This is a genomic window from Rhodovulum adriaticum (genome assembly GCF_004345735.1).
Lineage (GTDB): Bacteria > Pseudomonadota > Alphaproteobacteria > Rhodobacterales > Rhodobacteraceae > Rhodovulum > Rhodovulum adriaticum.
This window is the reverse complement of sequence record NZ_SLXL01000005.1, coordinates 1-174,179: the sequence shown is the minus strand read 5'-3', so window position 1 is coordinate 174,179 and position 174,179 is coordinate 1. Positions and strand designations below refer to the sequence as shown.

General features: G+C 67.1%; 172 protein-coding genes, 2 tRNA genes, 2 pseudogenes and 2 riboswitches. Of the genes and pseudogenes, 78 read left to right on the top strand and 98 right to left on the bottom strand.

All coding sequences use genetic code 11. From position 1 onward, the window contains the following. Positions 1-57 precede the first annotated feature (57 nt). Positions 58-1,191 (top strand): hypothetical protein, encoded by a 1,134-nt coding sequence (locus EV656_RS09770; protein ID WP_132603009.1) that lies wholly within the window; start codon positions 58-60, stop codon positions 1,189-1,191. Between the two features lie 314 nt (positions 1,192-1,505). On the opposite strand, the pseudogene EV656_RS16560 reads toward EV656_RS09770, so the two are convergent. The 4 genes and pseudogenes from EV656_RS16560 to EV656_RS09755 form a co-directional block, all read right to left on the bottom strand. Further along, positions 1,506-1,589, bottom strand: a pseudogene (locus EV656_RS16560) (transposase); the annotation flags it as partial. A 303-nt stretch (positions 1,590-1,892) separates the two neighbouring features. Beyond that, positions 1,893-2,933 (bottom strand): hypothetical protein, encoded by a 1,041-nt coding sequence (locus EV656_RS09765; RefSeq protein ID WP_132603006.1) that lies wholly within the window; start codon positions 2,931-2,933, stop codon positions 1,893-1,895. 39 nt (positions 2,934-2,972) lie between these two features. Next, positions 2,973-3,062, bottom strand: a tRNA-Ser gene (locus EV656_RS09760). A 713-nt stretch (positions 3,063-3,775) separates the two neighbouring features. Continuing rightward, positions 3,776-4,315 carry an adenine phosphoribosyltransferase gene (locus EV656_RS09755; protein WP_132603003.1) on the bottom strand — a complete coding sequence of 180 codons (540 nt, stop codon included), beginning with the start codon at positions 4,313-4,315 and terminating at the stop codon, positions 3,776-3,778. 314 nt (positions 4,316-4,629) lie between these two features. Here EV656_RS09755 and EV656_RS16555 point away from each other — a divergent pair, with 314 nt between their 5' ends. Next, positions 4,630-4,797 carry a hypothetical protein gene (locus tag EV656_RS16555; protein ID WP_165918980.1) on the top strand — a complete coding sequence of 56 codons (168 nt, stop codon included), beginning with the start codon at positions 4,630-4,632 and terminating at the stop codon, positions 4,795-4,797. A gap of 76 nt (positions 4,798-4,873) precedes the next feature. Here the strand turns inward: EV656_RS16555 and EV656_RS09750 are convergent, their stop codons facing one another. Together EV656_RS09750 and EV656_RS09745 are read right to left on the bottom strand one after the other, a co-directional pair. Next, positions 4,874-5,746 carry an S-methyl-5'-thioadenosine phosphorylase gene (locus EV656_RS09750; protein WP_132603000.1) on the bottom strand — a complete coding sequence of 291 codons (873 nt, stop codon included), beginning with the start codon at positions 5,744-5,746 and terminating at the stop codon, positions 4,874-4,876. A gap of 126 nt (positions 5,747-5,872) precedes the next feature. Further along, positions 5,873-6,478 carry a flavin reductase family protein gene (locus EV656_RS09745; RefSeq protein WP_132602997.1) on the bottom strand — a complete coding sequence of 202 codons (606 nt, stop codon included), beginning with the start codon at positions 6,476-6,478 and terminating at the stop codon, positions 5,873-5,875. A gap of 76 nt (positions 6,479-6,554) precedes the next feature. Between EV656_RS09745 and EV656_RS09740 the strand changes: the two genes are divergently transcribed. Beyond that, positions 6,555-7,043: a GNAT family N-acetyltransferase gene (locus EV656_RS09740; RefSeq protein ID WP_132602994.1), complete on the top strand. Its 489-nt coding sequence runs from the start codon at positions 6,555-6,557 to the stop codon at positions 7,041-7,043. A 69-nt stretch (positions 7,044-7,112) separates the two neighbouring features. On the opposite strand, the gene ptsP is transcribed toward EV656_RS09740, so the two are convergent. The 4 genes from ptsP to EV656_RS09720 all read right to left on the bottom strand — a co-directional run bounded on the left by ptsP (position 7,113) and on the right by EV656_RS09720 (position 11,781). Then, on the bottom strand, positions 7,113-9,359 hold the full coding sequence (gene ptsP / locus EV656_RS09735; protein ID WP_132602991.1) for a phosphoenolpyruvate--protein phosphotransferase: 2,247 nt from the start codon (positions 9,357-9,359) through the stop codon (positions 7,113-7,115). A gap of 11 nt (positions 9,360-9,370) precedes the next feature. Continuing rightward, positions 9,371-10,609 (bottom strand): aspartate kinase, encoded by a 1,239-nt coding sequence (locus tag EV656_RS09730; protein WP_132602988.1) that lies wholly within the window; start codon positions 10,607-10,609, stop codon positions 9,371-9,373. Positions 10,610-10,673: 64 nt separating this feature from the next. Beyond that, the gene (locus EV656_RS09725; protein WP_132602985.1) at positions 10,674-11,336 is read right to left on the bottom strand and encodes an SDR family oxidoreductase; all 663 of its coding nucleotides are present in this window, start codon (positions 11,334-11,336) and stop codon (positions 10,674-10,676) included. Between the two features lie 7 nt (positions 11,337-11,343). Beyond that, positions 11,344-11,781: a DUF1178 family protein gene (locus tag EV656_RS09720; protein WP_132602982.1), complete on the bottom strand. Its 438-nt coding sequence runs from the start codon at positions 11,779-11,781 to the stop codon at positions 11,344-11,346. Between the two features lie 132 nt (positions 11,782-11,913). Between EV656_RS09720 and EV656_RS09715 the strand changes: the two genes are divergently transcribed. The 3 genes from EV656_RS09715 (at position 11,914) to EV656_RS09705 (ending at position 13,578) form a co-directional block, all read left to right on the top strand. Further along, positions 11,914-12,441 (top strand): glutathione peroxidase, encoded by a 528-nt coding sequence (locus EV656_RS09715; RefSeq protein WP_132602979.1) that lies wholly within the window; start codon positions 11,914-11,916, stop codon positions 12,439-12,441. A 65-nt stretch (positions 12,442-12,506) separates the two neighbouring features. Beyond that, positions 12,507-13,073 (top strand): RNA 2',3'-cyclic phosphodiesterase, encoded by a 567-nt coding sequence (gene thpR / locus EV656_RS09710; protein ID WP_132602976.1) that lies wholly within the window; start codon positions 12,507-12,509, stop codon positions 13,071-13,073. A gap of 22 nt (positions 13,074-13,095) precedes the next feature. Next, the gene (locus EV656_RS09705) at positions 13,096-13,578 is read left to right on the top strand and encodes a hypothetical protein (protein WP_132602973.1); all 483 of its coding nucleotides are present in this window, start codon (positions 13,096-13,098) and stop codon (positions 13,576-13,578) included. An 8-nt stretch (positions 13,579-13,586) separates the two neighbouring features. Here the strand turns inward: EV656_RS09705 and EV656_RS09700 are convergent, their stop codons facing one another. Both EV656_RS09700 and EV656_RS09695 read right to left on the bottom strand, forming a co-directional pair. Then, entirely contained in the window at positions 13,587-14,567 is a 981-nt protein-coding gene (locus EV656_RS09700) for a threonine dehydratase (protein WP_132602970.1), read from the bottom strand. After that, positions 14,560-15,873: a 3-deoxy-D-manno-octulosonic acid transferase gene (locus EV656_RS09695; RefSeq protein WP_132602967.1), complete on the bottom strand. Its 1,314-nt coding sequence runs from the start codon at positions 15,871-15,873 to the stop codon at positions 14,560-14,562. Before EV656_RS09695 ends, EV656_RS09700 begins: the two co-directional genes overlap by 8 nt. 171 nt (positions 15,874-16,044) lie before the next feature. On the opposite strand from EV656_RS09695, the gene EV656_RS09690 reads away from it, so the two are divergent. Beyond that, positions 16,045-17,088 carry a cytochrome-c peroxidase gene (locus tag EV656_RS09690; RefSeq protein ID WP_132602964.1) on the top strand — a complete coding sequence of 348 codons (1,044 nt, stop codon included), beginning with the start codon at positions 16,045-16,047 and terminating at the stop codon, positions 17,086-17,088. Between the two features lie 119 nt (positions 17,089-17,207). On the opposite strand, the gene EV656_RS09685 is transcribed toward EV656_RS09690, so the two are convergent. The 10 genes from EV656_RS09685 to EV656_RS09640 form a co-directional block, all read right to left on the bottom strand. Then, positions 17,208-17,579: a Na+/H+ antiporter subunit G gene (locus EV656_RS09685; protein WP_132602960.1), complete on the bottom strand. Its 372-nt coding sequence runs from the start codon at positions 17,577-17,579 to the stop codon at positions 17,208-17,210. A 10-nt stretch (positions 17,580-17,589) separates the two neighbouring features. Next, positions 17,590-17,859, bottom strand: a complete 270-nt coding sequence (locus tag EV656_RS09680; RefSeq protein WP_132602957.1) for a K+/H+ antiporter subunit F — start codon at positions 17,857-17,859, stop codon at positions 17,590-17,592. Continuing rightward, a complete protein-coding gene (locus EV656_RS09675; RefSeq protein WP_132602954.1) occupies positions 17,856-18,347 on the bottom strand; it encodes a Na+/H+ antiporter subunit E in 492 nt (163 codons plus the stop codon). The genes EV656_RS09680 and EV656_RS09675 overlap by 4 nt, the downstream gene beginning before the upstream one ends. Before the next feature lie 3 nt (positions 18,348-18,350). Continuing rightward, positions 18,351-19,868 carry a monovalent cation/H+ antiporter subunit D gene (locus tag EV656_RS09670; RefSeq protein ID WP_132602951.1) on the bottom strand — a complete coding sequence of 506 codons (1,518 nt, stop codon included), beginning with the start codon at positions 19,866-19,868 and terminating at the stop codon, positions 18,351-18,353. Beyond that, on the bottom strand, positions 19,865-20,218 hold the full coding sequence (locus tag EV656_RS09665) for a Na+/H+ antiporter subunit C (protein ID WP_132602948.1): 354 nt from the start codon (positions 20,216-20,218) through the stop codon (positions 19,865-19,867). The genes EV656_RS09670 and EV656_RS09665 overlap by 4 nt, the downstream gene beginning before the upstream one ends. Before the next feature lies 1 nt (position 20,219). Continuing rightward, on the bottom strand, positions 20,220-23,084 hold the full coding sequence (locus EV656_RS09660; protein ID WP_132602945.1) for a monovalent cation/H+ antiporter subunit A: 2,865 nt from the start codon (positions 23,082-23,084) through the stop codon (positions 20,220-20,222). Between the two features lie 168 nt (positions 23,085-23,252). Then, entirely contained in the window at positions 23,253-24,539 is a 1,287-nt protein-coding gene (locus EV656_RS09655; protein ID WP_132602942.1) for an NnrS family protein, read from the bottom strand. 93 nt (positions 24,540-24,632) lie between these two features. Next, on the bottom strand, positions 24,633-25,607 hold the full coding sequence (locus tag EV656_RS09650; RefSeq protein WP_132602939.1) for a DUF808 domain-containing protein: 975 nt from the start codon (positions 25,605-25,607) through the stop codon (positions 24,633-24,635). 75 nt (positions 25,608-25,682) lie between these two features. Then, positions 25,683-27,302: an FAD-dependent oxidoreductase gene (locus tag EV656_RS09645; RefSeq protein ID WP_132602936.1), complete on the bottom strand. Its 1,620-nt coding sequence runs from the start codon at positions 27,300-27,302 to the stop codon at positions 25,683-25,685. Between the two features lie 131 nt (positions 27,303-27,433). Continuing rightward, on the bottom strand, positions 27,434-27,640 hold the full coding sequence (locus EV656_RS09640) for a cold-shock protein (protein ID WP_132602933.1): 207 nt from the start codon (positions 27,638-27,640) through the stop codon (positions 27,434-27,436). Between the two features lie 222 nt (positions 27,641-27,862). Here EV656_RS09640 and EV656_RS09635 point away from each other — a divergent pair, with 222 nt between their 5' ends. After that, complete coding sequence (locus tag EV656_RS09635) at positions 27,863-28,342, top strand: YdcF family protein (protein ID WP_132602930.1); 480 nt, start codon at positions 27,863-27,865, stop codon at positions 28,340-28,342. On the opposite strand, the gene EV656_RS09630 is transcribed toward EV656_RS09635, so the two are convergent. The 5 genes from EV656_RS09630 to EV656_RS09610 form a co-directional block, all read right to left on the bottom strand. Then, positions 28,320-28,709 carry a hypothetical protein gene (locus EV656_RS09630; RefSeq protein WP_132602927.1) on the bottom strand — a complete coding sequence of 130 codons (390 nt, stop codon included), beginning with the start codon at positions 28,707-28,709 and terminating at the stop codon, positions 28,320-28,322. The two genes, EV656_RS09635 and EV656_RS09630, sit on opposite strands and share 23 nt — an antisense overlap. Positions 28,710-28,802: 93 nt before the next feature. Beyond that, positions 28,803-29,123, bottom strand: coding sequence for an antibiotic biosynthesis monooxygenase family protein (locus EV656_RS09625; protein ID WP_132602924.1), 321 nt, complete (start codon positions 29,121-29,123; stop codon positions 28,803-28,805). Positions 29,124-29,223: 100 nt separating this feature from the next. Continuing rightward, a complete protein-coding gene (locus EV656_RS09620) occupies positions 29,224-29,631 on the bottom strand; it encodes a universal stress protein (RefSeq protein WP_132602921.1) in 408 nt (135 codons plus the stop codon). Positions 29,632-29,720: 89 nt separating this feature from the next. Continuing rightward, positions 29,721-30,362: a ParA family partition ATPase gene (gene parA / locus EV656_RS09615; RefSeq protein ID WP_132602918.1), complete on the bottom strand. Its 642-nt coding sequence runs from the start codon at positions 30,360-30,362 to the stop codon at positions 29,721-29,723. Positions 30,363-30,437: 75 nt separating this feature from the next. Then, a complete protein-coding gene (locus tag EV656_RS09610; protein WP_132602915.1) occupies positions 30,438-31,037 on the bottom strand; it encodes a rhodanese-like domain-containing protein in 600 nt (199 codons plus the stop codon). A gap of 105 nt (positions 31,038-31,142) precedes the next feature. Here EV656_RS09610 and EV656_RS09605 point away from each other — a divergent pair, with 105 nt between their 5' ends. Next, on the top strand, positions 31,143-31,628 hold the full coding sequence (locus tag EV656_RS09605; protein ID WP_132602912.1) for a HugZ family pyridoxamine 5'-phosphate oxidase: 486 nt from the start codon (positions 31,143-31,145) through the stop codon (positions 31,626-31,628). Between the two features lie 46 nt (positions 31,629-31,674). On the opposite strand, the gene EV656_RS09600 is transcribed toward EV656_RS09605, so the two are convergent. Further along, positions 31,675-33,966 carry a glycosyl hydrolase family 28-related protein gene (locus EV656_RS09600; protein ID WP_132602909.1) on the bottom strand — a complete coding sequence of 764 codons (2,292 nt, stop codon included), beginning with the start codon at positions 33,964-33,966 and terminating at the stop codon, positions 31,675-31,677. Positions 33,967-34,384: 418 nt separating this feature from the next. Between EV656_RS09600 and nifA the strand changes: the two genes are divergently transcribed. Continuing rightward, complete coding sequence (nifA, locus tag EV656_RS09595) at positions 34,385-36,103, top strand: nif-specific transcriptional activator NifA (protein WP_132602906.1); 1,719 nt, start codon at positions 34,385-34,387, stop codon at positions 36,101-36,103. A gap of 2 nt (positions 36,104-36,105) precedes the next feature. Here nifA and EV656_RS09590 read toward each other — a convergent pair whose 3' ends face one another. Further along, the gene (locus tag EV656_RS09590; protein ID WP_132602903.1) at positions 36,106-36,312 is read right to left on the bottom strand and encodes a hypothetical protein; all 207 of its coding nucleotides are present in this window, start codon (positions 36,310-36,312) and stop codon (positions 36,106-36,108) included. Between the two features lie 288 nt (positions 36,313-36,600). Here EV656_RS09590 and nifB point away from each other — a divergent pair, with 288 nt between their 5' ends. From nifB to nifK, 9 genes are all read left to right on the top strand, one after another. Further along, complete coding sequence (nifB, locus tag EV656_RS09585) at positions 36,601-38,076, top strand: nitrogenase cofactor biosynthesis protein NifB (RefSeq protein ID WP_132602900.1); 1,476 nt, start codon at positions 36,601-36,603, stop codon at positions 38,074-38,076. 25 nt (positions 38,077-38,101) lie between these two features. Further along, positions 38,102-38,296, top strand: coding sequence for a 4Fe-4S binding protein (locus EV656_RS09580; RefSeq protein ID WP_132602897.1), 195 nt, complete (start codon positions 38,102-38,104; stop codon positions 38,294-38,296). 7 nt (positions 38,297-38,303) lie between these two features. Further along, a complete protein-coding gene (locus EV656_RS09575; protein ID WP_132602894.1) occupies positions 38,304-39,074 on the top strand; it encodes a 4Fe4S-binding leucine-rich repeat protein in 771 nt (256 codons plus the stop codon). Next, the gene (locus tag EV656_RS09570; RefSeq protein WP_132602891.1) at positions 39,064-39,342 is read left to right on the top strand and encodes a nitrogen fixation protein NifZ; all 279 of its coding nucleotides are present in this window, start codon (positions 39,064-39,066) and stop codon (positions 39,340-39,342) included. The genes EV656_RS09575 and EV656_RS09570 overlap by 11 nt, the downstream gene beginning before the upstream one ends. Next, entirely contained in the window at positions 39,339-39,548 is a 210-nt protein-coding gene (gene nifT, locus EV656_RS09565) for a putative nitrogen fixation protein NifT (protein ID WP_132602888.1), read from the top strand. The genes EV656_RS09570 and nifT overlap by 4 nt, the downstream gene beginning before the upstream one ends. Before the next feature lie 4 nt (positions 39,549-39,552). Next, positions 39,553-40,386, top strand: a complete 834-nt coding sequence (locus EV656_RS09560; RefSeq protein ID WP_132602885.1) for an SIR2 family NAD-dependent protein deacylase — start codon at positions 39,553-39,555, stop codon at positions 40,384-40,386. A 344-nt stretch (positions 40,387-40,730) separates the two neighbouring features. Next, positions 40,731-41,615, top strand: a complete 885-nt coding sequence (nifH, locus tag EV656_RS09555) for a nitrogenase iron protein (protein ID WP_132602882.1) — start codon at positions 40,731-40,733, stop codon at positions 41,613-41,615. 66 nt (positions 41,616-41,681) lie between these two features. Next, positions 41,682-43,145 (top strand): nitrogenase molybdenum-iron protein alpha chain, encoded by a 1,464-nt coding sequence (nifD, locus tag EV656_RS09550; RefSeq protein WP_132602879.1) that lies wholly within the window; start codon positions 41,682-41,684, stop codon positions 43,143-43,145. A gap of 92 nt (positions 43,146-43,237) precedes the next feature. Beyond that, on the top strand, positions 43,238-44,776 hold the full coding sequence (gene nifK, locus EV656_RS09545) for a nitrogenase molybdenum-iron protein subunit beta (RefSeq protein WP_132602876.1): 1,539 nt from the start codon (positions 43,238-43,240) through the stop codon (positions 44,774-44,776). A 107-nt stretch (positions 44,777-44,883) separates the two neighbouring features. Here nifK and cobD read toward each other — a convergent pair whose 3' ends face one another. From cobD to EV656_RS09530, 3 genes are read right to left on the bottom strand one after another with little or no spacing between them, the layout of a single operon-like run. After that, positions 44,884-45,858, bottom strand: a complete 975-nt coding sequence (gene cobD, locus EV656_RS09540; RefSeq protein ID WP_132602873.1) for a threonine-phosphate decarboxylase CobD — start codon at positions 45,856-45,858, stop codon at positions 44,884-44,886. Positions 45,859-45,867: 9 nt separating this feature from the next. Next, on the bottom strand, positions 45,868-46,809 hold the full coding sequence (gene cbiB / locus EV656_RS09535; RefSeq protein WP_132602870.1) for an adenosylcobinamide-phosphate synthase CbiB: 942 nt from the start codon (positions 46,807-46,809) through the stop codon (positions 45,868-45,870). Then, positions 46,806-47,645, bottom strand: coding sequence for a propanediol utilization protein (locus tag EV656_RS09530; RefSeq protein ID WP_132602867.1), 840 nt, complete (start codon positions 47,643-47,645; stop codon positions 46,806-46,808). The genes cbiB and EV656_RS09530 overlap by 4 nt, the downstream gene beginning before the upstream one ends. 89 nt (positions 47,646-47,734) lie before the next feature. On the opposite strand from EV656_RS09530, the gene cobU reads away from it, so the two are divergent. Together cobU and EV656_RS09520 are read left to right on the top strand one after the other, a co-directional pair. Continuing rightward, the gene (gene cobU / locus EV656_RS09525; RefSeq protein ID WP_200276834.1) at positions 47,735-48,241 is read left to right on the top strand and encodes a bifunctional adenosylcobinamide kinase/adenosylcobinamide-phosphate guanylyltransferase; all 507 of its coding nucleotides are present in this window, start codon (positions 47,735-47,737) and stop codon (positions 48,239-48,241) included. 33 nt (positions 48,242-48,274) lie between these two features. Beyond that, a riboswitch (cobalamin riboswitch) is annotated at positions 48,275-48,459 on the top strand. A 135-nt stretch (positions 48,460-48,594) separates the two neighbouring features. Beyond that, positions 48,595-48,942: a cysteine-rich small domain-containing protein gene (locus EV656_RS09520; protein WP_132602861.1), complete on the top strand. Its 348-nt coding sequence runs from the start codon at positions 48,595-48,597 to the stop codon at positions 48,940-48,942. Between the two features lie 17 nt (positions 48,943-48,959). Here EV656_RS09520 and EV656_RS09515 read toward each other — a convergent pair whose 3' ends face one another. From EV656_RS09515 to EV656_RS09505, 3 genes are all read right to left on the bottom strand, one after another. Next, positions 48,960-49,415 carry an RcnB family protein gene (locus tag EV656_RS09515; protein ID WP_165918979.1) on the bottom strand — a complete coding sequence of 152 codons (456 nt, stop codon included), beginning with the start codon at positions 49,413-49,415 and terminating at the stop codon, positions 48,960-48,962. 144 nt (positions 49,416-49,559) lie between these two features. Next, positions 49,560-51,014, bottom strand: coding sequence for a cobyric acid synthase (locus EV656_RS09510; RefSeq protein ID WP_132602856.1), 1,455 nt, complete (start codon positions 51,012-51,014; stop codon positions 49,560-49,562). Next, positions 51,011-52,546: a cobyric acid synthase gene (locus EV656_RS09505; RefSeq protein ID WP_165918981.1), complete on the bottom strand. Its 1,536-nt coding sequence runs from the start codon at positions 52,544-52,546 to the stop codon at positions 51,011-51,013. The genes EV656_RS09510 and EV656_RS09505 overlap by 4 nt, the downstream gene beginning before the upstream one ends. A gap of 150 nt (positions 52,547-52,696) precedes the next feature. Further along, positions 52,697-52,903, top strand: a riboswitch (cobalamin riboswitch). A 152-nt stretch (positions 52,904-53,055) separates the two neighbouring features. On the opposite strand from EV656_RS09505, the gene EV656_RS16550 reads away from it, so the two are divergent. Beyond that, a complete protein-coding gene (locus EV656_RS16550) occupies positions 53,056-53,229 on the top strand; it encodes a hypothetical protein (RefSeq protein ID WP_165918978.1) in 174 nt (57 codons plus the stop codon). Here the strand turns inward: EV656_RS16550 and cobF are convergent. Genes cobF through cbiE form a run of 6 tightly spaced genes read right to left on the bottom strand, consistent with a single transcriptional unit; the run spans position 53,198 to position 58,311 of the window. After that, positions 53,198-53,944 carry a precorrin-6A synthase (deacetylating) gene (gene cobF, locus EV656_RS09500; RefSeq protein ID WP_132602850.1) on the bottom strand — a complete coding sequence of 249 codons (747 nt, stop codon included), beginning with the start codon at positions 53,942-53,944 and terminating at the stop codon, positions 53,198-53,200. The two genes, EV656_RS16550 and cobF, sit on opposite strands and share 32 nt — an antisense overlap. Continuing rightward, positions 53,937-54,668 carry a uroporphyrinogen-III C-methyltransferase gene (gene cobA, locus EV656_RS09495; RefSeq protein WP_132602847.1) on the bottom strand — a complete coding sequence of 244 codons (732 nt, stop codon included), beginning with the start codon at positions 54,666-54,668 and terminating at the stop codon, positions 53,937-53,939. The genes cobF and cobA overlap by 8 nt, the downstream gene beginning before the upstream one ends. Next, the gene (locus EV656_RS09490; protein WP_132602844.1) at positions 54,665-55,981 is read right to left on the bottom strand and encodes a cobyrinic acid a,c-diamide synthase CobB; all 1,317 of its coding nucleotides are present in this window, start codon (positions 55,979-55,981) and stop codon (positions 54,665-54,667) included. The genes cobA and EV656_RS09490 overlap by 4 nt, the downstream gene beginning before the upstream one ends. Beyond that, complete coding sequence (gene cobM / locus EV656_RS09485) at positions 55,971-56,750, bottom strand: precorrin-4 C(11)-methyltransferase (RefSeq protein WP_132602841.1); 780 nt, start codon at positions 56,748-56,750, stop codon at positions 55,971-55,973. Before cobM ends, EV656_RS09490 begins: the two co-directional genes overlap by 11 nt. Further along, positions 56,747-57,115: a cobalamin biosynthesis protein gene (locus EV656_RS09480; protein ID WP_132602838.1), complete on the bottom strand. Its 369-nt coding sequence runs from the start codon at positions 57,113-57,115 to the stop codon at positions 56,747-56,749. The genes cobM and EV656_RS09480 overlap by 4 nt, the downstream gene beginning before the upstream one ends. Continuing rightward, positions 57,112-58,311 (bottom strand): precorrin-6y C5,15-methyltransferase (decarboxylating) subunit CbiE, encoded by a 1,200-nt coding sequence (gene cbiE / locus EV656_RS09475; protein ID WP_132602835.1) that lies wholly within the window; start codon positions 58,309-58,311, stop codon positions 57,112-57,114. The genes EV656_RS09480 and cbiE overlap by 4 nt, the downstream gene beginning before the upstream one ends. On the opposite strand from cbiE, the gene EV656_RS09470 reads away from it, so the two are divergent. Next, entirely contained in the window at positions 58,310-59,065 is a 756-nt protein-coding gene (locus EV656_RS09470) for a cobalt-precorrin-6A reductase (RefSeq protein WP_132602832.1), read from the top strand. The genes cbiE and EV656_RS09470 overlap by 2 nt on opposite strands. Here EV656_RS09470 and cobJ read toward each other — a convergent pair. From cobJ to EV656_RS09435, 7 genes are all read right to left on the bottom strand, one after another. Further along, a complete protein-coding gene (cobJ, locus tag EV656_RS09465; protein ID WP_132602829.1) occupies positions 59,038-59,790 on the bottom strand; it encodes a precorrin-3B C(17)-methyltransferase in 753 nt (250 codons plus the stop codon). The genes EV656_RS09470 and cobJ overlap by 28 nt on opposite strands. Further along, a complete protein-coding gene (cobI, locus tag EV656_RS09460) occupies positions 59,787-60,515 on the bottom strand; it encodes a precorrin-2 C(20)-methyltransferase (RefSeq protein ID WP_132602826.1) in 729 nt (242 codons plus the stop codon). Before cobI ends, cobJ begins: the two co-directional genes overlap by 4 nt. After that, positions 60,512-61,141 carry a precorrin-8X methylmutase gene (locus EV656_RS09455; RefSeq protein ID WP_132602823.1) on the bottom strand — a complete coding sequence of 210 codons (630 nt, stop codon included), beginning with the start codon at positions 61,139-61,141 and terminating at the stop codon, positions 60,512-60,514. Before EV656_RS09455 ends, cobI begins: the two co-directional genes overlap by 4 nt. Positions 61,142-61,247: 106 nt before the next feature. Continuing rightward, entirely contained in the window at positions 61,248-62,264 is a 1,017-nt protein-coding gene (locus EV656_RS16795; RefSeq protein ID WP_242469122.1) for a hypothetical protein, read from the bottom strand. Between the two features lie 105 nt (positions 62,265-62,369). Beyond that, positions 62,370-64,940, bottom strand: a complete 2,571-nt coding sequence (tcuA, locus tag EV656_RS09445) for an FAD-dependent tricarballylate dehydrogenase TcuA (RefSeq protein WP_279432465.1) — start codon at positions 64,938-64,940, stop codon at positions 62,370-62,372. Between the two features lie 21 nt (positions 64,941-64,961). Then, entirely contained in the window at positions 64,962-65,672 is a 711-nt protein-coding gene (gene ubiG / locus EV656_RS09440) for a bifunctional 2-polyprenyl-6-hydroxyphenol methylase/3-demethylubiquinol 3-O-methyltransferase UbiG (protein WP_132602817.1), read from the bottom strand. A 65-nt stretch (positions 65,673-65,737) separates the two neighbouring features. Continuing rightward, the gene (locus EV656_RS09435) at positions 65,738-66,220 is read right to left on the bottom strand and encodes an NUDIX hydrolase (protein WP_132602814.1); all 483 of its coding nucleotides are present in this window, start codon (positions 66,218-66,220) and stop codon (positions 65,738-65,740) included. Positions 66,221-66,469: 249 nt separating this feature from the next. Between EV656_RS09435 and aroQ the strand changes: the two genes are divergently transcribed. After that, a complete protein-coding gene (gene aroQ / locus EV656_RS09430) occupies positions 66,470-66,907 on the top strand; it encodes a type II 3-dehydroquinate dehydratase (protein ID WP_132602811.1) in 438 nt (145 codons plus the stop codon). Here the strand turns inward: aroQ and mtnA are convergent. From mtnA to EV656_RS09410, 4 genes are all read right to left on the bottom strand, one after another. Next, positions 66,904-67,995, bottom strand: a complete 1,092-nt coding sequence (gene mtnA, locus EV656_RS09425) for an S-methyl-5-thioribose-1-phosphate isomerase (protein ID WP_132602807.1) — start codon at positions 67,993-67,995, stop codon at positions 66,904-66,906. The two genes, aroQ and mtnA, sit on opposite strands and share 4 nt — an antisense overlap. A 73-nt stretch (positions 67,996-68,068) precedes the next feature. After that, complete coding sequence (locus EV656_RS09420; RefSeq protein WP_132602804.1) at positions 68,069-69,010, bottom strand: glucokinase; 942 nt, start codon at positions 69,008-69,010, stop codon at positions 68,069-68,071. Continuing rightward, the gene (locus EV656_RS09415; RefSeq protein ID WP_132602801.1) at positions 69,007-70,332 is read right to left on the bottom strand and encodes a GH1 family beta-glucosidase; all 1,326 of its coding nucleotides are present in this window, start codon (positions 70,330-70,332) and stop codon (positions 69,007-69,009) included. The genes EV656_RS09420 and EV656_RS09415 overlap by 4 nt, the downstream gene beginning before the upstream one ends. A 2-nt stretch (positions 70,333-70,334) precedes the next feature. Further along, positions 70,335-71,348, bottom strand: coding sequence for a LacI family DNA-binding transcriptional regulator (locus EV656_RS09410; protein WP_132602798.1), 1,014 nt, complete (start codon positions 71,346-71,348; stop codon positions 70,335-70,337). A gap of 237 nt (positions 71,349-71,585) precedes the next feature. Between EV656_RS09410 and EV656_RS09405 the strand changes: the two genes are divergently transcribed. From EV656_RS09405 to EV656_RS09385, 5 genes are read left to right on the top strand one after another with little or no spacing between them, the layout of a single operon-like run. Continuing rightward, positions 71,586-72,938 (top strand): ABC transporter substrate-binding protein, encoded by a 1,353-nt coding sequence (locus tag EV656_RS09405; RefSeq protein WP_132602795.1) that lies wholly within the window; start codon positions 71,586-71,588, stop codon positions 72,936-72,938. Positions 72,939-72,947: 9 nt separating this feature from the next. Beyond that, entirely contained in the window at positions 72,948-73,928 is a 981-nt protein-coding gene (locus EV656_RS09400; RefSeq protein WP_132602792.1) for a carbohydrate ABC transporter permease, read from the top strand. Continuing rightward, the gene (locus EV656_RS09395) at positions 73,928-75,070 is read left to right on the top strand and encodes a carbohydrate ABC transporter permease (RefSeq protein WP_132602789.1); all 1,143 of its coding nucleotides are present in this window, start codon (positions 73,928-73,930) and stop codon (positions 75,068-75,070) included. Before EV656_RS09400 ends, EV656_RS09395 begins: the two co-directional genes overlap by 1 nt. A gap of 8 nt (positions 75,071-75,078) precedes the next feature. Continuing rightward, positions 75,079-76,716 carry an alpha-amylase family glycosyl hydrolase gene (locus tag EV656_RS09390; RefSeq protein WP_132602786.1) on the top strand — a complete coding sequence of 546 codons (1,638 nt, stop codon included), beginning with the start codon at positions 75,079-75,081 and terminating at the stop codon, positions 76,714-76,716. After that, on the top strand, positions 76,716-77,810 hold the full coding sequence (locus EV656_RS09385; protein ID WP_132602783.1) for an ABC transporter ATP-binding protein: 1,095 nt from the start codon (positions 76,716-76,718) through the stop codon (positions 77,808-77,810). Before EV656_RS09390 ends, EV656_RS09385 begins: the two co-directional genes overlap by 1 nt. Here the strand turns inward: EV656_RS09385 and EV656_RS09380 are convergent. From EV656_RS09380 to EV656_RS09370, 3 genes are all read right to left on the bottom strand, one after another. After that, complete coding sequence (locus EV656_RS09380; protein ID WP_132602780.1) at positions 77,801-78,679, bottom strand: YiiX/YebB-like N1pC/P60 family cysteine hydrolase; 879 nt, start codon at positions 78,677-78,679, stop codon at positions 77,801-77,803. The genes EV656_RS09385 and EV656_RS09380 overlap by 10 nt on opposite strands. A gap of 100 nt (positions 78,680-78,779) precedes the next feature. Next, a tRNA-Ala gene (locus EV656_RS09375) sits at positions 78,780-78,855 on the bottom strand. Positions 78,856-78,943: 88 nt separating this feature from the next. After that, positions 78,944-79,276 (bottom strand): TIGR02300 family protein, encoded by a 333-nt coding sequence (locus EV656_RS09370; RefSeq protein WP_132602777.1) that lies wholly within the window; start codon positions 79,274-79,276, stop codon positions 78,944-78,946. Between the two features lie 108 nt (positions 79,277-79,384). Here EV656_RS09370 and EV656_RS09365 point away from each other — a divergent pair, with 108 nt between their 5' ends. Continuing rightward, positions 79,385-80,077 (top strand): M48 family metallopeptidase, encoded by a 693-nt coding sequence (locus EV656_RS09365; protein ID WP_132602774.1) that lies wholly within the window; start codon positions 79,385-79,387, stop codon positions 80,075-80,077. Between the two features lie 31 nt (positions 80,078-80,108). Continuing rightward, positions 80,109-80,759 carry a GntR family transcriptional regulator gene (locus EV656_RS09360; protein WP_132602771.1) on the top strand — a complete coding sequence of 217 codons (651 nt, stop codon included), beginning with the start codon at positions 80,109-80,111 and terminating at the stop codon, positions 80,757-80,759. Positions 80,760-80,969: 210 nt separating this feature from the next. Here the strand turns inward: EV656_RS09360 and lpdA are convergent, their stop codons facing one another. The 10 genes from lpdA to mdh form a co-directional block, all read right to left on the bottom strand. Then, complete coding sequence (gene lpdA, locus EV656_RS09355; RefSeq protein ID WP_132602768.1) at positions 80,970-82,358, bottom strand: dihydrolipoyl dehydrogenase; 1,389 nt, start codon at positions 82,356-82,358, stop codon at positions 80,970-80,972. A gap of 112 nt (positions 82,359-82,470) precedes the next feature. Then, positions 82,471-82,866 (bottom strand): MAPEG family protein, encoded by a 396-nt coding sequence (locus EV656_RS09350; RefSeq protein WP_132602765.1) that lies wholly within the window; start codon positions 82,864-82,866, stop codon positions 82,471-82,473. Next, on the bottom strand, positions 82,863-83,057 hold the full coding sequence (locus tag EV656_RS09345; RefSeq protein WP_132602762.1) for a hypothetical protein: 195 nt from the start codon (positions 83,055-83,057) through the stop codon (positions 82,863-82,865). The genes EV656_RS09350 and EV656_RS09345 overlap by 4 nt, the downstream gene beginning before the upstream one ends. Before the next feature lie 3 nt (positions 83,058-83,060). After that, positions 83,061-84,590 carry a 2-oxoglutarate dehydrogenase complex dihydrolipoyllysine-residue succinyltransferase gene (gene odhB / locus EV656_RS09340; RefSeq protein ID WP_132602759.1) on the bottom strand — a complete coding sequence of 510 codons (1,530 nt, stop codon included), beginning with the start codon at positions 84,588-84,590 and terminating at the stop codon, positions 83,061-83,063. 4 nt (positions 84,591-84,594) lie between these two features. Beyond that, positions 84,595-87,567 (bottom strand): 2-oxoglutarate dehydrogenase E1 component, encoded by a 2,973-nt coding sequence (locus EV656_RS09335; protein ID WP_132602756.1) that lies wholly within the window; start codon positions 87,565-87,567, stop codon positions 84,595-84,597. Continuing rightward, a complete protein-coding gene (locus tag EV656_RS09330; protein ID WP_132602753.1) occupies positions 87,564-88,091 on the bottom strand; it encodes a DUF805 domain-containing protein in 528 nt (175 codons plus the stop codon). The genes EV656_RS09335 and EV656_RS09330 overlap by 4 nt, the downstream gene beginning before the upstream one ends. 26 nt (positions 88,092-88,117) lie before the next feature. After that, on the bottom strand, positions 88,118-88,999 hold the full coding sequence (gene sucD, locus EV656_RS09325) for a succinate--CoA ligase subunit alpha (protein WP_132602750.1): 882 nt from the start codon (positions 88,997-88,999) through the stop codon (positions 88,118-88,120). Positions 89,000-89,042: 43 nt separating this feature from the next. Then, positions 89,043-89,432, bottom strand: coding sequence for a hypothetical protein (locus EV656_RS09320; RefSeq protein WP_132602747.1), 390 nt, complete (start codon positions 89,430-89,432; stop codon positions 89,043-89,045). 5 nt (positions 89,433-89,437) lie between these two features. Further along, positions 89,438-90,631 (bottom strand): ADP-forming succinate--CoA ligase subunit beta, encoded by a 1,194-nt coding sequence (gene sucC / locus EV656_RS09315; protein WP_132602744.1) that lies wholly within the window; start codon positions 90,629-90,631, stop codon positions 89,438-89,440. 157 nt (positions 90,632-90,788) lie between these two features. After that, positions 90,789-91,751 (bottom strand): malate dehydrogenase, encoded by a 963-nt coding sequence (mdh, locus tag EV656_RS09310; RefSeq protein WP_132602741.1) that lies wholly within the window; start codon positions 91,749-91,751, stop codon positions 90,789-90,791. A 163-nt stretch (positions 91,752-91,914) separates the two neighbouring features. Between mdh and EV656_RS09305 the strand changes: the two are divergent. Then, positions 91,915-92,668: pseudogene (locus EV656_RS09305) on the top strand (sulfite exporter TauE/SafE family protein). Between the two features lie 3 nt (positions 92,669-92,671). Here the strand turns inward: EV656_RS09305 and EV656_RS09300 are convergent. Then, a complete protein-coding gene (locus EV656_RS09300; RefSeq protein WP_132602738.1) occupies positions 92,672-92,959 on the bottom strand; it encodes a hypothetical protein in 288 nt (95 codons plus the stop codon). 168 nt (positions 92,960-93,127) lie between these two features. Here EV656_RS09300 and EV656_RS09295 point away from each other — a divergent pair, with 168 nt between their 5' ends. The 10 genes from EV656_RS09295 to EV656_RS09255 all read left to right on the top strand — a co-directional run bounded on the left by EV656_RS09295 (position 93,128) and on the right by EV656_RS09255 (position 100,579). Beyond that, a complete protein-coding gene (locus EV656_RS09295) occupies positions 93,128-93,988 on the top strand; it encodes an HpcH/HpaI aldolase/citrate lyase family protein (RefSeq protein ID WP_132602735.1) in 861 nt (286 codons plus the stop codon). Further along, positions 93,985-94,551: an NnrU family protein gene (locus EV656_RS09290; RefSeq protein WP_132602732.1), complete on the top strand. Its 567-nt coding sequence runs from the start codon at positions 93,985-93,987 to the stop codon at positions 94,549-94,551. The genes EV656_RS09295 and EV656_RS09290 overlap by 4 nt, the downstream gene beginning before the upstream one ends. Beyond that, entirely contained in the window at positions 94,551-94,751 is a 201-nt protein-coding gene (locus tag EV656_RS09285) for a DUF1737 domain-containing protein (RefSeq protein ID WP_132602729.1), read from the top strand. The genes EV656_RS09290 and EV656_RS09285 overlap by 1 nt, the downstream gene beginning before the upstream one ends. Before the next feature lie 2 nt (positions 94,752-94,753). Then, positions 94,754-95,788: a MaoC family dehydratase gene (locus EV656_RS09280; RefSeq protein WP_132602726.1), complete on the top strand. Its 1,035-nt coding sequence runs from the start codon at positions 94,754-94,756 to the stop codon at positions 95,786-95,788. Positions 95,789-95,959: 171 nt separating this feature from the next. Continuing rightward, the gene (gene sdhC, locus EV656_RS09275) at positions 95,960-96,343 is read left to right on the top strand and encodes a succinate dehydrogenase, cytochrome b556 subunit (RefSeq protein WP_132602723.1); all 384 of its coding nucleotides are present in this window, start codon (positions 95,960-95,962) and stop codon (positions 96,341-96,343) included. 13 nt (positions 96,344-96,356) lie between these two features. Then, positions 96,357-96,728 (top strand): succinate dehydrogenase, hydrophobic membrane anchor protein, encoded by a 372-nt coding sequence (gene sdhD, locus EV656_RS09270; RefSeq protein WP_132602720.1) that lies wholly within the window; start codon positions 96,357-96,359, stop codon positions 96,726-96,728. Between the two features lie 22 nt (positions 96,729-96,750). Further along, entirely contained in the window at positions 96,751-98,556 is a 1,806-nt protein-coding gene (gene sdhA / locus EV656_RS09265; protein ID WP_132602717.1) for a succinate dehydrogenase flavoprotein subunit, read from the top strand. 12 nt (positions 98,557-98,568) lie between these two features. Then, the gene (locus tag EV656_RS09260) at positions 98,569-99,348 is read left to right on the top strand and encodes a succinate dehydrogenase iron-sulfur subunit (protein ID WP_132602715.1); all 780 of its coding nucleotides are present in this window, start codon (positions 98,569-98,571) and stop codon (positions 99,346-99,348) included. A gap of 177 nt (positions 99,349-99,525) precedes the next feature. After that, a complete protein-coding gene (locus EV656_RS16545; protein WP_165918976.1) occupies positions 99,526-99,675 on the top strand; it encodes a hypothetical protein in 150 nt (49 codons plus the stop codon). A 61-nt stretch (positions 99,676-99,736) separates the two neighbouring features. Beyond that, positions 99,737-100,579: an urea carboxylase-associated family protein gene (locus EV656_RS09255; RefSeq protein WP_132602712.1), complete on the top strand. Its 843-nt coding sequence runs from the start codon at positions 99,737-99,739 to the stop codon at positions 100,577-100,579. Positions 100,580-100,644: 65 nt separating this feature from the next. On the opposite strand, the gene deoD is transcribed toward EV656_RS09255, so the two are convergent. Both deoD and EV656_RS09245 read right to left on the bottom strand, forming a co-directional pair. After that, complete coding sequence (gene deoD, locus EV656_RS09250) at positions 100,645-101,349, bottom strand: purine-nucleoside phosphorylase (protein WP_132602709.1); 705 nt, start codon at positions 101,347-101,349, stop codon at positions 100,645-100,647. Between the two features lie 154 nt (positions 101,350-101,503). Further along, positions 101,504-103,471 carry a protein meaA gene (locus tag EV656_RS09245; protein ID WP_132602706.1) on the bottom strand — a complete coding sequence of 656 codons (1,968 nt, stop codon included), beginning with the start codon at positions 103,469-103,471 and terminating at the stop codon, positions 101,504-101,506. A 232-nt stretch (positions 103,472-103,703) separates the two neighbouring features. Between EV656_RS09245 and ccrA the strand changes: the two genes are divergently transcribed. From ccrA to folD, 20 genes are all read left to right on the top strand, one after another. Then, the gene (gene ccrA / locus EV656_RS09240) at positions 103,704-104,996 is read left to right on the top strand and encodes a crotonyl-CoA carboxylase/reductase (RefSeq protein WP_132602703.1); all 1,293 of its coding nucleotides are present in this window, start codon (positions 103,704-103,706) and stop codon (positions 104,994-104,996) included. Positions 104,997-105,034: 38 nt separating this feature from the next. Then, on the top strand, positions 105,035-106,567 hold the full coding sequence (locus EV656_RS09235) for an ATP-dependent DNA helicase (protein ID WP_132602700.1): 1,533 nt from the start codon (positions 105,035-105,037) through the stop codon (positions 106,565-106,567). Further along, positions 106,564-107,298 carry an SDR family oxidoreductase gene (locus EV656_RS09230; RefSeq protein ID WP_132602696.1) on the top strand — a complete coding sequence of 245 codons (735 nt, stop codon included), beginning with the start codon at positions 106,564-106,566 and terminating at the stop codon, positions 107,296-107,298. Before EV656_RS09235 ends, EV656_RS09230 begins: the two co-directional genes overlap by 4 nt. Positions 107,299-107,347: 49 nt before the next feature. Then, positions 107,348-107,863, top strand: coding sequence for a TRAP transporter small permease subunit (locus tag EV656_RS09225; protein ID WP_132602693.1), 516 nt, complete (start codon positions 107,348-107,350; stop codon positions 107,861-107,863). After that, positions 107,860-109,401 (top strand): TRAP transporter large permease, encoded by a 1,542-nt coding sequence (locus EV656_RS09220; protein ID WP_132602690.1) that lies wholly within the window; start codon positions 107,860-107,862, stop codon positions 109,399-109,401. The genes EV656_RS09225 and EV656_RS09220 overlap by 4 nt, the downstream gene beginning before the upstream one ends. 23 nt (positions 109,402-109,424) lie before the next feature. Next, on the top strand, positions 109,425-110,489 hold the full coding sequence (locus tag EV656_RS09215; protein WP_132602687.1) for a TRAP transporter substrate-binding protein: 1,065 nt from the start codon (positions 109,425-109,427) through the stop codon (positions 110,487-110,489). Between the two features lies 1 nt (position 110,490). Further along, on the top strand, positions 110,491-111,279 hold the full coding sequence (locus EV656_RS09210) for an HpcH/HpaI aldolase family protein (RefSeq protein ID WP_425057175.1): 789 nt from the start codon (positions 110,491-110,493) through the stop codon (positions 111,277-111,279). Between the two features lie 54 nt (positions 111,280-111,333). Further along, on the top strand, positions 111,334-111,960 hold the full coding sequence (locus EV656_RS09205; protein WP_132602684.1) for a hypothetical protein: 627 nt from the start codon (positions 111,334-111,336) through the stop codon (positions 111,958-111,960). Further along, positions 111,957-112,370 (top strand): tol-pal system-associated acyl-CoA thioesterase, encoded by a 414-nt coding sequence (ybgC, locus tag EV656_RS09200; RefSeq protein ID WP_132602681.1) that lies wholly within the window; start codon positions 111,957-111,959, stop codon positions 112,368-112,370. Before EV656_RS09205 ends, ybgC begins: the two co-directional genes overlap by 4 nt. 89 nt (positions 112,371-112,459) lie before the next feature. Next, positions 112,460-113,155, top strand: a complete 696-nt coding sequence (gene tolQ / locus EV656_RS09195) for a protein TolQ (protein ID WP_132602678.1) — start codon at positions 112,460-112,462, stop codon at positions 113,153-113,155. Between the two features lie 2 nt (positions 113,156-113,157). Further along, on the top strand, positions 113,158-113,634 hold the full coding sequence (tolR, locus tag EV656_RS09190; protein ID WP_132602675.1) for a protein TolR: 477 nt from the start codon (positions 113,158-113,160) through the stop codon (positions 113,632-113,634). Positions 113,635-113,640: 6 nt separating this feature from the next. Beyond that, positions 113,641-114,756: a hypothetical protein gene (locus tag EV656_RS09185; RefSeq protein WP_132602672.1), complete on the top strand. Its 1,116-nt coding sequence runs from the start codon at positions 113,641-113,643 to the stop codon at positions 114,754-114,756. 11 nt (positions 114,757-114,767) lie between these two features. Further along, complete coding sequence (gene tolB / locus EV656_RS09180) at positions 114,768-116,081, top strand: Tol-Pal system beta propeller repeat protein TolB (protein ID WP_132603024.1); 1,314 nt, start codon at positions 114,768-114,770, stop codon at positions 116,079-116,081. 73 nt (positions 116,082-116,154) lie between these two features. Continuing rightward, complete coding sequence (gene pal, locus EV656_RS09175) at positions 116,155-116,652, top strand: peptidoglycan-associated lipoprotein Pal (RefSeq protein WP_132602669.1); 498 nt, start codon at positions 116,155-116,157, stop codon at positions 116,650-116,652. 10 nt (positions 116,653-116,662) lie between these two features. Continuing rightward, on the top strand, positions 116,663-117,487 hold the full coding sequence (gene ybgF, locus EV656_RS09170; RefSeq protein WP_132602666.1) for a tol-pal system protein YbgF: 825 nt from the start codon (positions 116,663-116,665) through the stop codon (positions 117,485-117,487). A gap of 5 nt (positions 117,488-117,492) precedes the next feature. Further along, positions 117,493-118,701 carry a tRNA lysidine(34) synthetase TilS gene (gene tilS, locus EV656_RS09165; protein WP_132602663.1) on the top strand — a complete coding sequence of 403 codons (1,209 nt, stop codon included), beginning with the start codon at positions 117,493-117,495 and terminating at the stop codon, positions 118,699-118,701. A gap of 78 nt (positions 118,702-118,779) precedes the next feature. Beyond that, complete coding sequence (gene ftsH / locus EV656_RS09160; RefSeq protein WP_132602660.1) at positions 118,780-120,693, top strand: ATP-dependent zinc metalloprotease FtsH; 1,914 nt, start codon at positions 118,780-118,782, stop codon at positions 120,691-120,693. 224 nt (positions 120,694-120,917) lie between these two features. Further along, complete coding sequence (locus EV656_RS09155) at positions 120,918-122,594, top strand: formate--tetrahydrofolate ligase (RefSeq protein WP_132602657.1); 1,677 nt, start codon at positions 120,918-120,920, stop codon at positions 122,592-122,594. 69 nt (positions 122,595-122,663) lie between these two features. Then, positions 122,664-122,972 (top strand): chorismate mutase, encoded by a 309-nt coding sequence (locus EV656_RS09150; protein WP_132602654.1) that lies wholly within the window; start codon positions 122,664-122,666, stop codon positions 122,970-122,972. Further along, a complete protein-coding gene (gene folD / locus EV656_RS09145) occupies positions 122,969-123,871 on the top strand; it encodes a bifunctional methylenetetrahydrofolate dehydrogenase/methenyltetrahydrofolate cyclohydrolase FolD (protein ID WP_132602651.1) in 903 nt (300 codons plus the stop codon). Before EV656_RS09150 ends, folD begins: the two co-directional genes overlap by 4 nt. Here the strand turns inward: folD and EV656_RS09140 are convergent. The 16 genes from EV656_RS09140 to EV656_RS09065 all read right to left on the bottom strand — a co-directional run bounded on the left by EV656_RS09140 (position 123,868) and on the right by EV656_RS09065 (position 139,535). Beyond that, the gene (locus tag EV656_RS09140; protein WP_132602650.1) at positions 123,868-124,302 is read right to left on the bottom strand and encodes a PaaI family thioesterase; all 435 of its coding nucleotides are present in this window, start codon (positions 124,300-124,302) and stop codon (positions 123,868-123,870) included. The genes folD and EV656_RS09140 overlap by 4 nt on opposite strands. A gap of 59 nt (positions 124,303-124,361) precedes the next feature. Continuing rightward, positions 124,362-125,030: a ligase-associated DNA damage response endonuclease PdeM gene (gene pdeM / locus EV656_RS09135; protein ID WP_132602647.1), complete on the bottom strand. Its 669-nt coding sequence runs from the start codon at positions 125,028-125,030 to the stop codon at positions 124,362-124,364. 40 nt (positions 125,031-125,070) lie between these two features. Continuing rightward, the gene (locus EV656_RS09130) at positions 125,071-127,476 is read right to left on the bottom strand and encodes a ligase-associated DNA damage response DEXH box helicase (RefSeq protein ID WP_132602644.1); all 2,406 of its coding nucleotides are present in this window, start codon (positions 127,474-127,476) and stop codon (positions 125,071-125,073) included. Between the two features lie 47 nt (positions 127,477-127,523). After that, entirely contained in the window at positions 127,524-128,834 is a 1,311-nt protein-coding gene (locus tag EV656_RS09125) for a P-loop NTPase family protein (RefSeq protein ID WP_132602641.1), read from the bottom strand. A gap of 100 nt (positions 128,835-128,934) precedes the next feature. After that, positions 128,935-129,429 carry a prepilin peptidase gene (locus tag EV656_RS09120; RefSeq protein ID WP_132602638.1) on the bottom strand — a complete coding sequence of 165 codons (495 nt, stop codon included), beginning with the start codon at positions 129,427-129,429 and terminating at the stop codon, positions 128,935-128,937. A 4-nt stretch (positions 129,430-129,433) separates the two neighbouring features. After that, on the bottom strand, positions 129,434-130,291 hold the full coding sequence (locus tag EV656_RS09115) for a tetratricopeptide repeat protein (protein ID WP_132602635.1): 858 nt from the start codon (positions 130,289-130,291) through the stop codon (positions 129,434-129,436). 32 nt (positions 130,292-130,323) lie between these two features. After that, complete coding sequence (locus EV656_RS09110) at positions 130,324-130,824, bottom strand: tetratricopeptide repeat protein (RefSeq protein WP_132603021.1); 501 nt, start codon at positions 130,822-130,824, stop codon at positions 130,324-130,326. 25 nt (positions 130,825-130,849) lie between these two features. Continuing rightward, positions 130,850-131,842, bottom strand: a complete 993-nt coding sequence (locus EV656_RS09105) for a type II secretion system F family protein (RefSeq protein ID WP_132602632.1) — start codon at positions 131,840-131,842, stop codon at positions 130,850-130,852. Between the two features lie 9 nt (positions 131,843-131,851). Then, on the bottom strand, positions 131,852-132,820 hold the full coding sequence (locus EV656_RS09100; RefSeq protein ID WP_132602629.1) for a type II secretion system F family protein: 969 nt from the start codon (positions 132,818-132,820) through the stop codon (positions 131,852-131,854). A gap of 3 nt (positions 132,821-132,823) precedes the next feature. Then, on the bottom strand, positions 132,824-134,269 hold the full coding sequence (locus EV656_RS09095; RefSeq protein ID WP_132602626.1) for a TadA family conjugal transfer-associated ATPase: 1,446 nt from the start codon (positions 134,267-134,269) through the stop codon (positions 132,824-132,826). Between the two features lie 22 nt (positions 134,270-134,291). After that, the gene (locus tag EV656_RS09090) at positions 134,292-135,566 is read right to left on the bottom strand and encodes a CpaE/TadZ family protein (protein ID WP_132602623.1); all 1,275 of its coding nucleotides are present in this window, start codon (positions 135,564-135,566) and stop codon (positions 134,292-134,294) included. 186 nt (positions 135,567-135,752) lie between these two features. Beyond that, positions 135,753-136,382 carry an OmpA family protein gene (locus tag EV656_RS09085; protein ID WP_132602620.1) on the bottom strand — a complete coding sequence of 210 codons (630 nt, stop codon included), beginning with the start codon at positions 136,380-136,382 and terminating at the stop codon, positions 135,753-135,755. 3 nt (positions 136,383-136,385) lie between these two features. Beyond that, positions 136,386-137,810: a type II and III secretion system protein family protein gene (locus tag EV656_RS09080; protein ID WP_132602617.1), complete on the bottom strand. Its 1,425-nt coding sequence runs from the start codon at positions 137,808-137,810 to the stop codon at positions 136,386-136,388. Positions 137,811-137,982: 172 nt separating this feature from the next. Further along, on the bottom strand, positions 137,983-138,822 hold the full coding sequence (gene cpaB / locus EV656_RS09075; RefSeq protein WP_132602614.1) for a Flp pilus assembly protein CpaB: 840 nt from the start codon (positions 138,820-138,822) through the stop codon (positions 137,983-137,985). A gap of 115 nt (positions 138,823-138,937) precedes the next feature. After that, positions 138,938-139,075 (bottom strand): hypothetical protein, encoded by a 138-nt coding sequence (locus EV656_RS09070; RefSeq protein WP_207287153.1) that lies wholly within the window; start codon positions 139,073-139,075, stop codon positions 138,938-138,940. A gap of 244 nt (positions 139,076-139,319) precedes the next feature. After that, complete coding sequence (locus tag EV656_RS09065; RefSeq protein WP_132602608.1) at positions 139,320-139,535, bottom strand: pilus assembly protein; 216 nt, start codon at positions 139,533-139,535, stop codon at positions 139,320-139,322. Between the two features lie 362 nt (positions 139,536-139,897). Between EV656_RS09065 and EV656_RS09060 the strand changes: the two genes are divergently transcribed. Further along, positions 139,898-141,328 (top strand): UbiA family prenyltransferase, encoded by a 1,431-nt coding sequence (locus EV656_RS09060; RefSeq protein WP_242469124.1) that lies wholly within the window; start codon positions 139,898-139,900, stop codon positions 141,326-141,328. A 25-nt stretch (positions 141,329-141,353) separates the two neighbouring features. Here EV656_RS09060 and EV656_RS09055 read toward each other — a convergent pair whose 3' ends face one another. From EV656_RS09055 to tldD, 9 genes are all read right to left on the bottom strand, one after another. Further along, complete coding sequence (locus EV656_RS09055; RefSeq protein ID WP_132602602.1) at positions 141,354-142,091, bottom strand: SDR family NAD(P)-dependent oxidoreductase; 738 nt, start codon at positions 142,089-142,091, stop codon at positions 141,354-141,356. Continuing rightward, the gene (locus tag EV656_RS09050; protein WP_132602599.1) at positions 142,088-143,401 is read right to left on the bottom strand and encodes an FAD-binding oxidoreductase; all 1,314 of its coding nucleotides are present in this window, start codon (positions 143,399-143,401) and stop codon (positions 142,088-142,090) included. Before EV656_RS09050 ends, EV656_RS09055 begins: the two co-directional genes overlap by 4 nt. Beyond that, positions 143,382-144,371, bottom strand: a complete 990-nt coding sequence (locus EV656_RS09045; protein WP_306666793.1) for a lysylphosphatidylglycerol synthase transmembrane domain-containing protein — start codon at positions 144,369-144,371, stop codon at positions 143,382-143,384. Before EV656_RS09045 ends, EV656_RS09050 begins: the two co-directional genes overlap by 20 nt. Positions 144,372-144,497: 126 nt before the next feature. After that, positions 144,498-145,127, bottom strand: a complete 630-nt coding sequence (locus tag EV656_RS09040; RefSeq protein WP_132602594.1) for a CoA transferase subunit B — start codon at positions 145,125-145,127, stop codon at positions 144,498-144,500. Positions 145,128-145,138: 11 nt separating this feature from the next. Then, positions 145,139-145,834: a CoA transferase subunit A gene (locus EV656_RS09035; protein ID WP_132602591.1), complete on the bottom strand. Its 696-nt coding sequence runs from the start codon at positions 145,832-145,834 to the stop codon at positions 145,139-145,141. 95 nt (positions 145,835-145,929) lie between these two features. Further along, on the bottom strand, positions 145,930-146,487 hold the full coding sequence (locus tag EV656_RS09030; RefSeq protein ID WP_132602588.1) for a L,D-transpeptidase: 558 nt from the start codon (positions 146,485-146,487) through the stop codon (positions 145,930-145,932). An 87-nt stretch (positions 146,488-146,574) separates the two neighbouring features. Then, positions 146,575-149,160 (bottom strand): type I DNA topoisomerase, encoded by a 2,586-nt coding sequence (gene topA, locus EV656_RS09025; protein WP_132602585.1) that lies wholly within the window; start codon positions 149,158-149,160, stop codon positions 146,575-146,577. Positions 149,161-149,324: 164 nt separating this feature from the next. Further along, positions 149,325-150,494 (bottom strand): DNA-processing protein DprA, encoded by a 1,170-nt coding sequence (gene dprA, locus EV656_RS09020; protein WP_243695694.1) that lies wholly within the window; start codon positions 150,492-150,494, stop codon positions 149,325-149,327. Between the two features lie 154 nt (positions 150,495-150,648). Continuing rightward, positions 150,649-152,070 carry a metalloprotease TldD gene (gene tldD, locus EV656_RS09015; protein WP_132602582.1) on the bottom strand — a complete coding sequence of 474 codons (1,422 nt, stop codon included), beginning with the start codon at positions 152,068-152,070 and terminating at the stop codon, positions 150,649-150,651. Between the two features lie 324 nt (positions 152,071-152,394). Here tldD and thrC point away from each other — a divergent pair, with 324 nt between their 5' ends. Genes thrC through EV656_RS09000 form a run of 3 tightly spaced genes read left to right on the top strand, consistent with a single transcriptional unit; the run spans position 152,395 to position 155,629 of the window. Next, positions 152,395-153,786, top strand: coding sequence for a threonine synthase (gene thrC, locus EV656_RS09010; RefSeq protein ID WP_132602579.1), 1,392 nt, complete (start codon positions 152,395-152,397; stop codon positions 153,784-153,786). Beyond that, a complete protein-coding gene (locus EV656_RS09005; RefSeq protein WP_132602576.1) occupies positions 153,783-155,045 on the top strand; it encodes a M16 family metallopeptidase in 1,263 nt (420 codons plus the stop codon). Before thrC ends, EV656_RS09005 begins: the two co-directional genes overlap by 4 nt. Further along, positions 155,045-155,629, top strand: a complete 585-nt coding sequence (locus EV656_RS09000; RefSeq protein WP_132602573.1) for a GNAT family N-acetyltransferase — start codon at positions 155,045-155,047, stop codon at positions 155,627-155,629. The genes EV656_RS09005 and EV656_RS09000 overlap by 1 nt, the downstream gene beginning before the upstream one ends. Here EV656_RS09000 and EV656_RS08995 read toward each other — a convergent pair. Continuing rightward, positions 155,626-155,970 carry an SH3 domain-containing protein gene (locus EV656_RS08995; RefSeq protein WP_165918975.1) on the bottom strand — a complete coding sequence of 115 codons (345 nt, stop codon included), beginning with the start codon at positions 155,968-155,970 and terminating at the stop codon, positions 155,626-155,628. The two genes, EV656_RS09000 and EV656_RS08995, sit on opposite strands and share 4 nt — an antisense overlap. Positions 155,971-156,105: 135 nt before the next feature. Between EV656_RS08995 and EV656_RS08990 the strand changes: the two genes are divergently transcribed. Together EV656_RS08990 and EV656_RS08985 are read left to right on the top strand one after the other, a co-directional pair. Further along, positions 156,106-156,936 (top strand): MBL fold metallo-hydrolase, encoded by an 831-nt coding sequence (locus tag EV656_RS08990; RefSeq protein WP_132602567.1) that lies wholly within the window; start codon positions 156,106-156,108, stop codon positions 156,934-156,936. Between the two features lie 50 nt (positions 156,937-156,986). Continuing rightward, positions 156,987-158,405, top strand: coding sequence for an FAD-binding oxidoreductase (locus EV656_RS08985; protein WP_132602564.1), 1,419 nt, complete (start codon positions 156,987-156,989; stop codon positions 158,403-158,405). A 101-nt stretch (positions 158,406-158,506) separates the two neighbouring features. Here EV656_RS08985 and EV656_RS08980 read toward each other — a convergent pair whose 3' ends face one another. Next, entirely contained in the window at positions 158,507-159,283 is a 777-nt protein-coding gene (locus EV656_RS08980) for a hydroxypyruvate isomerase family protein (RefSeq protein ID WP_132602561.1), read from the bottom strand. Positions 159,284-159,286: 3 nt separating this feature from the next. Further along, positions 159,287-159,853: a DUF1285 domain-containing protein gene (locus EV656_RS08975; protein WP_242469111.1), complete on the bottom strand. Its 567-nt coding sequence runs from the start codon at positions 159,851-159,853 to the stop codon at positions 159,287-159,289. A gap of 83 nt (positions 159,854-159,936) precedes the next feature. On the opposite strand from EV656_RS08975, the gene EV656_RS08970 reads away from it, so the two are divergent. From EV656_RS08970 to EV656_RS08955, 4 genes are read left to right on the top strand one after another with little or no spacing between them, the layout of a single operon-like run. Then, positions 159,937-160,944: an AAA family ATPase gene (locus tag EV656_RS08970; RefSeq protein ID WP_132602555.1), complete on the top strand. Its 1,008-nt coding sequence runs from the start codon at positions 159,937-159,939 to the stop codon at positions 160,942-160,944. Beyond that, entirely contained in the window at positions 160,941-161,813 is an 873-nt protein-coding gene (locus EV656_RS08965; protein WP_132602552.1) for a DUF58 domain-containing protein, read from the top strand. The genes EV656_RS08970 and EV656_RS08965 overlap by 4 nt, the downstream gene beginning before the upstream one ends. Continuing rightward, positions 161,813-164,572 carry a DUF4159 domain-containing protein gene (locus EV656_RS08960; protein WP_132603015.1) on the top strand — a complete coding sequence of 920 codons (2,760 nt, stop codon included), beginning with the start codon at positions 161,813-161,815 and terminating at the stop codon, positions 164,570-164,572. The genes EV656_RS08965 and EV656_RS08960 overlap by 1 nt, the downstream gene beginning before the upstream one ends. Beyond that, on the top strand, positions 164,569-166,620 hold the full coding sequence (locus EV656_RS08955; protein WP_132602549.1) for a glutamine amidotransferase: 2,052 nt from the start codon (positions 164,569-164,571) through the stop codon (positions 166,618-166,620). The genes EV656_RS08960 and EV656_RS08955 overlap by 4 nt, the downstream gene beginning before the upstream one ends. 9 nt (positions 166,621-166,629) lie before the next feature. On the opposite strand, the gene EV656_RS08950 is transcribed toward EV656_RS08955, so the two are convergent. Both EV656_RS08950 and EV656_RS08945 read right to left on the bottom strand, forming a co-directional pair. Further along, positions 166,630-167,028, bottom strand: coding sequence for a hypothetical protein (locus EV656_RS08950; protein ID WP_132602546.1), 399 nt, complete (start codon positions 167,026-167,028; stop codon positions 166,630-166,632). Positions 167,029-167,141: 113 nt separating this feature from the next. Beyond that, positions 167,142-167,840 carry a DUF599 domain-containing protein gene (locus EV656_RS08945; protein WP_132602543.1) on the bottom strand — a complete coding sequence of 233 codons (699 nt, stop codon included), beginning with the start codon at positions 167,838-167,840 and terminating at the stop codon, positions 167,142-167,144. A gap of 83 nt (positions 167,841-167,923) precedes the next feature. Here EV656_RS08945 and EV656_RS08940 point away from each other — a divergent pair, with 83 nt between their 5' ends. The 6 genes from EV656_RS08940 to EV656_RS08915 all read left to right on the top strand — a co-directional run. Then, positions 167,924-169,357, top strand: a complete 1,434-nt coding sequence (locus tag EV656_RS08940; protein ID WP_132602540.1) for an FAD-linked oxidase C-terminal domain-containing protein — start codon at positions 167,924-167,926, stop codon at positions 169,355-169,357. 65 nt (positions 169,358-169,422) lie between these two features. Then, the gene (locus tag EV656_RS08935) at positions 169,423-170,625 is read left to right on the top strand and encodes an FAD-binding protein (RefSeq protein ID WP_207287138.1); all 1,203 of its coding nucleotides are present in this window, start codon (positions 169,423-169,425) and stop codon (positions 170,623-170,625) included. 4 nt (positions 170,626-170,629) lie between these two features. Next, on the top strand, positions 170,630-171,922 hold the full coding sequence (gene glcF, locus EV656_RS08930; protein ID WP_132602537.1) for a glycolate oxidase subunit GlcF: 1,293 nt from the start codon (positions 170,630-170,632) through the stop codon (positions 171,920-171,922). 59 nt (positions 171,923-171,981) lie between these two features. Further along, positions 171,982-172,797, top strand: a complete 816-nt coding sequence (locus EV656_RS08925) for a trypsin-like serine peptidase (protein WP_165918974.1) — start codon at positions 171,982-171,984, stop codon at positions 172,795-172,797. Between the two features lie 132 nt (positions 172,798-172,929). Continuing rightward, a complete protein-coding gene (locus tag EV656_RS08920; protein WP_132602531.1) occupies positions 172,930-173,424 on the top strand; it encodes an Hsp20 family protein in 495 nt (164 codons plus the stop codon). A gap of 225 nt (positions 173,425-173,649) precedes the next feature. Next, the coding region (locus EV656_RS08915) for a GlgB N-terminal domain-containing protein (RefSeq protein WP_425057174.1) at positions 173,650-174,179 on the top strand (530 nt) is incomplete at its 3' end.

The window sequence follows — 174,179 nt, the reverse complement described above, 5'->3', positions numbered from 1 at the left end:
GAAGCAGAGGAGGCATTCTACGCACGCTTGAAAGCCAACGAAAAAGCAGCCTAATCATTGAACCAGAAACTCTCCGGTAAACCCGGGGCGGTTCACTATGGCGGGGTGCCCTATCGCGAGATCGGCGCCGACGCCGCGGAAATCGCCCATCCTGAAAAGGGCGGTAAATGGTTTGAGGATGGCGCTCAGGAAGATATCGTTGTCCATCGCTTCGGTCGGTTCGTCGATCCCTGGCTTGAGGACCAGACAATCATCGATGAAATCCGCGGAGAAGGCGGCGAATCTGATTTCCGCCTGCGCTATGCAGCGCGCACGGACTCACCGCCGCAAATGGCGGCGCTACGTCAGCGGGTCGAAAACATCTTCTTCTTCAACGAAGAGTGGCTCGGCGCCGTCACACAGCTTATACGTTATGCCGAACGCAAGGGCCGGCCTGTAAAAATCGATATCGTTGCGTATAGCCCCGAGGATATCCTGCGCGCGATCGCTGCTTCCGCGTTTGGTTTTCCTGGTTATGTCCCGACTTTCAGACTCGGCATTGAGCACGATGGCGTAGTCGAGCGCTTCATTGGAGTGCCCGAATGGGATGGATCGCCGCCGGATTTCAATAAGGTGATTTCCGAGCATTTCGCCGGCGACAGCTTTGGCTATTTCCTCGCCTGCCACTTCGGCGTGAATAGGTCGATGAACAGCGATATCATGATTGATTTGGGTATGCGATACGCGGTGTTTCGCGAGGGCGAGTCTGGCCCCGAACGATTCCGCGTCCAGGGGGCATCGATCATCTCGGTGAAAGGTGCTATTTTGTCGATGAATCAAATGATTTATGAGCATCAAGAAGAGGTCGGCCAGCTCGTTGAGATCTTCATGACCACCGATCAGGGCTTCGCCGAAACAATCGAGTCATTCGTCAACAGCGACCATAATATCGCCGAGCGGCAGCTTGCGAAAATGCTCGAGAGTGAAGCGCCTCCAGCAGAAGAAATGTTTTGGTGCGGCGACATCACCGATTGCGACCTTTGCGGTCAGCCCTTCGCACTGATGCGTTTCATGATCGACGCCATTTTACTGGGCGGCGTCGGTGCCAATGTCTGTGCGCTTTGCTTCCTAAAGGAGGGGACTGGCATTGGCGCCGGGCGCGGGCAAATCTACGAGACAGATGAAAAAGGCTGGCGACACATTGCGGGGTAATTGACCGCTGCGTTGGTGCCGCAAAGCTGACCTTAGCGGCGTTCGCAGCGAAAGCTTGCTTCCCGCCCCCCCTTCCGTGGGAGCTGAAGGCCGAAGCTGCGCCCTATACGCAGCGCGGCAATGAACTCGGAGCGAGCGCCAAGCCGCGCCCCCCAGCATTCACCTTTCTGCCGTCCGCCCTGTCCGCCCCCAGGCCCTGTTGGATATGGCGGCGGACGGCAGGCGGACAGGGCGGACAGCGATCACGCCTGATCCATGATGATGACGCGCCGCCGGTCCTTGCCTTCCCGGTCGTGGGTGATCCGGATGCCGGGGCACACATCCGCCGTTGTCACGCCGCTCTCCTGCTGCTTCAGGATCGCAATGATCTGCTCCTCCGTGAACCGCGATCTCTTCATTCCGTCCGTCTCCTTCGTTGGGACAGACTCTACCTCAAACCGGAGGTGGAAACGGGTCTCAGGTCACGATCTGTGCCTGTGTAATACCTGTAAGCGCGGTGGCGGCTCGTTGGGGTCAGCCTGGGCGGTTTGGCTCTCTTTGCTCTCAGTTTCACGGCAGACAAGTTGCGGGGGTATCAAGCCGACCATGGCAGTGTGCAAGCTGGACCGTAGGGAATTAGCCCTGAGGTCCGCCGCTGGGACGACGCCCCCTCTGTGACCGCCTCAACGCCTCTCTGCCGCCACCACGGAAGCGGGGGTGATTTAGGGCCGCAGAGACCCGAGGCACAGCAACAGCTCCTTGCCGCATGGCAAGGTCAACTGCTCAGCGGGCACGGGCGGGATGGTGATCCTGTCGAGCGCAGGAAGATGCGACCGAAGAGCGGGAGGTTGATATGGATAAGGTTCTGCACAGATCAGCGTCCTTCTACGTTTAAAGCGGCGCAAGAATTTGATTTCGTTTCTATTTGGCATTGATTGCCCTGCCCTCACCCCTACGCCACCGACGCAGGAGCTGACAAGGAGGCAGCCCTTGACGTTTAAAGTTGTGTCCTTTTGGGGTACACCCCTGCGGAACTCCCACGGGTTCTGGGCTTTCCGTCCGAGATGGCCGTTCTCGATCGCCCACACCCACAGGTGTTGGATGAGGGTGGCGTTCTTCGCCGCTGTCTGAGCGGAGAGACCCTCTGGGCTGGGTGATTTCGGACGGATGGGAGGTAGACGTCTCGGAAGCGGCGAGCCTCTTCGGTCGAGGTTCATTACCGTCGTGCGCTTCAACGGGGCATAGCCGTAGGGATTTCCGACGCGACGAGCCTCCACATACTGCGTGTGGGCGAGGTCAAGCGGAAACCCTGATCCGGTAGCCACGTGGGCGAAACGCTTGAGCTGGTCGCTTGGAACGCCGCGAGCCTCAGGTTGCTCCAGCTGGTCGCTCAAGACGAACTCCACACCGACGTTGAAGGGGTCGCCCTCTTCCTGCGCCTTCTTGCGGGCAGCCAAGATCGCTTCCCGCCACTCAACGACAGGTGCGAGGGAAAACGCCTCACCGTCCTGCAGTCTGCGGATGTCGCCCAGCAGGATGTCACGAAGCTTGCGGGCGGAAAGAAAATGGCGCGTACCAGGCCCTCTTGCGATCGTCTTAAGAAACGCTTTGCCATCCCAAGGGTTCGGAAGACCTACCAGATCGGGCGATGTAACCATCTTGAGCACCCAACTTTTGCTGGGGTCGCGAGGTTGCCTGAGGTGCGCATGTCTTCTTTCTCGGTATTCTTGTGGTTCACACTTGGACAACAAGCGTTTGGACATCAAGTGGAAAACCCAGAAATACAACTGGTTTAGCCTGGGTGGCGGAGACGAAGGGATTCGAACCCTCGAGACGGTTTCCCGCCTACTCCCTTAGCAGGGGAGCGCCTTCGACCACTCGGCCACGTCTCCGCCGACCCGTATAGCGGTCCAAGCACAGGATATTCAAGGCGAAATTCCCTGAAATCCGAAATCGGCTCCGAGGGGCCTGAACCCCTTGAAATGGCATGGAAAGGCACCGCCCGGACCTGTTTCTGGGGCAGGATTTGGTCAATTTTGTTTCCGCTTCGTTCCAGCCGTGTCGCGGAGTGCCGCCTCTCTGAGGACCTTGGCACGCCGTTGCAGCCCACGAGTCGGGGTACCTGTTCGAGCCCGTGTGACGGTCATAGCATTGTCGGAACTTTAGACCGCCCTCCCGCGCCAGGGCAAACAGCTTGCGGCGGGCCTTGTCGTAGAGCCGGGCGCCCATCGGGTACCCTTCAATTGAGGATGATGCCTTCTTAGTCACCTATGCGGCGGGTTCCTCCCCCCAGCGGTTGTGCTTTGGCGTCGCTCTGGGGTGCCCTGCCAGCTGGAGTAGAAAGAGGCCCGCAATCCGCAGCGGATCCGGTTTGCCCTGTCATTCGGGCTTGGCTGCGCTGTGCTGCGGTTGGTACGGATTACCTGCTTGCCGCGCACGCCGGTTGGTGGGGCCGTGGATCTTAGCACCAGCCCGCCAACGTGCAGCTGCCGGTGTCAGGCCTTGCGCGCGCCACTGGCGCGGCGCGGTGGTTTGGGTCGGGTGGGCGGGCGGGTTGCCCTGTGGGGGAGTACTGATCGGCGCGACGGCCCACAGGGCGGTCGGGTCAGAGGCCCGCGAAATCGCACAGGGCGTGCACGTCCATGCCCATCGCCTCCAGCCGGCGGCGGCCGCCCAGGTCGGGCAGATCGACGATGAAGGCGCAGCCGATCACCTCAGCGCCCAGCCGTTCGCACAGTTTGATCCCGGCCTCGCATGTGCCGCCGGTGGCCAGCAGGTCATCCACGATCAGCACTTTTTCGCCGGGCTGCAGGGCGTCGTCGTGGATTTCGACCACGGCCTCGCCGTATTCCAGCTTGTATTCCTCGGCGATGGTGGCGGCGGGCAGCTTGCCCTTCTTGCGCACGGGGACGAAGCCCTTGGACAGTTGGTGCGCGATCGCGCCGCCCAGGATGAAACCGCGTGCCTCCAGCCCCACGACCTTGTCGATCTGGGCCCCGGCATAGGGATGCAGCAGCTGGTCGATGGCCATCCGGAACCCGCGCGGATCGGCGAACAGCGTGGTCACGTCGCGGAACATGATCCCTTCGTGGGGGAAGTCGACAATGGTACGGATATAGTCCTTGACGGTCTTGCTTTGCGGCATCGCGCGGTCCTCTCGGCTCTGTTCACCGTTCGGGTTTCGCCCAAGCGGGACCGGCGATCAAGGGCGCGATTGCCGCAATAGCTCAGCGTTTGACGGCGCTGAAGTAACGGTACAGCCTGTTGGAAATCCACTTCAGATGCGGTTTGTTCCAATCCAGACGGTCGTGCATCATCATGCTTTGGGCGGTGTGCAGGTTCATATTCGTTCCCTTTCTTTTATTGTTGCCGCAAGAATTCCGCTCGATGCTGCCTTGCGGTGGTGATGCTAAAGTATATACATTGCATAGGCAAAATTCAAGGTCCGGGGGTACGGCCTTGCCCAAGAAGGCAACGAAAAAGAAAGACAGCCAGCTTGTGCTGCGGCTCGACAAGCAAGAGCGCGATGCCTTTGTCGAGCTGTGCAAGGATCTGGATACCAGTGCCGCGCGCGAAATCCGGGCCTTCATCCGGCGGTTCATGAAGGAAAACGGCGACAAGGGCTGAGCCTGCCGCCCGCCCATGAAAAAGGGCGCGCCGTGCTGACGCGCCCGTTTCGTGTCGATGGTCCGTTGTGGTGGCGTCAGGCGTTCAGCACCCGGCCCGCGACCGCATCCAGCTTGGCCATCAGCGCGGGGTCGCGCTTTTCGGGGGCGGTAATCAGGGCGTATTCCAGCGCCCGGTCGCAGCCATGTTCGCAGGGCTTGTAGTCGCCCAGCAGTTTCGGCAGGCGGCTGACCATGCCGCGGGCCTTTTCCGCGTTGCCCACCAGCGTCTTGACGATATCGGACACCTCGACCGCGTCATGGTCGGGGTGCCAGCAGTCGTAATCGGTGACCATGGCGATGGAGGCATAGCAAATCTCGGCCTCGCGGGCGAGTTTGGCCTCGGGCATGTTGGTCATGCCGATCACGTCGCAGCCCCAGTTTTCGCGGTACAGCTTGGACTCGGCCAGGGTGGAAAACTGCGGCCCTTCCATCGCCAGGTAGGTGCCGCCCTGATGGATGGTGATGCCCTCGTCGCGGGCGGCCTGCAGGCAGGCGGCAGACACGCGCGGGCAGGTGGGGTGCGCCATGCTGACATGGGCCACGCAGCCCTTGCCGAAAAAGCTTTTCTCGCGGGCGAAGGTGCGGTCGATGAACTGGTCCACCACCACGAAATCGCCCGGCGCCAGTTCCTCGCGGAAGGATCCGCAGGCGGACACCGACACGATTTCGGTCACGCCGATCCGCTTCAGCGCGTCGATATTGGCGCGGTAGGGAACCGTGGTGGGCGAATGCACGTGGCCGCGGCCGTGGCGCGGCAGAAAGGCCATCTTTACCCCGTCCAGCGTGCCGGTCAGGATTTCGTCCGAGGGGGTGCCCCAGGGGCTTTCCACCGCTTGCCAGCGGGCCTCTTCCAGCCCGTCGATGTCGTAGACGCCCGAGCCGCCGATCACCCCGATCATCCGTTCCATGTCACTCGCCCCTTATCGTTGAATGCCATTGCGCCCCCGTTCTAACGTCCCCGCGCGCCAAGGGAAGCCGCAGCATGGCCGCAGGGGCGGGTTGCCCGATTTTTCTGCGGAAATATGCGGCGCAGCTCACTCGCCCGGACGTCTCAGGTCGAACACCGCCTGGATGGCCGCGTAATCGCGATAGCCCATCCGCGCCAGCGGCACAAAGCGGGTCACGTCGAAACGTCCCTCGTGCAGGCAATCGTCGCGCATGTGCACGCCCATGACCTGGCCGAACACCGCGAAATTGGCCGCGCCCGGCAATTGCACGATCTGGGTCAGGCGGCATTCCAGGCTGGCGGGGGCGGCGGCCACGCGGGGGCAGTCGATGGTTTCGCAGGCGGCCTTTTCAATGCCGGCCTGTGCAAACTCGTCCACCTCGCGCCCAAAGGCAGCCGAGGTCGCGTTCATGACGTCCCGCATCGCGTATTCCACGATGTTGGCGCAAAAGACGCCGGTGTCGCGGATATTGGCCACGCTGTCCTTGGTGCCATCGCGGTCCGGTTTCGTGGCGGTGGAGGCGAACATGACCTGCGGCGGGTCATAGGCCACCGCGTTGAAGAAGGAATAGGGCGCCAGGTTGTCCGCCCCGTCCGCGCCGCGGGTGGAAATCCAGCCGATGGGCCGCGGTGTGACGATGGCGTTGAACGGGTTGTGGGGCAGGCCGTGGCCATCCTCGGGGCGGTAGAACATGTCGGTCCCTCGCTGGTATTTGCCCCCGACATAGCCCCGTGCTAGGGCCGTTTCAAAGGGCAAGCGGGGCAGGGGCGTGATCCGTCTGGCACAAGAAACGGCCGAGGATTGGTGGGAGGTCGAAGCGCTGTACGACCTGTGCTTTGCGCCGGGGCGCGAGGCGCTGTCGTCCTACCGGCTGCGCGAGGGCGTGCCGCCAGTGGCCCCCCTGTGCCTGATCGCCCGCGACGCAGGCGGAATCCTGGCAGCCGCGATCCGCTATTGGCCGGTGCAGGTGGGCGGGGCGCAGGCGCTGTTGCTGGGGCCGATCGCGGTGCACCCCACCCGCCAGGGCGAGGGGCTGGGCGCCGCCCTGATCCGCGAGTCGGTGGAACGTGCCCGTGCCCTGGGCTTTGCCCGTGTGATGTTGGTGGGCGATGCGCCCTATTACTCGCGCTTCGGCTTTGCCCGGCTGGACGGGGTTGAAATGCCCCCGCCGACCAACCCCGACCGCGTGCTGGGGATCGAACTGACGCCCGGCGCCTGGGACGGCGTCGCGGGCGAGGTGACGCGGGCCAACGCGTGAGGTGGAGAAAAATCTTACCGAAGATTTTTCTGTCCGAAGAATTTTCGTGAAAATTCTTCTGCCTGGCGGTTATTCCCCGCGTCGGCGCAGCCAGTCCATCACAGCGGGCCGTACCGATTGCGCGCCGCTGGCGCGGGCGGCGTCGATCACCGCGCGGGCCTCGGTCAGATCGCTTTTGCGCAGCATGTTCTTGACCGGCCCGATCGAGGCCGGGCGCATCGACAGGGCGCGCAGCCCGATTGCGGCAAAGCACAGCGCCTCGACCGGGCGGCCTGCATCCTCGCCGCAGAAACTTAGCGGTGTGCCGGTATCCTCGCAGCGCTTCACGATCTGTTCCAGCAAGGTCAGGAAACTGACGTTCAGCGTGTCATAGCGGCGGCGGACATGCTCGTTCTCGCGGTCGGCGGCGAAGAAGAACTGCTTCAGGTCGTTGCCGCCGATAGAGATGAAGTCGGCCTCTTCGTAGAACTGGCGCGGTGCAAAGGCCATGCTGGGCGTTTCCAGCATCGCGCCGATCTCGACCTTTTCGGGCAGGACGCGGCCCAGCCGTTCCTCGCGCTCAAGCTCGCCCAGGACATGTTCGCGCGCGGTTCGGAACTCGTCCAGCTGGGCGACGAAGGGGAACATCAATGTCAGGGGACGGCCGTTCGCCGCGCGGATCAGTGCCTGGATCTGCATCCGCATGACGCCGGGCCGGTCCAGCCCCACCCGGATCGCCCGCCATCCCAGGGCGGGGTTCGGTTCCTCGCGCCGCTTCATGTAGGGCAGCACCTTGTCGGACCCGATATCCAGCGTGCGGAACACGACGCGTTTGCCCTGTGCGGCGTCGATGACGCGCGCGTAAAGCTGCGCCAGCTCGCTGCGGCGGGGCACCTTGGTGCGCACAAGGAACTGCAATTCGGTGCGGAACAGGCCCACGCCCTCGGCGCCCGAGCTTTCCAGCGAGGGCAGGTCGGCCATCAGGCCTGCATTCATCGTCAGCGCAACCCGCGTGCCGCACAGGGTCAGCGCCGGTTCGTTGCGGATCGCGGCATAGCGTTTCACCGCCTTGGCCTGCATCGCCATCTTGTCGCGGAAGGCGCTGGCAACGGTTTCCTCGGGGCGCAGGTGCACGATGCCCTGTTCGCCATCGACCAGCACCGGGTCGCCATTCAACGCCTCGGTGGTGACACGCCCGGCATGTACGATCAGCGGGATCGCCAGGGCGCGGGCCACGATGGCGGCGTGGCTGCCGACGGCGCCCTCCTCCAGCACGATGCCGCGCAAGGAACGGCCGTAATCCAGCAACTCGCCCGGGCCGATATTGCGGGCGATCAGGATCGGGTCGGCGGGGCGTTCGGCGCCGGTGCGCTCGCCCTGGCCGGTCAGGATGCGCAACAGGCGGTTGGACAGGTCATCCAGGTCGTGCAGGCGTTCGCGCAGATAGGGATCGGGCACCGTCTGCATCCGGGCGCGGGCGGCGGATTGTTCCTTTTCCACGGCGGCCTCGGCCGACAGGCCGCGGGCAATGTCCTCTTCCATGCGGCGTTTCCAGCCGCGGGAATTGGCGAACATGCGGTAGGCTTCCAGCACCTGCAACTGTTCGTTGTCGCCATCTGGCGCGGCGTTCAGCATCTCGTCGACCGTGATGCGCAGCTTGTCCACCGCCTCGTTCAGGCGGGCCATTTCGGTGGCCGGGTCGTCGGCGATGGGCTGGGTCACCACAACGCGCGGTTCGTGCAGCCAGGCATGGCCCATGGCCACGCCTTCCTGTGCGACGGTCCCGCGCAGCATCGCCGGCCGTGAATGCAGGGCGGTCAGGGCCTCGCCCTCGCCGATAAAGGCGCCCAGTTCCGTCATCTCGGCCAGCACCATGGCCACGACTTCCAGGGCGTAGACCTCGTCGTCGGAATACTGCCGACCCTCTTTCGACTGCACGACCAGCACGCCCAGCCGCACGCCCAGCCGTTGCACCGGCACCCCCAGGAAAGAGGAGAACACCTCTTCCCCGGTTTCGGGCATGTAGCGAAAGCCGCGTTCCTGCGGCGCGTTGCCGGTGTTGATCGGGCGCGCGGTCTTGGCGACGCGGCCGACCAGGCCCTCGCCCACGCGCAGGCGGGTCTGGTGCACGGCCTCGGGCTTCAGCCCCTCGGTGGCGCACAGTTCCAGCGTGTCGGGATCGCGGAACAGGTAGATGGAACACACATCCGTTCCCATCTGTTCGGCGATGATATGGGTGATGCGGTCAAGCCGTTCCTGCCCCGCGCCGGGTTCGGCAAGGGTGTCGCGCAGGCGGCCAAGCAGCCTGCGGCTCGCGCTGTCAGTCTGTTCGGGCATGTGCCCCCGGGTCAGGCCGCGTTGTCCAGTTCGAACGCATCATGGAGGGCTTGCACAGCAAGTTCCATATATTTCCGGTCGATCAGCACCGAAATCTTTATCTCAGAGGTTGTAATGACCCGGATGTTGATCCCCTCAGCGGCGAGCACCTCGAACATCCTGGACGCCACGCCGGTATGGCTGCGCATCCCGATGCCCACGACCGACACCTTGGCCACGTCGGTATCGGCGACCATGTCGTGGAAGTTGATGTCGCCCGCCTCCTTGGCCTTGGCCAGGGCGTCCTGGGCGCGGGCCACCTGGTTGACCGGGCAGGAAAAGGTCATGTCGGTGCGGCCCTCTTCGCTGATGTTCTGCACGATCATGTCCACGTTGACGCCTGCCTGCGCCAAGGGGCCAAAGATCGCCGCGGCGATGCCCGGCCGGTCGGCGACCGAGATCAGCGTCATCTTCGCCTCGTCGCGTTGATAGGCGATGCCCGAAACCACATTCTGTTCCATGATGTCCTCCTCGTCGCAGACGAGCGTGCCGGAGTTTTCGTCCGTATCCTCGAAGCTGGACAGAACCCGCAGCTTCACCTTGTAGCGCATCGCCAGTTCGACCGACCGGGTTTGCAGCACCTTGGCGCCCAGGCTGGCCAGTTCCAGCATTTCCTCGAACGCGATGCGGTCGAGCTTGCGCGCCTTGTCCTCGATCCGCGGATCGGTGGTATAGACCCCGTCCACATCCGTATAGATGTCGCAGCGCACCGCGTCGAAGGCCGCGGCAAAGGCTACCGCCGTCGTGTCCGACCCACCCCGGCCCAGGGTGGTGATCCGGCCCTCGGGGCTGATGCCCTGGAACCCGGCCACGACGGCCACCTTCATGCCCTCGGCGAATTTCTGGTCGATATTGGCGCGCGGGATATCCTCGATCCGGGCGGCGGAATGCGCGCTGGTCGTCTGCACCGGCACCTGCCAGCCCTGCCAGCTGCGCGCGGGCACGTCCATTTCCTGCAACGTCAGCGCCATCAGCCCGGCAGTGATGTTCTCGCCAGAGCTGACCACGGCATCGTATTCGCGCGCGTCGAACAGGGGCGAGGTTTCCTCGACCCAGCCGACCAGTTCGTTCGTTTTGCCCGACATGGCCGACACAATGACGATCACGTCATGGCCGCGCTCTACCTCGCGCCTGACCTTTTGGGCGGCGTTCCTGATCCGCCCCAGATCGGCGACCGAGGTGCCGCCGAATTTCATCACAAGAACCGACATGGTTCGCCTATCTCGTCCCGCATGTTTCGGGTTGCTCTAGGCGAAACCCCGCGCGCGGGCAAGATCAATAGGGATGGGGCTGCCCGTCCCATGTTTCGAAACAGCCGGTGTTGCCCATATCCAGCGCATCGAAACGCGCGATCAGCCCCGCGGCGGCCTGTTCCACCCCCAGATCGGCCGCCGTGCCGCCCATGTCGGTCCGCACCCAGCCGGGGTGGTAGATGCCCACCGCGATGCCCTCGGGGGCCAGGTCGCTGGACAGGTTGCGGCCCAGGTTCAGCACCGCCGCCTTGGAGGCACGGTAGATATAGGATTTGCCCGGCGCGCGTTCGTCGCTGGCCATCATCGAGGACAGGATCGCGATCTTCGGGCTGGGCGCCCGGCGCAGGTTGGGCAGCAGCGCCTGGATCGTCAGGAACACGCCGGTCACGTTGGTTGCGAACATCTGCGCCCACATTTCCGGCGGATAGCCGTCATCCAGCGGCTGGCCCTTGTCCAGATACAGCGCGGCATTGCACACCAGCAGGTCCAGCGCCGTGCCTTTCAGCTGGTCGGCCAATGCGCGGATGCTGGCCGGGTCGGTCACGTCCAGCGTTTCCCAGCGGGCGCCATCCACCGCGGGCGGCTGACGGCGCGCGGTGCCGATGGGGCTGTCGCCGCGGGCGGCATAATCTTGCAGCACTTGCAGGCCGATGCCGCGGTTCGCGCCGGTAATCAGCGGGGTCATGGGAACCTCAATTCGTTTTGCGCCCGGGGGCAAAGGGCAGGGGGGCGACGGGAATGCCCTCTTCGATCAGTTTCTTCGCCTCGTCCAGCCGCGCCTCGCCATGGATCGCGCGTTCGGGGGTCAGGCCGGCGTGCATGTCGCGGGCCTCTTGCGCAAAGCGGGGGCCGACGTAATCGGAATGCGCCTCGATCTTGCGCTTCAACTCGGCCAGGGCCTGTTCGGCGGGGCTGGCCGGGGTGCTCAGCTTGGGCGCGTCGGGCTCTGCGGGGGCGGCGGGTGTGTCGGTGGCGACGCTGGGGGCCATCAGGGTTTTCTGAACCTGCGTGCCGCCGCAGACCGCGCAGGCAACCATGCCCGCGGCGTGCAGCTTGTCAAAGGCGTCGGCCGACTGGAACCAGCTCTCGAACCGGTGTCCGTCAGCACAGCTCAGCGTGTAGCGGATCATGCCGTCAGCGCCCCCTGGTCAAGGATGCTCAGTAGATAACGCCTGCGCGGGCCAATGCAACGGGTCGGCTTGACCCGCGGGTTGCGCGCGATAGCTATCTACCAACCGCCGACAACCGATGGAGGGGACAGAATGCGCCCGTTCAAGGCCCTTGCCGCATTGGCGCTGAGCGCCACGACCGCCACCGCCGCGCCAGCGCCCGAGGGCCTTCGCTTTGCGGCCATCGACGGGGGTGAAATCGCGCTGGACGATTTTCGCGGCCAGCCCGTCCTGGTGGTCAACACCGCCTCGCGCTGCGGGTTCACACCGCAATATGACGGGTTGCAGGCGCTGTACGCACGCTATGGCCCGCGCGGTTTGGTGGTGCTGGGCGTGCCCTCGGACGATTTCAACCAGGAACTGGCGGATGAGGCAGCGGTCAAGGGTTTCTGCGAGGTCAATTTCAACCTGACCTTCCCGATGACCGAGATCACCCACGTCAAGGGTGCACAGGCGCATCCCTTTTATCGCTGGCTGAAGGCCGAACACGGGTTCGAGCCGGGCTGGAACTTCAACAAGGTGTTGCTGGGCCCAGATGGCGAGGTCGTGGCGACCTACGGGTCGTTCACCCGCCCGAACGCGCGCAAGCTGACCGCGCGGATCGAGGCATCGCTGGACTGAGCCTGCCTTGCCCGCCGGTTGTGGCGCGGGCAGGGTGGCGGGAAATTCCGCCGCGAGGTTCCGCCATGATCCGCGCCTTCGTCGCAATCCCGCTGCCTGACGATATTCGCGCCGCGCTGGTGGCGTTGCAGGCGCGGTTGCAGGTGGGCCGCGTCCTGCCGCCCGAGAATCTGCACCTGACGTTGGTCTTTCTGGGCGAGGTGCCGGACCCCCTGCTGGAGGAGGTGCACCTGGCCCTGTCGGGGGTGCATGCGGCGCCCTTGACCCTGCGGCTGGCGGGGCTGGACATGTTCGGCGGCGCGCGGCCCCGGTCGATCCATGCGCGCGTGGTGCCGGACCCGGCACTGGATCACCTTCAGGCGCGGGTGGCGCAGGCAGCAAGGACCGCGGGGGTGCAGGTCGAGGCGCGCCGTTTCGTGCCCCATGTCACGCTGGCCTATGTCAACGCCGCGCGCACGGGGCGTGCCCGTCTGGCCCGCGCCGTGGCGGGCGGGGCCGCCTTTGCCGCCGGTCCATTTCAGGTGCACGGTTTCGCGCTTTACCGCTCTGATCTTGGGCGTGGCCCGGCGCGGCATGCCGAATTGGCGCAGTACCCGCTTTCCGCTTCGCCGAATCCTTCCGACCCCGCATAGTGTCGCCAAAACGGGAGGAAACATGATCTGGACGATTCGACCCGGGCAGGGGCTGGGGCCGCTGGACCTTGGCATGACGCCGGAGGCTGTCGCCGAGGTGCCAGGACTGGGCAGGGCGGGCCATGTCTATCGCGGTACGGGCGGCCGAACGATGGAGTATCGCGGCCTGCACCTGCCGATCTGCGAGTATCGCGAGGGTCAGCTTGTTCGCATCGTGACCGGGCGCCATGTCGCCGGTGTGCAATTCGCGGGCGTTGACCTGTTCGCCGTGGAAACCGCCGTCATGCTGCGCCTGTTGGAAAGCCGTCTGGGGCCGGTGACGCTGTGCACCGAGCAGTTGTTTTTCGGCACGGCGGGCCTGTGCCTCAGCGGCTTTTACGACATGCACGATCACCAGTTTTTCAAACCCGGCGTGGAATATCACGACGAACGCAGCCTGGCCCTGTTCGCCCCCGGCCAGTCGGGCGGCGAGGGCGAGGATCACGAACCGATAAGCTTTCTGTAGCCCCGGCCTCAGACCTGCGGCACGCCGCCCTGCATCACCGTCACGAACCAGTCGGTGTCGATATTGCCGCCGCACAGGATCACGCCGACGCGACGGCCCGCCATCATGTCCCGTTCCGCCATCAGCGCGGCCAGCGGTGCGGCGCCTGCGCCCTCTGCCACGTTGTGGGTGGCGCGGAAATACAGTCGGATCGCCTCTGCCACCTCTTCGTCGGATACGGTGATGATGCGTTCCGCGCCACCTGCATAGATCGCCATGGCCTCGGGCACCGGGACGCGCACGGCCATGCCATCGGCAAAGGTGCGGGCGGTTTCGGTTTCCACCATGTCGTTCGCGGCCATGGACCGCAGCACGCAATCGGCGTTTTCCGACACCACGCCGACGATCTTGGTCTTCAGCCCCAAGAGGTCGCGCACGGTAATCAGCCCGCAGATCCCAGACCCGCAGCCGATCGGCACATAGACCGTGTCCAGATCGGGCTGTGCGGTGAACAATTCCAGCGCATAGGTCGCCACGCCGCGCACCAGTTCGGGGTGAAAGGGCGGGACGGGGAACAGCCCCTCTTCCTCGGCCACGCGCATCGCCTCGGCCCGGGCGGTGTCGAAATCGGCGCCGTGCACGATCACCTGCCCGCCAAAGGCCCGCATCGCGGCGTTCTTTTCGACCGAATTGCCCTCGGGCACGTAGATTTTCGCCGTCATCCCCGCCGCCGTCGCGGCCATCGCCTGCCCCTGCCCGTGATTGCCGCGGGTGGCGGTGACGATGCCGGGGCAATCGGGATGGGTGCGCTTCAGCCAATCGATGAAGGTCAGCGCGCCGCGCACCTTGAAGGCGCCGGTGGGGGTGTGGTTCTCGTGCTTGACCCAGACCTCGCACCCCAATTCCTGTTCCAGCAGGGGCCAGGCGTATTGCGGCGTGGGCGGCATCTGCGCATGCACCAGCGCGGCGGCGGCCTCGATCTCGTCGCGGGTGAACAACGGCTCAGGCATCGGTGGTGTCCTTTTGCTGGGTGGGGTGGGGGCGGATCAGCCGTGCCAGCGCGTCCAGCAGCGGATCCAACCCGGTATCGCCGGTATGAAGCCTGTCGATGGCGGTGCGGGCGGCGGCGGCCATGGTGGCCTGGCCCTTGGCGTCCAGTGTGGCCAGCGCCGTGGCCAGTGCGTTGTCATCGGCAACCGTCCGTGCCCCGCCTGCGGCATCCAGCACGGCATAGGCCTCGGCGAAATTGGCGACATGGGGGCCGTGCAGGATGGCCGAGCCATGGGCGGTGGGTTCGAACGGGGTATGCCCGCCCCGATCCACCAGCGAACCACCGACAAAGGTGATCCCGGCCAGCCGGTACCACAGGCCCATCTCGCCCATCGTGTCGGCCAGGTAGACGGGTGTATCGGCATCGGGGCTGTCCCCCCGCGACCGGGTGGCGTGGGTCAGACCGGCGCGCGCGATTGTCTGCGCGATCTCGGGGGCGCGGCGGGGATGGCGCGGGGCCAGGATCAGGCGCAGGCCGGGCCGGGTCTGCCGGGCGGTGGCAAAGGCGGACAGGATCGCGGCCTCTTCGCCCGCGTGGGTCGATGCGGCCAGCACCGTGTCGCCGCGCGGGAAAAGCGGGGCCAGGCGGTCTAGGTCGGTCTGGTCGGGGCCATCCTGCATCGCGCTGCCGGATTTCAGGTTCACCACCGGGCCGATCCGGTCGGCGGGCAGGCCCAGGGCGTGGAACCGTGCGGCAGACCCGTCATCCTGCGCCGACAGGTAGGACACAGCGGCCAGCGCGGGACGGATCAGACCGGGCAGGCGCCTCCACCGCGCCGCGCTGCGTGCCGACATGCGCGCGCCCAGCACCAGTACCGGGCGGTCGCGCTGGGCCATCGCGGCCAGGCGGTTGGGCCACAGTTCGCTTTCGATCAGGATCAGCGCGGCGGGCTGCCAGCCGCGCAGGAACCGGCGCAGCGCCTGCCGGTAATCCAGCGGGGCCAGCCGCGCCGACACCTGGGCCATGCCCCAGCCACGCACCAGATCGCGCCCGGTTGCGGTGTTGCAGGTCACCACCACGCGGGCCGCCAGACCGCGTTCCAGGATCGCCTGCACCAGCCCCCGGGCCGAGGCAGCCTCGCCGTTAGAGGCTGCGTGCAGCCAGATCACCGGGCCGGGATGGGGCGGGCTGGGCGCGTGTCCGCCCAACCGTTCGCCCGCCTCGCCCCGCTTGCGCAGCAGGCGGATGGCGACGGCAGGGGCAGCAAGGCTCAGCAGCAGGCGGTACAGGGTCACGGGCGGCGGTCCGGTGGCGGCATCGTCCAAGGCTTACGCGTGGCCCCGCAGGCTGGCAAGCCGTGCCGCGGCGGGCAGATCTTAAACAGATTTCCACGACTCACATTTTTTTGACTGGAATTGATCTAAGTCAAAGATTGGTTTTGGAAGAATTCTAAGGTCGTGGGGCAACGCGTGAACCCGAAATGAACGGTGCCAACCATGAAACGTCTTCTTACAACCGCGCTCCTGACGACTGCCCTGGCCAGCCCGGCCGCCGCCGAGGATCTGCGTTCGCTTGCGCTCGATTACTTCGAGCCGCTGCCCTCGACCATTCCGCAAATCGCGGACAACCGCGTCACGCCTGAGAAGATCGAACTTGGCAAGGCCCTGTTCTTTGATCCGCGGCTGTCGGCCTCGGGCGTGTTCTCGTGCTACTCGTGCCACAACCTGACCACCGGCGGCGACGACAACATGGAAACCTCGGTCGGTCACGGCTGGCAAAAGGGGCCGCGCAACTCTCCCACCGTTCTGAACGCGGTTCTGAACATCGCCCAGTTCTGGGACGGCCGCGCCGAAGACCTGAAAGCCCAGGCCAAAGGCCCGGTTCAGGCCGGTGTCGAAATGGCGAACACCCCCGAGAACGTGGTCGATACCCTGAACTCGATGACCCAGTACCAGGAATGGTTCTCTGACGCCTTCCCCGAAGAGGCGGAGCCGGTCAGCTTTGACAACATGGCCCGCGCGATCGAGGCGTTCGAGGCCACGCTGATTACCCCCTCGCCGTTCGATGCATTCCTGAACGGCGACGACATGGCGCTGACGGATGAGCAGAAAGAGGGCCTGGAACTGTTCGTCGACAAGGGCTGCACCACCTGCCACAACGGCGTGAACCTGGGCGGCAACGGCTACTATCCGTTCGGCCTGGTCGAAAAGCCCGGCGCCAACATCCTGCCCGAGAGCGACAAGGGCCGCTTTGCGGTGACCGAAACCGCCTATGACGAGTACGTCTTCCGCGCCGCGCCGCTGCGCAACATCGCGGAAACCGCGCCCTACTTCCACTCGGGCAAGGTCTGGGATCTGAAGGTCGCCGTGCAGGTCATGGGCGTTGCCCAACTGGGCGAAGAGGTCAGCGACGAGGAAGCCGACAAGATCGTGGCCTTCCTGCACAGCCTGACCGGCGAGGTGCCCGAGATCACCCTGCCCGTGCTGCCGGCCGAGAGCGCGACGACCCCGCGCCCCGACATCATGATCCGCGAAAACTAAACGCGACCCTCTGTCTCCGCGCGTATGGAAGGGGCTGGCCGATGGCTGGCCCCTTTCCTGTTGCGCGTGGGCAAGGGGGACGGCACAGGCCCGCGCCCGGTTGCCGTTTGGGGCGTTGGCTAGTAGTCGGTCTGGTTGGGCGGATCGTCATAAAGCGACCAGCCATATTCCCGCCCGGTCGGCGGCAGATCCTCATCCCGCGTATGCGCCTGCATGAAGGTCTTGGCGATGAAATTCGCGGTGATCGGCGCGGTCAGGAACAGGAACAGGGTAATCAGCAACTCGTGGAACGAAAAGCTGCCCTTTATCACCAGGAAATACAGCATCGAGGCGATCAGCACGCCGCCCACGCCCAGGGTGGTTGCCTTGGTCGGCGCGTGCAGCCGTTGCAGCGTGTCGCGCAACTTTATCATCCCGAACGAGCCCACCAGCCCGAACACGCCCGAGACGACCAGGAAGAAGGCGATCAGGATTTCCACGATCAGGTCCATGGCGCGTTCCTCACTCGATGATGTCGCCGCGCAGCACGAAGCGGCAATAGGCGACGGTCGAAACAAAGCCGACCATGGCGACCAGCATGGAGGCCTCGTAATAGATCGCGGTGCCGTGGAGGATGCCGTAAAGGATCAGGATCGCGATCAGGTTGATGACCATGGTGTCCAGCGCAAGGATGCGGTCGGCGACATCCGGGCCGCGCACAATACGCCAAAGGTTGAACAGCAGCCCCAGCCCGTAACAGCCAAAGGCAAAGAACAGCGCCGCCTCGATCATTGGAAGATCTCCTTCAGTCGCGCCTCGTAGCGGGTCTTGATGTCGTCGCGGACCCCGTCGGGATCGTCCGTATGCAGGCAATGCACCAGGATCGACCGCCCGTCGCTGGCCAGCATGGTGGATACGGTGCCCGGCGTCATGGTGATCGTGCCGGCCAGTGCCGTGATCGCCTCGGGCGAGGTCAGATCAAGCGGCACGTTGATCCAACGGGAATGGATGTCGGCATTGCGTTTGAACAGGATGATCGCGGCCACCTGGATATTCGCCACGATGATGTCCCACAGCACGACCAGCCCGTATTCGGCCACCATCAGGGGGCGGCGCAGGCGCGGGCGGTTGGGCCAGTAGACCGAGGTCACGATCGGTACGATGATCCCCAGGATCACCCCCAGCAGCAGGTTGCCCGGCGTGACCTTGTTGACCAGGCCCAGCCAGACCGCGGTCAGCGTGAAGGTCATCAGTGGATGGGGAAACAGGCGGTTCAGCATGGCTCAGCCCTCCGGGTCCGTCAGCACGGCGGCGATATAGCCCTCGCGGTCGAAAAGCTGGGCCGAGGTCGCATCCAGGAACCCTGTCACCGGCCCGGCAAACGCGGCCAGCAGCGCCATCAGGCCAACCGCGGCCATGGCCGGGGCAATCTCCAGCGGGCCGGCGGGCGCGGCGGGGGCGCTGTCGTCTGGCGGGGCGATGGCGGTGGGTTTCCAGAACAGCACGCTGCCCGCGCGGGCCAGCCCGACGATGGTCAGCAGTGACCCCACCAGGATCACCGACCAGCCGATCACCAGATGTTCCGGCGCGCGCAGGGCGTCCAGCACCAGCAGCTTGCCCAGGAACCCGCTCAGCGGTGGCATGCCCGCCATGCCGATCGCCGCGGCAAAGAAGATCGCGGCATACAGTCCGGTCTGCGCGGTCGCGGGCTGCGGGGTCAGCGCGTCGTTGCCGCGCCGCGTCACCACCAGGTCGGCCAGCAGGAACAGCGCGGCCCCGGCAAATGTGGAATGCAGCAGGTAGTACAGCGCCGCCGTCGTCGCCTGCGGGGTAAAGACCGCGACCGCCAGCATCAGCGTGCCCATGGACCCCACGATGGAAAAGGCCAGCATCGGCATCAGCCGCCGCGCCCCCATCACGCCAACCGCCCCCACTGCCATGGTGATCGCGGCCGCCGGGAACAGCCATGTGCCGGGCAGCCCGGCCGTGGCGGCGATGTCGGGGCCAAAGACGATGGTGTGAATGCGGATAATCGCGTAGGCGCCGACCTTGGTCATCACGGCGAACAGGGCGGCCACCGGGGCGGGCGCATTGGCATAGGTGCCCGGCAGCCAGAACTGGATCGGGAACAGCGCCGCCTTGATCGCAAAGACGATCATCAGCAGCATCGCCGCCACGCGGACCAGGGCCGCATCCTCTACCGGGATTTCGCGCACCCGCACCGCCAGATCGGCGATGTTCAGCGTGCCCGTGGTGGCGTAAAGCGTGCCGAGCGCGAACAGGAACAGGGTGGATCCCGCCAGGTTCATCACCACGTATTGCAGCCCCGCCTGCAACCGCACGCGTCCGCCGCCATGGATCATCAGCCCGTAGGACGCGATCAGCAGCACCTCGAAGAACACGAACAGGTTGAAGGCGTCGCCGGTCAGAAACGCGCCGCAGATGCCCATCAGCTGGAACTGGAACAGCGCGTGGAAATGACGGCCGCGCCTGTCCCAGCCGCTGGCCGCCGCATGGGTCAGCACCAGCAGCCCCAGCACCGCGGTCAGCAGCACAAGGATCGCCGACAGCCGATCCAGCACCAGCACGATGCCAAATGGCGCGGGCCAGTCGCCCAGCCGGTAGACGTGGGTTTCCCCGCCCGCGGCCAGTACGGTCAGCCCCACGGCGATGGCGGCCAGCGCCGCGTTGCCCGCGAAGGACGCCGCGCGCGCCAGCGTGATGTCGTGGCGCATGACAAAGGCGATCACCGGTGCCAGCAGGGCGGGCAGGATGACGGGGGCGATAATCCAGTGGTTCATGCCTTGGCGTCCCCGTTTTCCGCCTCTTCGTCCATGTCGATCCGGTCATGCCCGGCCTCAAGGAACGCGCCGAGCGCGATCATCACCAGAACCGCCGTCATCCCGAAGGAAATCACGATCGCCGTCAGCACCAGCGCCTGCGGCAGCGGGTCGGTGTAGGGCACGTCGGCGTATTTCGACAGGATCGGCGGGGCGTTCACCGCCAGTCGGCCAGAGGCGAACAGGAACACGTTCACCGCATAGGACAGCAGCGCCAGCCCCAGGATCACCGGAAAGGCCCGCAGCCGCAGCACCAGGTAGACGCCGCCCGCTGTCATGATGCCCACCGCACTTGCGATCACCAGTTCCATGTCACGATCCCTCCGTCTGGGCGGCCTCGACCCGTTGCGAGGGGTCATAGTCCATCGGCTCGACATTCACGGTTTCCCCGGCGAAACGCGCGATCCGCGACAGGCTGTAAAGCATCAGCATCACCGCGCCCAGCACCGTCAGGAACACGCCCAGGTCGAACAGGAAGGCAGAGCCAAGGCCGAACTTCTCGATCAGGGGCAGGTCGATATAGCCATAGGCGCTGGTCAGGAACGGTTTGCCGAACAGCCACGCCCCCGCGCCCGTCAGCCCCGCGACCACCGCGCCCCAGCCGATCATGGTGTGATACTCGATCTTCTGGCGATCCTGCGCCCAGGCAAAACCCGAGGCCATGTATTGCATCAACAGCGCGATGGAGATGACCAGCCCCGCGATAAAGCCGCCGCCAGGCTGGTTGTGCCCGCGCAGAAAGATGTAGATGCCCACCATCACCGCGATCGGCATCATCGCGCGGGTGGCCACCACCATCAGCAGCGGGTGCCGGTCGCGCGACCGGTCGCGGCCATAATCGGCGTTGCGCAGCCGCCGGGCGGCCGGGCCGTTCAGCAGCGCCTCCATCAGGGCGAATATGGTCAGGCCCGCGATGCCCAGCACGATGATCTCGCCATAGGTGTCGTAGCCGCGGAAATCGACCAGGATCACGTTCACCACGTTCGTCCCGCCGCCGCCGGTATAGGAATTGGCCAGGTGGAAATCCGAAATCACGCTGACATCGCGCAGCAGGAAGGCATAGGCCAGCGCGGCCACGCCCACCCCTGCGCCCACGGCGATGGCGCCATCGCGCGCGCGTCGGGCGACACTGCTTTCGCAGGGGGTTTCCTTGGGCAGGAAATGCAACGCCAGCAGCAGCAGCATGATCGTCACCGTCTCGACCGAGATCTGGGTTAGCGCCAGGTCGGGGGCCGACAGGTAGACGAAGCCGACCGAGACCATCAGCCCGATGATCCCGATCATCACCAGCGCCTGAAAGCGCTGGCGATGCATCTTGACCACGGCAAAGGTCGCCACAGCCAGCAGCACCCAGCCGACCGCCACCACGATCGGCACCGGCAGCAGCGGGCGCGTGGGGGCGGGCAGGCCGCCGCCCGTCCAGGCAATATAGCCCATGGCCAGGGTCGCGGTCACGAAGATGGCCAGGTAACGGCTGATCGCCCCGTTATGCAGCGCCTTGGTGATGCGGTCCGACAGGGCGGTCAGCCCGTTCACCAGCCCGTCAAAGATGACCTTGGCCTCGGGGCGCGGCGCGGCGATCCACAGCCGATCCAGCGGGCGGTGCAGCGCCAGCAGCACCAGGCCGCCCGCCACCGCGATGATCGACATGAACAGCGCGGGCGTGAACCCGTGCCAGATCTTGAGCGAGTAATAGGGCAGGTCGCCGCCGATCACCGCGCCGCCTGCAACGGCCACCAGCGGCCCCGCGATCAGGGCCGGGAAGATGCCGATCAGAACCACCAGCGTCGCCAGCAGTGCGGGCGCGGCCCACATGCCAAAGGGCGGGTCGTGCGGTTTCGACGGATAATCGTCGCGCACCGGCCCCAAGAAGACATGCGCGATGAACCGGAAGGAATAGGCCACCGACAGCAGCGCGCCCACCGTGGCCAGCACCGGCACGGCATAGGGGCTGCCCGCCCAGACCGTATGCGCGGCCTCTTCCAGCATCATTTCCTTGGACAGGAAGCCGTTGAACAGCGGAATACCCGCCATCGACAGCGCCGTGACGATGCCCAGGGCGGCGGTGACCGGCATCAGCCGCGCCAACCCGCCCAGCCGCTTGATGTCGCGTGTGTGCGCCTCGTGATCGACGATACCGGCGGTCATGAACAGCGCGGCCTTGAATGTCAGGTGGTTCAGGACGTGGAACACCGCCACCACGGCCGCCAGCTTGGTTCCGAACCCCAGCAGCATGGTCAGCAGGCCCAGATGGCTGACCGTGGAATAGGCCAGCAGCGCCTTCAGGTCGTCCTTGAACAGCGCGATCGTGGCCCCCAGCACCATGGTAATCAGGCCGGTGGTGGCGACGATGTAGAACCACGCATCGGTTCCGGCCAGCACGGGCCACATCCGCGCCATCAGGAAGACGCCCGCCTTTACCATCGTGGCTGAGTGCAGATAGGCCGACACCGGCGTCGGTGCGGCCATCGCGTGTGGCAGCCAGAAGTGGAACGGGAACTGCGCCGATTTGGCAAAGGCCCCGATCAGGATCAGGACCAGCGCGGGAATGTACCAGTCCGAGGCGCGGATCGCCTCGCCCTGTTGCAGGATGTCGGTCAGGTTATAGCTGCCCGCGATGTCGCCCAGGATCAGCATCCCCCCGATCATCGCCAGCCCGCCCGCGCCGGTCACTGCCAGCGCCATGCGCGCGCCTTGCCGACCCTCTGGCAGATGCTTCCAATAGCCGATCAGCAGGAAAGAGGTCAGGCTGGTCAGTTCCCAGAAAATCAGCAAAAGCAGGATGTTGTCGGAAATCACGATGCCCAGCATCGCGCCCTGAAACAACAGCAGATAGGTATAGAATTCGCCCATCGGGTCGTCCCCCGACAGGTAATAGCGGGCGTATAGCGTGATCAGCAGGCCCATGCCCAAGATCATGCCCGCGAACATCAGCCCCAGCCCGTCCAGGAAAAAGCTGACCGATAGCCCCAGCTGCGGCAGCCATTCGATTTCGGCCTGGATCACCTCGCCCTGCATGACCTGCGGGGCCAGGATGCCCAGCATTACCAGCGCCAGGATCGTGGGCACCGCAGTAAAGCTGGCGCAGGCGGTGCGCCCGGCGCGGATCATCAGGCCGGGCACCAGTGCGCCGAGGAAGGGCAGGAGGGCTATGATCGGAAGAAGGCTCTGGCCCATGGTCGTCCCTGTTACCGCTCTTTTCGAATCGAATGCTTATCCGGATTTGGGCCTGTGGAAAACGCAGGCAGACCAGATATTGGTATTTCGCGCGTAAAAGTCCCCTGAAATGGCGCCTTTTCCGGCGTGTCGGGCAGGGCGCGGGATAAATTTTCCGTCAGCCGGGGCTCAGCTCCAGGGGGCCGCCCCGCCCATTGCGCGCCCGGGGCCGTGCCCATGCCCGGCGGGACCGGCGTTGAAAACGGGCCGGGGCACGGGGCCGCGCAGCGCCGGGCCATAGCCCAGCACAAAGGCCGCCCAGCCGATGCACCACAGCCCGGCGGCCAGGCTCAGCAGTCCCGTATAGGCGCCCAGCCAGACGGGCGCGGCCATCCGCGCCAGCACCGCCGCCCAGATCGCGCCATAGGCCAGCAGCAGGACAGGCCCCAGGTGCAGCACCGTGCCCGCGCGCCGGGCGGCCGCGCGGCTGGCAATAGACAGCGCCAGCCCTGCCATCGCCCCCATCATCATCACGTGGATCGTGTCCGCCGCGCGCCAGGGCAGGGGAACCAGGGTCGCCGCCCCCGTCAGCACCAGCCCCAGCGGCAGCCAGGCAAAGGCCAGGTGCAGCATCGCGGCGGGGGCATAGCCGCGCACCGCCCATGACCGCCACCCCACCATCCGGGCAAGCTGTGCCAGACCCGCGGCGATCAGCAGGGCGGCGCTGGCCTGCGCCCATCCCGCCAGCGTGGCGACCAGCGCGGCCAGCAGCAGGGCCAGGCCCAGCCGGTCGGCCCAGGGGCGCAGGCGGGGCGCGCGGGCATTGTCGGACTGGCGCAGGTGGTTGGCGGTAAAGGCCGGGGTCATGCCGCCCGCGATGACCGACACCTTGATGGTAAAGAACAGCACCAGCACCCGTGTTGCCGCCGCCGGATCGGGCCAGGCCAGTGCGCCCAGAGAGGACGCGACAAAGGCCGCATCGGCCAGCCCCAGGAACGCGATCGCCAGCGGCAGAAAGGCCCGGTCCCACCGTCCCCGCACCGCACGGGCAAAGATCGCCGTAAACCCGGTGTAAAAGGCAAGGCCCGGCCCCAGCACCAGCCATAGCGGCAGGCCCTCTGCGCCGATCAGCACCGCGCGTGCGGCCAGCCACAGCACCGCCAGCCCGGCCAGCGCCGCGCCGGTCGGGCGCTGCCCGCCGGTCCAGTTGGGCAGCGCCGTCAGGAAGAACGCCGCCATGCAGGCGCCGCCGAATCCGACGGTCATCTCATGCGCGTGCCACAGGGTGGGGGTGCCCAGGCTGGGGCAGGGCAGGCCAACGGCGTACCCCCACTGGAACCAGGCCAGCGCCAACACGGCCCAAAGCCCCGCCAGAACGAAGAAAATGCGATGTGGCGACAACAGGATGTCATGGGGCAGGGCGGTGGCGTGCTGCTGGCCGGTGCCGCTTGCCCGCTGTTGCCCCTGCTGGTGCATGTTCGCCCCGCCATTCCTGATTTCTTTTGTCGGAATAGGCGAGGCGCCCCGCGCGGGCAAGTGTGGTTGCTGCGACCGATGCGCGCCGGGGGGTCAGTCGCGCCGGATCAGCCCGACCAGCGGCATCACCGCCTTGTCCACCACCGGCACCAGCAACGCCCCCAGCCCCAGCCCGAACAGGCCAGAGCCAAGCGCCGTCAGCAGCCATTCGATGGCGCCGCCGACCGTGGGTATCGCATGGCCCGCCGCGGCGGCGATGTCGTGCAGCAGATGCGCGGGCGCGGCCAGGCCGAACACCTCAAGGCTGTGCAGCACGATGCCGCCGCCCACCCAAAGCATCGCCAGCGTGCCCACCGTGGCCAGCACCGTCAGAACGCCGGGCATGATGCGCACCAGCCCGCGCCCGGCCGCCGCGATGATCCGCGACCCCGACCGCGCCATCGCCACCCCGGCATCGTCGGCCTTCACGATCAGCGCGACGGCGCCATAGACCAGCAGCGTGATGAACAACCCCACCAGCGCCAGCGCGATCGCCTTGGTATGGATGGGCGAGGTCGCGGGTAGCGCGGACAGGGTGATCGCCATGATTTCCGCCGACAGGATCAGGTCCGTCTTGACCGCCGAGCGCACCTTGCGATCCTCGAACCGTTCCATCGCCTCGGGCGTCTGGGGGGCGACCGAGATATCGGTTTCGGTTTTGTGGTGGGCGGCGGGGGCGATCCAGTGGTGCACCTTTTCGGCGCCTTCGAAACACAGGAACAGCCCGCCCAGCATCAGGATCGGCTGCACCGCCCAGGGCGCCAGCACCGACAGCGCCAGCGCGCCGGGCAGCAGGATCACCAGCTTGTTGATAAGCGAGCCGCGCGCGATGCGGGCGACGATCGGCAATTCCCGTTGCGCCGCCAGCCCAGTGACATAGCTGGGCGTGACGGCGGTGTCGTCGATCACCACCCCGGCGGATTTCGTCCCTGCCTTGAACGCCTGCGCGCTGGCATCGTCCAGCGAGGCCGCCGCCGCCCTGGCGATCAGGGTGACATCGTCGAGAAGGGCAAGAAGTCCGGAACTCATGACGCGCTGTCCTGGTTTTCTGCTCGTGCCGCATCCTGCCCGAAAAGCCGCGCCGGTGCAGCCCCTTGCAGGGCCTTAGTTCTGCGACGAGGGGGGCCAGTCGACCCCGCGTTTTTCCATGTAGGGGCGGAAATACTCGCGGAAGGCGGGGAAGCCCTCGGCCAGCATCAGGAACGCCTCGCGGTCGACGACCAGCACGCGGGTATCCTCCAGCGCGTGCACGCTGGTCTGGCGCCGGCTGGCCCCCAGGATCAGCCGTTCGCCGAAATGCCCGCCGGGGCCGATGATGCGGCGGCTGACCTCGCCGGTTTCGGGATCCTCGCGCACCATTTCCACCGTCCCCGAAATGACCGAGTAGAACCCGTCAGATCGGTGTCCGGCCTCATAAACCTTGTCGCCAGAGCGGTAGTGGATATAGCGCAGTTGCGGCTGGGCGTGGGTGCGCAGTTGCACCAGGTTGCGCGCCCCCAGAATGTCCAGCAGCCAGTTGAACATCACCTGAATACGGGTCGCGATACCGGGCAGCAGCGCCAAGTAATAGGAGCGCCACAGCACCCAGGCAATGAAGCCGGTGAACTGGTAGCCGAAGATTTCCGCCACGCCACGCTTGGCCCCCAGAGAGGCCAACGCCCCGCGCGAGGTATAGGCAAACGGGCGCGGGGCCTTGCCCTTCAGCGTGGCGGCGATGCTGTTGGCGATCTGCTTGGCCTCGCGCACGGCGAATTGTGCGGTGGGCGGCGCGAAATCGGTGCGTTCGCTGGCGTCGTCCTTCAGCGGGATCAGCGCACAATCGCCAAGCGCCCAGACATCCGCGCGCCCCTCGGCGCGCAGGGTGCGGTCCACCTTCAGCCGCCCATGCGCATGGGGCAGATCCATGTCGCGCACGACCGGCAGCGGCGCGTTGCCGATCGTGGCGACGATGGTGCGGGTGTCGATCACCTCGCCCGTCGTGGTGACAAGCTGCGTGCCGGTGGCGCTGGCAACGCCGGTGTTCAGCTTCAGCGTGATGCCGTGTTTTTGCAGGTGCTCGGCGGCGTAATCGCCCAGCCGTTCGGGCATCTCGCCCAGGATGCGCCCGGCATATTCGACCAGGATCACCCGAACCTCTGAGGGATCGATATTGGGGTAATAGGGCAGCGAGCGGTCGATCAGTTCCTTCAGCTCGCCCACGGTTTCCACGCCGGAAAAGCCGCCGCCGACCACCGTGAAGGTCAGCGCGCCGCGCTTGGTTTCCGGCACCTGGCTGACCTGGGCGTGTTCCAGTTGTTCGATGACATGGCCCCGCAGGCGGCGGGCGTCCTCCAGCGTTTTCATGCGCAGGGCGTGTTCGTCCAGCCCCGGCATGCGCGACAGGTCCACGCCCTGGCCCAGGGCCACGACCAGGTGGTCATAGGGCACCTGGGTCGGGCGGCGCTGGATGCCCTGGAACACGGTGACGATTCGACGCTCGATATCGACGTTGTCGATCACCGCCTTGCGGACATGCACGCCCTTGAGCAGCACCCGCAGCGGCGAAACCGCGTGTGCGGGGGTGATCGACCCTGCGCCGACCTCGGGCAGGAGCGGCTGGAAAACGAAGTAGTTTTCCGCGTTGATCAGCTCGATATGGGCCTTGCGGCCCAGCTTGCGGCGCAGGGCGCGGGCGGCATACATGCCGCCGAAGCCGCCGCCAAGGATGACGATGCGTTTGCTCAAGGGTTTTCTCCGCTGCTGCGTCGCAGCATAGCGGATCGGCAGCACAGGACCAGTGCGCGCATCGCCGCCCCGCAGACAAGAACGAAAAAGGGCGCCCGTCGGGGCGCCCTCAAAACCGGGTGTGACCGGAATCAGGCCAGCGCGATGTTCGTCGCGGCCTCGCGGCCATCACGGCCGGATTCGATGTCGAAGGTCACCTTCTGGTTGTCGGCCAGGGTGCGCAGGCCGGCGCGTTCCAGTGCGGTGATGTGCACGAACACGTCCTTGCTGCTACCATCGGGCGCGATGAAGCCATAACCTTTGGTTTCGTTGAACCATTTCACGGTGCCAGTGGCCATCCGTCTGTCTCCTTACAATATGCCGCTCGCGTTGGTGCAGCGGCCCGGCGCAGTCAGTGGTCGATCGAGGAAACTGACAGCCGGTGAAGGTAGACAGTGGTCGAAAGTCGTAACGTCGCAAGAAATGCATGCGCCATAAACCGTCGCAATGCAAGAAAATTCGCAGAACGTCTGGGCGGTGGCGCGGTTGACCGATGCCCGGGCGCGGCCCAGTCTGGCGCCATGGCGCAGGCGATCCTGATCCTTGGGGCGGCGATGCGGCCCGACGGCACGCCCGGCCCGGCGCTGGTCCGGCGGGCCCGTCACGGGGCGGCGTTGTGGCAGGCCCGGCCCGGTGCGCTGATCGTGGCCAGCGGCGCGGGCGGCGAGGCCGCGGCCATCGCCGCGCTGTGCCGTGGCGCCGGCGTGCCGGCCGAACGGATCGTCGAGGAACCTGCCGCGCGCCGCACTGTCGAGAATATCCGCCACGCCCTGCCACTGTTGCAGGCCCGCGGCGTGGACGAGGTGATCCTGGTCACCGATGACTATCACATGCCCCGCGCGCGGCTGTTGGCCCGGCGGGTGGGGCTGCGGGCCACTGCCTCCGTGCCACCGCGCGATCCGGCGCGCAGCCGCCCGCACCGGCGGCTAAGGATGATCCTGCGCGAGGCCGCCGCCTATCTGGCGACGCTGCTGGGCCTTAGCGGTAGACATCGACCGTGACATAGCGGCCCTGGTTGCCCCAGCCCCAGACCTTGACCACCACGGTCGCCCCGCCATTGACGATGGCATTGGCCGCCGGCGCGGGCATGTTCCCCTGCATCAGCATGCGTTCCATCGCCGCGCGGTTGTTCATGTCGGCGAAGAAGCGGTCGCCCTGATCCATCGGGTCGCGCCGGCCGAAGCGGTGAAAGTTCGCCCGGTCCTGGCGCAGGATCTGATAGGGTTCCCACAGGCGTACGCCCTTGGAATTGTACAGGTCGTGCCCGCCGATATAGGCGACATACTGGTCCAGCAGGTCATCTGCGGCCGCGGGCACGGCGGCGAACACGGCCAGTGCCGCCGCGGCGGCGCGAATGAGTGTCTTCATGGGTGGGGCCCTCCCGTTGCAGGCACGTTCCACCACCATGATTGCACCCGGCGCCGCCGCGCACCTTGATATCCGTCAACAAGCGGTGGCGCCTCAGTCGAAGCTGCCGAAAACGTCGTACATCACGGGTTCAAAGCTTTTGCACAGGGCGGAAATCCGGCGGTTGCGCGCGCGCATCTCTTCGGACCGCAGCATTGCCTGGAAATCCTCGCGCCGCTGCCATTGCGAGTAGTTGGCGATGCGGGTCTGCGCGTCGTTCACATGCAGGCCCGCCCCGATAAAGCCGGGCTGCTTGGAGATGAAATTCGTATAGGCGTCGTCCAGCTCGTCCAGCAGGTCCTGGCAGGTGCCCGGGGTCACGTCGAAAGTGGTGATGACGGTCTGAAGCTCGGCATCGCGGGAAATGGTGGGCATGGGTCTGTCTCCGTGGGTTGCTGCCTGCGGGGGGCGCGGGAACTGAACTGTCGCGATGGCGGGCCGCGCCCCGGCCCCGCAATCGGGCAGTCGGGCCGGGCTAGCGCAGGATATGCACAGCGCAGGGCGCGTGGCGCACCACCCGCGAGGCGGTGGAGCCCAGGAAATAGTCCTGCAGGCCGGGCCGGTGGGAATGCAGCACAATGCAATCCACGTCCTTGCGCGCGGCGTAATCGACGATGGTATTGGCCGCGTGGCCGGACACCACCTTGATCTCTATGTCCGATTCAGCGGCCAGGTCGGCGGCAAGCTCTTCGTGGATCGTGGTCCGCGTGCGGGCGTCCTGATCCTCGGGCAGGTATTGCGCGACGTAAGGCGGTGCCGATTCGGCGACCGTCAGGGCGGTGATCGTGCCGCCCTCGGCCCGCAGGCGGCGCGCGATGGCCAGCACCTCGGGCAGGTGGGGGTCGTGATCGGCAGCGACGGGGACGAGGATATTCTTGTACATGGTTTGCCTCCCTCTGGGGCTCAGAATGGCACGCGGCCGCGGTCCCGGCAATGAGGCAGAGCATTCGCGGCGCCGGTTTCGGAATGCGCTCAGTCGCGCCTGACGGTGTTCAGCACCTCGGCGGCCAGCGCGTCGATCTCGGTGCTGGCGGGGCCATGGCGGGGCAGTTCGTGCACGCCGCGCCCCTGTCCCAAGGCCTCGGCATAGGCGACGCGGTTGGCCAGTTGGGCCGCGGCCAGATCGCTGCCCAGCCCGGCGGCGGTTTCGCCGATTTCGGTGGCCAGCCGGGTGCCTGCGCGCATCCGGTTCAAGACGACCAGCACCTGCCGGTCCTCGCGCCGGGCCAGGTCCAGCACGCCCTCGGTCGCCCACAGATCCACATGGCTGGCGGCGACGGGCACCAGCACCAGTGCGGCGGCCCGCAGCGCCGGGCGCAGGTCGCTGTCGGCCTTGGGCGGGGTGTCGATCAGCACGATGTCGTGGGCGCGGGCCAGTTTCTCGGTCTCATACCCCACGCCCCAGGCCGAGGCAGTGGAAAACTCCATCCCCGGGCCATCGGTGCGGGCCTCGTGGCGGGTCATGAACCAGCGGCCCAGGCTGCCCTGGGGGTCGGTGTCCAGCAGCGCGACGCTCAGCCCCTGCCGGGCAAAGGCCACGGCCAGGTTGGCGGCCAGCGTCGTCTTGCCCGACCCGCCCTTTTGCTGCGCGATGGTTATGATCGTCCCGGCCATGGATGCCCCTGTTTGTGCTGCATCGCAGCATATGCGCCGCCTGGGTGTTTGCCCAGCCCCCGCGATGCGCCGCGCTCAATCGCCTGTGGCGTCGGTCACGCTCAGCCCCAGCAGGCGCCACACCTGCATGCCGCCGCGGTAATAGTGGATGCGTTCGGCCGGATAGCCCGCCTCGATCATGCGGCGGATCGCGGTGGGCGACTGGCCGCACCACGGCCCGTTGCAGAACAGCGCCACCTCGCGTGCGTCCTCGCAGGCCCAACCGTCGAAATCCAGCGCGCAGCCCAGCTCGGCCAACCGATCGACCGTTTCGGTATAGGGCATGTTCACCGCGCCGGGGATCGATCCGCTTTCGAACCAGGATTGCGTGCGGCTGTCGATCACGATCACGTCGGGATTTTCCAGCATCTCCAGCAACTCGATCTCGCCGATGGTGTCCACGCCCTCGGCGGGGATCATCGGTTGGATGCAGAAGGGCGGGCAGGGGCGCGATGTGCGCGCCCATTCGCCGCTGAGTTCATGTTCGGTGTCCTGGATGCGCGAAATCTCGGCGCTGCCGCCGGGGGTCTGGACGGTCACGCTCATCCGGTCTGGGCGGATGCCGACGCCATCCTCGGCCCACAGGGGGGTGGCTGCCGCAAGGGCCAGCGCAACCGCTGCAATCGTTCGTTTCATGTCTGTCTCCCTTTTCCCGCGATCAGCAAAGCGCAGCCCGGCGCGGCGCGCAAGGCTGGGCAAAGCGGGCCGGGTGGCCCATCATGCCCAAAACAAGGAGGAGAGATGCCCGCCAACGACCCGTTCCTGCCCGCGGACGAGACCGCGCGCACCCTGGCCCGTGACCTGATCCGCGATGCACGCTTTGCCGCGCTGGGGGGGTTGGCGCAGGGCGCGCCCTTCGTTACCCGGATCGCGCTGGTTCGGGGGCCGGACGGCGTGCCGCTGACGCTGGTGTCCGACCTTGCCCCGCATACGGCGGCGCTGCGGGCGGACCCGCGCTGCTCGGTCCTGGTGGGGGAGCCGGGGGAAAAGGGCGATCCGCTGACCCATCCCCGCCTGACCCTGCAGGCGCGGGCCGCGTTCGTGGCGCGGGATGGGGCAGAGTACGCCGCGCTGCGCGACCATTACCTGGCACAACAGCCAAAGGCGCAGCTTTACATCGATTTCGCCGATTTTCACCTGGTGCGGCTGATGCCAGAGGCGGGCCACCTGAACGGCGGGTTCGGGCGGGCCTGGCGGCTGACGGCGGCGGATCTGGGCCAGCCATGAAAAGGGGCCGCGCCCGGCGCGGCCCCTCCACCGTATCGTTGCCCTGTCAGACGGGGTTGTCCATCCGCGCCGTGACCTGCACGCGGCCCTTGCACGCCTCGGGCCAGACCAGCGCGACGGACCGCCCGTCGCTGCCCTGCTGCGGCTTGGCATAGGGCATGCCCGAAACCGGGCTGCCCGTGTCGCCGCGGATCGCGTTTTCCGCCAGAACGGATGTCACGGTGCGCACCCGCCCGCCAAAGGGCAGGATGTCGCCGAATTCCAGCGTCCATGTCGTCTGCGCCGAGGCGATGTCGAATTCCAGCGTCACCGGGTTGGCGATCACTTGTGCGACCCCGTTGAAGGCATTGCCCTGAACGGTGATGTTGCGCGCCAGGGTCATGTCCAACTCCGCATGGGTGGTGTCGACGTGATCGACCCGGTCGATCTTGCCGTTGATCGCCCGGAACACGTTGCCCGACAGGTTCAGACCCTGGATGAAATGGCCCGGCCCGTGCGGTTTGAACACGAACCAGTGGAACCACGGCGCCACATCGTTCACGGTAAAGATGTTGCCCGTCACGGTCAGCCCGCCAAAGGTATATTCCGACGAGAAATCCGGCGCGGCGTCGTGTTCGTTCGTCCACTCGATGAAGCTGTTGTCGATATAGTTGCCGGTGATCGTCGTCTTGACGTTGGGCTGGGTCAGCACGATCCCGGCAACGCGGGTGCCGTCGGTTTCGGTATCGCCCTGAAACCAGTGGTTGTTGGCGATGACGTGGCCCGACCCGTGCATCACCAGGAAATGGGCAAAGCGCACCACGCGGTTGTCGCGGATCTTGGCGTCGTTGTCGTTGATGTTGACGGCGATGGTCGTCCGGTCCTGCGCGCGCATCGGCTGTTCGTTCGAAATGAACTGGCAGCGGTCGATCAGCATGCCATAGCACCCCTTGCCGTGCGAGGTGATCCCGCGATCCCTGGGCTTGGTGATGAAGCAGTCCCGCAAGTGAAAGATCTGCCCCGCGGGCGGCAGCAGGATCGCGCTGGCCTCGCCGTCGCACTGGAACTCGATATCGTCCAGAACGAACTTGTCCAGTGCCGAGAAGCCGCTGAAATCAAGGATGTATTTGAACCGCGTAAAGGTGTAGGTCTGTGTGCCCGCGGCATCGAACAGCGGCTGGCTGAGGGTCAGGGTCGCCGCGCCCGGGTTCACCTCGCGGACATAGACCTCGCGCCCCACGCCCAGCCCCTGCACCAGCGATCCGACCGGAATGCTGGCGATATTGGCGACATTGGTCAGCTTGGTCGGGGAGGCGGTCGAATAGGTCGCCTGCGACGTGACCTGCACGCTGTCCCAGGCAGAAGAGGGTTTGGCGTAGAACTGTCCGCGTCGGATCACCCGGCGGATCGCGTAGAAATCCTTGTTCGCGACGGCGGCCTGCATGTCGATCGGCTCGGTCAGTTCGATCCGGCGGCCGCCCATGTCCAGGCTTTCGTGGTCGGAGTAGTTGAACAGCACCGCAACCGCCCGGCGGAACGCCTCCAGCTCATCGCCGAAGGCGGTGATATAGGTCGGCAGGTCATAATTCTTGGTCAGGGTCAGCCGCTTGTCCGCGGGCATGCTGACCGTGCCCTGAAACCGCACGCGGTTCTCAAAGGTGACGTGATCGGCCAGCCAGAAGCGGCCCTCGGGCACCAGCACCTGGCGCCCGTTCGCGGCGGCGTCCGCGGCGGCAAAGGCGGCGCTGTCATCGGTCACGCCATCGCCCAGGGCGCCGTAATCGCGCACGTCCACCCAGTTCATCATGTCGCGCAGAAAGGCGGCGGTGACATCCTCCACCACCAGATCGTCGATGCGCACCACGCCGCCGTCCTGCCCGGTCAGGTCCAGCCCGACATGGGCATAGACCGGCGCCAGGCCCCATGGCATGTCCACGCCGCCGCGATGGCCGGTGCCGATGATGGCGCTGACGGTTTCCACCTTGCCATAGGTGGTCAGCGGGGTTGCCGGGCCGGTTTCGACCAGATCGGCGACGTGATCCCCGTTGCCGTCGCCCGCCCAGGCGGCGATCCGCACCTCGGGCAGGTTGCCCGACAGCGCTTTGACGCGCGCGGTAACGCGCAGATAGCAGCCGGGCAGGATTGGCGTCTGGCCCATGTGGCGCAGGCACTGCACCTCTTCGGTCTTGAGCAGTTCCAGGCAGTCGGCGAAATCCTGGTCGGCGGGCACCAGCGCCGCGTCGTCCGCGCCGTCATAGGTCAGGCTGCCGGGCGTGCCGTCCTCGCGCGACCACATGTCCAGCCCCTGGGCAAAGGGCGGTGGCATCAGCACCAGCCCATCGGTAATCGCCTTGTTCATCGAAACCCCTTTCCGGCTGCGTTCCGGCTGCGCATGACGAAAGGCCGCGCGCGCCCGGTCCGGGCGGTGCGGTCCTCGAATGTCAGCCGTTTTCCTGAGAAGGCCCGGCACCCTGCGGCGCGAGGCGGGCGTCGTGCTAGCAAACAAAGGCTAATGGGGGCTTAAGGCCGCAGCGCGCGGTGGGGCGAGATTCGGCGCTGCGCGCGGAAAGCTGCAAGAAAACTGCCGATTTTGTTGCGCTGCAGCATAAGCTTTGTGCATTTGCCTGTTCGGGGTGCGGTGCGCCGTCGCGATCCGGGGGGAAATCGGCCTTGGGCTGGACAAGCTGGGGCCATTCGAAAAGGATGGGGATGTAATCTCGTAACCCGAAAGATGATCCGTGCACGGGATCGGCCTTGTCCGGTATCGTGCGCCAGCCATGCCCATGCGCCCAGAATGTTTCCCGCTTGATACCGTTTGCGAAGCCGCCAAGATCCTGACCGGGGCCAGCGATCCGGTCGCGGCCATGCCGTCGGTGCTGAATGTCCTGTCCTCGTTCATGGGCCTGGAAACGGGGGCGCTGGCGCTGCTGGATGACAGCGGCGGCAAGGCGGGGCCGATCAATCCGTTCCTGATCGCCGCCACGACCAAGGGGTCCGCGACGCTGCCCGCTACCACCGGCGCGCTGCCGGTCGAGGTGACGCGCACGGTGTTTCGCACCGGGGTCACGCTGGTATCGCGCGATGTCACCGCCGATATCGGCCCCGCGGGCCTGCCCAAGGGGGCGTCGCACGACCGTTACGCCTTTATCGCGGTGCCGATCCGCGAACAGGTGCATTCGCCCTATGTCATCGGCGTTCTGGGTGCCTGGCGCGACCTGACCGATGGCGGTTGGGAACTGCTGGACGAGGCGCAGCGCGTCATGACGATGATCGCCTCGATCCTGGAACAGTCGATCAAGTTCCGCCGCCTGGTCGCCCGCGACCGCGAACGCCTGATGGAAGAGGCGCGCCTGGCCCTGCGCAAGGCCAACGAAAAGGATGTCGGCCCGGTGCCTGCGCCGCCCCAGCCGATCGAGGGCGTCATCGGCGACAGCCCCGCGATCAAGGCGGTGATCGCCCAGATCCGCAAGGTGGCGCCGACCAACACCCCCGTCCTGCTGCGCGGCGAAAGCGGCACCGGCAAGGAATTGTTCGCCCGCGCCGTGCACGCCCTGTCCGATCGCAAGGACAAACCCTTCGTCAAGGTCAACTGCGCCGCGCTTAGCCAAAGCTTGCTGGAATCGGAACTGTTCGGGCACGAAAAAGGTTCGTTCACAGGGGCCGTTTCGCAAAAGAAGGGCCGCTTCGAACTGGCCGACAAGGGCACCCTGTTTCTGGACGAGATCGGCGAGATCGGGCCGGAATTCCAGGCCAAGCTGCTGCGCATCCTGCAAGAGGGTGAGTATGAAAGGGTCGGTGGCACCCGCACGCTGAAGGTGGACGTGCGCCTGGTCACCGCCACCAACCGCGACCTAGAGGCCGCCGTCGCCCGTGGCGATTTCCGGGCCGACCTGTATTTCCGCATCTGCGTGGTGCCCATCGTGTTGCCGCCGCTGCGCGAGCGGCTGGAGGATGTGCCGGTGCTGGCGCAGACCTTCCTGACGCGGTTCAACGCCGAAAACGGCATGGACAAGCGGCTGACGCCCGAGGCGCTGAACCTGCTGACGCGCTGCCAGTTTCCCGGCAATGTGCGCGAGTTGGAAAACTGCATCAGCCGCGTCGCGGCCCTGTCCTCGGGGGCCGAGATCGACGCGCAGGAACTGGCCTGTAGCCAGGGCAATTGCCTGTCGGCGGATCTGTGGCGCATGCAGACGGGCGAACATTCGCCCATCGGTGGGCTGGCGGCCCGCATGCCCCTGCCGGTGATCGACAGCAGCCGCGATCCGCGCCCTGCGCCCAGCCCCTGTCCGCACCCCAGCCCTGTCTGTTCGGCGCCGGCACCGTCGGCCCCGCCAGCGGAACCGGCGGTGCCCCCGCAGGATGACCGGGCGCGCCTGCTGGACGCGATGGAGCGCGCCGGCTGGGTCCAAGCCAAGGCCGCGCGCCTGCTGGGCCTGACCCCGCGCCAGATCGGCTATGCCCTGAAAAAGCACGGGATCGAGGTCCGCAAATTCTAGGCTTATCCGCGCGCGTCCTGCGTCACGGCGGGGCAAAGCGTCCGGCCAGAGGACCACGGGGCATCGCACCAGGTAGCAGGGCATTCGGGAATCCGCTGGTCCTGAACTTGCTGGTGCGGGCAACGGTACATGCCCCGGCGCAGGGCGGGCCCGCCGGTATCCGGGCGGCGCACGGTCCGGGGCATGCGGATTTCGTGCATGTTGGGCATGGCGTCTCCTCCTTGGTTTTGTTACCTGATTTCATTTCGACCGGCGCCGTACCGGTCCGCGGGCACCATCGCATGGGGCTGCACACACAGGGCTGACACCGCCGGTCAGCCGGATGTCAGGGGTGGGAAGGCCGCCCGCGCATGATTTGTCGCCTTTGCGACGCACTGTCGGCCCCGCGACAGGACAAGGTGCGCCCTACACACGTGCAGCCCACGAAATGCAGCGCTACTTGGCTTGGCACGCTCTCTGCTTCTTCTTTCGGTGACGCGAACCGAAGGAGAGTGCCCATGTCCGCCCCCCTGATCCCGATTTCCGGCCTTGCCGTCTCCAACCGACAGGAGATGGGGAAAAACCTGGCCAAGGGGGGGTGTTCGTCCAGCAGCTGCGGCTCGTCCGCCGGACCCGCGGACATGGACCCGGAAACCTGGGCCAAGGTCAAGGATCACCCCTGCTATTCCGAAGAGGCGCACCACTACTTCGCCCGGATGCATGTCGCGGTCTCGCCCGCGTGCAACATCCAGTGCAACTACTGCAATCGCAAATACGACTGCGCCAACGAAAGCCGCCCGGGCGTGGTGTCCGAACGCCTGACGCCCGAACAGGCCGCGCGCAAGGTGCTGGCCGTGGCCGCCGAGGTGCCCCAGCTTTCCGTTCTGGGCATCGCCGGGCCGGGGGATGCCGCGTATGACTGGCGCAAGACCAAGGCGACCTTCGATCTGGTGTCGCAGCGCCTGCCCGACATCAAGCTGTGCCTGTCTTCCAACGGTTTGGCCCTGCCCGATCACATCGATGAAATCGTGGCGATGAACATCGACCACGTTACGATCACCATCAACGCCATCGACCCCGAGATCGGCGCGCAGATCGTTCCGTGGATCTTCTACGAACGCAAGCGCCGCACCGGGGTAGAGGCCGCAACCATCCTGCGCGACCGCCAGCTTCAGGCGCTGGAAATGCTGCATGAACGCGGCGTTCTGGTAAAGGTGAACTCGGTCCTGATCCCCGGCATCAACGACGACCACCTGATCGAGGTGAACAAGGCGGTCAAGGCGCGCGGCGCCTTCCTGCACAACATCATGCCGCTGATTTCCGACCCCGCCCACGGCACCCATTTCGGCCTGACCGGCCAGCGCGGCCCGACCGCGGCCGAGCTGAAGAAGGTGCAGGACGCCTGCGCCGGCGGTGCCAACCTGATGCGCCATTGCCGCCAGTGCCGCGCCGACGCCGTGGGCCTGCTGGGCGAGGATCGCGGCCAGGATTTCACCCTGGACAAGCTGCCCGAGGAAATCGAGGACGCCCCCGAGGCCCGCGAAGCCTACCGCGCTTGGGTGGCCGAGGAACGCAAGGACCGCCAGGCCGCCGCTGGGCTGGCCGAGCAGGCCGCCGCGGCTGCCGAGGCGCCCACCCTCTTTGCGGTCTGCACCCGTGGTTCGGGCCGGATCAACCTGCATTTCGGCAAGGCGACCGAGTTCCAGATCTACGAGGCCGATGCCGACGGTATCAGCTTCGTCGGGCATCGGCGCGCCGACAATTACTGCCTGGGCGGCTATGGCGATGCCGAGCGGATGGACGAGATCATCAAGGTTCTGGACGATGTGCCCTACGTCCTGTGCCAGATGATCGGCAACGGTCCGCGCAAGCGGCTGGCCGACGCGGGCATCGAGGCCATCGACAGCCTGGGCGAGGAATATATCGAAACCGCCATCGCCAGCATTCTGCAATCGCGCCGCGCGCATCGCGACCAGGCCGCCCAGGGCGCCTGAGCGCGCCGCCCGCAAGGAGACCGCCATGTCCTTCAGGATCGTCGAGTCGAACTGCACCGCCTGCGGCGCCTGCGAATTCGAATGCCCGAACGCCGCGATTTCCTACACCGGGGGCACCTTCGTCATCGATCCGGACAAGTGCACCGAATGCGCGGGCCAATACGAGAATCCGCAATGCGCCGAGGTCTGCCCGGTGCCCGAAACCTGCATCCCGGTCTGAGCGTGCGATGTCAGGTGGACCCGATCCGGTGGACTGGCAGGGGCAGGCGCTGGACTGCGCCACCTGCCGCTTTGCGCCCCTCTTGGCCGGGCGGCAATGCGGGCAGGGCTGGGCCTGCGCCTTTGACCGCTACGCCCCCCGGATCGCCCGGTTCTTCATGCTGAACCCGGATGCCGCCAACGCGTGCCTGGATGCGCCCTATCACGAAACCCGCGCGCAGGCCGCGCGCGTGGCCAACGTTTTCCGGCTGAAGCCGCTGCTGAACGATCCCGATCCGGGCGTGCGGGCCGTGGCGGCACTGCGCCTGCCTGCGGCCCAGGCCCGCGCGGCCCTGGGCGATCCCGACCGCGAGGTGCGGATTGCCCTGGCCTGGCGGATGCCGCTGACCGACCTGATGCCGCTGTTGCGGGACGAGGACGCCTATGTGCGCCAGATCGCGGCGCGTCGCGTCGATCCGGGCGTGCTGCCTATCCTGATGCACGATCCCGACCCCGAAATCCGGGTCATCGTCGCCCGGCGCATCGCGCCGCGCTGGCTGGACACGATGCGCGCCGACCCCGAACCGCTGGTCCGCCGCGCCGTGGCCGCCCGGATCGACACCGTGGCGCTGCCCGTGCTGGCCGATGACCCCGATCTGCGCGTGCGCCACGCCGTGGCCGAACGCGCCGACGCCGCCCTGGCCCGGCGCCTGCTGCGCGACCCCGAACCCCCGGTGCGCGATGCCGCGTCCGAGCGGCTGGCCGAACTTGACCCGAAAGGAAGCGCCGATGTCCACTGACGACCGCGAGATAGAGATTTACGGCCCGCCCGCCTTTGACCCCGGCGACAAGGTGCGCGCGCGCAAGCATATCCGCAACGACGGCACCGTGCCCGGCTGCGAGGTGGGCGAATTCGTCGTCCGCAAGGGCGAGGTCGGCTATATCCGCGACATCGGCACCTTCCTGAACCAGTTCTACATCTACGCGGTCGAATTCGTGGACAGCCGGTCCATCGTCGGCATGCGCAAGGACGAACTCGACAGCCTCGAAAAGGAGACAGCCAAATGAAGATCATGGTCCGCGAAACGCCCAAGGGTATGGAAGTCTACGTGCCCAAGAAAGATCTCGAAGAGATCATCGTCGAATCCGAGAAACCGGAAATCTGGGGCGGCTGGGCGAAACTCTCGAACGGCTGGACCTTTGATATGCCCGCCTTCGACGAGGCGCCGAAACTGCCGATCACGGTGGACGCCCGCCGTCTGTCGGTCGAGTAGGGCGATGCCGGGCCCCGACCGCCTGTCCGAGCTGCTGGCCGAGGTCGCCGAAGGGCGCCGCGTTCCCTATCTGGGGGCTGGCGTGGCCGCACTGGCAGGGGGGCAGATGCCCGCCTCTCCGCCCGAGCTGTGCGCCGCGATCGAGGCAAAGGTGCGCGCGCCGAAACGGGCCCGCGGCAACATGTGGTCGGTGGCGCAATTCGTCGAAAGCCGACGCTTCCGCAAGACGCTTGAGGCTATCGTGCAAGAGGCCTTTGCCGATCAGCCCGCCCCCGGCCCGCTGCACCGCTGGCTGGCCCGGGTCCGCCCGCCCCTGCTGGTCGATGCCTGGTATGACAGCAGCATCATAGAGGCGCTGCAAACCGAGAACCGGCCTGGCTGGGGCCTTGTCCAGGGCGTCAGCCGCAACGGCGAGTCGCACGAGATCTGGACGCGCGCCTACGATGCGGCGCTGACCCTGATCGGCGAACAGCCCGACCCGGATTGGGAGATGCTGGTCTACAAACCCCACGGGGTCATCCGTCCGGGCCATTCTTTCCTGATGTCGGACAGTGACTATGTCGAGGTTCTGACAGAGATAGACATTCAATCGCCGATCCCCGACGAGGTGCAGAACCGCCGCAGCGGCCGCCCCTTTTTGTTCCTGGGCTGCCGCTTCGACGATCAGATGCTGCGCCTGTTCGCCCGCCAGATCGCCAAACGGTCCGCCCCCGGCCACGCGGCGGTGATCGCGGGCGATCTGACCCGGATGGAGGCGCGGTTCATGGATGAATTGGGGATCGAGCGGCTGGACCTGCCGCTGGACGCCGTGGTCGAGGCGCTATCGACCCCCGTCTGACATGAGCGCGCTTGCGCGCGCGCACCTTTACTTGGCGGCCCCCATCCGGGGGCCGCTTTGTTTTTGGGTATTTCATCCAAGAAGAAGGGCAGGGTCTTCTTCTTGGGGAAAATACCCATGGCGTGACGGGTGCAAGACGTGTCCGGCGCGGGAAAAGAGCCTGTGTCGCAGTTTTGTCAGGTTCGACACATGTGCCTGCGGCAGCCGCTATTTCGACAACCATTTGTAATCGCTTTAAAAATTAGATTCACGGCCTTGGCACGCTTGCTGCTTGTGAAGGGGCGAGAGCGGCCGCGACGGCTTCTCGCGACACCGGATAGACAAAGCTGCAAAGGACCAATCCCATGAGCGACCTGAGACAGATCGCCTTTTACGGCAAGGGTGGCATCGGTAAATCCACCACCTCGCAGAACACGCTGGCCGCCCTGGTCGAGATGGACCAGAAAATCCTGATCGTCGGCTGCGACCCCAAGGCGGACTCCACCCGTCTGATCCTGAACACCAAGATGCAGGACACCGTGATCCAGATGGCCGCCGAGATGGGGTCGGTCGAGGATCTCGAACTCGAAGACGTGATGAAGGTCGGCTACAAGGGCATCAAGTGCACCGAGGCCGGTGGCCCCGAGCCGGGGGTCGGCTGTGCCGGCCGCGGCGTGATCACCGCGATCAACTTCCTGGAAGAAAACGGCGCCTATGACGATGTGGACTACGTGTCCTACGACGTGCTGGGCGACGTTGTGTGCGGCGGCTTCGCCATGCCGATCCGCGAGAACAAGGCCCAGGAAATCTACATCGTCATGTCGGGCGAGATGATGGCGCTGTATGCCGCCAACAACATTTCCAAGGGCATTCTGAAATACGCCAACTCCGGCGGTGTGCGCCTGGGCGGCCTGATCTGCAACGAGCGTCAGACCGACCGCGAAATCGACCTGTCCGAGGAACTGGCCAAGAAGCTGGGCACCCAGCTGATCCACTTCGTGCCGCGCGACAACGTGGTGCAGCACGCCGAGCTGCGTCGTCAGACCGTCATCCAGTACTCGCCGGACTGCAAGCAGGCCCAAGAATACCGCACGCTGGCCGAAAAGGTCCACGCGAACTCGGGCAAGGGCGTCGTTCCGACCCCGGTGACCATGGAAGAGCTGGAAGAGATGCTGCTCGATTTCGGCATCATGCAGTCCGAGGAAGATCGTCTCGCCGCCATCGCCGCGGAAGAGGCCAAGTCGGCCTAAGCGTCCCCCCGTTCCGGGCCGGTGGCGCTGGTCGCCGGCCCCTCCCTGTCCCAAGGAGCCTCTGAGATGGCAAAAGATCTTGAAGACGGCTACGAGACCCTCATCGAAGAGGTTCTTTCCGCCTATCCGAAAAAAGCGCAGAAGAAGCGCGCCAAGCACCTCGGCGTTGCCGGCCCGGCCGAAGCGGGTGACACCGAGATCCTGTCGAAATGCGACACGGTGAAATCCAACGTCAAATCCGTGCCCGGCGTTATGACGATCCGTGGCTGTGCCTATGCTGGGTCGAAAGGCGTGGTCTGGGGGCCGGTCAAGGACATGGTCCATATCAGCCACGGCCCCGTGGGCTGCGGCCATTATTCCTGGTCCCAGCGTCGCAACTATTACACCGGCACCACCGGCGTTGACAGCTTCGTCACCTTCCAGTTCACGACCGATTTCCAGGAAAAGGACATCGTCTTTGGCGGCGACAAGAAGCTGGAAAAGACGATCGACGAGATCAACGAACTGTTCCCGCTGTCCAAGGGCATCTCGGTTCAGTCGGAATGCCCGATCGGCCTGATCGGCGACGACATCGAGGCCGTGGCCCGCAAGAAGAAGAAAGACGTCAACAAGACCATCGTGCCCGTCCGCTGCGAGGGTTTCCGCGGCGTGTCGCAATCGCTGGGCCACCACATCGCCAACGACTGCATCCGTGACTGGGTGCTGGAGGGCGAAGGCTCTGAGTTCGAAGCCAGCGATTACGATGTGAACATCATCGGCGACTACAACATCGGCGGCGACGCCTGGTCGTCGCGCATCCTGCTGGAAGAGATCGGCCTGAACGTGGTCGGCTCCTGGTCGGGCGATGCGACGCTGGCCGAGATGGAGAACGCCCCCAAGGCCAAGCTGAACCTCATCCACTGCTACCGGTCGATGAACTACATCTGCCGTCACATGGAAGAGAAGCACGGCGTGCCGTGGATGGAATACAACTTCTTCGGGCCCAGCCAGATCGCCGCGTCCCTGCGCGCCATCGCGGCCAAGTTCGACAAGACCATCCAGGACAACGCCGAAAAGGTCATCGCCAAGTACCAGCCGCTGGTCGACGAGATCATGGCGAAATACAAGCCGCGCCTCGAAGGCAAGAAGGTCATGCTGTATGTCGGCGGCCTGCGCCCCCGTCACGTAGCGACCGCCTATGACGACCTGGGCATGGAAATCGTCGGCACGGGTTACGAATTCGCCCATGGCGACGACTACAAGCGCACCGGCGAACACATCAAGGAAGGCACGCTGATCTACGATGACGTGACCGGCTACGAGCTGGAGAAGTTCATCGAAACGATCCGCCCCGACCTGGTCGGTTCCGGCATCAAGGAAAAATACCCGACGCAGAAGATGGGTATTCCGTTCCGCCAGATGCACAGCTGGGACTACTCGGGCCCCTATCACGGCTATGACGGCTTCGCCATCTTTGCCCGTGACATGGACCTGGCGATCAACAACCCGGTCTGGGGCATGTTCGACGCCCCCTGGAAGAAATCGGCCTGATCGGCCCCGGCGGGGGCGTGATGCCCCCGCTTTCCCTCAACCCTTTCGGCCGCGTCTCGGAATGCGGACGGGTCTGAAGAAGGAAGTGAACCATGCCTCAATCGGCAGACAAGGTCCTGGACCACAACACACTGTTCCATGAGCCCGAATACAAGGACATGCTCAAGAACAAGCGGGAAACGTATGAAAACGCGCCCGCTGCGCCCCAGGTGACGGAAATCCTGGACTGGACGAAATCCTGGGACTACCGCGAAAAGAACCTCGCCCGCGAGGCGCTGGTCATCAACCCCGCCAAGGCCTGTCAGCCGCTGGGCGCGGTCTTTGCCGCCGCCGGGTTCGAAGGCACCATGAGCTTCGTGCACGGTTCGCAGGGCTGCGTGGCCTACTACCGCTCGCACTTGTCGCGCCACTTCAAGGAGCCGGCCTCGGCGGTGTCTTCCTCGATGACCGAGGACGCGGCGGTGTTCGGCGGCCTCGTGAACATGGTGGACGGCCTGGCCAACACCTATGCGCTGTATGAACCGAAAATGATCGCGGTTTCCACCACCTGCATGGCCGAGGTCATCGGTGACGACCTCAACTCCTTCATCATCCAGGCCAAGGACAAGGGCTCGGTCCCCGAGGACTTCGACGTGCCCTTCGCCCACACCCCCGCCTTCGTCGGCAGCCATGTGGATGGCTACGACAACATGATGAAGGGGATCCTGGGTCACTTCTGGAAGGATGCCGAGCGCAAGGCCAACGACAGCATCAACATTATCCCCGGCTTTGACGGCTACGCGGTGGGCAACAACCGCGAACTGACCCGGATGCTGGACGCGATGGGCGTTGACTACACGCTGCTGTCGGATGTGTCGGATGTCTACGACACCCCCTCGGACGGTGAATTCCGCATGTATGACGGCGGCACCAAGCTGGAGGACACCAAGGCCGCTTTGAACGCCAAGGCCACCCTGTCCATGCAGGAATACAACACCAAGAAGACGCTGGAGTTGTGTGAAAAGGCCGGTCAGGAAACCGCCATCTTCCACTACCCGATGGGCGTTGCCGGCACCGACGAGTTCCTGATGAAGGTCAGCGAACTGACCGGCAAGGCGATCCCCGACAGCCTGACGCTGGAGCGCGGCCGCCTGGTCGACGCGATGGCCGACAGCCAAGCCTACCTGCACGGCAAGACCTACGCGATCTATGGCGACCCGGACTTCGTCTATGCGATGGCCCGCTTCGTCATGGAAACCGGCGGCGAGCCGACCCACTGCCTGGCCACCAATGGCGGCAAGGAGTGGAAGGCCCAGATGGAAGAGCTGCTGGCTTCCTCGCCCTTCGGTGCGAACTGCCAGGTCTGGGCCGGCAAGGACCTGTGGCACCTGCGCTCGATCCTGGCGACGGAACCCACGGATCTGCTGATCGGCAGCAGCTACGGCAAGTATCTGGAACGTGACCTGGGCATTCCGCTGATCCGCCTGACCTTCCCGATCTTCGATCGCCACCATCACCACCGCTTCCCGACCTGGGGCTACCAGGGGGCGCTGAACGTTCTGGTCAAGCTGCTGGATACGGTCTTCGACAAGCTGGATACCGATACCGGCAAGCTGGGCGAGACGGATATCTCCTTCGACCTCACGCGCTAAGGGTTCGGCGGTCCCGTTTCTCCTGTCCTCTTCCAACGCCGGGATCGCCAATCCCCGGAGCGGCCGGTGCGCAAGCACCGGCCGTTTCATTGTCGACAGGCGCGGCGCTAGGCCCGCAGGGCCGCGGCCAGCCGTGCCCATTCTGCCGGGGTTCCGGGCAGGCCCAGGCGTAGCCATTTGGCCGAGTAGGGAAAGATGCGCGTCCAGATATGGTGCCGGGCCAGCCTGGCCCGCGCGGCCGGGGCATCGCCCGTGTCATACAGCCGGAACAGTGCCGTGCCGCCGACCAGCGGCCAGCCCGCGGCGGCGGCCAGCGCGTCGGCCCGGGCTGCGTCGTCCGCCAGCCGCGCGATGCTGTCCGCGCGCCATTCCGCATCGGCCAGCGCTTGGGTGCCCGCCTCGATCGCGGGGCCGCAGACGGGCCATGGCCCGGCCCGCGCGGCCATCCGGTCCAGCAGGGCGCGCGACCCCAGGGCAAAGCCCAGCCGCAACCCCGCCAGCCCATAGAATTTACCGAACGAGCGCAGCACCAGCACGTTATCGGGGCAGGGGCCGCCCAGAACCGACAGTTCGGGGTGCGGATCGGCAAAGCTTTCGTCCACGACCAGCAGCCCGACCCGATCGGCCAGCCCCCGCAGCGTATCGGGTGCCCATCGCTGGCCGTCGGGATTGTTCGGATTGACGACGATGCCCAGGGCTGCGCCCGCCAATGCCTGCGCCTCCTCGACCGCCTGCACGTCGCGCCCGGCGGTCCGCAGCACGCCGGCATGTTCGTTATAGGTCGGCGCGACGATCCGCACCGGCCCCGGCGGCGCGATGGCGGGCACCAGCTGGATGGCCGCCTGGGCGCCAGCCAGCGGCAGCACCGGCCAGTCCGTGGCATAGGCCGCCTGCGCCGCGCCGATCAGCCGGTCCCGCGCGGCCCGGCCCGGCAGATCGCGCAGCGCCGCGGCACTGGCAGGCGCGGCCGGGTAGGGCACCCGGTTGATGCCTGTGGACAGGTCGATCCAGTCCGCTGTCGTGCCGCCGAACAGCCCCATCGCCTGGGCCAGATCGCCGCCATGGTCGTTCCCTTGGTCCATGCGTGCCCCTCAGATCGTGCTGGCCAGCACGGCCAGCATCAGCGCCAGCGCCCCCAACCCGCGCAGGTACAGCCACAGCCCCGCCCGCATCGCCGCCGCGTCGGGATCGGGGGCGCCTGCGTTCAGCCAGGGTTCCTCGCTGATGCGATCCCCATAGACGCGCGGCCCCGACAGGCGCACGCCCAAGCCCCCCGCCATTGCCGATTCCGGCCATCCGGCATTGGGCGAGCGGTGCGCGCGCGCATCACGGCGCATCGTGGCCAGCGCCGCGCGCGGGCGGCGTGCCACCGCGCAGAACAGCACCCCGGTCAGCCGCGCGGGGATCAGGTTGGCCAGATCGTCCAGCCGCGCCGCGACCCGCCCGAACTGGCGATAGCGGTCGTTGCGGTGCCCGATCATGCTGTCCAGCGTGTTGATCGCCTTGTAGCCCGCGATGCCCGGCAGCCCGAACACCACGCCCCAGAATACCGGCGCCACCACCCCGTCCGAGGCATTCTCGGCCAGGCTTTCCAGGGCAGCGCGGGCGATCCCGGCCCGGTTCAGTTTCGCCGGGTCGCGGCCCACGATCATGGCCACCGCGCCCCGGGCACCTGCCATGTCGTTCGCCGCCAGGGCGCGGGCCACGGCGGCCACATGGTCATACAGGCTGCGCCCGGCGACCAGCGGTGCGGCCAGGATGCCGGTCAGAACCGTGCCGACCCAGCCCCCCGGCAGGATCGCCTGCACCAGCAGCGCGGGCAAAACCGCCGCGCCGACCACGACGACCACCGTTGCCGCCCCCAGGGTCACGCGCCTGCCCTCTGTCTCGCCGGGGCGGTTCCAGCGCTCCTCCAGCGCGGCGATCACTGCGCCGATCCAGACCACCGGGTGGCCGATCCGGGCTTGCAGCCGATCCGGCCAGCCCAATGCGCCCTCCAGCGCCATGGCGATCAGCATTGCGGCCGCGGTCATGTTTTCCCCCCGCTGCGAAAGGCGGTGATATGCGTCAGCCCAAGCGCGCGCAGCGTCCCCGCCGCCGCGTCCGGCACCGTGCCCGGCGCGAACAGCAGCGCCTGCGCGGTGCCGGTATGCGCCACCGCCACGCCCAGGGCGCCCATCTCGCGCCCCGCCGCTATCAGCGGCGCCGGATCGGGGGCGCCGCGCAGGGCGTGGTTGCGCCGCGCGCTTTCGCTGGCGATCCGGCCCAGATCGGCGCGGTCGGGTCCGGCGTGCAGCCCTGCCACCAGATCGGCGATATCGGCAAAGCGTGTGTCCAGCGCGTCGGTGCGCAGCCCCGGCCCGGCAAAGCCGCCGATGACCTCTATCGTGGGCAAGGCGGGCAGGGGGGCGATGATCCGGCCTTCGCGCGGGGCCCACAGCACCTGCCCCGGCGCGGGCAGCATCAGCGGGTCGCTTGCCCCCTCCAGCGCCAGGCAGAACGCGGCCTCTGTCGCGGGGGGCAGCGCGCCGCCCGCCAGGCAGCGCAGCACCGCCAGCCGCGCCGCGGTCGAGGCCCCGGCCCCCCCGCCCGGCGGCATCTGGGTATGCAGCCGCCAGCGCCCGCGCGCCGCCCCGGCCCCCAGCAGCGCGAACAGCCGGGCCAGATCGCCCCGCCCCAGCACCGGGTGGGCGCCCTGCCACAGGCCGAACCCCGGCCCCGGCCGCCAGGCCGCGTGCACCGCCAGCACCGGGCAGGGCAGCGTGACCAGCGCGACAGGCCCCGATGGCCCCAGGCGGCCCTGCACCAACTCGCCGAAATGGCCGGCGACGCGGGCGTGAATCGGGGCGGGCAGGGGGCGAGGGGGCATCAGCGGGTTCCCGGAAGGCTGCAAGCCGATTGAATGGCATCCCCCGCCGGGCTATGCAACGGGCTCTCGCAACCGAAGCGGAGCATCCCGTGCCCCCTGTCATCCTTGTTACCGGCGGTGCCCGCTCGGGCAAGAGCAGCCATGCCGAGGCGCGCACCCGCGCCTTGCCCGGTGCCCCTGTCTATATCGCCACCGCCCGGCCCAGCGACGACGAGATGCGCGCCCGCATCGCCCGCCACATTGCCGATCGCGGTGCCGGTTGGGACACGGTCGAAGAGCCGTTCGACCTGGTCGGCGCGCTGGATCGCACGGACGGGCGCGGCCCTCGGCTGGTCGATTGCCTGACGCTGTGGCTGTCCAACCTGATGTTTGACGGGCGCGACTGGGAACCCCAGGCCGCGGCGTTGACCGGCGCGCTGGCACGGCAGGCCAGCCCGGTCGTGCTGGTCTCCAACGAGGTTGGGATGGGCATCGTGCCCGACAACGCGCTGGCGCGCGATTTCCGCGATGCCCAGGGGTGGCTGAACCAGCGTGTCGCCCAGGTCGCGGATGAGGTTGAATTCGTTGTCTCGGGCCTGCCGCTGCGGGTGAAGTGATCCGCGCCGCTTGACAGGCCGGGCACCGCGCGCCACCTGTTGATCCGTTCTGGTGCGCCCGCAAGGGTGTGAAAAGGGAAGCCGGTGCAAATCCGGCGCTGCCCCCGCAACTGTCAGCGGCGAGCCGTCGCCCCGAACGCCACCGGCCCCGGCCGGGAAGGCGGGCGGACCGGCCCCGACCCGCAAGCCAGGAGACCTGCCAGAACAGCGAACCGACCCCGGGCGGCCTGATGCGCTCCGCCGCGCTGCCCCCGGGTCAGAACCGCGCCCCGCCTCGCGGGGTGCTGCGGTGCCCGACGGTCCGTGCGGGGAATGCACGGCAAGGGACCGAACGCCGGAAAGGAGTTGCCCCCATGCAACCCAAGGACACGACGACGAACGAGGGCTTCAAGGGGTTCACGAACAAGACCTGCCCCTTCCTGCCCTGCCACCAAGGGGTGCAGCGGGAATTCAACTGCCTGTTCTGCTACTGCCCCCTGATCGCCTATGAGTGCCCCGGCCCCTACGAGGTGTTCACCGACAAGAACGGGGTGAAACGCAAGGATTGCTCTTCCTGCACGCTGCCCCATGATGGCTATCACCAGTCCTGGAACTTTATCCAGCGCTGGCTGGAATATCCGGTGGTCTGGTCCGGCCATGAACAGACCGACCCGCCGGTGCGCCGCCCCCGCCCGCCGGGGCAAGAGGACGGCGAGGAATAACGCCGGGGTCTTTCCCGTCAGTCGAACAGCGCGCTCAGCACCCCTACGATGGCGACGATCCGCATCGTTTCCTTGTCCACAAGCACAAGGTTGTCGTTCACCACCCGGTATTCCCGCCCCTGCGGCGGTTCGGGCAAGCGGCTGCGTTCGGCCCGTTGGAAATGCTTGGCATGCTTGGCGCTGTCGCCCACGCGGGGGCTGTCAGGCTGGGCGGCCTTTCCCTTGGGCACGCGCGTTTCGGCCTGCGCGCGCGGGGCGGCTGTGCCGGGTGCCTTTGCCTTTGCGGAATGGTCTTGGGTCGCGGCGGGTTTCGTCTTCTGGCCGGGTTGGGCGGCGCTGCCCGGCTGTTGCTGTTGCTGACAGTTCGTGTCGCCGGGGCGGCATTTCAAAAGCGGCGCACCCTGCGCACCGGCACCGGTTGCCCCGGTCAGTCCCAGGGCAATGGCAACAGCGGCGATCATCGGTGTTTTCACGGGATGTCCTTCCATTTGCGATCGGTATGGGAGGGCCGCGCTCCCCCGACCCCCTTGCTCCTGCAGTCCACGGACCGGGCAGCATACCTATGAAACGCGGGCGCGGGCGGATTCCGTCGCGGGGGGGATCGGCAGGCTGTGCCGCTAGCGCGCGTGCGCGGCCAGCGCGTCCAGGTCCAGATCGGCCGCTATATCGTCGGCAAACGCGTCGAGCGCCGCGTCCAGCCGGGCGGCGTGGTTCTGCTCTCCCGCCACCGCGCCCATGGCCCGCAGCCAATGCGCGCGAAAGTCGTCCGCGCCGAACAGGCCGTGCAGGTAGCAGCCCATCACGCGGCCATCGGGTGACACCGCACCCTCGGCCCGACCGTCCAGGCGCAGCCAGGGGCGCGACAGGCCGGGACCGTCCGTACGCCCCATGTGCATTTCATAGCCCGCCACCCGCGCCCCGCTGATCGAGTCCGTGGCAACGATTTCCACCAGCCGCTTTCCCCCGCCGATGGTGGTATCGACCTCCAGCAGGCCCAGCCCCTGCGTTTCACCTGGCGGTCCCTCTACCCCATCAGGGTCGCGCACCACGCGGCCCAGCATTTGGAACCCCGCGCACAGCCCCGCGACACGCCCGCCACGCCGCAGATGGGCGCGAATGTCGATCTCCCAGCCCTCATCGTGCAGGGCCTGCAGCGCGGCGCGCGTGGCCTTGGAGCCCAACAGCAGCACCACATCGGCTTCTGCCGGGATCGGCTGACCGGGGCGAATCCAGCGCAGCTCCACCCCGGGTTCGGCGGCCAGCGGGTCCAGATCGTCGAAATTGGCCATACGGGGCAGTTCCGGCACCGCGATGACCAACCCGCCGCCCGCACCGCGCGCCCGCCCGTAGCCCAGCGAATCCTCTTCGGGCAGGGCGCGGGCGGCCTGCGACCAGCGCACAAGCCCCAGCACGGGCCAGCCGGTTTCGGTCCGGATGTCATCGGCTGCGGGGGCAAACACGGCGGGGTCGCCGCGGAACTTGTTCACCACCACACCGGCCACGCGGGCACGTTCGGTGGCGGTCCACAAACGGTGGTGCCCGATGGCGGCGGCGGTGACGCCCCCGCGCGATTCATCGGCGACCAGCAGGACGGGCAAATCCGCCGCCTCTGCCAGCCCCATGTTGGAAATATCCTGCGGCCGCAGGTAGCGTTCCGCCCCGCTGCCCGCGCCCTCGACCAGCACCAGGTCGTGCGTTTCCGAAAGCGTGTTCAGGCTGTCGCAGACCGCCTGCCGCAATTCTGGCTTTAGCCGTTGATAGGCGCTGGCCGAATAGCGGCCCAGCACACGCCCCTGCACCACCACCTGCGCGTCCACGTCTGTTTCGGGCTTCAGCAGCACCGGGTTCATGTGCACCGACAGCGGCACCCCCGCCGCGCGCGCCTGCAACGCCTGGGCGCGCCCGATCTCGCCCCCATCCGCCGTCACGGCGGCGTTGTTCGACATGTTCTGCGCCTTGAAGGGGGCGACCTTCAGCCCCCGCCGGGCATAGGCGCGCGCCAGCCCCGCGACCAGCAGGCTTTTACCCACATCCGACCCGGTGCCCAGCACCATCAACCGTCGCGCGGTCATGTCGCCAGCGCCAACAGCGCGTCCAGATCCAGATCGGTTTCCAATTGGTCGGCCAGCGCGTCCAACGCGGCCTCGACCTGCGCCTCGTAATCCAGGCCAGAGGCCCGCCCGCCCATCGCCTGCAACCAGTGGCGGCGATAGCTGTCTGCGCCAAAGATGCCGTGAACATAGCCGCCCATCACCCGCCCATCGGGGGAAACCGCGCCCTCATCAACCCCGTTCAGGCGCAGCCAGGGGCGCGACAGGCCGGGGCCATCGGTCCGGCCCATGTGCATCTCGTACCCGGTGACCCGCACGCCGCTGGCCGTATCCGTTGCGTCGATCTCGATCAGTTTCTTGTCACCGCCGATGGTGGTTTCGATATCCAGCAGGCCCAGCCCCGGCGTTTCGCCCGGCGCCCCCTCTATCCCGTCGGGGTCGCGCACCACGCGGCCCAGCATCTGGAAGCCTGCGCAAATCCCCACGACGCGCCCGCCGCGCCGCACATGGGCGGCGATGTCGATATCCCAGCCATTCTGGCGGAGCGAGTCCAGCGCGGGCCGTGTCGTCTTGGACCCCGGCAGCAGAACCACATCGGCCTCTGCCGGGATGGGCTGGCCGGGGCGGACCCAGCGCAGATCGACGCCGGGTTCGGCCGATAGCGGGTCCAGATCGTCGAAATTGGCCATCCGCGCGATCTGCGGCACCGCGATCACCAGTCCGGCCCCGCCGCCCGCCTGCGGCCGTTCCAGCGCCAGCGCATCCTCGGCGGGCAACTGGGTTGCCGCGTCGAACCAGCGGGCCACCCCCAGCAGCGGCCAGCCGGTGGTTTGCGTGATCGTTTCGCAGGCCGGTTCGTAAAGCGAGAAATAGCCGCGAAATTTGTTGATGATATAGCCCTTGATGCGGGCGCGCTCGTCCTCGGTATGCAGCAGCCAGCTGCCCACCATGGCGGCCATCGCCCCGCCCCGGTCGTTATCGGTCAGCAGCACCACGGGCAAATCGGCCTCGGCGGCCAGGCGCATGTTGGTGATGTCGCAATGGCGCAGCCAGGTTTCGGTGCCCGCGCCTGCGCCCTCGACCAGCACCAGGTCGGCCTGGGCGGCGACCCGGCGGTAACTGTCCAGCACCGCGGGCAGCAGCAGGGGTTTCAGCCCGTGGTAATGCCGCGCGGGCCAGTTGCCCAAAGCGCGCCCCCGCAGCACCACCTGCGAGCCGACCATCGCCTGCGGCTTTAACAGCACCGGGTTCATGTGGATCGACGGTGGCAGCCCCGCCGCCCGCGCCTGCAACGCCTGCGCGCGCCCGATCTCGCCCCCGGGCGCGGTGCCGTCGGGGCCGGGGGGCAGATCGCTGTCCACCGTCACGGCGGCGTTGTTGGACATGTTCTGCGCCTTGAACGGCGCCACGCGCAGGCCCCGCCGCGCATAGGCCCGGCACAGCCCCGCGACCAGCAGGCTTTTGCCGACATCGGAACTGGTACCCTGGATCATCAGCGCCCGGCCCGCGCGGCGCGGCGCCGGATCAAGGATCGGGACCGAGATGTCCGGCATCGGCGGCGGGGCGTCGTCGGGGGGCAGGTCGTAGGTCATCGCGCATCTCCTGAACCAATGGGAATGCGGCCCGCGCGCCAAGGTGTCAAGCCATGCGCGGCGCGCGGTCACGCCCCGGCCAACAAGGTTGACGGGGCTGGCCGTGCCCGGAAAGATGGCGATGCGATTGGTTCCTCTGCGCGCCCGGCGGGCAGAGGTGAAAAGGGAACGCGGTGCGCACCGACAGGTGCAACGCCGCGGCTGCCCCCGCAACTGTAAGCGGTAGCACGGCTGAGGTATGCCACTGGGACCACCCCGGGAAGGCCAGCCAGGCAACGACCCGCCAGCCAGGAGACCTGCCAATCGCCCGCGTGCAATCCGCGCGGTCTCCACCGGACGCCGGGGTGCGCGTCTGGCCCGGATCGGCCTGCGTGGCCTGTTCGTGCCTTCGATCCCCCTTCGTCCTTTCTGCGTGCGGCCCTTTTGCCGCCACCGATGAAAGGAACCGAAAGATGTTGTTTCACGGCAATATGATGACCGCCGCACTGGCGCTGACGCTGGTGCCGGGCCTGGGGCCGCGCCCCGATCTGGACCCGCGCGCAGAACCGCCCCGGCGCACGCCGCCGGCCAGTGGCGAAAACGATCCGGCCAAGGCTGCGGCGGACGGGGCCATCAGCCCCGGCGCAGCAGATAGATGTCCATGATCCAGCCATGGCGCGCGCGGGCCTCGTCCCGCAGCGCCTGTATCCGGGGGGCGGTGTCGGCCAGCGGGCCGGACAGGGTCAGCTCGTTCGGCATGCCCAGATAGGCGCCCCACCAGATCGACAGCCCGGCCGGGTCCAGCGTGGTAAAGGCACAACTGCCGTCCAGCATCACGGCAACCGTATCCGCATCCGCAGGCCAGCCGTTTTCCCGCAGCCGCCGCCCGGTGGTCACCAGAAAGGGGGCTCCGACCCGGTTCAGGGGCATGCGGTGGGCGGCACACAGGGCCTGCAATGCGGTGATGCCGGGCAGGACGGTGATCTGCGGCGCGGGCGACAGCCGCCCGGCGATGCGCAGGGAACTGTCATACAGCGACGGGTCGCCCCAGATCAGCAGCGCCACCTTGCGCGGTGCGGGGCCGGGGGTGGCGGCAATGGCCCGGGTCCAGGCCTGCGCGATGGCGTCGTGCCAATCCTCGACATTGGCAAGGTAATCGCCCTCGGACGCGCGGCGGGGCAGATCGAATTCCACGATACGGGCGGTGTCGTCCCCCAGAATGCCGGCGCAGATTTCGCGCCGCAGATCGGCCAGGTCGGCCTTGTCCGCGCCCTTGCGCGGGATCAGGATCACATCGGCGGACCGGATCGCCGCCACGCCCTGTAGCGTCAGGTGGTCGGGGTTGCCGGTGCCGATACCGATCAGCAGCAGTTCATCCATCGCCCGCCTCCCCTACCAGGGGGCCGTAAAGGATAAGCGCGGGCGCGGGCGATCCGGTATCCAGCGCGCCCGCCGCCAGCCCCGCCACGGTACTGCGGGTCAGGGTCTGGGCCTCTGTCGTCACGCCCTCGGCCAGCAGGGCGGGGGTGTCGCCGGGCAGGCCGCGCTCCATCAGCGCGCGGGCCAGGTCGGGAAAGGTGCGCCGCCCCATATAGACCACCGTGGTCGCATGCGGATCGGCCAGGGCCGCCAGGTCGATATCGCGGGGCAACTGGCCGGTTACGTCATGGCCGGTGACGAACTGCACCCGCCGCGCGGTCAGCCGCCGGGTCAGCGGCAGGCCCGCCACCGCCGCCGCCGCACAGGCCGAGGTGACGCCGGGCACGATTTCATAGCCGATGCCGGCGGCTTCCAGCGCGGTGATTTCCTCTTCCAGGCGGCCGAACAGCCCCGCATCGCCCGATTTCAGCCGCACCACGCGCTGTCCGGTGGCGGCGTAATCCACCAGCAACCGGCTGACATGGTCCTGCCGGGGCGAGGCCCGGCCCGCCCGCTTGCCCACCCCCACAAGGTCGGCCCCGGCCCGCGCATGGGTCAGGATCGGCCCCGAGGACAGATCGTCGAAAAGCACCGCGTCGGCGCGTTTCAGGCGATCCACGGCCTTGAGGGTCAAAAGCTCGGGATCGCCCGGCCCGGAACTGACGAAACTGACGAAACCTGTCATGCGGCAGCCTCTGCGATGAGGTGAAAGAAAGAGCCCGTGACCCGCCCCCGGACCGACCCGGTTTCGGGCACGGCGCGCCCGTTTGCATCGGTGACGTGGGCCAGCGGCGGATCGGGCTGTTCCAGTATGGTGGAATAATGGAATTCGTGCCCGTTCAACACCGCCCCTTGCGCGGCGCCGGGCATGTCTGCGGCCAGCGTGGCGCGGCGATAGCCCAGGTGCAACCGGCGGTGTTCATAGCTGGTCACAAGGCCCAGCAGACCCGCCATCGCGTGGCGCTGCCCGTCCCCATCGACCAGCGCCTGCCCCAGCACCATGTAGCCGCCGCATTCGCCATGCACCGGGCGCGTTTCGGCATGGCGGCGCAGACCGTCCAGAAAGGTGCCTGCCGCCGCCAGTCGGCCGGCATGCAGTTCCGGATAACCGCCGGGCAGCCAGACCAGATCGGCAGAGGGATCGGGCGCCTGATCGGCCAGGGGTGAAAACGGCAGAATTTCCGCCCCCGCGCGGCGCCAGCCCTCCAGAAGGTGCGGGTACGTAAAGGAAAACGCCGCGTCCCGGGCCAGTGCGATCCGCTGCGCGGGCGGGCGCGGCCAGTCCGCGGCGGTAGCTGTGGGGGCGGTGCGGGCCGCGGCGCGCAGGGCGTCCAGATCGACATGGTCGCGCATCAGCGCGGCCAGTTGCGCAATCGCGCCCTCGGCATCGGCATGTTCCTGCGCCTGCACCAGCCCCAGGTGGCGTTCGGGCAGGGTGATTTCCGGTCGGCGGGGCAGGGCGCCCAGAACGGCGATGCCCAATCGGTCCATTTCCGCGCGGATCATGTCGGCGTGGCGTGCCCCGCCCAGCCGGTTCAGGATCACGCCGGCCAGCGGCGGCGCGTCGGGATGGCGGGCAAAGCCCAGGGCCGTGGCCGCCGCCGATTGCGCCTGCCCGCCCACATCCAGCACCAGCACCACCGGCCAGCCAAAGGCGCGCGCCAGTTCCGCGCTGGACCCGCGTCCCGACACGCCCGGCGTCAGCGTGCCGTCATACAGACCCATCGCCCCCTCGGCGATCACGATGTCCGCGTCCCCCGCCTGCGCGGCGATGGCCTGCAACAGCCCCCCGCCCATCGCCCAAAGGTCCAGGTTGTAGGACGCCCGCCCCGCAGCGATCCGGTGAAAGGCCGGGTCGATGTAATCGGGGCCGTTCTTGAACGGTTGCACCCGCAACCCGGCCTCGCGCAGGGCGCGCAGCAGGCCCAGCATCAGGGTCGTCTTGCCGCTGCCCGAGGCGGGGGCGGCGATCACCAGGCCGGGCGGGCTAGTCCCCATCGTGCCCTCCGGTTGCCCGTTGCGGGCGGAAACGCCGGTCGTAATCGGGCGCGTACAGGCAGCTTTCGTCGAACCCCTCGCCCCCCAGGGCCGGGCCGACCAGAATCAGCGCCGTGCGTTCGATATCGTCGGGCATCGCATTCTGGATGGTGGCCAGCGTGCCGCGCAGGATCTGCTGTTCCGGCCAACTGGCGCGATAGACGATGGCGACCGGGCAATCGGCGCCGTAATGCGGTGTCAGGTCGGCGACCACGGTGCCTAGGTTGTGGATCGACAGGTGAATGGCCAGCGTCGCGCCGGTGGCGGCGAAATTGGCCAGGCTTTCGCCCTCTGGCATCGATGACGCCCGCCCCGGCGTGCGGGTCAGCACCACCGATTGCGCCAGTCCCGGCAGGGTCAGTTCCGTGCCCAATGCGGCCGCCGCCGCGGCAAAGGAGGGCACGCCGGGCGTGACGCTGACCGGGATGCCCTCGGCCCGCAGGCGGCGCAGTTGTTCGCCCATCGCCGACCAGACCGACAGATCGCCCGAATGCAGCCGCGCCACGTCGTGACCTGCGTCATGGGCGGCGCGGCACTCGGCGACGATGGCGTCCAGGTCCAGGGGCGCGGTGTTCACGATCCGCGCGCCGGGGGGGCAATGGTCCAAGATTGCCTCTGGCACCAGCGACCCGGCATACAGGCAGACCGGGCAGGTCGCGATCAGGTCGCGCCCGCGCAGGGTCAGCAGGTCGGGGGCGCCGGGGCCGGCGCCGATGAAATGAACGGTCATGGCGTGTCTCCGGTTGCGATGGCGCAACTGGCCATCCGGTCGGTGGAAATCTGGCGGGAACTCAGCAGTCGCGCGCCGGGCCCGGCAGCGGACAGCGCGGCGGCCTCTGCCACCGATCCGGTGCCGCGCGCGGCCAGTACGCGGGCGGCCTGCGTCGGGGTGTCGATCGCGCGTAGCCGGTCGGCGGGCACGGGTTGGATCGGCAGGCCCAGCCGCGCGGCAAGACCCGCCAGGCATTGCGCGGCGGCCTTGTCCGCGGGCGCGGCCAGCGCGGCCAGCCCCACGGCGCCCCCGGCCTGCGCCAGCGCATCGGTCAGGCTGTCCACCGTCGCGGCCTGTCGAAAGCCGAAGCCTGCTACCCTCATCGTGTCACGCTCCATTGCACGATGGGGTAGGCCGCGCGCCAGCCGCGCTTGCCCCCCAGCGGTTGCGCGTGGGACAACTCCAGCCGCAGCAAATCGCCGCCGTGATCGGCTTGCCATGTGGTCAGCAGTGCCTCGGATTCCAGCGTGACGGCGTTGGCCACGATCCGCACGCCGGGGGTCAGCCGCGCCCACAGATCGGTCAGCAACGCCTGCGACAGCCCCCCGCCGATGAACACCGTATCGGGCGGGGCAAGATCCGCTAGCGCGTCCGGCGCGCAGCCCTGCACCACGCGCAGGCGGTCGGCCCCCAGGGCATCCGCATTGGCGCGGATGCGGGCGGCGCGGTCGGGGTCGGCCTCTATGCTGGTGGCGGACAGCGACGGGTGGCAGGCCAGCCATTCGATCGCGATAGAACCCGACCCGCCGCCGATATCCCACAGCTGTTCACCCGGATGCGGGGCCAGGGCCGACAGGGTCAGCGCGCGCACCGGGCGCTTGGTGATCTGGCCGTCATGGGCGAACACCTCGTCAGGCCAGCCGCTGGCCGCCGGGATCGTGGCGCCGTTGCCGGCGCAATCCAGCCCGACGCAGACCGGGTGGGCGATATCGTCGAAATCCAGGGTGTCGGCGGTGGCGCGGCGCACATGTTCGCGCGGGCCGCCAAGCGCCTGCATCACCCACAGGGTGCTGGCGCCAAACCCCTGCCCGCACAGCCAGCGGGCCAGATCGTGCACCGCCGCGCCGTCGCGCACCAGCACCAGCGCACGCGCGCCGCGTGCCAGGTGCGGGCGCAGCCGGGCCAGGGGCGCGGCGTGCAGGCCCAGGCATAGCGTGACCTCCAACGGCCAGCCCAGCCGGGCGGCGGCCAGCGAAAAGGTGGACGGGCCGGGCAGGGCGCGCCACTCGCCCGGGTCGAATTCTCGCGCGATCACGCTGCCCGCGCCGAACCAGAACGGATCGCCCGAGGCCAGCACGACGACCCGCCGCCCGCGCATTCCATGCAGCAGCGGCAGGCCATCGGCAAAGGGTGCGGGCCATTCCACCCGCTCGGCCCCCAGATCGGGCAGCAGGGCCAGGTGCCGGGGCGGGCCCATCACGATTTCGGCGGCGTCCAGCGCGGCGCGGCTTGCGGGCGGCAGGCCGTCCGGGCCATCTTCGCCCAACCCAACGATGGTCAGCCAAGGAGCCTTAGCCATGCGACCCAACCTCTTGATCCTTGGCGGCACGACCGAGGCCAGCGCGCTGGCCCGCGTTGTGGCCGGGCGCGATATCCCGGCGGTGCTGTCCTATGCGGGCCGGGTGGACCGGCCCAAACCCCAGCCGATCCCCACGCGCAGTGGCGGGTTTGGTGGTGTCGCGGGCCTGCGTGCCTGGCTGCGCGATAATGCGGTAACGCATGTGGTCGATGCCACCCATCCCTTTGCCGCGCAGATGAGCCGGAACGCCGCTGACGCCTGCGCCGCCGAGGGTGTGCCGCTGATCGCCCTGACCCGCCCGGCATGGGACGAACAGCCCGACGACCGCTGGCAGCGTGTGGCCGACATCCCTGCCGCGGTAGACGCGCTGGCCGGTCCCGCGCGCCGGGTTATGCTGGCCGTGGGGCGGATGCATCTGGATGCCTTTGCCGCCCAGCCGCAGCATTTCTACCTGTTGCGACTGGTGGATGCGCCGGATGCGCCGCCGCCCTTGCCCGATCATGTCGCCGTGATCTCGCGCGGGCCATTCACCCAGGCGGGCGACCGCGCCCTGATGCAAGAGCACGCAATCGACCTGGTGGTGTCCAAGAACGCAGGCGGCACCGGCGCGCGGGCCAAGATCGACGCGGCGCGCGCCCTGAACCTGCCGGTGCTGATGATCGACCGGCCGGCCCTGCCCGTGCGGCCCGAATGCGCAACGCCGGACCAGGTTCTGGACTGGCTGGCTCATTCCGGGGTGAACCTCGGGGTATAGACGATGGGCGCCCCGTTTCGCGCGATGATCCGCGTCAGGGAAGAACCCACGATGACCACGGTGCGCATATCGGCCATCTCGGGGGTGGCCTCGGTCAGGGGGACGGTGCGGATCGCCTCTTCGGGGGTGGATACCGCACGGGCAAAGATCACCGGGCGGGCATCGCCACAGGCCGCGCGCAGAACGTCCAGTGCGCGGGCGAACCCCTCGGGCCGGGCCTTGGATCGCGGGTTGTAAAAGGCCATGGCGAAATCGGCCTCAACCGCCAGGCGCAGGCGTTTTTCGATCAGCGTCCAGGGTTTCAGGTTGTCGGACAGGTTGATCGCGCAGAAATCGTGCCCCAGGGGTGCGCCCGCGCGCGCGGCGGCGGCCAGCATCGCGGTGATGCCGGGCAGGACGCGGATGTCCAGGTCGCGCCATGCGTCTGGCCCGGCCTCTACCGCCTCGAACACGGCCGAGGCCATGGCGAACACCCCCGGATCGCCCGAGGATACGACGACCACGCGCCGCCCCGCTGCGGCCATTTCCAGCGCATGGCGCGCGCGGTCCAGTTCCACCCGGTTGTCAGAGGCATGCAGCACCAGCCCTGCGCGCGGGGCGACGCGGGCCACATAGGGGACATAGCCCACCACGTCGGTTGCCTGCGCCAGCGCGACCGTCACCTCTGGCGTGACCAGCGCGTCCGATCCGGGGCCCAGCCCGGCGATGACGACCCAGCCGCTCATGGCCGCCGCCCCCGCCCGTGCAGCAAAAGGATCGAGAAATAGGGCGCCGTTTCGCCCGCGTATTCGGTCAGCCGCGTTACGCGCTGGTTCGGCATGGCGGCGTATTCGACCAGCCAGGCCTCGGCCAAGCGCCCGGCGCGGTCCAGCGCGCGGCGCAGCTTGGGCAGGTGGCGGCCCATCTTCATCACGACCAGGGCATCCGCGCCCGTTATGCCCTCGACCAAGGTATCCTCGGGCAGGGTGCCGGGCAGCACGGTCAGGATGTCGTCGCCCCAGGTGATCGGCGCGCCGCTGGCCGTCCAGGCGGCCGACATGCCGGTGATGCCGGGCACGATCTCGACCGGGACGACGCCGTTGAGCCGGGTGTAAAGATGCATGAACGAGCCGTAGAAGAACGGATCGCCCTCGCACAACACCACCACATCCGCGCCGCCCTGGGCCAGCGCCTGCAGATGCGCGGTGCAGTCGGCGTAAAAGGCGGACATGATCTGGTTATAGCGCGGGTCGTCCAGCGGGATTTCAGTGGTGACGGGGTATTCCATCGGGAATTCGACGGCCCCCTCGGGGATCAGCCCCTGAACGATCTGGCGGGCCTGTCCGGCGCGCCCCGCCTTGCGGAAATAGGCGACATGGGTGGCCGCGCGCAGCAGGCGGTCGGCGCGCACGCTCATCAGATCGGCTGCGCCGGGGCCAAGCCCCAGGCCGTATACGGTGCCCGTGGTCATTCCTTGCGGCTCGCGATGGCGTTGATGGCGGCAACCGTGATCGCGCTACCGCCCAGCCGCCCCTCGATGATGCCGCAGGGCACGGGTTGTTCGGCCCACAGCGCGGCCTTGGATTCCGCCGCCCCGACAAAGCCGACCGGGCAGCCGATGATCGCGGCGGGGCGCGGGCAATCGGGGTCTTCCAGCATGTTCAGCAGGTGGAACAGGGCGGTGGGTGCGTTGCCAATGGCGACGACCGCCCCGGCCAGGTGCGGGCGCCATAGTTCCAGCGCGGCGGCGGATCGCGTGTTGCCCATTGCGGCGGCCTTTTCGGCGATCCCCTCGGCCCACAGGGTGCAGATCACCTGATTGTCGGCGGGCAGGCGGGCGCGGGTCACGCCCTCGGACACCATGCGCGCGTCGCACAGGATCGGCGCGCCGTCCTCCAGCGCGGTGCGCGCGGCCGTCACGAAACCAGGGGAGAAGTGGATATGCGGGGCAAGGTCCACCATGCCCGCGGCGTGGATCATGCGGACCGCGACCTGTTCCTCGTCCGCGTCGAACCGGGCCAGATCGGCCTCTGCCCGGATGATCGCGAAGGATTCCGCATAGATCGCCGCGCCGTCTTTTTCATAAGCATGGGGCATCGCCTGGCCTCGTTCCGGTGTGCTCCGCCTGGGGTGCGTCAGACCGGCCACATCCCATGTAGGGCGGCGCGAGGCAAGCCTCAAACGCCCCCGGGGGCCGCCGGGGTCAGCCGATCCGCCCGATCACCCGGTTCGCGATGGCCGCGATACGGTCGGGGCAGATGTCATACCGGCGGGGTGTGAATTGCAGGTGCGGGTCGCGTGCACCGGCGCTGCGGATGGCTGCGATCCCGGCGAAATCGGGTGTCGGGGCCAGCGTTGCAGCGGGTTTGTCGGCCTCCAGCAGGGCGGCCACCAGCACCGGCGCGGGGCTGTCCGCAACGGGGGCGCCGGGCCGTGTGCTCAGGATCGCCGCGGGGGCCAGCGCCGTCAGTTGCCGCGCCATCCATGCGCTGTCGGCCTGCGTGTCGGCCCTGAACAGTGCGGTGACCGCGCAGCCGCGATCGCGCAGGGCATGGGTCAGCGCTGCGATCGGGGCAATATCCGCCCCGGCCAGATCGGCCCGGTCAAAGCACAGCGCGACGCGTGGGCGGGTGGTATCCGGTTCCAACCCGGCCAGCGGGCAGCCAGGGCCATGTTCGGGCGTCCAGGTGCCGACCGGGGGCAACAGCTTGGGGCCTGCGACCGGTCCGGCATACAGCCCCGCCGCCAGTGCCAGTTGCGCCAGCGCCGCCTGTGCGGCGACCGCGCCGCCGCTGTCGCACAGCGCGGCCAGGCGGCTCAGGGTGGAAAGCGGCAGGCTGGAGCGCGGATCGGGCGCCCCGCCAGCGGGCAGGATGGCCAAGGCGATGCCGGTGTCGCGGGCCAGTGCCGCGATGCGGTTCAGCACGGGGTCCAGCCCGGCCTGATCCTGCGCCGGACGCACAAGGATACCCTGCGCCCCGGCCAGCGTGCGCGCGGCATACCGCTCGGCCCGGTGCTGATCGCGCAGGGCGTCCAGCCGTGTCAGCCGCAGGCCCGGCAGGCGTCCCGTGCATCCGCCGCCGCGATGCCACCCGGCGGCAAAGGCGACCAGGGTGGCCTCTTCGCCCGACAGCACGATCAGCGGGGCCGGATCCTGGGCCAGGTCGTCCAGCGCTGCCGGGTGGTCCAGCCCCTGGCTGCCGCGAAGGATATCGTGCATGGCGTCCCGGTCCCCCGGTTTGGTGATCGTCGGGCCGGTCCGGGGCGCCCGGGATGGGCGATTGGACCTCTTGCCGCATTGACCGGCGGCGTTCCGGCGGGCGGCTTAGCGGTCCGGGTGATGCCCCCGATCGGCGGCGGATGTCAAGCCGGGTGCGCGCCAGGCCGCCCGTTCGCCCGCGTGGCGCAGCAGCGCCGCGGCGCGGTAGGCACCGTGGGACAGCTTGCCAAAGGGCAGGCACAGCGCCAGCCCCAGAACGCTGCCCAAGTGCAGGGCCAGCAGCACCCCCATCGCGGCGGTATCGCGCGCGGCCAGCAGCACCAGACCAGAGGCCGCGACAACGGCCAGCTGGGCGCGCAGCACCCGGTCGGCCCGCTCCATCCCCGGTGTTGCCGGGGCGCGGTCGGCGTGCCTGCGCCGCCATTCCAGCCCCGCCAGCCCGGCCAGCATGGCGATACCGCCCACCCCGCCCAGCAGAACCGGCGCGCTGGCCAGCGGGTAGGGGGCCAAATGCCCGGCCCGGTGCAGCACCGCCCCTGCCATCGTGGCCAGAAAGGTCAGGCCGAACCCGTAGGCCAGCAGGTGATGCGCCCATCGCCGCGCCGTTCCGGTGGGGCCGGCCCGATCTTCGCACCCCGGCGTACCGCCGCCCAGGTTGCGCAGGCGCAGCACGTCGCCAAGTGCGCGGGCCATTGCGCCGGGGCTCAGTCGCATCGCGGGGCCGCTGCCCGCGCGCCAGAACCGCACCACACGCAGCGCCAACAGCGCCCCCGCCCCGCCAAAGGCCAGCGCCGCGCCCCCGGACATGACCCCGTGCGGGATCACGGCGTAGAATGCGCCCGGCCCGCTTTGCACCGCGAACAGCACCGGGGCAGGCACGGCCAGCAGGGCGGCCAGCGGCACGCCCAGCAGGCACAGGGTGAACACCGCCGCCATGATTGCGGCCTCGCGCCCGCGGGGGATCAGGGTGCTGCGGTATTCCCGGGTCCGCATCTCTGCCATCGCGGCGGGCACGTTCACGGCGAAATCGTGCGGCGGGGCGTATTGGCAATCGTAATAGCAGGACCGGCAATCGTGGCACAGATGCGCCAGGTGGCGCAGGTCGCCCGCGGTCAGGTCCGGGCGGGCCTGCGCCGCCGGGAACACGTCGCACAGCCCGGTGCAGAACCCGCAGGTGTTGCAGATGTTCAGGGCGCGCCGGGCCTCGGCCAGCGGGTCGGCGGAGGGGGGCGGTGGTGGTGCGACTGGTCGCGGGGCGGCGGCGGTTCGGCATTTGATGGGCGCGGCGGGGGCCTCGCGCGCTTGCCTCGCCGCGTTTTCCCCGGCGATCCGCCCGAACACGCCGGCGATGGTCAGCGCCGTGCCCGACAGATATCCCTGCCCCAGCACCGCGCCGCACATCGCTGTTCCGGCCGCGAACAGGCGGGGCGCCGGGGCGCCGTTGGTCAGTTGCACCCGCGCCCCGGCATCGACGGCCAGCCCGTGCCGGGTAAAGGCCAGCCCGGGCTGCATCGGGATCGCGGCCAGCGGGCCGGTCAGCGGGGCCAGGGGTGCCTTGTCCCACCGGCTGCGCGGCGGGTCCGGGGGCGGGCCGCCGGACAGGTGGGCGTTGACCTGCGCCAGCGTGGCGGCCAGCCCCGCTGCATCGATCCCGCTTTGCAGGGCCAGCGCGGCGGCGCCGTCCGCCCGGATCGGCGGATACAGCATCGGCGGCAGGTGGCGCAGTGTGTCGGCGCCCAGCACCAGCCAGGCGCGCGGGTCGGGGCGCGCGGCCAGCGCCCGCCCCCATGTGGAATAGCGCGCGGGCGTGGCTGTCTCGCCCTCGTCCATGAACCTGTGCCCGGTGGCGTCCACCACGATGCCCAGCTGCATCCCGTCCACGCGGCTGACGATTCCGGCATCGTCCAGCGGGGCGCGGGCGTCCACGGCGACCAGGTGTCCGTCGCCCGGCTGGCCCGCCGCCGCCGCGCCGTTTTCCAGCAGCCAGTGCAGCGGCGCGCCCCGCTGATGCGGGGTGCCCCGGTTGGCGATCCCGGCGCCGCGTGGCCCCAGCGTTTCGGACAGGCGGTCGCGGTCGCCCCCGTATCCGCCGCAGGCCAGCACCAGGGCGGCAGCCTGGATCGTTCGGTGCCCGTCGGGCGTGTCGGCGGCCACGCGCAGCGGGCCGGTCTGCGTCGGGCAGGGTAGCGCCGTGACGTGCCATTCGTGGCGGATTTCCACCCCCGCCCGCTGCGCGGCACGGGTCAGCGCGTTCACCAGCGCCTGTCCGCCCCCGCGGAAAAAGGCGGTGCGCCGCGAATAGGGCAGGTTACCATCGGCCCACGGCTCGAACGCGACGCCCAGTTCTGCCAGCCACGGCCCCAGGTCGCGCGCCCCTTCGGCCAGCACAGCGGCAAGCGCGGCGTCGGGCGTGCCCATCCGGGCCATGTCGGCTGTGAACTCTGCCACCGGGTAGGTGTCGCGCTGCCATGGGGTTTCGTCCAGATGGGCCAGCCGGATATTGCGGCAATGGCGGGCATTGCCGCCGCGCAGGTGGGCCGGTGCTGCATCCAGCAGGGTGGTCTGCGCCCCGTCGCGCGCCGCCTGGATCGCGGCGCACAGACCGGCAAATCCGCCACCGATCACCAGCACTTGCGTGCGGTCTGCGGGGCCGGTCTCTGTGGCTGGGGCGGGCATGGTCGGCGGCTCCGGCAACGCTCAGCCCGGTTTGCGCGCAACGCCCATATACAGCAGTGGCGTGCCAGGCAGCGGGCCAAAGGTGAAATCCAGCCGCCGGTTGATCCCGCGCGGCCCCAGACCGACCCGTTCGCCGCAAACCAGCCCGGCCCCGGTCAGGGCGCGGTCCAGCTCTTTCGGGCGGATGAACATCGCCGGGTCATGGGTGCCCCGCGGCAGCAGGCCCAGGATATCCTCGGCCACCGTGACCACGCCGAAGCGGGCCAGCAGGGTCCGGTTGATCGTGTCATACAGGAACGTGCCGCCGGGTTTCAGAACGCGCGCCACCTGCGCCAGAACGCGATCCAGGTCCGACACATGTTCCAGCACGTCCACGCAGACCACGATGTCGAAGGCCGCGTCGGGATAGGGCAGGTCCTCTCCGACCCCGGTGTCGTAGCGGATGTCGCGGCCGGTCTGGGCGGCATGGGCGCGGGCGGCGGCGATCGCGGGGGCCGAGGGGTCGATCCCCGTCACCTGGGCGCCGCGCGCGTCCATCGCCTCGGCCATGAAGCCGCCGGCGCATCCCAGATCCAGCGCCTGCGTGCCGGGCCAGGACACGAAGCGGTCGAACCAGTCCAGCCGGCCGGGCACCATGTTGCGCAGGGTCCGCACCCATCGCAGGTCGTCCGACCACCACTGCGCGGCGGCGTCGTCATAGATCGTCAGGTCGTTGCGGGTGTTGTCTGGCATGGGCGCACCTTCGCGGGATGGTCCGTTCCTTGCTAGGCGCCCTTGCGGGGCAGGTAAAGGGCGGCTCAGCGTGCGCGGGCGGATTTGATCAGGGCGCGCAATTCCGGGTGTTTGTCCTGATCCTTGTGCAGGCGGTTCAGCAACGCGGCAAGGTCGGGTTCGTCCACCCGCTTGGCCGCCTGGCGCAGGTTGAACCAGTGGCGCTTGCGTTCCTTGCGCTCTTTCCAGTTGCGTTTCAGCCGGTCGACCAGCATCGGGAACACCTCGACGGTGCAGGGCAGGCCATCGCCGTTGTCCAGAATCTTGTCGTAGGTGTATTCGCCGATGGGCGTGGTGGCGATATGGCCGACGGCGCCCGCCTCTTCCAGGGCCTCGATTTCAGCGGCGCGCCAGGGTTTCTTGCCGTCCATGTGCCAGCCCTTGGGCATGACCCAGCGTTTCGTGCGCCGAGAGGTGACCATCAGAACCTGCAACCGCCCGCCCGCGTCGCGGTGCAGGGGCAGCGCGGCGATCTGCCGGGCCCTGGCTGGAAGAAGGGGCTGGTCCATTTTCGGAATGCTTAAACCGGGAATGCAAAGGCCTGATGTCTGCACGTGGGGTGCAGCCTTGCGTTTTAAAGGTCGTATCGTGTCATATGCCCCGAATCGCCGCCTGTTGATACAGGAAAGCATCGCCTTGTCCGCAAATAGGGCGGCCTTGCGCCATGATGCCGCGTCAGCGGTGGGCAAGGCGCTGGCGGGCGCGGGGGTGCTGTGCTAGCCCTTGACCGCCACAGCGATAACCGCGGGGAGGGCGCGATGGCCAAGTGCATCTACATCCTGAACGGGCCGAACCTGAACCTGCTGGGTCAGCGCCAGCCCGAGATCTATGGCCACGAAACCTTGGCCGACGTGGAGCGCGCCTGTGCCGAACTGGCCCGCGCGGCGGGGGTTGAGGTGCAACTGTTCCAGTCGAACCACGAGGGCGAGATTATCGATACGATCCATCGCGCGCGCGCAGGCGCCGCCGGGATCGTCATCAACCCCGCGGCCTATACCCATACATCCGTGGCGATCCTGGACGCGCTGAACGCCTATGACGGCCCGGTGATCGAGGTGCACATTTCCAACGTCCACCAGCGCGAGGCGTTCCGCCACCATTCATACGTTTCCCTGCGCGCCGACGGCGTGATCGCCGGGTGCGGCGTGCAGGGCTATGAACTGGCAGTGGCGCGGTTGTTGCGCCTGATCGCCTAGGACGCGCGGTCCGGGAACATCGCGGCCAGCCCCTCGGCGCTGGCAGGGGCCACCCCGCGTTCGGTAATCAGCCCGGTCACCAGCCGTGCCGGTGTCACGTCAAAGGCGGGATTGCGCGCCGGGCTGCCCTCGGGGCAGATCAGCACCTGACCCACTACGCCGCTGGGCATCTTGCCCTGCACATGGGTGACCTCGGATTGGGCGCGTTCCTCGATCGGGATTTCGGCGACGCCGTCCCGCACCGTCCAGTCGATGGTGGGCGAGGGCAGCGCCACGTAGAAGGGCACGTTGTTATCCTTGGCTGCCAGCGCCTTCAGATAGGTGCCGATCTTGTTGCAGACATCGCCCTGGGCGGTGGTGCGGTCGGTGCCGACGATGCACAGGTCGATTTCCCCGTGCTGCATCAGGTGGCCGCCGGCATTGTCCACGATCAGGTCGTGGCTGACCCCGTGATGCAGCATTTCCCAAGCGGTCAGTTGCGCGCCCTGATTGCGGGGGCGGGTTTCATCGACAAAGACATGCACGTCGATCCCGGCCTCTATCGCGTGATAGATGGGCGAGGTCGCGGTGCCCCAGTCCACGGTCGCCAGCCAGCCCGCGTTGCAATGGGTCAGCACGTTGACGCGCCCGCCGCCCTTTTTTGCGGCGATCTCGCGGATCAGTTCCTGCCCGTGTAGGCCGATCTGGCGGTTGGTTTCAACGTCCTCGTCGCAGATCTCGGCGGCGCGCTTGAACGCGGCGGTGGCCCGGTCGGCGGCGGGCAGCGGTTTCAGGACGCGCGTCATTTCATCCAGCGCCCAACGCAGGTTGATCGCGGTGGGCCGGGTTTCGTGCAGCACGTCCCAGGTTTCCGCCAGCGACGCATCCGAGGGGTCATGCGCCATTTGCACCGCCACCCCATAGGCCGCCGTCGCCCCGATCAGCGGTGCGCCGCGTACCCACATGTCGCGGATTGCAGCGGCGAATTCCTTGCGGTTGGTCAGCGGCACGATGCGCAATTCATGCGGCAGCCAGCGCTGGTCGATGATCTTCACCGTTCCGTCCGCCTCGCGCCAGATGGAGCGGTAATGGGTGCCGTCGATCTTCATGGCGTGGGTATCCCTCTTCTTGGTCGGGGCATTTTGCCCAAGTGCGGACAGGGGCGAAAGGCGGTCGGTCGTCTCAGTCGGGATGGTTCAGACAGGCCGCGCATCCGGTCAAGGCGGCATAATCGTCGGTCAGGGTGTGGATGGCAAATTCTTCCATCAACCCGGCGAACCGCCCCTTGTCGCGAAAGCTGTCAGCCAGTCCCAGCCGGGGCAGGTGCGGGGTCACCGCGCGGGCCACGCCGCCGATCAGGTAGATCCCGCCAAAGGGCAGGTGGTGCAGCGCCAGATCGCCCGCCACGCGGCCCAGCAGCCGGGTATACAGTTCCAGCGCGGCCTCGGCCCCGGCATCGTCGGGGGCGGCGGCGACGATCTGCGAGGCGGTCATGCGTCGGGGCGTGCCCGCGCGCATCGTGACCCAGGCGAACAATGCCTCCACCCCCCGGCCGGACAGCACATCCTCGACCGAGGCAAAGCCGTCCGCCCCGGCGGCATGCTGTGCAAGCGCCAGCTCCTCGGCCCGCATGGCGGGCAGGGTGACATGGCCCGCCTCGGCGGCTGTCGCGATCAGCGCGGACCCGCAGCGGTGAACGGCGCTGACATTCACCCCGGTGCCCAGCCCGATCACCAGCCGCGCCGCCCCGGGCGCCTGCGGCCCGGGCAGCACCGGGGCCAGCGCGCCGCCGGGCAGGTGGTCCAGGGCGTGGCCCTGGGCCTGCAAATCGTTCAACAGCGCGACCCGCCCCGCGCCCGTGACCCCGGCGATATCGGTTTCGGTGACGGTCCAGTCCAGGTTCGTCATCCGGCCCACGCCGTCGCGCACCGGCCCGGCCAGCGCGACGCAGGCCCCCGTCAACGCCGGATGCCCGGCCTGCGCCATGAAGGCCGCCAGCACCCCGTTCAGCCCGTCATGGTCGGCATTGCGATACCGGCGCACGCTGTCGGCCAGCACCTTTGCCCCCTCGGCCAGCGCGACGCGGGTATTGGTGCCGCCGATATCCGCCACAAGCGCGGTCATGTGCCGTCCCCTGTCAGCATTTGGGCCAGCGCGTGCCAGGATGCCTTGGGCGTGCGGCGCTGGGTGTCGACATCCACATGGACCAGACCGAAGCGTTTGCCATAGCCAAAGGCCCACTCGAAATTATCCATCAGCGACCAGACCACATAGCCCCGTAGCGGCACGCCCCGGTCGATGGCTGCACGCGCGGCGCGCAGATGTGCGGCGATATAGGCGATGCGGTCGTCATCCTGAACCTTGCCGTTCTGCACCGTGTCCGGTGCGGCCATGCCGTTTTCGGTGACATAAAGCGGCAGGTCGCCGGTTTGCGCCGCGATCCGGTCCAGCAGGCCGGTCAGCGCGTCGGGCGCGATTTCCCATCCCATGTCGGTTGTTGCGCCCTGGGGCGGGGCGATGCGCCAGCCGGGCCAGGGGCCGGGGGCGGCGTCGATGCGTTTGATCGTGTAGTAATTCACCCCCAGCCAATCCAGCGGGGCCGCAATCGCGGGCATGTCGGCCGCCCAGCCCGGGGGCATGTGGGGGCCAAGCCCCGCCAGAACCGTGTCGGGATATTCCCCGCGCGTCATCGCCCCCAGGAAAAAGCGGTTCATCACCGCGTCGAACAGGTCGGTGGCGGCGTGGGTGGCGGGGCTGTCCGTGGCGGGCTGGGCGGGTTCGAAATTCAGCACCACGCCGCAGTTGTCCATGCCCTCGGCCCGCAGCGCGGCCAGGGCCCGCCCGTGGGCCAGCTCCACATGGTGCATTGCCCGCGCGGTGGCGCGGATGTCGCGCAGGCCGGGCGCGTGGTGCCCCTCGAAATGGCTGAGCCAGGACACGCACCAGGGTTCGTTGATCGTGGCCCAGGACCAGACCCGATCCCCCAGCCGCCGCGCGATCTGCGCGGCGAAATCGGCGAAACGCTCTGCGGTGTCCCGGTTCGCCCAGCCGCCCCGGTCGGCCAGCGCGGCGGGCAGTTCCCAGTGATAGAGGGTCAGCGCCGGTCGCAGCCCGCGCGCCAGCATCGCATCGACCAGCCGGTCGTAGAAATCCAGCCCCTGCGGGTTCAAGGTGCCCCCATCCGGCATCACCCGCGCCCACGAGGTGGAAAAGCGGTAGATGTCGAACCCCGCCCCCGCCACAAGGTCCAGATCGTTCGCGAAGCGGTGGTAATGATCGCAGGCCCGCGCGCCGTCGGCCGCGCCCGCCACATTGCCCGGCGTGGCGGCGAAACTGTCCCAATGTGTGGGGCCTGCACCGCCCGTGCCGTACCCCTCGATCTGGTAGGCAGAGGTGGCGGTGCCGAACAGGAACCCCTTTGGGAAATCGGTGCGGCGGGGCAGCATGGCTAGACCCCGGGGGCGGGGACCACCGGATCGGTGACGACCTGCATTGCGGCCCGTTCGCCCTGTGCCGGGGTGTCGGGGGCGGCGATCCGTTCCAGCAGCATTTCGGCGGCGCGGCGCGCGGTTTCACGGATCGGCGCGCGCGTCCCGGCAAAGCGCGGCGGCGCCTCTGTCCCGCCCATCATGTCGAACACGTCGTCATGGGTGGCCAGCGCAACCTGGCCGCTGCGCTCTGCCACGGCGCGCGCCGCGCCCAGGGCCTGGGGCAAGGTCGCCGTCAGCAGGGCGGTGGGGGGCGTGGCACTGTCCAGCAATGCGGCGGCGGCATCGTGGCCGGCCATCTCGCTCAGCGCGCAATGGCGGATCAGGTCGGGGGCCATGTCCAGCCCGCGCCGCTTGACGACCGAGCGGTAGCCCTGCGCGCGCTGTGCCGACAGCGCCAACCCCGTGGGGCCGTTTATCAGGCCGATCCGACTGTGCCCGCCGCGCAGCAGCAGCCGCGTGGCCTGGCGCGCGGCCTCGACCCCGTTCAGGCCGACCCAGGGATAGGCCGCGTCGACGGTCAGCGGTTGGCCATGCACGACGAAGGGCAGGCGCGTTTCCTCCAGCGCGGCGATATGCGGGTCCAGCACGGCGGGCATGTGCACCAGGGCGCCGTCCACCGCCCCGCGCGCGGCCATGTCGCCATAGGCGGTGGCGGCGGCGGCATCGGTCACAGGGGCCAGCGTGGTTTCGTACCCGGCCGCGGCAAAGGCCTCTGTCGCGCCGGCCACGGCCTCGGCCAGGATGGGATTGGCCAGCATGCCCAGCCAGTCCGCCGGGATCACCTGCGCCACGGCCATCGCCCGCCCGGTGGCCAGCCCGCGCGCCCGCGCGTTCGGGCGGTAGCCATGGTCCTGCGCCGCCTGTTCCACGCGCTTGCGGGTGGCCTCGGCGACCTCGGGATAGCCGTTCAGCGCCCGGCTGACCGTAGTCTGCGACAGACCCAGGAGCCGCGACAATTCCTTGAGGTTCATGTTTCCCTGCCCCCGCGCGTCCCGCGCATTGCCTCGGGGCCAAAGGTTAACGCCGCCGCGGGCGCAGGGTCAAAGGAAAGTGGCAGAGCGCGAGAGCGCGCGGACGCCTCTGCCGCCCTCGGTTGACAGGGCGCGGCCGATGGGCAAGCGTTGGTGCAGAACATTGCCCCGGCCGACCGTGGGCGCGGGGCATCGCAACGATCAGGCGCGGTGCAGCGCGCCGATGGGAGGAGTGCCATGAATACCAAGCGGATGTCCTGTGCGGCCGTCCTTGCCTTGGCGGCCGGAACGGCGCAGGCGCAAGAGTTGCTGTTCGCCCCGGGCGAGGATGCGCGGTTCAACTGGGAGAGTTTCGACAGCTTTTCCGAAACCGATCTGTCCGGCGAGGTTCTGACCATCACCGGCCCGTGGACCGGCGCGGACAAGGATCTGGTCGAAAGCGTTCTGGCCTATTTCGAGGCCGCAACCGGCGCGACCGTGAACTATTCCGGCTCGGACAGTTTCGAACAGGATGTGGTGATCGCCGCGCAGGCCGGTTCGCCCCCCGATATCGCGGTCTTTCCGCAACCGGGGCTGGCCGCGGACATGGCGCGGCGCGGCTATCTGGCGCCGCTGGGGGCGGACACCGCCGAATGGGTGCGGTCGAACTATGCCGCCGGGGACAGCTGGGTCGATCTGGGCACCTACGCGGATGCAGAGGGGCAAGAGGCGCTGTTCGGGTTCTTCTACAAGGTCGATCTGAAATCGCTGGTCTGGTACGTGCCCGACAATTTCGACGAGGCGGGATATGACATCCCCCAGACGATGGAAGAGTTGAAAGACCTGACCGTCACCATCGCCGCAGAGGGCGGCACGCCATGGTGCATCGGCCTGGGGTCCGCCGCGGCGACGGGCTGGCCCGCCACCGACTGGGTCGAGGATCTGATGCTGCGCACCCAGCCGCCCGAGGTCTATGACGCCTGGGTCGCCAACGAGATGCCCTTTGACGATCCGCGCGTGATCGCCGCGATCGAAGAGTTCGGCTGGTTCGCGCGCAACGACGATTTCGTGGCCGGGGGCGCGGCCAATGTCGCCACCACCGATTTTCGCGACAGCCCCGCCGGTCTGTTTTCCTTCCCGCCTGAATGCTACATGCACCGGCAGGCCAGCTTCATTCCCACCTTCTTCCCCGAAGGGGCCGAGATGGGGCTGGATGTCGATTTCTTCTATTTCCCGGCCTATGCGGGCAAGGATCTGGGCACGCCCGTTCTGGGGGCGGGCACGCTGTGGGCCATCATGCAGGACAGCCCGGCCGCCCGCGCTTTTGTCGAGTTCCTGAAAACGCCGATCGCGCATGAGGTCTGGATGGCGCAGTCGGGTTTTCTGACGCCCTACAAGGCCGCCAACCCGCAGGCCTATGCCACCGACAGCCTGCGCGCGCAGGGCGAGATCCTGACCAACGCCACCACCTTCCGCTTTGACGGGTCGGACCTGATGCCGGGGGAAATCGGCGCGGATGCGTTCTGGAAGGGCATGGTCGCCTATACCACCGGCGAGGGGGCCAAGGCAGTGGCCCGGGACATTCAGGCCCGCTGGGACGCGCTGCGGTAGGGCGCGCGGATGTCGCCGCTGGTTCAGGGCCTGGTGACGATCCTGATCGGGGTCGGGGGCTGCGTGGGGTATTTCTACCTTTCCAACCTTGTGCTGGACCGGGTGATCTTTCCGGCGCGCGGGCCCGATCCGGGGCGCAATATCAGCCGGGCGAACGCGGTGCGGCCCTGGCTGTTCCTGTTCCCGGCGATGGCGGCGCTGGGGTTGTACCTGGTCTATCCGGTCGTGGGCTCGTTCTGGCGTTCGCTGTTCGACCGGGACGGGGACGAATTCATCGGGGCGGGCAACTATGCCAGCCTTGCCGCCGATGAAACATTCCGAACGGCGGTGTTCAACAACCTGCTGTGGGTGCTGGTGGTGCCGGCGGCGGCCACGTTCATCGGGCTGGTCTCGGCCCAACTGACCGACCGGCTGCGCTGGGGCAACTTGGCGAAATCCATGATCTTCATGCCGATGGCGATTTCCTTTGTCGGGGCCTCGCTGATCTGGAAATTCGTCTATGCGAACGAGGCCGATATCGGGCTGATCAATGCGATCCGCGCCGCGCTGGGGGCGGACAACCCGGTGGACGTGCTGCAAATCCCGTTCTGGAACAACTTTTTCCTGATGATGGTGCTGATCTGGATCCAGACCGGTTTCGCCATGGTGATCCTGTCGGCCGCCCTGCGCGGCATCCCCGAGGAAACGGTAGAGGCCGCGATCATCGACGGGGCGAACCCCTTTCAGATCTTTTTCCGCATCAAGGTGCCGCAGATCATGGGTACCATCGTAGTGGTCTGGACGACGATCACGATCCTGGTGCTGAAGGTGTTCGATATCGTCTACACGATGACCGGCGGCAATTTCGGCACCCAGATCCTGCCCTCTTACATGATGGGTTACATGTTCCGCGATGACGGGCGGGCGACGGCGGTGGCCTTTGTCATCATGGTGCTGGTGCTGCCGGTGATGGTCTGGAACATCCGCCAGGCCCGCAAGGAGTTACGCTGATGCAGGGCGTCGCGGGGCACAAGTCGCGCCTGACCTGGGCGGTGAACCTGACGGTGCTGGCGCTGGTGGTGTTGTGGCTGATCCCGACCGCGGGGCTGCTGGTGTCCTCGTTTCGCGATCGCGACCAGATTTCCGCCACCGGCTGGTGGCAGGCGCCCTTTGCGGTGGAACAGACCTATCGCATGCGCGCCGATGCGGGCGCGGCGGTGCAGGAGGGCGGGCAATACGTTATTGTCGGCAACGTGTTCGACAGCGACGGCTATGCGGGCGCGGCGGGGCGGGTGACGGGGTTCGGCATCACCGGGCGCGATCCGGCGGGTTTTGCCCCCGGCGCGGTGGCCGATCTGCGGCGCGGCGGCACGGTGAGCGTGCAGCCGGATGGCGCGTTCCGCGTCACCGCGCCCGAGGATTTCGGCCGCCGCGGCCCCAACATCTATTTTCAGGCGGCCACGCCGCCGCGGTTCTCGCTGGACAATTACGCCCGCGTGCTGGGGGCCGATGCGATGGGGCAGGCCTTTATCAACACGCTGACGGTCACGATCCCGGCCACGGTCATCCCCATCCTGATCGCCGCCTTTGCCGCCTATGCCCTGGCCTGGATGGAGTTTCCGGGCCGGGGCCTGCTGATCGCGGCGGTGGTGGGGCTGTTGGTGGTGCCGCTGCAACTGGCGCTGGTGCCGCTGCTGAAACTGCACCAGACGGTCGGCATCGGCCAAAGCTTTGTCGGGATCTGGATGGCCCATACCGGGTTCGGCCTGCCGCTGGCGGTGTACCTGTTGCGCAACTACATGGCCGGGCTGCCCCGCGACATCATCGAATGCGCCAAGGTGGACGGGGCGACCGATTTCCAGGTCTTTACCCGGATCGTGCTGCCGCTGTCGTTTCCGGCGCTGGCCAGTTTCGCGATCTTTCAGTTCCTGTGGGTCTGGAACGATCTGCTTGTGGCCAAGGTTTTCCTGCCCTCCAGCGACGAGGCCAAGGTGATGACGGTCAAGATCGCCGATGACCTGCTGGGCTCGCGCGGGGGGGATTGGGGCATCCTGGCGGCGGCGGCCTTTACCTCGATCGCGGTGCCCTTGTTGGTGTTCTTCACGCTGCAGCGTTACCTGGTGCGGGGGCTGCTGGCGGGTTCGGTCAAATAGGGGGCGGCATGGCGCTGGCAACAGACCCGGAATGGTGGCGCGGCGCGGTGATCTATCAGATCTATCCGCGCAGCTTTCAGGACAGTAACGGCGACGGGATCGGCGATCTGCTGGGGATCGCCCGGCGGCTGCCCTATGTCGCCTCGCTGGGGGTGGATGCGGTCTGGATCTCGCCCTTCTTCACCTCGCCGATGAAGGATTTCGGCTATGATGTCAGCGATTACTGCGATGTCGATCCGATGTTCGGCAGCCTGGCCGATTTCGACTGCATCGTGGGAACGGCGCATGCGCTGGGCCTGCGGGTGATGATCGACCTGGTGCTGTCGCATTCCTCGGATCAGCACCCCTGGTTCGTCGAAAGCCGCGCCAGCCGGGACAATCCGCGCGCCGACTGGTATGTCTGGGCCGATCCGAAACCGGACGGCACGCCGCCCAACAACTGGCTGTCGATCTTTGGGGGCTCGGCCTGGGCCTGGGATGGCGGGCGCGAACAGTATTACCTGCATAATTTCCTCGCCAGCCAGCCCGACCTGAACCTGCATTGCGCTGCGGTGCAGGGCGCGCTGCTGGATGTCGCGCGGTTCTGGCTGGATCGGGGCGTGGATGGGTTCCGGCTGGATACGATCAACTTTTACTTCGCGGACAAGGCGCTGCGCGACAACCCGCCCCTGCCGCCCCAGGATCGCAACGACAACATCGCGCCCCGCGTGAACCCGTATAACCACCAGCTGCACCTCTACGACAAGAACCAGCCGGAAAACCTGGATTTCCTGCGCCGGTTCCGCGCCGTGCTGGATGGCTACGGCGCGGTCGCCCTGGGCGAGGTCGGCGACGCGCAGCGCGATCTGGAAATCCTGGGCGAATATACCGGCGGCGGGGACAAGGTGCAGATGTGCTATGCCTTTCAGTTCCTGGGCAACACGCCGCTGTCGGCGGCGGCCATCGCCGCGCTTTATGCGAAACTGGGCCAGGTGGCCGCCGATGGCTGGGTGTGCTGGGCGATGTCGAACCATGACGTGGTGCGCCATGTCACGCGCTGGCATCTGTCGCCCGCCGCGCTGCGCGCCTATCTGACACTGCTGATCTGCCTGCGCGGCACTGTCTGCCTGTACCAGGGGGAGGAGTTGGGCCTGCCCGAGGCCGAGGTGCCCTTCGAGGCGCTGCAAGATCCCTATGGCATCGCCTTCTGGCCAGAGTTCAAGGGCCGCGACGGCTGCCGTGCCCCCATGGTCTGGCAGGAACAGGGCCTGCATGGCGGGTTTTCCGCAGCGCCCCATACCTGGCTGCCGGTGCCGCCTGCGCATCTGTCCCACGCGGTCGATGCGCAGGAACACGCGCCCGAGGCGATCATTCACCACTACCGCCGGGCCATCGCGTTTCGCCATGCCAACCCGGTGCTGGCCCGTGGGGCGCTGACGGACATGCGGGCCGAGGGCGATGTGCTGATATTCGAACGCGTTGCGGGGGACGTGCGGATGTTCTGTGCGATCAACCTAGGGGACGCGCCGGCCGCGCTGGACCTGCCGCCGGGCGATTGGCTGGCCGTGGGGGGTGAAATCAACGCCGCCCATCCCGGCACCGACGGGCGGGTGCATCTGGGGCCGTGGCAACCCTGCCTGATGCTGAACAACAAGGGGGCAGGCTGATGGCGGAACTCAAGCTGTCGGGCATTGGCAAAAGCTTTGGCCCGGTCGAGGTGCTGAAAGACATCGATCTGCATATCGACACCGGCGAATTCATCGTCTTTGTCGGCCCTTCGGGCTGTGGCAAGTCAACGCTGTTGCGGATGATCGCGGGGTTGGAGCGGATCACCGCAGGCACGCTGGAAATCGACGGCGTGCGGATGAACGATGTACCGCCCGCCAGCCGGGGCATTGCGATGGTGTTCCAGTCCTATGCGCTGTACCCGCACATGAGCGTTCGGGATAACATGGCCTTTTCCCTGAAGATCGCCGGGAAAAGCCGGGCAGAGATCGACGCCGCCGTGGCCCGCGCGGCGCAGACCCTGCAACTGGACCCCTATCTGGATCGCCTGCCCAAGGCCCTGTCGGGCGGCCAGCGCCAGCGCGTCGCCATCGGCCGGGCCATCGTGCGCGACCCCAAGGTCTATCTGTTCGACGAACCGCTCTCGAACCTTGACGCGGCCCTGCGCGTGGCCACCCGGATCGAGATCGCCCAACTGGCCGAGGCGATGCCGGACAGCACGATGATCTACGTCACCCACGACCAGGTAGAGGCGATGACCCTGGCCGACCGCATCGTGGTTCTGGCCGACAAGGGCATCGCCCAGGCCGGTCCGCCGCTGGAGTTGTATGAAAAACCCCGGTCGGAATTTGTGGCCCGGTTCATCGGCAGCCCCGCGATGAACCTGCTGCCCGGCGAGGTGGCCGAAACGGGCGAGGTCACGCAGGTCCGCATGGCCGCAGGCGGCGGCCTTGTCGCGGCCAATATCCCGACCCGCCCGGGCGACAAGGGCATGGCCGTCAATGTCGGCATCCGGCCAGAGGATCTGCGCCCGACCGACGGGGCGGCGCATGCCTTTGCCGGGCAGGTCGAGATTGTCGAGGCCTTGGGCGAGGTCACGCAGCTGCATTTCGCGCCGCATGCCGACGGCGCCGATCCGGTGGTGGCCAAGCTGCCCGGCATCCATACCGGCCTGCGCGGGCAGACCCTGCGCATGGCGGCCGATCCGGGCCGGGTGCACCTGTTCGCGGGGGGCGTGTCGCTGCTTTACCGCTGAGTGGGGCGCCTTGCCCATTGCGCGGCGATGGTCCGCGCCAGATCGTGCCTCGACAGCGCCCGCGCCCCGCCGCCCGGCGTCGCCTCGACATAGCCGATCAGGTCAAAGGGCAGATCGCCGCTCAGCGCCCCGGCCACGATGCCGTCGATCAGGATCGTTTCGCGCGTGACAACCGGGGTGCGCGGCAGGTCTGCCGCGGGGAACATCAGTGCGATCAGCTCGGCACAGAACAGGGCCGAGGGATCGCCCGCGTCGAATCGCATATCGAACGGCACCCCCATCCGCGCCAGCCCCCGGCGCAGCACCGCAGCCCGATCCACCCCGCGCGGGCGCAACGCCACGACAGTGTCGGTATCCAGCACCACATCGCCCCCGATCAGGCGCACGCCGCCATCCACGGATTCCAGGTAGGTGTTGCCCGCCGCGATGCTGTCGCGCCAGGGGGCCAGCGCAGGCAGGTGCCACAGCCCGGCCGCGCGCAGCTGCGCCTCTGTCCCGATATAGACGGCCCCGTGGGTGAATTGACCGGGGATCAGCAGGCCGGAGACCCGGTTGTCCGAATGAAAGAACAGCACATCCATCGGCCGCAACGCGTCCTCCAGCAGGGTGCGTGCGGCGGGCTGCCCACTCATCCAACCGGGGCGCAACTGGATCAGGCCCAGGCGGCGCAGCGGCTCTGCATTGGCATCGGCAAGGCGGATCATCCAGTCGGGATAGGCCCCGATCCGATCGCAACACCCGGCCAGGATCTCGGCCGGTGTGCCATCGGGGGTGTCACCGCCGGGGAGGAGGGGGGTGCATCCGGCCAACGCCGCGGTCAGCGCACAGGCCAGCCCCGCGATCCGGTATGGGCGCCAACGGCCCCTCACACCACGCCCCATCCGGTAAAGTGCGGAAACATCACCGCAGGCGCGCGTAACGCATAGACCGGTAGGGAAACCAATCGCTTAGAGTGGATTTCTGGAGATTTGGTGGAGCCAAGGGGAGTCGAACCCCTGACCTCTTGCATGCCATGCAAGCGCTCTCCCAACTGAGCTATGGCCCCGACCTTGTGCAACCCTTCCGGCTTGCCCGCGTGTATCTATGGAAGCGGCGGGGGGAGTGCAAGCAAAAAATTTGCCCCGCCGCGGCCCTCAGTTTTCGTCGTCGTCGGCGGACACGTCCGCGATATCGTCAAGCGACACGCTGTCGTCGTCATCGTCGTCCAGCACGTCGTCGCCCAGGTCGACATCGGTCGCCTCGTCGTCCTCGATCACCTCTTCGTCGTCGCTCAGGTCGCTGGCGGGCGCGGCCTTGGCGGGCGTGGCCTTGTCCTGGGTCAGGCTGCGGCTCTTGCCGGGCGACAGGCTGTCCACCGAAAAACTGTGCCCACAAGAGGGGCAGGTCATCGGATCGCGCTGCAGGTCATAAAAGCGGGTGGAGCAATTCGGGCACACACGCTTTACGCCCCATTCTTCCTTGGGCATGAAGATCCTCTTGCGTCATGTCTTTTCGCGGTCGCAGTCCCGTGCCACAAAGCCCCCTGTGTGTCAAAGCTCTTTTGATCCACCCGGAACGCAAGACACGAGGCAAGGATGCGCGCCACCCGCCTGCCCGGCGACCCGGCCATCGACGTGACGCTGCGCCGCTCGGCGCGGGCGCGGCGCTATTCCCTGCGCATCTCGCAGCTTGACGGACGGGTGACGCTGACCTTGCCCAGATCCGCGCCCCTGGCCGAGGGGCTGTCCTTTCTGCGGGAAAAGGAGGGCTGGATTCGCCGGCACCTGTCGGGCCGCCCGCCGGACATTGCCATAGGCTGGGGCATGGATGTGCCGTTCCGGGGGGACGCGCTGCCGATCGTGGCGGGCAGTGGCCGCGGCGCGCGGCTGACCGCGCAGGGGCTGGCCGTGCCCGGCCCCGCCGAACAGGTGCCTGCGCAGGTCCGGGCCTTCTTGCGGATGCAGGCGCGCGAGGCGCTGGCTGGGGCGGCGGATGTCCATGCCGGGACGCTGGGCCGCCCCTACGGACGGTTGACCCTGCGCGATACGCGCTCGCGATGGGGGTCCTGCTCGTCACGGGGTGATCTGATGTTTTCCTGGCGGTTGATCATGGCCCCGCCGCAGGTGCTGGATTACGTCGCCGCGCACGAGGTCGCGCACCTGGCCGAGATGAACCATTCGCCAGCTTTCTGGTCGGTGGTGGCCCGGCTGATGCCCGAATACCAGGCCCCGCGGGCCTGGCTGCGTGAAAACGGGGCGGACCTGCACCGGCTGCGCTTCGGCGATTGACGCTGGCCGGGTTTGTGATCACAATTATCCCATGCTGATCCAGACCCGCCCGGGCGAAGGCGGCAGCGCCGCCCATGACCGGCTTTACCGCGCCCTGCGCACCCAGATCATGCACGGCGAACTGACGCCGGGCGCCGCCCTGACCCTGCGCGGTATCGGCCGTCAATTCGGCGTGTCGATGACCCCCGCGCGCGAGGCGGTGCGCCGTCTGGTGGCCGAGGGCGCGCTGACCCTCTCGGCCTCGGGGCGGGTGTCCACGCCGGAACTGTCGAACGAACGGATCGAGGAACTGGCCGCCCTGCGCGCGCTTCTGGAACCCGAACTGGCCAGCCGTGCCCTGCCGCGCGCGCATATGGCGCTGATCGAGCGGATGCAGAAGATCAACGGCCAGATCGGCGAGGTGGTCAGCCGCGGCGATGCGGTCGCCTATATCCGGCTGAACCTGGAGTTCCACCGCGCGCTGTACCTGCGGGCGCAGGCCCCCGCGATGCTGGCCATGGCCGAAACCGTCTGGTTGCAACTGGGGCCGACGATGCGCGCGCTTTACGGCCGCCTGCGCCGGACCGAACCGCCCCAGCATCACCGTATGATCCTGGCCGCCCTGCGCGCGGGCGACGAACCGGCGCTGCGGCTGGCCGTCCGCGCGGATGTCACCCAAGGCCTGCGCATGCTGGCGAACTGACCGCGCCCCTTCTTCTTCTTGGAAAAAATGCCCATGGCGCGACGGAACCGCAGGCGGCCCCCGTAAAAGACTTGGCGGGCCGGTCCCCGGCCCAAGTCGATGGCCCGCCGCCCGCGCGACCCCCGCGCGGTGTGGGCGGCGGGAATGATCCTGCCGCCCATGGCGTTTCCGGTCGCGGTGCCGCGCCGGAAAAACCCTTCGGCCCGGCGGTTAGCTGTGGATCGGCCCGTCGCCGCAGGCCAGCGCCGCCTCGCGCACGGCCTCGGAATAGGTGGGGTGGGCGTGGCAGGTGCGGGCCAGATCCTCGGCCGCGGCGCCGAATTCCATGGCGACACAGATTTCGTGGATCAGCTCGCCCGCCGCGGGGCCGATGATATGGGCGCCCAGGATACGGTCGGTTTCCGCATCGGCCAGGATCTTGACGAAACCGTCGGCGGCGAAATTCGCCTTGGCCCGACCGTTGCCCATGAAGGAGAACTTGCCGACCTTGTAGGCGCGGCCCGCCTCTTTCAGGCTGTCCTCGGTCTTGCCCACGCTGGCGACCTCGGGGTGGGTGTAGATCACGCCCGGGATCACGTCGTAATTCACGTGCCCCGCCTGGCCGGCCAGGATCTCGGCCAGGGCCATGCCCTCGTCCTCGGCCTTGTGGGCCAGCATCGGGCCCTCGATCACGTCGCCGATGGCATAGATCCCGTCAACGGAGGTCTTGTAATGGGCATCCGTGGCGATCTGGCCGCGCTTGGTCATCTCTACCCCCAGCCCGTCCAGCCCCAGCCCCTGGGTAAAGGGTTTGCGGCCCGTGGCGACCAGCACCACATCGGCGTCCAGCTGGTGTTCGCTGTCATCCTTGCGCAGGGTATAGGCGACCTTGGCCTTGGTCTTCAGCGCCTCGACCCCCTGCACGGCGGCGCCGGTGACGATTTCCAGCCCCTGTTTTTTCAGCAGCGTGCGGAAGTTGCGCGCAACGTCGGTATCCATGCCCGGCGTGATCTGGTCCAGGTATTCCAGCACCGTGACCTCTGCCCCCAGACGGGCATAGACCGAACCCAGTTCCAGCCCGATCACGCCCGCGCCGATCACGGCCAGTTTCTTGGGCACCTTGGGCAGGCTAAGCGCGCCGGTAGAGGAAACGACGGTGTTTTCGTCGATTTCCACACCCGGAATGCTGGCCGGTTCGGACCCCGAGGCGATGATGATGTGTTTGGCGGTATGGGTTTCCTCGCCCACCTCGACCGCGCCGGGTTCGGGGATGCGCGCCCAGCCCTTGATCCAGTCGACCTTGTTCTTCTTGAACAGGAACTCGATCCCCTTGGTGTTCTGGCCGATCACGTCGTCCTTGTAGGATTGCATCTGCGCCCAGTCGACCGAGGGCGATTTGCCCTTCAGACCCATCTGGGCAAAGTTGTGCTCAGCCTCGTGCAACTGGTGGCTGGCATGCAGCAGCGCCTTGGAGGGGATGCAGCCCACGTTCAGGCAGGTGCCCCCCAGCGTTTCGCGCCCCTCGACGCAGGCGGTTTTCAGGCCAAGCTGCGCGCAGCGGATGGCGCAGACATAGCCGCCGGGGCCGGAGCCGATGATGATGACGTCGTAATTTGCCATTGGAGCCTCCTATCGGGGCGTGTCGTGGGGTGTTGGGCGGAGAGGGGGGCTGTCTGCCCCCCGCCGCGCCTGCGGCGCGTCCCCCCCGAGGGTATTTGGACCAAGAAGAAGGTCATATCAGTGCGGCCAGGGTCATCAGGATCGTGGCCGCGAAACCGGCCGCCCAGATGTAGGACCGCGCGGGCACCCAGCCGCGGATATAGCCGGGCACATAGGCGATGCGGGCGGCCAGGTAGATCCAGGCGCAGAGCGCGGTGAACCAGGTGGATTGGTCGGAGACGGTGATCAGGACCACCGCCGCGGTGAACAGGATCAGCCCCTCGAAATGGTTGTTCAGCGCCCGCTGCGCGCGGGAGGTCTGGCGCGAGAGCTGGTCGGCGGGCGGTTCGTCGCGCGGCGAGAGGGTGTATTCGGTGCCCAGTTCCCGATTGGCGGGGACCGCCAGCAGGGTGAACTGGACCGCCTGAACGAGGATGGCGAGGGCGAGGGCGTAGAGTTCGGGGGTCATGGGTCTTCGCGCTCCACCGCGATTTCATCAACAGGGTGTTTCAGTCTGAAGACGGAAAAGCCATTGGCGTTGAGCCATTTTCGGGCTTCGGTCGAATTGAAGCCTTCGCGCCCGGTGGCGGCGCGATAGGCATCCTTGACGCCGACCACCCAATGGACATCCCCGGGTTTCATTCCTGTGTCGCCGGGCATTGCTTACAAATCCATCAACAACCTTCTCGGATCCTCCAGCGCCTCTTTCACGCGCACCAGGAAGGTCACGGCGCCCTTGCCGTCGACGATCCGGTGGTCGTAGCTGAGGGCCAGGTACATCATCGGGCGGATGACGATTTCACCGTTCACCACCACGGGGCGGTCCTGGATCTTGTGCATCCCCAGGATGCCCGATTGCGGCGGGTTCAGGATCGGCGAGGACATGAGCGAGCCGTAGACCCCGCCGTTGGAGATGGTGAAGGTGCCGCCCTGCATTTCCGCCATGGACAGTTTGCCGTCGCGGGCGCGGGTGCCCATTTCGGCGATTTTCTTTTCGATCTCGGCAAAGCCCATGGAATGGGCGTCGCGCAGCACCGGCACGACCAGGCCGTTCGGCGTGCCCACCGCGATGCCCATATGCACGAAGTTCTTGTAGACGATTTCCGTCCCGTCGATTTCGGCGTTGACCTCGGGCACCTCTGACAGGGCGTGGCAGCACGCCTTGGTGAAGAAGGACATGAAGCCCAGTTTCACGCCGTGTTTCTTTTCGAAGAGATCCTTGTATTCGCGGCGCAGGGCCATGACGCCGGACATGTCGATCTCGTTATACGTGGTCAGCATGGCGGCGGTGTTCTGCGCGTCCTTCAGCCGCCGGGCGATGGTCTGGCGCAGGCGGGTCATCTTGACCCGTTCTTCGCGCGCGGCGTCCTCGGCCGGGATGGGGCCGCGGGCCGCATCGGGGGCGGGCGCGGGTTTCGGGGCCTCGGCCGGTTTGGGGGCGGGTTTCGGGGCCTGCGCCGCGCGCTGGACATCCTCTTTCATGATGCGGCCGTCACGGCCGGTGCCTTGCACATCCGCGGGCGACAGGCCCTTTTCGGCCATCAGCTTTTTCGCCGAGGGGGCGTGTTCCACGTCCTTGCCGTCGCCGGATGCGGCGGCCGGGGCCTCGGGTTCCGGGGCCGGGGTAGAGGCGGGGGCGCCTGCGCCGGTGGTCATGGTGGCCAGTTTGCCGCCGGCCTGCACGGTTTCGCCCTCACCGGCCAGGATCTGGCCCAGGGTGCCGCTTGCCGGGGCGGGCACCTCGACCGAGACCTTGTCGGTTTCCAGCTCGCACAGCATTTCGTCGCGTTCGACGGCGTCGCCGGGCTGCTTGAACCACGACGACACTGTCGCCTCTGCCACGCTTTCGCCCAGGGTGGGGACCATCACGTCGATCTCTTCACCGCCCTGGTCGGCCTCGGCGGTGGCCTCTTCGGCCACGCTCTTGCCGCCGGTGTCCGCCGGAGAGGCAGCCGCGCCCTCGGTGATGGTGGCCAGCAGCGCGTCGACCGACACGGTTTCGCCCTCGGCCGCGACGATTTCGGCCAGGGTGCCGGCGGTGGGTGCGGGCACCTCGACCGTGACCTTGTCGGTTTCCAGCTCGCACAGCATCTCGTCGGCGGCGACCGCGTCGCCGGGCTGCTTGAACCAGGTGGCGACGGTGGCTTCGGTGACGCTTTCGCCCAGGGTGGGCACGCGGACTTCTGTGGACATGAATTTACCCTTCGATGGTCAGCGCGTCGTTCACGAGCGCGGCTTGTTGTGCCTTGTGCGTGCTTGCCAGGCCCGTGGCGGGCGAGGCGGCGGCGGGGCGGCCGGCGTAGCGGGGCCGGCCATGCTTGGCGTTGATGCGGGTCAGGACCCATTCCAGGTTGGGTTCGATAAAGGTCCAGGCGCCCTGGTTCTTGGGTTCCTCCTGGCACCAGACAATCTCTGCCTCGCGGAAGCGTTGCAATTCCTTGACCAGGCTGAGCGCCGGGAACGGATAGAACTGTTCCAGCCGCATCAGGTAGACATCGTCGATGCCGCGGGCGTCGCGTTCCTCCAGCAGGTCGTAATAGACCTTGCCCGAGCAGATCACGACGCGCTTGATTTCCTCATCCGGCTTGAGCTGGAAATCCGAGGCGCGGTGGGTTTCCGCATCATCCCACAGCACCCGGTGGAAGGAAGAGCCGGTCAGGAAGGCCTTGGCCTCGGACACCGCCAGGCGATGGCGCAGCAGGGATTTCGGCGTCATCAGGATCAGCGGCTTGCGGAAATCGCGGTGCAACTGGCGGCGCAGGATGTGAAAGTAGTTGGCCGGGGTCGAGCAGTTGGCGACGATCCAGTTATCCTCGGCCGACATTTGCAGGAAACGTTCCAGCCGGGCGGAAGAGTGTTCCGGCCCCTGACCCTCGAACCCGTGGGGCAGCAGGACCACAAGGCCCGACATCCGCAGCCATTTGCGTTCGCCGCTGGAAATGAACTGGTCGAACATGATCTGGGCGCCGTTGGCGAAATCGCCGAACTGGGCCTCCCACATCACCAGGGCGTTGGGTTCGGCAAGGCTGTAGCCGTATTCGAAGCCCAGCACCGCATATTCGGACAGCATCGAGTCGATGACATCGTATTTCGCCTGTCCCTTGCGGATGTGGTTCAGGGGAAAATAGCGTTCCTCGGTGTCCTGGTTGATGATCGCGGAATGGCGCTGGCTGAAGGTGCCGCGCGCGCTGTCCTGCCCGGCCAGGCGCACCGGGTACCCCTCGGTCAGCAGCGAGCCAAAGGCCATCGCCTCGGCGGTGGCCCAGTCGAAGCCTTTGCCGTTGGCGAACATCTCTTTCTTGGTTTCCAGCAGGCGGCCCACGGTGCGGTGCGGGTTGAAGCCGTCGGGCACCGTGGTCAGGGCGGTTCCAAGGGCCTGCATGGTTTCTTCGGAAATCGCGGTATCGCCGCGCTGGTAATCATCGCCGCCACCGCGGGTGATATGCGACCAGCGCCCGTCCAGCCAGTCGGCCTTGTTCGGCTTGTAGTCTTTGCCGGCCTCAAATTCCTCGTTCAGGTGCGCCTGGAACGCGGCCTTCATGTCCTCGATCTCGCCCTCGGGGATCAGCCCGTCCTGCACCAGCCGTTCAGTATACAGTTGCAGGGTCGTCTTGTGCTTTTTGATCTTCTTGTACATCAGGGGGTTGGTGAACATCGGTTCGTCCCCCTCGTTGTGGCCGAAGCGGCGATAGCAGAAGATGTCGATCACCACGTCCTTGCCGAATTTCTGGCGGAACTCGGTCGCGACCTTGGCGGCGTGGACTACCGCCTCGGGGTCGTCGCCGTTGACGTGGAAAATCGGCGCCTCGACCATCAGCGCGATATCGGTGGGGTAGGGCGAGGACCGGCTGAAATGCGGCGCGGTGGTGAACCCGATCTGGTTGTTCACCACGATATGCATCGTGCCGCCGGTGCGATGGCCCACCAGCCCCGACATGCCGAAACATTCCGCAACGACACCCTGGCCCGCAAAGGCCGCGTCGCCATGCAGCAGCACGGGCAGAACCGTCTTGCGGTCATGGTCGTTGGCCTGTTCCTGCTTGGCGCGGGTCTTGCCCAGCACCACGGGGTTCACGGCCTCCAGGTGGCTGGGGTTGGCGGTCAGCGACAGGTGGACCGGGTGGCCGTCGAATTCCCGGTCGGACGAGGCGCCCAGATGGTATTTCACGTCGCCCGAACCGTCCACGTCCTCGGGCTTGAAGCTGCCGCCCTGAAACTCGTGGAAAATGGCGCGGTAGGGTTTGCCCATCACGTTGGCCAGCACCGACAGGCGCCCGCGGTGGGGCATCCCGATCACCAGTTCCTGCACCCCCAGGGCGCCGCCGCGCTTGATGATCTGCTCCATCGCTGGGATCAGCGCCTCGCCCCCGTCCAGGCCGAAACGCTTGGTGCCCATGTATTTGACATGCAGGAACTTTTCAAAGCCTTCGGCCTCTACCAGCTTGTTCAGGATGGCGCGCCGACCCTCGCGGGTGAACTTGATTTCCTTACCCAGACCCTCGATCCGTTCCTTCAGCCAGGCGGATTGCTCAGGGTCGGAAATATGCATGTATTGCAGGGCAAAGGTGCCGCAATAGGTGCGTTTGACGATGGTCAGGATCTCGCGGATCGAGGCGACCTGCAGCCCCAGCACGTTGTCGATGAAGATGGGCCGGTCCATGTCGGACTCGGTAAAGCCATAGGAACCGGGGTCCAGTTCCGGGTGCGGCGTGGGGTTGTTCAGCCCCAGCGGGTCCAGATCGGCGACCAGGTGGCCCCGGATACGATAGGCCCGGATCAGCATCAGCGCCCGGATACTGTCCAGCACCGCGCGCTTGATGTCGTCGTCGGTGACCTCGACGCCCTTTTCCTGGGCCTTCTCGCGGATCTTTGTCTCGGTTGCCTTGACCTCTTGCACCGGGGGTAGACCGGGCCATTGCCCGTCCAGCGCGGCGGTCAGGTCGTCGGCGGGCGCGGGCGGCCAGTCGCGGCGGGCCCAGCTTGGCCCTGCGGCCTCGCGTTTGACGGACACCTCGTCATCGCCCATCTCGGCGAAGAAGCGTTGCCACTGCTCGTCCACCGAGGCCGGATCGTTGGCGTAGCGCGCGTAAAGCTGTTCGACATATTCTGCGTTGTGGCCCTGCAGGAAGCTTGTGCCGTGAAAGGCGTCGTTCGCGCTTTGGTCGGTCATTGAAGTACCTCTTGCGGGTTGGGACCGTATTTGTTGGGGCCGGGGTCCGAGGGGCGGGACAGCCACCAGATCACCAGCAGCGGTGAAATCAGCAGAACCAGCGCCGCGACGATCAGAACGATGCCGACGAAACCGGCCAGCGTCTGCGCGGCCTCGTTCCCTGCGGATACGTCCAGGCCATCGACCAGCCCGGCAAAGCTGCCCATGCCGACCATCACGATCAGCGGGTAGATCATGAACAGGCCGGAGCGACCGGTATCGTGCATCCGCCGCCAGCCGGCGGACAGCCCCGGAATAAGTGTGCCGAGCGCAAAGGCCGCGGCCAGCGGGCCGTTCGACTGGACCGAGATGCCGGAAGCGGTGACGTTGCGCGTCCCCCCGAACAGGGCCAGGTCGATGGCCGCCGTCACGGCGTTGCCCAGCAGCAGGAACAACACGAACCACCAGTATTCGGGGCGCGAGGCGCGCCCCGAAAAGGTGAAGTATTTGGCAAGGCATGTCCTGACGGAGCGTGCAAAGCCCATGGTTCCTCCCTTGGCGGTCGGTCTTTCTAGCCGATCGCCTTCAGCACGGCCTGGCCCAGTTCGGCCGGGCTGTCGGCGACAACGATCCCGGCGGATTTCATCGCCTCGATCTTGTCTTCGGCGCCGCCCTTGCCGCCGGCAACGATCGCGCCCGCGTGGCCCATGCGGCGGCCCGGCGGGGCCGTGCGCCCGGCGATAAAGCCTGCGGTGGGTTTCGACCGGCCCTTTTTCGCCTCGTCCTTCAGGAACTGGGCGGCCTCTTCCTCGGCCGATCCGCCGATTTCACCGATCATGATGATGGATTCGGTTTCATCGTCGGCCAGGAACCATTCCAGCACGTCGATATGTTCGGTGCCCTTGATCGGGTCGCCGCCGATGCCGACGCAGGTGGATTGGCCAAGGCCCACATCGGTGGTCTGCTTGACCGCCTCATAGGTCAGCGTGCCCGAGCGCGAGACCACGCCGACGCTGCCGCGCTTGTGGATATGGCCGGGCATGATGCCGATCTTGCAGGCATCGGGCGTGATGACGCCGGGGCAGTTGGGGCCGATCAGCACGCAATCGCTGTCGGCCAGCGCGCGTTTCACCGTCATCATGTCCATTACCGGGATACCCTCGGTGATGCAGACGATCAGCGGGATTTCGGCATCGATGGCCTCAAGGATGGAATCTGCGGCAAAGGGCGGGGGGACATAGATCACCGACGCATTCGCCCCGGTCTTTTGCACCGCCTCGTGGCAAGAGTTGAAGACCGGCAGGTCCAGATGCGTCTGCCCGCCCTTGCCGGGGGTGACCCCGCCGACCATCTGCGTGCCATAGGCGATGGCCTGTTCGGAATGGAAGGTGCCCTGCGAGCCGGTGAAGCCCTGGCAGATGACCTTGGTGTTTTCGTCTACGAGTACGGCCATGAAGGCGTTCTCCTTACTCTGACACGCTTCCGCGCATTATTAACTATGTCTCGGAGGCGATTACCGCCCCACCTAGTTTCTTTCCTTCCGCTTTGCCGCGGTGCGAGTGATGGAGCCGAAATACCTCGAAATGGTCTGGTGTGTTTTTCACAACATATACGGCGTCGATCTTCGCTCTTCTGAACGACGTTTCGATCTCGTGCATTGCAGATTTCCAGTCGTCGAAGAGTCCCAAGTCTCTGTAAAGGTTTCCAGATTGACGAAATAGCGCTGCGGATACAGGGCCGTTTCGCAAGAGACAAACATCTTGCATTTGGTTGCTGTATATTGTGTCTAGCCGATCCGGATCACTGAGGCGCTGTTCTTTGATCATCACCACGATGACGACCAAAATGACAAAGCAGATAATTGCTACTGCTTCGAGGGCACCCATCTGCCTTACCCCTTCACCGCCGCCACGATCTTCACCGCCGCATCACTCAAATCATCCGCCGCGATCACGTCCAGGCCGGAATTGTTGATGATGTCCTTGCCCTTTTCGACATTGGTGCCTTCCAGCCGGACCACCAGCGGCACTTGCAGGCCGACCTCTTTGACGGCCGCGACCACGCCCTCGGCGATCACGTCGCAGCGCATGATGCCGCCGAAGATGTTGACCAGGATGCCTTTGACGTTGGGATCGCTGGTGATGATCTTGAACGCCTCTGTCACCTTTTCCTTGGTGGCGCCGCCGCCCACGTCCAGGAAGTTGGCGGGTTCGGACCCATACAGTTTGATGATGTCCATCGTGGCCATGGCCAGCCCCGCGCCGTTGACCATGCAGCCGATTTCACCGTCCAGCGCGATATAGTTCAGGTCGTATTTCGACGCCTGCAACTCCTTGGGGTCTTCCTCGGTCTCGTCGCGCAGGGCCAGGATATCCTCGTTCCGGTACAGCGCGTTGGAGTCGAAGCCCATCTTGGCGTCCAGGCATTTCAGATCGCCCGCCTGCGTCACGATCAGGGGGTTGATCTCCAGCATCTCACAGTCTTTTTCGGTAAAGCATTTGTAAAGCTGGCCCATCAGCCGGACGCATTGCTTGACCTGCTGGCCCTCCAGCCCCAGCGAAAACGCGATGCGGCGGCCGTGATAGGGCTGATACCCCGTCACCGGATCGACGCTGAAGGACAGGATTTTTTCGGGGGTGCTGGCGGCGACATCCTCGATGTCCATGCCGCCCTCGGTCGAGCAGACGAAGGCCACGCGGCTGGATTGCCGATCTACCAGCAGGGCAAGGTACAATTCGCGCTCGATGTCCGAGCCGTCCTCGATATAGACGCGGCCGACCTGTTTGCCCGCCGGGCCGGTCTGGTGCGTGACCAGCGTGCGGCCCAGCATCTTGCGCGCCTGTTCGGCGGCCTCGCCCACCGATTTGGCGATGCGGACGCCGCCCTTTTCGCCGGCTTCTTCCTCGATGAACCGGCCCTTGCCGCGGCCGCCGGCGTGGATCTGCGCCTTGACCACCCAAAGCGGGCCGTCCAGTTCGCCGGCGATGGTCTTGGCCTCTTCGGCGCGGGTGACCACATGGCCGTCCGACACCGGCGCGCCGTAGCTGCGCAGCAGCGCCTTGGCCTGGTACTCGTGGATATTCATGCAACTGTCCCGTACTGGTTGGTTTCCCAACTTCTAAGCACAGGACAGGGGTGCGACGAAACGCCTTTCCACAGGAATTATCGGGATTTCGTCATGTTTTTGGGGTTTGTGATCACACCCGCAAAAGATGTGATCACAAAGCAGCCCGTGCGCTGGTTCAGCCCAGCGACTCGTCGATGCCCTTGCAGGCGGCGACCAGCCCTTCGACGGATTCGACCGATTTGTCGAACATCGCCTGCTCGTCCTTGTTCAGCTTGATGTCCACCACGCGTTCGATGCCGTTGGCGCCGATCACGGTGGGCACGCCCACATACAGGCCCTTCAGCCCCAGGGCGCCATCGACCCAGGCCGCGCAGGGCAGCAGGCGCTTCTGGTCCTTCAGATAGGCCTCGGCCATCTCGATGGCGCTGGTGGCCGGGGCATAGTAGGCCGAGCCGGTTTTCAGCAGGCCCACGATTTCGGCGCCGCCGTCGCGGGTGCGCTGCACGATGGCGTCCAGCTTGTCCTGCGTGGTCCAGCCCATCGACACCAGATCGGGCAGCGGGATGCCGCCAACGGTGGAGTAGCGCGTCAGCGGGACCATCGTGTCGCCATGCCCGCCCAGAACGAAGGCGGTCACGTCCTTCATCGAAACATCGAATTCCACGCTCAGGAAGTGGCGGAAGCGCGCGCTGTCCAGAACGCCGGCCATGCCGACGACTTTTTCGTGGGGCAGGCCCGAATACTCGCGCAGCGCCCAGACCATCGCGTCCAGCGGGTTGGTGATGCAGATCACAAAGGCGTCGGGGGCGTTGTCGCGGATGCCCTCGCCCACCGCTTTCATGACCTTCAGGTTGATGCCCAGCAGGTCGTCGCGGCTCATCCCCGGTTTGCGCGGCACGCCGGCGGTGACGATGCAGACATCGGCGCCCGCGATATCGGCGTAATCGGTGGTGCCCTTCAGCGCGGCGTCAAAGCCCTCGGACGGGCCGCTTTCGGCGATGTCCAGCGCCTTGCCCTGCGGCACACCGTCGGCGATGTCGAAAAGAACGACGTCGCCCAGTTCCTTGATCGCGGCGAGATGGGCGAGCGTGCCGCCGATCTGTCCCGCGCCGATAAGAGCGATCTTGGGTCTGGCCATGTCTGTCTGTTCCCTAGTCTTGTTGGTTTCGGCGCGATGGGTAGACGTTTGCCGCCCATCGCGCAAGTGTGCCGCGATGCAGCATCCCCGCGCCCGGCTTTCGCGCGGGGGCCTGTCCGGGCTAAGCTGCCCTGTCCCCAAACGCTTGGCAGAGGTCTGCGCGGTGCTTGTCCTTGATCCGGTTTTCCTGGCGGCCACGGTGCCTGCGGTGCTGTTCGCTGGCATTTCCAAGGCGGGCTTCGGGTCCGGTGCGGCCTTTGCGGCGCTGGCGATTCTGGCCCTGATTCTGGAACCGGCGCAGGCGCTGGGGCTGATGTTGCCGCTGCTGATGCTGATCGATGCGGCCACCCTGCGCCCCTATTGGCGAGGGTGGGACTGGCCCAACGCGCGGCTGCTGATCCTAGGCGCGCTGCCGGGCGTGGTGCTGGGCGCGGCGCTGTACCGGGTGGCGGCGCCGGACGTGATCCGGTTCCTGATCGGGGCGGTGGCGCTGGCCTTCGTGGCTCCAGGCGGCCGTTCGCTTGCGGCTGCTGCGCTACCGGGTGCGGCCGTTCCAGGCGCGGGCGGGGCTGGCGGCGGGTGTGGTGGCCGGGTTCACCAGCTTCGTCAGCCATGCGGGCGGGCCGCCGGTGGCGGTGTTCCTGCTGGCGCAGGGTCTGTCGAAAACCGTCTATCAGGCGACGACCGTTCTGGTTTTCTGGGCGATCAACCTGTTCAAGTTCGTACCTTACGCGTTCCTGGGGATTTTTACCGCCCAGACCCTGCTGGCCGATCTGGTGCTGGCGCCGGTGGCGCTGCTGGGGGCGTGGCTGGGGGTGCGGGCGCACCGACTGGTGCCCGAGGGGCTGTTTTTCGGGATCACCTATGTCGCCCTGACGTTGACGGGGCTGCGGCTGATCTGGGTGGCGGTCGCCTAGGCGTCAGGCCTCCTCATCGGACAATGCCCCGCCGGGCGCCGCGCCAAAGGCATCGCCGGCCGCGACCACGCAGGACAGCCCCGAGGGCAGGGTGGCCAAGATCGTCCAGCTGCCCGTGCGGGGATTGGCGAATAGCTCGACCAGCGCGTGATCGCCGACAAGGCCGGTGGCCTGCAAGGCCTCGCCATAGTGTTGTGCAAGCTGCACCAGCGCTTCGGCGCGGGGGGCGCAGGGATCGGCCATCGCCGGGATCGGCAGGGCAAGGGCGGCAGCGACAAGAAGCGGGCGCATCGGGCTGATCCTTTCGGGCAGGTGCGGGGGCCTAAAACCTGCGCGAGGGGGGGTGAATGCCGCCTTACCCCTGCGCGCGCCCGTTTCTGCGACGCGGCATAATAGGGGTTGCGCAATATGTCCCGGCTGTGATGGTTTGCGCAACAAAATGACCCGAGGTTAGAATCAATGGATCCACGCGCCCGCCCGTTCCGCTCCGTCCTTTATATCCCCGGCTCGAAAGAGCGCGCCCTGGAAAAGGCCAAGACCCTGCCCGTGGACGCGATCATCTTTGACCTGGAAGATGCCGTCGCGGTCGAGGAAAAGCCCGCCGCGCGCAGCCTGCTGACCGAAACGCTGAAGGCCGGGGGCTATGGCCCGCGCTTCAAGATCGTGCGCGTCAACGGGCTGGACACCGAATGGGGCCGCAAGGACGTGCAGGCGATGGCCTTTGCCGGGGCCGACGCGGTGCTGCTGCCCAAGGTGGAAAAGACCGCCCAACTGGACGAGCTGTCCGAGATGCTGCCGGGCATGCCGCTGTGGGCGATGATGGAAACGCCGCGCGGCATCCTGAACGCCGATGCCCTGGCCGCCCATCCCCGGCTGGAAGGCTTTGTCATGGGGACCAACGACCTGGCCAAGGAGCTGGGCTGCCGGTTCCGCCCCGACCGCCTGGCGATGATGAGCAGCCTGACCCATTGCCTGCTGGCCGCGCGCGCCCATGGTGTGGTGGCCGTCGATGGCGTCTACAACGCCTTCAAGGACGAGGAGGGGCTGATGGCCGAATGCGAGCAGGGCCGCGACCTGGGCTTTGACGGCAAGACGCTGATCCACCCTGCCCAGGTTCCCACCGCCAACGCCGCATTCGCCCCCAGCGAAGAAGAGATCGACCTGGCCCGCCGCCAGATCGCCGCCTTTGAAGAGGCCGAGAAAAACGGCCAGGGGGTCGCTGTGGTGGATGGCCGCATTGTCGAGAATCTGCATATCGTTACCGCACGGGAAACGCTGGCCAAGGCAGCCGCGATTGCGCAACTGGAGGCTTCGACATGATGTATCTGGTCCTGGGCGTTCTACTGTGGAGTATCGCCCACCTGTTCAAACGTTTGTTCCCCGCGGCGCGGGCAAAACTGGACGATCTGCTGGGCAAATGGTCCAAGCTGATCTTCATGGTGCCGCTGGTGGCCTCGGTCGTGCTGATGGTGATGGGCTATCGCGGCAACGAGGCGCCGGTGGTCTACACCACGCCGGCCTGGACGGTGCACCTGAACAACACGCTGATGCTGCTGGCGGTCATCTTCTTTGGTGTGGGGCAGTCGAAAAGCAACGCCCGCCGCTGGTTCCGCCATCCCCAGCTTTACGGGTTCTTGACCTGGGTCGTGGCGCACCTGCTGGTGAATGGCGATCTGGCCTCGATCATCCTGTTCGGCGGTCTGGGCCTGTGGGCGATCGCGGAGATCATTCTGATCAACCGTCAGGACAAGGCGGTCACGCGCTATTCCGGCGGCTCGCTCAAGGGCGATCTGCGCCTGCTGGGCATCGGCATCGCGCTGTACCTGGTCATCATCGGGCTGCACATCTGGGCCGGTGTCTGGCCGCTGCCGGTCAGTGCGTGATGCGCCGCTATCGCCTGTTGACCGAGGTCGATACCGCCGCCTTCTGCCAGAAGGTGACCAAGGCGCTGGCCGATGGGTGGGAGCTGTACGGCTCCCCCGCCTATGCCCATGACCCGGTCAGCGGGCAGATGCGCTGCGCACAGGCGGTGATCCGCGACGAAACGGGGGAGGATGCCCCCGAAACACAAGGAAAGGCATGAGCATGGCCAAAACCAACCCGGGCCGGTTTTTCGAGGATTACACGGTGGGGCAGGTGATCGCCCATGCCGTGCCGCGCACCCTGTCGGGGGGGGAACGGGCGCTGTATCACGCGCTCTACCCCGCGCGGCATGCGCTGTATTCCTCGGATGCCTTTGCGCAATCCTGCGGCCTGCCCGCCGCGCCGCTGGACGACCTGATCGCGTTCCACACCGTGTTCGGCAAGACGGTGCCGGACATCAGCCTGAACGCGGTGGCAAACCTGGGCTATGCCGAGGGGCGCTGGCACCGCCCGGTCTGGCCCGGCGATACGCTGCGGTCCGAATCCGAGGTGATCGGGCTAAAGCAGAATTCCAACGGCAAGTCCGGCGTCGTCTGGGTCCGCACTCGCGGCCTGAACCAGAAGGACGAGGTCGTTCTGGACTATGTCCGCTGGGTAATGGTGAAAAAGCGCGACCTGGACGCCCCCGCGCCCGAAACCGTGATCCCCGATCTGGCGAAATCGGTCGCGGCCGCGGATCTGGTCGTGCCCGAGGTGCTGAACTTTACCAACTACGATTTCACCCTGGCGGGGGAACCGCATCGCTGGGGTGACTACGAGGTGGGCGAGATCATCGACCATGTCGACGGCGTGACCATCGAAGAGGCCGAGCACATGCAGGCTACGCGCCTGTGGCAGAACACCGCCAAGGTGCATTTCGACGCCACCTTCCGCGAGGATGGCAAGCGGCTGATCTATGGCGGCCATGTCATCAGCATGGCGCGCGCGCTGTCCTTCAACGGGCTGGCCAACGCGCAGATGATCGCGGGGCTGAACGGGGGGGCGCATGCCAACCCCTGTTTCAGCGGGGATACGGTGCGCGCCTGGACCGAGGTTCTGGACAAGGCGGAAACCGGCGCGCCGGGCGTGGGCGCGTTGCGGCTGCGGCTGGTCGCGGTCAAGCAGGGCGGCGTGCCGGGCACCCTGAAGGGCGAGGACGGCAAGTATCTGCCGCACGTTCTGCTGGACCTGGACTACTGGGCCTTGATGCCGCTTTGACGGTTGGACTGGAAAATTGTGATCACGGTGACCTATTCCGTGATCACAAATCTGGATTTTTTCGCGTCCGCAGCGAAAAAACGGGCTTGAAACCCGGTCAGCCCCGTGACTCCGGCGGAAAACTTGTTATCACATCGGTCCACGACCGCGCCCCAGCACGAGAGGGACACCATGGCTGACGTCAATCGCGGCAATCGTCCGCTTTCCCCGCATCTTCAGGTTTACCGTCCTCAGCTGACCTCGGTGACCTCGATCTTTACCCGGATCACCGGCAACGCACTGATCGTGGGGGCCATCCTGGTCGTTTGGTGGTTCATCGCCGCGGCCAAGGGGCCAGAGGCATTCGCCCGCGCGGATTGGGTGCTGACCTCTTACCTGGGCGATCTGGTGATGTTCCTGTCGGCCTGGGCGCTTTGGTATCACACGCTGGCGGGGATCCGGCACCTGATCTGGGACACCGGCCGCGGCCTGGCGATCGAGACCGCCGAAAAGCTTGGCCTCGCGATCATCGCGGGCTCGGCCATCCTGACCATCCTCACCGTTATCATCGTCTGATTAGGGGGACACGATGCGCTTCATCACCGACCGCAAGCGTGCCGTGGGTCTCGGCGCCGCTCACGCAGGGACCGAGCATCACTGGTACATGATCGTCAGCTCTGTTGCGCTGATCGGATTGATCCCGCTTTTCGTTATCATCTTCGGCTCGACCCTCGGCAAGCCGTATGAAGAGGTCGTGGCGACCTTCTCGCGCCCCTTCCCGGCGGTGGTGACGCTGCTGACGATTTGGGTCGGCCTGATGCATTTCCGGCACGGCGCGCAGATGATGATCGAGGATTACGCCCGCGGCGTGACCCGCAAGATCCTGCTGATCGCGATGATCTGCATCAGCTACACGGCCATGGCGGCCGGCCTTTACGCGATCGTCCGCATCGCGATCTGAGATTTCACGGAGAGACGGGCAGATGGCCGCTTACGAATACGAGACACATGAATACGACGTGGTTGTGGTCGGCGCCGGTGGCGCGGGCCTGCGCGCCACGCTGGGCATGGCCGAACAGGGCCTGCGCACCGCCTGCATTACCAAGGTGTTCCCCACCCGCAGCCACACGGTCGCGGCCCAGGGCGGCATCGCGGCGTCCCTGGGCAACATGGGGCCGGACCACTGGCAATGGCACATGTACGACACCGTCAAGGGGTCGGACTGGCTGGGCGACACCGACGCGATGGAATACCTGGCGCGCGAGGCGCCCAAGGCGGTCTATGAACTGGAACACTACGGCGTGCCGTTTTCCCGCACCGAGGCGGGCAAGATTTACCAGCGCCCCTTTGGCGGCCACACGACCGAGTTCGGCGAGGGCCCGCCGGTGCAGCGCACCTGCGCCGCCGCCGACCGGACCGGCCACGCGATCCTGCACACGCTTTACGGCCAGTCGCTGAAGCAAAAGGCCGAATTCTTCATCGAGTACTTCGCCATCGACCTGATCATGTCTGAGGACGGGCAATGTCAGGGCGTCGTTGCATGGAAACTGGATGACGGGTCCATTCACGTCTTTGCCTCGAAAATGGTGGTGCTGGCGACCGGCGGCTATGGCCGGGCCTATTTCAGCGCGACCTCGGCCCATACCTGCACCGGCGACGGCGGCGGGATGGTGGCGCGCGCGGGCCTGCCGCTGCAGGACATGGAATTCGTGCAGTTCCACCCCACCGGCATCTACGGCGCGGGCTGCCTGATTACCGAAGGCGCGCGCGGCGAGGGCGGGTACCTGACCAACTCGGAAGGCGAGCGGTTCATGGAACGCTACGCCCCGACCTACAAGGATCTGGCCTCGCGCGACGTGGTCAGCCGCTGCATGACCATGGAAATCCGCGAGGGTCGCGGCGTGGGGGCGGGCAAGGATCACATCCACCTGAACCTGTCCCACCTGCCGCCTGAAACCCTGGCCGAACGCCTGCCGGGCATTTCCGAAAGCGCCAAGATCTTTGCCGGTGTCGATGTCACCAAGGAACCGATCCCGGTTCTGCCGACGGTGCATTACAACATGGGCGGCATCCCCACCAACTACTGGGGCGAGGTGCTGAACCCGACCGCCGACAACCCCGACAACATCGCGCCCGGCCTGATGGCCGTGGGCGAGGCCGGCTGCGCCAGCGTGCACGGCGCGAACCGCCTTGGCTCCAACTCGTTGATCGACCTGGTGGTCTTTGGTCGGGCGGCCGCGATCCGGGCCAAGGACGTGGTGGACCCCACCACCGCCGTTCCGACGCCGAACCAGGCCTCGATCGACGCGGCGCTGAGCCGCTTTGACGGGCTGCGCTATGCCGAGGGTCAGACCCCCACCGCCGAGCTGCGCCTTGAGATGCAGAAGACGATGCAGGCCGATGCCGCCGTCTTCCGCACCGAAAAGACGCTGGCCGACGGTGTCAGGAACATGACCGCCATCGCCGGCAAGATGGGCGATATCAAGGTTACCGACCGCTCGCTCATCTGGAACTCGGACCTGATGGAAACGCTGGAGCTGACCAACCTGATGCCCAACGCCCTGGCCACCGTGGTCAGCGCCGAGGCGCGCAAGGAAAGCCGTGGCGCACACGCGCACGAGGATTACCCCGACCGCGACGACGCCAACTGGCGCAAGCACACGCTGTCCTGGGTCGAGGCCGAAAACGTGCGGCTTGCCTACCGCCCGGTGCACCTGGAACCGCTGAGTACCGCCGAGGACGGCGGCATCGACGTGGCCAAGATCGCGCCCAAGGCGCGGGTCTACTGAGGAGACGAGGGAATGGTTGAACTGACGCTCCCCAAGGACTCGGTCATCAAGACCGGCAAGACCTGGCCGAAACCGGACGGCGCAACCAATGTGCGCAAGTTCCAGATCTACCGCTGGGATCCGGATACCGGCGAAAACCCCCGGGTGGATACCTATTTCGTCGATCTCGATACCTGCGGCCCGATGGTTCTGGACGCGCTGATCAAGATCAAGAACGAAATCGACCCGACCCTGACCTTCCGCCGCTCTTGCCGCGAGGGGATCTGCGGGTCCTGCGCGATGAATATCGACGGGACCAACACGCTGGCCTGTACCCGCGGCATGGATGAAATCAAGGGCACGGTAAAGATCTACCCGCTGCCGCACATGCCCGTGGTCAAGGATCTGATCCCCGACCTGACGCATTTCTATGCCCAGCACGCCAGTATCATGCCCTGGCTGGAAACCGAAAGTAACGAGCCGGTCAAGGAATGGCGCCAGTCGCCCGAGGACCGGAAAAAGCTGGACGGTCTCTACGAATGCATCATGTGCGCCAGCTGCTCGACCGCCTGCCCGTCCTACTGGTGGAACGGCGACAAGTATCTCGGCCCCGCCGCCCTGCTGCACGCCTATCGCTGGATCATCGACTCGCGCGACGAGGCCACGGGCGAACGGCTGGACCAGCTTGAAGACCCGTTCAAGCTGTACCGCTGCCACACGATCATGAACTGCACCAAGACCTGCCCCAAGGGGCTGAACCCGGCCAAGGCCATCGCCTCGATCAAGAAGATGATGGTCGACCGCGCGATCTGAACGCTGCCGGAAATCCGATCCGCGAACGGCCGGTCCCCCGTGGGCCGGCCGTTTTTCGTGGCTGGCGACCCTTGCACCCAGCACATGCCGAGTTTCGCGCAACGGCAGGTGCGCAGCCCCGCCAAGGGGCGTATCGTCCAAAGCGGGAGGAGTAACCGAACCCGAACGGAGGGTTACATGCCCCGTACTGCCAAGCCGCGCCATGTCGGTGCGAAAGAAGCCTTGAAAATCCTCGAAGATTCCTACGCCTACTACGCGCCTGCGCATGTGTTCGTGCCCGGCCAGCGCGAACCCGAGGAATACTACGAATACTGCGCGGCAAGCTGAGCACGCGATCCGGGCCGCCGCGGCACTTGCCGCGCGTCTCGTTCCGCGTTCTGATGGGGGGATGAGCAATGCACCCCCCGATGCAGATGCCCGCCGGGCCGCCCGCCCGGTGGTCTGCTACCCGCCCGATCGCCTGCCCGCCCCCGACGCGGGGTGGATGGCACGTCTGCGCGCCGGGCTGACGCCCCGCGAAACCCTCACCGTGCCGCCGCGCACGGCCCGCTGCCTGCGCGTGCCCGCGGGCCATGTGCTGCGGATTTCCTGCGTGCAGGGGCCACAGGTGGGCGACCTGAACCTGTGGAACGCGGACGACCTGTCGGAACGTTTCTATTCCGGCAAGACCCGCGCGCTGTACGGCACGCACCTGACGACCGGGCACCGGCTGTGGTCGTCCTTTCCACATCTGCGCCCGATGGCTACGATCATCCATGACAGCCTGGCCTGGTACGGATTCGATGCGGACGGGGCCGGGGTGCATGACGTGATCGGCACCCGCTGCGACCCCTATACCGACCATCTGCTCAGCGGCGGGCAGTACCACCATTGCTGCCATTCCAATCTGGTGCGTGCGCTGGCCGCGGCAACCGGCCTGCCGCCGGACCGGGCCGAACCCCATGTGCATGACGTTTTCAACGTCTTCATGTGCACCGGCTTCACCCGCGACATGCACCAGTATTTCACCAAGGCCAGCCCGGTCCGCCCCGGCGACCACATCGACCTGTTTGCCGAAATCGACCTGCTGGCCGCGCTGTCGGCCTGCCCCTGGGGCGATTGCGCCTCAAACAGCACCGAAACCGCGTGCTGCCACCCCCTGGACATGACCGTTCTCGCGCCGGACCCGGATGCGCTGACGGGCTGGCAGCCGCCCGCGCCCAATGGCTATGACCGCTCGCACGGGGCGTAACGCCTGTCTTCTTCTTGGTAAAAATACCCATGGCGCAAAGCGGGCCACGGGCGCGGCGCCGGGGGTCAGGCGAAGGCGGCTGACAGCGCGATCTCGACCATGTCGGTAAAGCTCCGCTCGCGGTCATCCGATGTCAGGGCGGCGCCGCTGGACAGGTGATCGGACACGGTCAGGACCGCCAGCGCGCGGGCGCCGTGGCGCGCGGCGACGGTGTATAGCTCTGCCGCCTCCATCTCTACCGCCAGGACGCCGTGCCGCGTCATCTGCGCGGTCAGGTCGGGGCGTTCGTCATAAAAGCTGTCGGTCGAATAGATGCCGCCCACATGGGGCACGATCCCCCGCGCGCGGGCGGATCGTTCCGCCGCGGCCAGCAGCCCGTAATCCGCACAAGGGGCGAAGTTCAGATCGCCGAAAAGCCCCTTGGACGGCGTCGATAGCGACGAGGCCGTCATCGCCAGCACGATGTCGCGCAGCCGGATATGATCCTGCATTCCCCCGGTCGAGCCGATGCGGATCAGCGTTTTGGCCCCGAAATCGCGGATCAGTTCGTTGGCGTAGATCGACAGCGAGGGCATGCCCATACCGCTGCCATGGATCGTCACGCGGTGGCCGTTCCAGGTGCCGGTATAGCCCAGCATGCCCCGCACCCTGTTCACGCAGACCGGATCGGTCAGGAAGGTTTCCGCCGCCCATTTCGCCCGCATCGGGTCGCCGGGCATCAGGACGGTTTCAGCGATCTCGCCGGGATTTGCGCCGATATGGATGGTCATTGGCCCCTCGTCAAAGCGTCGGCGCAGGCTAGCGCGGCGGCGCGGGGCGGCCAAGCCCCGCCCATGTCGGATCGCGCAGGGGGCGCTGCCCCCGTCGCCCGTTCCGGGCGACTCCCCCGGGGTATTTGGCCCAAGAAGAAGGGGCGGCGGGCGCCTATTCGGCGGCCACCGGGGCCGGGTCGATCAGGCCGACGATGTCGAACATGATGCGGTTCAGTTCGAAATCCTTGGGCGTATAGACCTTGGCCACCCCCATCGCGCGCAGGCGCGCGGCGTCGTCGTCGGGGATGATGCCGCCGACCACGACCGGGATGTGCATCAGGTCGTTTTCCTTCATCAGGCGCATCAGCGCCTCAAGCAGCGGGATATGGCTGCCCGAGAGGATCGACAGGCCCACGACATGCACGTCTTCGGTCTTGGCGGCCTCGACGATTTCGCCGGGGGTCAGGCGGATGCCCTCATAGGTGATGTCCATCCCGCAATCGCGGGCGCGGGCGGCGATCTGTTCGGCGCCGTTGGAATGGCCGTCCAGCCCCGGCTTGCCGACCAGCAGTTTGGGCCGGCGGCCCAGGCGGCCGGCCAGCGCGTCCACCTCGGCGCGGATCTCGTCCAGGCCCTCGGTCCGGTTGGAGGGGTTTTTCGACACGCCGGTGGGGCCGCGATACTGGCCGAAGACGGCGCGCATCACGTCGGCCCATTCGCCAGTGGTGGCGCCCGCGCGGGCGGCCTCGATCGAGGGGGGCATGATGTTTTCGCCGGTTTCGGCGGCCAGGCGCAGCGCGGCCAGGGCCTTGGCGACGCGGTCGCCGTCGCGGTCGCGCCGCCAGGCGTTCAGGCGGGCGATCTGGTCGGCCTCGGCATCCTTGTCGGCGACCATGATCGCCTCGTCGCCGGCGGTCAGCGGCGAGGGTTCGGCCTCGGTCCAGCGGTTGACGCCGACGACGGTCGTTGCGCCGCCCTCAATCCCGGTGATGCGGTCCGAGTGGCTTTCGACCAGGCGGGATTTCATGTATTCGATCGCCGCCACGGCACCGCCCATCGCGTCGATCTGGGCCAGTTCGGCGCGGGCGTTTTCCTTCAGTTCCTCGACCTTCTTGGTCACGGCCGGGTTGCCGTCGAACAGATCCTCGTATTCCAGCAGGTCGGTTTCGTAGGCCACGATCTGCTGCATGCGCAGCGACCATTGCTGATCCCAGGGGCGCGGCAGGCCCAGGGCCTCGTTCCAGGCGGGCAGCTGCACGGCGCGGGCGCGGGCCTTTTTCGACAGGGTCACGGCCAGCATCTCGATCAGGATGCGGTAGACATTGTTTTCCGGCTGCTGCTCGGTCAGGCCCAGGCTGTTCACCTGCACCCCGTAGCGGAAGCGGCGGTATTTTGGATCCTCGACCCCGTAGCGTTCGACGCAGATCTCGTCCCACAGATCGACGAAGGCGCGCATCTTGCACATCTCGGTGACGAAACGGATGCCCGCATTCACGAAGAAGGAAATCCGTCCGACCATGGCCGGGAAATCCTCGGGTGCGACCTTGCCCTTCAGGTCGTCCAGCACCGCCGTCGCGGTGGCCAGCGCGTAGGACAGTTCCTGTTCCGGCGTCGCGCCGGCCTCTTGCAGGTGGTAGGAACACACGTTCATCGGGTTCCATTTGGGCAGATGTTCGCGGGTATAGGCGGCGACATCGGTAATCATGCGCAGGGACGGTTTTGGCGGGCAGATATAGGTGCCGCGGCTGAGGTATTCCTTGATCAGGTCATTCTGCACCGTGCCTTGCAGCTTGCTGATGTCGGCGCCCTGTTCCTCGGCCACGGCGATGTAAAGCGACAGCAGCCAGGGCGCGGGCGCGTTGATCGTCATCGAGGTGTTCATCTGTTCCAGCGGGATCTGATCGAACAGCAGGCGCATGTCGCCCAGGTGATCGACCGGCACGCCGACCTTGCCGACCTCGCCGCGGGCCAGTTCGTGGTCGCTGTCATATCCCGTCTGGGTGGGCAGGTCGAAGGCCACCGACAGACCTGTCTGGCCCTTGGCAAGGTTGCCGCGATAAAGGGCGTTGGACGCCTTGGCGGTGGAATGGCCCGCATAGGTACGGAACAGCCAGGGGCGGTCTTTGGTGGTTTCGGTCATGGCACGCCTCGGGATTCGGGGTGGCAATAAAATTTCGCTTCAGGCGTCATAATGAAAATATCATGTCGATGTCAATTCGCTGCGTCGCGGCACGGGTTGCAACGTAAGGGTCATAAAATTACCAATCAGACCCCAAAATGCGTTGCAAAGTTGCGCGTGGAATTCTATCTGACGGGGAACCACCGCGCGATTCTGCGCTGCGGCGAACCGAATAACCAGCAAGGAGGCCCCGATGGCACTCGACACCAACCCGTCCGTCGTCCCCTACGAGGCGCCCGAAAAGGACCTGTACGAAATCGGCGAGATGCCCCCTATGGGCTATGTGCCGTCCAAGATGTACGCTTGGGCCATCCGGCGCGAACGCCATGGCGAGCCGGACAAGTCCTTCCAGGTCGAGGTCGTGGAAACCCCCGAGATCGACAGCCACGAAGTGCTGGTCCTCGTGATGGCCGCAGGCGTGAACTATAACGGCATCTGGGCCGGCCTGGGCATCCCTGTGTCGCCTTTCGACGGGCATGGCGCGCCCTATCACATTGCCGGTTCGGATGCGTCGGGCATCATCTGGAAGGTCGGTTCGGCCGTGAAGAACTGGAAGGTGGGCGACGAGGTCGTGATCCACTGCAACCAGGATGACGGTGACGACGAGGAATGCAACGGCGGCGATCCGATGTTCAGCCCCAGCCAGCGGATCTGGGGCTATGAAACCCCGGACGGGTCGTTTGCGCAGTTCACCCGCGTGCAGGCGCAGCAATTGCTGCCCCGCCCCAAGCACCTGAGCTGGGAGGAAGCGGCCTGCTACACGCTGACGCTGGCCACCGCCTATCGCATGCTTTTCGGCCACCACCCGCATGAGCTGAAGCCGGGCCAGAACGTGCTGGTCTGGGGTGCGTCGGGCGGTCTGGGCTCGTTCGCGATCCAGCTGATCAACACCGCCGGTGCGAACGCCATCGGCGTGATCTCGGATGAAACCAAGCGCGATTTCGTCATGGACCTGGGCGCCAAGGGCGTGATCAACCGCAAGGATTTCAAGTGCTGGGGGCAACTGCCCAAGGTCAACACGCCCGAATACAAGGAATGGTTCACCGAGGCGCGCAAGTTCGGCAAGGCGATCTGGGACATCACCGGCAAGGGCAACAATGTCGACATGGTGTTCGAACACCCCGGCGAGGCGACGTTCCCAGTTTCGACCTTTGTGGTGAAACGCGGCGGCATGGTGGTGATCTGTGCGGGCACCAGCGGGTTCAACCTGACGATGGATGCGCGCTATGTCTGGATGCACCAAAAGCGCGTGCAGGGCAGCCACTTTGCCCACCTGAAACAGGCCGCCGCCGCCAACCGGCTGATGTGCCAGCGGCGCCTTGATCCCTGCATGTCCGAGGTCTTCCCCTGGGCGGAAATCCCCCAGGCCCACCTGAAGATGCTGCGCAACGAGCACAAGCCGGGCAACATGGCCGTTCTGGTGCAGGCGCCGCGCACCGGGCTGCGCACGTTCGAGGACGTGCTGGAGGCCGGCCCGACCGTCTAAGGCTGGTGCAGCGCGGGGCGGGGCGGTAGGGTCCGCCCATGACCCTGCCCGCGCTGACATTTTCTGATGACCAGGCCCAGGCCCATGACCGCGTGGCAGACCTGCTGCGCGGCATGGGCGTCGACCTGTTGAACGCCCGCCTGACCCCACGCGTAGAGGGCAAGGCGGGCCTCTTGGCCGTGACCGGCAAGGCAGGGTCCGGCAAGACGATGCTGCTGGCCGAACTGGTCAAGGCGCTGGGCGAGGTCGGGGTCAAGACCGTGTCGGGCGATTACGAGGGGCGGCGCGGGCGCGACCGGCGGACCCTGGCGATCCTGGCCCCGACCAACAAGGCGGCCAGCGTTTTGCGGCAACGCGGCGTGCCAGCGACCACGATCCACCGCATCATCTATACCCCTGTCTACGATCCCGAATACGAAAAGATCGCCCAGTGGCTGACGGGCGAGGGCGACCGCCCGGAAATCGAGGGGCTGACCGAAGAGGCGCTGGACCGCGCCCATGCCTTTTACCAGAGCAACAACTCGGTTCCCGGTGCGTTGGCCGCCGCGGGGCTGCGGGGCAGCGATTTCATCCTGGGCTGGACCCGGCGCGAGGATCCGCTGGATATCGGTTTCGTGGACGAGGCGTCGATGCTGGACGAACGCCAGTTCGAGGATTTGCAGGACATCTTCTCGACCCTGGTCCTGTTCGGCGATCCCGCGCAGCTGGCGCCGGTGAAACAGTCCGGCAAGATGGTGTTCGACGGGCTGGATGCCGATCAGGTGATGCACCTGCACCGCATCCACCGGCAGGCCGACGATAACCCGATCCTGGACCTGGCCCACGCGTTGGCCGACCCCGACCTAGGGTTCGAGGATTTCGAGCGGCTGATCGAACAAAAGGCTGCGCAGGACGATCGGGTTCAGATCGGCCGCCGGGTCGATTCCGACCTGATGGCGCGTTCCCCCGTGCTGGTCTGGCGTAACGCGACGCGAATCCGGCTGATCCATGCCTTTCGCGCCGCCCATAGCGCCCCCGCCGACGACCTGCTGCCGGGCGAGCCGTTGATTTGCGACGGGATCGAACTGCCGCTGAAACATCGCAAGAAACGGCTGGACCTTGAGGCGCGCGGCCTGATCAAGGGGGCGCAGGTGATTTACCTTGGCCCCGGCCGCAAGCCCGGCTTTTCCCGCCTGCACGTCATCGGGGCCGAAGAGCCGCAGCTTTCGGCCGCCTCGATCGTCAAGATCGAACTGCCCGAGGAAGAGGAACCCTTCATCCCGTTTGCCGCGCATATGGGGGCCACCTTCCTGCATGGCGCGGCGGTGACCATTCACAAGGCGCAGGGGTCGCAATGGGACACGGTCCAGGTCTTTGCCCCTGACCTGTACTCCGCCGCGCGAATGGGCCGGGTGGAGGCCGGGCAACCGCTGTGGAAACGGCTGGCTTATGTCGCGATCACCCGGGCCGAACACCGGCTGATCTGGGTCACCCGCTACGCGCTGGCCCGGCCGAAACAGCCGCTGTCCACGGGCGATCTGGCCGCACCCGCCGCGCCCCTGACCCTGAGTGCAGAGGAGCCAGCGCCATGAGCGGACAGTCCATCCTGATTACCGGCGCCAGCAGCGGCATCGGGCGGGCCTGTGCCGAGATGTTCCTGGCCCAGGGCTGGCGCGTGGGCCTGTTGGCCCGCCGCGCCGAGGTGCTGGCGGACATCGCGGCAGGGCATGACGGCGCGCTGGCGCTGCCCGCCGACGTAACCGATCCGCAGGCGGTGGAGGCGGCATTCGACCGTTTCACGGAATGGGCCGGGCGGCTGGACGTGCTGTTCAACAATGCGGGGCTGTTCGGTCCCTCTGCCCCGATTGATGAGGTCGCGCTGGACGATTGGGCGCAGGTGCTGGCGGTGAACCTGAACGGCATGTTCCTGTGTGCCCGCGCCGCGTTCGCCCGGATGCGCGCGCAGACCCCGCAGGGCGGGCGGATCATCAACAACGGCTCGATTTCCGCGCACACGCCGCGGCCCGGCTCGGTCTGCTATACCACCACGAAACACGCGATCACTGGGCTGACCAAATCGCTGTCGCTGGACGGGCGCCCCCATGGCATCGCCTGCGGCCAGATCGACATCGGCAACGCCCGCACCCCGATCGTCGAGGATCTGAACCAGCGCGCCCGTGCCAGCGGCCAGCCGGTGCAGCCCACCATGGCGGTAGAGGATGCCGCGCGCTCCGTCCTGCACATGGCCAGCCTACCGCTTGAGGCCAACGTGCAATTCATGACGGTGATGGCCACAACCATGCCCTATATCGGCCGGGGGTGACCGAAACGCCGATTGCGGCCCGCGCGGTGCTGTGGCACTTCCCCCGCAGATGCGCCGATCTGCTGCCATAACCGCCTATCTTGGCCTCTGCCGCTGGCTGGACCGGCTGGCGTTGGGGCTGTGCGTGGTGGCCGGTCTGTTCCTGACCGGCGCGGTGCTGGCCATCGTGGTACTGCGCTACGGCTTTGGCACCGGGTTCATCGAATTGCAGGACGCCGCCGCCTATGCCTTTGCCGCGCTGATGGCGCTGTCCATTCCCGTGACGCTGGCCCGTGGCGGCCATGTCCGGGTCGAGGTCATTTCCGAACGCCTGCCGCAGGCCTATCTGCGCGGGGCCGATGCGGTGGCGCTGGTAATCTTTCTGATCCCGGTCTTTGGCTTGTTGATCCGCGCGTTCTGGCCCGATCTGGCCTATAGCTGGTCGATCCGCGAAGGGTCTGTGGAAACAGGGGGGCTGGGTGGCCTTTACCTGGTCAAGACCGCGCTGCCGGTGGCCGCCGGTCTGACCATCCTGCAAGGGCTGGCGCAGGTGCTGCGCCCCGCACCCGGAAAGGACAGCGCATGACGGTCGAGGCCGGTTTCCTGCTGGCGATGCTGGTTGGGCTGTTCGCGGGCATCCTCAGCGGTATTCCGGCGATGCTGGCGATTGCGGGCGTGCCGATGCTGACCGCGCTGATCGGCGCGGGCGTCGGCGTGTTCGACCTGGATTTCCTGAACTTCTTTCCCGGCCGGGTCTGGGGGGTGATGTCCAACCGCCTGCTGATGGCGGTGCCGCTGTTCGTGCTGATGGGCGTGCTGCTGGAACGCGCGCGTCTGGCCGAACGCATGCTGGGCGTGCTGGGCCGCCTGACCGGCGGATCGGCGCGCGGCATGGGGCTAAGCGTGCTGGCCTTTTCCACGCTGATTGCGGCCTCTACCGGCATTATCGGGGCGACCGTGGTGATGCTGGTGCTGATTAGCCTGCCCGCCATGCGCGCGGCGGGCGTGGACAAGCGGCTGGCCGCCGGGCTGGTCTGTGCCAGCGGGACGCTGGGGCAGGTGATCCCGCCCTCTATCATCCTGGTGCTGCTGGGCGACCAGATCGGCAATGTGTATCTTGAGGCGCAGCAGGCCGCCGGTAATTTCGCGCCCGACCCGGTGTCGGTGGGCGATTTGTTCGCAGGCGCGCTGGTGCCGGGGCTGATGCTGGTCGGTCTTTACGCTGTCTATCTGGCGATCCGTCTGAAACCGGCCCACAACGCCGTGCCCACACCGCGCGATCCCGTGCCGATGGGCGAGGTAGTGTTTACCTTTCTGCCGCCGATCCTGCTGATCCTGGCGGTGCTGGGGTCTATCCTGGCCGGTGTGGCCACGACGACCGAGGCCGCAGGCCTGGGCGCCATCGGGGCACTGTTTCTGGCGGGCTATGGCACAGAGGGCGGGCGCACGGGCCGCTGGGCGATTGCCGCCGGTGCCCTGGCCGCGCTGGTGCTGGTTGCCATCGGGCTGGCCGGGCTGGGCCGCGCGGGCGCGGGCAGCATAGCGGGCGCGGTGGCACTGGCCGCCGGTGCGCTGATCGGGCTGGGCACGCTGGCCGCCGGCTGGCGCACCTGGCGCGCAGGCCTGTTGCCCGGCGCGATGGAGGAAACGATCCGCATTTCCGGTATGGTGTTCGGCATCGTCGTGGCGGCTGCGCTGTTGTCGCTGGTCTTTCGCGGCTTTGGCGGTGACCGCATGGTGGCGGATCTGATGGCAGGCCTGCCCGGGGGCGGCATGACAGCCATCGCGCTGGTGATGGCGCTGATCTTCGTGCTGGGCTTCATCCTGGAGGCGGTGGAGATCATCTATATCGTCGTGCCCCTTTTGGGGCCGCCGATCCTGGGCACCGATATCTCGCCCGTGTGGTTCGCCATCCTGATCGCGATGAACCTGCAAACCAGTTTCCTGACGCCGCCCTTCGGCTTTGCGCTGTTCTATTTCCGCTCTGTCGCGCCGCGCGACATCTCGACCGTCGATACCTATCGCGGCGTCTTGCCCTTTGTGCTCTTGCAGTTGATGGCGCTTGGGGTTCTGATCGCCGTGCCGGGGCTGGCAACATGGCTGCCCGACCTGATTTTCCGCTGAGACCCCAGACGAAAGGGACCGAAATGCACCGCAGAACCTTCCTCAAGACCGGCGCGGGCGTGACCGCCGCCGGGGCGCTTGCCACGCCTGCCATCGCGCAGGGCAAGATCAAGTGGAAGCTGCCCACCGCCTTTCCCAAGATGGCGCCGGGGGTCGGGACCAACGTGACCACCTTTGCCGCGCGGGTTGCGGCGATGTCGGACGGGCGGCTGACGTTCGATGTCTACGGCGCGGGCGAACTGGTGCCGCCCTTCGGGGTGGAGGATGCCGTGCAGCAGGGCAAGGCGCCCGTGGGGCACGGCCCCACCTATTACGCGGCGGGCAAGAACCCCGCGCTGCACTGGTTTACCGGCGTGCCCTTTGGCATGACCTCGAACGAGCATTACGCTTGGCTGCGTTGGGGCGGCGGGCAAGAGGTCTGGGACGAGATCTATGCCCAGCGGAACCTGAAGCCGATCTATTCCGGCAACTCCAACACCCAGTCGGGCGGCTGGTTCAAGAAACCGATCGAGTCGGTGGCCGACCTGCAGGGCCTGAACATGCGCATCGCCGGTCTGGGCGGCGAGATCTACCGCAAGCTGGGCGTGAACGCGGTGCTGATGCCCCCGCCGGAAATCTTCCAGGCGCTGCAATCGGGCGCCATTGATGCCGCTGAATGGGTCGGGCCGATGCTGGACCAGGCGTTCGGTCTGCAAAAGATCACCAACCTGTGCTACCTGCCTGCCTTCAACGAACCGGGGGCGGGGCTGGCCGTGGTGTTCAACGCCGACGCCTGGGCCGAACTGCCCGCCGATCTGCAAGCTATCTGCGAAAGCGCCGCGCTGACCGCCGCGCTGGAGGCACAGGCCCAGTTCGACCACTTCAACGCCAAGGCCCTGGTCGAGCTGAAGGCGCAGGGCGTCGAGTTCCGCAATTTCCCCGCGGACGTGATCGCCGGTCTGCGCGCGGCCTGGGACGAGGTGCAGGACGACCTGGCCGCCGCGAACCCGGATGTGGCGCGCGTGCGTGAAAGCTACGATCCGGCCCTGGCACAGGCCCGCGATTACGCCGTGGCGATGACGGCGCCGCTGCTGACCGGGCGGGGCTGATATGGCCGCGCCTCTGCCGCTGCCTGTCAACCGCTTCAAGGCCGGGCTGGCCGAGGGGCGGCTGCAATGGGGCATCTGGAACGCGATTCCGGGGCCGGTGGTGTCAGAGGCGCTGGCCGCCTGCGGCTATGACTGGGTGGTGATCGACACCGAGCACGGACCGCTGGAACCAACCGACGTGCTGCCCGCGTTGCAGGCCATGGGCGGCTATCCCGGCTGCGCCCCCGTGGTGCGGCCCGCGATCAACGATCCCGTCCTGTTCAAGCGGTTGCTGGACATGGGGGCGCAGACCCTGCTGGTGCCTTACGTGCAATCGGCGGACGAGGCGCGCGCGGCGGTGCAGGCGATGCGCTATCCGCCGCGCGGCATCCGGGGCGTGGCCGGTGTGACGCGGGCCAGCCGGTTCGGGCTGGTGGACGACTATATCGGCCGGGCCGAGGCCGAGTTGTGCCTGATCGTGCAGGTGGAAACCCGCGACGGGCTGGATCGGCTGGAAGAGATCGCCGGGGTCGAGGGCGTGGATGCCGTGTTCATCGGCCCGGCGGACCTGGCGGCCAGCCTGGGCCATCCCGGCGACATGGCCCATCCAGAGGTCGTTGCCGCCATCGAGGGGGCCTTTGCCCGGCTGAATGCAATCGGCGTGCCCGGCGGCATCCTGGCGACCGACCCGGCCTATGCCCGGCGCTGCGCGGAACTGGGCGCGGCCTTTGTCGCGCTGGCCGTCGATGCGGGGCTGTTGACCCGCGCGGCACTGGACCTGCTGGACGGTATGCGCGCCGATCCGGCCTAGGTGCCCGTGGCCCGTGCGGGATTTGGGTATTTGGACCAAGAAGAAGGACAAGGGATGACACCGCAGGCGGTCGAGGCGCTGTTTACCCGCGGGGACGGCAGATATCTGTTTGCGCGCTGGGGGCGGCCGATTGCGCCGGTGGTATTCGGCGTGGCCGAGGAAACGCTGGCCACCGTCAAGGGCGCGTGCGAGGCCGTGGTCGCGCTGGCGGGCCACAAGATGGCCGAGACCGACCCGGAACTGGGCGCCAACCTGATGGTATTCTTCTTCCGCGAGTGGGGCGAGTTGCTGGAAACGCCCAACCTGGAAAGGCTGGTGCCCGATCTGGGCCCGCTGGTGGCGCGCCTGCGGGTGGCGGGCGCGAACCAGTATCGGTTCTTTCGGTTCGATGAGGGCGGCGCGATCAAGGCGGCCTTCGTCTTTGTGCGGATGGATGACGAATTGTCGACACTGCCGGCAGAGACCATCGCGCTGAACCAGATGGTGCAGACCATCCTGCTGTGGTCGGATACAGCATTCACCGACCGCGGGCCGCTGGCGCGCACGCCTGACGGCACGCTGGTCCTGCGCCCTGAAATCGCGGGGGTGATCCGCGCGGGGTACGATCCGGTGATGCCCGCGATGGCCGAGGATGCCAGCCACGCGCTGCGGCTGGCGGCACGAATGGGGGCGGTGCAATGACCCATAGCTGCCAGATGCGCGTCTATTACGAGGACACCGACCTGGCCGGTATCGTCTATTACGCCAACTATCTGAAATTCATTGAACGCGCGCGCAGCGAATGGGTGCGCGGGCTGGGGGTGGACCAGAACCGGCTGAAGGCCGAGGAGGGCGTCGTTTTCGCCGTCCGGCGGGTCGAGGCCGATTACCTGAGCCCGGCCAAATTCGACGACCTGCTGACGGTGACGACCCGCGTGACGGCGGTCAAGCCCGCGCGTCTGATGCTGGCCCAGGAGGTGTTGCGCGGCCAGGATCGGCTGTTCGCGGCACAGGTCACCATCGTTGCCCTGGCCGAAAGCGGGCGGCCCACGCGGCTGCCGGCGGGGTTCCGCCGAGCGTTGGGTGCGGGCGCGGATAGGGGCGTATCCTGACGCCCTTGTGTTGGCCTTCGCGGTGAAAAACCTGTAGTCTGCTGTGTAAACAAGGCTGACCGTCACGGCCGCAACAACGAGCAGGCAGAATGGAAACAGAGACCCTTGCCATCGTGCAGGAGATTGACTTCTCCTTGCTGGCGCTTTTCGCGCGCGCGACCTTCACGGTCAAGATCGTGATGATCCTGCTGATCGCGGCGTCCTTTTGGGCCTGGGCGATCATCGTGCAAAAGCTGATCCTTTATCGCGGGGCGCGGGCGGCCTCGGCCGAATTCGACCGTGCCTTTTGGTCGGGGGAGCCGCTGGACGAGCTGTTTGAAACGCTGGGCCCCGAACCCTCTGGTGCGACCGAGAAGATCTTTGCCGCCGGGATGATGGAATGGCGGCGCAGCTACCGGCAGGATGGCGGGCTGATCCCCGGTGCCGCGGCGCGGATCGACCGATCCATGGACGTGGCCATCGCGAAAGAAGCCGAGGTGCTGAACGGCGGGCTGTCCTTTCTGGCAACGGTGGGGTCGACCGCGCCCTTTGTCGGGCTGTTCGGCACGGTCTGGGGGATCAAGCACGCGTTCGAACAGATCGCGTTGCAGCAAAACACCAACCTGGCCGTCGTGGCGCCGGGCATCGCCGAGGCGCTGGTGGCGACCGCACTGGGGCTGCTTGCGGCGATCCCGGCGGTCATTTTCTATAACAAGCTTTCGGCGGACAGCGATCGCATCGTGGGCGGCTACGAGAGTTTCGCCGACGAGTTTTCCACGATCCTGTCGCGCCAGTTGGACAGCTAGTCATGGGTGCGTCGCTGACCCCGCGCAAGGGACAGGGCGGGCGCCGGGCGCGGCGCCACCGCCGCCACCCGCCCGCGATGTCGGAAATCAACGTCACGCCCTTTGTGGACGTGATGCTGGTGTTGCTGATCATCTTTATGGTGGCCGCGCCGCTGCTGACGACCGGCGTGCCGGTAAAGCTGCCGGAAACCGCGGCGCAATCCCTGCCCGCCGCGCAGGAGGAGCCGCTGACCATCACCCTGACCGCCGACGGTCGCATCGTGCTGCAGACCGAGGAAATCGCCGCGCAGGCGTTGATCCCCAAGCTGCGCGCGGTGATGGCCGAACGCAGCGACGACAAGGTCTATCTGCGCGCGGACGGGGCCATCCCCTATGAACGCGTGGTGCAGGTCATGGGCGCGCTGAACGGTGCGGGGTTCCGCGATATCGGGCTGGTGACGGACCCGGGCGGGCCTGCGCTGGACGGGCAGGGCGAATAGGCGGGGATGAGAACCGGCATCTACATTTCGGGCGCGGCGCACCTGCTGCTGATCGCCTGGGTGATGCTGGCGGGGCTGTTTTCCGTGCCGCGGCCCGCCCCGATGCAGGTCAGCGATGTCAGCCTGGTTTCGGCCGAGGACTTCGCCGCGCTGAACCAGCCCGCCGCCGCGCCCGCGCCGGTGGATGCGGTCGCGCCGCCCGAAAGCCCGGCCTTGCCGTCCTCGCCCCGGCCCGTGCCCGCGCCCGAGGATCGCCCGCGCACGCCCGCGCCGCCCGAACCGCAGGCCCCGGCCCGCCCCGATGACGCGCCGGATGCCAGCGGCGCGCAGCCCGTGCCCGGCACCCAGGTTACCGACACCGTGACCGCCCCGCCCGCGCCCGAGGTTTCCGACGCGCCCCCGGCCCCCGTGCCCGACAGCGCGCCCCCGCGGCCCGCCGCGCGGGTGGCCCCCACGGCCGCGCCACGCCCGCCCGAGGATGTGGCGATCGCCGACCTGCCGCCGCAGCCTGCCACCCGGCCCGATCCCGCGGCCCCGGCAGAGGCCGAAGAGATCCCCGCCGCCGCCCCGCCCGAGGCCACGACCGAGATCGTGACCGAGGCCGAGGAACGCCCCGACACGGGCCGCGCGCTGGCCAGTTCCCCGCGCCCGCGTGCCCGGCCCGCGCGCCCGGCGCCGACAGACACGCCGCCCGCCGCCGACCCCGCCCCTGCGCCCGAGGACCAGATCGCCGATGCCGTGGCCCAGGCGGTGGGCGGTGAAGCCAGCGCGCCGGGCAGCGGCCTGGCCGCCTCTGGCCCGCCCCTGAACGCGGGCGAGCGCGAGGGCTTGCGCGTGGCGGTGTCGCGGTGCTGGAACGTGGGCTCGTTGTCGTCCGAGGCGTTGGCGACCACGGTCGTTGTCGGCGTCGAGATGGAACAGGACGGCACGCCGCGCCCCGATACGATCCGCCTGCTGTCCTGGTCGGGCGGGTCCGAAGATGCCGCGCGCCGGGTCTACGATTCCGCCCGCCGCGCGATCATTCGCTGCGGCAGTGCCGGTTTTCCGCTTCCGCCCGAGAAATATGCGCGCTGGCGTGATATCGAGATGACATTCGACCCCGAAAAGATGAGGACCAGATGATTGCGCGTATCCTGACCCTTTTCCTTGTTCTGGCCCTTGGGGCCGGCTTGGCGCCCGCGCAGGCGCAGGACGGCCCCCTGCGCATCGTGATCGACGAGGGTGTGATCGAACCGCTGCCCGTCGCCGTGCCCGATTTCGTGGCCGAGGATGCGCGCGCCGCCGATTATGCCCGCAACATCGCGCGGGTGGTCGCCGCCGATCTGGCGGGCACCGGCCTGTTTCGCGAAATCCCCGAAGAGGCGCACCTGACCACCGTCACCAGCTTTGCTAGCCCGGTGCAGTTTTCCGACTGGAAGGCGATCAATGCCCAGGCGCTGATTACAGGCGCGGTGGGGCTGGATGGCAGCGGGCGGCTGACGGTCAAGTTCCGGCTGTTCGACGTTTTCGCCGAGGCGCCCCTAGGCGACGGTCTGCAATTCGGCGGGCCGGCCACCAGTTGGCGGCGCGTCGCGCACAAGGTGGCGGATCAGGTCTATAGCCGGATCACCGGCGAGTCGGGCTATTTCGACAGCCGCGTGGTGTTCGTGGCTGAACGCGGCCCCAAGAACGCCCGCCAGAAACGCCTGGCGATCATGGATTACGATGGCGCCAACGTTCAGTTCCTGACCGATGCCTCGGCGCTGGTGCTGGCGCCGCGGTTTTCGCCGACCGGCGACCGGGTTCTGTTCACCAGCTACGAAAGCGGCTTTCCCCGCATCTATCTGATGGATGTGGCCAGCACCCGCCGCCGCGCGCTGGACGAACAATCGGGCACGATGACCTTTGCCCCGCGTTTCGCCCCCGACGGGCAGCGGGTTGTCTTCTCGCTCTCGCAGGGGGGGAATACGGATATCTACATGCTGGATCTGCGCAGCGGACAGCGCATGCGGCTGACCTCTGCCCCCTCGATCGAGACTGCGCCCAGCTTTGCCCCCGACGGGCAGCAGATCGTGTTCGAAAGCGACCGCTCTGGCAGCCAGCAGCTTTATGTCATGCCCGTCACAGGGGGTGAACCGCGGCGCATTTCCTTTGGCCAGGGGCGCTATGGCACGCCGGTCTGGTCGCCCCGCGGCGACCTGATCGCCTTTACCAAGCAGAACAAGGGCCGGTTCCATATCGGGGTGATGCGCACCGATGGCTCCGAGGAACGGCTGCTGACCGCCTCTTTCCTGGATGAGGGGCCGACATGGGCGCCCAACGGGCGGGTCATCATGTTCACGCGCGAAACCTCGGGGGCGCAGGGGGCGCCGTCGCTTTATACCGTTGATATCACGGGTCGGAACCTGCGGCAGGTGTCCCTGCAAGGGGCGGCGTCGGACCCGGCCTGGTCGCCGCTCTTGCCCTGAGCGCGCGTTTTCAAACCAGAACCCGGCTGATAGGATGCCGCCCAAGAGGCAGAGCGAGGAAAGGAAACCGGACATGCGAAGCATCTCCAGCAGTATCGTGATCGCGGCGGCGCTTGCGCTGTCGGCCTGCAGCAATCCCAGCGGCATGGGCTGGGGCAGCGGGGGCGCTGGCGGGATCGGCGGGGCGGCCAGTTCCGATCCGACCTCGGCGGCCTATTTCCAGGAAACCGTGGGCGATCGCGTGCTTTTCGCCGTGGACGAAAGCACCCTGTCCGACACCGCCCGCGCCACGCTGGAGGCACAGGCCCGATGGCTGATGTCCAACCCCGAATACGAAGCGGTGATCGAGGGCCATGCCGATGAGCAGGGCACGCGCGAATACAACCTTGCCCTCGGCGCCCGCCGGGCCAGCGCGGTGCAGGAATTCCTGGTCGCGCGCGGCGTGTCGCCGGCGCGGCTGAAGACCGTCAGCTACGGCAAGGAACGCCCGATCGAGATCTGCTCGGTCGAGGCGTGCTATGCCAAGAACCGCCGCGCCGTCACTGTCGTGACCGCCGGGCTGGGCAGCTAGGGGGATGGCGATGCGCATCGCGGCGCTGATCCTGGGGCTGGCGCTGGCCCTTGGTCCGGGGATGCCTGGCATGGCCCAGACGCGCGACGAAACCCTGGCCGACATCCGTCAGGAACTGTCGGTGCTGTTCGTTCAGGTGCAGCGGCTGAAGCGGGAATTGTCCACCACCGGCGGTGTTTCGGTGCCGCCTGCGGGCGGCTCGACCCTGCAGCGCATCGACGCGATCGAGCAGGAATTGCAGCGCCTGACCGCCCGCGCCGAGGAGATGGAACACCGCATTCAGCGCATCGTCGAGGATGGCACGCGCCGCATTGCCGACCTGGAATTCCGCCTGGTCGAGTTGGAGGGCGGCGACGTCAGCCAGTTGGGCGAAACCACCACCCTGGGCGGTGTCGATCTGCCGACCGCTGCCCCGGCAACCCCGCCGCAGGGCGATCAGACCGCCGAACTGGCCGTCGGTGAACGGGCCGATTTCGACGCCGCGCGCGCCGCGCTGGAGGCGGGGGAATATGCCACCGCCGTGGACCTGTTCACGGCGTTTTCGCAGGATTACCCGGTCAGCCCCTTTGCCGCCGAGGCGCATTTCCTGCGCGGAGAGGCGCATTGGGCCCTGGGGGAAACCTCTGCCGCGGCGCGCGCCTATCTGGACAGCTTTTCCGGCGATGCGTCGGGCGCCCGGGCCCCGCAGGCGCTGGTCAAGCTGGGCCTGGCCCTGGACGAGTTGGGCCAGGCCCGAGAGGCCTGCGTAACCCTGGGCGAGGTCGGCCGCCGTTTCCCGGAAACGGCCGAGGCACAAGAGGCCGCGCAGGCCATGGCCGGCATCGGCTGCCAGTGAGCGCCATGGCCGCGGCGCTGGCCCGGAATTGCCCGGATGGCGTGCCGCTGGGGGTGGCAGTGTCGGGCGGGGGCGACTCGCTGGCCCTGCTGCTGGCGCTGGCCGAGGTGGGGGGGCGCCCCCTGCATGCCGTCACCGTCGATCACGGCCTGCGCCCCGAGGCTGCGGCCGAGGCCCGCTTTGTCGCGCAGGTCTGCGCCCGGCTGGGGGTGTCCCACGACACGCTGACCTGGGGCGGCTGGCAGGGGCGCGGCAATCTGCAAGATGCGGCCCGGCAGGCCCGTTACCGCCTGATCGCCGACTGGGCGCGGGCGCGCGGCATCGGCCATGTCGCGTTGGGCCATACGCGCGACGACCAGGCCGAAACGCTGCTGCTGCGGCTGGCGCGCGGGTCGGGGGTGGACGGGCTGTCTGGCATGGCACCCCGGCGCCGGATGGACGGGATCGCCTGGCTGCGCCCGCTGTTGGAAATCCCGCGCGCCGATCTGCGCGTCTGGCTGCGGGATCGCGGGCAGGACTGGATCGAGGATCCCAGCAACGATGACCCCCGTTTCGACCGTGTGCGTGCCCGCGCGGCCCTGGCGGCGCTGGCGCCCCTGGGGGTGGACCCTGCCGGGCTGGCCGCGACAGCGGCGCGGCTGGCCGAGGCGCGCGCGGCGCTGGAGCATTACACCGTGCAGGCCGCCGGGCGGATCGTGCGTCAGGATCGCGGCGATCTGCTGCTGGCGCGCGCGGGGCTGCGCGACCTGCCCGCCGAGATCGCCCGCCGGCTGTCCCTTGCCGCGCTGCGTTGGGTGGCCAGCGCCCCCTATGGCCCCCGCGCCGAGGCGTTGACCAAGGCGCTGGAGACGCTGGAAAACGCCCCCCGCGTCACCCTTCACGGATGCTTGATTACCTGCGAGGGCGACAGCCTGCGTATCACGCGCGAACCGGCCGCGGTGGCCGAAACCGTGGCGCCGCCCGGCACGCCCTGGGATGGGCGCTGGCAGGTGAGCGGGCCGGGGCAGGGGGGCGAAACCGTGCGCGCCCTTGGGGAAAGCGGGCTTGCGGCCTGCCCCGACTGGCGCGCGGCGGGGTCGCCGCGTCAGTCGCTGTTGGCCTCGCCCGCGGTCTGGGCCGGGGACCGTCTGGTGGCCGCGCCGCTGGCGGGCTGGCCGCAGGGATGGCGGGCCACGCCGCTGCCGGGCTTTGCCGACTGGCTAGTATCGCATTGAACCCTGTTCCTTTATCTCTATCTTAGGGCAACGGACCGGGCCTGGGCGCCCGTCTGCCCGAAATTCAAGGAGAACGCTGTGGGCAACGCGAGACAAATCGCCTTCTGGGTCGTGCTCTTCCTGCTGATCCTGGCCTTGTTCAATCTCTTCAGCGAGGGCCAGTCTACCATGGCCTCGCGCTCCATCAGCTATTCGGAGTTCCTGCAAAGCGTCGAGGACGGGGAGGTGACGAGCGTCACGCTGGATGGCGAGCGCGCGACGATCCGCGAAAACGACGGGACCGTGGTCACCACGGTCGTACCGCAGGGCGCGGATGTGACCGACCGCCTGCTGGACAGTGGCATCGACGTGCGTGCCGAACCGCAGGAACAAAGCGGTCTGCTGGCCTATGTCGGCACGCTTCTGCCCTTTATCATCCTGATCGGCATCTGGCTGTTCCTGATGAACCGCATGCAGGGCGGCGGGCGCGGCGGCGCCATGGGCTTTGGCAAGTCCAAGGCCAAGCTGCTGACCGAAAAGCATGGGCGCGTGACCTTTGACGACGTGGCCGGCATCGACGAGGCCAAGGAAGAACTGGAAGAGATCGTCGAATTCCTGCGCAACCCGCAGAAATTCAGCCGCCTGGGCGGCAAGATCCCCAAAGGCGCGCTGCTGGTCGGCCCGCCGGGGACGGGTAAGACGCTGCTGGCCCGTGCCATCGCGGGCGAGGCGGGTGTGCCCTTCTTTACCATATCGGGGTCGGATTTCGTGGAAATGTTCGTGGGCGTCGGCGCATCCCGTGTGCGCGACATGTTCGAGCAGGCGAAAAAGAACGCCCCCTGCATCGTCTTCATCGACGAGATCGACGCCGTGGGCCGATCGCGCGGCGTGGGCTATGGCGGCGGCAACGACGAGCGTGAACAGACGCTGAACCAGTTGCTGGTGGAAATGGACGGGTTCGAGGCCAACGAGGGCGTCATCATCATCGCGGCCACCAACCGGCCCGACGTTCTGGACCCCGCGCTGCTGCGCCCCGGCCGTTTCGACCGGCAGGTGCAGGTGCCCAATCCCGACATCAAGGGCCGCGAGAAGATCCTGGGCGTGCATGCCCGCAACGTGCCGCTGGGCCCCGACGTGGACCTGCGCGTGATCGCGCGCGGCACGCCGGGCTTTGCCGGGGCGGACCTGGCAAACCTGGTGAACGAGGCGGCGCTGATGGCCGCCCGCGTCGGCCGACGCTTTGTCACGATGGAGGATTTCGAGAACGCCAAGGACAAGGTGATGATGGGCGCGGAACGCCGGTCCATGGTCATGTCCGAGGACGAGAAGAAGTTGACCGCCTATCACGAGGCCGGGCACGCCATCGTGGGCCTGAACGTTCCCCAGCACGATCCCGTTCACAAGGCGACGATCATTCCGCGCGGCCGTGCCCTGGGTCTGGTGCTGTCCCTGCCCGAGCGTGACCAGCTGTCGGTCAGCTATACCAAGTACAAGTCCAAGATCGCCATGGCGATGGGCGGGCGCGTGGCCGAAGAGCTGAAATTCGGCAAGGAAAACGTGACCTCGGGGGCGGCCAGCGACATCCAACAGGTGTCCAAGATCGCGCGGGCCATGGTTACGCAGTTCGGCTTTGCCGATGCGGAACTGGGCTATGTGGACTACGCCAACGAACAGGAAAGCTATCTGGGCGCCTATGGCGGGGGCACCAACCACTCTGCCGCGACGCAGAAGGTCATCGACGACAAGGTGAAGGAAATCGTCGACGAAGGTTACGATACCGCCAAGCGCATCCTGACCGAGAAGCGCGAAGAATGGGAACGGCTGGCGCAGGGCCTGCTGGAATACGAGACCCTGACCGGGGCCGAAATCCAGAAGGTCATTGACGGCGAGCCGCTGAACCGCGGTGACGACGAGGATACGCCGCCCTCGGGCGGGGATATGCCCTCGGTCACGGCGATCCCCAAGACCCGCACGCGGCCCAAGCCGGGGATGGAACCAGAGCCCTCGGCCTGAGCCGGACACGAGTGCCGCCGCCCCCATCGGGGCGGCGGTTTTCTTTTTAAATTGCGTGCCTTCGGCACATTCCTTTTTGCGGCCCGTGCCGGGCCGCGATGGGGGTATTGGGGCCAAGAAGAAGACAGGCGGTGCCGTAATGGGGACCGGGCATGTCGGAGGCGGTGGGACGGTGCGCGGGGAACCCGTGTACCCCTGAGGACAGGGAGAGGGGAGGACAGGCGATGCACCAGCCCAGCGATATCGAGATTGCCCGCGCGGCGGAAAAACGGCCCATCCGAGAGATCGGGGCGGAACTGGGCATCCCCGAAGAGGCGCTGCTGCCCTATGGGCATGACAAGGCCAAGGTGGGCGCCGGGTTCATCGCGGGGCTGGCGGGGCGTCCGCGCGGGCGGCTGGTTCTGGTTACGGCGATCAACCCCACCCCGGCGGGCGAGGGCAAGACAACGACCACCGTGGGGCTGGGCGACGGGCTGCGGCGGCTGGGGCACAAGGCCGCCATCTGCATTCGCGAGGCCAGCCTTGGCCCCTGCTTCGGCATGAAGGGGGGCGCGGCCGGGGGCGGGCGGGCGCAGGTCGTGCCGATGGAGGACATGAACCTGCATTTTACCGGGGATTTTCACGCGATCACGGCGGCGCACAACCTGCTGGCCGCGATGATCGACAATCACATTTACTGGGGCAATGCACTGGGGCTGGACCAGCGGCGCATTACCTGGCGCCGCGTGATGGACATGAACGACCGCGCCCTGCGGCAGGTTGTCTGTTCGCTGGGGGGTGTTTCCAACGGTTTCCCGCGCGAGACCGGGTTCGACATCACCGTGGCCTCAGAGGTGATGGCGATCCTGTGCCTGGCCACCGATCTGGACGATCTGCAGCGGCGGCTGGGCGCCATCATCGTTGGCTATACCCGGGAGCGTGCGCCGGTTACGGCGCGCGACCTGAAGGCCGATGGCGCGATGACGGTGCTGTTGCGCGACGCGTTGCAGCCCAACCTGGTGCAGACGCTAGAACACACCCCGGCCTTTGTCCATGGCGGGCCGTTTGCCAATATCGCCCATGGCTGCAATTCGGTGATCGCGACCGATACCGCCCTGCGGCTGGCCGATTTCGTGGTGACCGAGGCGGGGTTCGGCGCCGATTTGGGCGCCGAGAAATTCATGAACATCAAGTGCCGCAAGGCGGGGCTGGCGCCTGCGGCCGTGGTCGTTGTGGCCACGGTCCGGGCGTTGAAGATGAATGGCGGGCTGGGCAAGGACGATCTGGGCGCCGAGGATGTCGCCGCGGTGGAAAAGGGCTGTGCCAATCTGGGGCGGCATATCGAGAATGTGAAATCCTTTGGTGTGCCGGTGGTGGTGGCGATCAACCATTTCACCGGCGATACAGAGGCCGAGATTGCCGCCGTGCAGGCCTATGTGCGCACCCAGGGCAGCGAGGCGCTCCTGTGCACCCATTGGGCCGAGGGGGGCGCGGGCACGCAGGCGCTGGCCGCGCGGGTGGCGGAGATTGCCGCCGCCGACCGGGCGAATTTCGCGCCGCTCTACCCCGATGAGATGGGCCTGTTTCACAAGATCGAAACCATCGCCAAGCGGATCTACCGCGCCGACGAGGTCTTGGCCGACCAGAGGATTCGCGACCAGTTGCACGCCTGGGAAACGGCCGGGTACGGGCACCTTCCGGTCTGCATGGCCAAGACGCAGTATTCCTTTTCCACGGATCCGTCCCTGCGCGGGGCGCCGGTGGGCCATTCCGTTCCGGTGCGCGAGGTGCGGCTGGCGGCGGGGGCGGGATTTGTCGTGGTGATCTGCGGTGAGATCATGACCATGCCCGGCCTGCCCAGCCGGCCGGCGGCAGAGGGTATCGGGCTGACCGCCGAGGGCGCGGTCGAGGGGTTGTTCTGAGGCGCATTGCAGGTGCCGCCGCCGCGCGGTAAGCCAAGCAAAACGCATGGCTGAAACGAGGGGGCGCGGATGCGAAACCCGCAGGATTGCCGGACCATGGCGGAGCTGCGCGCCGAGATCGACGCGCTGGACGGCGAACTGGTGGCGCTGCTGGTGCGGCGGGCAGGCTATATCGACCGCGCCGCGGCGCTGAAACCGGGCGAGGGGTTGCCTGCACGGATTCCGGCGCGCGTGGATGAGGTGCTGGCCAATGTGCGGGCGCGGGCCGGGGCGGCGGGGCTGGACCCCGACCTGGCCGAACGGCTGTGGCGGGAGTTGATCGAATGGTCGATCCGCCGCGAAGAAGGTGTGATGGGATCGACGGAGGACCGGGCATGAGCGCAACCCTGATCGACGGCAAGGACTTTGCCGCCACGATTCGCGAAAAGGTGGCCGGCCATGTGCGCCACCTGCACGAGGAACACGGGATCACGCCCGGTCTGGCCGTGGTGCTGGTCGGCGAAGATCCGGCCAGCCAGGTCTATGTGCGCAACAAGGGCGCGCAGACCAAAGAGGTTGGAATGGCCTCTTTCGAACATCGCCTGCCCGCGGAAACCAGCGAGGCCGAGCTGCTGGCGCTGATCGACCGGCTGAACGGGGCCCCCGCTGTGCACGGGATACTGGTGCAGCTGCCGCTGCCCGACCATATCGACGCGGCCAAGGTCATCAACGCGATCGATCCGGCCAAGGATGTGGACGGGTTTCATATTTCGAATGTCGGGCTGTTGGCGACGGGGCAAAAGGCGATGGTGCCATGCACCCCCCTGGGCTGTCTGATGATGCTGCGCGACCGGCTGGGCGATCTGTCGGGGTTGGACGCGGTCGTTGTGGGGCGGTCCAACATCGTGGGCAAGCCCATGGCGCATCTGCTGCTGGGCGAGAATTGCACCGTGACGGTGGCCCATTCCCGCACGCGCGATCTGGCGCAGGTCTGCCGCCGGGCCGATATCCTGGTGGCTGCGGTGGGGCGGCCGCAGATGATCCCCGGCGACTGGATCAAGCCGGGCGCGACCGTGATCGATGTAGGCATCAACCGCATCCCCGCGCCAGAGCGGGGCGAGGGCAAGACGCGGCTGGTGGGTGACGTGGACTTTGACAGCGCGGCAGAGGTTGCCGGGGCGATCACGCCGGTTCCGGGCGGGGTCGGGCCGATGACCATTGCCTGTCTGCTGGCCAATACCGTGACCGCCTGTTGCCGCGCGCACGGATTGGCAGAGCCCGAGGGCCTGACCGCCTAAAGCGGCACGGGCACGATCGTCCCCAGCAGCGTGGCGGTGTGGGTGCGGTTTTCGCCGTCCTCTGCCCAGACATCGGCCCGCACGATCACCAGGCGGCGGCCGGGTTTGACAACCTCGCCCCTGGCGATCAGGCGCTGGCCGCGCCCCGGCGCCAGCAGGTGCAGCTTCATCTCGCTGCTCAGCACCTCGTGCCCTGGCGGCAACAGGCTGAGCGCGGCATAGCCCGCCGCCGTATCGGCCAGCGAAAAGGTGAACCCCGCATGGGCATAGCCCTGTTGCTGGCCAAAGGCCGGGTTCAGCGGTGCGGTGATTTCCGCCTGGCCGGGGGCCAACGCGGTGATCGCGGCGCCCAGCGATTGCATCATGCCCTGCGCGGCAAAGCTGTCATTCACCGTGCGGGCGTAATCGGGATTGCGGGGTTCGAACTGCATGGGGCCTCCGGTCCGGGTCGGGGCAGGCTAGCCGGGCGGGGGCGCATCGCGCAAGCGGATCAGACGCGCATCGGCACGGGCACCGGGGGCGTGCCCAGCAGGATCGCCACCGCGCGCGGCCCCATCAGCGCATCCAGCACCGGCGCCGTGCAGGCCAGCCCGCCGGTATAGGCGCCATAGGCGGGCAGGATCGCGCGCTGTCCGTCGGTCAGCAGGCAGCGGCGGGTGATGCGCCGCCCGCGCAGGGTTAGGCACGTCTTGGGGTGGTAATGGCCCGACACCTCGCCCGGCAGGGGCGCGTCCGGGTCCGCGATATGGCGAAAGGTCAACGGCCCCTCGCGCGCCTCGGCCAGGTGAGTGCCGGCCAGCCCGGTGGGGCCGGGGTCGTGGTTGCCGGTGATCCAGATCCAGCGTCGCCCGGCCATCAGTGCGGTTAGCCGCGTGGCCGCCCAATCGGGCAGGGCGCGGGCGGCGGTATCGTCGTCGAAACTGTCGCCCAGGCAGATGACCGTGGCCGGGGCGGTGGCGGCGATGTCGTCCTCCAGCCGGGACAGGGTTTCGGCGGTGTCATAGGGCGGCAGCAACGCCCCGCCCCGCCGGGCCATGCGTTCGGATTTGCCCAGGTGCAGGTCGGACACCGCCAGCAGGCGCGCATCCGCCCACCACAGCCCGCCCGAGGGCAACGCCGTGACCCGCGCCCCTGCCAGTGTGAAATCATAGCCGTTCATGATTTGTTTTCGACCTGATCCGGGCTGCGATTGCAAGGGGTCAGGCCAGCCCGGCCTCTGCCATCAGGCGGTTCGCGGCCTCGTCCAGCAGGCGCTGTTCGGCGGCGCCTTTCACGGGGATGCGCCCGGCCTCCAGGAACAGCGGCGCGGCCAGCGGTGTGACGCGGGGGCAGGGGACATGGTCGATGCGGCCCTGCACGCGGGCCAGCATCGCCTCGATCCGGCCGAAATCGACAAGGCCCTTCATCGCCTCTTCGCGGGTGATGTCCAGCATGACGTGGCCGGGGTCGTATTTCGTCAGCGTGTCGTACAGGATGTCCGAGGAAAACGTTGCCTGCCGCCCGCTTTTGCGGCGGCCGGGGGTGTTCCGCTCGATCAACCCGGCGATGATGGCGGATGTTCGAAAGGTCCGCTTCATAACCGCGTTCTGGCCCAGCCACCCCTCGAACGCGGTGCGTAACTCGTTCGATTGCAGCAAGTGCGCCGGGTCGGTCACAGGCTCCAACCCCCAGATCAGGGTGGCGTAATCGGTCGCGACAAAGCCCAGGGGCGCAAGGCCTGCCTCCTCCATCCGGCGGGTCAGCAACAGGCCCAGCGTCTGTTGTGCGTTGCGCCCGGCGAACCCATAGACGCACAGGTGATGCCGCCCCTCGCGCGGGAAGGTTTCGACCAGCAACCGGTCGCGCGTGGGCAGGCGGGACAGGTCGCGCTGCAACGCCAGCCAGTCGGCGGTGTGGGCGGGCAGGGCCGACCAGTCGCCCGCGCGGAACAGGGCCAGGATGCGGTCGGCCAGCCGGGTGGAGGTGGCGAACTTGGTGCCCGCGAAAACAGCGATCCTGGGTTCGCGCGTTCGGCCGCGGCTGACCTCGACCACCATTTCGCGCAGACCCTCATAGCGGACCACCTGTCCGCCGATCAGGAAGGTATCGCCGGGTGTCAGCGTGGCGGCAAAGGCCTCCTCGACCTGGCCCAGGGGGGCGCCAGCGCGGGCCGGTTTCAGCCGCACCTTCAGCATCTCTTCCTCGACGATGGTGCCCAGGTTCATGCGGATCGCGCGCGCGCTGCGCGGGTCGCGCAGGCGCCAGCGGCCGTGGTCGTCCTGCATCAGCCGCTGCCAGCGGTCATAGGCGCGCAGCGCATAGCCCCCCGTGGCCGCGAAATCCAGGCAGGCGTCGAACTGCGCGCGGGTCAGGCCGGTGTAGGGGCCGGCGCGGGTGACCTCGGCAAACAGGTCGTCGGCGTGGAACGGCCCCGCCGCGGCGGTGGCCAGGATATGCTGGCACAGCACGTCGCGCGCGCCCGGCCCGCGCGGCTCGCCATCCAGATCGCCCGCGCGCACGGCCTGCAGGGCGGCGACGCATTCGACCACCTCAAACCTGTTGGCGGGCACCAGCAGTGCCTTGGACGGGGCGTTGTAGCGGTGGTTCGCCCGCCCGATCCGCTGCACCAGCCGTTTCACGTTCTTGGGGGCGCCCACCTGGATCACCAGATCCACATCGCCCCAGTCGATCCCCAGATCCAGCGAGCCGGTGCAGACCACCGCGCGCAATTGCCCTGCGGCCATCGCGGCCTCGACCTTGGCGCGGGCGTCGCGTGACAGGCTGCCGTGGTGGATGGCGATGGGCAGGCTGTCCGTGTTCGCCAGCCACAGGTCGTGAAAGAACAGCTCTGCCTGTGCGCGGGTGTTGTGAAAGATCAGCGTGGTGCGGTGGCGTGCCACCTGATTCAGGATCGCGGGGATGGCATAGCGCCCGCCGCCCCCGGCCCAGGGCGGGGGCGTGCCGGTGTCCAGCATGGCGATATCGGGCGCGGGGCCGGGATCGGCGGTCAGCACCTCGCACGCGTGGGGGTGGGGCGCCAGGAACCGGCCCAGGGCGGGGGGATCGTCCACCGTGGCCGACAACCCGACCCGGCGCAGGCCGGGGCACAGGGTTTGCAACCGCGCCAGCCCCAGCATCAACTGGTCACCGCGTTTCGATTCCGCCAGCGCGTGGATTTCATCGACGATCACGCGTTTCAGCCCGGCAAAGATGCGCGGCGCATCCTCATAGGACAGCATCAGCGCCAGGCTTTCGGGCGTGGTCAGCAGGATATGGGGCGGGTCGGCGCGCTGGCGGCGGCGTTGCGTCTGGGGGGTGTCGCCGGTGCGGTCCTCTACCCGGATATCCAGCGCCATTTCCGCGATCGGGGCGGACAGGTTGCGGCGGATGTCGGCCGTCAGCGCCTTGAGCGGCGAGATGTAGAGCGTGTGCAAGCCGGGGGGCGGTTTGGGGCCAAGCTCTGCCAGCGTCGGCAGGAATCCGGCAAGCGTCTTGCCCCCGCCCGTGGGCGCCACCAGCAGCAGTGCGGGCGTGGCGGTGCGGTCCAGCATCGCGCGCTGATGGGGATGCATGGACCAGCCGCGCGCGGCGAACCAATCGGCAATATGCGGGGGCAGGGCGTGCATGCCCCCTATCTAGGCGGGGGCATGGGATTTGCGACAGGCCAGTCGTGTCAGTGGACGATTTCCTCTTCGCGGACAAAGAGGTTGGCCCAGGCCCGGTCGATCAGTTCGGGCGACATCTGGTAGGGGATGCCCTCGAATTCGCAGATCGCGATCATCTGGTCGATTAGGAAGACCGGCTGATAATTCGCGTAGACATTGTCGATGGCCGGGTATTTTTCCTGCAACAGGTAGATCAGCGCATCCTCGTCCAGGGGCATCTTCTTCTTGCGGGCGACCAGGGCAAAGATCTTCAGGAAATCGCTTTGGCACGGACCGTCGATCTTGATCTTGAAGAAGATTCGGCGCAGCGCGGCCTTGTCGAAAATCTCGTTCGGGTGAAAGTTGGTGGAGAAAATCACCAGCGTATCGAAGGGCACCTCGAACTTTTCGCCCGATTGCAGGGCCAGGATGTCGCGCCCTTCCTCAAGCGGGACGATCCAGCGGTTGACCAGCGCCTGAGGCGGTTCCTCTTGCCGGCCAAGGTCGTCCACGATGAACACGCCGCCGGTCGATTTCAGTTGCAAGGGCGCCTGATAGGTGCGGGCGGTGGGGTTGTAGACAAGGTCCAGCATGGACAGCGACAACTCGCCCCCCGTCACGACGGTCGGTCGCTGGCACAGCACATAGCGGGTATCGAACCGCCCCGATGTGCGGCGCAGGGATTTCGGGTCGTCGACCAGTTCCTCGGCGGCGGAATGCACGATCGGGTCGTAGACGGTGATGACCTGGCCCGAATACTCGATCGCGCGCGGGATGTAGATCTTGTCGCCCAACGCGTCGCGGATACCGTTTGAGATCGAGGATTTCCCGTTGCCCGGCGGGCCATACATCAGGATCGACCGCCCCGACCCGACCGCGGGGCCAAGGTGGTCCAGCAGCGAATCGGGCAGGATCAGGTGCCCCATGGCCGCGGTCAGCTGGTCGCGGGTGATCTGGATGTTCTTGATCGACTGCCGCTTGACCTGTTCAGAATAGACATCCAGCGGCACCGGCATCGCGCCATAATATTCCGATTGGCTGAGCGCATCCAGCGCCCGCGCCTTGCCCGCGTCGGTCAGTTGATAGCCCATCTCGCCGCCGGAATTGGCGTGCAGGGTGCCCGTGGCCTCCAGCAGTTTCTGGCTGCGGGCCATGTCCACCAGTTCCTGCGTCACCGGGATCGGCAGGCAGATCGCGCGGGCAATCTCTGACACCACGTCCAGGTTCTTGCGAAAGATCGTCTTCAGCAGGATGTCGCGCATCATCACGATGGGCAGGCGCATCTCCTGCAGGCTGCGCGGGGCAGGCGGCGCAAGTACCGTGTTGGTTTCCATGTTCATGGCGGGCCCGGAAATCTGTTTGCGTAACGTGCCAACCCTGCCCCCGCTTTCAGGCAAATCTTGGGCAAGAGGCCGGAGTTTTCAGGCGCGCGGTCGGGGATCAGGCCCCGGTCGCTGCGGCCAGGACCAGATAGGTGATCAGCGCGGGGCCCAGGGCCAGGCCCATCGGGAACTTGCGGTCCTGCCAGGAGGACCAGTCGGGCGCGGCGCGGCGCGCGGCCGGGATCATCCGCGCCAGCCGATGCGTGATGAAGGCCGCCAACAGCAGGATCGCCAGCAGAACCATCGCCAGGGTCAGATCGCCAAGCGCGACGAAGGGCGCCATCGCCGCGGCGAACTTGGCGTCGCCCGCGCCGACCAGCCCGCCCAGGTTCAGCACGAAGCCGATGCCCAGGACCACCGCCAGGTGCAGCCAGCGCCAGGCCCAATCCTCCAGCGGCAGGGCGAACAGGCCGACCACCGCAAAGACGGCGACCAGCGCCATCACCGCGTTGTTGGGGATGCGCATCGCTTTCATGTCGCTCCAGGCCACCCACAAGCCGATGGGCACCACGAAAGGCAGGAACCACAGGGCAGATGCGGCGGCGGTCTGCATGGCGTCAGTTCACTACCGTACCTTCGAGGGCGCGCAGCGCCCTGACCGCGGCCTCGAAATGCTGCGGGTGGGTGTCGATCGCATCCTTCAGCAGGCCGCGCCCGGTTTCCACGTCGCCCTGCTTGATCGCGCTCAGTGCCAGGGTGTGGTATAGCTGCGCGCGTTCGGTCTGGGTCATTTCGACCACGGGCAGCTGATAGTTGCGTTGCGCCCCGCGTGCCAGCACCAGGTTGTTCTTGGCGGTGAACAGTGTCGGGTCAAAGGTGATCGCCTCGACGAACAAACGCTCGGCCTCGTCGAAATCGCCGCGGGTCAGCTTGGAATAGCCCCAGTTGTTCAGCACGCCCGCCGGGCGCGTGGTCAGGCTGACGGCGGTTTCGTAGAAACTGTCGGCCTTGTCCCATTCGCGGTTGCTGTCGGCGATCATCGCCTCCAGGCGGTAGCGCTTATAGGATTCAAAGGTCGGCGGGATGGCGTCCAGCACGGTTTCGGCCTGGTCCCATTTGCCGGTGCGGATCAGCGCGTCGGCATGATCCACCCGGTCATCGTCGGTGGCGTCGGGATGGGCGACGACCTTGTCCCAGGCCTGCACGGCCTCGGTGTTGCGCCCCGCCCGGATCAACGAGCGCGCCAGACCACGCTGCAACGCGATGCGGTCGGGGTCTTCCTTGGCGGCCTTGGCGAAATAGGCGACGGCCTCATCGGGGTCGGCCACCGTCATCATGATGGCGTTCAGATCGCTTTCATCGCCGGCGATCACATCCTGAACCGCGCGATCGACCTCGGCCTGGTCGGTGTTTTCGCACCCCGCAAGCGCCAGCGCGACGGCGGCACAGGCCGATAGGAGGAACCCTTGGCGCATTTTATGCGTCCTTTGCTGCTCTGCCTCTCGGCCTAGGGGGTCGCAAGCAGGCGGTAGGTGTCGCCGCCGCGCCGCATCAGCCGGAATTCGGTCTTTTGTTCCGAATCATAAGCCGGATTCTCGCTTTTTGCGATAGCAAGCTGCAGATTTTCACGGATTTCGTCCGATTCGCCACGGTCCAGCCCGTAAGCGACCTGGAACACCCGGCGCGCCTCGGCGATGCGGCCCTGTTCGATCAGCACCACGCCAAGATTGTTCCAGGCGGGCACAAAGGTTTCGTCTGTCTCGGCGGCGCGGCGCAGGTGCCGTTCGGCCTGGCCCAGGCGTCCCAGGTTCAGGTTGGCCGATCCGATGGCGGTCAGCACCTCGGCGGTCAGCCCGCGTTCGGCCGCGGCGCGGTAATAATCGGTCAGGGCGGCCTCGTACTCGCCGACCGCCATCAGGCGGTGCCCGGTTTCCAGCGGGTCGGTGGCGGCGGGGGCTTGCGGGCCGGTCGCGCCAAGGCAGCCGGCCAACAGCAGGATCAGGCCCATGGCGGCCACGGCGCGCGCGCCGGGCCTAGAACAGGGACGAGTCCGTAAGCGTATCGTAGATCGAGTATACAGAGGGGCCAATCAGGATGATCATCAGCGGGGGAACGGTGAACATCATCGTGCCAAGGGTCAGCTTGGTGGGCAAGACATTCGCCTTTTCCTCGGCCCGCATCACGCGTTTGTCACGCATTTCACCGGCGTACACGCGCAGCGCCTCGGCGATCGAGGTGCCAAAGCTGGCCGACTGGATCAGAACCGTCACGAAAGAGGCCACATCCGGCACGCCGCAGCGTTCGGACATGTCCTTCAGCACCTGGATCTTGTCCTTGCCGGCCTTCAGCTCGTGGGCGACGATTTCATATTCGTCCGCCAGATCGGGGAAGCCCGCGCGGATTTCGCGGCTGACGCGGACGATCGACTGGTCCAGGGACTGGCCGGCCTCGACACAGACCAGCAACATGTCCAGGCTGTCGGGAAAGCCGTTGATGATTTCCTGCTGCCGCGTCTGCAGGCGGCGCTGGACCCAGTATTTCGGCAGGTAATACCCAATCGCCCCCGGGATCAGCAGGTAGGAAATCAGGCTGGACATCGCCACATCGCCGGTGGCCGAGGCGATCACCGCATAAAGCGCGCCCAGAACCAGCATCGCAATTCCCAGGGCGAATTGCGCGAAATGGAAGGTCCGCACCGCCGAACGGGACCGATACCCGGCCTGCAACAGCCGCAGCCGGGCGGCGCTCAGCTCTTCCTCGTCCTGGGGCTCCAGGAACGAGGAGTAGCGATCCAGCTTGTCCGCGCGCGAGGTCGGGCGCAGGCGTTGCTGGTTGGGCTTGGCCTCGGGGCGTTGCTTGCCCTGGGCTTCTTCCTTCAGGCGGTTCAGCGGGTCGTCGCTTTTGCGCAGCAGGCTGGGCAGGGCCAGGATCATCAGCAGCGCCGCCAGCGCGCCCACCGCATAGATCGGTCCCAGGGGGCCGAAACGCTCGACCAGCAGTTCCTGGATCGCGTTGAACAGCGCCATTTTACCCTCCTAGACCTTGATGTTGACCATGATGCGCATGAAAATCACGTTCGCGATCAGGAACCCGCCGACGCCGATGGCGGCGGGAATGAAGGCGGCGGTTTCCTTGACCTCGTCGTAATAGTCCGGCTTCAGCACCGAGATCAGCAGGATCGCCGCGACCGGGAAACCGGACAGGAACATCCCCGACCACTTGGCCTCGGCGGTGATGGCCTTGACCCGGCGGAACAGCTTGAAGCGCGAGCGGATCACCTTGGCCAGGCCGGCCAGAATCTCGGCCAGGTTGCCGCCCGATTGCTGCTGGATGGTCACGGCCACGGCCAGAAAGCGCAAATCCTGCATGTCCATCCGCTCGGCCAGGTCCTTCAGCGCCTCGGCCACGTCGCGGCCATAGGCGGCCTCGTCGGCGATGATGCCGAATTCGGACCCCAGCGGATCGGGCACCTCGCGGGCGACGATGTTGATCGCCGACACGAAGGGATGCCCCACCTTCAGCGAGCGGACCATCAGTTCCACCGCGTCGGGCAGTTGTTCCTCGATCAGGCCCAGGCGCTTCTTGGCCTTGTTGTTGATCCACATGTAGACGCCGCCCACGCCCATCAGGACCGACACCAGTAGGCGGGCGGGCAGGGCGGCCTGGGTGCCGACGGTCAACCCGCCGAAGGCCAGCACCGAAAGCAGGATCATGATCATGATCAACTGCTTGGGCGTGAAGGCGATATTGGCCTTCTGCGCCTTGTCGGCGAGGATCGCGTAAAGCGGGATGCCCCGCGCATTCATGTGCTGGTTCATCTCCTTGCGGAGCTGTTCCAGAACCTCTTCGCGGGCGGTGCCCTTTTCCAGCATCTCCAGCCGGCGGTTCACCCGGCTGTTCAGGCTGATCGACTTGCCGAAAACGGTCAGGTACAGGCCCTCGACCAGCACCAGGACGGAAACGAAAATCAGTCCGTAGATAAGGGGTTCTGCACTGATTTGCATCGCTCAGTTCCCCATGTTCGGCTCGAACAGGCTGGCCGGCAGGTCATAGCCCCACTGGCGGAAGCGGTCCGAGTAATGGCTGCGCACGCCGGTCCCGGTGAAACGCCCGATGATCTTGCCATCGGGTTCCAGCCCCAGCCGTTCGTAGCGGAACACTTCTTGCATGGAGATCACCTCGCCCTCCATGCCGGTGATTTCGGTGATCGACACCATCCGGCGAGAGCCGTCCTGCAGGCGGCTGGCCTGCACGATCAGGTTCACGGCGCTGGCGATCTGGCTGCGAACGGCCTTTAGCGGCATTTCGATCCCGGCCATGGCGATCATGTTTTCCAGGCGCGAAACGGCGTCGCGGGCGTTGTTGGCGTGGATCGTGGTCATCGACCCGTCATGGCCGGTGTTCATCGCCTGCAACATGTCGATGACCTCTTCGCCGCGGGTCTCGCCCACGATGATCCGGTCGGGGCGCATCCGCAGGGCGTTTTTCAGACAGTCGCGCTGGCTGACCCCGCCGCGGCCCTCGACGTTGGGGGGGCGGCTTTCCATCCGGCCGACATGGGTCTGTTGCAGTTGCAGTTCGGCGGTATCCTCGATCGTCAGGATGCGTTCGGAATTGTCGATGAAACTGGACAGCGCGTTCAGCGTGGTCGTCTTGCCCGAGCCGGTCCCGCCGGACACGATGACGTTCAGCCGGCAGGCGACGGCGGCCTCAAGGTAGGTGGCCATTTCCTCGGTGAAGGCGCCGAATTTCACCAGGTCGGGAATGCCCAGCTTGTCCTTCTTGAATTTCCGGATCGATACCAGCGACCCGTCCACCGCGATCGGCGGCACCATCGCGTTGAAGCGTGACCCGTCCGCCAGGCGCGCGTCGACATAGGGGTTGGATTCGTCCACGCGGCGGCCCACGGCGGACACGATCTTGTCGATGATCCGCAGCAGGTGCCGTTCATCCTTGAAGGTGATGTCCGACAGTTCCAGCTTGCCCGCACGCTCGATAAAGATCTGCTTGGGGCCGTTGACCAGGATGTCGTTGACCGTGTCGTCCTGCAACAGCGGTTCCAGCGGGCCCAGGCCGGTCACCTCGTCGAACAGTTCGCGGTGCAGCTGGCTGCGGTCCTCCTTGTTCAGGACGACGCTCATCTCTTCCAGCGCTTCGGAGGTGATCGACTGGATCTCGGCGCGCAGCTCGCTTTCGCTGGCATGTTCCAGCGCGGCCAGGTTCAGGTTTTCCAGCAGGCGCTTGTGCAGCGTGACCTTCAGCTCGGCCAGCCGCTCCTTGCGCTTGCGTTCCTTGTCGGTGGGGACGGCGCGGGCCGGGGCGGTGCGCGCGGGGGGCGCGGCCGGGGTGGGGCTGGCGGGTTTGCGCGCGGGGGCGGCGGCCGCGGCCGGCTTGGCGGCGGCGGGCGCGGGACGGGCGGCGTTCTGGTCGGCCTTCTTGTAGCGCGAAAACATCGTGGTTTCTCCTTGGGGCGCGTCAGGCCGCGTGCGAGCCTTGCGCCGCGTCCTCCAACGCGAACAGCGATTGGGCCAGTTTCTGCACCTCTTTGCGGAGGGGCACCTTGGCCGCGGTTTCAGCCAGGGGCAGACCGTGATCGCCGGCCTGGGCGATCACCTTTCCGCCCTCGGGCAGCAACACCTCCAGCTTGATGTCCAGGCTTTCGGCCATGCGCTTGACCCGGCTGCGCCCGGCCAGGTCGGCGAATTTTGGGGCGCGGTTCAGGATGAAGCGCAGCTTTTCATAGGGCAGTTCCTCGGCCTTGAGGGCCCGGATCATGCGCAGCGTGTTCTGGGCCGAGCGCATGTCCACCTCAAGCAGGGCGAAATAGACATGGGCGGCGTTCAGGACGGTTTCGGTCCATTGCACCAGCGTCGTGGGCATGTCGATGATGACGAAATCGAACTGCGCGCGCGCGGTTTCGACCAGGGTGGCGATGTCCTCGGGGCTGACAAAGTCCAGCGGCAAGATGTCGGCCGGCGCGGTCAGCACCGCCAGTTCGTCGCGATAGCATTGCAGCGCCTGCATGAAACTGTCGGAATCCATAGCAGAGATATCCGAAAGCAGTTCGAACACCACATCCTTGCGCGGCAGGTCCAGATAGGTCGAGGCCGAGCCGAATTGCAGGTCCAGGTCCAGCAGGCAGACCCGCTTGCCGGTTTTGCGCGACAGCAGCGTCAGTTCCCAGGCCATGTTGACCGCGAAATTCGATGCGCCCACCCCGCCGGCCAGACCGTGCACCGCCAGGACAGCGCCCTGATGGTGATCGGTATCCACCTTGTGGCCGCTGGTCGCCGCCGCTGCCGGGGGGGGGGCAACGGGGTCGGGAAATACCGGGCGGCGCAGCCGCTCCAGCGCCTCGTGCAGGGCCTTTTCGGGCAGGGGGTAGGGCACGAAATCGTCGGCGCCCTGCCGCATCAGCTGGTGCAGGGCAATCGGGCTCAGTTCCTCGGCGATCACGACGACCTTTATTCCGCGGGCCTTGGCGGTGCGGATGATCTCTCCGATGAAGGCGGCCTGATCCTCGTCCTCGCTGCCCACGGCCACGGCGATGAATTCCACCGCCGCCGCGTCGGGCTGCCCGAGGAAGGCGATGGCGTCGCCGAAGGAGACATCACCCCAGCTTTCGCCCAGCTCGGTCTCCATGTCCTCGATAAGCAGATCGAATGCATGGATGTCCCGCGACACGGTGCAAGCGGAGATCGTGGCGGGCTCCGATTGATGTGACTGGTGAGACTCTGCCATACTCGTCATCTGTTCTTTTCTCCCTTGCACGTGAACCGGGGGCGGCGGCCGGGGCCTGTCCGCGCGGTTCTGCACGCGACTCAGAGACGCGCACTTGGCGCTTCTCGACAGAGATTGAATGTTAATCGGGGCAACATTACGGCCCAAAAGCCGAAATTGTTGGGAAGGTTGTAAACGACGACCCGCCTTTGGGGATCAGTTGCCCTCGCTCAGGGAGGCGTCGCTTTTGCCGTGGTCCGGCTTGGCGCTGAGGAGGTATTCGTCATAGACGATCTTCATGTATTTGCCGTCATGGACCATCGGGCGCGGCTTGATGAAGCCAGAGACCTCGGTCACGGTGCGCCGGTTGCGCCGCTCGCGCCCCTCGGTGACGATCAGGGGCTGGGTTTCGCCATAAGAAACGACAGCCTCCAGCCGCGACCGGGAAATGCCGCGGGAAACCAGGTAGTTGACCGCCGCGCGCGCCCGGCGCAGGCCCAACCGTTTGTTGTAGGCGGCGCTGCCAACCATGTCGGTATGCCCGTAAACGCGGAAACGGACATGGGGGTAGCGCTGAATCCACTGCGCCTGGGCATCCAGTGCGGCGCGGGCCTGACCGTCCAGCGCGGCGCTGTCGAAGGCGAAGGTGATGGTGTTGGGCGCCTCGGCCGCGAAACGGCGCGACAGGTCGATGATGGCCGATCGCTCACCGCTCATGATCTGGGTATTGTTCATCGTGGCGTTGCCGAAACCGCCCTGATCGAACATCGACGAAGAGCCCTGCATTTGGCAGGCGGGCAGCGCGGCCACCGCGCCAAGCATCGCAATCGAAAGGCGCAGGCGCATGCTCTACTCCATCACATAGCCGTAGGAACCGCTGAAATCCTGGCGCGCGACCTCTCCGGCGGGGCCCTGGACCGGGGTGCCGTTGCCATGGACGCGCCCATGCAGAAACAATTCGCTTTCGCTGGGCAGGGGGGTGCGATCGGTGGGCAGGGTCAGCGCCTCGCCACGGGTCGGGGTCACCAGATGGGCGGTGACGATGATGACCAACTCGCTCTGGTCGCGCTGATACTGGGCGCTGCGGAACAGCGTGCCCAGTACCGGAATGTCGCCCAGCCACGGCACCTGGCCGTTCAGGCTGGTAAAATCGTCCTGCAACAGGCCCGCGATGGCAAAGCTTTCGCCGTCGCGCAGTTCAACCGTGGTCGAGGTGGACCTGTTCGAAAAGCCGCTGATCGAGAAGCCGCCATCGTCATAGGTCACCGTCGGGTCGATGCCGCTGACCTCGGCGTCCATCTTGAGGTTGATATTCTCGCCCACCACCCGCGGGGTGAACTTCAGTGACACGCCAAAGGGTTTGAAGCTGACCGTGACCTGCCCGTCCGCGCCCGACACGGGCACGGGGTATTCGCCACCGGCCAGGAAGTCGGCATCTTGCCCAGACAGGGCCGTCAGGTTCGGTTCCGCCAGGGTGCGAACGAACCCTTTGGTTTCAAGGGCTTCCAGCATGACGGCGAATTCCAGGTCGCCCAGCCCCGCGCCGATCGCGAACACCCCGTTAGAGCTTTCGGATCGGGTGGTGGTCGTCGTGTCGTCCCCGTCGAACAGGTTGAACAGGTTGCTGCCCTCTGTGTACGTGTTCGAGCCGCCCTGATAGCCCACGTCGCCGCCGATCCCGTTGACCGCCAGGCTGGTGCTGAGGCTCTTGGCGACAGAGCGGTTCATCTCGGCGAAGCGCACCTTCAGCATTACCTGCTGGCTGCCGCCCACCGACAGCAGGTTGGACACCTTGCCCGGCGCGTAAAGCGCGGCCAGGCTGAGGGCGCGGTCCACCACCAGGGGCGAACTGACCGTGCCCGACAGGATCAGCCCGTCATTGGCGGCGCGCACCTCGATCCGTTCGCCGGGCAGCACCTGTTGCAGGCGCTCCTTCAATTCGCTGAGATCGGGGGTCACGCGGACCTCGACATTGGTCAACAGCCGCCCGTCGGGCGACAGCAGGGTCAGCGTGGTCCGGCCCGGTGCCTTGCCCAGCACATAGATCATGCGGTCCGACAGGGTCGAGATGTCCGCGATGGCGGGGTTGGATATCGACAGCTCGGCAAAGACCTCGTCGCTTTCCACGACGACAGCACGGTTCACCGGGACCGTCAGCTTGCCCGATGTTCCGCCGCCAAGCGCGCGCAGGGTCTGGGCCGGCGCCATGGCAGACAAGCCGACAGCGCCCGCCAGGCCGAGCAATCCGGCCACAACAAGGCCTTTGAATTTCATGTGATCCTGCCTTTCCGATCACGCCTCAAGGCTGGGTCTTTTTCGCCCGTTGCCGCAGAGCATGATGCAATTCGGGAAAATTTGCAAGAATCAGGGTATTGCAACGCCGAATTGATGTTGGCGCCTTGCAACAGGCCCGGCCGCGGCCCGGTCTGGGCCGCGGCGCGCGGGGTCAATTGGTGCAGGGGATCGGGATTTCCATGACCTGCGAACCGCGGCGCGTGCGCACGGTGCAGGTTTCCTTTTCCTCGACCGGGGCGGGCGCGGATTCTTCGGTCAGGCCCAGCAGGCGCCGTTGATCGACCTGGACGACCTCGGGCACGCTTTGGTCCTCGGGGGAAAGCAGCGACAGCGACAGCCGGCCGGTGGATTGCGCCTGCGCCAGGGCGGCGACCTGTTGCGGAGTCACCTCGACGGTGACGGTGCGCGCGATCAGCGGCTGGGTCGTGTCCTGGTCGGCGATCTGGTCGACCGCGATCAGGCGCACGCCGCTTTGGATCAGTTTCGTGACCTGGTTCCTGTCTATCTTGCCGGTCCAGTAAACATCGATCGTATCGCCCGGCCGCAAGAAGCCGGAGACACCCGATGCCACGTCCACGCGGATGGCAAAGGCGCGCATGCCCTTGCTCAGCCGGGCGGTCAGGCCCGCCTCTCCGCCGGGGTCGGTCAGCTTGACCGCCAGCAGGGGTTCGCCCGCCTCCACCGCGCGCAGCACGGCGCGGCGGGCGGGGCCGTCTGCGGGGAACAGGGCGGCCTGATCGGGAAACGCCCCCTTGGGCAGCCATTCGGCGGGCCATTGCGCTATTGCGACATTTTCGGGGGTCAGTTGCTGGCCATAGCGCAGCGGCGTCTTGGCCACCATCACCGGCACCAGCTTGATCGGCGGTGCGTTCGAGGCGCGCTCCCGGGCGAGGGCCTGCTCATATTGCGTGATATAACCCTGCGCCATGTAGACGGCGAACCCTGCCAGGCCCAGCCCGACGATCAGCACAAGTCCGAAGATCATCCGCATGATCTGGTCCTTTCCTGTTTGCCCCGCCTGTCACGGGTTGTTCTGACTGCGTCGAATCCCTTATCGCTTCGCCGAGCATGGCGCATGAATGCGGCAGGATCGTGGAGCGTTGCGGTCAGTCCTTGAACTCGATCTCTGCGATCCTCTCGGCCAGCAACGTCGCCAGGTTTGAGGTGCTGTTGTTCAGGATCCACAGCACCGTTCCGCCCAAGCCGACCAGAACGGCCGTCAGGATGATGAAATCGACCGTCACGGCCCCATCGTCCTTGAAAAGAAATCGTGCTCGGCGTCGCATGTCCCGTCTACTCGTCCTTGTCGACGCCTGTTCGCATGGCGCTTAGGACCAGTATGACCGGAGAATGTGGGCGCCGCTCGTCAACGGGAAGGCGAAACAATGGCCGTTTTCAAAAAACGCGCGCGGTTTCGCGGCGGCGCAAAAGGAGCAGGGCCGCACCCGGGGTGCGGCCCTGACTTGACGATCCGCCGTGGCGTATCGATTATTCGCCGCCCGCGTCCAGCTGGCTGGTGTAGCCGACCGACTGGCCTTCGATGCTGTCCACGGTCGAGCTGGCCAGGTTTTCGATGCCCAGGCCGACGGTGCTCATCACGACGATGCCCAGGCCCACGATGGCGGCGGTCAGCACGACCCAGTCAACGGTCACGGCGCCGGATTCTTCGTCACGGAAGTTTTTGAAGAAGTTGATCAGTTTCATTGGTAGTCCCTCCAGTAGGATGCTCGCTCAGTTTCGGTTTGCCTTGGCGGGGTCTTTGTGGGCCGGCCTCTGTTTGGCCCGATCTCCGTCTTGGCATGAGCTTATAAAGCCAGTGGATTGGGGCGAGAGTTGGGCTGAGGATTGGCAAATTATGAAGATGCCAGATGCCGCGTTCAAAACCACATAAGTCACTGATTAATAATCAATAAAAATCAGAACTTTTTGTCGAAAAGGTTTCGAATCCCAGTCGTCCAGGCGCGAATCCGGCCTGTTCTGCCCGAATCCGGGGGGCATGTGGTGGTCTTCGCGCGGGATTCTTGCAAAAGTCCCCCAGCCGAAACGACATGGGGGATGGGCACGGGATGAGGCGACCGCTGGTTCTGGACGTGGATGGAACATTCCTGCGTACCGATCTGTTGCTGGAGTGTTTCTGGGCCGGACTGCACCGCGCGCCGCTTGCCACCCTGTCCGCCAGCCTGCGCCACCTGCGCGATCGCGCGGCGCTGAAACGCGCGCTGGCCGATATCGCCACGCCGCGCCTGGACCTGATGCCCCTGAACCCCGATATCGCCGCCCGCGCATTGGAGGCCCGCGAAGCCGGGCGCGAGGTGGTGCTGGCCTCTGCCTCGGATCGCACGCTGGTTGCCGGGCTTGCTGCGCAGTATGGCTTTTCCGCCGATAGCCTGGCCTCGGACGGGCAGACCAACCTGAAGGGGGCGGTCAAGGCGCAGGCGCTGGTCGCGGCCCATGGCGCGCGCGGCTTCGATTACGCAGGCGACAGCGCCGCCGACCGCCCCGTCTGGGAGGCGGCCGAGCGCGCGCTGATCGTGGGGCACAGGCCGCGCATAGCCCGGGCGCTGCGCGCGCGGGGGCACGATGTGCAGGAAATTCCCGGCGGTTGGCACCTGCGCGATCTGGTCCGCGCCCTGCGGCCGCATCAATGGGTCAAGAACGTGCTGCTGTTCCTGCCGATGCTGGCGGCCCATGATTTCGCGCTGAACACGCTGCTGCTGGTGCTGGCCGGTATCGCGGCCTTTTCGGCGGCGGCGTCCTGCATCTATATCGTCAACGACCTGCTGGACCTGGAGGCCGACCGCCTGCACCCGACCAAGTGCAACCGCCCCTTTGCCTGTGGCGCGGTTCCCATCGGCGTGGGGATGTTCACCGCGCTGGTGCTGGCCGGGTTTGCGCTGGGGGGCGGGCTGTTGCTGGGGCCGGCCTTCTTGGCGGTCATCGTGCTGTATATGACGTTGTCGCTGGCCTATTCGCTGCGGCTGAAACGGATGCGTTGGGTGGATATCGCAACGCTGGCCGCGCTGTATACCCTGCGCGTGGTGGCGGGCGCGGCGGCCAGCGGGGTGGCGGCGTCCTTCTTGATGCTGGTCTTTGTCTTTCCGGTGTTCCTGACGCTGGGCTGCGTCAAGCGGATGACGGAACTGGCGCTGGCGCAGAACAACCACCGGCTGCCCGGTCGCGGCTATGCCCGGTCGGACCGGGGCGATTTGCTGAACGTGGCGGGGCTGGGCACCGTGGGCGCGCTGCTGATCTTCTTCAGCTACAGCTTTAGCCCGCAGGCGCAGGCGCTGTATCCGGCGCAATGGCTGCTATGGGTGGCAATGATCCCGATCGCGGTCTGGCTGATCCGCATGGTGCGGCTGGGCTATCGCGGGGCGCAGGATTACGACCCCATCGTGTTCGCCCTGCACGACAAGGCGGGGCTGTCGCTGATTCTGGTCACCCTGGGGCTGATGATGCAGGGCGCGGGTCTGTGGACGCGCTGGCTGGGGCTGTAGTGGCCGCGCGAGCGGCCCCCGCCGTTCAGATCGACATCTTTTTGAAGATCGGTTCCGGGATGGCGCGGATGATGCCCATGATCGCGGTCCAGAACAGCGGCGTGTAGATTACGTTCCGCTTCTTCTCGACCGCTTTCAGAATGTCGGCGGCGACCGTTTCGGGGGGCGCGACCAGGAACATGCCCTCGATCCCCCAGGTCATGGCGGTGTCGGTAAAGCCGGGTTTGACCGTCACCACATGCCCGCCCGCCCGCGTCAGCCGGTTGCGCAGCCCCGACAGATAGGTGCCGAACCCCGCCTTGGCCGCGCCATAGGCATAGTTGCCGATGCGCCCCCGGTCCCCCGCGACCGAGGTGATGCCGACCACCGTGCCGCTGCCGCGCGATTCCATCAGCGGGGCCAGGCGGTGCAGGAACTGCGCCGGTCCGGTAAAGCTGTCCGTGACAACGCCCGCGATCAGCGACGGGTCGGCGTCGATCTCCGCCTGCGGCGGCATCGATCCAACAAAGACCGCCGCGGAAACCGTGCCCTCCAGCCCCTCCAGCCGGTCCAGGATGGGGCCGAAACTGGCCGGGTCGCGCGCATCGAAGGCGACCGTTTCGGCCAGTGCCGCACCGCGCACGCGGGCGTCTGCGGCGTCGCGTTCCAGGTCTGCGGGGGTGCGCCCGGCCAGGATCACGCCGTCGCCCCGTTCGGCCAGTTTGCGGGTAAAGGCGCGCGCCATCGAGGATGAGGCGCCCAGAACGATCCAGGTTTCGGTCATGTCGCGCTCCTCAGCTTCAGGCGCCGGACAAGGTCGGTTTCAAGATGGCCCTCGGGGTCGGCCTTGGCGACCTCTGCCCGCCAATCGGCCAGCTCGGGATACATGGCCGCGATGCTGTCGGGATGGGCCAGCGCGTCCTTGGCAAAGTAAAGCCGCCCGCCCGCGTCCAGCACCTGCTGTTCCAGCCTGGCAAAGATCGCGGGCACCTTGGCCCGCGCCGGGAAATCCACGGCCAGCGTATAGCCCGCCATCGGAAAGGACAGATGCCCCGCGCGCCCCGGCCCCATCTTTTTCAGGACCGCAAGGGGCGAGGCGATGCCGGCCCGCGCGATGGTGGTCAGGATCGCCTTCAGCTCTGGCCCCTTGTCCAGCGGCACGACGCATTGGAACTGGTGAAAGCCGCGCTTGCCGTACAGGCGGTTCCAGTCGTGGATGCGGTCCAGCGGGAAAAAGAAATCCTCCAGCGGGCGGGTGCGCTTGCGCGAGGTGTCGGGAATGCGCGAGATGTAGAAGGCGTTGAACAGCTTGACCACCGGCCAGGACAGCGCGAAATGCGGGGCGTCCAGCGGGACCGACAGGCTGCGCTTTACCGGGCCGGGGCGGCCGCCCTCGGCCAATGTGCCCTCTTCCAGGATGCCGCGGCCCAGCCGTTTGCCGCGTTTGGTCGCGTCGATCCAGCCCACGGTATATTCCGCCTCGGACGTGTCAAAGGCCGCAAGGAAGCTGTCGAAATCGGAGATTCGGGTTTCCTTGACACGCATCCGCTGGCCGGGGATCGCTTTCAGTTGCAGTTTGGCCGACAGGATCGCGCCGGTTTGGCCCTGTCCGCCCATCGTGGCGCGGAACAGGCCCCGGTTCGTCTGCAGCGTTACCTCGCGCGGGCCATTGTCCGTCATCAGCGTCACCGCCAGCACATGCTGGCCGAAACTGCCCGCGTTGTGGTGGTTCTTGCCGTGCACGTCATTGGCGATGCAGCCACCCAGGGTGGCAAAGCCGGTGCCGGGCATTACCGCGGGCATCCAGCCCTTGTGCGCAAAGACGCGCAGCAATTCGGCTATGGTGATCCCGGCCTCTGCCTCGACCACGCCGGTTTCGGCGTCAAAGGACAGCAGGCGATCCATCCGCGTCATGTCGATGGCCGCGCCGCCGTCGTGGATCGGGCCGTCGCCATAGGACCGGCGGTTGCCGATGGCCGGTCCCCGGCCCTGCAGGGCCGCGCTCAGCGCCGACAGCTTTTCGGGGCGGGCCAGTGTGCCGCGCGCCCGCAGCGCCCGGCCCCAGCCCGAATACTCAGCGGTTTTCCACTGCATGGCCTGTCCTTTTCGACATGCGTTCGGCGACGGGAAAGACCATCGCGCCCAAACCGATCGCGAACCACAGCGTGGTGACCCGGATCACCGCGGTGGCTGCAATGGATGTTTCGGGCGGTAACCCCTCCAGCGTCAAGAGCGCGATCATCGCAGCCTCGGCCCCGCCCAGGCCGCCGGGCGCCCCGGTCAGCCCGCCCGCCAGCGTCGCAAAGACAAAGATCGCGGTCGCCGTCCACAGGCCGATATCGGCGCCCAGCCATACCAGCAGGATATGGAAGGCCAGGCCTTCGGCCATCCAGCCCAGGCAGCCCAGGACCACCGCCAGCAGCAGGACGCCGGAATGGCTGAAATGGCGCAAGGCGCGGGCCATCGCGCGCAGCTTGGCAAAGATCCGGGGGCAGCAGCCCAGGGCGCGATAGGTCAGCGTGACGATCGCGGCCAACAGGCGCGGGCGCGTGGCCACAACCGCCGTGCCCAGGGCCAGACCCGCCAGCGGCAGGGCGCCGGTGATCCCCTTGGCCGACAGCGCCAGCGCGGCGCCCAGGATCAGCGCCATCGCCACCAGATCGGCGGCCCGGTCCACCAGGAACAGCGGGGCAGAGCGGTCCAGCGGCACGCCGGTTTCCCGCCGGATCCAGCGGATGCGCACCATTTCGCCCACCCGGCCCGGTGTCGCGCTCATCAGGAAGCCGCCAAAGAAATGGCGGATATCGCGCAGCAGCCCGGGCGGCAGGCCGATCCGGCGGGCAAACAGGTGCCAGCGCAGCGCGCGCATGACGTAGTTGACCAGCGACAACCCCAGCAGCAGGGCAATCTGCACCGGACCCAGCCGGGCCAGTTGCGCCGCGGTTTCCTGCCATCCGGTGGCGGCGGCCAGCCCGAACAGGCCGATAGCGACCAGCGCGAACAGCGCCAGCATCAGCACGGTATCGCGCCAGCGGCGGCGCGGGGCGGGAAGGGGCGGGGTCATGGTCATGTCACCGCCCATCATAGCAGCAGAAAAGCGCGGGAATATGAAGCCGTTTCCGGGCCGCGCCCATGAAAAGGGCCGCGCCGGGCCTGTGCCCCGCGCGGCCCCCTGTGGCGGTTGCCTCGGTCAGCCGACGATGGTTGCCTCGGTGGCGGCGCGGATCTCGTCCTCACTCACGCCCTCGGCGCATTCGACGATCTTCAGGCCGCCCTCGACCACGTCCAGAACGCCCAGGTTGGTGATGATCCGGTTGACCACGCCCGTTCCGGTCAGCGGCAGGGTGCAGTCCTTCAGCAGTTTGCTGTCGCCATGCTTGTTGGTGTGATCCATCACGATCACGACCCGCTTGACGCCCGCAACCAGATCCATCGCGCCGCCCATGCCCTTGACCAGCTTGCCGGGGATCATCCAGTTGGCCAGATCGCCCTTTTCGCTGACCTCCATCGCGCCCAGGATCGCCATCGCGATCTTGCCGCCCCGGATCATGCCAAAGCTTTGCGCGCTGTCGAAATAGGCCGAGTGGGGCAGTTCGGTGATGGTCTGCTTGCCCGCGTTGATCAGGTCGGGGTCTTCCTCACCCTCCAGCGGGAAGGGGCCAAGGCCCAGCATCCCGTTTTCCGATTGCAGCGTGACATGCACGCCCTCGGGGATGTGGTTGGCCACCAGCGTCGGAATCCCGATGCCAAGGTTCACATACATCCCGTCTTTCAGTTCCTGCGCGGCGCGCGCCGCGATCTGGTTACGATCCCAGGCCATGGTGTTCCTCCTTACGCCGCGCGGGTGGTGCGTTGTTCGATGCGTTTTTCGTGTTCGCCCTTGATCAGGCGGTGCACGTAGATGCCGGGCAGGTGGATGTTGTCGGGGTCCAGCTGACCGGGTTCGACGATCTCCTCCACCTCGGCGACGCAGACCTTGCCGCACATCGCGGCGGGCGGGTTGAAGTTGCGGGCGGTCTTGCGGAACACCAGGTTGCCGGTGGTGTCGGCCTTCCATGCCTTGACGATGGACAGGTCCGCCACGATCCCGCGTTCCAGGATGTAGGTTTCGCCGTCGAACTCCTTGTGTTCCTTGCCCTCGGCGATCTGGGTGCCCACACCGGTTTTCGTGTAGAACCCGGGGATGCCGCAGCCGCCGGCGCGCATCCGTTCGGCCAGCGTGCCCTGGGGGTTGAATTCCAGCTCCAGCTCACCCGACAGGTATTGGCGCATGAATTCGGCATTCTCGCCCACATAGGACGAGATCATCTTTTTCACCTGCCGCGTCTGCAACAGGATGCCGATACCGAAATCGTCCACGCCCGCGTTGTTGGAGGCGAAGGTCAGATCCTTGGTCCCGGCCTGTTTGATCGCCTCGATCAGCATTTCCGGGATGCCGCACAGACCGAAACCGCCCGCGGCGATGAACATGCCGTCGGACAGAAGCCCGTCCAGGGCCTCCGCGGCGCTGCCATATACCTTGTTCATGGAACTCTCCCCGTTCGAACCATTGGCGAAAGTTGTGGCGAAGGGGCGCGGGCAAGTCAATGAAGGGGGCAACCTTTGGCCCCGCGTCGGCGCGGCTAGAGGATGCGGACCTGCGTGCCGACCGGCGTGATCTGAAACAGTTCGGCGATCATCTCGTTGTAAAGGCCGATGCAGCCATCCGAGGACCGCCGCCCGATCTTGCGCGTATCGTGGGTGCCATGGATCAGGTAGGCGGGCCAGGACAGGTACATCGCATGGGTGCCCAGCGGGTTGTCGGGCCCCGGCGGCATGTATTTCAGATCCGGGTTCCGCTCCAGCATGGATGGCGTGGGGGTCCAGTCCGGCCCGACGCGCTTGCGCACCACTTCGGTATAGCCGCGCTTGGTCAATTCGTCACTGATCGGGACCGAGGTCGGATAGACGCGATAGTCCGTGCCCTCGCCGTTCCAGTAGTGCAGGGCGCGCGAGACGGTATCGGCGACGATCACCCCCTTGCCCAACGTGTCGAAGTGATCGCGCCAGTCCTGCTGGGAAAAGCTGGAAATGTTGTGGCGGACACCGTCCGCCGTCTTTGCCCGCCCGATGACAGGGGCCACGAGGCCCGCACCGAGTGTCGCCACGGCAGCGCGGCGTGTGAAACGTCTGTCCAGCATGCAATACCCTCCTGTCTGCGCAGAGCAGTTGCCCAATTGCGCGGGCAGAGGCCAGTCACGCTGCATCACACCTCGGTGCGCCTGGTGTCAGTCGTCCTTTTTGGCGGCGGTCTTGCGCGTCGTGGTCTTTTTGGCCGTGGTCTTTTTCGGGGTGGTTTTCTTGGCGGCCGGTTTCTTGGCAGCGGTTTTCTTGCCGCCCTTCTTGGCCGCCTTTTCCGCGATCAGCGCCACGGCCATTTCCATGGTCACGTCGGCCGGTTCCACATCCTTGGGCAGGGTGGCGTTGACCTTGTCCCATTTGACGTAAGGGCCATAGCGCCCCTCCATCACGTTGACCGGCCCGCCGCTTTCGGGATGTTCGCCCAGTTCCTTCAGCGCCTTGGCGGTGGTGCCGCGCCCGCGCGTCTTTTTCGCGGCCAGCAACTCGACCGCGCGGTTCATGCCCACGGTGAACACCTCGTCAACCTCGGGCAGGTTGGCGTATTTCTTGCCGTGCCGGACATAGGGGCCATACCGCCCGATCCCGGCCTCTACAGGTTCGCCATCGTCGGGGTGGGGGCCAATTTCGCGCGGCAGGCTGAGCAGCATCAGCGCCTTGTCCAGGTCGATCTCTTCGGGGGCCCAGCCCTTGGGCAGGCTGGCGCGCGGCGGTTTCGGCTGGTCCTCGGTCGGTTCGCCCTTTTGCACATAGGGGCCGAAACGGCCGTTGCGCAGGGTGATTTCCTCGTCCCCGTCATGGCCCAGAACCTTGCCGTCCAGTTGCGCGGCCGGATCGTCGCTGGGCGCCGACAGCGGGCGGGTATAGCGGCATTCGGGGTAGTTGTTGCAGCCGATGAATGCCCCGCCAGAGCGGGCGGTTTTCAGGTTCAGCCGACCCACCCCGCATTTGGGGCAGACGCGCGGGTCGGTTCCATCCTCGCGCGGGGGGTACAGGTGCGGCGACAGCACCTCGTCGATCTTTTCCAGCACTTCCGTGATGCGCAGGTCGGCGGTTTCAGCAATGGCCGCCGAGAAATCGCGCCAGAAGCGGGACAGAACGTCGTGATAATCGCGGTCCCCGGCGGACACGTCGTCCAGCTGGTCCTCCAGGTCGGCGGTGAACTCATAACCCACGTATTTCGGGAAGTAGTTGGACAGAAAGGCCGTCACCAGCCGCCCCTTGTCCTCGGGGATCAGGCGGTTCTTGTCCTTGGTGACATAGCCCCGGTCCTGGATCGTCGTGACGATGGACGCATAGGTAGAGGGCCGGCCGATCCCCAACTCCTCCATCCGCTTGACCAGCGTCGCTTCGGTGTAGCGCGGGGGCGGCTGGGTGAAATGCTGTTCGGGCGTCACGCTTTCGCGTTTCGCGGCCTCGCCCTCCATGATCTGGGGCAGGCGCTTGTCGTCGTCGTCAATGACATCGTCGCGCCCCTCTTCGTAGACCTTGAGGAACCCGTCGAACAGCACGACCTGGCCGGTGGCGCGCAGGCCGACCTGTTTGTCGCCGCTGAGAACCTCAACCGTCGTGCGTTCCAGCCGGGCGGCCTCCATCTGGCTGGCCAGCGTGCGTTTCCAGATCAGGTCATACAGCTTGCGCTGGTCGGTATCGGTGGTTTTCAGCTTGCCCGCGTCCCGCGTCATGTCGGTGGGGCGGATACATTCGTGGGCCTCTTGCGCGTTCTTGGCCTTGTTCTTGTACATGCGCGGGGATTTCGGGACGTAATCCGCGCCATAGCGATCCTTGATCGCGTCGCGCGCGGCCATCACCGCCTCTGGCGCCATATCGATCCCGTCGGTCCGCATGTAGGTGATATGCCCCGCCTCATACAGACGCTGGGCCGCCTGCATGGTCTGGCGCGCGCCAAAGCCGAACTTGCGGCTGGCCTCTTGTTGCAGGGTCGAGGTCATGAAGGGCGGCGCGGGGTTGCGGTTGGCCGGTTTCGCCTCGACCGAGGCGATGGTGAAATCGCGGCTGTTGATCGCCTGCACCGCCAGTTCGGCCGCCGTTTCGTTCTCGATGTCGTATTTGTCCAGCTTCTGGCCGCCCAGAACGGTCAACCGCGCCTCGTAGGTCTGGCCGCGGGGTGTGGCGAAGATCGCCTTGACCGACCAGTATTCGCGGGGGCGAAAGGCCTCGATCTCCATCTCGCGCTCGACGATCAGGCGCAGGCAGACCGATTGCACCCGGCCCGCCGATTTCGCACCGGGCAGCTTGCGCCACAGCACCGGCGACAGGTTGAAGCCCACCAGATAATCCAGCGCCCGGCGCGCCAGATAGGCATGCACCAGCGGTTCGTCCACCTGCCGGGGGTTTTTCATCGCCTCGGTCACGGCGGATTTGGTGATCGCGTTGAACACCACGCGGCTGACGGCGGTGTCTTTCTTGATCGCGCGGCGCTTTTTCAGCGCCTCTTCCAGGTGCCAGGAAATCGCCTCGCCCTCGCGGTCGGGGTCGGTGGCGAGGATCAGCGCGTTGTCGTCCTTCAGCGCGTCGGCGATCGCCTTGACATGCTTGCGGCTGTCGGTGGCGACCTCCCATTTCATTTCGAAATCATGCTCGGGATCGACCGATCCGTCCTTGGGCGGCAGGTCGCGAACATGCCCGTAGGAGGCCAGAACCGTGTAGTCGTCCCCCAGATACTTGTTGATTGTCTTGGCTTTAGCCGGGGATTCGACAACGACGACGGGCATGAAAATCCTTTCGACTCTTGGCACATGGCCTTGGCGGCGCAAGATGTGGGGGGCGTGGGGGGATTGTCAATGCAGGGCTGCAGCGCGGTCGGGCCGCAAATCGTCGAATGGCCGGGCGGCCCGCGGCTGTCGTCGCGCATCTGGGCGCCGTGGCGGCGGCGCGTTCAGTCCCGCCGCGACAGCAGGCCGCCCGGCGCGCGGGCAATCCGCCCCTCCAGCTCCAGCGTCACCAGTTCGGGGGTCACGCGCCCGGCGGGCAGGCCCATATCGCGGATCAACTGGTCCTCTGCCAGGGGCGAGGGGCCCAGATGGCTGAGGATCTGCCGGTGCAGGTCCGCGGTTGCGGGGCGGTCGCGCTGCGCATGCGCGGGGGTTTGGGGCACCTCGGTGATGCGGCGGCGCGGTTTGGGCGGGGGCGGCGCGGTTTCGGCGATGCCGGGCAAGGGGGGCGCCGCCGCGCCGCTCAGCGCCTCGGCCACGTCGTCGGGGCCGCGCACCAGCACCGCACCGTCGCGGATCAACATGTTGCAGCCCGCCGCGCGCGCGTCGAACGGGTGACCGGGCACGGCCAGCACCTCGCGCCCCTGGTCCAGGGCGGTTTTCGCGGTAATCAGGCTGCCTGAACGCGCCGCGGCCTCTACCACGACCACGGCGCGGGCCAGCCCCGAGATGATCCGGTTGCGCTGCGGGAAATGCCGCGCCTGCGGGTGCAGGCCGGGGGGATGCTCGCTCAGCCGCAGGCCCTTTTCGCCGATGTCGCGGAAAAGGCCGGTGTTTTCGGCGGGGTAGGGAATGTCGATGCCGCCGGCCTGCACGGCGATGGTCCCGCCCTCCAGCGCGGCCAGATGCGCGGCGCGGTCGATCCCGCGGGCCAGACCCGACACGATCACGAAGCCCGCGCCGGTCAACCCCTCGGCCAGGCGGCGGGCCATGCGCGTGCCCAGAGAGGATGCATTGCGCGCCCCCACTAGCGCCACCATCGGGCGGGTGGCCAGGTCCAGCCGACCCAAGGCCCACAGAAACGGCGGCGCGTCGGACAGATCCATCAGCGCGGCCGGATAACCCGGCGCGCCATAGGGCAAGGGCACCGCGCCCAGGTGGCGGCCGCGGTCCAGTTCGGCGCGGGCGGTGTCGGCGGAACAGGGGGCGTATTCGGTGACCCCGGCGCTGCGGGCAACGCCGGGCAGGGCGTCCAGCGCGGCCTCTGCGCTGCCATGTTCCCCCAGCAGCCGGAAAAAGGTCGTTGCGCCGACCCGGCGCGACCGGATGAGACGAAGCCACGCAACCAGGGAGTCTTCCCGGGTGGGTGGTGCGAGGGGGTGGTAGGAAGAAATGCTCTCCACGTTTCGCAGCTCCGCTCATCCGTAGGGCCACACTGGCGCAGAGAGGGTTAACGCAAGATGAACGGCGCCGGAAAAACTCGCCCATTGCGCGAATCTCCCGGCGCGCCGCTCTTCTTCTTGGCAAAAATACCCATGGCCGCGCGGGTCACGCCGCCGCGCCGCCGACCGTCAGCCCGCCGATCAACAGGCTAGGCTGGCCCACGCCCACCGGCACCCATTGCCCGGCCTTGCCGCAATTGCCGATGCCGGGGTCCAGCGCCATGTCGTTGCCGATGCCGCGAATGCGGGTCAGGGCGGTCGGGCCGTCACCGATCAGGGTGGCGCCCTTGACCGGGGCGCCGACCTTGCCGTTCTTGACACGATAGGCCTCTGTGCAGGAGAAGACGAACTTGCCGTTGGTGATGTCCACCTGCCCGCCGCCGAATCCGACGGCGTACAGCCCGTCGCCCATGTCGCCCAACAGCGCCTGCGGATCGGCATCGCCGGCCAGCATGTAGGTGTTCGTCATGCGCGGCATCGGCGGGTGGGCATAGCTTTCACGCCGCCCGTTGCCGGTGGGCGCGACGCCCATCAGCCGCGCATTCTGCCGGTCCTGCATATAGCCCACCAAAACCCCGTCCTCGATCAGCACGGTCTTGCCGCTGGGCGTGCCCTCGTCGTCGAAACTGATCGAACCGCGCCGGTCGGGCATCGTGCCATCGTCCAGCACGGTTACGCCCCGGGCTGCCACCTGTTGCCCCATCAGCCCGGCAAAGGCAGAGCTGCCCTTGCGGTTGAAATCGCCCTCCAGCCCGTGGCCGATGGCCTCGTGCAGCAGGATGCCGGGCCAGCCATTGCCCAGCACCACGTCCATTTCGCCCGCGGGGGCGGCCTCGGCCGACAGGTTGACCAGGGCGATGCGCAGGGCCTCGCGCGTGCTGGCCTGCCAGGTGTCGCGGTCGATCAGGCCCGCCAGCCCCGCACGCCCGCCGCCGCCATGGCTGCCGGATTCGCGGCGGCCGTTTTCCTCGACGATGACGCCGACATTCAGGCGGGTCATCGGGCGGGTGTCGGACAACAGCGTGCCGTCGGGCCGCAGGATGAACACCTCTTGCAGGGATGCGGCCAGCGTCGCGGTCACCTGCACCACGCGCGGGTCCAGGTCGCGGGCAAAGGCGTCGATCTCGCGCAATGTGTCCAGCTTGACGCCAAAGCTGGCCTCGGCCATCGGGTCGGCGTCGGTGTAAAGGCGGCGGTTGGTGGCGGCGGGGCCATCGGCCAGGGTGTCGCCGCCCGCGCCCACGGCCAGCCGCGCGGTCTCGGTGGCGCGTTTCAGCGCGGCCTCTGAAATCTCGGTGGAGTGGGCGTAACCGGCGGCCTCTCCTTTCACCGCGCGCAGACCGAATCCCTCGGACGCATCATAGCTGGCGGTGCGCACCCGCCCGTCATCGAAGCTCAGCACCTCGGCCCGGCGGCGTTCCAGGAACAGCTCGCCATCCTCTGCCCCGGCCGTGGCCTCTTGCACCAGCGCCAGCGCGCGGTCGCGGTCAAGCATCGTATCGAAGGGGCGGAAAGGGGGGTGCTGCATAGATAACTCCGCTCGTCAGTCCTTGATCTGGATCAAAAGCGGCAGATTGCCGCAGGTTTTTCTTGTGTCGTCCTGCCCAATATGTTTTCCTTCAAGAGTGGAAACAACGGCGGGGCCGGGATTTTTCCCGCCCCGCCGGCGAACGCAGGAAAAACCTGCCTCGGGGAACCGGGGCAATTCCCGACACCGGGTTGCCCTATGGCTCGTCCGGAACCGCGCGCTCCCGCGGTTCCGGATTTGTCTTTTCCGCACCTTGCCGTCTGCCGGGGTGACAGCGCCCGCTGTCTGGCGTATCAGGCGGCAGGTTTACGGATAGGCGGTTACATGCGCTATGTTTCCACGCGGGGGCAGGCCCCGGTTCTGACATTCGAAGAGGCGATGCTGACAGGGCTGGCGCGCGACGGCGGGCTGTATGTGCCCGAAACCGTGCCGCACATGCCCGCGCGCGACATCGCGGCGCTGGCGGGGCTGTCCTATGAAGAGGCGGCGTTCCGCATCATGCGTCCCTTCGTCGGGGACGCCTTCACCGACGCCGAATTCGCCGCGATCATCGAACGCGCCTATGCGGGGTTCGACCATCCCGCCCGCGCGCCGCTGGCCCAGCTTGGCCCCAATCATTTCCTGCTGGAACTTTTCCACGGCCCGACCCTGGCGTTCAAGGATTTCGCGATGCAGCTGATCGGCCAGCTGTTCCAGGCCTCGCTGGAACGGTCGGGCAAGCGGATCACCATCGTGGGCGCGACCAGCGGCGATACCGGCAGTGCCGCGATCGAGGCGTTCCGCGGGCTGGACAATGTGGATGTCTTCATCCTGTTCCCCGAGGGGCGGGTCAGCGACGTTCAGCGCCGCCAGATGACCACCCCGTCCGAGGACAACGTGCACGCGCTGGCCCTGAAGGGCGATTTCGACGATTGCCAGGCCCGCGTGAAGGACATGTTCAACGATTTCGCTTTCCGTGATCGGGTGGGGCTGTCTGCGGTCAACTCGATCAACTGGGCGCGGGTGCTGGCGCAGGTGGTCTATTATTTCACCTCCGCCGTCAGCCTGGGCGCGCCGCACCGCCCGGTGCGGTTCACCGTGCCCACGGGCAATTTCGGCGACATCTTCGCAGGTCATATCGCGCAGCGCATGGGCCTGCCGATTGAAAAGCTGGTGATCGCCACCAACCAGAACGACATCCTGCACCGGGCGCTGACCGGCGGGGCCTATGAAACCCACGGGGTGACGCCCTCCATCAGCCCGTCGATGGATATCCAGGTGTCCTCCAACTTCGAACGGGCCCTGTTCGAGGCCTATGGCCGCGACGGGGCTGCCGTGGCCCAGCAGATGGACGCGCTGAAATCGCAGGGCGGGTTCACCATCAGCCAGGGCGCCTTGCAGGGCTTGCGCGAAACCTATGCCTCGGGGCGTGCGTCCGAGGATGAGACGCGCGCCACAATCCGCGCCCTGCACGCCACGACAGGCGAGGTGCTGTGCCCCCATTCCGCCGTCGGTGTAAAGGTGGCGCAGGACCAGCCCGACAGCGCCGCGCCGATGATTACGCTGGCCACCGCGCATGCCGCGAAATTCCCCGACGCGGTCGAGGAGGCCACCGGCCTGCGCCCGCCCCTGCCCGCGCGCATGGCGGATCTGTTCGCGCGGTCCGAGCGGATGACCGGCGTCGAAAACGACCTGGCCGCGCTGGAAACCCTGATCGAGGAAAGGCGCCGCGCGTGACCATCCAGTTGCACAGACTTTCCAACGGGATGCGGGTCGTCACCGAACATATGCCCGGGCTGAAATCCGCCGCACTGGGCATCTGGGTCGCGACAGGTGGCCGGAACGAAACGGCCGCTGAAAACGGCATCGCCCATTTCCTGGAACACATGGCCTTCAAGGGCACGGAAAAGCGCAGCACCTTGCAGATCGCCGAGGCGATCGAGGATGTCGGCGGCTATATCAACGCCTATACCTCGCGCGAGATGACGGCCTATTACGCCCGCGTGCTGGAGGCCGATGTGCCCCTGGCGCTGGACGTGCTGGCCGATATCCTGCTGAACCCCACCTTCGACCCCGCCGAGATCGAGGTCGAGCGCGGCGTGATCCTGCAGGAAATCGGTCAGGTGCTGGATACGCCCGACGATGTGATTTTCGACTGGCTGCAAGAGGTCGCCTTTCCCGACCAGCCGCTGGGCCGCACCATCCTGGGCCCCGCGGAACGGGTCAGCGGTTTTTCCCGCGATGACCTGTTCGCCTTTGTCCGTCGCCATTACACGCCCGACCGGATGATCCTGTCTGCCGCCGGTGCGGTGGATCACGATGAAATCGTGCGGCTGGCCGAATCCCTGTTCGGCCATCTGGACCCCGCCCCGACGCCCGCGCCCGATGCTGCGCGCTTTGCCGGGGGCGAACGCCGCGTGGTCAAGCCGCTGGAACAGGCGCACATGGCCCTCGGCTTTGAGTGCCCTGGCTATCGCGACCCGGCGGTCTATACCGCGCAGATCTATGCTACGGCCCTGGGCGGTGGCATGTCATCGCGCCTGTTCCAGGAACTGCGGGAAAAGCGCGGGCTTTGCTACACCGTGTTCGCGCAGGCTGGATCCTATGCGGATGCCGGGCTGATCACGCTTTATGCCGGGACCAGCGGCGCGCAGTTGGGCGAACTGGCGGACCTGACGATGAACGAACTGGCCCGCGCCGCCCGCGACATCGCCCCGGCCGAGGTCGCCCGCGCCCGCGCGCAGCTGAAGGCGGGGCTGCTGATGGGGTTGGAAAGCTCGTCGAACCGCGCCGAACGGCTGGCGCGGCTGGTGGCGATCTGGGACCGGGTGCCCAAGATCGAGGAAACCATCGCCCGAATCGACGCCGTGACCACCGGCGATGTGCGCGAATTCGCGGGCCGGCTGGTCACCGAGGCCCGGCCGGCGCTGGCGCTGTACGGTCCCGTGGATGACGCACCGGCGCTGGATGCGCTGCAAGGCAGGCTTGCTGCCTGATGCTGGGGCTCAAGCGCAAGGTCCGGATCGAGACCGAGCGGATGACCCTGCGCCCGCCGGCGCATTCCGATTTCAACCCGTGGACGGCGTTGCGCGTCCAAAGCGCCGATTTCCTGACCCCGTGGGAACCCGCCTGGGCGCCCGACCACCTGTCACGCAAGGCGTTCACCAACCGGGTCTACTGGGCGCAGCGGGCGTTGGGGTCCGGCTCGGCCTTGCCGCTGTTCCTGGTGCGGCGCGCCGACGATGTGCTGCTGGGTGCGATCACGCTGGACAATATCCGCCGCGGCCCGGCGCAATCGGGCACTCTGGGCTATTGGATCGGCCAGCCCTTCGCGCGCCAGGGCTACATGCGCGAGGCGATCGAGGCGGTGGTGCACCACGCCTTTGTCATGCGCGATCTGTCCCGGATCGAGGCCGCGTGCCTGCCGGAAAACGCTGCCTCGCGCGGGGTGCTGGAAAAATGCGGGTTCAAGTATGAGGGCGTCGCCCAAAGCTATCTGCAGATCAACGGGCGCTGGCGCAATCACGTCCTCTATTCCAACCTGCGCAGCGACCGCCGGGGGCGGACCCTGACAGGTTAGGGGCAGACCCCGCCAATGCTGATATAGCTGCCATAGACCCAGCCCATGGGGTTTGCCGCCCCCCACAACGGATCCCGGCACCGGCCGGTCATGCAATCCACCAGGAACCATTTGCCCTGGCGGTCCACGACCCAGAATTCGTCCCCCAGGTACAGCTCACCCAATTGCGGAAAGTTGGTTCCCGGCCCCGTACGCACCGCCAGAAAGCCGTTTCCCGCAGCATGGTTGTAATGGGTGATCGGTTTCACACCCACCACATGGCCGGTACAGTCGGCCGCGATGGCGGGCAGTCCTGCCAGTGCGACCAAGGCTGCCGCCGCAAGTGTTCCAAGCCGTTTCATCGCTCTCCCCCACATGGATCAAACGCGCCGCACCCAGCATAGGCGCGTTCCGCGTGGCCCGACATGATGCAGATCACCCGCGCGTCGTGACAGGCGGCGGCCCGGCGCTATCTGTCCCGCAGGGAGGAGCCGACCATGACACGCCTGATCGTTTTCATCCTTGCCCTTTTCGCGCTGCCCGCCACCGCGCAAGAGCGCCGGCCAAGCCACTGCATCGCGCTGGCCGATGCCGCGCCGGGGATGGCCTATGTGCAACGGGCCAGTTTCGGCACGCCGCTGCCCGACCATACCGTGCGGCTCAGCTTTGCGGGGCATGCGACCTTCGTGATCGAAACGCCCGGCGGCCTGGTGGCGGCCACGGATTACACCGGCTTCATCGGGCCGACCGCGCGCCTGCCCGATGTCGTGACGATGAACAACGCCCACGAAACCCATTTCACCGCCTTTCCCGACCCGGACATTCCCCATGTCCTGCAAGGTTGGGCGGACCGCACCGGCGCGCCTGCCGATCACCATGTCGACCTGGGCGAGATGCTGGTGCGCAACGTGCCGACCGATGTGCGCGGCTTTGACCGGGCGACGGTGCGGCCCAACGGCAATTCCATCTTCGTGTTTGAGGTCGCGGGCCTGTGCATCGGGCATCTGGGCCATTTGCACCACGAACCGACACCCGAACAATACGCCGCCCTTGGCCGGCTGGACGTGGTGATGGCGCCGGTCGATGGCGGCCTGACCCTGGACCTGTCCACGATGATCCGGGTGCTGACGCGGCTGCGATCCTCGGTCGTGATCCCGATGCACTGGTTCGGGCAATCCTCTCTGGAACGGTTCCTGGCAGGGATATCGGACGCCTTCGCGGTGGAACGGCCCGGCACCTCTTCGCTGGAGGTGTCCCTGCGCAGCCTGCCAAGCCGCCCGACCGTGGTCGTGCTGCAGCCGCGCGGGGTCCGCGACCCCGACCTGTGACTTGATCGGCCGGGTCCGGCGTGGTTTGTCCGGGGCTGAAAGGATCGCCCATGCTGAACCCTGTTACCGACGACCTGCTGGACCAGTTGCGCGCAACGCTGCCCCCGGCGACCTTCCGCGAGATGACCCCCGCCTATCTTGAGGAACCGCGCGGCCGCTATCAGGGGCAGGGTGGCGCGCTGCTGGCGCCCGCCACCACACCAGAGGTCGCGGCGATCGTGCGGGCCTGTGCGCAGGCGCGGGTGGGGATCGTCCCCTTTGGCGGCGGCACCGGGCTGGTCGGTGGGCAGATCCAGCCCGAGGGCCCCGCGCCGGTGATCCTGTCGCTGGAACGGATGCGCGCGATCCGTGCGGTTCACCCGTCCGAAAACGTGCTGGTGGCAGAGGCCGGCGCGATTCTGGCCGACGTGCAGGTCGCGGCCGAAGAGGCGGGCCGGTTATTTCCGTTATCGCTGGCCTCCGAAGGATCGGCGCGGATCGGAGGGCTGTTGTCCACCAATGCGGGTGGGGTGAACGTGCTGCGCTACGGCAATGCCCGCGACCTGTGCCTGGGGGTCGAGGCCGTGCTGCCCGACGGATCGGTGCTGCACGGGCTGAAACGGTTGCGCAAGGACAACACCGGATATGATCTGCGCCACCTGCTGATCGGGGCAGAGGGCAGCCTGGGCATCATCACCGCCGCCGCGCTGAAGCTGGTGCCGCCCCCCGCGGCAGCGGGTGCGGCGCTGCTGGCCGTGCGCGACCCCGCCGCCGCGCTGGAGCTGCTGGCCATGGCACAGGCCCAGATCGGCGAGGGGGTTTCGGCGTTCGAGCTTATCCACCGGATGGGCCTGGATTTTCTGGCCGAAACGATGCCCGACATCCGCCAACCCTGGTCCGACCCGCCCGAATGGACGGTGTTGATCGACCTTGGCCTTGGCGCGGGCCAGGATCCCGGCGCCGCGCTGGAACGGCTGTTCGCCGCGGCGTTCGAGGCGGGCCTGGTCAGCGACGGGCTGATCGCGCAATCTCAGGCGCAGCGCATCGATTTCTGGACCCTGCGCGAAAGCATCCCGCTGGCCAATCGCCGGATCGGCGCGATTTCCTCGCACGACATTTCGGTCCCGCTGTCCGCGATCCCCGAACTGATCGCGCGTGGCGGCCCGGCGCTGGCCGAGATCGGCAATTTCCGGATCAACTGCTTCGGCCATGTGGGCGACGGCAACCTGCACTACAATGTTTTTCCGCGCCCCGGCGAAACCCGCGCGCAACACGAGAACAAGCGCACCGCGATTAAGGCGTGCGTGCACGACCTGGTGCACGATCTGGGCGGATCGGTCAGCGCCGAACACGGTGTCGGCCGGCTGAAAGTCGAGGATCTGGAACGCTATGCCGACCCGGCCAAACTGGCCGCGATGCGCGCGATCAAGGATGCGTTGGACCCGGCCGGTATCATGAACCCCGGTGCCGTCCTGCGCGCCCTGTCCTGAGGGCAGGCCGGGCGGGAAATGTCTCGCCATGGGTATTTTGACCAAGAAGAAGGATAGGCTGCGCCCAGCCTTCTTCTTGGTCAAAATACCCAAATCCTTCCCTATCCCTCCGGCGCCGCGGTTTGGGGTAGGGCGCACCAGCCCAATCCGTCTTCGGTGCGCGTGGCGGGGTGGTATTCGCCACTGACCCAGCCCGCGTAACCGCCCGCGTCCAATGCAGTGAAAAAGGCGGGATAGTCGATGTCACCGCCCGCCGGTTCGTGTCGGCCCGGGTGGCCTGCGACCTGCACATGGGCGGTGAGGTGGGCGTAGTCCGCCCATAGGGTGGGCACGTCGCCTGCAATGCGTTGTGCGTGATAGGCGTCGAATTGCAGATGCAGGTTGGGCCGGGCCAGCGTTTTCAGGATTTCGGCCGCCCGGTCGAACGCGTTCAGGAAATAGCCTGGCATGTCATGGGGGTTGATCGGCTCGATCGTCAGGGGTTGATCCGGCGCGTTGTCGGCCGCCCAGGCCAGGTTTTGCAAGTAGCTGTCCTGCGCCGCCCCGCCCTGCGCAATTCCCGCAAGGATATGGATATGCTCAGCGTCCAGCCGCGCGGCCAGGTCGCGGGCGGCGGCGAACTCTGCGCGAAACCGGGCGGTCTGGCCGGGCAGGGCGGCGCTGCCGCGCCCGCCCTCTGCCCAGTCGGGGGCGGGGGTGTTGATCAGGGCAAGGTGCAGCCCCTCGTCATCCAGCCGCGCGGCGATTTCCTGCGGGTCGTGGTCATAGGGAAACAGGATTTCCACCGCTTCGAACCCGGCTGCGCGCGCCGCGCCGAAACGATCCAGAAAGGCATGTTCGGTGAACAGGAAATCCAGATTCGCGCAGAAGCGGGGCATCGCTCAGGCCAGTTCCGCCGCCGGGATGACCGGGAAAAACGCGCCGCCCGAGCGCAGGCCAAACCAGTTTTCCCCTTCGTGTTCTGCCTCTTCGCCGATCTCCACCAGCCGGTAAAAGCTTTTGCGGTCGATCAGCGCCTCCAGCCCGGCGCGGACGTGGATATAAGGGGCGGGTTCGCCGCTCTGGGGGGCGCGTTCCACCCGGATCGGGTGGTCGGGCCCGGCGGCGACCCGGTCGCCGACATTGGTGGTAAAGGTCAGCACGCCATCCGCACCGCGTTCGAAATCCACGGCGACGAAGGGGGCGTCATCCACGGTGATGCCGACCTTTTCGACCGGGGTGACCAGGAAATAGCGGTCGCCCTCGCGCTTCAGTATGGTTGAAAACAGCCGCACCAGCCCGGGCCGCCCGATCGGCGTGCCCTGATAGAACCAGGTTCCGTCGCGCGCGATGCGCATGTCCAGGTCGCCGCAAAAGGGCGGGTTCCATTTGTGCACCGGCGGCAGGCCATCCTGCGTGGCGGCGCGGGCCGCTTTTGCCAGCGCTTCGGCGTCGGGTTTCACGATCATTTGTCCGCTCCCGGTTTTTGCCATTTGTGCCGCGTGCGATATCTGCCTTTAATACCCGATATAAGGGAACAGGGAGATTTGTCATGTCCGACGACACCGCGCTGGTGGCTGAAATCGAGACCCTGGGCGAGCGCCTGGCCGAGGCCAAGGCCAGCATCACCAAGCGTTTCATCGGGCAGGAACGAGTGGTTGACCTGACCCTTTCGGCGCTTTTGTGCGGTGGGCACGGGTTGCTGATCGGTCTGCCGGGGCTGGGCAAGACGCGGCTGGTGGACACGCTGTCCACGGTCATGGGGCTGAACGGGGCGCGTATCCAGTTCACGCCGGATCTGATGCCCGCCGATATTCTGGGCTCTGAGGTTCTGGAAACCGGCGCCGATGGGGCGCGCGCCTTCAAGTTCATCGAGGGGCCGATTTTCTGTCAGCTCTTGATGGCGGACGAGATCAACCGCGCCAGCCCCCGGACGCAATCGGCGCTGTTGCAGGCGATGCAGGAAAAATCGGTGACCATCGCCGGTGAGGCGCATCCGCTGACCCCGCCCTTCCATGTTCTTGCAACGCAAAACCCGATTGAGCAGGAGGGCACCTATCCCCTGCCCGAGGCGCAGCTTGACCGCTTTCTGGTGCAGATCGATGTGCCCTACCCGGACCGCAAGACGGAACATGACATCCTGATGGCCACCACCGGCCTGGAGGAGGACGCGGCACATGCGGTCTTTACCGCAGACCAACTGATCGCCGCGCAAAAGACCGTGCGCCGCATGCCCGTGGGCGAGGGGGTTGTCGAACTGATCCTGGATCTGGTGCGCGCCTGCCGCCCGGGCCAGCCAGAGGCCGCGCCCATCGTGCGCGACAACGTCGCCTGGGGGCCTGGGCCGCGCGCGGCGCAGGCGCTGATGCTGACCGTGCGGGCGCAGGCGCTGCTGGAGGGGCGGCTGGCGCCGTCCGCCGATGACGTGATCAAGATGGCCGGCCCGGTTCTGACCCACCGCATGGCGCTGAGCTTTGCCGCGCGCGCCCGTGGCGAAAGCCTGTCCGCCCTGATCGAGGCCGTAGCGCGCGACACCGTCCGGGTTGAGGCCGCGGCGTGAGCGATCCCGCCACCCTGCGCGCCCGGGCCGAGGGCCTGGCCGAGGCCCTGCCGCCGCTCTTGGCTGAGGCCGAGCATTTGGCACAGGCCGTTCTGCTGGGCGAGCATGGGCGCAGGCGCGCGGGCGTGGGGGATGAATTCTGGCAATATCGCCCGGCCCATGCGGGGGATGAGGCGCGGATGATCGACTGGCGCCGATCCGCCCGGTCGGATGCGCATTTCGTGCGCGAAAAGGAATGGCAGGCGGCGCAAAGCGTGCTGCTGTGGGTCGATGACGCGGCCTCGATGGGGTTTTCGGGGGAAAGGAACCATCCCACCAAGGCCGAGCGCGCCCGCGTGCTGGCCCTGGCGGTCGCTGTCCTGCTGATGCGCGGGGGCGAACGCGTGGGCCTGACAGGGGCAGAGTTGCCGCCGCGCCGCGGGCCGCTGCAACTGCTGCGTCTGGCAGAGGCCTTGGGCGCGGATGGTGCCGCCGATTACGGCACGCCCGATGCCACCGGCATGCCGCCCCATGCCCGCGCGGTGTTCCTGTCGGATTTCCTGGGCGATCTGGCCCCGGTAGAGGCCGCCCTGACCGAGGCCGCCGACCGTGGCGTCAAGGGCGCGATGCTACAGATCCTGGACCCGGCCGAAGAGGCGTTTCCCTTTGACGGGCGCACGATTTTTGAGAGCATGGCCGGCACCCTCAGCCATGAAACGCTGAAGGCGGGCGATCTGCGCGCGCGCTATCTGGACCGCCTGGCCGAACGCAAACAGCGCCTTTCGGATCTGGCCCGTGTCACGGGGTGGCACTATTCCACCCATCACACGGGCGAGGGGGCGCAAGGGGCGCTGTTGTGGCTGTATCGCGCGCTGGAGCGCGCACAGTGATGTGGACGCTGGGCCCCATAGGATTTACCGCGCCGCTGCTGTTATGGGCGCTGGTGGCGCTGCCCGCGCTGTGGCTGATCCTGCGCGCGGTACCGCCCGCGCCAATACGGCGCCGCTTTCCCGGTGTGGCGCTGTTGCTGGGGCTGACCGATGACGACACCCAGACCGACCGCACGCCGTGGTGGCTGCTGCTGTTGCGCATGCTGGCAGTGGCGGCGTTGATCGTGGGCTTTGCCGGGCCGGTGCTGAACCCGGATGCCCGCGAACCGGGGCGGGGGCCGCTGCTGGTCTTTATCGACGGGACATGGGCCGATGCCCGCGACTGGGCACGCCGGATGGACCGGGTCGGCGCGGCGTTGGACGAGGCCGCGCGCGATGGGCGCCCCGTGGCCGTGGTACAGGCGACGGACCTGCCCGAGGCCGGGTTACCGTTTCAGGCGGCCGAGGCCTGGGCCGCGCGGCTGGCGGGGCTGGACCCCGCGCCCTGGGCGCCCGACCCGCAGCGCCTGGCCGACTGGGCCACGGGGCTGGACGGCGGGTTCGATACGTTTTGGATGTCAGGCGGCATGGAATATGCGGGCAGGCAAGAGCTGTTGTCGACGTTCGAGGCATCCGGCGATGTGCGCGTGTTCGAAAGCGCGCGCCCGCTGGTCGCCCTGCGCCCGGCGGAATTTGCAGACGGGGCAATCACCCTGACCGCCCTGCGCGCGCGGGCCGGTGCAGAAACACAGGTGACGCTGGCCGCGACGGGCCGCGATCCGGCCGGGGTCGAACGGGTGCTGGCCCGTGTGCCCGCGACATTCGAGGCGGGCGCGACCACGGCCGAGGCCGCGCTGGTTCTGCCGCCCGAGTTGCGCAACCGCATCAGCCGCTTTGCGGTGGAGGGCGTGCGCGCGGCAGGTGCCGTGACCCTGACCGATGACAGCCTGAAGCGGCGCGAGGTGGCCCTGATCGCGGGCCGCGACAACCGCGAGGGGCTGGAGCTGCTTTCGCCCCTGCATTACCTGGAAAAGGCGTTGGCCCCCACCGCGGACCTGGTCGAGGGCCCCCTGTCGGACGTGATCCTGGCCAACCCGGACGTGATCGTGCTGGCCGATGTCGCCACGCTGGCCCCGGCCGAGGCCGGGGATTTGCAGACCTGGGTCGAAGAGGGCGGGCTGCTGTTGCGCTTTGCCGGGGCGCGGCTGGCGGCCTCGGATGTCAGCCGCGCCGAAGAGGACGCCCTGATGCCCGTGCGCCTGCGCGCGGGCGGGCGTACCGTGGGCGGCGCGATGAGTTGGGGAGAGCCCAAGCGGTTGCGCCCCTTTGCCGAGACCTCGCCGTTTTTCGGCCTGTCCGTGCCGGATGATGTGCGGGTCACCGCGCAGGTGATGGCCCAGCCGGACCCCGCCCTTGCCGAACGCTCGATCGCGGCGCTGACCGATGGCACCCCGCTGGTCACCCGTAAACGGATGGGCAAGGGGCAGGTGGTGCTGTTCCATGTCACCGCCAACGCGGAATGGTCCACCCTGCCGCTGTCGGGCCTGTTCGTGCAGATGCTGGAACGGCTGGCGGTGTCCACCCGCCCCGCCCGGCCCGCGGCTGCGGAACTTGAGGGCACGACCTGGGTGCCCGAGGCGGTGCTGGATGCCTTCGGCACCGTGCGAGAGGCTGGCACGCTGCCCGGTGTCGCGGGCGAAACCCTGGCCGATGCGCGGCCCGGCCCCGGCCTGCCGCCGGGGCTGTATGCGGGCGAGGATCGGCGCCTGGCCCTGAACGTGATCGGTCCCGAAGCCGCGCTTGCCCCCGCCACATGGCCCGCCCGCATCCCCGTAGAGGGGCTGTCGGTGGCCCGCGAAACACTGCTGAAGGGGTGGCTTCTGGCGGGCGCGCTGGCGCTGCTGGCGGTCGATATCCTGGCCTCGCTGTGGCTGTCGGGGCGGCTGCGCGGGGCGCGGCCCGCTGCTGTGGCGGCAGTGCTGCTTGCGCTGGCCTTGCCGGTGGACGCGCAGGCGCAGGCCGATGACGAAATGGCGCTGCGTGCCACGTCAGAGGTGGTGCTGGCCCATGTCGTGACCGGCGACGCGCAGGTGGACCGGATCGCACAGGCGGGCCTGCGCGGGCTGTCGCAAAAGCTGTTCCAGCGCACATCCATCGAACCGGCAGCCCCGATTTCGGTGGACCTGGAAACCGATGAACTGTCGTTTTTCCCGTTCCTCTACTGGCCTGTCACCGCGACCCAGCCGCTGCCCTCGTCCGAGGCCTATGCCAAGCTGAACCGTTATCTGCGCACCGGCGGCATGATCCTGTTCGACACGCGCGACGCCAATGTAGCAGGGTTCGGCGGCGGCTCGCCCGAGGGGCGGCGGCTGCAACAACTGGCCCGCCCGCTGGACATCCCGCCGCTGGAGCCGGTTCCCGACGACCACGTCCTGACGCGCACATTCTACCTGCTGCAAGACTTCCCCGGCCGACATAACAGCCGCGATGTCTGGGTCGAGGCCGCGCCGCCCGACGCCGCCCGTGCCGAGGGCATGCCGTTTCGCGACCTCAACGACGGGGTGACGCCGGTCGTGGTCGGCGGCAACGATTGGGCGGCGGCCTGGGCTGTGGATGACCGGGGCGCGGCGATGTTTCCGGTGGGGCGGGGTTATGCCGGGGAACGACAGCGGGAAATCGCGGTCCGCTTCGGGGTGAACCTGATCATGCATGTGCTGACCGGCAACTACAAATCCGATCAGGTGCATGTGCCCGCGCTGCTGGACAGGTTGGGCCAATGAGCGGGGCCGTGATCCTGGATCCGCTGCTGCCTTGGCCGGTTTTGTGGGCCGCGCTGGCGCTGGCCGTGGGCATGGTGGGCCTTGCGCTGTGGCGCGGTCTGGGGGGCTGGTGGCTGCGCGGTCTGGCCGCGGCGGCGGTGCTGGCGGCGCTGGCCAACCCCTCGCTCCAGACCGAGGACCGCAATCCCCTGTCAGATATCGTCGTTCTGGTTGTGGACGACAGTGCCAGCCAGCGCCTGGCCGACCGCCCCGACCAGACTGCACAGGCGGTCGAGGCGGTCCGCGCCGAGGTCGCCCGCCTGGACAACACCGAGTTGCGCATCGTCCGGCTGGGCGACGGGCAGGGGAATGAGGGCACCCTGCTGATGACCGCCCTGGCCGAGGCATTGGCCGAGGTGCCGCGCGCCCGTCTGGCCGGGGCGATCCTGCTGACCGATGGGCAACTGCACGACCTGGACCGCGCCCCCGACATGCCCGCGCCGCTGCACGCGCTGTTGACCGGGCAACCCGACGATTGGGACCGGCGGCTGGTGGTCACGAATGCCCCCGCCTTTGCCATTCTGGGCGAAGAGGTGATGCTGACCCTGCGGATCGAGGATCAAGGCGCCGCGCCCGTGCCCCCCGATGCCACCACGCAGATCGACATCGCCATCGACGGGGCCGAACCGCAGACCTATACCGTGCCGCTGAACCGCGACCTGGAATTGCCGGTGATGCTGGAGCACGCGGGCCGCAACGTCATCCAGTTCTCTGTCGCCGCGCAGCCGGGCGAATTGACCGACCGCAACAACGCCGCCGTGGTGCAGATCAACGGGGTGCGCGACCGGCTGCGGGTGCTGCTGGTGTCGGGCGAACCGCACCCGGGCGAACGGACCTGGCGCAACCTGCTGAAATCGGACAGTTCGGTGGATCTGGTCCATTTCACGATCCTGCGCCCGCCGGAAAAGCAGGACGGCGTGCCGGTCAGCGAATTGTCCCTGATCGCCTTTCCCACGCGCGAGCTGTTTCTCGAAAAAATCGACGAATTCGACCTGATCGTCTTTGACCGCTACAAGCGGCGCGGCATCCTGCCGATGCTGTATCTGGAAAACGTCCGCGACTACGTGGAAAAGGGCGGCGCGGTGCTGATCGCCGCCGGTCCCGATTTCGCCAGCGCGGAATCGATCTATCGCTCGCCCCTGGCTGACATCCTGCCTGCTGAACCCACCGCCCGCGTGATCGAAGAGGGCTACGCCCCCGCGATTACCGATCTTGGCCAGCGCCACCCGGTCACCCAGGGCCTGAAGGCCGAGGCCGGCGGCGAATGGGGCCGCTGGTTCCGCCTGATCGACCTGACCCCCAAGGGTGGGCAGGTCGTCATGAGCGGGCTTGGCGACCGCCCACTGCTGGTGCTGGACCGTGTGGGCGAGGGGCGCGTGGCGCTGTTGGCCTCGGATCACGCGTGGCTGTGGAATCGCGGGTTCGAGGGGGGCGGGCCGCAACTGGAACTGCTGCGGCGCCTGGCGCATTGGATGATGCGTGAACCCGACCTGGAAGAAGAGGCCCTGAGCGCCGAGGCCGAGGGCCGCCGGATGACGATCACCCGCCGCACCCTGTCCGAGGGCGCGCGCAGCGTGACCGTGACCCGCCCGGACGGATCGGAGGAACAGGTGACCCTGCAAGAGGTTGCACCGGGCCGCTTTCAGGCGACCTATGAGGGGCCGGAAATCGGGCTGTACCGCCTAGCCGATGATGACCTGGACACGGTCATCGCGCTTGGCCCCGCAGCCCCGCGCGAGTTTGAGGAAACGATTGCCAGCGGCGCACGGCTGGCGGGCCCGGTCGATGCCACGCGCGGCGGCATCCTGCCGGTGTCGGCCGGCATGCCCGATATCCGCACCGTGCGCGAGGGACGCGCCGCCGCCGGGCGTGGCTGGATCGGGATCACCCCGCGCGGCGCCTACCTGACGGCGGATGTGCGGATCACCCCGCTGGCCCCGGCCTGGGCGTTCCTGTTGCTGGCCGCGGCCTTCAGCCTGGGGGCCTGGCTGCGCGAGGGGCGGCGCTAGGGGCGCGCCCTACAGCCCGTCGGGCAGGCGTTCGTAGAAGGTCCAGACCTTGTCCAGCGGACCCTGGTTGCAATAGCCCCACAGCATCCGGAACCCCGGATAGGTGCTGCTGTTGCCCAATTCCAGCCGGCCCCAGTAATAGCTGCCCATCAGCGGCACGTCGCAGCGTTGGCCTGACATGTCCTCGGCCCAGTAGCCGACAAAGACGTGCCCGTCATAGTCCAGGGTGAAGCGTCCGTTGTCCTCTTCGTAGGTGCCCTGGTAACCCGCCGCCCGGGGCATCACCCAGACCTCTCCCCAATCGCTGGCCCATGCCCCGCCAAAGGTTTCGATGGTTTCCCACGCCTGGGCCTGAAGGGCGGGTGCCCAGATCAGCGCGGTCGCCGCTGCCGCGATCAGGTGTTTCATGGCTGGCCTTGCTTGCTGGGTGGTTGGTTTCCCTAGAGTAAACCCAGATCCCAAGGTTTGGCGCAACACCAATGATCCGCGCGCCATGGGGCGCGGCGCTGGCTGCCGTTCGCTCAGTCGGTGCGTGCCAACAGCGCGATCCGTGAATTCGATCCGAATTCACGCCGCCACAGCACAAAGACGGTAACACCCGTCGCCACCATCAGCGGCACCGCCCCCAACAGCCAAGCCAGCCCGCCCAGGGCGAAGTAGAGCGACCGCATGCCCCGGTTGAAGCTGCGCGCGGCGTTGATGTTGATCTCGGCCGCCTGGGCGGCGCGCGCCAGCGCCTGGGGGCTGCTGCCATCGTTGGGCACCGCGGCCATGATGACGGCGCAATAGCCGAACAGCCGGTGCGACCAGACGAACTTCAGAAAGGCGTTCGCCACCAGCAGCAGCAACGCCATGATCTTGAATTCCCAGACCACGGCGGGGGCGTCCTGTAGGGTCAGATCCTCGGCGATGCCCAGCAGACGCTCGGTGTTGCCGATCAGGGCCAGCCCGCCGCCGATGATGATCATCGAGGCCGAGGCGAAAAAGGTTGTGCCCTGGCGCAGGGTCGACAGGATATTGGAATCGAAGATCCGCGATTGCCGGGCGGCAAGCTGCTGCATCCACTCGCGCCGGAACCGGGTCATCAGCACAGAGACCGAGGGCTTGCCCGCCGGTGGATGCTCGATCGCCAGGCCGGTGGCGAACCACGCCGCCAGCCACAACGCCAGTGCGGCAGCATCCAGGGGCGTGAACAGGGCAAGGCGGTCCATCAATTCCATGATCCGAGCCTGCCCCAGCCGAATCCACTTGTCAGCGGTCATTATTGGTTATAAAAACTTACCAATAATGATGGAGTGCGCCGATGGAGATGCCCGCCCCCGACACCGCCGTTCTGGACCGCAAGGCAGAGATCGTGCAGCGCCTGCGATCCGTCCTGCCCCGCGACGCGGTGATCGACGATCCGGCCGAAACACGCGCCTATGAATGCGATGCGCTGACCGCCTATCGCTGCCCGCCGCTGGCGGCGGTGCTGCCCTCGACCACGCAACAGGTGTCCGACATCCTGCGCATCTGCCACCAGGAGGGGGTGCCTGTGGTGCCCCGCGGATCGGGCACGTCACTGGCGGGCGGCGCGTTGCCCACCGCCGACAGCGTGATCCTGGGCGTGGCGCGGCTGAACGAGGTGCTGGAGGTTGACTATGACAACCGTTTCATCCGGGTGCAGTCGGGCCGCACGAACCTGTCCGTGACCGGCGCGGTCGAGGGCGATGGGTTCTTTTACGCGCCCGATCCGTCCAGCCAGCTGGCCTGTGCCATCGCGGGCAACATTGCGATGAATTCCGGCGGGGCGCATTGCCTGAAATACGGGGTGACGACGAACAACCTGCTGGGCGTGACGCTGGTGATGATGGATGGCACGGTGGTTGAAATCGGCGGCGCCTATCTGGATGCCGGCGGCTATGACTGGCTGGGGCTGATCTGCGGGTCAGAGGGGCAGTTGGGCGTGGTGACAGAGGCCACGCTGCGCATCCTGCCCAAGCCCGAGGGCGCGCGCCCGGTGCTGATGGGCTTCGACTCCTCCGAGGTGGCGGGCGCCTGTGTCGCCGACATCATCAAGGCCGGCGTTTTGCCGGTCGCCATCGAGTTCATGGACCGTCCCTGCATCCGCGCGACCGAGGCCTTTGCCGGGGCGGGCTATCCCGACTGCGAGGCACTGCTGATCGTCGAGGTCGAGGGCAGCCCCGCCGAAATCGACGAACAACTGGGCCTGATCAAGCAGATCGCGCGCACCCACAACCCGGTGGAACTGCGCGAAAGCGGGTCCGAGGCGGAAAGCGCGCGGATCTGGCTGGGGCGCAAGTCCGCCTTTGGCGCGATGGGGCAGATCAACGACTACATGTGCCTGGACGGCACCATCCCGGTGTCCGAACTGCCCTATGTGTTGCGGCGCATCGGCGAGATGTCGGGCGAATTCGGGCTGGACGTGGCCAACGTGTTCCACGCGGGCGATGGCAACATGCACCCGCTGATCCTGTTCGATGCCAACAAGCCGGGCGATCTGGAACGGTGCGAGGCCCTGGGTGCGGAAATCCTGAAGCTGTGCGTCGAGGCGGGCGGCTGCCTGACCGGCGAACATGGCGTGGGCATCGAAAAGCGCGACCTGATGAACGTGCAATTCGACGCCCCCGATATCGAGGCGCAGTTGCGGGTGAAGGATGTGTTCGACCCGAAATGGCTGCTGAACCCGGCCAAGGTTTTCCCGCTGGAGACCACCGCGCGACGGCGCGCGGGCTAGGGGGCGCTGCCCCCTCTTGTCCTGCGGACAATTCACCCCTGGGGTATTTGGGACCAAGAAGAAGCATGATTAGACCAGAGACAGAGGCCGCACTGGCCGAGGCGGTGGCCAGTGCGGACGGTCCCCTGCGGATCGTCGGTGGCGGCACCCGGTCGGTCGGTGCGCCGGTCGAGGGCGCGGCGCTGAGCCTGGCCGGGCTTTCGGGGGTGGAACTGTACGAGCCGGGCGCGCTGACGCTGGTGGTGCGGGCGGGCACGCCGGTTGCCGAGGTGGAGGAGGTTCTGGCGGGCGAGGGGCAGCGGCTGGCCTTTGAGCCGATGGACCACCGCGCGCTGTTGGGGACAGAGGGCGCGCCGACCATGGGCGGGGTCGTCGCCGGGAACATTTCCGGGCCGCGGCGTATTCAGGTTGGCGCCTGCCGCGATGCGCTGTTGGGGGTACGCTTTGTCGATGGGCGGGGCCAGGTGCTGCGCAATGGCGGGCGGGTGATGAAGAATGTCACCGGCTATGATCTGGTCAAGCTGATGGCCGGCAGCCGGGGCACCCTGGGCGTGCTGAGCGAGGTGGCCATGAAGGTTCTGCCCACGCCCGAGGCCGTGGCGACGCTGACGCTGCATGGGGCGGGGCGCGAGGGGGCCTTTGACGCGATGACGCGCGCGATGAAGAGCCCGTTCGAGGTGTCCGGCGCGGCCTGGGTGCCGGGCGCGGGGGCGGTGCATCTGCGGTTGGAGGGGTTTGCCGGATCGGTCGCCTATCGCGCGGATCGCCTGATCGCGCTGTTGTCGGATCTGGGCGAAGTCGCGGTCGAGACCGGGGCCGAGGCCAATGCCGCTTTGTGGCGGGCCATCCGCGATGTCGAGGCGCTGGCCGATCTTCCTTATGTCTGGCGGGTGTCGATGGCGCCCGGTGCGCTGCGGGCCGGTATTCGGGGCGATCTGGACCGCACCGCCCGGTTCGAGCGGCTGTATGACTGGGCGGGCGGGCTGTGCTGGATCGGGATGAGCGCGGAGCAGGCCGCCGAATATGCGCCGCTTTACGGGGCAGATGACGCGGTGTCGGGGGCGGTGCGGTTCCACCGTGACCTGCAAGGGGCGATGGCCGATCCCGAGTTCGGCGGCGGTCACGCGACCCTGGTCAAGGCGCCACAAGAGGTGCGCGCGCAGGTTTCGGTGTTTCAGCCCGACCCCGCGCCGCTGGATGCGCTGGCCCGGGGGCTGCGCGCGCAGTTCGACCCGCGCGGTATTCTGAACCCCGGGCTGATGGGCTGAGATCATGCAGACGAATTTCACCGAAGAGCAACTGGCCGACCCCGCCGTCGCGCGCGCCAACCAGATCCTGCGCGCCTGCGTGCATTGCGGGTTCTGCACCGCCACCTGCCCGACCTATCAGGTGCTGGGCGACGAGTTGGACAGCCCCCGCGGCCGCATCTACCTGATCAAGGACATGCTGGAAAGCGGCCGGCCCGCGGATGAAAAGACCGTCAAGCATATCGACCGCTGCCTGTCCTGCCTGGCCTGCATGACGACCTGCCCTTCTGGGGTGCATTACATGCATCTGGTCGATCAGGCCCGCGCCTATATCGAGGCGACCTATAAACGCCCGTTCAGCGACCGTGCCCTGCGCTGGCTGCTGGCGCGTGTTCTGCCCTATCCGGCGCGCTTCCGGCTGGCGATGCGCGCGGCAAGGCTGGGCCGCCCGGTGGCCGCGCTGCTGCCCGATGCGCGCATCAAGGCGATGATGGCGATGGTGCCCGATCAGGTGCCGCCGCCCAGCCTGAACGACAAGCCGCAGATCTTCCCGGCCAAGGGGCCGCGCCGGATGCGGGTGGCGCTGTTGACGGGCTGTGCGCAAAAGGCGCTGGATACCGATATCAACGATGCCACCATTCGCCTGCTGCGGCGCCTGGGCTGCGAGGTGGTGATCGCCCGCGGCATGGGCTGTTGCGGCGCGCTGACCCATCACATGGGCAAGACCCGCGAAAGCCACGCCCAGGCCGCGCGCAATATCCGCGCCTGGGGGCGCGAGATCGAGGGCGAGGGGCTGGATGCCATCGTCATCAACACCAGCGGCTGCGGCACCACGGTCAAGGATTACGGCCACATGTTCGCGGGCGACCCGTTGCAGCCGCAGGCCCAGGCCGTGGCCGAACGCGCGATGGACATCAGCGAATTGCTGATGCGGCTGGAGATACCGCAAGCGGCGGGCGGCCTGCGCGTGGCCTATCACGCGGCCTGTTCGTTGCAGCACGGTCAGCAGATCAAGGATGCGCCCAAGACGCTGTTGAAACGCGCAGGTTTCGACGTGGTAGAGCCTGCGGACAGCCACCTGTGCTGCGGGTCCGCCGGCACCTACAACCTGTTGCAGCCCGAGATTTCGGCACAATTGAAAGAGCGCAAGGTTCGCACGCTTGAGGCGAAGGAACCGCAAGTGATCGCCGCGGGCAATATCGGGTGCCTGATGCAGATCGGTTCGGGGACCGAGGTTCCGGTGGTCCATACGGTGCAATTGCTGGACTGGGCGACCGGCGGGCCGCGCCCCCGTGTGCTGGACGATCGCGCGGCCTGAGCGCATGCCATAATCCTGCCCCGCCCTGCGGCTAGGGTTGCGGGACAAGGAGGATGGCGATGCTGCGGATGGTTCTGGTGTGGCTGATGGTCTGGCTGTGCGCGCCGCTGGCGGCGGCCCAGGACGTGGCCCTGCGCGCCCTGCAGACGGGCGATGACTCTCGCGGGTGGGAGGCCGTGGGCCGGCTGGATCTGGGCGGCGGCAGTTTCTGTACCGCGACCCTGATTGCCCCGGATCAGGTGCTGACCGCGGCCCATTGCCTGTACGATTCGCGCAGCGGGGCGGAACTGGACCTGTCCGGCATCCGCTTTCTGCCCGGCCTGCGCCTGGGGCGGGCAGAGGCCTACCGCGCCATTCGCCGCGCGGTCGTGCATCCCGATTACCGCTTTGCCGACAGCGACCAGATGTCCCGCGTGGCCCATGATCTGGCCCTGCTGGAGCTGCAGCACCCGTTGCGCCTGCCGGGGCTGGCGCCGCTTGGGGTCGGCGCGGCGCCGGGGATGGGCGGGCAGGTCGGCGTCGTGTCTTATGCCCGCGGCCGGGCCGAGGCCCCCTCGCTGGAGGATGCCTGCCGCGTGATGGCCCGCGGCCCGGCGGTGCTGGTGCTGACCTGTTCGGTGGATTTCGGGGCCTCTGGCGCGCCGGTCTTCCGGGTAGAGGGGGGCGTGCCGCGCATCGTTTCCGTCGTTTCCGCCCGGGCCGAGGCCGCTGGCCGCGAGGTGGCCCTGGGCGCACGGCTGGGCGATGACGTGGCGATGTTGCAGACGCGTTTGGCGTCGGGGCAGGGGCTGGTCGGGCAGGCCGTGCCGCCGATGCACCGTTTCGGCCAGGGCACCGCGTGGGGCGGTGGCGGGGCCAAGGTCATCCGCCCCTGAGGGGGCTTGAAAGCGCGAAAACCCTTTCCCAGATGTGACTTGCGGGCGCCGATACCGGGTCCGCAACCCTGAAACCGGCCCGTCCCCTGCGGGAGGGTCGAACCAGATCATCGCTCATCAGGAGGATGTGATATGCGACATTACGATTTCGGCCCGCTCTATCGGGCGACCGTCGGCTTTGACCGTGTGGCGGACATGATGGACCGGGTGTTGTCCAGCGACATGACCCAGCCCAGCTATCCCCCCTACAATATCGAAAAAACGTCCGAGGACGGCTATCGCATTTCGATCGCCGTGGCCGGGTTCTCTGCCGAGGAACTGTCGGTCGAGGTGAAAGAGGGCGCACTGGTGGTTTCCGCGCGCAAGGCGCCCGAGGAAACCGAACGCACCTACCTGCACCGGGGTATCGCCACCCGTGCCTTTGAACGCCGCTTCGCGCTGGCTGATCATGTGCGGGTGACCGGCGCCAGCCATGCGGATGGCATGCTGCATGTGGATCTGGTGCGCGAGGTGCCCGAGGCGCTGAAACCCCGCCGGATCGAGATCGCCAGCACCACCACCCGCGCGATCGAGGCGAAGACCGGCCAGGACGGCTCTGCCGAAACCGCCGAGGGCGCGGCGGTCTGAGCCTTAACGCCCCGGTTCGGGCGGTGCGCGACCGCCCGAACGCCCAAGACGCCGAACGCGGCCTGCCCGATCTGCGGGCAGGCCGCTTTGCTTTGGGCGGATCACCGCCGCTATGGGGCGCCCTGACCGAACCGGCTGCACAGGATTTCGCCAACGGTGCTGCAATTTTGGCATTCTGGCCGCCCCGCGGTTGAAGGCCAGTCCCGCGATGTTAGCGTTTGGCCCATGACCCAACACGCAATAGACCATGCCAGCCCCCGGCGGCTGGACGATTACGCGCGGCTCGTCGCAGGCACCCATCCCGATCCCTTCTCCGTTCTCGGCCCCCACGGGTGCGATGGACAGCGCCACATCACCGCGTTGGTGCCCGGGGCAGAACAGATCACGGCGATCCCACAGGGGGAGGTCGGCGAACAGGATCTGGCCCCGGTTCCCGGATACGCGGGCCTCTTCTCCGGTCCCTTTCCTTGCGCTGGTGTTTACCGTCTGCGCGCCACTGACGGGGGTGGGCATGTGTGGGAGTTTGAGGATCCCTATCGGTTCGGCCCTGTGATCGGCGAGATGGACGAGTATCTGCTGGGGGAGGGGACGCATCAGCGTTTGTGGCAGGTTCTGGGGGCGCATGTTCTGGTGCATGAGGGGGTTTCGGGCACGCATTTCGCGGTCTGGGCGCCGAATGCGCGGCGGGTTTCCGTCGTGGGCCCCTTCAACCAGTGGGACGGGCGGCGCCATCCGATGCGGCGGCGCGGTGCGAC

Bases quoted from the DNA above. Each gene is read 5' to 3' on its own strand.
- EV656_RS09610 (WP_132602915.1), bottom strand. From the start codon at position 31,037: ATGAAACGAACGATTGCAGCGGTTGCGCTGGCCCTTGCGGCAGCCACC.
- EV656_RS09625 (WP_132602924.1), bottom strand. From the start codon at position 29,123: ATGCCCACCATTTCCCGCGATGCCGAGCTTCAGACCGTCATCACCACT.
- EV656_RS09530 (WP_132602867.1), bottom strand. From the start codon at position 47,645: ATGCCCCCTCGCCCCCTGCCCGCCCCGATTCACGCCCGCGTCGCCGGC.
- cbiE (WP_132602835.1), bottom strand. From the start codon at position 58,311: ATGGCTAAGGCTCCTTGGCTGACCATCGTTGGGTTGGGCGAAGATGGC.
- ubiG (WP_132602817.1), bottom strand. From the start codon at position 65,672: ATGCCAGACAACACCCGCAACGACCTGACGATCTATGACGACGCCGCC.
- EV656_RS09290 (WP_132602732.1), top strand. From the start codon at position 93,985: ATGATGTATCTGGTCCTGGGCGTTCTACTGTGGAGTATCGCCCACCTG.
- tolQ (WP_132602678.1), top strand. From the start codon at position 112,460: ATGGAAACAGAGACCCTTGCCATCGTGCAGGAGATTGACTTCTCCTTG.
- EV656_RS09405 (WP_132602795.1), top strand. From the start codon at position 71,586: ATGAATACCAAGCGGATGTCCTGTGCGGCCGTCCTTGCCTTGGCGGCC.
- EV656_RS09520 (WP_132602861.1), top strand. From the start codon at position 48,595: ATGCAACCCAAGGACACGACGACGAACGAGGGCTTCAAGGGGTTCACG.
- EV656_RS09100 (WP_132602629.1), bottom strand. From the start codon at position 132,820: ATGCAAATCAGTGCAGAACCCCTTATCTACGGACTGATTTTCGTTTCC.
- EV656_RS08990 (WP_132602567.1), top strand. From the start codon at position 156,106: ATGACACGCCTGATCGTTTTCATCCTTGCCCTTTTCGCGCTGCCCGCC.
- aroQ (WP_132602811.1), top strand. From the start codon at position 66,470: ATGGCCAAGTGCATCTACATCCTGAACGGGCCGAACCTGAACCTGCTG.
- EV656_RS09660 (WP_132602945.1), bottom strand. From the start codon at position 23,084: ATGGGCCAGAGCCTTCTTCCGATCATAGCCCTCCTGCCCTTCCTCGGC.
- EV656_RS09105 (WP_132602632.1), bottom strand. From the start codon at position 131,842: ATGGCGCTGTTCAACGCGATCCAGGAACTGCTGGTCGAGCGTTTCGGC.
- EV656_RS09665 (WP_132602948.1), bottom strand. From the start codon at position 20,218: ATGGAACTGGTGATCGCAAGTGCGGTGGGCATCATGACAGCGGGCGGC.
- sdhA (WP_132602717.1), top strand. From the start codon at position 96,751: ATGGCCGCTTACGAATACGAGACACATGAATACGACGTGGTTGTGGTC.
- EV656_RS09320 (WP_132602747.1), bottom strand. From the start codon at position 89,432: ATGGGTGCCCTCGAAGCAGTAGCAATTATCTGCTTTGTCATTTTGGTC.
- EV656_RS09385 (WP_132602783.1), top strand. From the start codon at position 76,716: ATGGCGGAACTCAAGCTGTCGGGCATTGGCAAAAGCTTTGGCCCGGTC.
- EV656_RS09600 (WP_132602909.1), bottom strand. From the start codon at position 33,966: ATGAACAAGGCGATTACCGATGGGCTGGTGCTGATGCCACCGCCCTTT.
- EV656_RS09150 (WP_132602654.1), top strand. From the start codon at position 122,664: ATGCGAAACCCGCAGGATTGCCGGACCATGGCGGAGCTGCGCGCCGAG.
- EV656_RS09755 (WP_132603003.1), bottom strand. From the start codon at position 4,315: ATGCCGCAAAGCAAGACCGTCAAGGACTATATCCGTACCATTGTCGAC.
- EV656_RS08975 (WP_242469111.1), bottom strand. From the start codon at position 159,853: ATGATCGTGAAACCCGACGCCGAAGCGCTGGCAAAAGCGGCCCGCGCC.
- EV656_RS09080 (WP_132602617.1), bottom strand. From the start codon at position 137,810: ATGAAATTCAAAGGCCTTGTTGTGGCCGGATTGCTCGGCCTGGCGGGC.
- EV656_RS09480 (WP_132602838.1), bottom strand. From the start codon at position 57,115: ATGAGGGTAGCAGGCTTCGGCTTTCGACAGGCCGCGACGGTGGACAGC.
- EV656_RS09335 (WP_132602756.1), bottom strand. From the start codon at position 87,567: ATGACCGACCAAAGCGCGAACGACGCCTTTCACGGCACAAGCTTCCTG.
- topA (WP_132602585.1), bottom strand. From the start codon at position 149,160: ATGCCCGTCGTCGTTGTCGAATCCCCGGCTAAAGCCAAGACAATCAAC.
- EV656_RS09110 (WP_132603021.1), bottom strand. From the start codon at position 130,824: ATGGGCCTGATCCTGCTGTTGGCCGGCTGCCTTGGCGCGACCGGCCCG.
- EV656_RS09675 (WP_132602954.1), bottom strand. From the start codon at position 18,347: ATGCTGAACCGCCTGTTTCCCCATCCACTGATGACCTTCACGCTGACC.
- EV656_RS09400 (WP_132602792.1), top strand. From the start codon at position 72,948: ATGTCGCCGCTGGTTCAGGGCCTGGTGACGATCCTGATCGGGGTCGGG.
- EV656_RS09470 (WP_132602832.1), top strand. From the start codon at position 58,310: ATGCGACCCAACCTCTTGATCCTTGGCGGCACGACCGAGGCCAGCGCG.
- EV656_RS09255 (WP_132602712.1), top strand. From the start codon at position 99,737: ATGAGCAATGCACCCCCCGATGCAGATGCCCGCCGGGCCGCCCGCCCG.
- pdeM (WP_132602647.1), bottom strand. From the start codon at position 125,030: ATGAACGGCTATGATTTCACACTGGCAGGGGCGCGGGTCACGGCGTTG.
- EV656_RS09035 (WP_132602591.1), bottom strand. From the start codon at position 145,834: ATGAACAAGGTATATGGCAGCGCCGCGGAGGCCCTGGACGGGCTTCTG.
- deoD (WP_132602709.1), bottom strand. From the start codon at position 101,349: ATGACCATCCATATCGGCGCAAATCCCGGCGAGATCGCTGAAACCGTC.
- EV656_RS08945 (WP_132602543.1), bottom strand. From the start codon at position 167,840: ATGGAATTGATGGACCGCCTTGCCCTGTTCACGCCCCTGGATGCTGCC.
- cobM (WP_132602841.1), bottom strand. From the start codon at position 56,750: ATGACCGTTCATTTCATCGGCGCCGGCCCCGGCGCCCCCGACCTGCTG.
- ccrA (WP_132602703.1), top strand. From the start codon at position 103,704: ATGGCACTCGACACCAACCCGTCCGTCGTCCCCTACGAGGCGCCCGAA.
- EV656_RS09635 (WP_132602930.1), top strand. From the start codon at position 27,863: ATGGCGCAGGCGATCCTGATCCTTGGGGCGGCGATGCGGCCCGACGGC.
- EV656_RS09410 (WP_132602798.1), bottom strand. From the start codon at position 71,348: ATGAACCTCAAGGAATTGTCGCGGCTCCTGGGTCTGTCGCAGACTACG.
- EV656_RS08985 (WP_132602564.1), top strand. From the start codon at position 156,987: ATGCTGAACCCTGTTACCGACGACCTGCTGGACCAGTTGCGCGCAACG.
- EV656_RS16545 (WP_165918976.1), top strand. From the start codon at position 99,526: ATGCCCCGTACTGCCAAGCCGCGCCATGTCGGTGCGAAAGAAGCCTTG.
- EV656_RS09205 (WP_132602684.1), top strand. From the start codon at position 111,334: ATGACACCGCAGGCGGTCGAGGCGCTGTTTACCCGCGGGGACGGCAGA.
- EV656_RS08920 (WP_132602531.1), top strand. From the start codon at position 172,930: ATGCGACATTACGATTTCGGCCCGCTCTATCGGGCGACCGTCGGCTTT.
- tldD (WP_132602582.1), bottom strand. From the start codon at position 152,070: ATGCAGCACCCCCCTTTCCGCCCCTTCGATACGATGCTTGACCGCGAC.
- ybgC (WP_132602681.1), top strand. From the start codon at position 111,957: ATGACCCATAGCTGCCAGATGCGCGTCTATTACGAGGACACCGACCTG.
- EV656_RS16795 (WP_242469122.1), bottom strand. From the start codon at position 62,264: ATGCACGATATCCTTCGCGGCAGCCAGGGGCTGGACCACCCGGCAGCG.
- EV656_RS09330 (WP_132602753.1), bottom strand. From the start codon at position 88,091: ATGGGCTTTGCACGCTCCGTCAGGACATGCCTTGCCAAATACTTCACC.
- EV656_RS09570 (WP_132602891.1), top strand. From the start codon at position 39,064: ATGTCCACTGACGACCGCGAGATAGAGATTTACGGCCCGCCCGCCTTT.
- EV656_RS09120 (WP_132602638.1), bottom strand. From the start codon at position 129,429: ATGCAGACCGCCGCCGCATCTGCCCTGTGGTTCCTGCCTTTCGTGGTG.
- sucD (WP_132602750.1), bottom strand. From the start codon at position 88,999: ATGGCCGTACTCGTAGACGAAAACACCAAGGTCATCTGCCAGGGCTTC.
- EV656_RS08940 (WP_132602540.1), top strand. From the start codon at position 167,924: ATGGAGATGCCCGCCCCCGACACCGCCGTTCTGGACCGCAAGGCAGAG.
- EV656_RS09210 (WP_425057175.1), top strand. From the start codon at position 110,491: ATGGCCGCGCCTCTGCCGCTGCCTGTCAACCGCTTCAAGGCCGGGCTG.
- EV656_RS09185 (WP_132602672.1), top strand. From the start codon at position 113,641: ATGAGAACCGGCATCTACATTTCGGGCGCGGCGCACCTGCTGCTGATC.
- EV656_RS09000 (WP_132602573.1), top strand. From the start codon at position 155,045: ATGCTGGGGCTCAAGCGCAAGGTCCGGATCGAGACCGAGCGGATGACC.
- EV656_RS09560 (WP_132602885.1), top strand. From the start codon at position 39,553: ATGCCGGGCCCCGACCGCCTGTCCGAGCTGCTGGCCGAGGTCGCCGAA.
- EV656_RS09040 (WP_132602594.1), bottom strand. From the start codon at position 145,127: ATGGCCTGGGATCGTAACCAGATCGCGGCGCGCGCCGCGCAGGAACTG.
- cobI (WP_132602826.1), bottom strand. From the start codon at position 60,515: ATGACCACGGGCACCGTATACGGCCTGGGGCTTGGCCCCGGCGCAGCC.
- EV656_RS09730 (WP_132602988.1), bottom strand. From the start codon at position 10,609: ATGTCGGTTCTTGTGATGAAATTCGGCGGCACCTCGGTCGCCGATCTG.
- EV656_RS09360 (WP_132602771.1), top strand. From the start codon at position 80,109: ATGCTGATCCAGACCCGCCCGGGCGAAGGCGGCAGCGCCGCCCATGAC.
- EV656_RS09435 (WP_132602814.1), bottom strand. From the start codon at position 66,220: ATGGACCAGCCCCTTCTTCCAGCCAGGGCCCGGCAGATCGCCGCGCTG.
- EV656_RS08955 (WP_132602549.1), top strand. From the start codon at position 164,569: ATGAGCGGGGCCGTGATCCTGGATCCGCTGCTGCCTTGGCCGGTTTTG.
- EV656_RS09655 (WP_132602942.1), bottom strand. From the start codon at position 24,539: ATGCACCAGCAGGGGCAACAGCGGGCAAGCGGCACCGGCCAGCAGCAC.
- EV656_RS09505 (WP_165918981.1), bottom strand. From the start codon at position 52,546: ATGCCGGACATCTCGGTCCCGATCCTTGATCCGGCGCCGCGCCGCGCG.
- tcuA (WP_279432465.1), bottom strand. From the start codon at position 64,940: ATGCCCGCCCCAGCCACAGAGACCGGCCCCGCAGACCGCACGCAAGTG.
- EV656_RS09680 (WP_132602957.1), bottom strand. From the start codon at position 17,859: ATGATCGAGGCGGCGCTGTTCTTTGCCTTTGGCTGTTACGGGCTGGGG.
- ptsP (WP_132602991.1), bottom strand. From the start codon at position 9,359: ATGCCCGAACAGACTGACAGCGCGAGCCGCAGGCTGCTTGGCCGCCTG.
- nifK (WP_132602876.1), top strand. From the start codon at position 43,238: ATGCCTCAATCGGCAGACAAGGTCCTGGACCACAACACACTGTTCCAT.
- EV656_RS09115 (WP_132602635.1), bottom strand. From the start codon at position 130,291: ATGCGCCAAGGGTTCCTCCTATCGGCCTGTGCCGCCGTCGCGCTGGCG.
- EV656_RS09285 (WP_132602729.1), top strand. From the start codon at position 94,551: ATGCGCCGCTATCGCCTGTTGACCGAGGTCGATACCGCCGCCTTCTGC.
- EV656_RS08970 (WP_132602555.1), top strand. From the start codon at position 159,937: ATGTCCGACGACACCGCGCTGGTGGCTGAAATCGAGACCCTGGGCGAG.
- EV656_RS09650 (WP_132602939.1), bottom strand. From the start codon at position 25,607: ATGAGTTCCGGACTTCTTGCCCTTCTCGACGATGTCACCCTGATCGCC.
- EV656_RS09745 (WP_132602997.1), bottom strand. From the start codon at position 6,478: ATGTTCTACCGCCCCGAGGATGGCCACGGCCTGCCCCACAACCCGTTC.
- EV656_RS09365 (WP_132602774.1), top strand. From the start codon at position 79,385: ATGCGCGCCACCCGCCTGCCCGGCGACCCGGCCATCGACGTGACGCTG.
- EV656_RS09605 (WP_132602912.1), top strand. From the start codon at position 31,143: ATGCCCGCCAACGACCCGTTCCTGCCCGCGGACGAGACCGCGCGCACC.
- EV656_RS09235 (WP_132602700.1), top strand. From the start codon at position 105,035: ATGACCCTGCCCGCGCTGACATTTTCTGATGACCAGGCCCAGGCCCAT.
- EV656_RS09685 (WP_132602960.1), bottom strand. From the start codon at position 17,579: ATGGACCTGATCGTGGAAATCCTGATCGCCTTCTTCCTGGTCGTCTCG.
- EV656_RS09690 (WP_132602964.1), top strand. From the start codon at position 16,045: ATGAAACGTCTTCTTACAACCGCGCTCCTGACGACTGCCCTGGCCAGC.
- EV656_RS08925 (WP_165918974.1), top strand. From the start codon at position 171,982: ATGCTGCGGATGGTTCTGGTGTGGCTGATGGTCTGGCTGTGCGCGCCG.
- EV656_RS09420 (WP_132602804.1), bottom strand. From the start codon at position 69,010: ATGACCGCGCTTGTGGCGGATATCGGCGGCACCAATACCCGCGTCGCG.
- EV656_RS09590 (WP_132602903.1), bottom strand. From the start codon at position 36,312: ATGCCCAACATGCACGAAATCCGCATGCCCCGGACCGTGCGCCGCCCG.
- EV656_RS09575 (WP_132602894.1), top strand. From the start codon at position 38,304: ATGTCAGGTGGACCCGATCCGGTGGACTGGCAGGGGCAGGCGCTGGAC.
- EV656_RS09415 (WP_132602801.1), bottom strand. From the start codon at position 70,332: ATGCTGCCCCGCCGCACCGATTTCCCAAAGGGGTTCCTGTTCGGCACC.
- cobA (WP_132602847.1), bottom strand. From the start codon at position 54,668: ATGACAGGTTTCGTCAGTTTCGTCAGTTCCGGGCCGGGCGATCCCGAG.
- EV656_RS09580 (WP_132602897.1), top strand. From the start codon at position 38,102: ATGTCCTTCAGGATCGTCGAGTCGAACTGCACCGCCTGCGGCGCCTGC.
- EV656_RS08950 (WP_132602546.1), bottom strand. From the start codon at position 167,028: ATGAAACACCTGATCGCGGCAGCGGCGACCGCGCTGATCTGGGCACCC.
- EV656_RS09245 (WP_132602706.1), bottom strand. From the start codon at position 103,471: ATGACCGAAACCACCAAAGACCGCCCCTGGCTGTTCCGTACCTATGCG.
- EV656_RS09065 (WP_132602608.1), bottom strand. From the start codon at position 139,535: ATGAAACTGATCAACTTCTTCAAAAACTTCCGTGACGAAGAATCCGGC.
- EV656_RS09720 (WP_132602982.1), bottom strand. From the start codon at position 11,781: ATGATCCGCTACACGCTGAGCTGTGCTGACGGACACCGGTTCGAGAGC.
- EV656_RS09060 (WP_242469124.1), top strand. From the start codon at position 139,898: ATGAGGCGACCGCTGGTTCTGGACGTGGATGGAACATTCCTGCGTACC.
- cobF (WP_132602850.1), bottom strand. From the start codon at position 53,944: ATGGATGAACTGCTGCTGATCGGTATCGGCACCGGCAACCCCGACCAC.
- EV656_RS09090 (WP_132602623.1), bottom strand. From the start codon at position 135,566: ATGACGAGTATGGCAGAGTCTCACCAGTCACATCAATCGGAGCCCGCC.
- folD (WP_132602651.1), top strand. From the start codon at position 122,969: ATGAGCGCAACCCTGATCGACGGCAAGGACTTTGCCGCCACGATTCGC.
- EV656_RS09230 (WP_132602696.1), top strand. From the start codon at position 106,564: ATGAGCGGACAGTCCATCCTGATTACCGGCGCCAGCAGCGGCATCGGG.
- EV656_RS08960 (WP_132603015.1), top strand. From the start codon at position 161,813: ATGTGGACGCTGGGCCCCATAGGATTTACCGCGCCGCTGCTGTTATGG.
- EV656_RS09640 (WP_132602933.1), bottom strand. From the start codon at position 27,640: ATGGCCACTGGCACCGTGAAATGGTTCAACGAAACCAAAGGTTATGGC.
- EV656_RS09050 (WP_132602599.1), bottom strand. From the start codon at position 143,401: ATGCAGTGGAAAACCGCTGAGTATTCGGGCTGGGGCCGGGCGCTGCGG.
- mtnA (WP_132602807.1), bottom strand. From the start codon at position 67,995: ATGAAGATCGACGGCACCCATTACCGCTCCATCTGGCGCGAGGCGGAC.
- EV656_RS09350 (WP_132602765.1), bottom strand. From the start codon at position 82,866: ATGACCCCCGAACTCTACGCCCTCGCCCTCGCCATCCTCGTTCAGGCG.
- EV656_RS09630 (WP_132602927.1), bottom strand. From the start codon at position 28,709: ATGAAGACACTCATTCGCGCCGCCGCGGCGGCACTGGCCGTGTTCGCC.
- lpdA (WP_132602768.1), bottom strand. From the start codon at position 82,358: ATGGCAAATTACGACGTCATCATCATCGGCTCCGGCCCCGGCGGCTAT.
- EV656_RS09295 (WP_132602735.1), top strand. From the start codon at position 93,128: ATGGATCCACGCGCCCGCCCGTTCCGCTCCGTCCTTTATATCCCCGGC.
- EV656_RS09225 (WP_132602693.1), top strand. From the start codon at position 107,348: ATGCGCCGATCTGCTGCCATAACCGCCTATCTTGGCCTCTGCCGCTGG.
- sucC (WP_132602744.1), bottom strand. From the start codon at position 90,631: ATGAATATCCACGAGTACCAGGCCAAGGCGCTGCTGCGCAGCTACGGC.
- EV656_RS08935 (WP_207287138.1), top strand. From the start codon at position 169,423: ATGATTAGACCAGAGACAGAGGCCGCACTGGCCGAGGCGGTGGCCAGT.
- thrC (WP_132602579.1), top strand. From the start codon at position 152,395: ATGCGCTATGTTTCCACGCGGGGGCAGGCCCCGGTTCTGACATTCGAA.
- nifA (WP_132602906.1), top strand. From the start codon at position 34,385: ATGCCCATGCGCCCAGAATGTTTCCCGCTTGATACCGTTTGCGAAGCC.
- EV656_RS09705 (WP_132602973.1), top strand. From the start codon at position 13,096: ATGATCTGGACGATTCGACCCGGGCAGGGGCTGGGGCCGCTGGACCTT.
- EV656_RS09455 (WP_132602823.1), bottom strand. From the start codon at position 61,141: ATGCCCCATGCTTATGAAAAAGACGGCGCGGCGATCTATGCGGAATCC.
- EV656_RS09345 (WP_132602762.1), bottom strand. From the start codon at position 83,057: ATGCCCGGCGACACAGGAATGAAACCCGGGGATGTCCATTGGGTGGTC.
- nifH (WP_132602882.1), top strand. From the start codon at position 40,731: ATGAGCGACCTGAGACAGATCGCCTTTTACGGCAAGGGTGGCATCGGT.
- EV656_RS09300 (WP_132602738.1), bottom strand. From the start codon at position 92,959: ATGCGCCCGCTTCTTGTCGCTGCCGCCCTTGCCCTGCCGATCCCGGCG.
- sdhC (WP_132602723.1), top strand. From the start codon at position 95,960: ATGGCTGACGTCAATCGCGGCAATCGTCCGCTTTCCCCGCATCTTCAG.
- EV656_RS09395 (WP_132602789.1), top strand. From the start codon at position 73,928: ATGCAGGGCGTCGCGGGGCACAAGTCGCGCCTGACCTGGGCGGTGAAC.
- nifT (WP_132602888.1), top strand. From the start codon at position 39,339: ATGAAGATCATGGTCCGCGAAACGCCCAAGGGTATGGAAGTCTACGTG.
- tilS (WP_132602663.1), top strand. From the start codon at position 117,493: ATGGCCGCGGCGCTGGCCCGGAATTGCCCGGATGGCGTGCCGCTGGGG.
- EV656_RS09510 (WP_132602856.1), bottom strand. From the start codon at position 51,014: ATGACCGCGCGACGGTTGATGGTGCTGGGCACCGGGTCGGATGTGGGT.
- EV656_RS09125 (WP_132602641.1), bottom strand. From the start codon at position 128,834: ATGAACATGGAAACCAACACGGTACTTGCGCCGCCTGCCCCGCGCAGC.
- EV656_RS09030 (WP_132602588.1), bottom strand. From the start codon at position 146,487: ATGCTGGACAGACGTTTCACACGCCGCGCTGCCGTGGCGACACTCGGT.
- cbiB (WP_132602870.1), bottom strand. From the start codon at position 46,809: ATGACCGCGGCCGCAATGCTGATCGCCATGGCGCTGGAGGGCGCATTG.
- EV656_RS09280 (WP_132602726.1), top strand. From the start codon at position 94,754: ATGGCCAAAACCAACCCGGGCCGGTTTTTCGAGGATTACACGGTGGGG.
- EV656_RS09155 (WP_132602657.1), top strand. From the start codon at position 120,918: ATGCACCAGCCCAGCGATATCGAGATTGCCCGCGCGGCGGAAAAACGG.
- EV656_RS09140 (WP_132602650.1), bottom strand. From the start codon at position 124,302: ATGCAGTTCGAACCCCGCAATCCCGATTACGCCCGCACGGTGAATGAC.
- EV656_RS09670 (WP_132602951.1), bottom strand. From the start codon at position 19,868: ATGAACCACTGGATTATCGCCCCCGTCATCCTGCCCGCCCTGCTGGCA.
- EV656_RS09765 (WP_132603006.1), bottom strand. From the start codon at position 2,933: ATGTCCAAACGCTTGTTGTCCAAGTGTGAACCACAAGAATACCGAGAA.
- EV656_RS09490 (WP_132602844.1), bottom strand. From the start codon at position 55,981: ATGGGGACTAGCCCGCCCGGCCTGGTGATCGCCGCCCCCGCCTCGGGC.
- pal (WP_132602669.1), top strand. From the start codon at position 116,155: ATGCGAAGCATCTCCAGCAGTATCGTGATCGCGGCGGCGCTTGCGCTG.
- EV656_RS08995 (WP_165918975.1), bottom strand. From the start codon at position 155,970: ATGAAACGGCTTGGAACACTTGCGGCGGCAGCCTTGGTCGCACTGGCA.
- EV656_RS09085 (WP_132602620.1), bottom strand. From the start codon at position 136,382: ATGCGCCTGCGCCTTTCGATTGCGATGCTTGGCGCGGTGGCCGCGCTG.
- thpR (WP_132602976.1), top strand. From the start codon at position 12,507: ATGATCCGCGCCTTCGTCGCAATCCCGCTGCCTGACGATATTCGCGCC.
- EV656_RS09095 (WP_132602626.1), bottom strand. From the start codon at position 134,269: ATGTTTTCGCGCTACAAGAAGGCCGACCAGAACGCCGCCCGTCCCGCG.
- EV656_RS16550 (WP_165918978.1), top strand. From the start codon at position 53,056: ATGATGACCGCCGCACTGGCGCTGACGCTGGTGCCGGGCCTGGGGCCG.
- cobD (WP_132602873.1), bottom strand. From the start codon at position 45,858: ATGGACCAAGGGAACGACCATGGCGGCGATCTGGCCCAGGCGATGGGG.
- EV656_RS09260 (WP_132602715.1), top strand. From the start codon at position 98,569: ATGGTTGAACTGACGCTCCCCAAGGACTCGGTCATCAAGACCGGCAAG.
- cpaB (WP_132602614.1), bottom strand. From the start codon at position 138,822: ATGCGGATGATCTTCGGACTTGTGCTGATCGTCGGGCTGGGCCTGGCA.
- EV656_RS09220 (WP_132602690.1), top strand. From the start codon at position 107,860: ATGACGGTCGAGGCCGGTTTCCTGCTGGCGATGCTGGTTGGGCTGTTC.
- EV656_RS08980 (WP_132602561.1), bottom strand. From the start codon at position 159,283: ATGCCCCGCTTCTGCGCGAATCTGGATTTCCTGTTCACCGAACATGCC.
- EV656_RS09390 (WP_132602786.1), top strand. From the start codon at position 75,079: ATGGCGCTGGCAACAGACCCGGAATGGTGGCGCGGCGCGGTGATCTAT.
- sdhD (WP_132602720.1), top strand. From the start codon at position 96,357: ATGCGCTTCATCACCGACCGCAAGCGTGCCGTGGGTCTCGGCGCCGCT.
- tolR (WP_132602675.1), top strand. From the start codon at position 113,158: ATGGGTGCGTCGCTGACCCCGCGCAAGGGACAGGGCGGGCGCCGGGCG.
- EV656_RS09620 (WP_132602921.1), bottom strand. From the start codon at position 29,631: ATGTACAAGAATATCCTCGTCCCCGTCGCTGCCGATCACGACCCCCAC.
- parA (WP_132602918.1), bottom strand. From the start codon at position 30,362: ATGGCCGGGACGATCATAACCATCGCGCAGCAAAAGGGCGGGTCGGGC.
- EV656_RS09700 (WP_132602970.1), bottom strand. From the start codon at position 14,567: ATGCCTGAGCCGTTGTTCACCCGCGACGAGATCGAGGCCGCCGCCGCG.
- mdh (WP_132602741.1), bottom strand. From the start codon at position 91,751: ATGGCCAGACCCAAGATCGCTCTTATCGGCGCGGGACAGATCGGCGGC.
- nifB (WP_132602900.1), top strand. From the start codon at position 36,601: ATGTCCGCCCCCCTGATCCCGATTTCCGGCCTTGCCGTCTCCAACCGA.
- glcF (WP_132602537.1), top strand. From the start codon at position 170,630: ATGCAGACGAATTTCACCGAAGAGCAACTGGCCGACCCCGCCGTCGCG.
- cobJ (WP_132602829.1), bottom strand. From the start codon at position 59,790: ATGAGCGGCTGGGTCGTCATCGCCGGGCTGGGCCCCGGATCGGACGCG.
- EV656_RS09370 (WP_132602777.1), bottom strand. From the start codon at position 79,276: ATGCCCAAGGAAGAATGGGGCGTAAAGCGTGTGTGCCCGAATTGCTCC.
- EV656_RS09045 (WP_306666793.1), bottom strand. From the start codon at position 144,371: ATGACCCCGCCCCTTCCCGCCCCGCGCCGCCGCTGGCGCGATACCGTG.
- odhB (WP_132602759.1), bottom strand. From the start codon at position 84,590: ATGTCCACAGAAGTCCGCGTGCCCACCCTGGGCGAAAGCGTCACCGAA.
- EV656_RS09750 (WP_132603000.1), bottom strand. From the start codon at position 5,746: ATGGAACGGATGATCGGGGTGATCGGCGGCTCGGGCGTCTACGACATC.
- EV656_RS09130 (WP_132602644.1), bottom strand. From the start codon at position 127,476: ATGCACGCCCTGCCCCCGCATATTGCCGATTGGTTCGCCGCGCGCGGC.
- EV656_RS09715 (WP_132602979.1), top strand. From the start codon at position 11,914: ATGCGCCCGTTCAAGGCCCTTGCCGCATTGGCGCTGAGCGCCACGACC.
- EV656_RS09215 (WP_132602687.1), top strand. From the start codon at position 109,425: ATGCACCGCAGAACCTTCCTCAAGACCGGCGCGGGCGTGACCGCCGCC.
- EV656_RS09055 (WP_132602602.1), bottom strand. From the start codon at position 142,091: ATGACCGAAACCTGGATCGTTCTGGGCGCCTCATCCTCGATGGCGCGC.
- EV656_RS09725 (WP_132602985.1), bottom strand. From the start codon at position 11,336: ATGACCCCGCTGATTACCGGCGCGAACCGCGGCATCGGCCTGCAAGTG.
- ybgF (WP_132602666.1), top strand. From the start codon at position 116,663: ATGCGCATCGCGGCGCTGATCCTGGGGCTGGCGCTGGCCCTTGGTCCG.
- nifD (WP_132602879.1), top strand. From the start codon at position 41,682: ATGGCAAAAGATCTTGAAGACGGCTACGAGACCCTCATCGAAGAGGTT.